Source organism: Flavobacterium rivuli WB 3.3-2 = DSM 21788, from assembly GCF_000378485.1.
Lineage (GTDB): Bacteria > Bacteroidota > Bacteroidia > Flavobacteriales > Flavobacteriaceae > Flavobacterium > Flavobacterium rivuli.
This window is the reverse complement of record NZ_KB899970.1, coordinates 115,343-346,028: the sequence shown is the minus strand read 5'-3', so window position 1 is coordinate 346,028 and position 230,686 is coordinate 115,343. Positions and strand designations below refer to the sequence as shown.

Genomic DNA, 230,686 nt, shown 5'->3' with positions numbered 1-230,686 from the left:
ATTCTGATGGTAAAAACGGATATCAACTTCGGTACGATACAGGTTCACCTTTATCTGCAATGCACTTTTATAATTACAATAGCGGTTACGGTTGGCAATTTTGTGATGATTAACCTCTGTGTTCCCTCGCTTCTTCAATCAAATCGCTAAGGTGAATGCGTAATGCTTTTACTGATATGCTTATTTCCCAAAACGACACGCCCAATGATGCCAACAGCAACAGCAGGCTAAGCCCAAACACATAAGCACCCCACGTTTGTTGCCCGGTAAATAGTAGTGCCATAGCAAATACTGAGAAGAACAGGCTTAGCACCCCATACATTTGCATGTGCCTAATAAGTGTGAGCCGCAGGTTAAGGTTCTTAATTTCGCCCAGTATGCTTTTGGTACGGTGTTGCTCGTAGCTTACTTTAAGCCCGCGCACTATACCGGCAATGGTTAAAAAACGGTTGGTATAGGCCAGTAAAATTAGCGATGTTGCCGAGAATAAAAGTGCAGGTGTTTCTATAGGGAGGTTCATCTGGTTAGTGGTTGACATTGTTGGTTTTGAGGAAACTAATGTACAATGTTTTTAATCATTTAGCAACATACAGGCTATAACCTATTGTTTTGTTAATTAGCATTTTACCAACAATTGTTCATTGCTGTTTGTGGTACTTTTAATGTAAACAAATAAACAGCAACATCATGGACTCGATAAACCAACAACAACCGGAAGACAATTTTAAAGACTTAGTGGGCCAGGAAGGCATCAACAAGATCAAGGAACTTGCAAAAGCGGCAGGCTCATGCTTCTTTTGTACTAAAATAGTTAGCGGAAAAGCATTTGATACCCGACCAATGTCGGCAGAGAAGATAGACGAAAGCGGAAACTTTTGGTTCCTGAGCGCAAATGACTCTCATAAAAACCAGGAATTGAGCGAAGACCCGGCAGCACAGTTGTTGTTTCAGGGTGGGTCGTACAGCGATTTTTTAAGCCTGTATGGTTACGCAACCATTAATACCGATAAGGCTAAGATTGACGAACTATGGGACCCGATGATGAAAACCTGGTTTACCGAAGGTAAAGACGACCCAAGGATTACCGTAATTAAGTTTACCCCTACCGAAGGTTATTATTGGGACACCAAGCACAACATGGCTGTTGGCCTTATAAAAAGAACTTATGGTGCTATTGTAGGCGAAACCTATGATGACTCTGTAGAGGGAACTATTGCCCCTTAGCCATACACACTTCAAACAATGGAGAGAGCCTGCTGAAAAGCGGGCTTTTTTTGTTTATCTACTTTATAACATAACCGATTGCGGAAGCATTTGTAAAAATGACAATGCCTGATTATAGTTTAAGTCATCATACTCTAACCCAAGTTTTCGGATGTTACTATAATAGGTTTGGTGTTGGTTGTAATAATATTTCTCCGACTGGATAAACCATGCTTTAGCACCAAGCTTTTGTGCAAGGAACCATTTTTCGAGCAACCTGCCCGTACGTCCGTTGCCATCTTCAAAAGGGTGGATCTTTACAAAAACCAAATGCAGCATTGATGCGTAGAACAATACCTCGTCAAATTCTAAATCTGAGTTTAGCAAAACTTCAATATCATCATTTAGTCTTTGCATTTCATAGGCAACTTTATCCGGAGTAGCAGCAACATATTCCATTTTGCCATCATCTGTAATAACAAACATGTTGCCTTTTCGTACTGTTCCCTGCTGCGATCTATGCAATATGTTCTTAGTTAATAAGGCATGTGCCCGCAATAGATTTTCAGGAGTCAGTACATGGGCTGCTGCAAACTCATAAGCACTGTATAAGTCATCTATCTTTTGGGTATAGTCAGGTTGATAGTGTACACCCAAACGTTTATGTTTTATAAACGAATCCAACTCTATATCCTCCCCTTCTATTTTAGATGAAAATACCGCAGAAACAGACATATAAAAACTGAAGTTCTCATTACTAATTTCGCTTTCCCGTAATTCTTCAAAATGTTGTTGTACAGTTGTGCTAAAGCTTTTTTTATAAGCTTCGAGGAGTGCAGTGGGGATTATTTTGAGGGCTTGGGTCATTATATCATCTGATAATCCAATTCTCAATTTGAATTCCTTCAATTCTTTCAAATTCAGAAATATTTTCTGTAACCATTATTAGATCTGATGAAACAGCAGTAGTGCCTATGAGTAAGTCAAAATCACTTATCATTTTACCTAATTTCCTTAATCGTGATTTTTCTTTTCCGTAAAGATAGATACAATCAATAATTGGGATAATCGCAATGTTAGTGGTAAACGATTCGATAAGCAGAAGATTTTTTTCAGGATTAGTGCTATGTTCAGCACCGTAAATTAATTCTGCAAGAGTAATTTCAGAAATAACACAGTTAAAAATTCCTATCTCAATAAACTTATTTTCTAAGTCAAATTTTCCTCTAAAAAAATGAACGCAAATATTCGTATCTAATAAATATTTCATTAGAATTTTTCGATATCACGATTGTTAACTCTGGAAGATTTTATATCGTTGATTATTTCATCTGAATCGCGGTTATCTTCCCACGCACCAAAAAGAGAGGATAGATTATTGCTGGGCGATATATTAGTCTCATTGATAGATTCGGTAAGACCAACAATAATTTTTTTCTTGGACTTAAGATCAATATTTTTAAAGAGATCTATGTATCTCTTTAAAGAAGAATTATTTAAGGTGATACTTGCCATAACGTCACTATTTAATTCAAAGATAGTGAATTTTGCATTAATCATTTATCTTAAAACTGAAACTCATAGCAAACAAAAAACCTGTAGCTTTCACTACAGGTCTATTACCTCACATCTGTTATCTAATGTCTATTTTATCAGCTCAAAGCTTCTTTTTACAAAAGCAGTAAGCTCTTCGCCTTTAAGCAGGTTTTGGCTTAGTTTAGCAAGGTCTAACGCTTGTTTAACCAATGCTTCCTGGTGCGTTTTATCTTCAGTGTTCAATATGCTTGTAGCAAGTTCGCTGTTAGTGTTAACCACAAGGTTATACATATCAGGGAAATTGCCCATACCAAACATACCGCCACCGCCGCTGGCACTCATTTCTTTCATACGGCGCATAAACTCCGGCTGGGTAATAATGAATGGTGCTGCATTGCTATCTAAAGCCTCCAGCTGAACGCTGTAGTTTTGCTTAGGTACAATTTCTTCAAGAGCCGTTTTTAGCTTTTCTTTTTCGTCTTCGCTAAGTTTAGAAATCTGCAACTCATCTTTATTGATAAGTTTCTCTACATGGTCGCCATCTACACGTACAAACGTTACGTTCTCGTTATCCGCTTCAAGCTTCTGGATAAGGTGCGACACAATAGGAGAATCTAACAACAACACCTGATAGCCTTTTTCCTGTGCAGATACTATATAGCTGTGCTGCGCGTCTTTGTTAGACGCATAAAGCACTACAAGTTTGCCGTCTTTATCGGTTTGTGTGTCTTTCAGGTTTTCTTTAAGCTCTTCAAGCGTGTAGAATTTACCATCTACCGTAGGATACAATACAAAGCTGCCTGCCTTTTCGTAGAATTTAGGTTCGCTAAGCATACCGTACTCTAATACGATCTTGATGTCGTTCCATTTTTGCTCAAAGTCCTCACGGTTCTCGTTAAATAACGATTTAAGCTTATCGGCTACTTTACGGGTAATGTAGTTCGATATTTTTTTAACGGCACCATCGGCCTGAAGGTACGAACGCGATACGTTAAGCGGAATGTCCGGGCTGTCAATCACACCACGAAGCATGGTAAGGAATTCCGGAACAATGCCCTCTACGTTATCGGTAACAAAAACCTGGTTTTGGTACAGTTGTATTTTATCTTTCTGAACCTGAAGGTCGGCAGAAAGTTTAGGGAAATATAAAATACCTGTTAAGTTAAACGGGTAATCTACATTAAGGTGTATGTTGAATAACGGGTCTTCAAACTGTGTAGGGTACAACTCGTGGTAAAACGTTTTGTAATCTTCATCGGTAAGGTCGGCCGGTTGTTTTGTCCATGCCGGGTTAGGGTTGTTTATAAAGGTATCAACCTCTACTTCTTCGGGCTGGTAATCTACCGGTGCATCCGGTGGTACAGGCAGGTTTTCTTTATGGGTACCAAATTTAATAGGCACCGGCATAAACTTGTTGTATTTTTTAAGAAGCTCACGAATTTTAGAATCTTCTAAAAAGTCGAGAGAATCTTCTGCAATGTGCAGTACTATCTCAGTACCACGGGTTGTTTTATCGCTTGGTTCCAGCGTAAATTCCGGGCTGCCATCACATATCCAGTGTACAGCAGGCTCATCTTTATACGACTTGGTAATTATCTCTACTTTTTCTGCCACCATGAAGGCCGAATAGAAACCAAGGCCAAAGTGGCCAATGATACCTGAATCTTTGGCAGATTCTTTATATTTTTCAAGGAATTCTTCAGCTCCGGAGAATGCTACCTGATTAATGTATTTTTCTACCTCTTCGCCGGTCATACCAAGACCCTGGTCTGTAATATAGATTTTCTTAGCCTCTTTATCTACCTTAACCTCTATTATAGGGTTGCCATACTCTACAGCAGTCTCGCCTATGTTTGTAAGGTGTTTAAGTTTAAGAGTGGCATCGGTGGCGTTACTCACAAGTTCACGTAAAAATATCTCGTGGTCGCTGTATAAAAATTTCTTGATTAGGGGAAATATGTTTTCTACCGAAACATTAATTTTTCCTGTTGCCATAGTATAAGGTTTTTTGTTCGTTGTTTTAGTGTTGTCAAATTAAGTACCAAAAATGCATTGGTGACAAATTGGCATTTTAGCATCATTACCCCGTAATCGATAAGTTGAAGTGTTAAAGGAAGATAATTTTAAGAAAACATTAATCGGGTAAAAATAAAAAAAATAATCTTCGGCTTTTACTTTAAAATCAAACATCAGGCTCTCATAGCCTTACATTTATCAGTGCATTTATTACACTATTTCCTGTTAAAAAAATAGCACAGCTATTGTAAAGTAGGCATTAAAACCTGTAACTTTATACCAATAAACAAGTAAGATAACCTAAACGTATTACAAATTATGAAAAAGTTTTTAGCACTATGCATGATGGTGGCATTGTTTGCCTCGTGCGGGTCGTTAGACCAGAAATCGCAGACTGGAATTAAAGGTAACTGGACAATATCTAACGTGTCGTACCCGGGTTCTGATTATATTAAAGTAACTTCTTTTGATGTTGCCGACTCTAAATGCTTTGTAGGCAGCTCGTGGAATTTTATATCTAACAATAATAAAGGTACCATGAACCTTACCTCATCTGGTGCAGGATGCCCGTCTTTTACCAGCCCTATTGTATGGACGGTTACTAAAGCAGGCACTTTTAACCTTAAAATTACCGAAGGCCAAAAAGCAAAACGTGTAACCGAAGGTTATATACTTACTATAAGGAACCAGACAGAAAACTCTTTTGACCTTGTAGATAATATAAGCGTGGGCGGTAAAAATGTAGAGGTTGTATACAGCTTCTCTAAAGTTTAAATTCAATAAACACAAATTATAATAAGCATGAAAACAACAAAAATTTATATCCTGGCGCTTGCCTTTATTGCAAGTATGGGCATAACCTCTTGCGAGTCTGTTAAAAACACCAACAATACACAAAGAGGTGTAGGTATAGGTGCTGCCGGTGGCGCTGTTATAGGCGGTATTTTAGGCAACAACATAGGTAAAGGCGGTAACACGGCACTGGGCGCAATTATAGGCGGTGTTGTAGGTGGTACAGCCGGTGGCCTTATAGGAAACAGGATGGACAAACAGGCCCAGAAAATAGATGAGGCGCTTCCGGGAGCTGAAGTTGAAAGGGTGGGCGAAGGTATTAAAATTACACTGGGTGAAAACTCTGTAAATTTCGACCTTAATAAAGCTACGTTAACATCTACAGCTAAGGCTAACCTTGATAAACTGGTTCCGGTATTTAACGAATACCCCGATACCAACATACAGATTTTTGGTTACACTGACAGTAGTGGTAGCGATGAGTACAACCTTAACCTTTCTAACCAGAGGGCTGCTGCCGTAAAAAGCTACTTAGGCGGTAAAGGCATTAAAAGTGCAAGGATAGAAGCTAAAGGTATGGGCGAAGCCGACCCGATTGCTGACAATACTACTAAAGATGGTATGGCAAAAAACAGGCGTGTAGAGTTTGCTATTACTGCAAACGAAAAAATGGTACAGGACGCCCAAAAAGAGGCTAAACAATAATATAGTTATTCAGCTATGTGCGTAGAGGCTGCCAATTGGCAGCCTTTTTTGTTCTATTACTGATAGGACAAGAATTTTAAGTATTCATTTCCTGATAATTTGTGAAATTCGTGTCTGGCTCTACTCTTAAACTTTAAATTTGTTAACTTTGAGATAAACACTACTCTTATGACCTTACCCTGGCACTTGTACATAATGGCAGCCATTTATATTTTGGCGGGGTTAAACCACTTTAGGGTGCCCAGATTATACCAGCGCATGATTCCTCCCGCCCTGCCATCGCCTAAAGCGCTGAACTTTATTAGCGGCATTGCCGAATTTTTATTAGGCGTCGCGCTGTGTATTCCGGCAGTATCGTCATGGGCAGCGTGGGGTATTATTGCATTACTTATAGCCGTGTTTCCTGCTAATATTTATATGTACATAAATGAGCGCGTTGGCCTTGGAGTTCCTAAATGGATATTGCTACTGCGCCTGCCGCTACAATTGGCATTAATAGCCTGGGCATATTTGTATACTTAAATGGTAGATTATTCGTAAACCGCAACATGTATATTTGACTCTTACTTTAAAAACTTTAAGTTAAAACACGACTTAATTAAATTATTTCAAAGATTTTGCAACAAGAATACTAAATTATGGTTATGCAGGCAACCTCTTTTTATCAAATTGTGAAAAAATACTATACCCACTCATCTTATTAGATTTTTTAGTAATATTGATAAAACGAATTTCTTAAACATTTAACCTATTTACCTGATTTAATTTTTTCACGTGATGAAAAAGAGTAGCCGTGCCGAACTGGACAGGGAAGCGTTAGACAAGATTGTTGCGCTGGCCCAGGAAGAGAAAAAACCTTTTGATGAGATTAAAACCCAATATGGATTGTCTGAAAAGGAAGTGACAGATATTATGAAGAAGAAGCTATCGCACGATAACTTTGAACTTTGGAAGAAAAAGACGGCAGCCAAAAAACCAAAGCCAAAACCGCTTAATAGTTTTGAGGATGATGGGCTGGATTCTAAGTATTACATCAGAAACAAGTTTTAAAACTGTAAAGCAAACACATATAACAAAAAAGCATAACCCGCGGGTCATGCTTTTTTTCGTTTTATAAGGCTTATAAGTATGTTTACAGGAAAAAGAAATTGTACAATTACAACAGTGAGAAAAATACCCATCAGTATTTTATAATAAAGCTGGTAATTATCCAATACTACATAAAGCGGCTCTTCACTTTTATATTCAATGTACATATTAAGCAGCAAATATGCCGGTAACCCCAAAACAGTAATTACCGTATGCACTTTAGTTAGTTTTTTATTTAGCAGGATATTTTGCTTATAAAAAAACCAATAGCAAACCCCTAACATAAAATAGATAAAAGCAAGGAATAGCGAAAAATGAAAAGTTGCCATTACCAGATAGATATCTTTAACATTAATATCTACAGTACTGTTTGTTGATATTAATTGCAGCAGGCCTCCCACTGTAAGTATGAGCAATGCCGTTATCCAGAAATACATGTGTGCTTTGTGTTTCATAACAACAATTATTAATGGATGTATATCTTAAATTACTGCGCCGGAGCTGCTTCAAGCTTTTTACGTTCTGCAATAACATCTGTAAGCATTTTACCATAGCGTGATTTTGCCACTTTAGGGGTCATGCTTTTATTAATGGTATCAAGATATTTTAAATTGATATCCTGCGCAATTTCAGATATTGCTACATACGGCCCAACTTCATGATCGGCGTGGTTAAGCGCAAAGTTTGCGGTGTGCAGGTAGCGGCGTTTTTTTAACTGGTCTGCTTTTAAGGCAATGCTATCCTGCCTTGCCACGTTTTTACCCGCCTCATAGCTTAGCTTAGTAAGGTCGAGGTTATCGTTAACAAACTTATTTTTTACTGCTTTAAACTCTTCATACAGCTTTTGGTTTTCAGACCCTGTAATTTTTGCTTTGCCAAAAAATTCGTCTTTTGTGGTTTCTATTTTTATATTGCCGGGTTCGGCAAAAAACGGTAAATCGTTATCTACAGATGCTGTTTTAACCCTGTCAATTACCAAATACAACATCTCCGGCGAATCGATTTTTAAGTGGCTTTCAAAATGAGAATCACCATCTATAACAATGGTATCTATGTTTACAAGTGCTGTATCATTATACTTTTTTATAAAAAGCTGCCCTTTTTTAAAGCCTTTAATGTTTCCTGTAATGTGCACATTAGCATCGCCGTGGTCTTCTTTTTTACAGGCAACAATAACCAACAATGCCGCAAGGGCAAGAAATGTATTTTTCATGAAATGTATATGCGTTAAAATCTCCGCAAAGTAATAAAAAATATGTATTCATCAATCGTGTGCGTAAGCAAATAAACAAGCCATTATTTACAGGTATTTTAGTCAATAATATTACAAACAATATCTGTTCAGGATAAAAAGTTTTCACAAAATAAGCATTTGCTTTACATATAATATAAGAAAGCTTTAATATTTTATTTGGAATCTTCCTTTTTGAGGTTTGTAACTTTGGGTAAAACGACTAACTATGAAAACAATTTACTCTAAGATAATTGATAATGTAAAAAAAGAGATAGCAAATGCCGATGACGCCCAGCTAAAATCTGACCTTTACAAGGAAGAACTTCAGGAAGATTATAACATACAGCCGCCGGAACTGCAAAAAGACTTACTGTCGGTAGAAATTAAATCTAAAACCCTGACCGACAATAACGCCCCCGAAGGTTTTGATTACCATGAGGGTGATGTTGTAAACTATGCCTATTATAGTATTCCCATAAAAGGCGACCACAACCTCCTGAAACAAAAAATTGAAAGCCTGCTAAAAGCAAGTAACAAATTCGCAATAGTAAAAGGATTTCTTTTTATTGAGGAATATTACTTTGAAAAGATAGAAAACAATGATGCTGCCATTGCCTCTGTAAAAGCCGCTATGCTAAAAGATGTAGCCTTTATAGAGCAATATATACAGGAGGTAAATACTGAGATAGAAACTTTTAAAATAACATTACAAAACGAAATTAATACAGAAATTGCCATTGAATTAGACAAGCGCAGGATAAAACAGGAAACAATAAATAAGCTTAATCCTTTTTAATTACAAAAAAAGTGAGCATCCGGCCCACTTTTTTTTGTACAACTATTAAAAATCAATTGATTATTAGCTTCTTAATGGTTTTAACATTATCGCTGTTTATTATCTCCGTGAGATAAGTACCCGTTGCTAAGGCAGAGGTATCTATAGTAACGCTTTGGGCATTTGCATTTACTCTAAAGATAGTTTTACCGGCAAGGTCATATATATTTACCGATGTAATAACACTACCACCTGCTGTCATGTTAAAACTGTTTTTAGTAGGATTAGGATAAAGTACAATATTGCTTAACGTATTATGGCCTATACTTGCCACATCGCAATTAAGTGCGTTAGGCCCTGTAGTGCCGGCTGGGGTAAACATAAGCGTAGCTGGTTGATTGCTTGGGTTTGTAACCATTACAATGTAGTGTGTACCTGCAACAGCATTAGGCATTGTAAATACCTCTGTGAGGCTTTCAGAGTTACTGCAACCCACTTGCGTATTAGGATTAAGATTTTCATGCCCGCAAGCCTCCGCATTTTCAAATGGTCCCCATGCAATAAAATTTACATCAAGAGATTCGCCGCTATTATGAGTCTGATTTATTGTTACACTAACAGTGCCGCTCTCGCCTATGGGTAAAGAGAACCAGCTGGGATTAGGAGTTGTATCTAGGCATCCATAAGAAAGAGCCGATTCTTCGCTGGCAGCAGGCACATTTACAGAATTCACATATGGGAATTCAAGCCCATTGCATAGCGAGTGAGGAGTTTCGCATGTTAATCCGTCGTTTTGCGCGTAAACAAATTGCCCGGCAAAAGTCAGGGCTAATAGTAGTATTCTTTTCATAAGTGTTGGTTTGGTAATTAAACATTTAAACCATTCATTACCCTACCCTGCTGCTGCACTTTTAAACAGTTATGCCGATAAAGCAAAAACCCCTGCCGGATTATCCGACAGGGGTTTGGATTATGATTATTAATCATTATTCTATTAGCAATTTCTGAACGGTTTTAGCTCCTGCATTATTTACTACTTCTACAAAATAGGTTCCCGATGCAAATGCAGCACTGTCTATGGTAAGGCTTGCTGCATTAGCTTTAGTTGTGTAAATAGTTTTACCTGTAAGGTCATATATTTTTACCGCAGCAATAGTATCGCTATTAGCTGATGCCGTAATATTAACAAGGTTTTTAGCAGGGTTAGGGTACAGTACAAAACTATTAGCCACAACCGGTTTAACTGCCAATGCCCTTTCTACAAATTCAGACTCGAATGTGTTTGTTACAATTGCAGGGTTAAAGTCAAAATAAATATCGGCAGAGTTTGGTATGATATCGCCTACTTCATAACCCGGTAAAGGTTTTACCCTAAAGTAAATATAACCGTGGCTTGCAGGCTCGTTATCCTGAGATGCCGGCAGGTAAATATTATTAAACGTCCAGGTAAGGTGATTGTTTTGCCTGTCCATAGTAAAGTCATGGCTTGAACGTATAACCTGTACCGTACTATAGTCAAACTGTGTACCCAGTAGATCTTCTATCCTTGCATTACGCGCATGGTATGTACCCGTATTCTGGAAACGTACCGTGTAATATAAATAATCAGCATCATCAAAAGTATTTATCTCAATTTCCCTGCCTCTTGATTCTGTAATATCATTAGGGTCATAAGAACCCACAACTTCGCGAACAGAGGTAGAGGTGTTATCTTCCGGTTCCACATCGTCTTCTAATGGAGTAACGGTTACCGTTGCAGTAACTAAATCTCCCAGTGCTACATCCGGCAATAACGGCACCTGTACACTTACATATAGTACAGCCGTTTCAAAAGGCTGCAGGTTAGTAAAAGTATATTCAAAACCTGTAGCTGTAGGGGTTACAATAATCGGAACACCTCCAAGATAAACTTCTAAAATCTCAAAACCAGGTTCAATTGTAAAGCTTACTGTGCCTGTAGGCAGTACTCCCACCCCGGAGTTTGTATAAGTAATGGAGTAATCATAACTAAACCCTGGTATCGGCGGGCCTAAAGCGATGATACTTGTATTTAAATCATGGTAATCTCCTGTTGATACCACAGGGAAATTATAAGTAACTATATTGTTAGCCTCTTCTACCGCCAAATTAGTATACGATGGTGTTGTAACCGTATAATAAGCCGCAAATTGTGGAGATACCTCATAACTTACATCATACACATTAGTCAGGTTTTGGTCATAAATAGTAAAATCACCGCTAAACGCTGTTACATTATGGACATTGCCATCTGCATTTGCTTCATAAATAAAATTACCATAAGGAAAACTTATCTCGCCTGTATCCTGGGTGCCATTTGCATTAGCATCTAAAAAGGCGTTAAGATTAATACCGGAGCAATTTAATACGCCCTGCGGGCCCACATTAGTACCACCTGTATTCTCTATAGTTATAGTACCGGGCTGGTTACTAAAATTAGTTATCAGGATCATGTAATAGTCACCTTCTGTAGCTCCTACTATAGTAAAAGTTTCTATAGGGGCAGTAGAATAGCTGCATCCAACCTGCGTTTCAGGCTTAAGGTTTTCTGGGCCACATACACCGTCAAGGCTGTTAAACGGACCCCAGCATATAAAATCTACATCAATATAGGCTCCAGTATCGCTTATTTGAGTCATTGTAAAAGTTAAATCTCCGCTTTGGCTGATTGGCAGGTAAAACCATGCGGGATTTGGCGTGGTAGCAAGGCAACCAAATGAGGCTACCGATGTAGAATCGGCACTTACAGCATTTATGGTGTTTTGAAATGGCTCACCAAGGGCACCGCAAAGTGAATAGGCTGATTCGCAGGTGGCTGCTGTGTTTTGGGCATAAAGGCAATTGCCTAACGCAAAAAATGTTAAGAGTAGTAATTTTTTCATAGTAAAGATTGGTTTCCACCAAATTACAAAAAAACTTAACACGCTCACTATCTTACAATTAAAATATTTAACAATTTCTTATTAATCAAAAAATCCCCGGCAAATCGTATTTGCCGGAGATTATTCTTAATAATATGCCAATAAAATGGTTATTTATTAACCTTTAAGCCATGCTTCCCTAAGCTTAGCTTTAGAAGCCTCGGTAGCATGATAGCCTTCTACCTCATCTACAGGCAGTTTCACTTTTCCTTTCACAACACTTTCCTTACCATCATGTTTAATTTTTACACTTATAGCCTCGCCATCTTTCCACGTTGTGCTTGCCGTGATCATATCATAAATATTATCAAGGTTATAAGCCGTATCGTTAATAGCAAGTATAACATCGCCTTTTGCTATACCAAGTGTTTTAAAAAATTCATTAGGCTCTATATCCGGCCTTAAAAATATTTCTTTACCCTGATTAACCGTAATATAAGGTTCTGTTTCTCCTTTTATAAACGGGTTGCCCGGTTTTTTTATCATGGTTTTTGTAACACCCATTTTAGCAAAATAGGTATCATAAGGTATTGGCGTAGGGCCTGCAACGTATGTTTTTAAGAATTCGCCAACGGCAGGATATGTTAGTGATGTTATTTTAGCAAACAAATCTTCGTCGTTAAACGGTTTGTTATTACCATACTCTTTGCTTAATGCCTGCATAAGGCTAAGTATACCTCTTTGCCCATTGCTGCTTTCGCGCATTTGTATATCTATACACATTGCAATAAGCGCACCTTTTTGATACACATTTACATAAGCAGCCTTGTATGGTTCTTCTAATACATTTTTACTCATTTTAGTAAACGGCATAGTATCATCAAACCTTTTTGCACCGGCAATTTTCTCGGCAATACGGGTAAAGAAAGCATCTTCATCTATAAGCCCCTGGTTAACCTGAAAAAGGTTAGCAAAATATTCGGTTACACCTTCGTACATCCAAAGGTGCTCGCTCATTTTAGGATTGTTATAATCAAAGAACTGTATTTCTTTAGAGTGTATGCTAAGTGGCGTTACAATGTGAAAGAACTCGTGAGAAACTACATCTTTTAATGTTTCTTCAAGCTGCTCTATAGGCATTTGTTCCGGCAGTACCACCGTGGTAGATGTAGGATGTTCTAACGCGCCAAAGCCCGTTGCATCATCTTTACCTCCTGTAGAAAGGTAAATTTGAACCGCATATTTTTTTGTGCTGTTTATAGGCCCAAGGAATTTTTTCTGAGCCCTCATCATTTTCTCCATTGCCGGAGTAATTTCTTTGGCCGATACTTTACCGGTAGGCGAATACACGCTTATAAGTATCTCCATACCATCTACAGTAAATGTAGTATAATCCGGCTTAGAGTACATTATTGGGTGCTCTACAAGGGCTGGATAGCGTGGCTCTGTAAACACATCCACATCTGTAGCTGCATTGGTGTCTACCATAGATGTAGCGCCCCAAAGCGTAGCAGGGTGTGTAATGGTAACTTCATAAGGCACCTCTGTCCTGTCTTTAAAATAGCCAACAAAGCCATGTGTGTTAAGCACAAAGTTTTGGTTTGCCAAAATATTTGTACCCGATGGCGAGAAAATAGGATCTTCTTTTTCCGACTCGTTATCGTAGCTGTCGTTAACAAGGTAAGTTACTTTAGCCAGTTTTTTCGCTCCGGTAATATTCCATGAATTTTCATCGCCTTTAGTAACAGTAAGCTCTTTGCCATTCTTATCAAATGCCTTAAAAGCTTCTATAAAAGTGCCGTAATTATCTACGCTGTAGGTTCCCGGTACGGTTTTAGGAATGTAATATGTAGTAACATCTGTGGTAAAAGGCTGCGGAATAACCGTTACCAGTACTTTGTCATCTTTAACATCTTTAAGGTCTATACTTACCTTAACGTCTTTGCTTTTCTGGGCATGGGCTACAGTGCCCATGGCTAACGCTAAAGCCAGCGTACAGATTATTCTTTTCATAAATTAGGTTTCTTGTTACATGTAAGTCGAAATGCCCTTCGATTTGTTACACCCTAAAGATAAAAAAATATCGGTACAGCAGCTTAAACGTAAATATTACCCCTTTTTATTTCTGGGTACAAATACAATATTGGGATTGACAGACTGCAAATGACCTATAAAACCCGCTTTGTCTTTTGGAGAAATTATAACTGTGCCGTTATTATAATATACCTGAAGCCTGTCTAAAGAGGCTGCCGGAGAGCTAATGGGATTATATGTTTCCACAACTTTGCTAATAGTTGTAATGCTTACTTTTTTATTAACGATAAACCCACTTTGCACGCGCAACATAATACCGTCTATTGTATAGCGTGTTGTAGCTATAAGGTGCACTACAAAAATGGTAACAATTATTAATACGGGCAAACCTGCATAGTCTTGTTTTGCAATTGCAGCATAAAAGCCCGGCACCGTTGCCGTTATTAAAATAACCATAAGCCACACTCCTATTTTAGACGGGTATACTTTTTTCATAATCCATAATTTAGTTCGAAGCCTTTTTAACCCTCATAAACAATAGCAGGGTTTATACTTTTTAAATGATTTATAAAAGCGTCTTTATCTTTTGGTGAAATAACCACGCTGTCGTAGCCATTAAAAAATAGCTCAATACGATCTGTAGATGATGCCGGAGCGGTAATGAGGCTGTTTGTTTTTACAATTTTCCGGAATGCTTTTATACTAAAAATTTTGTTGTAAAAAGGCCCCGATTTTATAGTTAGATTTTCTCCTTCCACAATATAACGGGTTGTAAAAAGCGTATATGCCACAAGAACAAAAACAGGGGTTATAATTAGTATTGCCGGCCAGGAATCATCAAAAAGCATAAGGAGCGAGCAGGCAGTGTATACTACTGCAAGCACACTAACCATGCCCACCCCTATTTTAGATTTGTAAACCATGCATACTATTTTACCTGTTTAAGTATCCATCCTGATATTTCGGCCAATGCAGCAGGGGCAAAAGTTTCTTCGATATCGCCATAGTCAGACGGCAACCCTGTGGCGCTCGTTTGGAACAGGTGGTTTAAGCCCGGGAATGATTTTATGGTTACTTTTTTATTCCCGCCTTTATCAGCTGCACGCTTTATGGCATCAAGATTAGCTTTATAAGGCACCTGCAAATCGTTCTCGCCATTAATGGCCAGTATAGGGCATTTTAGTTTTTCTATGGCAGGCGCAGGGTTATACCTTAAAAAGTAAGTAAACCATGGCGATGTAAGGTCATCTACCTGTGCGGTAATAAGCTCGTTTACCTGTGCTGCCGGAATACCTTTAGAAATAAACAACGGCCTTAGCTGCTCATTAAATACTGCGGTTACTTTTACTTTCATGGCAGCCTGGTCTTTTTCTGTTTTAATAACGCTATAGGCATTTTTAAGAATAACGCTCATTTTGTTAAGTTCTTCCTCTTGCATGCCACCAGCTTTATTTATAAGGAAATTTTGGAGTACCATAAGCTCATCTCCCGGTATACCTGTACCCGCTATAAGTACTACAAAGGCAACATTAGGGTTATTACCCGCAACTATTGGGGCAATAACACCACCCTCGCTATGCCCGGCAAGCCCTATCTTTTTTTTATTTATTTCTTTACGGGTAAGCAGGTAGTTAAACGCAGCCTCGGCATCTGTTGCAAAATCAGCCGCGGTAGCACCTTCAAATTCCCCGCCGGATGCTGCTGTGCCCCTGTCGTCATATCTTAATACCGCAATACCATTACGCGTAAGATAGTCTGACAGCACAAGGAACGGCTTGTGCCCTAAAAGTTCCTCGTCACGATTTTGTGGGCCACTACCGGTTATTAAGATTACAGCAGGATAGTTAGCACCTTCTTTTTTAGGCAATGTAAGTGTACCCGCAAAAGTAATTCCTGCTTTTTCATTTTTAAATGTTACAGCTTCCTCATAGTACGGGTAGGGCTTAACAGGCTCCTGTGGCCGTACCAGTGCTGCTACTTTAACCTCTTTACGGCCAAGTGTTAGTGCCATAGGATAGTTGTTTTGCGTAAAAGTCCCTACAAACTCACCGTTTAAAAGTTCTCCCTTATAATCAATATTTCCGGCAGGTATGGCAAACGTAAGCGTATTGCTCATAAAATCTATAGTTGTAACCGGTATGTCTTTCGCACTCTGGTCAGGGCTATCCATAGTTGCCGCATAGCCGGTAGCCGGTTTTGTAATGTTAATATCTATGCGCAGCTTGCCGCCCGGAAAAGTGAGCAGGCCATGCCATGCTCCGGTAATATCCTGCGCTGTAAGCACCGTACTAAAAAGAAGGACAAGTAAGAGGAATGATTTTTTCATGATGATATATTAGTAGTTAATAGAATACACAATAATCTCGGCAACTATGCCGGCAAAAAAGATACTTACGCCAAATGCTATTTTATGTGTGGTAGATTTTAAGTTGGTAGCGGTTTTAAAGCCGTTATATAGCAAGGCGACAATCCATACTAAAAAACATATAGCGAACAAGCTAAAGAACAGCAGGCCGGCATATTCTACAGGCGAAAAATTTGTAGCTACAGTATTGGCAGAAGCCGCTCCCTTATCCATAGTATTAATAAGGCCGTTTACATTACCCAGGGTAAGCAAATACATAGGGCTGCGCCCTATAAGTACGGTATTTAAAATATCTATAAGCCTTGTTTTTTTATTAATGACGAGTCCTAATACATAGAATACTATGAACAGGGAAAAAGTAGCTATGCCACTATCTATAAACGACTGGGCTATGGTTACGTTTATTCCTGCACCTATATGCAGTACACCGTCTACACGACATTTAAGCAGGTAGCTTAACAGGCTGCCGCCAACGGTTAACGCAACGCCCAGTATAAAAAGCTGGATTTCGGTAAATTTTTCAAAAGGGTTAATAATAATTTTCTTCATGAGGTAAGGTTGGTTTATTCTTGTGGCATAATGGTTTTTAGTTTGGCTATAAGGTCGTCCAGGCGGTTGCGCACCGTGGGGTAGCTTATACCCAACCGCGAAGCCATCTCTTTAAGGCTGCCGCTGGTTAAAAAAAACTGCAGTATAAAGGCCTGGTCATCTTCGGGCAGGCGCACTAATCCTGGTAGTGAGAACATCCCTGACACCTGTGTACTGCACGATGGGCACGTAAGCTGCGATACATTAAGGCCGCTGCTGCAACTGGGACATGTAACAGGAAGTTTAGATAATTGCATAACACTTAAATTATATAACAACAAATATAAATAAAATTAATATAAAACTAAACAAAGTTAAAATTAATTTTAACTTTAAACTATTATTAATAATTAAAACTGCACCAAAAAGCTTTATATTTGAATTTACTCCACAATTCATGAAAATACTTAATCTATTTCAGCTCTTTTTATTTGCGTCAATGTGTAATGCACAGGATACTCTTATTTATTCCCAAAAAGATGCATCTATGTTTAGCAACTATTACTATCTGTATCCAAAAACAAAAACATTTGAACATAAATTTAGTACAGACGACATGCAAATCTGGTACGGATATGGTACGTTTACAATAAAAGGTAATAAAATAGCATTCGTATTTGGAGAATCTTATGACAGGCATACACAAAAAAGGATAAACCAAATTTATGATACTGCTAAAACAAGTGATACATTACAAATAACATTTAAAGACAGTGCAAGTTCACCTGCCTTTGCAACTCTACGATACAAGGACACATTTTATTACAGCGATATTGAATCAGGCAACATTACAATTCCTAAAAAAATATTTGAAGAAGATCCGAATCCATCAATAGCAATTTACGGATTTAATAAATTAGAGCTTAATAATTTGGCTCATTTAAAAGAAGTAGAAATTACAATGCACGACTTTTTTATAAGATACCATTATGAATCCAACTTTACAAGGGAATTAATTTACAAGGGGAACAAATTAAAATCAAAAGATTTTTATAGCACGTCCCGAAAAAGACGAGTTCAATTTTTGTTAGAAAAGAAATAAAACTACAAAACCGCTTCAGTTTCCTGAAACGGTTTTTTTATTGAGCCGATAGAGGGACTCGAACCCACGACCTGCTGATTACAAATCAGCTGCTCTAGCCAACTGAGCTACACCGGCGTTCTCAATACGGGTGCAAATATAACAAGGTTTTTTAATATTCAAAGCATTATTATGTATTGTGGTGTTATTTTTTTAGCACAAACATTACAAAATCATTGACTGCAATACGCAAATAGCTTTTAATGTGTAAATTGGCATAAAATGTTAACTGCAATAAACCATCATTTTTTTTTAATTTTTCATGAAACAGTTTTTATTACCCATAAGCTTATGCTTACTGCTTGCATCATGTGCTAAAGAACAAAAAGAAACCACTATAAAGAAAGTTAGCGATACAATTGTTGTTACCAAAGCAGCTCCTGAAACAATAAAGGAAACCGTTTTACAGAATACTGTCATTAATCCTAAATACAACCCGGAAAGCCTGTACGGTATCTGGACTTTAGACAATAATGGACCGCATGCTGATTTTGAATTAACAAAAAAATCGTTTTATGTGGTGGATCATGATGGCGATGGCAATATGCCTTATACTCTTAAACATGACACACTTACCGTTATGTATGCCGATTATAAAAGTACAGGCGTAATTAAAAAAGTAGTCAAAGATACTATGGTAATTAATTGGGACAATACCAGCGATGTAGTTTATATTACCTGGAAAGGGTAATCAATATATTTAAGCAGCCAAATATCCTAAAATTATTTTGTCACGCAAAGGCTCAGAGTCGCAAGCTAAAAAGCACCGTGCTGTGCTAAAAGCGACTGGTAAGTAACAAAGCTTTGCGACTTAACAGTCGATGAGACACACCAGCTTATACATTCCCGCTTTGCGCCTCTGCGCCTTTGCGTGACATTTTTATAAATTGAACCATAATAATTAACACATCATTCCCTCCTAAACGACAAAACCGCCTCAGTTTCCTGAAGCGGTTTTTTATTGAGCCGATAGAGGGACTCGAACCCACGACCTGCTGATTACAAATCAGCTGCTCTAGCCAACTGAGCTACACCGGCATTCTCAATACGGGTGCAAATATAATAGTAGATTTTAAATTTCCAAAATGATATTTGCACTTTTTATTGATATTTTTCGCTTAAAGTGTCTGTAGCTTTCCAATAAGTTGGTTAGCAGACTCTTCCAGCTTTTTACTTATTTGCTTAAAGTGTGCTTTTTTATTTTCAACATTTTTAGCGTTAACCTCTTTGATAAGGCTGTCAAAAGTTGTAATAGCCTCGTCTATAAGCGCTTCTGATTTATCAGTAGCCTCACCACCAGCAGATAATTCAGTAATATATACTGCTTCGATGATATCGCCTAATACAAAATTGATATCTTTCTTTAAATTTTTAACACTTGCCATTTCTTAATGATTTTAATTTCAGCCGCAAAACTACGATTTATCCTTCACTAATTTGTTAAGAAATATATATTTCTAACAATGTTGCCCTGCCGTTAAGCGTAAAAGCCTTTAAAGCCGCAGGAATTAGCACTGTATCACCTTTCTTAAAACTATAGGTTTCGCCCTCTGCATCAATGCTATATTCACCTTCTGTGCATATATACACATTAAAACTCTTGCCGTCTTTAGTAATATCTGCACTTCCCTCAAGCGGAAAATAGTTTGTGGTAAAGTATGGGCAATCAACCGTTACGTTACTTTCGTTAATATTTTTTGTGTACTCTTTTTTAGTATCGGTGGGGTTGTAGTTCATGGCTTCAAGCGCCTCTTCAACATGCAGCTGGCGGCCGTTACCGTTAGCATCTACCCTGTCCCAGTCATAAATACGATACGTAATATCGCTCGTTTGCTGAATTTCGGCAATAACGATACCTGCACCAATAGCATGTATAGTTCCGGTTTCTAAAAAGTAAACATCACCTTTTTTTACCGGCTGCTCATTAAGGATGTCTATCAGGTTTTTATTTTTAAGCTTATCCAGGTATTCTTCCGGGCTCGATTTTTCTTTAAAGCCCACAATAATGCGCGAACCCTCATCGGCCTGCATTACATACCACATTTCGGTCTTGCCAAAAGAGTTGTGGCGTTTTTTAGCCAGCTCATCGTTAGGGTGTACCTGAATGGAAAGATCTTCTTTAGCATCTAAAAACTTAAACAGTAACGGGAATTGCGTGCCAAACTGTTCGTGCACTTTAGTACCCAGCACCTCAGCAGGAAATTGCTCTAACAAATCGGTTAATGGTTTACCCGCATACTCGCCCTGTTTTACAACACTAACGTTATCCTGCACGGTAGACAGTTCCCAGCTCTCGCCGGTAGTTTGCGTAGGGATGTTTTTGCCAAGGTCGGTTTTAAGTTTAGTGCCTCCCCAAATCCTGTCCTGCAGTATGGGTTCAAATACCAGTGGGTACAATTTTATGCTCATAGTAAGTTTTTTGGTTTAGTTTCCTTTATAGGTTACAAAATTTCTTGGTGTTTCATACAGGGTTACCTCAATATCGTGTGCAGGGTTTATGCGGCTGCGCATCCTGTTCCATATTACTACCACAATATTCTCGGCAGTAGGGTTAAGGTCGGCAAACTCCGGCACATCAAGATTAAGGTTTTTATGGTCAAAAGGAGTTTCTACCTCATCGGCAATAATATCCTTTAATATTTTAATATCAATAACATAGCCTGTTTCCGGGTCTACCTCTCCGGTTATACCCACAATCAGTTCATAATTATGCCCATGATAGTTAGGGTTATTGCATTTACCGAAAACAGCATTGTTTTGCTCCTCTGTCCAGTCCTTTCGGTACAGGCGGTGGGCAGCGTTAAAGTGGGCGCTTCTGCTTACGGTTACTTTCATATTTTCTTAGACACGAATTTCACTAATTATTTCTATATGCTTATTTTACCACATAGAGACATCGTTTTATATTGATTAAAAAGGTTTTATCAGGACACAGAGCCAGGCTTAGCCTGTTGTCTTTATTCTCCCTTTGGGGGTTAGGGGGCCTGCTCTAAAAAATGGTAAAACTCATCAAATATGATCCTGAACCAAACGGTATAACTATCGGGGTTGGCCTGCATATCGTCTTTTACATCCTCAATAGCCATCCATTTCCAGCTTTCGGCTTCCTCGGGGTTTATCTGCGGTGCATCATTATAGTAGCCTATCATAACATGGTCAAACTCATGCTCTGTAAGGCCATTATCAAACGGGGCTTTGTATATAAAAGAGAACAGCTCTTTAAGCTCTGTGGTAAAACCCATTTCTTCCTGTAACCTGCGGGTGCCTGCGGCAATGTTGCTTTCGCCGTCGCGCTGGTGGCTGCAGGTAGTATTGGTCCATAACAGGGGCGAATGGTATTTTTCGGCAGCACGCTGTTGCAACATGATCTCGTTATTTTTGTTAAGCACAAAAACTGAGAATGCACGGTGCAGCAATGCTTTTTCATGAGCTTCCATTTTTGGCATCAGCCCTATGGCTTCATCCCTGTCATTTACCAGTATTACTTGTTCTTCTTCCATAATTGCAAATAGCTTTCAAAAATAAGAAAAACTTTGCGAAAATGAAGTGGTTTAACTTTTTGTTGTCGGCAATTTCACAGAGATAAACATGAGATTGATAGTTAGACACTAATTTCACAAATCATCACTGATATAATACCGATAAATTTTGGAGTTACATAAAAGACACAAAGATTAAAAAGAAAAACCACAAATTTCACAATTCAAAATTCGTGAAATTTGTGGTTAAAATTATTTAGATTTCCTGCAACCATCGCTGCAGTATTTTACCTCATCCCAGTTTTTCTCCCACTTTTTGCGCCAGGTAAATTCCCGGCCGCATGTAGCGCAGGGCTTAGACGGCAGATAGCTCTTGTTGCCCTTGTAAGTGGTACTTTTCATAATCATTTATTTTTATGATAGAACCCAGGTCGGCAAGGAGGCTGTATAATCCAAAGAACATGCGGTTTACATATATAAAATGTTTAGAACCGCGGTTACCGTTCATTTTGCGAAGGGTTTTATCGTTGGCAAACTTTTCGCTCAAGGCAGCAATAGCATCGGTAAAGCTTTTATCAGAGAAATCGAATGTTTCACTTTGGTAAGGCCTTGTAAAAACTGTAAGCAGGTCTTTAAACAACGCTGCAAAAAAGTCGGCATCGGCAGGAGAATCATTTGCTTTAAGCACTTCGAGCTCGGTCAGTTTTTCCCTGAATAGTGCTTCATTCTCTAACGTGCCTTTCTCTATCAGTTCGAAATACGGAATGTAAAACGAATCGGGTATTTTTTTCATACACCCAAAGTCTATTGCAATAAGTTGTCCCTTATTATCTACAAGGAAATTACCGGGATGCGGATCGGCATGAAAAAATTTCAACTTATGTATCTGGAACATATAAAAATTAAACAAAGCCTGCCCTATTGTATCACGTTCTTCCTGGCTGTGGTTTTCTTTACAATATTCAGATAGGTGAATGCCCTCCATCCAGTCCATTGTAATTATCTTTTCGCACGAAAGCTTAGGGTAATATTTAGGGAACCTTATGTTTTCTATCTGTTCGCAGGCTTCACGCACAAACTCACTTTGCTGTAACTCTAAAGTATAATCGGTTTCTTCGGTTAACTTATCTTCAATCTCCTGAAAATACTCATCAGATGTTCCCTGAAGATTAAACATGCGTATGGCAATAGGTTTTACAATGGCAATATCTGTACTAATGCTGTCGCGCACTCCGGGATACTGAATTTTTACCGCCAGCTCCTTACCGTCTTTTTTAGCTTTGTGCACCTGCCCTATGCTTGCTGCATTTATAGAGTCGGCACTAAATTCGTCGAACAATACATGCGGGTCTGTACCAAAATATTTCCTGAAGGTTTTTATAACCAGCGGTGCCGATAAAGGCGGTACAGAAAACTGGCTCAGCGAGAACTTTTCTACATAGCTTTGCGGCAGCAGGTTTTTTTCCATACTAAGCATTTGGGCTACTTTAAGTGCACTGCCTTTAAGCTCTTTAAGGCCGTCATAAATATCGGCGGCATTGTTTTGGTGCAGGGTGTCTTTGGTTAGCTCCGGGTTAACCATTTTGTTCCCGTAATATTTAAGGTAATTCCCCCCTACCTTCACACCTGTGGTAACCAGTTTGGCCACCCTGTCAATCTTATTTGTGGGGATAGAATCTAATCTTTTCATATAGGGTTATGCCGTAAATTTTTCTTTATAAATAAATTTCCCAAGGTCGAACAGGCTTTTAAGCGGTGAATTGTACACCAGATCTGCCGATGCCTTAACCGATTTTTCGATAAAAATATCGGTCTTTTCAAAACCTGGCGATGTGTCTTTTATCCAAAATTTAAAGATGGATAAATACTGAAGCCATGCTGCCTCGCGCAATGCATCGCCCTGAAATTTATCGGCACGCTGGTTAGGTATATCAAATGGCTTATCTAAAATTGCCTGTGCATATACGGTAAACTCTTTGCGAAGCTCTTTAAGCTTAAGCAGGTTTTTACCCGGCGACCCGCCTTCTTCCAGGCTGTACAGCACATAACTCCTGTTTGCCGTAGCGATCTCGAAGAAGGTAAAGTAAAATGCCGATAATTTGTCTACTCCTGTAAAGTCATTGTAAGTGGGCGACTGTTCAAGTGTTTCAAGGGCATGGTTAAACATTTCTACAAAAAAGAAACGTTCCAGCGAATCGAAAGACGCAAAGTATTTATAAAAATCGGCTTCTTCAAAACCATTCTCTTTTGCAAACTTATAAACCGTGGCAGGCTTATGCCCGTGCATAAGGCAATAGTCTGTGTATCTTTCTATAATGTCAGCTTTATTAAACTGTAGGGGTTCTGTAGTTATTATTTTTTTTGTAGCCATAATTAATTTCAGATTTATGTTTTTAGATTCAGATTAACCCTGACGCTAAAACAATTAAGTGTATAACAAATTTAATATCTAAATAAACACAACATGCTTGTTATCATGTTAATAATCGTTCAAAAAAAATGAAAGTTTACTTAGGTATACCATTGTGCTTCAACATACTAAAAATACCTATTATTAGGTATTGCCAAAACCTCCATAATTAAATACATTTACCTATTAACCAGTAAATTACACCACAATGAAAAAACAATCTTTGCTTTTTGCCTTTACTCTATGCTCCCTTATGGCCGTATCGTGTAAAAAAAATGTTTCGGTAGATGTTTCGACTGACGGTACCACTGCTGACAGTAGTACTACCGCAGATAAAAATATAGCCACTGTTAAAAAAATGAATAAAGCGTATGTTAAAAATGACATACCAAATATTTTTAAAAATCATGCCGAAAGCTTTACCGAATATGGTGACGGCTCTTTTGAACCTGAAGAATTTAAAGGCACCGACTCTCTTATAGTGTATCAAAAAGAATGGGCTACTGCTTTTCCTGATTTTAAAATTGAGAACGATAAATACTATAGTGATGGAAATGATGTTGTTGTAGTATCTGACTGGAGCGGCACCTGGAAAGGCGATTTTAAAGGGCAGAAACCTACGGGCAAATCGTTTAAATTTAAAGATGCCGAAATTTACACGCTTAAAGATGGCAAAATAACCAGCCACCGCAGCATTATGCCTATTAAGCCTATAGCCGAAAGTACCGGTTTTGTATGGCCCACAGAAAAGAAAAAATAGTTTAGTTTTATTATTTTAGCCTCCGCAAAAGCGGAGGTTTTTTTATCAGTTTATAACAAGATCGGTAGTAGTAAAATGTTAGAAGTGCTATTTTACCTTACATTGTCAGGGAATGTTTATATTAGCTTTTTCATACCCTAAGCATTTACCATGACCGGCAAAAAAAAATATATGACAAGTTTAATACTGCTGTTGCTAACCGGCACGGTTGAGTTTTTTGTCTGGTTTATGATTGACGGCCCCGGTCAGGGAATGTTATTTTTGTTAACAATGTTAGCCTTCAACATAATAATTGCAAGTGTGCTTAACCTTATATATTTTTGGCAGTCAAAACAAAAATTTGTTACTTTCTTATTGCCTGGAGTACTGCAAATTATTGCAATATTTTTTTATTCAGAAAACCACCTCGTATTTTATCTAAACATTGTAATACCACTGGTTAACCTTACAATCGGCTTATACTATTTTTCCCATTCACGTAAAGCAATTTCTCCCATTGACCCCACTCTTTAAAATATATCGCCTTACCCCCGAAGAAGCCCTACGCATAGAAACGCAGCCTAATAAGCCGCATAATCATGATTTTGAGGAACTGATTATTGGGATAGAGGGTGTGCTGGAACATTTTATAGATTTTAAGACCGAGACTTACACTGCACCATTTGTAAGTTTTATTACTAAAGGCAAAATACATCGCGTGAGGCCAGGGTTAAATAATGACCGTTGCGACATGTGGGTAATACGCTTTGCGAGCGAGTTTATACCTGACACTACTTTTAGGCTCTACAGTTTTTACCATGACTATGCCACCATAAGTACACAAAAGGGTAACTGTTTTAACCGTATGGCAGCACTGTGCGATATGATGCATAATGAAATGCTGGCTCACGTGCCTGACTATCCTGTTATACAACATTTACTATCTGCCCTGTTTGCCATGGTAGAATCTGAACGGAAAAAGATAGATGGTGAGAACAGCAACGACACATTAAAAACCAACAATATTACCTTTAAAAACTTTTTAGCCTTGCTGGAAGAAAACTTTCGAAGGGCTAAAGGTGTCGAATTTTACGCATCAAAACTATTTATGACGGCGCGTAGCCTCAACCTAATTTGCCAGAATATTTTACAAAAAAGCGTATCGGAAATTATTGAGACCCGCAAACTTATTGAAGCTAAAAACCTGTTGATACATACTGACAAACCAATATCTGAAATTGGTTACGAACTGGGTTATAACGAAAAAGCTTACTTTACAAGCGTTTTTAAAAAACGGTCCGGCCAGACGCCAAGCCAGTTTAGGGAAGAGATGCAGAAAATTATATAGGCAATAGGCAATAGGCAATAGGCAATAGGCAAAATTATAAAACACGCAATTGATAATACTTTAGTTTTTAAATTTTAAATTATTAAATACTTTTTTGGTCATTGCAAATTGCCCATTGCCTATAGTTAGCTTTCTTCCAAAATCTACTACTCTTTTACCAAAAAGTAATACCACACTGCCCTGTTTAATAGCGACCTTTGTATTGTAAATAAAAGGAGACCGATTATTATGGACCGTAAGCAATTTTTACAAACTCTTAGCGCACTGCCTCTTGCCGGTGCAGCAGTACAGTTAGCTGATTTAGGTAAGCTAACCGGCAGCTTAGCCGCTACACAAATTATGCCTGCCCTGTTTTTAGGCCATGGCAGCCCTATGAATGCTATTGAAGAAAATGAATTTGTAGCTAATTTTAGAAAAATAGCTAAAGAAATACCTAAACCTGTTGCCATACTATGTGTATCTGCGCACTGGGAAACGCGTGGCACCTTTGTAACAGCCATGAAAAACCCGCCTACCATTCACGATTTTGGCGGATTTCCAAAGGCACTGTTCGACGTGCAGTACAATGCACCCGGAAGCCCGGCGCTGGCACAGCAAACTAAAGAACTTATTACCTCTATAAGTATTGGGCTGGATGACAAGTGGGGACTTGATCATGGCGCATGGTCGGTCATTAAACACCTGTACCCTAATGCCGATGTGCCTATTATACAATTCAGTATTGATTATACCAAGCCGCCGCAATACCATTATGACCTTGGCAAACAACTGGCTGCACTCCGTAAAAAAGGCATCCTTATTATAGGCAGTGGCAACATTGTGCATAATCTGGGGCTTATGGACTGGAAGAACATCCATACCGATAATTTTGGGTTTGACTGGGCTGTAGAGGCTAACGAGAAAATGAAAGGCTTTATAAAAAGTGGCGACCACAAGCAGCTCATCAACTTTAAGAGCCAGGGTAAAGCGTTTGAAAAGGCTATCCCGTCGCCGGAACATTACCTGCCGCTGCTGTATACCCTTGCTCTTAAAGGTGAGAACGAGAACGTGAGCATCTTTAACGATAAGGCCGTGGCGGGATCACTCACCATGACTTCGGTTAAAATAGGATAAGCCATGAAATTACTTATAACTTTATTATTTGCCCTAACTATGCAGGCACAAACCACTACAGAAGCTTTGCACTACCTTGTGCGCCAACCCAAAATAAAAGCGGCACACCCACCCGTACTATTTTTACTGCATGGCGTGGGCAGCAACGAGAAAGACCTTTTTAGCTTTGCCCAAAACCTGCCCGATAAATACCTTGTCATTTCGGCAAGGGGGCCTTTAACGCTGGGAGCAAACCGTTATGGCTGGTTTCACGTAGATTTTAAAGACGGCAAGCCCAACATGAATTTTGAAGAACAGGAAGCAAGCCGCAAGCTGTTGATTACCTTATAGGCCAAATGCAGCAAAAGTTTAGCTTTGATGCCAACCAGGTTTACCTGTGCGGTTTTAGCCAGGGCGGCATTGTGAGCTACAGCATTGCCCTTACCCACCCCGAACTTGTAAAGGGCATTGCCGTAATGAGTGGGAGGTTGCTGCCCGAAATTAAACCGTTTGCAGCCCCGGATGCCAAACTTAAAAAATTGGATATATTTATATCTCACGGCACTGCAGATAATGTGCTTACCATAGACTGGGCACACGCTGCCAGAGCTTATTTAAAAGAGCACGGCCTTACACCAGATTATCATGAATATGCCGGTGCCGGCCACGAAATAAATAAGGCCATGTTTGCCGATTTACTGGCATGGCTTAGCAAATAACTAACCCAAAGTTGTTTTGTGAGAATCCCTTTTGGACGAAAGTGTAAAGGGGATTTTTTGTTCTAAGTCCATATGATTTATATAAAAAAATCACATCATAACCTAAAGACTGTATGTAATATATACTTTCTAAAAAATTATATTCTTACAATTAAATGGTTAAATTAGCTGATAAACTAATAATAATCATGGGACTAAGTTCAAATTCAATCATACACTTTACAAAAAATTTTTCTTCACTGAAAGGTATCTTGGAGGGTAATTTCAAAATAAAATATTGCCGTGAGACAATACATTCAACACTAAAGAGCATTGATGTATTGATTCCAATGGTTTCATTTTGTGATATACCATTTTCACAAATATTAAACCATATTGACAGTTATGGTTCATATGGATTAGGTTTAAAAAAAACGTGGGCTGAAAAAAATGGGCTTAATCCCGTATTATATTTAGATAAAAGCTCTAGCCTCTCTAATAATATTTCGGTACATCTAATATCAAGGCTAATCGATGGAAAAAACAAAATAACTGACTTAGATGAAAATGAAAAAAGGACCTTAGATATTGTTAGATATATTAAGAATTACCAAGGTAATTTAGTTAGATTTAGAAAAAAAATAATTTTAAACTACAGATTTTCAGACGAAAGAGAATGGAGATACGTTTTAGACACAAGTCATGAATCCTTAATTTTCGGAAACATAATCAATTTTGATAATAATGAAAATAGAATTAAAAGTGCGAAAGCAAAAAATAATACAAAAATTGAAAATGAAAGATTAGCGTTTACTCCAGAAGATATCAGCTACATTATTGTAAAAGCGGAATCAGAAAGAGATGTTCTAATTAGATCATTAGAGCGAATTAAAGGAAAATATCCTCATGATGAAGTAAAAAGGTTAACTAGTAGAATTTTGTCAGTAGAACAACTTAAAACGGATTTTTAATTATTTCCTAACTAATAAATTAATGAATACTAATACTATAATTACATTACTATCTATATTTTTGCCTCTTATTGGAGCCGCAATCGGTTACCTTTTTAAATACAGCATTGAGAAGAAAAAAGAAATAACAAATGAGATAACGAAAGAGAGAAGAATACTTTATCAGCAATATGTCAATTTAGTTATAGATATATTTGCTGATTCAAAAATAGGCAAGGCTAAAACAACGGCTAACTTGATGAAAGAACTTTACGATTTTTATAAAAAATATGTCCTATATGCTTCTCCAAGCGTAATTAAAGCATTTTCTAACTATTTCCAACATATATATAAGCCTAACGAAAATGCCGATACTAAAAAGACGTTAGAATTTATGACCAAAATAATGGTAGAAATGAGAAAAGACCTTGGTCTGAAAAATGATGGTTTGGGCGGTAATGGAGAGATGTTAATGAGAGCTCTAATTACAGATTATGACACGATATGGAAATAGACTTGATTATTTTAAATCAAATCCGCACACTTCAGCGCACACTTCTCGCCATCAATGGCAGCCGAGATAATTCCGCCTGCATAACCGGCTCCTTCGCCACAAGGGTAAAGGCCTTTAATTTGTACATGCTCTAAAGTTTCAGGGTCGCGGGGAATACGTACCGGCGATGAGGTACGCGATTCGGGCGCATGTAGTATAGCCTCATTAGTAAGGTAACCACGCATAGATTTACCAAATTCGGTAAATCCTTCACGTAATATCTGCGTAAGGAAACCGGGGAAAACCCTGCCCAGTTCGGCGGGAGTGGTTCCGGGAACGTAAGACGTTTTAGGGATGTCTGCTGATACTTTGCTTTGGGTAAAATCTACCATGCGCTGTGCGGGTACCCGCTGGGTTTCGCCCCCTACATGCCATGCCTGCTGCTCGATGCTTTTCTGGAATTCCATTCCGGCCAAGGCACCAAATTTGGCAAACGGTTTAAAATCTTCCAGCTTAAGCTCTACCACAATACCGGAGTTTGCCGTTTCCTGGTCGCGTTTACTGGGGCTCCACCCATTAGTAACCACCTCACCGGGGCTGGTGGCACAGGGAGCAATTACACCGCCGGGACACATACAAAACGAATACATACCACGGCCGCCTACCTGCTTAACAATTGCATAAGGCGCGGGAGGTAAAAATTCGCCACGGCCGGTATTAAAATCGCAGCTGTACTGTATGCTGTCTATAAGGCTTTGCGGATGCTCTGCCCTAACGCCAAGCGCAAAAGGTTTTGCCTCTATAAATATCTTCTTGCGATCTAATAACTCAAAAATATCGCGTGCACTGTGGCCGGTTGCCAGTATTACTTTTTTTGCATTTATAGTATCGCTTTTTTGGGTTACCACGCCCTGCACTTCGCTATTTTTAACCAAAATATCTGTTACACGGGTATTGAACAATACCTGCCCGCCAAATTCGATTATCTTTTCGCGCATGGATGCAATGATCTTTGGCAATTTATTGGTACCAATATGCGGATGCGCTTCAACAAGAATATCATCGGCAGCGCCAAAAGCTACAAATAACTGAAGTATACGGTCTACATCGCCACGCTTTTTAGAGCGTGTATATAACTTACCGTCGCTGTAGGTTCCTGCCCCACCCTCGCCATAGCAGTAATTAGAATCTTCGTCTACAATATGGTCGCGGTTAATGGCCTTAAGGTCACGGCGGCGTTCCTGCACATCTTTGCCACGCTCTAAAACTATAGGTTTTATACCCAGCTCTATAAGTTGCAAAGCGGCAAACAATCCTGCCGGGCCTGCGCCAATAATTATTACCTCGGGCGCATTGGTTACATCCTTATAATCAGGTAGCGGCGTTGCTTTTTCTACATATTGTTCTTTATAATACACCCCAAGTTTAAGATTAACCTTAACCGATTTCTGGCGGGCATCTATAGAGCGTTTTATAATTGTAATATGGTTTATGTCTGCGGGTTTAACCTGCATAAGCTGGGCAACGTGCGCCGTTAGCAGTTCCTGCTGTGCGGCTATTTCGGGGGCTACCTGTATCTGGAGTTCTCTTAGCATGGCGCAAAAATAGTGATTATTTTTTTTGTTGCGATAGATCAATTTAACCACTAAGTGCACAAAGTGTTTTCACAAGGAACACCAGGATGGACGCTTTGCTTTTAAGGACACAAGTCTTAATGATTAATCCTCTCCCCAACCCCTCTCCGAAGGAAAGGGAAGCCGCTACACTCTTGCCGATTGCAAAATTATGAATTCATAGTATATGTTAAATACTAAGTCTAAATGAAGCTACTGCAAACTGAGACTGAACACTAAACACTTACTACTTTTCCTCAAATGCATGTAATGCAAAACTTGCCAGCCAGTGCTCGCCTTCGTAGTTACCATCTACAATAGCAGGCAACGAAAAGTTAAGGTGCGCATCGGCAAGGGTTCTAAGATGGCCTAATTGTTTAGGGTATTGTTTGGCAAGATGGTACAGGTTCCAGGCGCGGCTAAAGTTAAGCCCGTCAAGGTGCACGAGGTGTCCGTCGCTACGATCGGATACTTTGCCGGGTTCCCATTTATAGTTTTTACTAAATAGTGCCGGAGCAAAATCTTTAAGCCATTTCAGGAAATCTTTGTCGGGCATAACGCGTTGCATAATAGCGATCTCTTCAAGGCATGGCGACAGAAAGTCGGTACCGCTGGGTTCCCAGGCAAAAGGGCAGTCGGCATCATTTTTAAAAAGGCGCAGGGCATTATCGCGCAGGCTGTTTTGCAGGGCAACGTTGTTTGCATGCAGGGCATAATCCCATGCCAGGGCCATTCCAAAGGCAGTATTAGGGTGCGTACCCACACGCAACGGGTAGTTAAGCTTTGGCAAAAACTCTATGTAGCGCTGAATTACCAAAGCAGTAAGCGGTTGTAAATTAGCGGCCAGCTCTTTCGCAAACGGTTCTTTAGAAACTTCAAGTTCCAACTGAAGTTTAAGCACCCACGCCCAACCGTAAGTACGCTCAAAAGATTTTTCGTGGGCCTTAGTCATGTAAGCCACTTCCTGCTGTATGTTTTGCTTAGAAAGGTTAACTTTTAGCTTGTTGATTATTTCCTGCCTGTTATTTAAATCAGGAAAATGGTTTAGCAGATATACTAAACTCCAGTGCCCGTGTACGGACGAATGCCAGTCGAAACAGCCATAAAAAGCAGGGTGCAGTACTTTAGGCGCGGCAATCTCGGTAGAGTCTATAAGCATTTGCCCTAACTTGTTAGGATATTCCTGTTGCAGGCATTTAAGCGGAAGTTTGGCAAGGCCATTGGCACGGTCTAATGTTAGCTGTTGCGCAAAAGATATTGAGGTTGCGAACAGTGCTATCGCGATGAGGTTTTTCATTATGATGGGTTGTTGTTTTTCAAAAATAGAATATCTTTTTCTTTTATAGCAACAAAATTTACATTCTGCCCTACTTAGTCATAAAATGAAAAATCTTAAAAACCCAACCACTTGATTTTCGTACTTTTGCAATATGGCAGATTTTATAAATTTAAATAGTCTATATAAACAGTTACTGGGCGAATCTCCTTCAGAAAACAACGTGGGCATGGGGCATTTCAACATCATTAAAGTTGAAGACCTTGTAACCGAAGGCAAACCAAAGCATACCAGTTACAGCCGCCGCAGTTTTTTTAAAGTGAGCCTTGTAAATGGTGACTGCATTGTGCATTATGCCGACAGGAGTATTGTTGTAAATGGTTATGCCCTTGTATTTACTAATCCTGTTGTGCCTTATAAATGGGAAGTAATAAGCAAAAAACAACTGGGTTATGTATGTGTTTTTACCGAAGCATTATTTAACAGATATGCAGCTATTAAAGACTTCCCTGTTTTTAGCAGCCCGGATAAGGCTGTTGTATTACTCAACGCGGCACAGTATAAAAATTTCGAAAGCTTATTTATTAAAATGGAAAATGAGTTGCAAAGTGACTACACCTATAAGTATGATTTTTTACGGAATTTGCTAATGGAGGTTATTCACGAAGCACAAAAACTACAACCTGAAACAGGCATTGCAGTAAGTGCTTCTAACGCTTCTGAGCGTATAGCAACATTATTTACCGATCTTTTAGAGCGTCAGTTTACCATTGAAAGTATTGAAGATGTGGTACTGCTAAAATCACCATCCGATTTTGCAGGAAAACTAAACATGCACGTAAACCATTTAAATAAAGCGCTGAAACAGGCTACCGGACAAACCACATCGCAGCTTATAAGAGACCGCATAGTTCATGAAGCTAAGGTTTTACTTAAAACCACTAACTGGGCCATTGCAGAAATAGCCCGATGCCTGGGTTTTGAAGAGCCTAACCATTTCTCCATATTTTTTAAGGAGCATACTTTGCTTACCCCGGGAGCTTTCAGGAAAGAGAATTGATTGTATTGTATAGTTTTTGGTTTCGCACCCGTACCTCGTAACCAGTGTTCCCGTTTTAACTTTGTACCCTATAAATTTTATATTATGTGGACAAAAGAGAATATACCAGACCAATCAGGAAAAACAGTTATAGTTACAGGAGCCAATGCCGGTATAGGTTATGAAACAGCTTTGGCACTTTACGAAAAAGGAGCCAACGTGATTTTAGCCTGCCGTGATTTACAAAAAGCCAATGTAGCGGCAGAAGCTATACAAAAGATTGCGTCAAACGGAACGGTAGAAGTTTTACACCTTGACCTTTCCGATTTAAACTCAGTAAAAGAGGCCGCCGACACTTTTAAAAGTAACCATACACAACTTGATTTACTTATTGATAATGCAGGCGTTATGGTGCCACCGGCATCTAAAACGGCACAGGGCTTCGAACTTCAGTTTGGCACTAATGTATTAGGGCATTACGCATTTACAGGGCATTTATACCCGTTGCTAAAGGCCACGCCGCAATCGCGTATTGTTACCGTTAGCAGCCTTGTATACCGTTTGGGCAGCATAGATTACAGTAATCTTAAACTGGAAAAAGACTATGACCCCAACCGCGAATATGCGCAAAGTAAATTAGCCAACCTGTTTTTTACCAACGAACTACAACGCCGCATAGATAATGCAGGCGACAGCATACTTTCGGTTGCCTCGCACCCCGGTGTTACGCAGACTGATCTTGCCCGTAATATTAGTGGAGAAGAATTTGACAGTATTGTAGAAATATATGGCCCACTAATGCCGGCATGGCAGGGTGCCTTACCATCGCTTTTTGCAGCAATTAGTACCGATATAAATGGTAATGATTTTATAGGCCCCGACCAGGATGGCGGACTCCGTGGCTATCCTGCAAAAGCTGAATTATTACCTATAGCCCTTGATGAGGCTGAAGCCAAAAAATTATGGAATTTTGCAGAAGAAGCTACAGGCGTGGTGTATCCTTAAACCTATAAAACATGCTACTCTTTGAACCCATTTTGAGTGCCAATTTTATTCGCTATAGACATGATGCTTCTTCGAAGCTCAGTTATGTATGGAATTTAGGACATTAAACTTTGCCGCTTTGCGACTGTATTACTTTGCAACTCAAACTTTGTACCTTTGCAGCTTTGTAACTACAAAATTATGTCAAGAAAAATAAAATTGATCTGGGATTTCCGCGGACCGGCAGCAGCTAAAACAGCTGAGCACCATGAAATTCATTTAAAGGAATTTATTGTGATGGAAAAACTTCCGCTTAATATTACAGGGTTTACCATCCTTAACGATATGCATGCCATTGCTTATATGGTTGTAACTGATGAAAACATGATAGCCGTAAGGGATGCCTTGAAACCGCACAGGGGGGAGTTGTTTGAATAGTTTTCAGTCGCAGTCACAGTTTTCACCGCCCGTGAATAATTAAAAAAATCACGGTAACAATTATTAAACTGTTACCGCGATTTTTATTTTACTGTAAACTGAGAGTGAAACTGTAAAACTGCTAATTAGCTACTTCGCTAATAAACTTTATACGCATCAACCTTAGTTCTTCGGTATCATAGTCGCCATCAAATTCTTTAAGGGCGTCTTTAATACTATCAGACTCTGACCCCATGTAGAAATCATGTATCTCTTCCTGCTGGTCTTCGTCAAGTATATCGTCTATCCAATATTTAATGTTAAGCTTTGTACCGGAATAGACAATCTGTTCCATTTCCTTCATCAAGGCATCCATATCAAGGCCTTTAGCTTTTGCAATATCATTTAGCGAAAGCTTCCTGTCTATATTCTGGATGATGTATAATTTTAAGGCCGAGTTAGCTCCGGTAGTTTTAACCACAAGATCGTCAGGGCGCATAATATCGTTATCCTCTACATAACGCGCTATCAACTCTACAAACTCTTTACCATATTTTTTAGCTTTACCTTCGCCTACGCCATGTACACCGCTTAACTCCTCTATAGATACAGGATATTTAAGTGCCATATCATCAAGCGACGGATCCTGAAATACCACAAATGGTGGTACACCCAGCTTTTTAGCCACTTTTTTACGCAGGTCTTTAAGCATTGCATTAAGCGCTTCATCTGCCACTCCAGCCGATTTTGCTGCTGTAATAGTTGCCTCCTCGTCAGTTTCATTAAAGTCGTGGTCTTCGGTCATCATGAACGACTTAGGGTTGGCAATAAAAGCTTCGCCCGCAGGTGTAAGCTTTATAACCCCATACGTTTCTATATCTTTAGAGAGGTAACCTGCTACAAGCACCTGGCGCAAAAGAGCCATCCAGTGCTTTTCTTCAAACTCCTTACCTATTCCAAAAAATGTTTGTGCATCGGTACGGTGGGCTTTAATTACAGCGTTTACCTTACCGGTAAGTGTAAATAAAATCTCTTTGCTTTTATAGAGCATTTTGGTATCCCTAACCACTTTAAGCAGGGTAACCACATCGTCTTTTGCTTCTTTTTTCTTTTTAGGGTTACGGGTGTTATCGTCCATTTCATGGCCATCCCCGGTTTCCGCATCAAATTCCTCACCAAAATAGTGTAACAAAAACTTACGGCGGCTCATAGATGTTTCGGCGTATGCCACAACTTCCTGCAATAGTGCAAAACCTATCTCCTGTTCGGCTACAGGCTTGCCACTCATAAATTTCTCCAGCTTTTCTATGTCCTTATAAGCATAGTAGGCAAGACAGTGTCCTTCGCCACCATCGCGTCCAGCCCTACCTGTTTCCTGATAATAACTTTCGAGCGATTTAGGAATGTCATGGTGAATTACAAAACGAACATCGGGTTTATCTATACCCATACCAAAGGCAATGGTAGCAACCACCACATCTACATCTTCCATAAGGAACATGTCCTGGTGGCGTGCGCGGGTTTTAGCGTCGAGCCCTGCATGGTAAGGCACAGCACTAATGCCGTTTACCTGTAATACCTGTGCAATTTCCTCTACCTTTTTACGGCTTAGACAGTAAATAACGCCCGATTTACCTTTATGCTGGCGGATAAAACGTATAATATCCGACTCGACAGTTTTTGCCTTAGGGCGTATTTCGTAATACAGGTTGGGCCTGTTAAACGATGCCTTAAAGGTATTGGCATCGCTCATGTCGAGGTTTTTAAGTATATCTTCCTGTACCTTGGGTGTTGCCGTGGCGGTAAGGCCTATAATAGGTACATCGCCAAGATTACGGATTATGGTTCGCAGGTTACGGTACTCCGGACGGAAATCATGTCCCCACTCCGATATACAGTGTGCCTCGTCTATAGCCACAAAAGATACAGGCACCGTTTTTAAAAACGCGGTATACTCTTCTTTAGTAAGCGACTCGGGGGCAACGTAAAGCAGTTTGGTAAGTCCGGACGTAATGTCCTTTTTAACCTGGTTAATTTCTGTTTTGGTAAGCGATGAGTTTAGTACATGGGCTATTCCCGCTTCAGATGACAGGCTGCGTATAGCATCTACCTGGTTTTTCATGAGCGCGATTAGCGGGGAAACCACTATGGCTGTCCCTTCCAGCACTAAGGCAGGCAGCTGGTAACAAAGAGATTTACCGCCACCCGTAGGCATTATTACAAATGTGTTGTTGCCAGAGATGATGCTTTGAACCACACCTTCCTGAAGGCCCTTGAATTTGTTAAAACCAAAATATTTTTTTAACTCTTTATGTAAGTCAATTTCGGTCGATTTCATTATATCTTTATAGTAATTTACATAAATTTGCAGAACATAAAGATACAAAAATCTTTTACACCCGCAACTTTTTAAACAATTCGTAAGCTTGATCAATAACGAAGCAATACTGGCATCTGCCAAAAAAACCATACTTTCTGAAAGTGAGAGCATTGCTGCCCTCGTGCAGTACCTTGACGACGATTTTGCCAAAGCCGCACAAATTATTTATGAAAGCACCGGCCGCCTGATAATTACAGGCATAGGCAAAAGCGCACTTATTGCTGCAAAAATTGTAGCCACCCTAAATTCTACCGGAACCCCTGCCCTGTTTTTACATGCCGCCGAAGCCATTCATGGTGATCTGGGTATGGTGCAGCCCGGCGATGTGGTTATATGCATCTCTAAAAGCGGCAACAGCCCCGAGATTAAAGTACTGGCTCCGCTATTAAAACGCGACGGCAACATACTTATTGGCATTACAGCAAATAAAAGTTCCTTTTTAGGCAAGCAATCTAATTATGTACTTAATGCGTATGTAGACAGGGAAGCCGACCCGGATAACCTTGCCCCTACTAACAGCACTACGGCACAGCTGGTACTGGGCGATGCCCTTGCCGTTTGCCTAATGGAGATGCGCGGCTTTACAAGTAATGATTTTGCTAAATACCACCCCGGTGGCGCATTAGGAAAAAGATTACTTTTACGCGTAGGCGATATGCTCGATGGTACACATAAACCTGTGGTAGGGCCGTATAGCAGCGTTAAGCAGGCTATCATGGAAATATCTGAAAAAAGGCTTGGTGTTACCGCAGTGGTAGAGAATAATAAGGTTATAGGCATAATTACCGATGGCGATATAAGGCGCATGCTTAACGACCGCGACAACATAGCCGGTGTTACCGCTGCCGATGTAATGACTAAAAACCCAAAAACAATAACCAGTAAAGACATGGTAACCCATGCCTTTAACACAATGGAAAACTACGCTATAACGCAACTTGTAGTGGTAGACGACGGAGAATATAAGGGCGTATTGCACCTGCACGACATACTTAAAGAAGGGATACTGTAACATGGCAAAAAACAAAAAGGACGGCAGCGAAATGTCGTTTATGGATCATCTTGAAGAACTGCGCTGGCTGCTTGTACGCAGTACCATTGCCATATTAATAGGCGGATGTGTAGCTTTTACTTTTAGCAAATTTATATTTGAAGAAATAATATTTGCACCACAAAAATCAAGTTTTCTTACCTACCGCATTTTTTGCGAACTGGCTAATAAGTATGACCTCGATAAAAGTTTTTGTATTACAGAGATACCTTTTAAAATACAATCCCGTACTATGGACGGGCAGTTCTCTACAGATATATGGACATCTATAACAGCAGGCCTTATCCTTGCATTTCCTTTTATTTTATGGGAGTTCTGGAAGTTTATACGCCCGGCACTTTACGACAACGAGAAGAAAAATGCGATTGCTTTTATACTATCTACATCGCTTCTTTTCTTTTTGGGGGTGCTTTTTGGGTATTACCTTATTATGCCGCTGTCCATTAACTTTTTGGCAAACTACCAGATTAGTGAAGTGGTAGAGAACAATATTGACCTTGACTCCTACCTTAGCCTTGTAAAAACTACGGTAATATCATGCGGGCTGGTATTTGAAATGCCCATTATTATATTCTTCCTTGCCAAGCTGGGAATAGTATCGGCATCATTTTTGAGAACATACAGGCGTTATGCTTATGTAATTATACTAATTGTAGCCGCTGTTGTTACCCCACCCGATGTTGTGAGCCAGATGACAGTTACCATACCACTTATTATATTATTTGAGGCAAGTATACTTATTGCTGCCCGTATGAATAAGACACCTAAAATAGATGAAACCAATGGCTGATAATATAGTACAGGAATTTAACGACTACCGCCAGAAAATGAACGACAAGTTACTGGCAGACAACAACAAAGTTATTAAGCGTATTTTTAACCTGGACACCAATGCCTATATGGAGGGTGCGCTTGATGTTAAAACAAAAGAACTGCTTGGCCTTGTGGCATCGGCAGTATTGCGCTGCGACGACTGTGTAAAATACCATCTTGAAACCAGCCACAAAGAAGGCCTTACCAAAGCCGAGGTTATGGAGGCGCTGGGCATTGCAACCCTTGTGGGCGGCACCATAGTAATACCTCACCTGCGCCGTGCTTACGAATTTTGGGAAGCACTCGAAGAGCAGGCAGGCGAAACAACAATATAACAGAGTATTATGAAATTAAGGGCAGATAACCTTATCAAGACATATAAAGGCCGTAGCGTTGTAAAAGGCATATCGGTAGAGGTTAACCAGGGCGAAATTGTAGGTTTGCTGGGCCCTAACGGTGCCGGTAAAACCACATCGTTCTACATGATTGTAGGACTCGTTAAACCTAACAGCGGCAAGATATACCTTGACAATATGGAAATTACAGATTTCCCTATGTACAAGCGTGCCCAGAACGGTATTGGTTACCTTGCCCAGGAAGCATCGGTTTTCAGGAAACTGAGTATTGAAGATAATATACTTAGCGTACTACAACTTACTACCTTGTCTAAAAAAGAGCAGGAAGCTAAGATGGAAGCCCTTATAGACGAGTTTTCTTTGCAGCACATACGCACCAACCGCGGCGATTTATTATCGGGTGGTGAGCGTCGCCGTACAGAGATTGCCCGCGCCCTTGCTACAGATCCTAAGTTTATTCTTCTTGATGAACCATTTGCAGGGGTAGACCCTGTGGCTGTAGAGGATATTCAGCGTATTGTAGCACAACTTAAAGACAAAAACATAGGCATCCTTATTACCGACCATAACGTACAGGAAACCCTTGCCATTACAGACAAAACTTACCTGATGTTTGAAGGTGGAATCCTTAAGGCCGGTGTTCCGGAAGAATTGGTTCAGGACGAAATGGTGCGTAAAGTATACCTTGGCCAAAATTTTGAGCTCCGTAAAAAGAAAATCGATTTTCACTTACCTAAAGGCGCTTCGGCACAAGTACCGGAACAGGAAGAATTGTAAATTGACATTCATTATTATACAAAAAAGACAGGCAATCGCCTGTCTTTTTGTATAATAGTAAATAAACGGTTTATTTATTCACCTTATTTACAAAGTTTCTCCAAATCGGTTCTTTTATTATTCTTTCTATTAGGAGGTCGGCACCGTATTTGGTAACATGATCTCTATCATGCATGTACGTTTCATTTTTTGCAGACAACGGAGGAACACTATCGTTCCTAAGCACGTTAATGTATATATCTTTGAGATTAGACTTTAGGTAACTATTAAGTTGTAATCCATAATCAATTAAGTAAAATTTGACATCCACACCGTATTGGTTGTTTCTGGCTGCAATAGTAGGATAAGAAACGCTATAGCTTTCAGTCTGACCTATTACTACAGCTGGTATATTGTAATGTTTAAGATATGCAATAGATTCTTTTATACCGTAAAGAATACTATCCTGCTGAACCTCTTTTTGCCGTGTCCAATTTGCAGTTATAATAACACCATCTATCTTGCTTGCATTTTTTGGAATGAAATCTTTGTAAATATAATCCATCAATTCCCTTAAATTATTTTTTTTATCATAATAATTTTTTACCGTAGGCAAAGTACCGGGAGCGGTGGCCTGTAAGAAATTAATGTTATCGCGAGCAAAATTTTCACGTAAGGACTGCGATAATTGTGCTAAATGGCTATCGCCAATAAGTAAGATGTTTTTTTTTCCATTGGCAAAACACATACATTCTTTTTCGTCAAGAGACTTATAGGACGACACAAAACAAGTGCTTCCATATTGAATATAAAAAGGAGTCTGCTTAGTTTGTGCATTTTCTGCAATTACTATTGTTTTATCATCATAAAGCAGTCTATTTACATTAAAATGCGCCAAAGAAACCACCCCTACACATAATATTACTATACTGGCAAATATTGTTCTTTTACGTTCAAACTGTATAGACTCTATATATTTATAAGATAAATATCCTCCAATTAGAGAAAGCACGCAATACACAGCAGATGCTATTATTCCTGTTCCAAAACCATAATATTGCGCAATTGCATATATCGGCCAATGCCATAAGTATAATGAATACGAAATTTTACCAACAAACTGAAAACTTTTAAGCTTTACAATAATAAAGTCATTATAATTAGCTATGATAACAAAAAAAGTACCTATTACAGGAACTAATGTAAAATAACCTGGCCAAACAAATAACTCCGTAAAAGTAAAGAAGCCTACAAAAATAAGAAAGTAGCCAACAAGCGCTATGATTTTGCGCCACTTTATGTTTCTTACATTGCTTTCTAAAAAAAACGCGATACCACCAAAAAGCATTTCCCATGAACGGGTAGGCAACATATAGAAAGAAAAGTTACTTTTATATATAGACGCTACAATAGAAACTGCAAATAAAATCACAGTAAGTGCTATAAACATAGTCTTGAATATCAATTTCTTTTTAAATACTCTGTTTAAAAAAAGCAGGATAAAAGGATAAATTAAATAAAATTGCCATTCAACAGAAAGTGACCATGTATGTAAAAATAAATTTTCTTCAACACTTGGATTGAAATAAGAAGCAGGATTACGCCAATAATAAATGTTTGACAGAAACAAAATACTGGAAGCCGCATTTTTAAGATTTATTACAAAATCGTCCGGGAGATAAATGAAAAAGCAAATCGTTACAACTATAGCAATAAGAGTAAGCAAAGCAGGAACAATTCTAAAAAGCCGCTTTTCAAAATAATTAACAAATGAAAAACTACCTTTATCAATCTGATTGATTACAACACGACTCATTAAATAGCCAGAGATGACAAAAAAAACATCTACCCCGGAAAAGCCTCCCGTAAAAAATTTAAATTTAAAATGATAAAATACAACTCCAATTATTGCAATTGCCCTGAGTGCATTAATATCATACCTAAAAGAAGTTTTAGAATTACTTTGTAACATAGTGTTTATTATGAATTATATTAATTTCAAGGCTTAAAATTTACTATGGAATTAAAAAAAGAATTAAATAATATATGTCTGAATATAATTACACTATAATTTAAAGCATAAAGCCAAACTGGTTAACAAATTTATCTTTATATAATTCTCCTCATTAATGCCTATCAAATAATGATAAATTAATCGATTTATTGCGAGCCAAATATACAAAAGCTAGAGATTTTTCTTAACATATTATCAAAATTATTGCTACTATTTTCAATCAACACATTTAACATTATAAAAACACACATTTAATGATAATTTATTCTTTAAACCGTTAATTTATAGGATTTATCAACTAAATAAAACGTAATTTATCATCCTTTTATTCGTTTTATATTTTACACCAATTACATGTATTAGTGTTTTCTTTAAACATATAGCCGCCAGACAATTTATGACACATTTTAAAATTTTTACTTACAATAAACTTCTAAAAAACATTTTATATTTCGCTATAGGCTATTGCTTTATAATAGCTAATACTGCATTTGCTCAGGCGGAAAAAGATAAGGTAAGGGATAAATCGCAGATAGCAATACCCTTTACTTTAAAACGGGGCGGTTACGTAACTTTTGTTATAGACAACAAGGACGGCGAGCGGGTGCGCAACCTTATATCAGAAGTGTGGTTTGAATCCGGCGAAAATAAGGTGTACTGGGACGGGCTTGATGATCTTGGCAGAGATATAGATGCTGCAGCCCACGGTTTATATACCATACCCGGCAAATTTGTACAACCGGGAAATTATATTATGCGGGGTATAGTTCACTCTAAGATAACCCCTACTTATGAGTTTTCTTTATACAATGCTGGTACACCTGCATGGCATACTCCTACCGGTACGGGCGGATGGATGGCAAACCATTCTCCACCCCAGGCAGCATTATTTGTACCAGCAAACCAGTCTCCCACAGGAGAACCCGCAGTTTATCTTGGATCTTATGTAACCGAAGGTCCGGATGCCCTTATCTGGACAAACCTTGACGGGAAAAAACTGGGAGGCAAAAAATGGCTTGGGGGTATATGGACCGGTGCTCCTTATTTAGCAAGAGACACAGGCGATAAAGCAGATAAAAATATGTTTGCCTACGCCGCCTCTGTATGGTACCAGGATAAAGAGAGAAAAACATCTGAATTACGTATAACTGGTATTAATACAAAGAAGGATAAAGAAATATTAAAATATACATTAGGCAACAGAGATGTAAATTTAAACATAGAAAGTGAAATAAACGGGCTGGCAGTTTACAATAATAAAGGTGTTGTAAGTTTACAAAACCAACTAATAGTAATTGATCTTGAAAACGGCACTGTAATAAAAAAAATAAATATTGATTCGCCCAAAGGGCTTACATTTAACTCTAAAGGTCAATTGTTTGTAATCAGTGCTAAAAAGCTTTTACGCTACGACGATATTAACGCACCTGTTATAAAAGCTCCAAAAGCAATTATTACTAAAAATTTAGAGACACCTACAGGCATAGCTTTAGATACTAAAGAACATATTTATATAAGCGACGGCGGTAACAGCAATCAGGTGAAAATATTTAATGAAACCGGAACATTTATTCGCGCCATTGGGAAAGCAGGTAAGTCTATAGCAGGAAAATATGACCCATTACACATGAATAATCCTGCCGGAATAACCATAGACTCGAAGCAGCAGCTTTGGGTAGCAGAAAATGACTATCTACCAAAAAGGGTAAGTGTATGGTCTTTAAATGGCGATTTGATAACCGCTTTTTATGGGCCATCTAAATACGGCGGCGGTGGAACCGTAGATTATAAGGATAAAAATAAATTTTATTATGCCAATCGGGAAAAAGGAACAATGGAATTTAAAATTGACTGGAAGACTGGCGAAAATATAATTACCAATATATTATACAGGAACACTGATATATTTAAATTACCAAAGAGGATAGCCTCTCCTGAAACGGCGATTTACCATAACGAAAAAAGATTTTTCACAAATTGCTATAATTCTGAGCCTACTGCCGGTACTAACATTGCCTTTTTATTTACAGAAAGAAATGGTCAACTTTATCCTTATGTAGCTATGGGGGACGCCCTTTTTTGGGATGTTTTATTACAGGACAATTTCCTGCCGGCTTGGCCTGAAAGTTCACTAAATAAAAAAACTAAAAAACCGGATAAAATTGACAGCTTTTTTATGTGGATCGACCTTAATGCCGATGCACAGGTGCAGCCTGATGAAGTAACGATAACAACAGGTAAAGCTACAGGAGTAACCGTACAAAACGATCTTTCTTTTTGTTTATCTCTCAATAAGCAGGCTGTACAGTTTAAGCCTACCGAATATACCAAAGAAAACAACCCCATATATAAAATTGACACGTTTACAGTTCTTGTTAAAGATGTATCGGGTAAAGCATCATCCGGCGGTGACCAGATACTTACTGCCAAAGACGGATGGATGATAACTACACAAGGAATTGGCAACTACAGCAAATATTCCATATCAGGAGCTAAGGATGGCAAACCTTTATGGAGCTACCCTAATATGTGGCCGGGCCTGCATGCATCTCATTATGCACCCCTACCCGATTTTTCGGGAGAGCTTATAGGCACTACCCGTTTGCTGGGTGGCCTTTTTAATACTAATCAAAAAGATGGCAGGGATGCATTATGGGCTGTTAACAGCAATCATGGTATGGTTTATATATTTACTGCCGACGGACTTTTTGTTACCACATTGTTTAAACCCATGCGGGCAGGTATGAAATGGAACATTGAAAAACCTGTACGTGGTATGGATCTTGACAGCCTCACATTATCTGAAGAGAACTTTTGGCCTACAATTGTACAGACCAATGATGGCAATGTATATCTACAGGACGGAGCCCGCAGTAGCTTAGTTCAAATAAATGGTTTACAAACTATTGAGAGACTACAATCTATACCAATTACAATTAGCCAAAAAGACATTAACAAGAGTAACGACTACCTTAATAATGCTAAAACCTTAAGCTCTACAACAAGCAGCACTATACTTAAGATTGCTACTAACAAAGAAATTAAAGTAGACGGAAATCCAGAGGAATGGGGAACTGCGAGCTGGGCAGACATTGATAAAAGAGGCGTAAAAGCAAATTTTAATTCCAGCAATAAACCTTATAACATAACAGCAGCGGTAGCTGTAAATTCCGGAAAAATGTATTTTGCATTTCGTACCGGCGATAGTAAATTACTTAAAAACACAGGCGAGTTTGACTACGCACCTTTTAAAACCGGCGGAGCACTGGATATTATGATAGGTACTAACCCTAATGCCAATGCTAAAAGAACGCAGGCAACCGAAGGCGATATACGATTTTTAGTTACTATTATAAATAACAAACCTTATGCCCTGTTATATAAGCAGGTAGTTGCCGGAACAAAACAGGCAGACAGAGTACCATTTTCTTCTCCGCAGCGCACCATAACGTTTGATAAAGTAGAAAACGTTAGTTCGCAAATACAATTCGCGGCCTCTAAAGATGGCGATTATGAAATTTCTATACCGCTGTCTGTTTTAAAATTAAGCCCAAAAGCAGGTATGACCATAAAAGGTGACTTGGGCATATTGAGGGGAGATGGCGAACAAACAATAGCACGGACATACTGGAGCAATAAAGCTACAAGCATAATATCTGACATACCCTCTGAAGCAGAGCTTACCCCCGCGGCCTGGGGTATATGGAAATTTGAGTAATAATCGTTCTATTGTAAGTCAGTAATAAATCTTTTCCAGGCCGCATCTTTCTTAATTTTTGCCACAATTAAGTCGGCACCATATTTAGTAACATGATCTTTATCGCGCATATAGGTCACATTTTTATGAGATAATGGTGGTACAGAATGTTCATTGAGAACATTAACATAAACACCTTTTAAATTATCCTTTAAAAAACTATTTATCTTTAATGTATAGCCATCTAAATAAAACTGATGGTTATTGGAACCATACTTATAGCTACGGGCAGCTACCGTGGGGTATGGCACAGAGTAACGCTCTGTCTGGCCAATTATTACCACGGGTATATTGTACCGCTTTATATAAACTACGGCTTCTTTAATACCATATAAAATGCTGTCCCGGTCCACTACCCGCTGGCCGGCCCAGTTTGCGCTAATTATAACTCCATCTATCCTGCCTGCATTTTTTGGTATAAAATCGTGATAGGTAAAATCCATCAGTTCGCGAAGATTATTTTTTTTATTGTAATAGCTTTTTATAGTGGGCAGTGTAGCCGGAGCCGTTGCCTGTAAAAAATGCAAATTGTCTTTAGCTAAACCTTCCCGCAACGATTGCGAAAGTTGCGCTAAATGGCTATCACCAATAAGCAGTATGTTTTTCTTACCGGCTTCAAAACACAGGCAGGGTTTATTTTTATAAATACGCATAGACTCTGCAAAGCAGGTGTCTTTACGGTACTGATTATAAAAGTGCTTTTGCTTTATCCCGATATTATTAGCAATTAAAAGTGTTTTATTACTATAAAGTAATCTATTTGCATTAAAATAATCTGCTGCAAAAACACCTGTAAACAATACAGCTACACCCAGCACTACTACCCTTTTACGGTTAAACTGTACAGATTCTACATATTTGTAAGACACATACGCTAAACCACCCGAGAGGATGCTATATACCACAACCGCCACCACTCCGGTACCTAACCCGTAGTATTGAGATATAACATAAACCGGCCAGTGCCACAGGTACAGCGAGTAGGATATTTTGCCAATAAACTGAAGGCTGCTTTGCCTGACAAGCATAAAATTACTGTAGTTAGCTATAATAACAAAAAAAGCCCCCGTTACTGGTATTAGCGTATAAAATCCCGGCCAAAGCAAGGATTCGTTCAGTATAAAAAAGCCGGATAAAATAAGCAAGTATCCTGTAATGGCTAAAGTTTTTTGCCCTGTACTATTTTTAATTTTACCCTCGGCAAAAAACGCAACCCCACCCAAGAGCATTTCCCAGGCACGGGTAGGCAGCATGTAAAAGGAAAAACTACTGTTGTAAAAGTTAGATGTAGCTACAGAGCCGGCAAAAAATATAATTGTGAAGATTATAAATGCAGTACTAAATGTGCTCCTGTTTTTAAACAGTTTATCAAACAGTAACAAAATAAAGGGGTACACAAGATAAAATTGCCATTCCACCGATAGCGACCATGTATGTAAAAACAAATTAGTATCTGCCGAAGCATCAAAATAAGAGGGAGAATTGTGCCAATAAAAAATATTCGAAAGGAAAAGAATGCTGGATTCGGCATTTTGCAGGTTTGCTTTATAATCATAAGGCAGGTAGGTAAAAAAACAAATTACAGCAACTGTTGCAACCATAAAAAGCAAGGCAGGCACAATCCTGTACAACCGTTTTTCGAAGTAGTTACCAAAAGAAAATGTTCCTTTATTAATCTGGCCAAGAATAACGCGGCTCATTAAATATCCAGATATTACAAAAAACACATCTACCCCGGCAAACCCGCCTTCAAAAAAATTCACTTTAAAGTGGTATAGCACTACCCCAATTATTGCTATTGCCCTGAGTACAATTATATCGTACCTGAAAGATGATTTAAAGGCATTTTGCAGCATGATATTTATTTAATCAGTAGTTCGTTTAGCTCCGGTAATGTTCCGTTATAAATATTAACATCTACATTGCCATCTATACCTTTAACAGCACCTTTATCTGTAAATTGCCAAAAAAGCCATTCGTCCCGAATTTTATCTTCAAAAAAACTGTAGTTAGCTATCCATAGGTTATAGCCTTCAAATTCTTCTTTCAGAAAGTCAGTATAAAAACTTTCGCCGCTATAAATAATAGGTTTAACCCCGTAATGATTTTCAACAACCGTAAGCCAGCGCTTAAGTCCGCTCTTTAGGCTGTCCAGGCTTTGCCTGCCCGATATCCTTTCTATATCCAGAACGGGCGGAAGGTCGCCTTTACTAAGCTTAACCATATTAATAAAGTTTTCTGCCTGTTTTACAGAGTTTTCATCAGGCCGGTAGTAATGGTAGGCACCACGTAAAAAACCACTTTGTTTAGCCTTTATCCAGTTATCTTTAAAGCGGGTATCATCATCTACCCCCGTAGTAGAGCGAATAAACATAAAATCGAGTGGAAATTCTCCCTTAATGCGTTCTATACTATCCCATTTCACGTAGCCCTGATAGTGAGATATATCTAACCCAAAAATTTTATCCTTATGGCGGCTTATGATTTCGTAGTTACGAACATCGGCAATTTTGCGCTCTTCCTTAGTAAGGTTCTCAATATGCTTATTGGTTTTAAAACCCAAATAGTATAAAAAACCATGGCGGTACTGGTAACCGGCTGCAAGAATAAATGCCGATAGCAGCAACAGGAAAGAATACTTAAGTATTTTGCCGGGGGTAATTTTAGACGGTGCCTTTTTTTTCACACTTTTGCGAACCCCTTTTCTATGAACGGTGGCAGCAGCATGAATGGGAGACGGCTTTTTTTTAGGTGGCGGCGTGCGCTTCATATTTATGCCTTAGCCCAAAATTTATTATTTACAGCAGATAGCGCTACATAAAACAATATAATAACCGGTATGGCAAGGTATTGCAATACGAACAATAATAAGATAGAAATAATAAGGAACACAAACTGCAGCTTATTGGTTTCCCAGTTAAAGTATTTTATTTTAAGTGAGAACAAAGGTATCTCTGCATTTAGCATAAAAGCGCTAAGCAGGCTTATGCCTATAAGTACGTAAGGATTACTCAAAAAACTAAATACAAAACTGTCGCCATCGCTGTGTGCTAATATAACCGGCAGGCTCATTATAAATAGAGCATTAGCCGGTGTAGGCAGGCCAATGAACGAATCTGTCTGGCGGGTATCTATATTAAATTTAGCCAGCCTGTAGCAGGATGCAAGTGTTATTATAAAACCAAAATAAGGCAGTATGCCTAAGTAAAAATTATCTGCCGAAAGATTTGCTTCCTCCTGGTTATCTGCAATGCCCACCAACATCTGGAACATTACCATGCCCGGTACAACGCCACTGGTAACCATATCTGCAAGCGAGTCTAACTGTAACCCTAATGCACTTGGCACTTTTAGTATGCGTGCAAAAAAACCATCCCAAAAATCGAAAAATATACCAAGGCAAACCCATAAAAAAGCCATAGGCCAATATGTATTAAATGCATACACAAGGGCAACAAGGCCACATGAAAGGTTAAGCAGGGTTATAATGTTAGGCACATGTTTTTTAAAGGACATAGCAGTTATTTATTTTTACTACAAAGTTAATACAATAAGTTAATAGAATTGGAGTTTAGTAATTGAGAATTTTATATCATATTTGCACAAAATAGCCGCATTGAAAAAGTTACTTTTAACACTCTTACTTACAACACCTATTCTTGCTTATAGCCAGGCCGTTAGAAAATACTCTAATGAGTTTATGAGTATAGGTGTAGATGCAGCAGCACTGGGTATGAGCAATGCTGTTACCGCAGGAACCGGCGATGTAAACAGTGGCTACTGGAACCCCGCAGGCCTTATGCAGGTAAAAACCAAGCAAATGGCTTTAATGCACGCCAGCTATTTTGCAAATATTGCCCAGTACGACTATGCCGCTTTTGCTATGCCTATAGACGACCGAAGTGCACTTGGTATTTCTGTTATTCGTTTTGGGGTAGATGACATTCTTAACACCACCCAACTTATAGACGACCAGGGAAATATAGACTATAATCGGATAAGCCTTTTTTCGGCTGCAGATTATGGCGTTACACTATCTTACGCACGCAGCCTGCCGTTAGACGGTTTTACTTATGGCATTAATGCTAAGGTTATCCGTCGTATAATAGGCAAATTTGCAAACTCATACGGCTTTGGATTCGATGTTGGCTTTCAGTACCAAACACAAAACGAATGGAAGTGGGGGCTTATGCTTCGCGATATTACCACTACTTATAATGTTTGGAATATTGATGAAGAAGAATTTGCAACCGTAAGCGGTGCTGTTGCCGGTCAAAACCAGGAACTGCCCGAAACTACAGAAATAACATTACCTAAAGCACAACTTGGGGTTTCTAAAAAATTTGTTTTTCATAACGAAATGAGCCTTAAAGCTGCAGCTAACCTAAACATGCAGTTTGCTAAAACAAATGATATTGTAAACCTTGATTTTGTAAGCATAGACCCTGCTGTAGGTTTTGAGGCCGGATATCTTGATATTGTTTTTTTAAGGGCCGGTGTAGGTAATTTTCAGAACGAGACACAACTGGACAATACCCAAAACCTTACTTTTCAGCCTAACATAGGCCTTGGCTTTAGCTACAGGGGTATACAGGTAGATTATGCCCTTACAGATATAGGCAACCAAAGCGTAGCGCTTTACTCAAATATATTTTCTCTTAAAGTAGATTTAAGTATCTTTAGCAGATAATAATCTGTATCCCCAATGCGCAGCACAACTGTTTTACTGGCTTCATTTTTTATAATTCTATTTTCTTCCTTTAAATCTTTTGCACAGGTACCATTATCCGAAAGTGCAACTATTAGCCTTCTTACCTGTGGGCCCGGTGAAGAACTTTATTCTGTTTTTGGGCATACGGCCCTGCGTGTTCACGACCCTTTACATGGCGTAGATGTAGTATATAACTATGGTACTTTTGATTTCGACACGCCAAACTTTTACCTGAGGTTTATAAAAGGAGATTTGCAATACTTTGTTTCAACAAGCTCTTATCAGGATTTTGTTTATACCTACCAGTACTACAACCGGGATCTTTATGAGCAGCAACTTAACTTATCTGCTGAGCAAAAACAGGCAATCGCAACCGATTTAAGCACGACCTTACTATCTGACAAACGTTTTTATACCTACAAATATTTTGAGCGTAATTGCACCACAATGGTAGCCGATGTACTCAATGCACAGGTACCAGGCAAAATATCTATGAAAAATAAAGACGAGGGTAAAACGTATCGAAAAATTGTTATCGAGTACCTGCACAATAGTTTCTATGAAAACCTTGGTATAAGCCTTATTTTTGGATACCGAACTGACAGGCCAATGGAAAGGCTCTTTCTGCCGCAGCAATTATTAGAAGGTGTTAACAATACAAAAATTAATTCACAGCCTTTATCTCAGCCAACTGTAACGGTTATTAAAAGTACAGCGCAGGAGCAAACTTCTTTATGGAACAATTACTATACCTATGCAGCAGTATGCCTTTTATTAATGATAGCTTCGCGCAATAAAGTTATACAGAGGTCGCTCCTGGCTATTTTCGGACTTTTTGGAGTATTCTTTACGTTTGTAGGCTTATATTCTTACCATACAGAAATTTCTCACAACTACAATGTATTGCTTATTAACCCATTATTTTTAATTCTTTTGTACTTTATATTTACGAACAATATAAAAGCAAAAAAGGTAGTGGTATATCTATGTTTTTTATGTTTGGCAGTATATATTGTATTTATGCTTAACAAACCACATCTAATAATAGTACTGCCTCTTATAGCACTAATAACGATATTATTACTAAGAACAATAATGTCACGATTTAATATTTTGCCTGTGCAATTAATTAAAAAATAAAACCGGGCACTTTATAAAAATCGGTATTTTTACCAGCAACCATAAATATATTTTACTTTGTTTATTTTCAGCAAGCCAAAGAAACGCCTCGTCGATCTTATACCAGATGATTATGTAGATATTCACTCTCATTTGCTACCGGGTATAGATGATGGCTCTAAAGATGACGATAATACTATAGGCCTTGTTACAAGCCTGAAAAACTATGGTTTTTCGCAGTTTATAACCACTCCGCATGTACTTACCGGAGTTTGGAATAATACGCACAATGGTATTACTGCAAAAGAAGCCACAACAAAAAAATTATTAGACGATAATAATATAGACAACCCCTTTAAGGCTGCTGCAGAATATTTAATGGACGACGTTTTTTTAAAACTTATTAAAAACGAGCCTTTACTCACGATAAAAGACAATTATGTTTTAGTAGAGATGTCTTACTTAAATGCTCCTATACAGCTATATGACATACTTTACGAACTGCAACTGGCAGGCTATAAACCTATACTTGCGCACCCTGAGCGGTATTTATTTTACCATTTTAAATTTGAAGAATATGAAAAACTTAAAAGAGTAGGCTGCCTTTTCCAGATAAACCTTCTATCAGTAACCGGCTATTATGGAAAACCTGTATTAGAAATTTGCAAAAAGTTACTCGACAACAACATGATAGATTTTACAGGATCTGACGTGCACCACGAGCGACACATAGAAGCTTTTAAAAATCCGGTATTGTTTAAAAACACAGAACCTTTAGTAAAAGCATTAAATAAAAATTCCCTCTTTAGTTTATAAAGAGGGAATTTTTTTGTTGTTAAAGCAATTACTTTTTGTTAAAAAGTTTTTCTTTCCATGTTTTTGGTTTTTTTATGTCAGGTCCATAGCCATAGCCATATCCGTAACCATAGCCATATCCGTAACCATAACCTTTATCAGTACCGGTATCGTTTAACAAAATTGCCATGTTAGGTAATTTGCCTTCTCTGTAAAGTGTTTCAGGTATTGATAACATTTTCTTTTCTAAATGATTATCACGCGTTACATATACAAAGCAATCAGCGTTCTTAGCTATTATAATTGTATCGGTAACTAAACTAACAGGAGCAGTATCTACAACAATATAATCATACTCCTTTTTTAATTTAGTAAATAAATCGTCAACTTTCTTGTTCATCAATAGCTCGGCAGGATTTGGCGGTATTAATCCCGGAGGCAAAATATAAAAGTTTTCAAATCCTTCATGCTTAATTATGTAATCTTCAATACTTGCATTTGGAGAAGACAAATAATTAGTAAGCCCTTTAGATGGAATATTAATATATTCGTCTAATTTAGGATTTCTAATATCCATAGCCATAAGTAGTACTCTTTTACCCCCCAGAGCAACCGTTGCAGCTAAGTTTGCAGATATAAATGTCTTACCTTCTTTAGGCACTGTAGAGGTAACAAAAATAGTTTTCGCAATACCTTCCGGCACACCCGAAAGCATAAATTCTAAATTAGTCCTTATTATCCTTAAAGCCTCAGCAGTTGCAGATCGGCTATGAGTATTTACTAATTCACTATTAGTTTCAGAACGGGGAACATCCCCCAAATAAGGCAATGATAAATCAGCCAGATCATCAGCACCATGTATTTTACTATCCAGCAAGTTTATAGTATATATTACGCCAAAGGGCAATAACAAACCAAAGATAAATGCCCCTAAATAAATAACATTTTTCTTAGGCGATATCGGTCCCGGGTTAGCATAAGCCTCATCTATAATTTTAGAATTTGGCGCCGTAACAGCTAAATTGATAGAGTTTTCTTCCTTTTTCTGTAACAGATAAAGATAGAGCGCCTCTTTAATGTTCTGCTGTCTGTTAATTCCCCTAACATCCCGTTCCTGCTTAGGAACCATACCTATCTTACCTTGAAATATATTTTCCTGGCGCTGTATGTCTTTTTGAGAAAGCTCGAGAGATCTCTTCATATTATTAAGACTTGCAATAATACTTTGTCGCATACCCTCTATCTGCTGATCGAGACTGATCCTTATCGGATGTATCGCTGTACCATCTTCCTTATATTTAGATTTTGTGAAAATTAATTTATTATATTCCTCAACAAGAGATGTTGCATCTCCTTCAGGTACAATATTAACAGGAATGACATCATCTGAAGATGCAGTTTTAAGATAATTCAGCATCAAGTTAACAACGCCTATTTTTGTTTGGTTATCAGCAGCATTACCGGCATAAGTATTGGAAATACCAACATAGGCTTCAGAATTTATTGCTAAATCTGTAATTTTATTAGTTCTCTTAAACTTCTCTAAATCGTACTCTACACCATTCAAATCTTTTTTGATTGAATCTAACCTTTCCGATATGAATTTTTCAGTTTTATTACCTAACTCATTTTTATCATCAATAGCATCCTGATTATAATTTTTGATAACCGCAGTAATATAATCTACCCCCCTTTGTTTAATAGGGTCTATAACAGATACAGTAAGTATACTCGTTTCTTCACCTACGGGTGCAATTAGTAATTTACCTTTGTAGGCCGAAGCGACACTTTCAATATCCCTTAGATTAACTATATATATGTTCTTTTTAAAGTTGTTGTTACCAAAAAAATTATTGGTTATAACCATTGTACCTTTACTAACCTTTACCGGCTGTCCAAATTTATATACCCCAAGAAGCTTTTCATTCATATCTGAAAGCTCAAATTGGTTAGGAGACAGCAAGCTAATAACAAACGACATCGACTGGTTGTAAAAACCCTCTTCAGTATTATAGAAACTGGCCCTGATAGGCACATCATTATAAATCTCGACAGGATTTACCCTACCTTCCTGAAAATAACTAATATTTAATTTTAACTGTTCAACTGTTTTTTTTGCTAAAGAACGAGTGCGGAGTAGCTGCATTTCATTATTAATGTTGCTCTTTGCTCCCTTTACAATTCCCAGTTCTCCAAAGGCAGTAAGCTCTGAAGCAATTCCACCCTTTTTATCATCTTTGATTAATATTGTTGCCGATATGTTGTACATTGGAGACACATATCTTAAATAAACAAATGCAATTAATAAAAAAAATGAACCGCTTACCAAAAACCATTTCCAATAATATAAGTATTGCCCAATAATAGCCTTATAATTAACTTTTTTAGGTTCAGCAAATTCAGGTTCTGTATTTTTTAAATTCATGTTTTATCTTGTTATAATGGAAATTATGGCAATTATTACTGATAGTGACGAAATAGCTATTGTAAGGTCACGGCCTGTTGCAGAAGAATTTACGGCTGTTTTGTTAGGTTCTATATAAATTAAATCATTTTGAGATAAATAATAGAACTCAGACTGCATAAAGTCTACTTTAGTTAAATCTATATAATTATATGTTTTTTTACCTGACAAATCCCTTATTACCAAAACATTGTTTCTCTTTCCGTAAACAGTGAGATCTCCAGCCAGGCCCAGTGCTTCAGGAAGCGTTAGCCTCTCACCCGGATAGGTATAGGTACCCGGCAATTTTACTTCGCCTAAAACTGTAAATTTAAAATTCGTAACCCTTAATGTAATAATAGGATTAGAAATGTACTTTTTAACTTCTTTATTTAATTCTTCTAAAGCCTGTTGTCTTGATAGCCCGCCTAACTTTATAGACCCAACAAGTGGAAGCTGTATAAAACCATCTTTATCAACACGATATGTCCTTCCTTCACCTGATTGTCCCGCACCTGCTCCTGGAGTTAAGTTCACTACTGAAGATTGATTAAAAGGAGCTGCAAGAGCCTCATTTGGAGAAGTTACGTTTACTATTATTAGCACCTCGTCATCCGGCTGCACTTTTGGTTCGTAGTTATTATCAGATAATGAAGAAACATTTTGAAAATAAACTATTTTTTTTCTGGAAACACAAGAGGTAAGCGCTATTGCAATTAAAAACAATACGGTAATTTTTTTAATCATAGTAATATGTGATCATTAATATTAAAACTTTTTCCTATTTGAAATTAATTTGCACTAAATATGCGCAAATATAATTTTTTAAATTTAATAAATATTATAAAATATAATTATTGTAAACCCTAAAAACCTTATAATTCTAACCCTTTAAACTCAGAATTAAGGCTTATAAATTCCGGAACAATTTTCTTCATTTCGGCCACAGCTTCAAAAACATTAAATTGTTGCGCAAGGGTTATCATTTTATTAATACTAACATTAATAACATCATAATCTTGCGGTTCTTCTCTGCTAATCATTATATTATCGTTGTGCGTAGGCAACATCTTAGATGTATCTGTAACCAGCTCTTCATACAACTTCTCTCCGGGACGTAATCCTACATATTTAATTTTAATATCCTTATCAGGCTCAAGACCCGCCATACGAATCATCTTTAAGGCTAAATCTATAATTTTTACCTGCTTACCCATATCAAAAATGTAAATTTCGCCACCTTTGCCCATTGCACCTGCTTCAAGCACTAACTGGCATGCCTCTTTAATAGTCATAAAAAAGCGTGTAATATCAGGATGTGTAACTGTAACAGGGCCTCCGTCCTGTATTTGTTTTGCAAAAACAGGCACAACAGATCCGTTAGAACCTAAAACATTACCAAAACGCGTAATAAGATACTTTGTTGCACTCTCTTTTTCCTGGTGTACAAGTTTTTCATGTAGTGCCTGTACATATTTTTCGGCGACAAGCTTGCTGGCTCCCATAATACTTCCCGGGTTAACAGCCTTATCTGTAGATATCAGCACAAAAGTATCTACATTATAAAGATTAGCACAATCGGCTACATTTTTTGTACCTAATACATTAACCATAATTGCCTGAGACGGATTTTTTTCCATCATTTGCACATGCTTGTAAGCCGCCGCATGGTACACAACATTAGGCCTGTACTTTTTAAAAACCTCATTTACAGCATTTTTATCTTTTACATCTGCAATTTCAGAATAAAACCTCGCATTAGGCATCATTACACCTACCTCTAATTCAAGCAGATATAATGGTGTTTCTGCCTGATCGAGCATTATAACACATTTAGGAGAAAAATCAATTACCTGTCTTACTATTTCGCTGCCAATAGACCCTGCAGCCCCTGTAATAAGAACTACTTTATCTTTTAACTGCGCTGATATAGATTGACTATCAAGCAATATTGGTTTCCTGTCTAATAAGTCTTCTAATTGATAATTAACCTGCTTCATCTTTTTATTAAATTTAACTGCTCTAAAAAACCAAATAATACTGCAGCTAAAGCACTTTTTTTACCAATTGCAAAATTTTGTCAAATTGCTCTTCGATGGTAAGGTCAGAATTGTCAATCTCTATTGCATCATCTGCCTTTCTTAAGGGAGAGTCTTCCCTGTGTGTATCTATATCATCACGCTCTTCGATATTTTTAAGCACCTCGTTATATGTTACATCATGTCCCTGCGCAAGCAGTTCGTCATAGCGGCGTTGCGCCCTAACATTAGCACCAGATGTCATGAAAAGTTTAAGCTCTGCATCAGGAAATACAACCGTGCCTATGTCCCGGCCATCCATAACAACCCCCTTATCTTTACCCATAAAACGCTGTTGTTCTACAAGTTTTAGCCTCACGTCATGAATAGTGGCTATTTTACTTACAAGATTAGAAATTTCCATTGTTCGTATGTGTCCTTCAACATTAACCCCATTTAAATAAACTTCGCTATGAGCAAGGTTCGTATTAAAAAAGAACTTAAGGGTAACATTAGGCAAATTCGCTATGAGTGCATGTTCATTTACATGCCCTTTTGTAACAAAGCCATTTTGTAATGCATACAATGTTACCGCACGATACATTGCACCGGTATCTACATAAATGTAGTTAAGTTTTTTTGCAAGTTGCTTAGCTAGCGTACTTTTACCTGTCGACGAAAAACCGTCTATCGCGATGGTTATCTTTTTATCCAAATCTTTTAATATTGTAACAGTAATAATTTAAGCATGACTATAAGCATCAAAGGTAAAATTAAAAATCGTGAATTATCCGCAAAATTATAATTTACATATTCAAAAAAAGTAAATATCAATATAACGAAACATTACTTTGTTTCTTTTTTACAATACAAATCTGTTATAATATTAATTTAACATTTAAAGATTTTTTCTCAACAGCGTATATATTATAATTTTGATATCAAACCAAAATGTACGTTCTGCCATATACTGCATATTGATTTTTACCTTATCCGGAAACAGCACATCATCATTATATTTATCCGGGTTTGGCTGCAGGAGTAATAATTGCTCTTCGTTCCAGTATTTTATGTTTGCCGGCCCGGTAAGCCCCGGTTTCAGGTTAAGCAATTGCCGCTCCTCTCCCGTTAATTTATCATAATATCCCGGTATATCCGGCCTGGGGCCCACAAAGCTCATATCGCCTTTCAAAATATTATATAGCTGTGGAAGTTCGTCTACCTTATATTTTCTTAAAAACCGCCCTAAGGCAGATATTTTACTTTTCCCTTCGGTGTCGCGCGTCATGGTTTTTAATTTATAAATTTTAAACAGCTTACCATATTGCCCTACACGCATTTGAATAAACATTCCGTTTTGGGCTGTATCTATGCTTGCCCATATATAGAACAAGGCTATTACCCACCCAAATAGTAACATGGAAAACAACGATACCACTATATCAAACAATCTTTTTGCCATGTGGCTTAATTATCAAAAATTTCAAAGTTGGTAGCATAATAATATCCGCCGGTAAGTATTAATTCCAAGGTATTAGGCAACATTTGTTTACGAATACTTGCAAGCCCCTCCCAAATAATTATTTTTTTTGCTTTATCTACAACATAAGCCCCAGGATACGGCTTAGTAGTAGCCCGCACTAACCTGTCTGCTTGATATACATCCATATCTAATGTTATCTCGCCATCTTTAGGAGTACGGCCTTCCCAATAGGTAGCCAAGCTTTCATCCTGAACAATACCTTTTGCGTTACCTGACTTTAAATCAAAATAAAGCTTACTTATTAATTCTTTATGGGCATCATTTACTTTTTCATACAAAACGGTAGCCGTTTCTGTAGCAGATAAAGGTATTTCCTGCTGTGCAAGTATTAAACCTGTATCAACATTTTCATCAAGCTTAAAAAAAGTAACCCCGGTTTTATCAAGCCCCTTAATAATAGCCCACGGAATGGCAGCCCTTCCCCTGCCTTGCGGCAACAGCGTAGGATGCGCCCCTATAGCTCCATATTTTGGTGCATTTATAACCTCTAAAGATGCTATTTGCGACCAACCTATTATAAAAAGCCAATCTATAGCATACTCTTTTATTGCCTGTACAGCAGCAACATCGTTAATATGATTAACCTTAATTACAGGAATACTGTGCAACTCTGCAAAATCGTCTACATATATGCGCCCTGATTTATTTTTAGCTTTCTCGTCGTGCAGGGTAATTATAAGCTTAAGGGTACCATTAACCGCATATAGCTCTTCCATACAGCTTAAGCCTATCTGAACACAGGTTACAAATGCAAAATTCATTACTTTAATATTTGAAATGCTGCCTGAAATGCTTCGGCATATAACAATCCTGACTGCCCACCCCTAAGAGCTGCAAGCCCCTGTAAAACCTGAACCGACCTGGGGTGCGGATATTCTCTCATTACACCCTTGTAAGCAGATAGTGCCTTTATTTTTTTTGCAACACCTGCCTCGCCCACTTCTATAAAAGTATTTGGCTGAAAAGGGGCATTATTAGACGGAAAAGCCCAATCTGTAGAAGAAGGTATCTCCATAAAATACAATCCCTGTAATGGTTTTATATTTGATTGACGCTGAAAAAGCCTTGCCGCCGCCTGGCATGCCCTTGATGTATGCAGGTGATCATCATTAAGGTCTGACGGGTGATGCGTAAAAATATAGTCAGGCTGTACCTGTTTAATTACCGCCTCTATAAACTGTACCAACTCTATATGAGGTATTGTATTAAATTTTATGTTAGGAAAACTACCCAATACCGGTGGCTGTGCCCCTACTATTTGTTGTGCCGTACAGGTATTTTCATACAGCACTTTATCTTCCGGCCTGTGTAATCTTGCTTCTGCATTGCCGGATAGTATACAATTATAAACAGTATGCCCTTGCTGAGACAACGTAAAAGCACTGGCTCCAAAACCTAAAATCTCATCATCTGGATGTGCCGTTACCGTTAAGTATGTTTTTTTTACCATTGTATATACCCGTAAAATGCTGTTATGTGATGAAAGTAAGCAATTATTTTATAGCTAAAAAGAGGTTTTCCTTAAACGGTATTTTTCCACGCTGTAAAGGCATGGGTAATTCTCTGCTTCTCCTCATCTGTAAGGTTAGATCCGGATGGCATACAAAGGCCGGTATTAAAAACATCCTCTGCGCAATTGTCGCCATAATAATCGCAACTTTCAAAAACCGGCTGTAAATGCAGGGGCTTCCATACAGGGCGCGTTTCTATATTCATATTAGCCAAAAATAACCTTAAAGCCTCGCTGGTTTTATTGCTGTCATTCATTGTTAAAGTGGTAAGCCAATAATTACTGTAAAAATCAGTATCAGGTTCTGTTAGTAGCTTAATATAACGCTCACCACTAAACAGTTCACTATAAAAAATATGGTTGTTTCGCCTTAAGTTAATATAATCCTGCAAAACCTCTATTTGCCCGCGGCCTATACCCGCATTTATATTGCTTATGCGATAGTTGTAACCCACCTGCGAATGTTGGTAATGTGGTGCCGGGTCTTTTGCCTGCGATGCTAAAAATATGGCCCGCTCTTTAACCTTGGGGTCTTTGCTTACCAATCCTCCGCCCGAAGCTGTGGTTATAATCTTATTGCCGTTAAAAGACAATATTGAAATATCTCCCAGTGTACCACATTTAATGCCTTTATAGGTACTACCCAAAGCTTCGGCACTATCTTCTATTACCGGAAGACCGTATATTTTTGCAATTGTATTTATCTCGTCTGCCTTATAAGGCATACCATAAAGGTGCACTGCAATTATAGCTTTTGGTTTTTTACCCTTCGCTATCCTGTCTTTTATTGCCGCCTCAAGAGCATCGGGGCACATGTTCCAGGTTTGTGGTTCGCTGCCTACAAATACCGGTTTTGCTCCAAGATATAGTATGGGGTTTGCAGATGCGGCAAATGTTAGCGACTGGCATATAACTTCATCGCCATTAGTTACACCTAAAAGTATAAGCGCCATGTGTATTGCCGAAGTGCCCGAATTGAAAGCTGCTACATAAACACCCTGGCCAAGATAATTTTCAAGGTCATTTTCAAAACCATTTATGTTTTCTCCAAAAGCGAATAAACGCCTTAAATTAAAAGCTTCATCGATATATTTTTGCTCATTACCACTTGGGTGTGGTGACGAAAGCCATATCATTGGGTTTTCCATAACAGCTAATTTAGCAAAAAATGCAGTGAATCCAGGCAATGACTATATTAATAAGCCTTGTCCTCGCCCTTAAATATATTCCACACTGTTAAGTATACAATTTTTATATCAAGGAAAAAACTCCAGTTTTCAAGATACCATATATCATAAGTTACACGGTTTTTAATATCAAACTCATTTTCAATTTCGCCCCTGTAACCATTTACCTGAGCCCAACCCGTAATACCCGGCTTAATAAGCTGCCTTACAAGGTAATTGTTTATAATTTCCTGATATTGTTCATTTTGTATACTCATGTGTGGCCTTGGCCCAACTATAGACATATCGCCTTTAAGCACATTCCAAAACTGAGGAAACTCATCAAGGCTTGTCTTTCTTAATACACGCCCTATAGGTGTAACACGGGAGTCGCCCTTAGATGCCGCCTGCTTATCTGAAACGGCATTTACATACATACTCCTAAACTTATAACACCAAAATTCTTTACGGTCCCTGCCAAGCCTTTTTTGTTTAAACAGCACCGGCCCTTTAGAATTCATTTTGATAAGAACCGCTATTAAAGGATATAGCCATGAGCATATACACACTAATACTAAGGCGCTAAAAACGATATCAAATGTTCGCTTTGTAAATTTATTATGGGTTTCTTCAAGAGGTTCTTTGCGTAATGAAACTGTAGGTATATTACCAAATTGCTTAAACTCATAACGGTTGTAAAACTGAAAGTGGAAATCAGGAATTATCCTTACCCTTACACCTGCTTTATCTACAACATATGTTATTTCTTCAATCTCGCCAATGGTTATACCCGGAGTTGCCACGATAACCTCATTTATGGGCCGGGTCTTTAAAAATGGACCTAAATCATTTATTTTGCCAAGGTATGGCCCTATAACTGCATCTTTCTCTTCATCATCAAAATACCCAATAACATCGTAGCCAAGGTGTGGATTATTAGTTATAAGCTCATGAAACTGATTAGCCGTATTACCGTGCCCTAATATAATTACATGCCTTAGGTTGTAACCCTGCCTTCGCAAAAAAAGAACCAACCTGTGTATAATATATTTCTCTGTACCAAAACATACTATAAGTGCACCAGAGTATATAAATACAAAGTTTGTAGGCAAAAAATGCTGCGAAAAGAATGAAAATACCACAATAGCAAGAGCAAGTATAACAATGCTCTTTACTGTTTTATATATTTCCAGCGAAAATCCCGGTCTTATTCTGTGCTCGTTATATAATTTATTAGAGGTACCACTAAAGAACCAAACCAGCAACAATATAAATAACAGGAAAAATTTTGACCTGAAATGATCAGCAAAAGTTGTAGGCTGTACACAATATACACATACAATAAAAGTGAGTGCTACAACAGATAAATCTGCTATTAGCCTGACTAAAGAAATTTTATTAAGGTATTGTTGCATTTTATAATAATAACAAAAAAATGATAAATATAATTCAGTCAATCTTTGCAAGGAGAATCCTTACTTATTTATTCGTTATTTTTAGATATTAGCAATGCATGTATTGTTGTTGCATAAATAAATCATTTACAATAATGATGTAAAGGTCATCAATTAAATTTAAACTACCCCTACTTTTAATTTATTTTTTTTAACATTTGTCATGATTAAAACATCACTATTTATTAATATCCACTAATTGTTGCTCAAAATCGCGAAGTATATTTTCTTTGCTTAAATAAGCCTCTGCATACTTTCTTGCATTTAATTTGTAAGTGCTTATATCGTTGTTTATTGCATATTCTATACCGTTGCACAATGCCTCTGTAGACTCCGGCTCTATAATCAGCCCCATATTGTATTGATTAACTACCGTATACAAAGATGTACCAGGCTCTGCAGTTACAATAGCAAACCCTCCCGCGGCAAGTATACCTGTTAGTTTACTTGGCATAACAAGATCTGCCGCTGATTTTTTTTGCAGCACTAAATGCACATCGGCGGTAGCAAGCAATGCCGAAAGCTTATTGTAAGGCTGCAATGGAAAGAACATTACCTGGGTAAGCCCGGCATCTTTTGCAGACTGCTCCAATTTCTCTTTACCTCCGCCAGATCCTACTATTAAAAAGTAAACATCGCTACGGTCTTTGTATTTTAATGCTACATCTATAATAACTTCAAGACCTTGTTTTTCCCCAAGGTTACCAGAATACAAAATAACCTTGTCACTGTCTTTTAAGCCAAATTGCTGGCGTAACGATTGTTCTTTAGGCAACGGCATAATATTGTTTTCGTCTACCCAGTTAGGGAACAATATCTGCTGATTTGTATTGACACCCTTACCGCTTATTTTAAGCTGCATGCCTAAACTTATGGTAGAAACCTTTTTACTTTTTTTAAGTATAAAACGTTCTATAGAAAACATGAGGTTAAGGAATGTTTTATTTTTTATCATACCCAGTTCTTTAGCAGCATCTACCTGCAAATCCTGAACGTGGGTTATCATAGGTACACCTTTTAACTTAGAGTATAGCAAAGGCAATATCCCTAAGTGAAATGGCGGTGCAGCGCAAAACACTACATCGAACTTTTTTGTAAACAAAAGTTTAAACCATACCGGTACAATACCTAAAACAAATGAGAATTCGTGAATTATCCTTTTTGCAGAGGTAACATTTTTAGGCACATACAAAGGTATCCTGTGCACGGTGGCCCCATCTATATCTTCTGTAATCCAGTATTTGCCCTTGTATTTTTCATGTACCTCCCACTCCGGGTAATATGGCACTGCCGTTACTACATGTACGTTATGTCCCTGTTGTGCAAACCAGCTACCCATCTCACCGGTATATTTACCTATACCTGTTAACTCCGGGCTATAGTTTATACCAAATATTAAAATCCTCATTTATCTTAATTTCTTTTATGCATCCTGTAAAACAAAAAAGCTCCAAAAAGTCCGCCTGCAATATTCAAAATTATATCATCAATATCAAAAGTACCTATATGCAACCAGTATTGCAGGTTCTCTATAGTAAGCGCTAAAAAAACAATTAAAACAACCATTGTAGGTTGTTTAATTTTACCAAAAAAAACACAGTAAGACCAGGCAAAAGGCATAAGTAAAAAAAAATTTCCAATCGTTTCTTTGATTACAAACAACTTTGCATTGGTTTGAAGCGTAAAGAAATTACTAAAGTAAATCCATTTATTCGAGAAAGGAATTAAATTTATGTTATGCTCATCAAATATCCCGGTGTAACGATTTGCCGACATCATAGTTAAATAAAGAACTGCAAACACATACATTAATGCTATTGTTTTTGCAACTCCCTTACCAATGCTGCGTCTCATTGTTTCTAATTAAATGGATTTTCTTTTATATATTTTTCCCATTTCCAGGCAGAGCTCATCATTTCCTCTATTCCAAGTCCTGCTGTCCATTTAAGTTCTTTAGATGATTTTGTTACATCGCCCCAAACTTTTTCTACATCGCCAGATCTTCTTGGGCCAACACTATAATTAAGCTTCTCTCCGGTACTTTTCTCAAAAGCATCTATCACTTCTAATACAGATGTACCTTTACCAGTACCTAAATTAAATACTTCATAGTTGCTTTTACCTTCATTACCCTGCAACCTGTTTAAGGCAGAAACATGGGCTTTTGCCAAATCTACAACGTGTATATAATCTCTTAGGGCGCTTCCGTCCGGCGTGTTATAATCGTTTCCGTGTACAACAATGGGACCGCGCTTACCAATGGCAGACTGGGTTATAAACGGCACAAGGCAATTTGGCACCCCGATAGGCAGTTCGCCTATAAGGCCAGATTCATGCGCTCCAACAGGATTAAAATAACGTAATGATATTACTTTTAAATCAGGGGTTACAGCACAGGTATCTGTCAATATCTCTTCTGCAATTTGTTTTGTATTACCATAAGGCGACTCTGCCTTTTGCACAGGGGCATCTTCTGTAACGGGTAAAACCTCAGGCTGACCGTATACAGTACAAGAAGATGAAAACACAAAATTTATCTTACCATCTATATTCTCAATTAAATTAATTAACGAATAAAGATTGTTTTTGTAATATTTCATAGGCTCCCTTACAGACTCTCCTACTGCTTTATACGCAGCAAAGTGAATAATACCAGTAATGTCTTTATGAGCATCCATATACTCTTTTACCTTTGCTTCATCACAAAGATCCAGTTCTTCACATTCAGGCCTTTTACCTGTAATAGTTTCTATCTGGTTTAAAACACCGGGATCTGAATTAGAAAAATTATCTACAATAAGCACCTCAAATCCGGCATTATACAATTCTACCACTGTATGAGAACCTATATATCCGGTTCCTCCTGTTACAAGTATTTTACTCATAATAACAATTATTCTTTTATTTTTAAATTTGCTGCAAAAACTTGTAATTAAGCTTCTTTTAGTAAAGCATCGAAGTATTCTATAGTTTTTGTAAGGCCTTCTCTTAACTGTACCTTAGGTTCCCAGTCAAGTTCTTTTTTAGCAAGAGAAATATCCGGCTGCCTTTGCTTAGGATCGTCTTGTGGCAACGGCATAAAAGTTAACTTAGACGACGAGTTTGTAAGCTCTATAACATTTTGAGCCAACTCAAGCATTGTAAATTCATAAGGGTTACCTATGTTTACAGGACCTGTAAATCCTTTAGGAGTAGCCATAAGCCTTACAAAGCCTTCAACTAAATCATCTACATACTGAAATGACCTTGTTTGCTGCCCATCTCCAAAAATAGTAATATCTTCACCCTTAAGTGCCTGAACAATAAAGTTAGACACCACGCGGCCATCTTCAGGATTCATATTAGGGCCATAAGTATTAAATATCCTTACTATCTTAACATCTACATCGTTTTGATTGTGGTAATCCATAAACAATGTTTCGGCAGCGCGTTTACCCTCATCATAGCACGAACGTATACCTATAGGGTTTACATTACCCCAATATGATTCTCTTTGCGGATGTTCTGCCGGATCTCCGTAAACTTCGCTGGTACTTGCCTGAAAAACTTTTGCATTAACCCTTTTTGCAAGGCCAAGCATATTTATAGCCCCCATTACAGATGTTTTCATCGTTTTTATAGGGTTGTACTGATAATGCACAGGGCTTGCAGGGCAGGCAAGATTATAAATTTCATCCACTTCAATAAAAAAGGGTTCTGTTACATCATGCCTTATCATTTCAAAATAAGGGTTGTCTAATAAATGAACAATGTTCTTTTTAGACCCTGTAAAGTAATTATCAAGAGAAATTACCTCATTACCTTCATTTAAAAGTCGTGTGCATAAATGCGAGCCAATAAAACCGGCCCCTCCTGTAACAAGTATTCTTTTTTTCATATAGATATATTTACTTTATTGCTGTTAGTTTATTTAAATTTTTTTACGCTTTAACTCGCGGATTTTAATTTGTATCAAAAATTCATAATACGCCATATTTGCGCTTATTATAAACCCGGGAGTTCCTTCAAGAAACCCAAGCTTAATAAAATAGGCGTATGTAAACCTTAACAAAGGCCACCCAGGCGTTTTTGTTAACCATGACTTAAGCGCCGGATTGCGGACACTGGTATTACTCGAAAATATATTTTTAAAAGGTGGGGCATCATTAAACCTCGCTACTGCTTCATCCGACGAATATTTATTATGCCTTGCTATCCATTGTGTCCATCCTTTAGAAAAGCTATAATGCAGGTAGGGCTCTTTTATGTACTCCAGTACGCCATCTATTTCACCCTCTTTTTGTCCATGCCCAAAATCGGTAAAACGCGCACGCCCTTTTCTAAGCATTCTAAACTGCCATTTAGGAAAGCTATCCGATCGCTTTAACCAGGTATCTTCAAGCATCATTTTCCAGCAGCAGTAAAAACCGGCAACCTCCTGTGGTGCGGTTTCTATAGCTTTACTTATGGCTGCCACAAACGGAGGAGTTGCTACTTCATCTGCATCAAGAAAAAGAATCCAGTCGTATTTTGCATCAATATTATCTAAAGCAAAATTACGCTGATCTCCAAAACTTTTAAAAGCATTGTAACTTATCTTTGCGTTATATTTTGCTGCAATATCAAGCGTTGTATCTTCACTGCCGGAATCTAAAATATGAATATCATCTGTCCAATGCAGCGCATCAAGACACATAGGCAAATCCTGCTCTTCATTTTTAGTTAAAATAATTACCGAGATCATAATTTTATATACTGTTATATAAAGTTGGTTTTTAAAACTTTACCTGAGCGTTATTATCTAAATAGTGCTGCGTTACTTACCAGGTGCTTTTCATTAAACATAGAGCAAAGAATTACACTGTTAGGAAAATCGGCATTTAAAGTTGTTAGTTTTTCTGCAGGTGTAAGCATGTTAGTACCTCCATTATTGATAGGAGAGAAAAATATATTAGGTTGCTCACCTCTATCATTAACCGTATCTTTATAAGTAAGCAATCCCGGCGAATTATTAAACTGAAGTAAATCAAACCTATTAATATAAGTATCATGAAGGTGTTGCTGATTCTGCATAAATGCCAGCCCGAAAGCCCTTATTTTTCCTTCCTTTTTTAACAAATGTGCTGCTTCAAACAATTCATCAGGATTCTTTATACTCTGGTAAGGTTCATGTACAAAAAAATAATCAAGGTAGTCTGTACCCAGTGCAGAAAGGCTTTCTTCAAGGCTTTTACGCATTTCGGCTGCGTTAATATCTATTCTGTAGTGAAACCTGTCTGCAATGGCAGGATTTTTATCATCCGCAGGCTTTGTATTTATCTCCTCAGGCTTAACCTCAACTGCAGACTGCTTTTTTTTGCTTAATGCATAGCGTATTAAAGGTTTTACAGGACTAAGTAATTTTGCCTTAAAATTTGCTTTAATACCAAATTTACTTGCTATAATAACCTCATCCCTTTTCCCTTTTAGCGCTTTGCCTACAAATTTTTCTGCCTCGCCATATCCGTAAGAACGGGCAATATCAAAATGGTTTATGCCATTATCTAAAGCGCAGGATAATGCCCTGCCTGCTTTTGCACCACCTACTGACCCTAATATGGGTGCACAGCCAAAGCCCAACACAGAAGACTCAATACCTTTAACCAGTTCTACTTTTTTCATTTTAATTTTGTGTTAAATGATGTGCAAGCCTTGTTGCAAACGCCCCAAGAAAAAATGTAGGGTTTGCCTGCCCTGATGTTGGGAAAACAGAACTGCTGCATACATATACATTTTTAGTCCCAAACAACTTTAAATCCCTGTTTACAACACCCTCATGCTCATTATTTGCAATTCTTGTTGTACCAGACTGATGAATACCATCACGCGACATTTTTTTAATTTCGCTGTAAAGTTCTTTTTCAGGAAACCAAAACTCTAACCTGCCGGCACCCGTTGCCTGCAACGACCTGTCTAATTCTTTGTGCAAAGCTATAACAGAATTGATATCATCATCTGTTAAAGAATAATCAATTATTAGCTTTTCACCATCAGGAGAAAGTGTCATTGTGTTTTTATCAAAAGGTACCTGTTCAGAATGAAAATGCAATGCATACTTATTTTGTGGACTGTATAAAAACACCCCCGGTAATTTTCGCTTTAAAAGGTAACGTTTATAAAATATAGAAACGGGCTTGATTATAGAAAACGGCAGGTCTTTAATAATATTAAAAACATGGCTCCCTATACCTTCTACCTTACCTTTTGTAATAGAATCTGCAATAGCAGGCGGCGCAAGTTTTTTACCTATAATAGGTGTAATCATGGCCATATACATAAAGGACATAGCACCACTTTTATGTTTGGGGTTATGATAAAGCGGGTTATCTAACCAAATGGCTGTATTAAGAAGGTTATTTTTCACTAAAAAATCAGTGGTAAACTGAAACCTCCTTCTTAAATAAACACCGTCTTTATCTCTAAGAAAGCCGTAATCTGTTTTTTTTGGGTCGCCATTAAATACTACCGATGCTATTTTGCCACTTAAATGTCCCTGATAGTATTTTCCAAGGGCATCAGGAACGTTATCAAGAAGTCTGAAAAGGTTTTTGTTTCTAAGCAATATACGTGTACTTTCCTGGGTACCTGCCGAAATAACAAATTTTTCTGCCTGTATGGTTTTTACATTACCATTCCAGTCACGGATTTGTAAAGCCTGCACATTGCCTTCATCGTCTGGATCTGTAAACGTTTTTGCCTCAAAACCCTCTAAAAGGGTTACATTTGGTAATGCGTTTATTTCATCTATATATCTTGCCCCAAACCTTGTTGGCATACTCCACCTTTCAATTACCTTGTCTGTAACAGTATTTTCTTTAAAACCTTCGGCTACATGAGTATCTTTAAACTCATCAATATCATTCAGGTTAAATTTAGCATCGCCACACTCAAAATAAGCTGCTGTTTTTTCTAAATATACTTTAACCTCATTAAAAAGGTTTACATCCCATGTACATCCATTTTTTACAACTGGCCTGTCTATAAAATCTACTTCATCATACATTACACACCTTCCACCCCATGTAAGTCCGGTACCACCAAACCCTTTATTTGTACATTCATAAGGCGGGTGATGGTTAGCTGTATTAGTTATCTCTATAGAGTCGTCAAGTATGTTCTTTACGGTATCTTTTTTTCCAAACTCCACTAAAAGTATGCTTTTAGCAGGATTAAGCTTAGCATATTCAAGAGCAGTAATAATACCAGCCGGGCCGGTACCTATAACACAGAGGTTAAAAACTTTATCTTCCATAAAATCTAATTACTGTCTTTTAAAAAATTTATTCTTTCCCTTATTTTTTTTGAAGGGTTTCCTGCATAAACTCCCCACTCATCTAAATCTTTTGATGTTATAGCCGCTGCCGCAAGCACACTCCCTGTATTACAGGTTACGCCGGGCAGTACAATGGCCTTTGCACATATCCAGGCATACGGTTTTATAACTATTGGTTTCATAATATAATTAAAATCAATACTGTTATAATTGTGAGTTGCGCCACAAATATAAGCATCCTGAGATAATATAGAATGATGACCTAAGTATACACCTCCGGGGTTATAAACCTCTACACCCGGCCCTATAGTAGCAACTTCTTCGGTTTCAAGCAGCCATGGAGCCCATATAGTACAACTTGGGTATATAAAATTACTTTTACCTATTTTTGCCCCAAACATCCTTAGCACAAAAACTCTCCATTTATGCAGCGGCGCCGGGGTATACCTGCATAAAACCGCCCAGGTAATTTGCCATATTAAACGCTTAACCTTATCTTTTGTAGAAAAAACGGGCTTTACATAAGCATCTGGATTATTTATATCGTGACCAAACATACTATTTTTTTGTAATGAAAATTATTATTTAATCCGGTTTAGCAATTGTACCGCTGCCTTTTCGCTGGAAAATTTTGTTTCGTAAATCTTTTGGGCATTAAGCCCCATTTCTATTTTTTGCTCGTTGCTCATATTTAGCCATTGTTTAAGCATTTTATTAGCACCCTGCTGTGTGTCATCTTCCACTATGCCACCATTGCCTTCTTTAATTTCCCGCCATATATTTACCTGGTTGCTAATAATAACAGCCTTGGCACAAGCCATAGCCTCTACTACAGCAATGCCAAAATTTTCCTGGTGGCTTGGCAAAATAAATGCTTCGCTGCCATAAAATGCACCCCATTTAGCATTACCGGTTAGCATTCCTGCAAATATAATAGTATTGCCCTGCGCAAGCTCTGCCATTTCTTTTCCATAAGGAGTATCAAGACCGGGCCCGGCTATAACCAGTGTGGGCAACTTGTTGTCTTTATTTAGGGCTATATAAGCATTAATTAAAATATCTACACCTTTTTTATCGTGTATACGGCTTAAAAACAAAATATATGAACCGGATAATTGCGGGCAAGCCGCCTTAAATGCATCATCCATTGCAGTAGTATATGCAGGTGGAGCCTGTATGCCATATCCCACATTAAGCTCTTTTTTAGGCCTGTATGGGCTAAATGTTTGCCTTGCCAGCAGTAATTCTTCCTGGCAAGTAAACAAAACACCATCGGCATTGTTGATTACCTTCGATTCTATAAATTTCCAGTACAGGACATTTCTAAGAGCCTTTAATTTTCTGCCCGGTGCTTTTTGAAAATAGGGATCGAGCATACCATGCGGCATAACATATACTTTGGGCAGGCGTATATTTTTTCCGGAAAGCGCTTTCATAGCCTTATTTACAGCATAGCCATGGTAAAGCCATAAACCATGTATTATAGCGGCATCATAATGCGGCAAATTTTCTAAAAGCCATGGTATCAATTCCGGCTGGTGCAGCCACGGGCCTTTAGGCTGGCCTATTGCGTGTATTTTAAAAGAATCGTGCTTAAGAAAATCAGCACCGGGATCATCAAAACTCACAACTTCGTTAGTAACCCCCAGTTTTTGCAAAGCAGGGATGCTGTTGCGTATACCTTGGCATGGACCACCGCCTTCAGGATTCATTGACGTTATTATTCGAAGAATTTTCAAGTTATCTTGTATTACCGGTTAGTATTATTTACAGCACTATTGTTAATTAACAAAACCTGTTGGCCTGCTAAAATATTTAGCCTCCTTAGATATATCTGTTAAAGGTTTTGCCGGGTTACCGCCATACAGTTTCCATTCGTCTGTATACGACTTGTTCAGTAATGATTTAGCCCCTAAAACAGAGTATCCCGGCAAATTTGTACCGCCCAAAATTACCACATTTGTTCCTACAAAACAATAATCGCCTATGGTAATAGGCTTACTATCCTGCCGGTTGTCATAAACGTTTATAGAGTGTGTAATAAATTGCGACTGATATCCTGCAATAGTTACATATTTGCCTATCGTGATTGGGCTTGTGCAGTCTAAATGATGATTTTTTGTTATTGAACTTTGTTCTCCTATATATAAAAGTGACTGCCTATCCGGTTGATGTGCAAAATGCTTAGAGGCAGTACCCGTAGCAAAACCGGTTATCCAGTTACTACGGCCTATAGATGCTTTTTCGTTTAAAACTATTTCGTCAAGGTGCAAGGCTACATTAAAATGCCCGATGCGGCTACCCGCAGCCATAGTAAGTTTTTTAGGATATATCCACGACAGCCCTATTGTTGCTGTAGGATGTACATTATACCCATAAAAAAGCTTAAGCAGCCTCCTTTTTAAAAACATAGGGCTAATACAAATAAATAACTGTATTATTTTACGCATAAATTATTATTTTAAAAATATCAAATCAAGATACTTTTTATTCATTAAATCTGTATTAAAGCGTTTTGCATTTTCTATCCCGTTTTGCAAAAGCTCTTGTGTTAACTCTTTTTTAGAAACAGCTAATAAAGCTTCAGCATAAGCATTTGGATTATATGGATCTACATACAAAGCTCCATTACCACCTACCTCCGGCATTGGTTCAAGACTACTTGCTATAACGGGCGTACCACATGCCTGAGCCTCGATTACCGGCCACCCAAATCCTTCTGAAAAAGAAGGAAAAACAAAAGCCTGAGCCCCGTTAATAAGTGCTTCGAGATATAAATGTGGCGGCTTTTTTATTTCTACAATTCTATCTTTTAAACCTAACTCTAAGGCATGCTGCTGTAAATCAGCATTCATGGGCTGCCCTGTAAAGCATATAAGTCCATTCCATTTCTCGCCAAGCGATGCTACCATGTTCAGCAGCATTTTTCGGTTTTTACGCTGCAGGTTACTCCCTACATGAATTATATACGGATTATTTATTAAACTTTCCTGTCCGTTATTTTTCAGTATACTCTGCCACTCACTACTTTCCAGCTTTTTAAAACCTGCATTAAAACCATTATGAACAACTGTCCATCCTGGTTTTGATACTCCTTTATTAAGTGCTATTAGCTGATTAAGTGTAAATTGAGATACTGCTACTATTTTATCTGCACTAAGCAAATTTTTTAATATCCATTTTTGTAATATTACACCTGTAGACGATGCAGGGCAATAAGCATCTTTAAAGCCAAGTGCCCCCCTTATAGCAAGAACGTCATGACAGGTAATGCTTGTACGCCTTTTAGGAAGATGTGGTATATAGGCAGCGTTAGAATGGTCGCAAATATGGTACATCACATTTTTACTGCTACTCCTTTTTAATCTGAGCAATATTGAAAACAGCAACCATTTATCCAGATATCCAAGCCATTTACCAAAACCAGATAAAGTAGATTTTGATAGCTTACCAAAAAAAACTGTTGGATACCAAATATCAACAGGTATATTTTCTTTTTCAAAACCAGATTTAAGCATTTGCGTAAAACGTTCCATGCTTTCCTGCCCGTCTGGCTTGTAGTTACCTATTAATACTATTTTTTTTGTGTTTTGCATGCAATTAATATTTTAAAGGCGGTTACTTTATATTGGCTCGTACTCCGCCAGAGGTAATGTTATGATATGTATAGTAATTAAGAATTTATGTAATGAAAGTAAATGTTTTCATTTTTTAGTCAACGATGCAGTTATAAGACCTGCAATTAATATACTAAATCCTAATGCGGTAGGTTGTGCCCATTGACCTTGAACTATTAAAAGTATACCATTACTTAACAGCATCCAGGGCAATATATTTTTGTGATTTATAGATTTCCAACCTTTTATAACTAAGTTTGCTGTTATAGAAATGCGTATCAATATTATTATCATTCCCATAAAAAATCCCATTTCGCCAATTAATCTTCCCCACTCTCCTTCAGATATCAAAAATCCGGTTCTGCCCAATATCTTTGCTCCTGCGTTTGTGCCTAAGCCAATTCCCATACCTATAAAAGAGGAATTTTCATCCATAACAGCACCATATAATCCACCTAAAAAACGGTCAATCAATACTCCTTCTAATCCTCCTTCGGCATCATTAGCAACTGTAAAGCGATTTTCAAAAGCAGCTGTAGCTGTTTGAAAAAAGGAAAACATACTGAGCACAAAAAAGAATACAACAGCACCTATTACACCTGTAATCAGATTTTTAATAAGCTTGGTATTTTTACCCGAAACTATTAACATGAATATTAAGGACAAAACAACTCCAAAAAGAACAGACCTGCTTATACTTAAGGGTATCGCTGCTAAAAGAGCTATTGTAGAAGCTATCAACAGTTTCTTTGATACTTTAGAGTTTTCTTCCACCCAAAAATAACAGATATATGCTGCCGCAATACCATAGAAAAGTGACAGGCCGTTTGTAAATGAAAACACACCGGGTACCCTGTAGAAATCTAATGCACCAGAGAAGCCACTACCAGCCTCGTCTCCGCCTATGCCGCGATTTACCCATGCACTTTGAGGGCTATAAAACTGGACAGCCACCAGCACTGTCATGAATATGTTAATTTTAAGCAGAGCATTTCCTACGTTAACAACATCATCCCTACTAAAAAATTTGCCTATTATAAATATTAACGGAAAGTGTAAAAGTGTAATGCGCATTCCATACAAAGCAACATAAATACTGCCATGCCCAAACATTAACGCTGTAGTAAAACCCAGCAGGGTTATGCTCCAAATAACCATTGTATAAAAATTAGGTTTCCATAACGCGGTTTGAAAAGCTTTAACAATAATAAACAACGCAACAGGGTCACGTACAATAAGCAATGGGCCGGACAAGCCCGGTAAGATCCATTTTCTAAGAGCCCCTTCAAATATTAGTAATAAAAAATATGCCCATATAGCTTTTTTTATTAATGCTATATCTTTTATTAATTTAATCTTACTACTATTTGCCAAAGATCTCTTATGCGTTATTGTATGTTTATTTGCACTAATCAACTTTTAACGATTAAAATTGTTATTAAGAACGGCGTGAACACCCTGAGCTAACTCTAAACCATAATTATCCCATGATCTTAAAGAAGCGGTATTTGTAGCCTCTACACCGCATTTTTTTAAAAGAGATCTATCACTTAAAATGTTTTCTAAACACTCTATTAGCGAATTTGTAGATCCTGCATTAATAATCCACCCATTCTCTGAGTGTGTTATAATATCCGGCCCCACAGTCCTATCTGTTGTTATAACAGGCAATCCCTGAGACATTGCTTCTGTGATAACTAAACCAAACCCTTCAAAAAGAGACGGAAACACAAAAACATCCTGAGTTTGCATCAGTGCCAAAATTTCGTTGTGGGGAAGGCTTGGTATATAATTACATTTTGCAAGTTCTGCCTCCAGGGCACTGCAATCTGTTACAGCTCTTCTGCCCACTACTGTAAGCTCTATATTTTTAACCCCAAAATGGTTAACGGCCTCAAACAAATTTGCAATGCCTTTTCGTTGGGATAACCCCCCCACAAACAAAACTTTTAAAGGTTTGTTTGTATCATTATATGTTTTAATCTTATAAACGGGTGGAAAACCATAAGGTATTACCGAAATTTTGGGCAATACGCCAGGATAATCTAACAATGTTTTAGCCGTGAACGAACTTGCAACAAAAATATGCTTAGCATGAAATATTTCGTCGTCCTTACGCTGCAATTTCTCTTGGGAATCTTTAAACCCCAACATAGTTGATGCCCATTCCGGACGTGTTTCTACCTCTGATTGCATAAGACGCCTCGCTGCACGCCAATATCCGATTGGCAAATCATATAAAGCGGGGATACCTATAGATCCAGCCATTTTAAAGGTTTCTAACGCAGCATCTTCATAGGCATAAACAGCATTTGCCCCTATTTTATTTTTTAACAGCATTTTTGCCGTAAAATTATCTACATCATGAGAAACTTTATCAATGCTAAAAACTCCTGCTTCATGTTTAGTAAGGCTTTTAAAACCTGCCTTTAACGATAATAATCTTCCTACTTCTTTTACAGGACTAACATGTGTAATAGAACTTAGAGCCGCATCAAACTTTCTTTTTTTAATTTCTTTAAGTGGCTTTAAATTGCTTAAAGAATCTAAAAGTGTATCAGGAAAGCAGGCAATGGAGGTATTAAATGCAGCAAGCTGCCCTGTATCATTAAATCCTTTCAATGCAGCCCTAACATTTTGATTACCTAATGGGTGAGAAAGTATTATTTTGTCATTATGATCCATCTTAAATTACTTTTTTTAATACTTCGAAATATTTTTCTGCTACAAATTCGGGTATATGGTTTTTAAGGTGGCTTTGAAAATTTAACCTAAGTTGCTTTTCAAGGTCGGGATTTGATAATAATTCTTTTGTTTTATTAAACAATGACTCATCGCTATTCCTTTCAAATACAACTCCGGCATTTCCAACAGCATCCGGTAAACCACCACCATCAGAAACAATAGGGAGGCATCCGCAGGCAATACCTTCTAAAGCTATGTTACCAAAAGGCTCTCTCCATCGTGATGGAGCTAACATGTATTTATGATTATTAAGGCAATCTACTAATTCTTTACCTTTAAGCATACCGGCAAAGGTAACATAATTATTCAGGTTATAGTTATTAACAGCATTTTGAAGGTTTTCTATCTCCGGCCCATCACCTATAATCGTTAACGTAAATTTACGTTTGTTAATGCTATCGTCAGTATTAAGTTTATGCAAAAGATTTATTGCCATATCAGCACCTTTATCAGAGACTAACCTGCCTAAGAAAGCAAAGTCTTTACTGCTGTCTGTTTTGTAGTCAACAAATAAATCATCCCTGTAAGGATTTCCGATAACTATCGATTTATCAAAACTCTTTTCTTTAATTGCATTACTCACTGCAATAACAGCACTGGCTTTTTTTACCCATAAAAGTTTTAATTTATCTGGTAATGTCATATTGCCATCCATGCGGCTAATCCATGTATTTATAGCTATAACAATAGGTTTATTAAAAAATAAATTAAACCATGATAAAGTTAAAGATGGGTTATTTTCAAAAATAACATCTGCCCACAGATATTGTTTGATAAGAGCTGTCCTGCCAGGATTTCGTATTATTTTATAATTAAATATTCTTTTGTCATCATCTTTAATAGAAGATGTTGTTACCATATGAACCTCTGCCCCAAATCTGGAAAAATAATCTGCTAAAATCTCTGAGTTAACTTCTATACCCCCTATTTCAGGATAGAATCTGTATGATAAAAAAAGAATTTTCATTATATATTAAAAATTAAATTTTTGTAAAACAATCAATTCCCACACTACCATTTAATTATCCGGGAAAAACCTTACTTACTCTACCATTATGAATCGAAAATCATTTTGAAGAGGCGTGTATAAATATAATATTAGCACATGGCTAATTATAAATTTACATAAATGCCTGAAATACCAAAAATGTTACAGCAGGATAACTTACTTATTATATCTTAATAAATCATTAATAAATTTTTGGGCAATCACAGGAATGTCGATAACGGTATGTGCACAAAAGGCATTTTTCTTTGCCTCCTCTATATTTTCTATTTGTGGTTTTACAACAACGCTACTGATTAATTTTTCATCAAAAAAGCCTATACCCTCATCTTGATAACCGTCTTTTATAAATGGTGCCGCAACGGGAACGCCATGGTTAAGAAATGCTGCTACACTTCCACTTTTCCCTAACAAGTGCCCTGGCACAGGCGTAATACCTAAATTACAGTTTAACAACTCTGCAGATACACCTTTAACATCTAAAAAACCTGTGTGCCTTATAGTACAATTTATATCTTTAACATTAGTAATCTGGTCTATAAATATCTTTGCCCTGTTACTATTTCCCCCAATAATTCTAATATTTAATTTTAAATTGCTTTTATTGCAAGTTAACGAGAGTTCTTTTAAAAATTCAATAATTTCCTCACGATATGTTACCTGGCTAAAAAAGCCAACATTAAAAAAACCATCTTCATTCGCAACAGATACATCTATAACCGGAATATTAGATAAAACAGGTAGTGGCATAGCTTTTACACCTAACTCCTGCAATCTGTGTGCATAAACCGGTACATGTGTATGCGATATTTTTGGCTTTAATATTTTGTGCATAAGGCCAATAATTTTTCTCTGTAGAAAAGCCAACAGAAGGCCTTTATTATTTTTGTCCTCAACCCAAAGTTCATGATGCATTATATGAACCTTATAGCCTTTAAACACGGGTTTTAGTAAATAGGGAAGATTAAAAGGCAAACCCTTGTTATTATAAGCATAAGGCACAAACTGGAGGCTAAACCAGTCAGGATTAAATTCTGCTACAATTTCTTTAATTTTTAATACTCTGCTTTTCCAGGGGGTAGAAGATGATAACCTGTAAAACATTGTGTTTTTATTATCCTCGCTTTCATCATTAGTAATGCGCCTGTCATTAATAGCAATAATTTTGGCTATATGACCCTGCTTAACGAGTTCTGCCGCTAATAACATAGTATAATCTCCCACACCATCCTGGCCAGGCTGTAATGAACCACAAAGGAAAATTATTTTCATATTACTTTCTATCTCCTATTTTTTTGGCAGGTATACCTCCCCAAATTTCATTTGCCGGTACATTTTTATTTAATACTGCTCCTGCAGCTATTATGGCTCCATCAAAAATTGTAACACCCTTTAAAACAACAACATTTGCACCAATCCATACGTTATTGCCTATTACAATTTCTTTTTCGGGAGACTTTTGTATCCTAATTAATTCAGTTAGCGATGTGCCATGGTTATGATCTACAAATTTAGACCCTGATGCTATCAAACAGTCATCGCCTATAGTAATCTTTTTAGTAATATTGAATTCGCAACCAAACCCCACAAATACATTGTTACCAATAATTATAGATGGACCCTCTTTCCAAATACCATCGTAATGAAAATAAATGTCATGTTCCAGCCTGCAATCATCACCTAGAGAAACCTGATGTGGCCATGTTATAGAGCACTTCGGCACATACGTTTTTTTACCTATTTGCATACCCTGAAATTTTAAAAAAAAATTTCGTTGATATTTTACCACCTTGTTAAAATAGCGATAACGAAATACGAATGCACCCTTTTGTATTATTTTATTCATGTTATAATTCTATACACATCTATATGTACACGATACAAAACCGCTATATATTATTTTTTTATATGCTCTGTCTTTAAATATAATAACAAATTTATAAACGCGCTTCGATAATTGTTTTATATTCTTCAGAGACCTTTTTTGCTATATCATTCCAATTATATTTTTTAGATATAATCTTGGATTCATTTGATAACAGTGCTAATTTTTTCTTGTCCTTAAACAAATCAACCACTTTTTTTGCAAGGCTATGCTTATTACCAATAGGCACTAATAATTCAGGAATTGCATAATCTGATGGCCCCGAAACAGCATAAGAAACTACAGGTAATCCTGCAGCCATCATTTCTAAAGCTCCAAAACCAAAACTCTCAAAATATGAAGGAAATATACCAATATGACAGCCCGACAAATATTTAGGGAGTTCTAAAGGCTCAAATCTGGGATATACCGAAATATCATTCCAGTATTTTTTTGGTAAAAAGCGTAAAACATCTTCTACGGTAGAGAACAACCCTTTCGTACCTAATAATACAAATTTTGCTTTAGGGAACTCTTTTTTAATATAATCTATGATAAACTTAAAGTCCATAGCTCCTTTCCTGAAGTCGAACGTACCTATAAAAGCTATTGTCAAATCGTCGCCCCGATTATCGAAAGTTACTTCATCAAACAATTTATAACGTTCGTCAGATATTCCGTTAGGTACAATTAATATTTTATTTTTACTATATCCTTTAGTTACAAGAAGCTCTTTGTCACGTACACTCTGAACCTGAATAACATCAGCATTCCTTAACGAAACCTCTCCATATTCGTTAGATATTCGTTGTTCTTTAGACACCGCATTAAGATCTAACGAAATTAATTTTTTAAGAAAATGCTTTATTAAAGTTTTTGAATCGTATTTGATCTTTATAGTTTCGTAATTATAATGTAGTAATGCAGGACGGGCAATAAATAATGTTTTTTTTGAAAACAAACTCCTGTCATAAGGTAAAGTGTCATATTCATATAAGACAACGTCATAAAAATCAGCCTTTTTTACAAGATAATCTTTAAGCGATTCCCGGTAAGCTCTAATATCGTAATTATTCGCAGCCAATCCTATTTCAACTCTTCCCATCAAATGGGTTTCCCATCCGTAATTCTTTAGCGATTCCGCTAATTCAATACGATTCTTAACAGCACCTAACTTAAGTGAAATTATTCCTGGTGTAAATAATCCTATTTTCATGTTACATTTACTTTTAAACTTCTAAATCCATGGATGGAATTAGCAACAATTAGCAGCACACCTATTGATGATGTTAGTGTAGACATACACAACACCCCTTTTATCGAAGTAATATCAAATAAGACCAAGCCCAGAATTAGCGTAAAAACATCTAATGGAATTGATAGATAAGTATTAAATTTCATCCATCCTTTAGAATAATTTAATCCTTGTAATAAACCTGTTAGTACACCTACTAAACCTGAAACGAAGACAAGAAACAATTCTGTATTATACCCCCTGTAACCTTGCCCTAATATAGACAGTAAAAAATCATCCAGTAAATATGCCAACAATAAAGTAAATAGGGCAAAAACTATAAACCCTATAAGTGCTATAAAATAAAACTTAATTAATTTATCTTTATTTTGCTGTCTTGCAAATGCAGGTATTACTATGCTTACAATTAAAGATGATACAATTGTAAATACCATACTATACCTGGTAATTGCTCCTAAGCTTGCTAAATTTTCGCCACTACCATAAACACCAATTAAAAAAATCGATATCTGCCCCTTAAAAGTGTAAAACATGGCATTATGCCAGTTTAATTTCATATATTCAATTAATGTGGCCTTATATTCCTCACTAACACTTACATCACGAACATCTGTAAAATCTTCACTTCTTTTGTTTATATATATATTTGCAACCCATGCAGCTATAATAGATGCTCCCAATACCACTTTTATATCAAAATACTTTCGTAGAAAAGTAATACAACCTACAATTAATATTAGCCTTATTACCTGAGCAATAAACTCAGTAATTTGCACCGCACCAATTCTCTTCTTTAAAAGTAGAATAATGCGCGTGAAACTCTTTTGAACATCAGGAAAAACAGCGAACGAGATTGCTATGAGATAAAAAAAAGATTCAAAAAAGGGCACACCCTGCTTGTAAAAAATAAAATATCCATAACAATTAGTAAAGACTAAAGCGATAAAAAACACTTTTGTACGGATATCACGTGCTGTTTTGACCAGACGTGATAATGCAGCATTGTCTGACCACACAGTACCAGCAATTTTTTGAAATCCGATTGTGATACCTGACGAAGATAAAACGTTCATCATTCCTTGTATAGACATCAATACAGTAAATATACTGTAGTCAGGTTTGGACAAATTTCTAACAACTAAAAAGCTTATTGCAAAACCTATTACCTGAGATGAAACCTGTCCTAATAAAACCTGACTTATTTGCTTACCTGCATCAAGGCCTTTTTTAAAACTGTAATTTTTGTTTGGCAGGAAATTAAATAAATATCTCAACTTTAGTAACAGTTTAAAATTTACAGATAAAAATATTAGATACTTTCTAAATCATTAGTTTTCTCTTAAATTCTATTATCTTTTTTAAATATGGCAACATCGCTTGCAACCATCTCTTTGCATAGCGCTGCAAGGTCATATTTAGGCTCCCAGCCCAGTTGAGTTTTTGATTTTGTAGGGTCGCCTATAAGCAGGTCAACTTCTGTAGGACGGTAATAAGCAGGATCAACTTTAACTATAGTTTTCCCTAACAGCCCTTCATGTACTGCCAGGCCTGTTGCCGCAGTAAACACTTGTTCGTTAATACTATCTACAATACCTACTTCATTTTCGGCTTCGCCCTCAAAACGTAATGTTAAGCCTACCTCTGCAAAAGACATTCTAACAAAATCGCGAATATATGTAGTAACACCTGTTGCAATTACATAATCTTCAGCTACATCCTGCTGTAAAATTCGCCACATAGCTTCTACATAATCTTTTGCATGACCCCAGTCGCGCTGAGAATCTAAATTGCCCAGGTAAAGGCAATCCTGTTTACCAAGTGCAATAGCTGCGGTAGCCATTGTAATTTTTCTTGTTACAAAAGTTTCACCCCTTCTTGGAGATTCATGGTTAAATAAAATACCGTTGCAGGCATACATATCATACGCTTCACGGTAATTTTTGGTAATCCAGAAACCGTATATTTTTGCCACACCATAAGGAGAGCGCGGGTAAAACGGAGAGTTTTCATCATAAAAACCTTTTTCGTTTTTATTCTCTGCCAATCCACCGTATAATTCCGACGTAGATGCCTGGTAAATCCTGGTTTTCTTTTCAAGACCCAGTATCCTTACAGCTTCAAGCACTCTCAAAGTACCTATACCATCTACATTAGCAACATATTCCGGAGAATCAAAAGACACTTTTACATGAGACATTGCACCCAGATTATAAATTTCATCTGGTTGAACTTCCTGGATAATTCGTATAAGATTTGTAGAATCTGTTAAATCACCATAGTGTAATTTAAAGTTTACATGGCGCTCGTGCTGGTCTATGTATAAGTGGTCTATGCGTTGAGTATTAAAAGAAGAAGACCTCCTTTTAATACCGTGTACCGTATAACCCTTTTCTAATAGCAACTCAGCCAGATACGACCCATCTTGTCCTGTTACCCCCGTAATTAAAGCTGTTTTCATGTATTAAAGTTATTCAGTTAAAATTATTTTTTTTACATTATCTATATTCTCAAGAAACCACTGGTATGTTTTCTTAACACCTTCTTCAAGCTCTACCTGATGTTTCCAGCCAAGGTCGTGCATTTTAGAAACGTCCATTAACTTACGTGGCGTACCATCGGGCTTTGTGCTATCCCAAATAATTTCGCCTGTGTGACCTACTATTTTAGCAATAGTTTCGGCAAGGTCTTTAATAGTAAGGTCATGGCCTGTACCCACATTGTACAAATAATCCGGAAGTTTGTTCTCTACCGCAAAAGTTACCGCGTTAGCCATATCATCTACAAATAAAAACTCCCTCATTGGCGTGCCACTACCCCAAAGAGTTACGGGCGCCTGGTTATTTTCTTTGGCCTCATGAAACTTCCTTATCATAGCCGGCAATACATGCGAGCTGTTAAGGTCAAAATTATCATGTGTGCCATAAAGATTTGTAGGCATAAGGCTTACATAGTCTTTATCAAACTGTTTTCTTATAGCCTGACAAGCTTTAACACCTGTTATTTTTGCAATTGCATACCACTCGTTTGTAGGCTCAAGGGTATCTGTAAGCAGGTAATCTTCTTTTAACGGCTGTGGCGCTAACTTTGGATAAATACATGAGCTGCCTAAAAAGATAAACTTTTCTACACCTGTTTGCAAAGCAGCATCGATAAGATTATTCTGGATTAACAAATTTTCCATTAAAAACTGGTACGGAAAATTATTATTTGCAAGTATACCGCCCACTTTTGCAGCTGCATCTATAATTACATCGGGTTTTTCTTTAGCCATAAAATCTCTTACAGCCTGTTGTTCCCTTAAATCAAGATCTTTACTGGACGAGCCAATTAAATTTTCATACCCTTTAGCAGTAAGGGACCTCCAGATAGCGCTACCCACCATTCCTTTATGTCCTGCAATATAAATTTTAAGATCTTTGTTCATGTATATAATTGTATTTTATATCATTTGAAACGGCGTAAAATCCTTTAAAGACGCGCCTTTTTGATTCATCGCAAATATAGTCAAATTTCCGCAATGAGCAACTGTTGCAATTATTATGTTAAAATTAATTCACATAACATTATGATAACCTTAATACTACTAAATATATAACGATTTCGAACGCATATTTTAAAATATCAGCAATAAAACAGTTCTAATAACAACGCATTTTTATATGTGGTTTTTATATAATAGTTAAGTTACTATTAATCTAAAAAGCAATATATTACTTGTTCCTCTTCTGCCTTAGAAAATATAATATAGTATAACATAACAATGCCAGTGGCAAAGTTGTTATTACCTGAACAAGCCTTAAATTACTAAAGTTAAAACTAAAAATTACAAGCACATAACCATATAGCAATACAGGGTTATATATTTCATTTTTAAGGAGGCTGTAAAAGAATGAAAAACAAAGTCCTTGTAAAAAAAATGCAATTATAATTCCTGGCATTAAAAAATTTGCATACCCAAAACCAAAATTTTCTATAGGCCATGAACCAGCAGATAATTCTCCTCTTGGTGTAGATGGCCTGTAATCCTTTTGATGTTTTACAATATTCCAAAAGTAAGCACCTTCGTCTATCGGTGGTACTCCGGATTTATCTCCTTTAGTTAAAAAAACTTTTGCCGGATCTGTAATGCCGCTAAGGTGCCATGCATTTTCTTCATTAAAATAATTAGCGGCAAATACATCAATATATGTATACGATACATTGTATATTAGCTTGTAAATATTAAAGTAATGGTCTGCATTCTCTGTATGCAGTTTAGAAAATTCTTCTTTTTTGCGAACTACCGGAATGACGAGTATATATACTGATAACAGTATTGCCATAAACCCTATTAATGGCCTGTTTAGAGTTGAAAAAGAAATTTTTTTTATGGTATAATGGTATGATACTACTACCATTATGAGCAGCAATAAAGTATTTTTACGCGCTCCAAAACTCGAAAAGATAAAACATACAGTTACAAGGGCTGCAACAAATATAATCTTATCCCATTTTTTATTCTCAAGTTTTATACAAAGCATAAAAAGCAGTATTGCTATAAAAAAAAAGTTTAAAAGCTGTAAAATGTATTGCCCGCTTTGCATTTGTATCCTGTTATCTAAATTAGTGAGCAGGTAATACAAACCACCTATGCGATAAATAAAAACTGAATATGCCCCAAGGCCAGTTGCAAAAAATAATATGGCAATAAGCTTAAGTGTTTTATAGTTATATACCGTGGTGTCTTCTACCCATCCCGGCTTTATTTTTTTCCATCTATTATACACATAGATACCTAATAGTAACGAAAAAAAAGCCACCGTTTGTACTTTTGTATATTGCAAAAAAGCATCATTTAAAGTTACCTTGCACACTGTTAGAATGGGCGTTTTAAAACGCTGTGGAGTAAAACATATAAGTAATATAAATGGTAAATTTAGCAATGCATATTTAATAGATATAAATTTTACAGGCGAAAGTAAGTCGCTGTCTTTCGATATTTTAAAGGCTAAGAAATACAGTGCTGTAAACCACAAAAAACAAAATATAACCATTTTTTTACCTATTAAATATTTTACCCCTTAAAGGCCATAAAATATACAATAGTACAAAACTATTACAAATTAAAAACAATAAATAGTTTAAAGAAAAAGTATACACTAAAAGTGTTAGCGATAGTAATACTACAGGAAGCAAATTAGTTAAAAATACAGTTACGGCATGCCTGCTCTTAAAAATAGCTATAATAATTATTAATGCGTAAGCAAGGGCAATAACTTCGCCTAACAGCAAAGCAATACCCATACCCCCAACGTTATTATAATAGCCAAAAACCAAAATACTTAATATGGTGGCACTAACCTTAACCACGTTAGTAACAAGCATTTGTTTAGACAGGTTTGTTTTTTTAAAAAACTCAATAAATATCATACTGTAATTTTGGTATGCTATAGCCATAAATAAATAGCATATCAGGTTTAAATTAAAGTCTATCTTATTGCTTGTCCATTTTGTATAAATATCTAAAAAAAAAGGCATTCCGGCGGTAACGCATAATAGCAGCATCGCATTACTAAACCGCCAAAAAACGGTCATTTTATCTAAAATGTAGTTTTCATTTTTTAGGGTAAATTCTTTTTGAATAGAGGGTAGTATAGGTGTTACCAAAACATTTGACACTCTGTAAAAAGCGTTAGACATTTTTCTGTTAGTATCAAACTGTGGCAATGCAGATGTCGCAAAGGCCCGTACAATTACCAAATTAAGCCCCACCTCATAAATTTTCTCTACAATAAAACTAAATGTAAGCGTAGCCGACTGTCGTATAACTAAAAGGGAATCCCTGAAGTTTACTCCTTTTAAAAACGGAATTGCAAAGGGTACATTTTTTTTTACGTAATAATATATGTAGCCCGAAAAAAGAATAGAAAAAAAAAATAAAGCTAATGAGGTGTAAAATATACTTTTGGTAAAATATATTGCCGCTACAATAACTAAAAAATCAAGTGTCTCGCCTATAACCTGGTACTTAATAGAAACCTGTATTTTACCTATTGGCTCAAAAAGCCTTAGCAAATAAAGTGATATATATTGTAAGATAACCCTCGAAAAAACCAGTAAAACAAAACTATACTGTGCATGTATGCTTGTAATATATGTAATATCGAAGTTTGAAAAAAATGATAGCACAGGCGGATAGGCAATAACGATACTTAAAAGTATCTGGGCCAACATAAACAATATATTAGCGCCCTGCCCGGATAGCAGCTCCTTACTTATATCCTGTTTAATATGGTAGTTAAGATTTACCAGATTAGACGTATAATGCAGCTGCCCTAAATTTATGGCGCGTATCATTAAAACAATGGCCGATAGCACCAGCCAAAAAGCATAATCATGCTTTCCTACGGTAGCTATAAAAACAGAAACTATTACTATTTGCCTTATAAAACTTATAGCTATTGAATAGCTTCCCCATTTTACTGAGTTAAAATACCCGGGTTCAAGTTTAAAAAGGCTCAACAATTACTGATTTATTAATTTGCACAAAAATTACAATTAATATTACAAAGAACAGCATCCTTACGTAAAAATAAGAAAATGATGTAATATAATAAGCCTGCCAAAAAAGTGTATAATTTACAATTTACCTTAAAGCTAAAGCTGTAAACTGCAACACCCTTTGGGGCAGGCTTGTTATTAAATATTATAATAAGTGCGGTTTATTTTTCTCAAGGTGATTGTATACGTTTTTCACTTCCTGAGAGTGCTCTTTGTGCAATATAAGGTTAGCTGTATCTGTATATACAAATATGGTATTTTCTAACCCAAGGAAAGCCGTATAATTATCGTTACCTATTACCATGTTGCCAGAATCATCTACACTATGGCCTTTAAGTTTTAGATAATCATAAACCGAATCGAAAGATCCAAGATCTGACCAGCTAAAAATAGCAGGTACCACTTTAATTTTTTTGCTTCGCTCCATTACTGCATAGTCAATACTTATAGACGGTATATCCATAGATAAAGCCTCGTCAAGCCTGCCATCCTGTGCGGCATTCCAGGCAATTAATGATTTTTCATAAACCTCCGGCTGGTACGCTTTTAATTCTTCCAGCAAAACGCTTGCCTTAAAGCAAAACATACCACTGTTCCATAAAAAGTTACCTCTGTCTATAAAATCCTGAGCTGTTACAAGGTTAGGCTTTTCGCGAAAAGATACTACCTCATCTCCTTTGTGCTCTATATACCCATACCCGGTTTCAGGCTTTGTAGGGTGCACGCCAAAGGTTACTATAAAACCTTGTCTTGCTTTCTCAACAGCATCGCTTATTGCCTGGGCATAAGTACTTTCGCCATCAATAACGTGATCTGAAGGTGTAATGATAAGAATATCATCCGGCTCTGATGCAAATGCAGCAAATGCTATTGCAGCAGCAGTATTTCTTGGCACTGCCTCTACGATATCTAAATACTGAACGCCTGAATTTTCAAGTATGCTCCTGCTAAGGTGGCAATTATCCCTGCTGCCCACCACAATAAGTTTTTCTGCAACAGCACTGTTACGATCGGCAGTCATTTCAAAAAGTGATTTACCCTCAAAAAGCGGAAGGTATTGTTTAGGCTGGCTTTTTCTTGACAGAGGCCATAAACGGCTCCCAACGCCTCCTGTAAGGATAACATGTGTAATTTTACTCATTCTTATCAGATTTAGTAAGTTGTTCTAACAAATTTCTTTATATTCTTCTTGTACTTTATATTTTAATTTTGCGCTATTTAGTCTCTATAAGAGATAATAACTTAGCGCCGTAACCACTTTTTAGCAGCGGCTGGCAAAGCGCCCTAAACTGGGTTTCGTTTATATATCCCATTTCAAAAGCAACACCTTCTATAGCGCCTATTTTAAGGCCCTGGCGTTCTTCTATAACTTCTACAAACTGGGCTGCCTGCATAAGCGACTGAAAAGTACCGGTATCCAGCCAGGCTGTGCCCCTGTCTAAAATACTAACTTTAAGCCTGCCTCTTTCAAGATAGGTTTTGTTAATATCTGTAATTTCAAGTTCACCCCTGTGGCTTGGTTTAATATCTTTAGCAATAGCCACCACCTCGTTATCATAAAAATAAATACCGGGAACGGCATAGCTCGATTTTGGTTTTTCGGGCTTTTCTTCTATAGATACTGCGTTGCCATCCTTATCAAAATCAACAACACCATATCGCTCCGGGTCATGCACGTGATATGCATATATTACCCCGCCATCGGGATTGCTGTTGCTTTGTAATAATTTTGCAAGGCCACTGCCGTAAAAAATATTATCGCCCAGTATAAGGGCCACTTTATCGTTGCCAATAAACGGTGCACCTATAATAAAAGCTTCGGCAAGCCCGTTAGGGTGTTCCTGCACGGCATACTCAAACCTGCAGCCATATTTTACACCATCGCCAAGCAGGTCTTTAAACAACGGCAGGTCTTTAGGGGTAGAAATAATTAATATTTCCCTTATGCCCGCCATCATTAAGGTAGACAAAGGATAATATATCATAGGCTTATCATAGATAGGCATTAGCTGTTTACTTACAGATAGTGTAAGTGGGTGTAGCCTTGTGCCAGAGCCTCCGGCTAATATTATTCCTTTCATTAACCTTTACTTATTTGCTTTGCTTATCAGTATACTGCATTTCGTAATATCTTGTATAATCGCCGGATGTAACATTTTTAAGCCAGTCTTCATTTTGCAAAAACCAGTCTACCGTTATATCCAGTCCCTGCTCAAAAGTTACAGAGGGTTCCCACCCCAGTTCATTTTTAATTTTTGATGCATCTATGGCATATCTTAAATCATGTCCGGGCCTGTCAGTCACATATGTTATCAGTTTCTCGCTGCTGCCACTTTCCCTGTTTAGCTTTTTGTCCATAATACTGCACAACAGCTTTACAAGGTCTATATTTTGCCACTCATTAAAACCGCCAATATTGTATGTTTCAAAATCTTTACCTTTATGAAAAGCAATATCTATAGCTACAGCGTGGTCTTTTACAAAAAGCCAGTCGCGGGTATATTTACCGTTACCATATACAGGCAGCGATTTATTTTCTATAATATTGTTTATAAAAAGCGGAATTAATTTTTCCGGAAAATGATTGGGACCATAATTGTTAGAACAGTTTGTAATAACATAAGGCAGCCCATACGTTTCTCCATAAGCACGCACAAAATGATCTGACGATGCCTTAGATGCCGAGTAGGGAGAATTAGGTGCATAAGGGGTAGTTTCTGTAAACAAACCTTCGGCACCTAACGTTCCATAAACCTCATCGGTACTTATATGATAAAACCTTTTGCCTTCCCAGTTGCCCGCCCATAAGCTTTTAAAAGCATTAAGCAGGTTCATGGTACCTATAACATTTGTAGTTACAAAAGCAAGCGGGTTTGTAATAGAGCGGTCTACATGCGACTCTGCCGCAAGGTGTATAACCCCATCAAAACGATATTCAGAAAAAAGCCCATCCACCAGTGCCTTATCTGTAATATCGCCTTTTAAAAAAGTGTAATTAGTACTATCCTGTATATCTTTTATATTTTCAAGATTACCGGCATAAGTTAAGGCGTCCAGATTATAAATTTCATAATCAGGATATTGGGTTACAAACCGCCTCACAACATGAGAACCTATAAACCCGGCACCGCCGGTAATAAGTATTTTTTTCATCTTAATAAATTACCACTTCAGTATAAACACCTTACAATTAATTATTTTCCTATTACATGGAAAACAAAACCTATATCTGTAAGTTTTTTACCATCTAATATAGCCCTGCCGTCAAACACAAAAGCAGGTTTTTTCATATTGTCATAAATACGTTGCCAGTCATATTCTTTAAACTCATCCCACTCTGTAAGTACAGCAATAGCATGAGCATCTTTACAAGCCTCATAAGGATCCTGAAAAGCTGTAGCTAATTTTGCATTCTCTTCTTTAGTCCTTGTGTCTAAATAATTAAGGTCGGCTTGTATTTTATCTTCCTCAACTTTAGGGTCAAATACTGCTATGTTAGCCTGCTCGTACAATAGCTCATCTGCCACCTGTATAGCTGCAGACTCTCTTGTATCGTTAGTGTCTTTTTTAAACGCCCAACCTAAGAAAGCGATTTTTTTACCGGAAACTGTATTATACAATGTTTTAACGATCTTAGCTGCAAAACGTACTTTTTGGTGATCGTTCATAATAACAACCTGTTCCCAATAATCTGCCACTTCGTTAAGCCCATAAGACTTAGCAATGTAAACAAGGTTAAGGATATCCTTTTGGAAACATGAACCACCAAAACCTACAGATGCTTTAAGGAATTTAGGGCCTATACGGCTATCCATACCTATGGCACGTGCCACCTCATTAACATCGGCGCCTGTTTTCTCGCAAAGTTCAGACATTGCATTGATAGACGAAACCCTTTGTGCAAGGAATGCATTTGCAGTAAGCTTAGAAAGCTCAGATGACCATACGTTTGTAGTAAGTATGCGCTCTCTTGGTATCCACTCTGCATATACATCGGCAAGTGCTTTAATAGCAGCCTGTCCTTCTTCGTCGGTATCACCACCTATAAGTACCCTGTCAGGGCTAAGAAGATCTTCTACCGCTGTACCTTCTGCAAGGAATTCAGGGTTAGAAAGTATCTGGAATTTAACACCGTTACCTGTGTTATCAAGAATACTCCTTACAGCCTCTGCAGTACGTACAGGAAGTGTAGATTTTTCAACTACAATTTTATCATTTTTAGAAACTGCAGCGATTTGCCTTGCACAAAGCTCTATATATTTAAGGTCGGCTGCTTTACCTTTACCTAAACCGTAAGTTTTTGTTGGTGTATTTACAGATATAAATATCATCTGGGCCTCATCTATAGCTTTTTCTACCTCTGTAGTAAAGAAAAGGTTGCGCCCCCTTGCCTGAGAAACAATTTCTGCAAGGCCCGGCTCATAAACCGGAAGGTTGTCTAAATTTTCATCATTCCATGCCGCTATACGAGCAACATTTAAATCAACAATGGTCACTTTTATGTGTGGACACTTTGCAGCAATTACTGCCATCGTGGGGCCTCCCACATATCCTGCACCTATACAACAGATATTCGTAATTTTATTTCCCATGTTATTATTGGTTGATATATAAAAAAATTTAATAAAATTTTATGATGTGCAAAAATACATTTTTTTTCCAAAAAATAATCAATAAACACAGCAGCGTTACAGAATAATTTTCATGTTTTTAACATTATAACGTTATAATTCATGCTGTTTTTATAACTGCGCGTGTGCTTTTTTCCCTAAGACGCCCTTAACATCGTAAATAACACTATCCGGCTTTTGCAATAATGACAAATCCATATCTAAAAATGCAGCATGGGCTACGCCCAGAACAATAGCGTCATAAGTTTCTTTCGGCAGCTTATCCGTTGTTTCGAGGCCATACTCATGCTTTACTTCAGCAGGATTAGCCCACGGGTCGTATACCGTTACAGCAATGCCATAATCATTTAGTGCCTTTATGACGTCTACAATTTTTGTGTTACGCACATCGGTACAGTTCTCCTTAAATGTAACCCCTAACATAAGCAGTTTAGCGCCATTTACAATTACACATCTCTTTATCATGAGCTTAACCACCTGAGACGCAACATAGTCGCCCATGCTGTCGTTAAGCCTCCTGCCGGCAAGGATAATCTCTGGATGATAGCCTGCCTCCTGCGCTTTTTGTGCCAGGTAATATGGGTCTACCCCTATGCAGTGGCCACCCACAAGCCCCGGTTTAAACGGAAGAAAATTCCATTTTGTACCTGCAGCTTCTAAAACCGCCTGTGTATCTATATCTAAAAGGTTAAATATTTTTGAAAGCTCATTTACAAAAGCAATATTAATATCGCGTTGCGAATTTTCTATAACCTTTGCCGCTTCGGCCACTTTAATAGACGGCGCCTTATGGGTACCGGCTGTAATAACCGATTTATAAAGGTCGTCTACCATTGTAGCTGCCTCCGGTGTAGAGCCTGCCGTTACTTTAACTATTTTCTCTACTGTATGCTCTTTATCTCCGGGGTTTATCCTCTCTGGAGAATAGCCTGCAAAAAAATCGACGTTAAAAGTTAGTCCGCTTACTTTTTCCAATACCGGCACACATTCATCTTCGGTAACACCGGGATAAACGGTAGATTCGTATATAACAATATCGCCTTTTTTAAGTACCTTACCTACTACTTCGCTTGCGCGGTACAGTGCTTTAAGGTTAGGCCTGTTATTTTTATCTACAGGTGTGGGTACGGTAACTATATAATAATTACAATCGGCAAGTTCATCAGGATTATCGGTGCAAAGCAATCCGTTATCGGTAGTGTTGTAATTTGCCAGTGCCTGCTTTAAAACATCGCTTTCTATCTCCCGGGTTACGTCTTCTCCCTGGTTAAGCTCGGCAATGCGGCCTTCCTTAATATCAAAACCTATCGTTGGATATTTTTTAGACATTAATACCGCCAGCGGCAAACCTACATAACCTAAACCTATAATTGCTATTTTCATTCTTTAATTAGTATGTAGAGGGTGTGGTTTTTAAATTATCCCAATACCATCCTGTTGCCTCTTTGAGGCCCTGCTCCATAGAAAATTGCGGAGCATAGCCCAGCAACTGTTTTGCTTTGTTTACACTTGCTAAAGAGTGTGGTATATCTCCTTTGCGGTTAGGCCCATGTGTTATTGCAATATTTGCAATAGCAGGGTCGTAAGCAGAAAGGTATTTTTTAAGATAACCTAAAAGATCATTAAGGGTAGTACGATCACCATAAGCGGTATTGTACACCGTGTTAACAGCCTCCGGATTATTTGTAAATAGTGCAAGCTCGTTCATGTGCACTACATTATCTATATACGTAAAATCGCGCGAAAAATTGCCATCGCCGTTTACAAGCGGGCTTTCATGATTTATAAGCTGCGATACAAATTTAGGTATCACGGCAGCATAAGCCCCGTTAGGGTCCTGCCTGCGCCCAAAAACATTAAAGTAGCGTAACCCTATAGTTTCTATACCGTATGTTTTACTAAAAATTTCGGCATACAGCTCGTTTACATATTTTGTAATGGCGTATGGCGATAGTGGCTTGCCTATTTTGTCTTCTACCTTTGGCAGTGCTTCGCTGTCTCCGTAAGTAGATGAACTCGCGGCATACACAAACCTTCTAACCCCGGCATCGCGGCTTGCAACAAGCATGTTTAAAAACCCACTTACATTAACATCGTTAGTTGTAACAGGGTCTGTAAGTGATCGCGGTACAGATCCTAATGCTGCCTCATGCAAAACATAATGAGCGCCTGTAACTGCCTTTTGGCAATCGGCTATATTGCGAATATCCCCTTCTATAAATGTAAAAAGAGGATTTTGCAAGTGGTGCTCTATATTTTTTTTATGCCCGGTAGCAAGGTTATCAAGGCACACAACGCTGTAACCTTTATCTATAAAATTATCGCAAAGGGCTGAGCCTATAAATCCTGCGCCGCCGGTTATGAGAATTTTGATAGAAGAGTTAGCCTGCATTAAAATTGTGGTTGATTGCTAAATAGTAGTTTGTACGAATTGGTGACAAATATAGTCACTATTTAACAAACTACTATTTTACCAATATGTTATATTATTCGTAAAATATTAAATTCTTACAGGCTTCTGATAGAATTTTCAAATGGCACCCTGTGAATGATGCTCCTGCCCAGAGTTACCTCGTCGGCAAATTCCAGTTCGTCGCCCACAGCAATACCTCTGGCAATAGCCGATGTTATAATGTTATAATCTTTTATTTGCCTGTATATGTAAAAATTAGTAGTATCACCCTCCATTGTAGAGCTTAACGCGAAAATAAGTTCTTTAACGCCACCTGCCTTTACTTTATCTATAAGGGTAACAATATTAAGCTGGCTTGGGCCTACACCATCTATGGGCGATATTTTACCACCAAGCACATGGTAAATACCCTTAAAAAGGCTCGTGTTTTCTATTGCCATTACATCGCGTATATCTTCTACCACGCATATTACTGTCCTGTCTCGGCTTGTATTGGCACAAATAAGGCACACATCAGTATCGCTTATATTATGGCAGCTGTTGCAAAACCGTATATCTTCACGCATTTTTTGCAGCGATTCTGTTAAGAGGCGTGTATGTTCTTCGGGTTGCTTAAGCAAATGCAGCGCTAACCGCAGTGCCGTGCGCTTGCCTATTCCCGGCAGTTGCGATATTTCGGCTACCGCTTTTTCCAGTAGTTTAGAAGACATTTCCATAGTATGGCAAAGGTACAAAAACTGTGTGTTAATTTACTGATGCCGTTACCGCACTAAACACTAATTTATGAAATTAAAATTCGTTTAATTTGTGTAATTCATGGCTTATAGTAGCTTTGTACAACAAACCTTTATTATGACTTCTACCACTATACTTGCTATAATAATAATTTACTTTGGCATACTTATAATCATATCGCGTGTTGTGAGCAAAAAAGACAGCAGCAACGATACGTTTTTTAAGGCCAATAAAAATTCTAAATGGTACCTTGTTGCCTTCGGGATGATAGGCACAGCCTTATCTGGCGTTACTTTTATCTCAGTTCCCGGCGAAGTGGGCGCACCCAGCGGTGAGCAGTTTAAATATTTTCAGTTCATCTTAGGAAATGCGTTAGGCTTTATAATTATTGCCAAAGTATTACTACCCCTGTATTATCGGCTTAACCTTACCTCCATTTACGGATATATTGAAGGCAGGCTGGGATACTACAGCTACAAAACATCGGCAGGGATATTTTTAATAAGCCGTACCATTGGGTCGGCTTTCAGGCTATACCTTGTGGTAATTGTATTGCAGCGTTATGTATTTGATGATTTTGGTGTACCGTTTTGGGCAACCGTATTAATTTCATTATTGCTCATATTTGCGTACACGTATAAGGGCGGACTTAAAACCATCATTATAACCGATACTTTGCAGACAGTGTTCCTGGTATCATCAGTATTTTTCACCATTTACTTTATTTGTGACAGCCTTGATTTAAACCTGCCCCAGGCTTTTGAAACTGTAAAGAACAGTAACTATTCTAAAATATTTTTCTTTGAAGACTTTATATCCAGCAAGTTCCATTTTGTAAAACAAATACTGGGTGGTATGTTTGTAACCATTGCTATGGTAGGGCTGGACCAGGACCTTATGCAAAAAAACCTGAGCTGCAAGAACATTGGCGAAGCACAAAAAAACATGTTTACCTTTACAGGCATATTTGTAATTATCAACCTGTTCTTTTTGGGTGTAGGAGCCTTGCTTTACATCTATGCCAATAAAAACGGCATTGCTGTACCTACCGAAATGGGCAAGCCGCGCACCGATTTACTCTTCCCCGAAATTGCCTTTAACTACCTTACCATAGTGCCGGCAGTAATATTCCTTTTAGGCTTAACCGCCGCCACCTTTGCCACTACCGATTCTGCCCTTACAGCACTTACTACCTCATTTTGCGTAGACTTTTTAGGCATGGATAAAGCCGAAAATCTTGCCAACAAAAACAATGTAAAGAACAGGCATTTGGTACACGTTGCTTTTTCGCTATTAATGTTTGTGGTAATAATTATATTTAATTCACTTAACGATAAATCGGTAGTAAGCATGATCTTCAGGATAGCATCATATACGTATGGCCCACTATTAGGGCTGTATTCGTTTGGTCTATTCATGAAAAAACTTGCCGTAAAAGACAAGCTTGTTCCTTTTATATGCGTACTCTCTCCTGCCCTTACTTATTTTATAGCTACTTACTCTAAAGAATGGTTGAGCGGATATGTTTTTGATAACGAGCTTATAATTGTAAACGGGTTAATTACCTTTCTGTTAGTACTTACCATAAGTAAAAAGCAACAGCTTACATCTATTACTCGTTCAGAGTAATTTTTTATGTAATGTAATTTTTACCACAAAGTGCAAAGGGTTATCACTAAGTGCACAAAGCGAATATTTGAATTTTATACAAAGATACCAATCCTTAACAGGATTGAAGGACACAACGCTTAGTGCACACCGTAGCTTGGAACAAGCCTAAAATTCTATAAAGCCTTGTGATCTTCGTGATAACCTTTTGCACTTTGTGGTAAATTTCAAAATCATATTAAAAGTTGTAGGCTAAATGATATTAATACTGATTTATCGAGAGCATAACCAGTGTACAGCCCACTTCTATATCAATATTATTATCTTTTAAAAGCTTATAAAGATCAGGGTTCTCTGTACCGGGATTAAATATTACGCGTTCGGGTTTTAGCCCTACAATGTAGTCGTAATACTGCTTTTGGTTCATTGGGTTAAGGTATAGTGTAACGGTATCTACATCATCAAACGGCACCTGCCCTTTTTCTATTTTAATACCGTCAAGATTATCTTCTTTCTTTCCGAGCGCCACAACGGGGTGACCAAAGCGTTGCAACATTTTTACAGCTTTGTATGAATAACGGCCGGGCTCTGTAGAAGCACCCATAACCAGTGTTTTTTTAGTTTTCATAGTTTTTTAGTTTACATAAATATACCAAAACCGTACCCATATACCAACATTTTAGGCTAACAATAACACACTAAGGCGTGTATTTATAGTCGGCCGGTAAAAGGTCGCCGGCCTTAAGTTCGCCCATGTGGCCTGCAAACATAAGTTCATCTATAGGAAAAAAAAGTCCGTTTTGGTCAATATAAAAATGGCCATTGTTCATAGTAATGCCTGATTGTTCTTTTTTATTATATAAAATCGCAAAACGCACATCGCTGTTTTTTCCTTTAGCCTGTTCCCCTTTTTTCTTAAGCACATTAACACTATATTTTTCCCTTTCTGCCCTTGCTTTTTTCACACTGTTTGGTAAATCAACAAGTGTTACTTTTTTAAAATTAAGGCTATCGGTAATTTCAAAATATTTATCAGGATTATCCCGCCAGCTATCTACATACAAATCAAACTTTTGCTCTTGCCAGTCATTAGCCGCAACGGTTTTCATGAAATGCACCGCCGACCCAAGGTAAGCCTCTTTACGTTTTTTATCGGCACTGCCTTTTTTAGATGTATCTGTAAAAAAGGTTGTTCCTTCAAAATAACTGCGGTTTAAATAAAGATTGTCCAGGCTTGTGGTATTATACCCAACCGAAAATCCCTTAAGGTCGAAATTTACGGTATACTCCAGCCTTTTATTTGTAATGCGCAGTGGCTTATAAGCCCTTGCATTTAGTGTATTAGTAGCAGTATCATAATAAAGGTTTATATCGTCTTCATTCTCAATTTTACAGGATGAACCTGCTTTAGACTTTCCTAAAAACTGCTCCCTGAAAACCCGCAGCATCTGCTTGCGCGAAAAAGGACCTCCCTTGGTAATAACCACTTCCTGCAAAGAAATAGCATCTGTGCGCAGTAATACTTTAAATGGCTTGTCGTATTTGTAAGGGTCGTCTATACGCAGGCTTTCAAAACCTATAAAACTTATTACCAGTGCCGCATTATATTTTTGTGCTGTTGCTATTTTAAAAAATCCGTCTGCATTTGTGCTGGCCGATAGTGTTGTACCATCGAGATATACAAACGCACCTTCAAGCGGCTTGTTCTCCTCTTCATCATACACATAACCCGATATGGTTTGTGCAGAAATGCAGCAAAAATTAAATATAAAGGCTATTAACAGTAGTGCTCTCATTAAAAGGTAATTTTTAATAAAGATACTTATTTTATTATATTCTATTAACCGCTGTACAAATCGCGTTTACCTATAATTATAATTTGAGGCTGAAAGAAATTTTACATTTGGGCATAACCTGTTAATTATGATCCATCAAACGCCGGCCAAAATATACAAAGCGCACCAACGCGGCCTTACCGAAAGCAACCGGCAACGCTTGTATGCCACTTTTAATTTTGATAACTATCAGGATAAATCCCGTTTGCCTTTTGGCAGTTTAACAGTTTTAAATGAAGAAACGCTTGCACCAAACCACTCTATTGCAAGACAACCAGAAACAAATATAGTTTCATTACTAATACCCTTAACCGGTGCTCTAAAATATAGCCATTCGGCAGAAGATGACCATACAATAGTACCCGGCGAAATAGCTGTACTTCCTTTTAACAAAACTATGATAACGCTAACCAACCCGTATGAAGATGTCCTTATAAATTACCTGTATATAACTTTCTCAGGAAACGGGCAGGCAAATGAATCAGAAATAGCAACGGTTAATTTTGAAGAACGCAACACTCTTCATCAATTTATAAGTCAGCACAACATTAACGGCTACATGGCAATTTTTGATGGTCGCAGGGAAACTATTTACAAACTCAAAGATCCTGCAAACGGACTTTTCCTGTTCGTAATAAATGGCGCTTTTGAAGTGCAGGGAAGGCTGCTTGAAGAACGCGATGGCCTTGCACTCTGGAACACCAGCGAAGCCGACATGGAGGCACTATCTGAAAATGCTATAATTCTTGTATTTGAAGTACCGCTTATAGGCTTCACCTCATAAAAATCCGGGTTTGCCTCTATTTACTAATATCCTTTAAACACACACGTTACACCTATATAAACAAAAACGAAACTATGGAAAGAAAAGATTTTTTTAAGACACTGGGCCTCGCCGGCCTGGCCTTAGCCGGACTTAAATTTCTTGATGCCTGCAATACTGATGATGGCACTACTGCAACTGCAACACAGGGGACCGGTGCTACAGGAGCCTGTGTTGTTGCTCCCTCCGAAACCGAAGGGCCTTTTCCTACCCACACACCATCATCGCTGGTTACTACAGATATTACCAGCGACCGTACCGGGATACCTTTAGCAATTACAATTGCGGTTAAAAACACTAATGATAGTTGTAATGCCCTGGCAAATACTATTGTAGATATATGGCATTGTGATAAAGACGGCAATTATTCTGAATATGGCGGTGGCGGTATGCAGAGCACTAATTACACTAATGTGCATTTTTTGCGAGGCAGGCAAACCACGAATACCAATGGCGAGGTAAATTTTACATCTATCTTTCCCGGATGGTACAATGGCAGGGCAACCCACATACATGTACACATTTATAATAGAACAGGCACCTCACTGCTCATTACCCAGATAGCATTTCCCGAAGGCAGCAACAGTGCAGTAGTGCAGGTTAATGCCTCATCTGCTAACGGCTACACAAAGGGTATGAGCGGCTATACTTATAATGCATCCGACAATGTATTTTCTGACGATGATGCAGGTGCAGAAGTTGGTACGGTAACGGGCACCATAGCCAATGGCTTTACATTACAGCACACCATAAACGCTTCGGCATAAAAAAAACAGCTCAGGCTGCTTTTTTTATTTATGGGTAACGGTTTCTAAACTAATGCCTAAAGCAAGTACATTAGGGAGGTAGCTGTGCTGCGAATACAAGTTTTTAATAGTAAAAACATACTTGCCTTTTTTAAGGGGCATTATCTCTTTTACAACCGTTGTAAGGTCGCATACATCGCCCACACAATCAGAATATTCTTTACCGGATGCATCTTTAAGCCGGAGCATAACTGCAATATTTTCTTTCTCTCCTAAGGGGCCTTCAATTGTTACTTCAAGCGGTACCTTGTCATACTGCGGGTCATCTACATGCGAGAACAGAATGGCAACATCTGCATCCATATCTTCCTTAACGTCAAACTCAAAACTCTTTACATCTTTTTGCTCCCAGCGGTTACCGGGAAAATCCTCGATAGTCTTAGACAAAGTAAATTTACTGCACGAGGCAAAAGCAAAGAGCAATATAAGAGCGATAATTTTTTTCATACACAGTATTATAATCTGGTTTACGCAATATATATTATTACCATAGCATACAATTAACAAATTTAGTCAAAAAAATATCGTCTATCGGACAAAAGCTACCATTCACCGTCATAAAGTTGCTATTTACCTCAAAAGATAACGTTGCTTCAAAATGAAGTATTATATTTGTATAAGCTAAAATAGCTAAGAGCCTTAACAGCACCTTTTAAAAAGTAATGTGAGGAAATTCAAAATTGTGTTTTATTGTTGGTTATTTGTATATTTGAAAAGAGGGAGTGGTGTCCCTCTTTTCGCTTTTTATAACTTTCGTAAAATTAATCTCGAGCTCCTTTTTTAATTCAGATTGATATTACCCCTCATTAGTTATATAACTGAACTCCATTTACCCTAAAAAAGTTATATTTGTTATATAAACCACCCAGCAAATGGAATTATTCTTACTTATTTTCGGAGCCTTGTTTTCAGTTATCAACCCGCTTGGAGCCATTCCTATATTTGTGGGGCTTACCCAGGACGACAGCGACAGGGAACGCCAGCGCATATCCTTCTGGACCGCAATTAATGTATTTTTAATCCTGCTTATTTCTTTTTTTATAGGTCAGTATGTGTTGGCTTTTTTTGGCATAAGCATAGATGCATTGCGCATAGCGGGTGGATTTATCATTGTAAACTCGGGGTTTTCACTGCTTAACCGCAAGTTTATAAAAAGCCGCGGCGTGCACAAGGATGTAGAAAACGATGCCCAGAAACGTAACGATATTGCCCTTACCCCACTTGCCATACCCATGCTTGCCGGCCCGGGTTCTATATCACTCCTTATAGCCATGTACCAGGACTACCCACTTATAGAGCAAAAAGTTATTGCATGCCTTGCCATAGGTGCAGTTTCGCTGGTAATATTTTTAATAATGCGCAGCGCCCCTTACCTTGCCCGTATTTTAGGAGCATCGGGTATTGTAGCCATATCGCGTATAATTGGTTTTATAATAATTGCCATAGGTGTACAATACATTAGTAGTTCTATTGTAAATATTGTAGAGGCAATAGATTTTACAAAGTAATACCAAATGAAAATATATTATAGTTCAAATATTGTTTCACGCAAAGTCGCGAAGCCACAAAGCTTTGCGACTTAACAGTCCCTTTTTCCACAGAAAATATTCCGTTTTCAACTTTGCGGCTTCGCGACTTTGCGTGACATTTAATCCCCATTGAACAATAATACACATGCAAATGGTATAAACCTCATCACCTTTATAAAACAAAAATGCCCCGGTCAAACCGAGGCATTTTTTGTTTTGTATGCTAACTTGTTTACTCCGCAAAACCTACAGCAACCGTATTGTTAGTTTGTGTGTCTACTAATATAAACGAACCATTAAGACGATTGTTTTTAAACGAATCTAAAAATACCGGTGCAGCCGTTTTAAGCTGAACCTTTGCAATATCGTTAAGTTTAAGCATTGAGGCTTCGTGTATGGCTTCGGGATTTTCGGGTGGAATAACCGCATCTATAGACTGTAGCTTACATACTGCTGTACGCGTACCTGCCTGTAGTAAATATTTACCCGATGGTGTTGCCTGCTTTTCGTCCATCCATACAACAGTAGCCTTAATATCTTTAGATAAAAGTGCCTCGTTAATATGCTTAATGAGCATCATGCCACGGCTGGTATCGATATCATTTTTAAGGCGAATCTGTATCGACTCCCCTGCCTGCGCAGATGCCGGGGTATCTGTAAATTTACGTATCTCGATAACCTCGCTGCTAAGCCCTGATGGTAATACCGTAATAGTATCGCCCACATTTACTTGTCCGCTTATAATCCTGCCGGCATACGATCGGTAATCTGTAAATTCTTTATTTTGCACGTGAAGTACCTGCTGTACATCAAACCTAAAATCATCGGTATCGGCAACATGAGGTTTGATTGTGTGCAATATCCCCGATAGTGTATCGCCGGTATACCATGGTGTATTGTTAGACTGCGTAACTACATTATCGCCTTTAAGCGAACTTATGGGCAACACGTAGATATCAGGCTTATGGGTAAACTGCGCCGTCATTTTATTAATTTCGGTCGCTATATTTAAAAACACATCTTCGCTAAAATCTACAAGATCCATTTTATTAATACAGAAAACAACCGTATTTAACCGTAGCAGGCTGCTTATAAAATAGTGCCTGTGTGTTTGCTCCAGCAACCCCTTACGGGCATCGATAAGTATTATGGAAACTTCGCTGTTAGACGCTCCTGTAACCATATTGCGGGTATACTCAACGTGGCCTGGACTATCGGCGATTATAAATTTCCTGTCAGCTGTAGAAAAGTAAATGTGGGCAACATCAATAGTTATCCCCTGCTCCCTTTCGGCAATAAGCCCATCAGTAATTACAGAAAAGTCAAGGTCTTCAAGGCCTTTCTCTTTTGTTTTGCGTGCTATAAGTTCTTCCTGCTCTATGGTAAGTGCGTGGCTGTCGTTTAAAAAACGGCCTATAAGTGTACTCTTACCATCATCTACACTACCTGCAGTATTTATTCTTAGTAAATCCATAATTTAAAAGTACCCTCCTTTTTTACGTTGTTCCAATGCAGCTTCACTTCGTTTATCATCTATGCGAGCGCCCCTTTCAGACGATTTGGAGGATTTATTTTCATACATAATATCTTCAATAGCCGATGCCTCCGATACAAATGCGGCAGTACAGGTCATATCGCCCACGGTACGAAAACGCACTATAGTCTCAACGATCTCATCAGTATCTACTATGTTCAAATATTCCGACCATGCCAAAAACGCACCATCTCTTTTTACAAGCTTACGATTGTGCGCAAAGTAAATAGTTGGCAGGCCTATGCCTTCCTGATTAATATACGTCCATACATCTTCCTCTGTCCAGTTACTTATAGGGAAAGCCCTTACGTTCTCGCCAAAGTGTATTTTACCATTAAAGATATTAAACAATTCCGGCCTTTGCTTCTTGGCATCCCATTGCCCAAAATCGTCACGAACGGAGAAGATGCGCTCCTTTGCCCTCGATTTTTCTTCGTCACGGCGGGCGCCTCCCATGCAGGCATCAAACCCAAACTCCTCTATGGCATCCAGCAATGTTACGGTTTGCAAAGCGTTGCGGCTGGCATGCTTGCCGGTTTCTTCCTGAACTTTTTTCTGGTCGATGCTGTCCTGTACATAGCGCACTATAAGCTCTACACCCAGCTCTGCAACCAACTGATCACGAAACTCAATAGTTTCAGGAAAGTTATGCCCTGTATCTATATGCAGGAAAGGGAAGGGTATCTTTGCCGGATAGAACGCTTTTTGAGCTAACCGTGCCATGGTTATCGAATCTTTACCACCAGAGAACAACAGCACCGGTTTCTGGAACTGTGCCGCTACCTCCCTGATGATGTATATGCTCTCATCTTCGAGGGTTTGCAGGTGCGATGGTATATTTATATGTTGTGCCATATTAATAATTTTTATCTGTGTGTATATGCAGGCCGCACTCTTTTTTTCCGTCTTCCCACCACCAGCGTCCTGCCCTGAATGGTTCGCCCTCAAGCAATGCGCGGGTGCATGGTGCACAGCCTATGCTCAGGTAGCCTTTTTTGTAAAGACTGTTAAGCGGTATGTTATAAGTATTTATCAACGCTTCTACTTCTGTTAAAGTATAATGCAGCAGTGGGTTAAATTTCACCAGTTGGTTTGCCTCATCCCATTCTAAAAACTCAAGGCTTTCGCGATTGTCAGACTGTTCTGCCCGCAGGCCGGTTATCCATAGCTCTGCACCTTTAATGGCTTTTTGCAGCGGAACTACTTTACGTATACGGCAACACTCTTTCCTACTATCTACACTGTTGTAAAACCCGTTTATGCCATCGCTTTTTACATAGTTGTTTACATCTTCCGGTTCCGGAAAATACGTTTCTATGTTAAGCTTGGGATATTTGTTTTGCGTGCGCTGAAAAACCTCATACGTTTCGGTAAACTGCCTGCCGGTGTCGAGAGTGAATGTCGAAATAAATTCTGAATAAGGCGCTATAAAGTGGGTAAGCACCTGATCTTCTATACCAAAAGAGGTAGAGAACACTTTTTTACCTTCAAAATTTTTCAGGACATACGGAATAGCGTCTGCCAATGGCATGCCCTTTATTTCGTTATTAAGGTACTGTAATTTCTCCTTCATCATCTTCTATAAAGCGTAAACGGTAATAAGTCACAAATATAACTATTACTCTATAGAAGTTGTAGGGTTATGTTGGGTTTTTTATAAAAATACTTTCAACTAATGGAAAATTGATTCGCCATCTAAAACTAAATTCTCAATGACGTAAGCTTCCTTTGATGCCGAATCGAATAAATAATACTCAGGTCCAATTCCCGAGGAACTAAAAGCTTTAGGCATTAAAACTAAAGTATTTATATTGTTTTCAAAAAAGTAATTTAAGATTAATTTTTCTGCTTCAAATTCCATTGTATCGTTATCTACATTAAAAGCTTTGGAATCGTTAACAGTATTAGAAATACATAAACATTTTTTTGATTTTCGATCATAAATTAAACATTGGAAATGATTTGTCGACGATGGTAAATGATTAACCCACGAAAATATATATATAAAATCATCACTTATATCATTACCCAATTTATTAAATATTTTTTTTGAGGGATTGAAATTTTTGTGAGTTACAATAATATTATTGTTTTCGCTTTTGTTATTATAATCCGTTTTAATGGTTTCTATACATTGATAATTTTTGTTACTACAACCCGTTAAAAATGAAATAAAAAATAGTATGATAATTAACGATTTCTTCATATTATTATTTTTTCGTTCTATATTGTGGTAAACAACTCGCCTATGGATTTGATTAATTATGTGCAGTGCAGTCCTTCGCACCCTATAATTACCAATCATAAGATTAAAAGGCTAAGGTAAATTTATTACCCAACCGTCAAATCATACAGCGTTTTTTGCTGAAGCAGGCTAAGGGTATTATCGCGTACGGTAATTAGAAAATGGTTTAGGGAACAAGCCTCCTCATGCGGACAGTCGTCGCATTTTTCGTAAAAGTTATGGCTAGCACACGGCAACATGGCAATAGGCCCATCGAGCACCCGGATAAGCGTTGCTGCTGTAACCGTTTTTGGGTCTTTAAGCAGGTAGTAGCCTCCACCCTTTCCTTTTTTAGAACCAAGAATACCAAACTTTTTAAGGTCGAGCAAAATGGCCTCAAGGAATTTTTTGGGAATTTGTTCTTTTTCCGAAATATCAGATATAAGCACAGGCACCGCCGGGTCCTGGCGTGCAATGTAAATAAGTGCTTTAAGTCCGTACTTGGTTTTTTTAGAGAGCATATTATTTTTTTGGTGAAAATATTTCGGCCATCATGCAACGTGCGCTTCCGCCGCCACAAGCTTCAATAGTATCAAGGTTTGCCGTTAATATTTCGGCATGTTTTTCAATTTTTGTAACCTGGTCTTTGGTCAGCACCTCGCGGGCAGCATTACTCATAACAAGGTAGCTTTTATCAGCTCCCTGTACCTGCAGCATATTGCCTGCAAAATGGTTTAGCTGCGCTTCTGTTAACAACACAATTTCCTTGCCATCTTTTCGCAGATTATCAAGTACCATTTTGCGTTCTTTTTTGTCGTCTATACAGTCGGCACAAATCACGGCAAAGGTAGTGCCCACACACATCATTACATTAGTATGGTAAATTTGTTTGCGCTCGCCATCAACCGTCTGGAATGCTTCAAATATCACCGGGGTATATTCAAAATCTTCGCAAAACTCAATCATCAGCTCCTCATCTGCACGCGGAGAGAGGGCACAGTATGCTTTACGGTTTTCCCTGTCAAGCACCAAGCTGCCGGTACCTTCAAGAAAAATACCATCCTCTTCTGCCGATGTGTAATCCATAATTTCGTTTATGGCAAAACCTTCGTCTTCCACAAGGTCTATTAATTCTTCCCTGCGTTCTGCACGGCGGTTCTCGGCAAACATAGGGTACAATACTACATCGCCATTTTCATGAAACGATATCCAGTTGTTCGGAAAAACCGAATCAGGGGTATCAGGGCTAACAGTATCATCTACCACAATAACTTTTACACCCACAGCACGAAGCTTTTCTACAAAGGCATCAAACTCTGCCTGTGCTTTGGCATTAACCGTTGCAGGCAGCAAGCTGTCTATTACTTTTTGGTAATAATTATTTACGGCCGTTTGCTCGTTCATACGAAAAGCCACCGGGCGTATCATTAATATAGTATCTGTAATCTGTGTCATTTTCAAAAAAAATAAATTTAATCCCTTTGCAAAGGTAAGGTAGAACATCTTAGTAAACCTTCCTGTTTAGAAATTTCGGCGTACGGTACTTCTTCTACCGTAAAGCCATTATCAAGCAGCCATTGTTTTAACCGTACAAAGCCTTTTTCTATAACTACCACATCAGTATCTATCGAAAAAAAGTTAGACGTCATATTATACATTTCCTCCCTGTCTATATGAAAAAGGTTTTCCATACCAAATAAGTTTACAAGGTACATATAATCTGCCTCTTCACGAAATCCGCTTTTATAAATAACGCCTTTATTTTTACCTACCGGCTGAAAGCAGCAATCAAGGTGTAGCGCATTATCACGGGCTTCTATTTTAGACTTTACAAGGTCAAACTCTTTAACTATTTTATCAGGAAACAAGGCTTTAATAAAGTTAACACCGTGCATGTTTGTGCGTGCCGTTATGTAATCTTTATAGTCACTGCCTTTATAGGTCCCTATAAAAATATGGGTATCCCATAGTATAACATCGCCACCTTCTATATGTACCTCAACCGGTGGGGTAAGTACTCTGGCGGGGTTTATTTGGTCTATAATATATTGTATAGCTTCCTGCTCACGTTCCCTGTCGGGTAAAATATTGGCCTTTATAAAAGTATCGCCTATTACAAAGCCTATATCGCGGGAAAATATCTGGTTATAATTTTCAATTAGCTGTGGTCTGTGTACAGTAACACCATATCTTTGAAACACCACTTTAAGCGCAGCTATCTCTTCAAGCATATCTTTTTCAAGCGGATACGTTCCCGACAGGATATGCTCCAGCGATTTAGGATCGTAAGCTTCATGTATAGATGGCGTAGGGCCGTTGCTTTCGGCAGTACCCAGTATAACCGACCGAAGTCTTGATGTCTCGTTATTTACGTTTATTGGCAACATGGCTTATATTTTGCACAAATATAAAAAAAGAAGCCTAATTACATCGTTTTGTTTATCAAATAGCTAAAAAGCGTTACAAATAAAACACATAAGCATTATAAAACAAAAAGCTCCGCACGGTGCGGAGCTCTTATTATATAACTTATTCTGCTTTAAACAAAATTATCTTGCATCCTGAGGCACAAATTCCCTTAATGGGTGGCCTGTGTAAATTTGACGCGGACGCCCTATTGGCTCTTTATTAACGCGCATTTCTTTCCACTGGGCAATCCAGCCCGGCAGTCGGCCTATTGCAAACAATACTGTAAACATCTCGGTAGGTATACCAAGCGCCCTGTAGATGATTCCTGAATAGAAATCTACATTAGGGTACAGGTTACGTGATTTAAAGTACTCGTCTTCAAGAGCTGCCTCTTCAAGTTTTTTAGCAATTAAAAGGATTGGATCATCAACACCTAAAGCTTCTAACACATCATCGGCTGCCTTTTTAATGATCTTGGCACGAGGGTCGAAGTTTTTGTAAACCCTGTGACCAAAGCCCATAAGACGGAACGGGTCGTTCTTATCTTTAGCTTTAGCAAGATACTTATCGGCATCGCCACCGTTAGCCTGTATTTCTTCAAGCATTTCCAGCACTGCCTGGTTAGCACCGCCATGAAGCGGGCCCCATAGTGCCGATACACCTGCAGATATAGAAGCAAACAGGCCTGCGTGAGATGAACCTACTATCCTTACTGTAGATGTAGAACAGTTTTGTTCATGGTCTGCATGCAGGATAAATAATTTATCAAGAGCGTTAACAATAGTTTCATTTTTTTCATAAGGGCCTGTAGGAAGCTCAAACATAAGCCTCATAAAGTTCTCTACATAACCTTTAGTATTATCATAATAGTTAAGCGGGTAACCCATATTCTTCCTGAATGTCCAGGTTGCAATAACAAGGAATTTACCCATAGTTTTACAAACTGCATCATAAAGCTCTGCTTCTACGGCAACATTAACCGGCTGTGGATTAAATGCTGTAAGGGCACTCGTTAATGAAGCAAGAATACCCATTGGGTGGGCATTTTTAGGAAAACCATCAATGATGTTTTTCATCTCCTCGTTAACAAGGGTATATTTCCTTATATCAGTTTCAAATTTAGTAATTTGTTCTTTTGTTGGCAATTCGCCAAAAATAAGAAGGTAAGATACCTCAAGAAAGTTGGATTGAGAAGCAAGCTGCTCTATTGAGTAACCGCGGTAGCGCAGTATTCCCTCTTCGCCATCAAGAAACGTTATTTCGCTCTTGCATGCACCAGAGTTTTTAAAGCCGGGATCTAAGGTAACAGCTCCCGTTTCGCTGCGTAGTTTATCAATATCAATGGCAACTTCATTCTCAGTACCCACTATAATTGGGAACTCGTATTTTTTGCCATCAATTTCTAATATTGCAATATTTGACATGATGTTGTATAACTTTTTTTTGGTTTGAAAATATTATTCAAGCGAATTTACTAAATTACAATGTATCTGTAAAGAAAAATACGCATTATAATCGCTAAATAAATATACATAATATAAAAAGCCAATACTTGCGGCATTGGCTTTTAGAAAGATTTACATTTTAAGAAATGTAAGAATATCACGTCAAAGTTTTAACTCTTTTTACTACTCTTTACTTTTTTCACAGCAGTACTGTCTTTAGTAATTTTAGTCTTAGGGCTAACTTTTACATGATCGGCCGTTACGCCATCCTCGGGTGCAACTGCATCTTTACTAAGCGGCTCGGCAGTATTTACCTGCACCGCAGGCTGTACACCTTCGGCTTCTTTTTTACTTTTTTCTTTAACCTGAGTGGTTACCGGCTCTTTTTTAGGTGTTGTAGTGGGCTGCGTTTGTGCCTGTGCCATACCAAATACCAATATAGCTCCAAGCGTTAAAAATACTTTTTTCATAATTTATAATTTAGATGGTTACTTTATACGTTTTACTGTCGCCATTAATACTGCCAATGGTTTCCCGCTCGCGTGCAGATGCAGCATGTGATGTTGCTGTCCTGCCGTCTTCCTTCATGCTCGACTCCATTTGTTTCTCTGCCATACCCGCAGTAGTACTGTCCGGCATTAGTGCGCCCATAGCATTCTGCAATTTATTCATGAACCCGGGCTCTGCTTTTGCATCGCCATTCATTAATGCTTTATAGCCAGCTCCGGCAACCTCTGCAGGGTCATATAGCGGAGTTTCTTTATAAGTTACTGTATTTTCTGCCTTAGCCTTATGAAACCAGTCGGTATCTGTAGCATTAGGGAGCAATGCCGTAACGGTAACATCAGTTTCTTCCAACTCATTAACAAGCGCCTCAGAGAATGACAATACAAATGCCTTACTTGCAGCATATACAGCTGCATAAGGAGCAGGTGTTTTAGCAAATGACGATGCCAGTTGCAGTATCCTGCCGCTGTTGCGCGATACCATTTCTTTCAAAAAATATTTGGTAAGGCTTATAAGTGCCACAATATTTAATTGTACAATATCTATATCCCTGTCCAGTTCGGTCCTAAAGAACCTTCCCCACTCGCCCTGCCCGGCATTATTAACCAGGTAGTCAATTTCCACACCTGTTTCTTTAACTCTGTCATAAACTTCTTTTGCAGCGTTAGGTTCAAAAAGGTCGGCGGCAATAGTATGAACCTGTATACTGTTAATCAGCCTGAGCTCATCTGCCGTCTGGTTTAAATTTTCTTGATTACGTGCCACGAGCACAAGGTTAATACCGTCTTTGGCAAAGAGCCTGGCCAGTTCATATCCTATACCACTTGTTGCTCCTGTTACTAATGCAAATTTTTGAGAATTGTCCATAATAGTGTTTTTTAGTTTGTTTAATTGTTTGTTTTTAAGCAGTTACAAGTTACCATGTATTGCAGGGCAGGGCTGTTAACCGCAAGTTAATCAAGCGTTAATTTGCAACAGCCTTATTTTGTAGGTGCTTAACTTTATAGTATGTATAATTTACAGGCATGAAAAAGTATCTTAATAAAGAAGGGCATTCTGGTGTTACAGGATATGAGGTGGGTACCGCAGGCATAAGCGTAGAGTTTAACCATGATGCCGTATACCTGTATACTTATAAGAGTGCCGGTAAAAAAGTGGTAGAAAGGATGAAAGAGCTCGCCGAAGCCGGGCGCGGATTAAGCACATATATTAGCCAGACCGTAAGAGAAAACTTTGAAAAGAAAGTGCGGTAATTACCACCGCGCTACATTGTACAATCTTTAAGTGTAATTGTATAATGTTCTTGCAGAGGCAATCACGAAATTTGATAAACACCAAAAATCAAAATTGCCATGAAAAATTTAAATACTATAATGCGCTCCGTTTTATTAGCTTCGGTTTTGATGGGAGGCCTTAACCTCTTCTCATCATGCGACGGATGCAGCCGCAGCAGCGGAACAAACAATGAGGGGACTGAAACAGGAAACAGTACTAACGGCGATACAAGAGGTACAGAAAAATCGGGCGAAAACGAAGATTCCGGAAGTACTGAAGGAACCAACAGCGGCTCCGGTACATCAAGCGACAGATAAGCTGAATTTACTACTGACTGATGAATTCAAAATATGTTTAACCTTAAATGTAGATGATTATGCCAGTTGAAGAGATTATGATATGCAGTAAGCATATTGCAGATAAAAATTTGAAAATAGCATTCGCAGAAAGCGCATCGGCAGGATGGATGGCATCTGAATTTGCACTGACGCCATACTCAGGAGATATTCTTTTAGGAGGCATTGTTTGTTATGATGCCTGCACCAAAGAAGAACTGTTTGAAGTCCCAAAAAAAGTTATTGATAAATACACACCCGAATCTGCCGAGGTAACAAGGCTGCTTGCCGAAAAACTCGACAAGTTTTTTAAATGTGATATTGCTGTAGCAGTTACAGGCCTTACTACTCCGGGAGGCAGCGAAACACCCGATAAACCTGTAGGCACCATGTTTATACACATACTGCTGCCCGCAGGTAAATACTGTGCGCATCGCGAGGTTTTTGAAGGCACCCAGAAAGAGATCATTGGTCAGGCTATACAGCGCACAGGGCAATTACTTACAGAGCTGGTAGAAAATTATGAAGTGCCTCAAATGGCAGAATTAAAAAAACTATGAAACCTATTTATAAAATAATTGCTGCTTCTGTAATTGGCACAAGCTTTATGACGCTGTACAGCTATCACAGATCGAGAAAAGAAAACCAGCAATACCGCGAACCTGTATTATTAAATAAACTTATAAACCGTAGTGAAATACTACCTGTAAAAGTGGGCGACAACCACCCCGCCGGATGGATAGGCCATTATGCCGTGGGAATGCTGTTTGTAGTTACATATTATGCTTTATGGAAAAAAGTATTACATTCTCCGGGTCCTGTAAGAACGCTAACCGTGGGTACACTAAGCGGCGTTATTGCTATAGGTGCATGGAAAACAATGTTTGCCGCAAATGACAACCCTCCTGAAAATGACCGGCAAGGGTACTACAGGCAGCTTTTTGTAGCGCATTTAATCTTTTCACTATTTGCACTTGCAGCCTACAAGACATCAGAAAAAGCGACACAATAAACCGTTATTATTCACTTAACAGTTTAAACCCTTAGCTATTAATCGAATTTCTTATTTTAAATATATTCAATTTAACCTTAAACCAAATGCTTAGTATTGCAGAGATTTCTATTCGTCTGGCACTTGCGGCAGCTTTTGGCGCTGCAATAGGGCTTGAACGCGAACGTAAAGACTGGACTGCAGGTTTGCGTACCCACATGATGGTATGCATGGGATCCTCGCTTATTATGATGGTATCATCTTTTGGGTTTCAGGATATCATAAATCACCCACATGTATCACTCGACCCTTCGCGTGTTGCAGCGCAGGTAGTAAGCGGTATAGGCTTTATAGGCGCCGGCACTATTATGTTTTTAAAACCATCAACAGTCCTGGGACTAACTACTGCTTCTGGTTTGTGGACAGTTGCCGCTATTGGCCTTGCAACAGGTGGCGGTATGTATTATGCCGCAAGCATTGCCACTGTGTTTGCTCTTTTCATACTTTGGGCATTACAGCCGTTACAAAAAAGGGTATCACGTAAATACCAGCAACGTTTCCTTACAATTACTATTGCTGCAGATACTAACCCCTCTGTTATAATTAATACGCTTACCGAAAATAAAAATGCCGAATATTACAATTTTACCGTAAGCCGTAACCGAAAAGAAACAGTAATTGAACTAAAGCTCGACAGCCAGGCAAACCAACAGCTTATGCAAATTGTAGAAGGCCTTAATACTGACCCCAACGTTAAAAAAATATCATGGACGCATTAGTATCCCTGCAATTAAAATTTAACTAAAAATACCTACTAATGGGTATTTTTTGGTGCTGTATAAAAGTTCATCTTTGCTGCATCGCTAAACAGATATGCCCTGTAAAACCTATAAGTTTATAAAATGCAACAGGTTAATACATTATAATAAGCATCCTGATTCATTTAGCTAAAGACATGCCCCCTATTAATACCTTTTTTTATATTGAAAAACCCCAAAGTTAACAGCTTTGGGGTTTTTCCTTTTTATGACTTATAATCCTATAATAATCCTGCTCGTTTAAGCAAAGCTTCCGGCTTGGGCTCCTGCCCTCGGAAACGTTTGTATAGCAACATAGGATGTTCTGTACCACCTTTAGACAGTACATTTTCTTTAAACTTGGTGGCCGTTTCCCTGTCAAATATTCCTTTTTCCTGAAAATACTCAAAAGCATCTGCATCCAGCACCTCAGCCCACTTATAACTGTAATAGCCAGACGCATAACCTCCCTGAAATATATGGGAGAAAGCTGTGCTCATAGCATTCCCGGCTACGTCAGGATATAATTGTGTAGCGGCAAACTGTGCTGTTTCAAAAGCTTTAAGATCGGTAATGCCACTTGGGTCTTCGCTATGCCAGCCCATATCGAGCAGTCCAAAACTTAGCTGGCGCATTGTTGCAATACCCTCCTGAAAACTTGCACTCTCTTTTATTTTGTTAATGTATTCAATAGGGATGACTTCGCCTGTTTGATAATGATGAGCAAACAATGCCAGTGCTTCCGGCTCGTAGCACCAGTTTTCCATAACCTGGCTTGGCAACTCTACAAAATCCCAATATACACTGGTACCGCTTAGGCTTGGGTAAATAGTATCTGCCAGCATGCCGTGCAGCGCATGCCCAAACTCGTGGAACAAGGTTGTAACCTCATTAAACGTAAGTAACGATGGCTTTGTCTCTGTAGGTTTTGTAAAGTTGCATACAATAGACACATGTGGCCTTTCGTTAATGGCATCTTTTACATACTGCGATTTGTACGATGTCATCCAGGCACCATTGCGCTTGCCTTTGCGCGGGAAAAAGTCGGCATAGAAAATAGCAACAAGGTTGCCGTCCTCACCAGTTACTTCATACGTGGTAACATCTTTATGGTATTTATCTATATCCTGAACTTCTTTAAACTTTAGCCCGTATAATTTACCGGCTATTACAAAGGCACCGTTAAGTACATTTTCAAGCTTAAAGTAAGGCTTTAATTTTTCATCGTCCAGGTTAAATAATTTCTGTTTTAATTTTTCCGAATAGTACGCACCATCCCATTTTTCCAGTTGCTCTATACCGTCAACCTCTTTTGCAAAAGCAGTCAGTTCGGCAAACTCTCTTTCGGCAGCAGGCTTGGCTTTCGCCAAAAGATCCTTAAGGAACGTTTTTACTTTTACAGGGCTTTCGGCCATGCGCTCTTCCAATACAAAATCAGCGTGAGATGCATACCCTAACAGGTTAGCGCGTTCATGGCGCAGCTTAACTATTTGCAGCACGATCTCGCGATTATCATACTCATTGCCCCGAAACGCACGCGCTCCAAAGGCTATTGCTATTTCTTTACGAAGCTCGCGGTTATCAGCATAGGTTACAAACGGAATATAACTGGGATGATCGAGCGTGAATATCCATCCTTCTTTACCGGCATCTTTAGCCAGTTCGCGGGCAGCTTCAATAGTTCCTTCAGGTAAGCCTGAAAGGTCTTTTTCGTCAGTAATATGCAGTTGGTACGCATTAGTTTCCGCCAATACATTCTCGCCAAATTCCAGGCTTAACTTAGATAACTCCTTATCAACTTCACGAAGCCTCGCCTTTTTCTCTTCGGGCAGGTTAGCACCATTGCGGCTAAAGCTTTTGTACTGTTTATCTAAAAGGGTTGTTTGCTCGGGCGTAAGGTTAAGATTAGCCTTATTGTTATAAACTGCTTTTACCCTTTCGAATAACGCCTTATTAAGGCGGATATCGTTACCGAATTCTGACAGTAAGGGAGAAACCTCAACGGCTATCTTTTGAATTTCATCATTGGTTTCAGCCGAATGCAGGTTAAAGAAAATACCCGATGCCCTTTCTAAAACATCGCCGCTGTAAGACATTGCCACAGTTGTATTTTCGAATGTTGGCTCATCGGGATTATTTACAATAATATCTATTTCTTTACGGGCTATTTCTATCCCCTCTTTAAGGGCCGGTAAAAAATCTTCAGTTTTTATGCCACTAAATGGCGCGGTATCGTGTTTTGTAGTAAACTTTTGTGTGAGTAGGTTCATAGTATTTCATTAAAAAGGCGATATAAAATCGCCACTTTTGTTTGTATTAATTAGATATATGCTAATACTTATTCTTTCCATTTCCTTTAAACTCTTCCCAGGACATTGACTCCCCTCTGTCTAATTGTTCAATCCCTAATTGAATTTCGAGTTTTCGTTCTTCCGTAAATGCATCATAGAAATTAGCATATCGATCTTTTGTCCATTTCATTACCATTTCATGCGGAATGGTTTCACCTCTTTCAACCTGATCAAGGGCTAAATCAATTGCTTTCTTTTGTTCGTCAAAAAGATGTTCCTCATGCAAATCCATAACTGCTTTTTTATCAAAGTTACTAAATTTTACAATCCCTTAATTCTTAAATTTCTTTAAGGTGTCTGCAGGAAAAACTATAGTATCGCGGGAAATATGTATTTTTTGATTTCTCCCTTCTTTGCCGGTGCTTCTTAAAGCATCTACATTAATTTTACTTTCTGTATTAGGAACATACGCTCTCGCCGATGGCTCCATAGCATCCAAGCTCGTGCCTGTTAAAGGCACATCATTAAACTTGCTTTCGGCAACCGGTTTGTCGGTCACTGCTTTTTTAGAACTTTCGCAGCCTATTATGACTATTGCAAATAGAACACACATAAATACTGCTTTCATAAAAGTTTAATTTAAGTTCATGTTTATTATTTCAGGCTTTCGCTTGCTTTGTTAACCGCTTCCTTAAGCCTCTGCTTATAAGCTATAATTTTTGCCTGAACCAGCTTATCATGGCTGCCCAGTATTTGCGCAGCAAGTATACCTGCATTTTTAGACCCGTTAAGTGCTACTGTTGCAACAGGCACACCACCCGGCATTTGCAGTATAGACAGCACGCTGTCCCACCCGTCTATAGAGTTGCTTGATTTTACAGGCACTCCTATAACCGGCAGCGGACTCATACTTGCTACCATACCCGGTAAGTGGGCTGCACCACCTGCACCTGCTATTATAACACTGATTCCCCTCATGTGGGCACCAGTGCTAAATTCGAATAGCTTCTCCGGTGTGCGGTGCGCCGATACGATATCCACCTCGGTTTCTATTCCAAACTCTTTTAATATATCTATGGCATCCTGCATTACCGGCATATCGCTAATGCTGCCCATTATTACTGCTACTTTCATATTTTAGTTGTTGGTTTTTAGGTAAGTCTCGTACATTTTCATCACTTGGTGCAGTTAAAATCTATAATATCCTGAGATTCCCTTTCGTCGGAATGACAGAACCGTGAAAACTGCGACCGATACTGGACACTATTTACTGAATACTAATTACCCTAATACTGTTCTTAACGTCTTCGGCTATTTTACGTGCAATGTTTATATCTTCGTTCACAATAGTAACGTGCCCCATTTTACGGAAAGGCCTGGTTTGTTTTTTACCATATATATGTGGTGTAACACCATCCTGGCCTAATATTTTCTCTATATTTTCATAAACTACATTGCCGCTATAGCCTTCGGCACCTACAAGGTTTACCATAATTCCGGCTGCTTTGCTATCGGTATTACCAAGCGGCAAATTTAATATGGCACGCAAATGCTGCTCAAACTGCGAGGTATAGCTGGCCTCTATAGAGTAATGCCCGCTGTTATGCGGCCTTGGGGCAACTTCGTTTATTAATATATCATCATCTTCGGTCTGGAACATCTCTACCGCAAGCAGGCCTACATGGTTAAAATGTTCTGACACTTTTAGTGCTAAGGCTCGCGCTTTTTCGGCAACGGCATCATCTATACGTGCCGGGCAAATTACATATTCCACCTGATTGGCCTCCGGGTGAAATTCCATTTCTACAACCGGGTAAGTCTTAATTTCTCCACTCGGGCTGCGTGCCACAATAACGGCAAGTTCGTTTTTAAACGGCACCATAAGCTCTGCAATACACTGCACATCGGGCAGGCCAATAAAACTTTCGGCATTGCGAATAACCTTTACACCATTACCATCGTAGCCAAACTGGGTGCTTTTCCACACAAACGGCATATCAATTTCTTCAGTTTCTACGGCGAGCTTAAGGTCGGTTAACGACTCAAAACGTTTGTAGGGCGCAGTAGGAATATCTTTATCCGTATAAAAATCTTTTTGTATGCCTTTGTTCTGAATTTGTTTCAGCGTTTTAGGCGACGGGTATACTTTTACACCCTCTGCTTCCAGTTTCTCTAAAGCTTCAACATTTACATGCTCAATTTCAAAGGTAAGGACATCTACCTGTTTTCCAAACTGGTACACAGTATCAAAATCGTTAAGGTCGCCCAGAAAAAATTTGTTGCTGCCTATTTTACAGGGAGCATCATCGCTGGGATCCAGCACATAAGTTTGTATATCAAATTTGCGGGTTTCTGTAAGGAGCATCTTACCAAGCTGGCCTCCGCCCAAAATTCCTAACTTAAAATCAGAAGAAAAATAATTCATTTCAGCAGTGTTGTTTGTAATGCCAAAGATACTCATTGCGCCTTTATTACGCAATTGCAGTTTACCCTTTACAAGGAAAAGTAATTGTACTATTTTTCACATAATTTTAGCATTTAAAAGCCTGACTATTGTGAATATATATTCGTATTTTAGAGGTTCCTTTAAAATGCCTACTAACTAAAATTAAACTGAATGAGATTATCTGTAGAAAGAAAGCCCGTAAAAGTACTGCCTGATACAAGGCGTGTAATAGCACGTTATTTTTTTAATGGCGAAGAGCGTGCTGTAGAGCTTTTAAAAAAAATACTGGCACTGGACAAAGAAGAAACCTTTGGGCTTATATCTCCGCTGCTGCAGGACTTCTCTAAAAGACACCGTAATATAACGCGCAAGTTGCTTAAAAACGCCGAGCGTGTAAAAAAATATGTAGCTATTGCCGGTTATGAATATGAAAAACTGGACGAATATGCCAAACTACTTATAGGATCATACTTTACACACGAGTACTCTATAGAGTCGGCAGCATTTTTTAACCCGTCTGTAGTGCCGGATCCGGACCAGACTAACCTGGAAGAAGGTCAGCTTCGAGTTATCATTAGCTTTAGGGCTGTGGGCGAAGGGCACGTTTCATCTGTTGTGTTTCGCCGTGCCATGATAGACCGCAATAACGATATTACCGTAATACCGGCAGGTAATTATATAGATGAAGCCGAAAAAGTGCATAATGTAATGTACCAAAAAAGGTTGTTCCTTAAAAAAGCGCAGGATGCCGATATTAACGAAGAGTTTTTAAATAAGGTAATACATGAGCTTGAAGACCGCTTTAATTATGAGCAGCTTAAGGCTATTGTAATTGAGGCCAAGGGAGCGACAGATGATGTTAAAATCTTAAAACAGTATAACCTTATACTGGCCTTGTCTGACAGTTACAGGCGTATAAGCTTTAGTAAGGATACCGATATTAGCGACAGGGTTATTTTTCCGCTATCTGATTTTGAGAGCAAAGGTATTGAGGATGCCCGTTTTGTACAGTTTACAGATGAAACCGGAAAAACGGTTTACTATGCTACCTACACCGCTTATGATGGCGTACACATTATGCCGAAATTGCTTAAAACAACCGATTTTTACGACTTTAAAACCAGCCCGTTAAACGGTTCCGGTGCTAAGAATAAAAACCTGGCACTATTTCCACGAAAAATTAACGGCAAGTATGCCATGCTGTCGCGTATTGATGGTTGGAACAACTACCTTATGTACAGCGACAATATTAATGAATGGGATAACCCTGTAAAAATTCAGGAGCCGCTGTACCCGTGGGAGTTTGTACAGATAGGTAACTGTGGTTCGCCATTAGAGACAGAATATGGCTGGCTGGTTATTACCCACTCTGTAGGTTCTATGCGTAAGTATAGCATTGGGGCATCGCTGCTGGATATAGATGACCCGTCTAAAGAAATTGGCAGGCTTAAAGACCCGCTTATCATGCCAAACCCTGATGAGCGCGAAGGCTATGTACCTAATGTAGTTTACTCGTGTGGCTCTATAATACATAACGGCGAACTGATATTGCCTTACGGATTATCAGATCACAGCTCTGGCTTTGCCACTGTAAACCTGCAAACATTGCTGGACAGGTTAAGAAATGGAGGATAGTCTTTTTTAGATTTTTGGATTATTAGACTATTAGATATAAAGAACCCCGGAGTGAAAGCTTCGGGGTTTTGCCGTTTCTATTTGGCGATAATATCCAAAAATATTAATCTATTAAATCTTCTGTATATTGAGAAAATTGTAATTCATTATCCTCATTAGTAACAGACTCCAACATTTTAAAATCTTTAATACTTTCAACCATTTGTGAGCTATATCTTGCAGTAAAAGGCTTCATTTCTTTTGTAAACCATGGAAAAGGTGATTGAATTTTGGACAATCCTACTAACGGAATAATTCCATCTTCGGAAATAAACTTATAGCCGCTGGATTTTTGGAAGGATATTTTTAAACCCAAAGAAGCCTGAGACAAATCTATTACAGGAACTTCTGCACTAGCTTCTAATGAGATCGCAAAATCTGAAGAAGTTGATATTAAAATTAGTGCTCGTTTGGTATTAACACGATCTGTAACAACAACAAACTCTTTTTTCCAGATATGTTTAGACTTTCGATGAATCTCAAGAAGTCTTTTTCCCAGTTCATATTTATTCTCAATAATTTCATATACGCATTCTGCAGCATTAAAAAACACCGAACCTTCTTTAGAAAAGTTTACATCTATTGATGCATTACCTTTAACGCCTTCAACAGTACCAGCTACCTGAGGTTTAATATTAAATGTTACTCCTCTTTCTGAAATAAAAGTTTTCTCATCCTTAGTTTCATCAGTTCGGTATTTAATTTCAAAATCCTTTAAATCTTCTAACTCTGAAATATTACCCAACTGGGTAAAAATATTACCGTTCATTATTCCGAAATCTCCCAGTTTCACAGGAAATCCTGGCTCCCAAACCCCATAAAGAATTTTTTGATTTTTTTTTACCGAGTCGGCATAAACTTTAGCAATCGAATTTGACATAGTTTGTTTGTTATTTAAATTATTAATATTGTAACTACTGCGATATAAGATATTTACATTCACAAATCTCAGGATTTATTTAGTAAGAAAAAATACCTATAAATAGGTATTTTTTCACTGAATATCAACGACTTAAACTTAATATTAAAATAACTTTCATTTATTTTTGAAACTTCAATAATATGTTTTACATTTGAACTATGGAATTTAAAGAAGCAAAAAATAAGTTTGTACAAACATGGGGAGCCTTAGGTTCGCAATGGGGCATAAACAAAACTATGGCCCAGATACATGCTTTGCTTATGGTGGCTGCAGAGCCGCTTTCTATGGAAGATATAATGGAGGAACTGCAAATATCGCGCGGCAATGCCAGTATGAACCTTCGTGCCCTTATGGATTGGGGAATTATCTATAAGGAATATAAACCGGGCGAGCGCCGTGAGTTTTTTACATCTGAGAAAGACCTTGACGAACTAGCTGTAAAAATTGCGCAGGAACGCAGCAAGCGCGAAATTAAACCTGCACTTAAAGTTCTTAAAGAAGTATCGTCTTCGGTTAAGGGGGAAACATCGGCAGAGGCGAAACATTTTACCGACCAGACCACCAAGCTTTATGACTTTGTACTAAAAGCAGATAATATGCTCGAAAAATCTATTGAGTTTAAAGACAACTGGCTGGGAAGGCTGGTTATGAAAATAATGAAATAGTGATATGTTTAAAATCCTAAATTATCTAAATTATTTATTTGTAGCCTTTCCACTGGTAATACTTATTGCTGAATTTCAAGATAAAGATGTTTACTCATCAGTCGCTATCGCTATATTGTGCACGGTTATATTGCAGCTTTTTATTGGGATTGTATGGTTTGTAAGCCAACCGCGAAATAAAAGCTTGGTAAACTACTTTGCATTTATAGTATTATTAGCTATGGTAGCTGCAATGCGATTTAGGTTGTCTATAATTTTAGTACCAATAATAGCAATCTATTTTTCTTACATATTATATATAAAAGCAAATGAAATAAAACAGCCATGAAAATTAGAAGCATCATAAATTATATAACGCTCGCGGTAGCTTTTTTATTGATGGCGGCTGGGTTTAGAGATGATAATTTTTTTATGGCGGCAATGCTTTCAGCTTTTATAACAGGCATCATACAAGTATTCCTTGCATTATCCATGCTCGAAAAAAGAAATAGTAACTTATTAAATGTTTATTTTCTCATTACTGTCCTGTACTTTATTTTATTGACAATATTTGGTAAGCAATTTTTCACTTTTATTGTACCACCTGCATTGGTCATCTTACTAACGTATATTATCTATATCGAGCGTAAAAAAGAAAAATTAATTAATCCAAACTAAATATCAAATCCTGTAAAAGTGCAAAATCATATTCAAATGTTTCATTTTTTTCTGAAAGTTTAAAAAAAATAATCATGAAAACACTTCACTTTATAAATATAGTTGCAACATACATTACGATTGGTTTATACCTGTTTATTTATCTCGGTATGATGGCGCAGGTAGTTTTAGGGCCATTGCAACTGTTGCTTGCTATAATCATATCGCTGAGATATTATAAAATACTTGACCAGCATAACCAAATATTAATAATGTATTACTGGTTCTTAGTGGTAATTTCACTTAGTATTGCGGCAATAACCTGGTTTGGTTACCCAAATAGCATTACTGCTATAATTTGGGTGATTGTTGTACCAATGCTTGTTGCCTGTTATTTTTTATATGTAACCAAAAGCCTGAACAGATATATAAATAGTGTTCATGAAATAGCCGAAAAAGAGTAAAGCATTTGCCATGAAAAGCATTAACTACCTCAACTATTTTTTAACCGGTATACCTGCCCTGCTTATAATAACAGGTTATCTAACGGATTCTGACTTATGGATGGCGGGCGGGCTGTTCTCTATCCTTACAGGAATATTCCATATAGTAGTTGGAGTAAGCCTTTGCATTGAGACCAATTGTAAACCATTGTATCTTTTTTACGTATTGGGGGTAATCGCGTTTTTCAACTTATGGTCAGTTACAGATTGGGAAACAGTTATGCTCATACCACCTGTTCTTGCACTGTATATTTCACTACTTATATATTTCAAAGCCAAAACAAAAAAATATGAAACTTCTCCACAAGATAAATAAGATATCGTTAATCACTACACTGATATTATATGGTGCAGTAGTTACAATATATCTTGCTATGATGGCGCAAATAGCATTAGGCTTCATACAGATAATGCTTGCAATAGCTGTTACAAGAATATACTACGGCGAATTGCCCAACAGGCTTAGAAATTTATTACATATCTATTGGATTTCAGCCATTACAAATGGAGTTACCATTGGGTGGTTAACAAACACAGACCATTATGTATTTAGTAATGCGATAACTGTGGCAGCATATTTTATAGCACCTATCTGCATTGCAGCCTATTTTGTATATGTAACTTATAAAATTAAAAAACACCTAAATAAACAGTCATGAAAACCCTCACCAATCAAACACTTTTATATGATGATGCCTGCCCACTATGCAGCGTGTATACAAGCGGATTTATAAAAACCGGAATGCTGGATGCCGGTGGACGCAAGCCCTATGCACAACTTACTGACGACGAAATAATTTATGTAGATGTGCAACGTGCAGCTAACGAAATTGCACTTATAGACAGGCAGAATAAGACTGTACTTTATGGCATAGACAGCCTGTTGAAAGTTATAGGCAATTCATTCCCGTTTGTGGCAAGGGTTGGCAATTTTAAACCTATATACTATTTACTTGCAAAACTATATTCTTTTATATCTTACAACCGTAAAGTAATAATTCCCAACAAAAAGAGTGATGCTGCATTACATTGCATGCCCGATTTTAAATATAGCTATCGCATAGCATATATTGTTTTTGCTACACTGTTTATAGCCATTATATTATTTAACTATTCAATATTGATCGGGACACTGCCCCATGGAAATTTTGGAAGGGAGCTGGCATTAGCCACCGGGCAGATTATTTTTCAGGGTTTATTACTTTTAAATAGAGATAAACAAACTGCCCTTAACTATTTCGGCAACCTTATAACTGTATCGCTTGTGGGGTCTTTGTTACTTTTACCCATGCTGCTAATGTCTCATTTTTTTGAGATTCATCAATTACTCATACTTGGGTGGTTTGGTTTAACGGCCGCTATAATGTTTGCAGAGCATTACAGACGAATCATACTTTTAAGTCTGCCACATTACTTATGTTACACCTGGGTGGCCTATCGCGTTATAGCCCTTGCCTTAATTTTGAACTTATAATATAAATTAATCATGAAAAAATTAATAATAGCTGCCGGCACAGGCTTTTTAGGTAGCGTGCTTATAGACCATTTTAAAGACACAGCTCAGGAAATTGTTGTGCTTACCCGTGGCAAAGCAGCAGTAAAAGATAATGTACGCTATATAAACTGGGATGCAAAAACCATGAAAGGCTGGGAACGCGAACTGGAGGGTGCCAGTGTACTAATAAACCTGGCAGGAAAATCGGTAGATTGCAGGTATACCGAAACCAATAAGAACGAAATTATGGCAAGCCGTGTAGATAGCACCGTAATATTAGGGAAAGCCATACAGCAATGCAGCAATCCGCCCGCACATTGGCTTAACTCCAGCACTGCAACAATTTACAGGCATTCCACAGATAAACAGATGGACGAGGCAACGGGAGAAATTGGCCATGATTTTTCTATGAATGTAGCAAAAATGTGGGAACGCGTTTTCTTTGAGGCAGATACCCCAAGCACTAAGAAAACAGCCTTGAGAACTTCTATAGTTTTGGGTAAAAAAGGTGGTGCGTTCGTTCCGCTTAAAAGGCTGGCACAACTTGGTTTTGGTGGCAGGCAGGGCAGCGGCAACCAGTTTGTGAGTTGGATACACGAAAAAGATTTTGCCCGTGCGTTAGAATTTATCATCAATGCCAGAATGGAAGGTGCCGTTAATGTCGTGTCTCCTGCCCCTATTCGCAATGCACAATTTATGTCTACACTGCGTACTGCCGTTAAAATGCCAATTGGTATACCTATACCTGAAGCATTATTAAAAATTGGCGCAAAGATTATTGGTACAGAAACCGAGTTGGTACTTAAAAGCAGAAATGTAATTCCGGCACAGTTAATTCAAAGTGGTTTTGTTTTCGAGCATGGCAATTTGGCAACCGCGCTTACAAGCCTATAAGGAACTTGCCAGCATTACTATTCCCAGCCAGAAAATGGGGATGCTCTCTACCCAAAAAAGCGTGTAATATTTCGATCGTTGCGGGGTTGCATAAAGGGTAAAAAGAGCTGTGGTAATTACCATAACAAAATTACCTGCCATTTGTTTATAATCTATGTGAATGCGCAAAAACTCAAGAAAGAAAAAGACCGCTATAAAAAACAGATTCAGCAGTTTGGTGCGGTGTACGCCTATTTGTTGTGGTATGGTTTTTAAGTGTGGGTCATCTTCCTTGAGGTCTATTATCTCGAATATTAATATTAAAACAATGACAAGCATAAAGCGCTGCGAAAACTTTAAATAAACATCGCTGGTTATGGCTTCATGCACCTCTGTAAGAGGCATTACGAGTGTAATACCTGCCCAGCACAAGGCTACAATATATATTTTTATGCCGCTCCAGTTGCGCAGGTTACGCGTGTTAGGAAAAAAAGGAACAGTATACAGGGCCGTGAGTGCAAAGAAAACAACTGCGGTAATTTGCGTAGCCCGTTCCAATAAGAAAAAGCTCACTCCGGCAGCGGCCAAAGCAATAGTGCTGAGAAAGACAATAAACTTAACCCGCTTTCCTGCCGACTTTTTTACACGGAAAAGTCCGTCATACTTCATAAAGTTGTAGCTAAACATAGTGCCGCAAAAACCAAATACAGCCATAACCGGGTTAAAGGGTAACTTAAAGACATGATTGGTCATGAGTATAAGGGCTAATACCGATATACCCACATGCATACTGCCAAAAATGTAAACCTGAAACAACCATTTTATAGCTTTCATACTACAAAAATAATCAATATCACATCCGATATTGATTTCGAATGAAAAATTCACAAAATCTGGTTTCGTGTTGCATTTTAATTTGAATATAAATCACTAATTTTGTGCCTTTAAAAAACAACAGCACAACACACACATGAGAACAGATGCTTTCGCTTTAAGGCACATTGGCCCGAGGGAAAATGACCTTCAACATATGTTTAAAACTATCGGCGTAGAATCAATAGAACAATTGGTTTACGAAACACTACCCGATGACATTCGTATTAAAGCCCCATTGCAACTGGAGCCTGCCCTTACGGAATATGAATATTTTAACCATATTTCGCAATTAGGCAACAAGAACAAAATATTCAGGTCATACATAGGTTTGGGTTACCATCCTGCCATTGTACCTGCACCTATACAGCGTAACATTTTCGAAAACCCGGGATGGTACACTGCTTACACGCCTTACCAGGCAGAGATAGCACAAGGCCGTCTTGAAGCGTTGCTTAATTACCAGACTACAGTTATAGAGCTTACCGGTATGGAAATCGCTAATGCATCGTTATTAGACGAAGGTACATCTGCCGCCGAGGCTATGGCACTTTTGTTTGATGTGCGTACCCGCGACCAAAAGAAAAACCACGTATATAAATTCTTCGTTTCAGAGGAGATTTTACCACAAACATTATCAGTACTTCAAACCCGTTCAGAACCTATCGGCGTTCAGCTTGTAGTGGGCAACCACGAAGAGTTTGATTTTTCAGATGATTTCTTCGGAGCCATCCTTCAGTACCCGGGCAAATTTGGCCAGGTATATGACTATGCTTCATTCATAAAAAAAGCGAAAGCTAAAGATATTAAAGTAGCCGTTGCTGCCGATATTTTAAGCCTTGTAAAACTAACGCCTCCCGGAGAGCTTGGGGCCGATGTTGTGGTAGGTACTACCCAGCGTTTTGGTATCCCAATGGGTTACGGCGGCCCTCACGCAGCCTTCTTTGCTACTAAAGAGGAATACAAACGCTCTATGCCGGGCAGGATTATTGGCGTTACTATAGACGTTAACGGCAACCGTGCACTACGTATGGCTTTACAAACCCGTGAGCAGCACATTAAGCGAGAAAAAGCAACATCTAACATTTGTACGGCGCAGGTACTTCTTGCTGTTATGGCAGGTATGTATGCTGTATACCACGGCCCTAAAGGCTTACAATATATTGCCGATAAAGTTCATGCTTCTGCTGTAACAACTGCCGATGCTTTAAACAAACTTGGCGTGTACCAGACTAACACAGCATTCTTTGACACTATTTTAGTAAAAGCAGATGCTGCTAAAGTTAAGGCTGCTGCCGAAACTAAAGAAATAAACTTCTATTATGTTGATGCCGATACGATCTCTATTTCGTTTAACGAAACAACATCGCTAAAAGACATTAACGATATTATTGCTGTATTTGCAGAAGCTACCGGCAAAACTGCAGAGGCAGTCACAGCCCTTACAGAGAATGTTGCCCTTGCCGATGGTAATGTAAGAACATCAGATTTCCTTAAGCATGATGTCTTTAATAAATACCACAGCGAAACGGCTTTAATGCGCTACATAAAAAAACTGGAGCGTTTAGACCTTGCACTTAACCACAGTATGATATCTCTGGGATCTTGTACCATGAAGCTTAATGCAGCATCTGAAATGTTGCCACTTAGCTTACCTAACTGGAACAGCATTCACCCATTTGCCCCTTTAGAGCAGGCAGAAGGCTACCAGATCATGCTTAAAAAACTGGAAGAGCAGCTTAACGTTATTACCGGCTTTGCAGGTACTACACTACAGCCTAACAGTGGTGCACAAGGTGAGTATGCCGGCCTTATGGTTATTCGCGCTTACCAGAAATCTATAGGTCAGGAACACAGGAATATTGCACTTATCCCTGCTTCGGCTCACGGAACCAACCCTGCCACAGCCCACATGGCCGGTATGGAAGTTGTGGTTACCAAAACATCTGAGAACGGAAATATAGACGTAGAAGACCTAAGGGCTAAAGCTATACTGCACAAAGACAACCTTGCCTGCCTTATGGTAACTTACCCTTCTACACACGGTGTTTACGAAGCTTCTATTATAGAAGTTATAAACATTATCCATGAAAATGGCGGCCAGGTATATATGGATGGTGCCAACATGAATGCACAGGTAGGCTTAACAAACCCCGGCACTATTGGTGCTGATGTTTGCCACCTTAACCTGCACAAAACCTTTGCTATACCTCACGGTGGCGGTGGCCCGGGTGTAGGCCCTATATGTGTGGCGAAACACCTTGTACCATTTTTACCTACAAACCCCGTAATTGCTACAGGCGGCGAGAGTGCTATTACTGCAATCTCTGCTGCTCCATGGGGATCTGCGCTTGTGTGCCTTATCTCTTACGGTTACATAACAATGCTTGGCGAAGAAGGTTTAAAAAGTTCTACAGAGCACGCTATCCTTAATGCTAACTACATTAAAGAAAGGCTTGCCGGCCACTTTGATACGCTTTACACAGGCGAAATGGGCCGTGCAGCACACGAAATGATCTTGGAATGCCGACCATTTAAAGCAAATGGTGTAGAGGTTACAGATATTGCTAAACGTTTAATGGATTATGGTTTCCACGCGCCTACGGTATCTTTCCCGGTTGCAGGAACATTAATGATAGAGCCTACTGAAAGTGAAAACCTTGAGGAGCTTGACCGTTTTTGCGATGCCATGATCGCTATCCGTAAAGAAATAGACGAGGTAAATGCAGAAGATAAAAACAACGTGCTTAAAAATGCACCGCATACACTGGCAATGATCACTACAGACAACTGGGTATTGCCTTACACAAGGGAGAAAGCGGCATTCCCGCTGGAGTACCTTCATGAAAATAAATTCTGGCCTGGAGTGCGCAGGGTTGATGACGCTTACGGCGACCGAAACCTGATTTGCTCGTGTGCGCCTATCGAGGCTTACATGGAAAATTAAAGACCCGTAACTAAGATTTTAAGCCACGAATTGCACGAATTTTCACTAATTTAATCTTGTGAAAACATCGTGTAATTCGTGGCTTTAATTTTTAGCTTGATCTTTTATTTGTAACTTTGATAAAATCTTTCTACTATGGAAACTACTTTTCATTTTTCCTCAGCTGATGAAATCTCTGCCGATTTCATTGATACGCTTAAAGCAGCATTCAAGAAAAAACCAATCTCCATAACTGTGGAAGAGGATTTCTATATCCCTGCATGGCAAAAAGAAGAGACACTTAAAAGAAAAGAGCATATAAAAAATCATCCTGAATCGCTAATTGATTTTGACATTATGATGTCAGAACTGGAACAGGAATTTGGAGATGAAAAATAAAAAATATGTGGCTGATACCGTAAAATCAGATTTACGGGAGGCTGCAGAATGGTACAATAATGCTAAGAAAGGCTTAGGCCTTATTTTTCTGCGGGATATAAATGTAAACATTACATATATTACCGAAAATCCACTCGTCTACAGTATTCGCTATTCTAATATAAGAGTTGCATTTAGCAACAAATTTCCATATGGAATTCATTACGAATTTATATTACAAGAAAATCAGGTAAACATAATCGCTGTCTATCATACTTCCAGAAGTCCTAAACTCTGATTAAAATTTCATGAAATCTGATTAGATAAATTAAAACTTACAATGAAAGACATAGAAAACAGGCAGGACCTTGAAATACTGCTTAAAGCTTTTTACGATAAGTTACTGCAAGACCCGGCCATAAATTATATGTTTACAGATGTTGCCCAAATTAACCTTGCTGAGCACATGCCACATATTGTAGATTTTTGGGAGCAAAGCGTTTTTTACACCGGAGGCTATCGCAAAAACGTTATGCAAATTCACCTTGACCTAAACCATAAGGAAAAGCTTACGGATACGCATTTTGAAACCTGGCTTAACCACTTTAATAGTGTTACCGATTTGTTGTTTACAGGACCTAATTGTGAAAAAGCTAAAACGAGGGCACAATCTATTGCTACAGTTATGAAAATAAAGATTTACGGTGCGTAAAATGTGATATTTTTACTATAAGTTTGCCAAACCTTATTTAACTATAATTTATATGCAAGCATACTAATTTTTGCATTGCTATAACATTTTTTATAAGTAAATTAGCTTGTTAAACCAACAGTTTTAAAAATGAACATAAAGATAACCGGTTCGGGCAGTTACATCCCAAATCGTATTGTTACTAACAAAGATTTTGAATCACATCAGTTTCTTGATGAAGCAGGTAATGCACTGGCTTACTCTAATGAAGTTGTTGCCGAAAAATTCAGGCAGATAACCGGAATTGACGAACGTCGCTATGTGGAGGATAATCTGTTGACATCTGACATTGCTTTTTTTGCTGCTGAACGTGCTATAGAAGATGCCGGGATAGATCCTGAAACTCTTGATTACATTATTTTTGCACACAACTTTGGTAACGTTAAACCGGATGCTATACAGGCAGATATGGTACCAAGCCTTGCTGCACGCGTTAAGCACAGCCTAAGGATAAAAAACCCATCGTGCGTGGCATACGACATCCTTTTTGGATGCCCGGGCTGGGTAGAAGGTGTTATTCAGGCACAGGCTTATATTAAATCGGGCATGGCAAAACGCTGCCTTGTTATAGGTGCCGAAACGTTGTCGCGCGTGGTAGACCACCACGACAGGGACAGTATGATATACAGCGATGGCGCAGGCGCCAGTGTTATAGAAGGCACCCCTGATGGCGACCGTGGTGTACTTGCACATGTAACAGCATCATACACGTATGATGAGGCTAACTTTTTATATTTTGGCGGCTCTTACAATAAAGAGCACGACCAAAATATACGTTACATAAAAATGTATGGCCGTAAAATATATGAATTTGCCCTTAACCATGTACCACAGGCAATGAAAGAATGCCTGGAAAAAAGTGGTGTGGCTATAGGCGACCTTAAAAAGATATTAATTCACCAGGCTAACGAAAAGATGGACGAAGCCATTGTGCACCGTTTTTATAAACTGCATGGCATCCCTATGCCGGAGCGCGTTATGCCTATGAGCATCCATAAACTGGGTAATAGCAGTGTGGCGACTATACCTACTCTATATGACCTGATGCTTAAGGGCCAGTTGCCCGACCAGGAACTTAACAAAGGCGATGTGGTACTATTTGCATCTGTAGGTGCCGGTATGAACATCAATGCTATTGTATATAAGATATAATTTGCCTTAAGGCAACTAACAAAAAACTCCGTTGGAAATAATTTCAACGGAGTTTTTTGTTATACGGCAGGTATCAAATTATTTTACTTTCCCGACATATAACCTAAGGCTTTATCTGCCCATATATTTACCTGGTACACTAAGCGTAATTTGTATATTGCTATACAATTTATGATTAACGATAATCCGGTTTTGTAAACAAGGTTAATTAGGTGTGACTCCGTATCCGGTAAAAAATAAACTACCAAGCCTGAAATTAAAAAAACCAGCCCCATTTTGGCAAAGCTTTTATCAAAAGGCAACAGCCTGAATTTCTTGTATATGAACAGCAGCTTAGATATATTAAACAACGTCATGGCTATGAACGAAGCGTATGCTACCCCTACTATACCGTAGCCGGCGTTAATAAACCAAATATTCAGGCTCACGTTAAGCACTATTAGTATAAGCACGGCTATAAGATTGAATCGAAAATATTTGCTGTATGTAATAATCTCGCCATTAAAGCCTGTTGCCATATTAATAAGTACGCTAAACCCGAGTATCTCTATAATCGGGATAGTATCTTTAAGCTTGTTATAATCAGGCATTAAATGGAAGAGGTCTTCGACGCCTAAAAAAATACAACTGTATAGGATTGCGCCGATAAAAAATAATAGGCGGGCAATTTCTTTATACTTTATTTCTAAATCCTTAAAATTGCCGTTCCTTAAATGATTGCTTATTACAGGCGAGTACAACGCAAACATACCTACCGCGGGTATTTGTAATGTACTGGCTAAGATAGCTCCAATACCAAAAACTCCATTGGCACTTAACGATATCATGTTCGGGATGATAATATTATCAATCCTAAAAGCAAGCACCGACCCTAAACTGCCTGCAAGCGAATACATACTATATCGAAAATATTCTTTACGGGAAATTTCGCCAAAAAGTGTTTTAAAGCGGTAATTAAATCCGGGCTTATAATGAGAGAACAGGTAAAAAGTGGTAAGCAATAGTATAAGCAGGTAACCTGCGAGCATAACCCATAGTGCCGAATTTCTGTCGGCAATATTGTATATGACCAATAGAAATGCAACAGGCAGGGCTATTTTAGGTAAGATCTTTTCGAACAGCGTAGGCACGGCGATTTTTTGTAAGTCTTGTAATTGCTTTTTAAAGACTTCTACAAAGGCAAGTGATACAGCAATGGGATAAGCATAATACAAATACTGATTGTATTCATCTCCCGCAAAATTTATATAGATGCCCAACCCAGCCAGTACTATCAGGCTTACTACGCCTACAGAAACAAGGCTATAATTAAAAAGCTGCTTTTGCATGCGTTCATTTAGAGCCGGGTAAAACTTTATAAGCGACTGGCTTGCGCCAAAAACCATTATGGGGTATAGCAATCCCGATATACCGTCTATATAACGCGCTATTCCCTGAAACTCTAAATCTTTAGGATAAATAAGCAGTGAAGATACGATACCTATGGCGGTACCCATGTAATTAAAAATGGCAAACCATACCACCTGTTTCATTGGGGCAACTTTTTGTTTTTCCATTACAGGGATTTTTTTCGGGCAGCAATAATCTGTCCAATATTAAAAAGTTGTCTTACATAATATCCGCATAGTTTTATGAGTAAGCTAAAAGCTTTGCCTAACCCATAAAATTTACTGAAATATTTAGGCAATCCCAGTACTTCTTTCAGCCCTGATACATACGCCTTAAATAAACCATGGTTAGGATTTAAAAGTGATGCCAATATTTTAAATTTCGACTGGGTAATATCCTTATTAAAATTGCGGGTGATAACACGGTCGTGTACAATTTTGGCATCCGCATCAATGCCAATTAAGAATTTATGGTAGCTTACCCGGTCACAATAATTTCGGTCTTCACCATAATGCCCAAAAAACGGTTCGAAAAAACCAACCATCTCTACACAATTGCGGCTTAACATCCATGCAGCGGCATTTACAAAGGGGGCTACAGCAGTAGATTTATCTAAGTCCTTAGTTTTTCGGCTATAATATGTAGCAAAACTTTGATCAAGGTCGTTTACATCAGCCGAATAATGCAATGGGCTTAAAAGGCCAAGATCGGGATATTTTTGCATTTTGCTTACAAGGCTGCTAATTGTATTCTCAAAAACCCATGCATCCTGGTTTAGCAAAAACAAGTAATCGGCTCCAAGGTCTAAAGCACGTTGCATCCCAATGTTATTGGCTTTACCAAAACCCAAATTAGTTTCCGATTTAATAATGTCCAGCTCAGGATACCTGTTAAGAAGTTCGAGCGTGTTATCGGTACTTTTATTATCTACGACAATAATTCGTACCGGATAGGCAGAATCGAGCAGCGATGGTATATTTTTGTCTATCCAGCGGGCACCGTTATAGGTAACAATTATAACAAAAATTTTCTTATCCAAGTTTTCGCTTTTCCGTTAGCGCAAAAATAAAGATATTTGCATTCTGTTCTACACAAAAAATGAAATACTACACTATAATACCTGCGCACAACGAAGAAGCCTTTATGGGCATAACGCTACAGTCGCTTGCCGCACAAACCGTATTGCCTACAAAAGCGGTAATTGTAAACGACAATAGTACCGATGGTACCGCGGCCATAGTACAACAATATATGGAGCGTTACCCCTGGATAAGCCTTATAAACAAACAGTCGGACGCGGTACACATGCCCGGCAGCAAGGTAATACAGGCTTTTAATGCAGGTTATGAAACCGTTGATGAAGACTATGATATTATAGTGAAACTTGATGCCGACCTGATACTTCCTCTCAATTATTTTGAAACTGTACTTAACACTTTTAAAGCCGATGACAAAGTGGGAATGGCAGGCGGATTTGCCTACATAGAAAAAGACGGCAACTGGGTAATTGAAAGCCTTACCGATAAAGACCATATTCGGGGGGCATTTAAGGCATACCGCAAGGCCTGTTTTTTACAAATAGATAAACTGCGACCGCAAATGGGATGGGACACGGTAGATGAGTTATTGTGCAAATTTTACGGATGGAAAGTTGTTACTATAGAGAACCTGGTTGTAAAACACCTTAAACCTACCGGGGCAAATTATAATCAAGCTGCCAGATACAAGCAGGGGGAGGCTTTTTATACGCTTGGTTACGGGCTTCTTATTACAACCATTGCAGGTGCCAAGCTTGCCATGCGCAAAAAGAAACCGTTGCTTTTTATAGATTACATAAAAGGATTCTTACAGGCAAAGAGCAGCGGCAGGCCATTATTAGTAACTAATGAGCAGGCAAAATTTATACGCAGTTACCGCTGGAAAAAGATGAAAGAGAAACTGTTTTAGTACGATAAGTATTAAAAAACTATTAAGTAATAACAATAACCGGATACAAATAGGTACATTAGCCAATATTTTCCTTTGATAAATGATTAAAATATTAGACCAGATAGGGCGCTACTTTCTTATGCTTAAGGAAGTTTTTAACAAACCCACAAAATGGGTGGTTATGAGGCCGTTGATATTTAAAGAAGTAGACGACCTTATTATAGGCTCTATGGCAATTGTAGCCTTCATCTCTTTCTTTATAGGTGGGGTTGTGGCCATACAAACCGCCCTTAACCTTACTAACCCGCTTATCCCTAAATCGCTTATTGCATTTGCCACAAGGCAATCTGTAATACTGGAGTTCTCCCCTACCTTTATTTCTATAATTATGGCAGGGCGTGCAGGGTCTTACATTACATCGAGTATAGGCACCATGCGTGTTACAGAACAAATTGATGCGCTTGAGGTTATGGGAGTTAACTCGCTTAACTACCTGGTATTCCCTAAAATTATAGCACTTATCCTATACCCGTTTGTTATTGCAATATCTATATGTTTAGGTATTATGGGCGGATGGCTTGCAGCAGTTTATGGAGGTTTTGTGGGCAGCGACGAATTTATAAGGGGTATACAGACCGATTTTCATCCCTTCCACATATTATACGCCTTTATTAAAACATTTATTTTTGGGTTTGTGCTTGCAACTATTCCCTCTTTTCATGGTTTTTACATGAAAGGTGGCGCACTCGAAGTTGGTAAGGCAAGTACAACATCGTTTGTATGGACCTGCGTGGTAATCATACTGATAGATTATCTTTTAACCCAGTTACTATTAAGCTAATGATAGAAGTAAAAGACATAGAAAAATCATTTGGCGACTCTAAAGTGCTTAAAGGTATTTCAACCACTTTCGAGTCGGGTAAAACGAACCTTATAATTGGCCGAAGCGGATCTGGTAAAACTGTGATGCTAAAAACACTGTTGGGCATTCATACGCCCGATGCGGGCACCATTTCTTTTGACGGAAGGATATACTCAGATCTTGATAAAGACGAAAAGAGGGCCTTAAGAACCGAAATAGGCATGGTTTTCCAGGGCAGCGCATTGTTCGACTCTATGACCGTAGAACAAAATGTGGCTTTCCCATTGCGAATGTTTACTAACAAGCGCAGTAAGGAGATTATGGACAGGGTCAACGAAACGTTGGACAGGGTAAATCTTAAAGATGCAAACAAAAAATTCCCAAACGAAATATCGGGTGGTATGCAAAAAAGGGTAGCTATTGCAAGGGCCATTGTAAATAACCCAAAATACCTTTTTTGCGATGAGCCTAACTCCGGCCTTGACCCCGAAACCAGTATCGTTATAGATAAACTGGTACAGGAAATTACTAAAGAATATAATATTACAACGGTAATTAATACCCACGATATGAACTCTGTTTTACAGATAGGCGAAAAGATCGTTTTCCTTAAAAACGGGCTTAAAGAGTGGGAAGGTAATAACGAGGAGATTCTGGAAACAAGGAACAAATCAATAGTTGAATTTGTTTATTCGTCAGATTTATTTAAAAAAGTACGGGAAGCACTCCTTGCCGATGAGCAGGAGCATCACGCTCATGATAATGATAAAAAAGCTTAGGTAGTCCCTAAGCTTTTTTTGTGTTAATAAAACCACCGCAATTAGAAACACTTAGTTTATAGTATTAGCAAACGCCTTAAGAAGCTGCGTGAGCGATTGCAGCGGCATCCCCCGCAGCGATAGCGAAGGGATATAGTGAAAAGCGCGACGGCGCGAAATGCAATGAAACAGGCAAACCCGATAATACACAAGTGTTCATAAATAAAGGTATCTATTATAAACAAAAATGGTTCAGTGTTATACTGAACCATTTTTGTTTATAGCGCCCTGTAACTTTCATAGTAACGCTATAGGTATAAAAAAAAGAAGCTTAGGTTTCCCTAAGCTTCTTAAAGTATTAATTAGAATTCCTTTGGATATAAACCCATCCGGTAACCTGCTTGTCTGCCATTTTAGCAACATAGAAGTAAGTACCTGTAGGAAGATCACCTTTATCTGATTGACCGTACCACTCTTTAGTGTAGTTGTTTTTCTCGTACACCTGTAGTCCGTAACGGTTAAATATCTGTAGGTTTTGTACACCAAGGTTTGTTAAGTCAAAGAAGTCATTTTTACCATCAACTTCTTCCGGAGATATACCCCTTGGTATCATACAGCTTGTACTTGTTACATCAATAGTTTGTGTTTTAAAACAACCATCCGCATTTGTAACAGTTACAGAGTAAATACCTATTGCTTTAGCTGTTAAATCAATAGTAGGGTTATTACCCGCTGTTTCTGATATACCAGGACCACTCCAAACTATAGACTGTGTAGTTCCTATATCTGCAATATTAGTAATGCTCATAATAAAATGCTCATTAACGCAGTCTCCTTCAAGAACGATACTAAACGGATCTGGATCTGCCGTAACCGTAATTGTATGCGAAGTAGGACATCCGCCATTTGCATTTGTTACAGTTACAATATAATCACCTAATGCATCTACCCTTGCAGTTGGAGCATTAGATACCGAAGCTCCGTTAAGAGTCCATTGGTAAGATATTGCAGCATCTGTTAAAGCAAAGTTAGTAGGCACTACAGAAAGCGTTGTAAACTGTGTAGGGCATATTACTGTATTACCTGCAAGGCTAAACTGTGGTAAAGGTGTTACCACTACATTTACCGGAGCAGAATCTGCAGTACAACCGTTAACAGATATTGTAAGAACATAATCTCCGGCAGCAGCAAGTGTTGCAGGGATATTAGGGTTTTGTGCTGTAGAAACTACAGAACCACCTTTAGTCCATGAATATGTTGCGCCAGCTACCGCAGGAGTATTAAGCTGTATAGAACCATTTTCACATACTACGGCAGCAGCTACAGTAGCTACAGGAGCATTAGGTATAGCATTTAGAACAAAAGTTATTACAGCAACATCTGTAGTACCACAAGCAGTTACACTATAAGTAAAGTCATAAGTGCCTATTAAACCTGCGGTATCAAATGTACTGTTAACAACATCAAATGAACCTGCAGGAGGTGTATTTGTAGCTGCAAGAGCCCAAGTACCACCGGCATCAAACGGAGCAACTAAATAATCGGCAAGATCAAGTACAGTACCTGCAACATCGTTACAAATAGGTGTAGTATTAGGATCACCTGCATTAGGAGCAGCAGTTACGGTAACATTTATAGTAGTAGGAGCAGAATCACAAACTCCATTGCTTACTACAACAGTGTAGTCTCCTGAATTAGCGATTACAGCATTATTTATTTCAGCCGTCGCACCAGTAAAAGTATAACCGTTAGGACCAGTCCATGAATAAACTAAACCTGGCGTTGTGGTTGTACTTGTTGCAACAAGTCGAATATTAGAACCTTCACACTGTACAGCAACTGGATCTATCGTAGCGGCAGCAGGGCTTTCTATAAGTCTTACCCTTAATAAAGCTACATCTGTGTTACCACAAGTATTGCTGCTTGTATAGTTAAAATCAAAAGTACCGCCTGTAGTAATTGTGCTGATGTCAAAAACAGAACCTGTTAATGTACCACCAGTACCAGATACTAAGGTATAAGTACCACCAGCATCAAACGGAGCTACTAAATAAGTAGCAAGGTCTACAGTAGCTACACTACCTGTACATATAGCAGGCATAGTAATATTATCTGCACCTGCACTTGGCAATGCATTTGGCGCAACTACATATTGTATTGTCTGGTTAAGACAAGATTGTGCATTTGTAGGGTTTGCAACACGCACCGCATACGTTCCTGCATCTGTAGCAGAATCGAAAGCAGGCAGCGTAAGCGTACCGTTATTACTTAATATTACTGTAGGTGCAGCAACATTATACCACTCGTAAGTAAGGAAGTTAAATTCAGGTAAAGAAAGTACTACATCCTGACCATCACAAGTTCCTGTACGCGCCACTACTAAAGGTGGGGCGTCCTGAATTTGTGCTACCTGGTTTACTGTATTACAACGGTCGGTAACTGTAAAGGTATATGGTGTATTAGGTAAAAGTCCTGAGAATACATTAGATACCTGCGGTGTACCGCCATCTACACTGTACCTTACATAAGAAGGATCGCCTGATGTTAGAGCGTTTACTATAACTTCCCCGCTATTTTCTGAACAAGGGAACGAGAAAACACCCGTAATTTCCGGTGGAATACCCGACCTGAATGTAGCAAGTTCTGTTAAACAACGTGCACCTGTATTAAGGCCGTTAGCATATATAGAATATACCTCTATTACCCTAAACTCGCCTGTACCGCTACTTGCTGTAACTCCCGGTGTATAAACACCATTACTTAAAGTAGGGCCAGTTAACCTTACAGAGTTAGCCGCTGTAGGAGTTGCACCCGGCGTATATACAACATTAGTTACAGGATGAACCCAGTTGTTACCATCTTTTTTCTGTAGCCAGTAACCAGCAGCAAGGTTATTATTGCCCTGCACATCTACAGTAACCTGGAAGGTAACACAGTTAACATCTACAGTGGCAGTCCTTACCGTATTATGGTAACCTGTAACATTCATAACATAAGGCGATGGGCCACATGCATCTATAACATTAAATTCATATTCTCCTTCAGGAAGAGAGTTCATGTAGAACATACCATCCGCAGCAACGTTTACAGAAACGTCTACCGGCCTTGCGCCCGGGTTTGCAGCTTCCCATGCAGCAGGGCCACGTTGAATTGTAACGCCTACTATAGAACCACCTGCCGGTGGTGGCGGAACAGCGTGGATCCAGATAGAACCAACACCTTCTTCGCAACCTGCCCTTGATGTATAATCGATTACAAGTGGGTTATTTCCCCTTGTAAATGTAACCGGCACTAACAGTATGCCGTCTTCCGGACATTCGCTTTCTGCAGCAATCCAATAAGTACCTAAATCAGGAAGTGGCCCATAGCTAAATTCTGACGGCTGCAACGGGTTAATACCCGAATCTAAATTTGTTGGCCCTGTATATCCCGGAGGAAAAGGAGCAACTATGTTAACGTGTAAAAAGTCAGTTTGTGTTTTAGTAAACGCACCACTTATAACACCTTCGGTTTCACCACAAGGTATGGTACCGTTAAGAATTAACTCCTGGTCAGGTTTCTGAACAATAATTGCAGGAAATACAACAGTCCTGCCACAGTTACTTACCGTAGCGCCATAAGTCCCGTCTGGAACGTGATTATTATATGTTGCTGCAGGGCCCGCAAAATTGGGGTGCTCTAAAGGATCGTTATGATCTGCTGGGTTAAAAGTAGATGCCGTAGGTGGCGTAAAGGTTACCACAAATGGTGGCGCCCAGTTTTTAGCGGTAAATATTATAGACTCATCACAATGCCCATAGTTAACTTCCCATGTAACTTCAAAACATTCGTTTAAAACATTTATAGGGCTATTAAATACATTACCACACGCATCTCTAAGGCTCATAGTATATGTATACTGTTCGCACGGATAAAACAATATTGGCTCAGATCGGAAAGACTGGTTGTTACTACCGGTTTCTATATGTTGTACTACCGGTGCCTGAACCACTCCCTGTGGGCTTGTAACTGTATACGTTATATCTACAGGGTAAAAAATATTCTGTTGCCCTACAGTAGATATCCTGTGCTGAGGGGCAATATGGTTACAATCTACAAGGCTCCAGTCTTCGCCAAGCACCAATGGTGCCTGTACCGGCCATGTAACGGCATCCAACAATACGTTTGTAGTTTCCTGTATAATATTCACGGAAACTGTTCCAGTATCTCCACATGCATCTGTCATAACTGCAGTATAATCACCAACGGCTAAATTTTCGAACACACCCGGAGCAGGAGCATTTACAGTGGCGATAGGCGCTCCGGACGGAGTGTTACCTGCATAAAGGTCGTACCTTACCGGTACCCCCCTATCTACATTAATAGTTACTTTACCATCTGTTCCGCAACGTGTACCCTGTATTACCGGAGTATATGCTGCACCTAAGGTGGTAGTACTTATAACTACCGTTCGCGGGGCAGATGTAGTTGTAACACCACCTATAACCTGTGTTGCTACTACAGTATAAGTACCTGCAGCAAGATTGCGCAACTGGTACGGCGGTGTAGACGTAGAAGTTTGTGTTACCGTTCCCACCTGTGGTGCGCTTGTATTTGCCCCACCATATATAGTGTAGGTAATAGTAGCAGCAGGATCGTTGCCTGTAACACTAAATGTTAGCAACCCCTGGCCAGCACAGGCTGCATCGGTGGGTGCGACCGAGAGGTTTAACTGAGCCATTGCGCTTAGCGAAAATACTAAGAACATCAGGATCGTGAGTAATGATTTGGTTTGTAAAGTTTGTTTCATAATAGCTAATTTCCAATAAATATAACAGGTTTAGAGTTACGACATTCAAATTGTCTTAAATTTAACATAATAGGTAAGGCGATACTTACCCTGCCGTTTTGTTAAAATATTATCTTTTTTTTAATGTTCCATATACATTTGTTCTTAAATTTATGAAGGCAGCAGCTCTACCTCGGCATTTGGGTTAAACAAATAAATTTTTCCGGTACTTATTTCCCGGCATTCAAAACGCTTAATTCGCTGTGCGCCTTTTTTAAAAACCTTTCCGTTATGAATGCGGAAAACTGCACCATAGGGAACTTCAAATATATAATTCTTATCCGATTTTTCATCAAATTCCTTTAAAGCCAGCGATAAAGAAGCATCTGTATCACTGCTTGCTTTAGGGTTCCTAAAATGCCTTGCCAGCAAAGGCAACAGGTGGTTAGGAAAAACATCCGGCCGTATCATGGGCACCATGAGCTTTTGAAACGTAATTTTCCACTCATCGCCATGCGGCTTAATATTCCGGCCATATTTTTCAAAGGCCGCAAGATGAGCAATCTCATGTACCAGTGTTATTAAAAAACGGTACTTATTAAGGCTTGCATTTACCGTAATGCGATGGTAACCCGATGCATCTTTATGGTAATCGCCATGCCTTGTAACCCGCTCGTTCACAATTTTAAGGTGAACACCATATATTTTTATCAGTTCAAACAACGGCTCTACGGCATGTTCCGGTATATAGCGCGCTAATACATCTTTCACTCCTGCAAAAATTTAAGGCGTGGTAGACGATACCTGCACTACCCTGCCGTTAAAATATGTATTGCCTGTAAGGGCAAAATTATAAATATAGTCAGCCATTTGCTTTGCCGATAACGGTGCTTCATAACCCGGAAAAGCCTCCTGCAACATCTCTGTGTTAACAGCGCCCAGTGCAAGAACGTTAAATGCTATCCCTCTCTCTTTATACTCTTCGGCCAAAAGCTCAGAAAGCGTTATTACCGCCCCCTTACTGCTGCTGTATGCAGCAAGGCCGCTAAACTTCATGGTACCCTGCACGCCACCCATACTACTTATGGTAACTACATGGCTGCCTTTATTCATGAATGGCAAAACAACCCTGTTAAGCGCAGCTACACCAAAAACATTAACCTTATATATATACTCAAACTCATCTGCAGTAATTTCTTCAAATGGTTTAAGCAGCAAGGCTCCGGCATTATGTATAACAATATCTACATGCTGCCATGTACTATCAATAAAATCTTTAACCTTATCTGTTACCGTAACATCTGCGAGATCAAGACCAAGGCACACAATATTTTGGTTTTCTATAAACTCTTTCGGTATCTTTCTTGATATAGCCAGTACATTATGGCCCGCATTTGCAAAAAGCAGCGCAAGCTCGTACCCTATACCCCTGCTGGTACCGGTAATTATTACATTCTTCATTTACTTTTCATTACAATATCACCAGCCTTTGCATTAACCATTTTATCGGTTACGGGTATCATTTCCTGTATAAAGGCCGTCATGTGCTTAATATCCATACCTTCAAACTCATCTTTAACCTGATGGTAGTAAGCAAAATTTTCAAAATCAAAGGTGCAAATGGTTTGAGATGGTTTTTGAAACTCGTTATAAAACGAAAAATTATCAGACCTCCTGAAAAGCTGATATTTCATTTCTACATCAAGGTAGCCTACCAGTTTTTTTCCGGCATACTCATTAATCTTTTCGCCCATAGTACTTGCACCATAACCGGTTAAGTAAGCAAGTATATCCCTTTTCATGGCAACGCCCACCATCTCAAAATTAAGCATGGCATATAAATTGAAATTTTGTTTCTTAAGTTTGGCAGCAAGGCTTTGCGAACCTAAAAGCCCGGCTTCTTCTGCCGAAAAAAAGCAGAACAAAATACTGCGTTTATTTTTTTTTGTTTTACCAAAGTAATTAACTAATTCAGCAACTGTAGTAACACCCGATGCATCATCGTTAGCACCGTTATAAATACTATCATTAGTTGTTGGATTTTTTTCGATGCCAATATGATCGTAATGAGCACCAAAAACTACAAATTCGTTTTTAAGTTTAGGATCTGTACCCTCAAGATAGCCTACTACATTATAAGTAGTTTTATCATAATTGGTAAGTGTATCTTTATAAGAGGTAAAATAAGGCTTAACACCATTCTTTACAAAAACATCCTCAAGATATTGCGCAGCGGTTTCAAGCCCCTTGCTCCCGGCAAGACGACCCTGTAAAGCATCCGACGATAAAAATTTTAACGTTGCCGCAACTGATTTCTCTTCTACCTTATAAGTAGTAGCCGTAACTTTTTTTTGGGCATTGCCACTAAGGCATCCTAAAATAAGTAACAGAAAAAGAGTTTGGTTCATAAAGTTTTGTGTTTCCTTTCGCTAAAATAAGAAAAAAACAACACACAACATTATTAATAATTACTTTGCAGTAATTTAACGTATCGCTTTTATGTTATTTAACAACTATAGTCCTAAAAGTTAAATTAACACGAGGACTGTTTACACCCTTTACAGGCGGCAGCCTGTGCAGCCAGTTTGTTTGGGTTTCATCTTTCATTATCAGCAAACTACCGTGATTTAAAATTACCGAAACCACTTCTTTTGTCTGCTTATTTTTAAATGCAAACCTGCGTTCTGCACCAAAACTTACTGATGCTATAGCACCATTTTTTTTTAAATCTTTTTCTGCATCACTATGCCACGCCATGCCTTCGCTGCCGTCATGATATAAATTTAACAAACACGAGTTAAACGTTTCTCCCGATTGTTGTTCAATAATAGTTTTTAATTTCAATAACTCATCTGTCCACAGCAATGCCTGTTTGGTAGTATTACTGTATGTGTATTCAAAAGGCCGTTCGCCATACCAGGCCACTTTGCGTTTTGTAATTATGTGCTTGCCAAAAATTATAGCCTCATCATTTTTCCATTCTATAGTGCTTAGCAATACTTTTAAATAGTGATTGGCCTCTGCCAAAGTCATAACCGTGCCATAATAATTTACAGTACCCCCATAAGGCAGTAGATTATTTTCCTGCGGAATATTGCTGCTAAAAAGATCTAACATTTATTATAATTTTCTTTTAACCTGCCTAAAGGTAAGATTTATTCTGGGCAATATATCCTTAGCTGTTTTAGGAATATGGTGCTCCCAATGCGTTTGTGTGGTGCCTGCCATAAGCAAAAGCGTGCCATGCGTAAGCGGAATTTCAACCGTTGGCACATCTTTTCTCGTTTTATGCCGAAGCCTGAAGGGCCGCGTTTCGCCGAAGCTTACCGATGCAATAATCTGGTCAGGACCAAAATTCTCTGTGCGGTCGCTATGCCAGCCTACACCATCTTTACCATTGCGGTACAAATTAAGAAGTACACCGTTGAAACGTAGCCTTGTTTCTATCTCAACTTTTGATTTAATAGCCAAAAGATCGGGCGTCCATTCCTGACCATCCTGCTTAGCGCCGGGATTGGCCTTGTCTTCATACCACGATACCATTCGCGGAATAACGTGTGTCTTGTCATATACGGTCAAATCTGCTTCATTCCATTTTGTTTGATGCAGCAGGATATCGTAATAATAATCAGATTCTTCTTTAGTAAAAAATCCTTCATAAAGAATGAGGTCGGTATCCGGCAGGTCGAATATCTTTTTATTCGGAAGGCCGCTGGTAAATAAGTCGGTATCATTAAACAGGTTCATTCTATCCCTTTCATTAGTGATTAAGATTCAACAAAAACTGTTCCGCATTACAAGACTATTTTATCATTAGTTAAAAAACACAGTCCGTATCCTTAATAGTGGCAGGGCTTAGTCCAAAAACAAAATACCCGTCCTGATTTTACTCAGGACGGGTATTTTTATAAATTGTTAACCGTGTGGCTTATGCCAGCATAGTAACCGGGTTTTCTATAAACTGTTTAAGCGTTTGCAGGAACTGTGCCCCTGTAGCGCCATCTATAGTACGGTGATCGCAGGTAAGTGTTACTTTCATAACGTTGCCTACAACTATCTGTCCGTTCTTAACAACCGGCTGCTGAACTATAGCCCCTACTGAAAGGATAGCCGAGTTAGGCTGGTTGATGATCGATGTAAACTCGCTGATACCAAACATACCAAGGTTAGAAACAGTAAATGTACTACCTTCCATTTCGGCCGGAGACAGTTTTTTGTTTTTAGCTTTACCGGCAAGGTCACGTACAGATGCACCTATTTGAGTAAGGCTCATGTTATCGGTAAATTTAAGTACCGGTACAAGAAGGCCATCCTCTACAGCTACAGCTACACCTATACTTATGTGTTTGTTGTAAATAGTAACATCTTCTTTCCACTGGGTATTAACCTGTGGGTGTTTGCGAAGAGCCATAGCACATGCTTTAACCACCATGTCGTTAAAAGATACCTTAGTATCCGGCACAGCATTAATTACATTGCGGCTTGCAATAGCGCTATCCATATCAAGCTCTATAGTAAGGCTGTATTCCGGAGCGGTAAATTTAGACTCCGCAAGGCGGCGTGCAATAACTTTACGCATCTGGTTGTTTTTAACTTCTTCTGTAGCAACCTCTCCAGACGGAACGTATGCAGGTTTTGCAGCAGCAGCTTCTTTAGCAGGGGCAGCAGCGGCCGGAGCCTGTTGTGCCGGTGCAGCAGCAGCCGGTTTAAACTCTTCGATATCTTTTTTAACAATACGGCCATTTTCGCCCGTACCTTTTACTTGGGTAAGGTTAACACCTTTATCCTGGGCTATTTTACGTGCAAGCGGAGAAACGAATACCCTTCCACCATCGGTGGCAGGAGCAGCCTCTTCAGCTTTAGTCGCTTCTTTAGTTTCTTCTTTTTTATCTTCTGCCGGTTTATCAGCAGCAGGCTTATCTTCGCTTTTGCTTTCGGTAGCAGGGGCAGCACCACCTTTACCGGTAGTTGCGTCAATACCAGATACATCTGTTCCAGCAGGGCCTATAATAGCAAGCAGGCTGTCTACAGGAGCAGTTTCACCTTCTTTAACACCAATAGCTAAAAGCGTACCTGCGTTAAATGATTCAAACTCCATAGTAGCTTTATCTGTTTCAATCTCGGCAAGAATATCACCTTCTTTAACAGTATCGCCCACTTTTTTAAGCCATGTTGCTACAGTACCATCGGTCATGGTATCGCTTAGGCGTGGCATGGTTACAACCACAACACCCTCCGGCAATTTAGATGAAGCAGCTTTTTTATCTTCCGTTTTTTCTTCAGCAGGTTTAGCTTCTGTTTTTTCTTCCTTAGCGTCAGGTTTACTTTCAGCTTTAGGTTCTTCTTTTGGAGCTTCCTCTGTTTTTGCACCGGCACCACCTTCAAGAAGCGACTTATAATCTTCGCCTTCTTTACCAATGATCGCTAAAACCGAATCAACCGGGGCAGTATCGCCCTCGTTAATCCCTATATATAATAAAGTTCCGGCATCAAATGCCTCAAACTCCATAGTAGCTTTATCTGTTTCTATTTCAGCAAGGATATCTCCTTCTTTAATAACATCGCCCACTTTTTTAAGCCACGTAGCCACAGTACCCTCGGTCATGGTATCGCTAAGGCGCGGCATGGTAATAATTTTTGCCATGGTGTATATTATAATTTATGTGGTAAAAATGGATAATTTTCCTGATCGTAAACAACGTCATACATAACGCTAAGATCCGGGTATGGAGACTCTTCAGCAAATTGCTCACACTCAGCAACAAGGTCTTTAACCCTGCCGTCTATAGCTTCAATCTCTTCGTCTGTTGCATATTTGTTATCTTTAATAACTTCAAGAACCTGAAGGATTGGGTCAATTTTACGGTATTCTTCCACCTCGTCTTTAGTACGGTAATGTTGGGCATCACTCATAGAGTGGCCACGGTAACGGTACGTTTTCATTTCAAGGAAAGTTGGCCCGTCGCCCCTGCGTGCTCTTTCTATAGCCTCGTTCATGGCTTCGGCAACTTTAACCGGGTTCATTCCGTCTACAGGGCCACATGGCATTTCATACCCTAAGCCCAGTTTCCATATATCGGTATGGTTAGCAGTACGCTCTACAGATGTACCCATTGCATAACCATTGTTCTCTACAATAAACACTACAGGAAGTTTCCATAGCATAGCCATGTTAAATGCTTCATGAAGCGATCCCTGGCGTGCAGCACCATCACCAAAATAGGTAAGGGTTACTCCACCTGTTTCAAAATATTTATCGGCAAATGCAAGTCCGGCACCAAGTGGAATTTGCCCACCCACGATACCGTGGCCACCATAAAAACCTTTTTCTTTAGAGAAGATATGCATAGAACCACCAAGACCTTTAGAAGTACCGGTAGCCTTACCAAGAAGCTCTGCCATAACACGGCGGGGATCTACACCCATACCTATAGGCTGCGGGTGGTTACGGTATGCAGTAATCATTTTATCTTTAGACAGGTCCATAGCGTGTAATGCTCCGGCAAGCACTGCCTCCTGACCATTATATAAGTGTAGGAAACCCCTAACTTTTTGCTGAATGTACAAAGCCGCCAGTTTGTCTTCAAACTTTCTCCAAAACGACATATCTTCATACCACTTCAGGTATACTTCTTTTGTTATTTCTTTCATTGCTTACTATAATGTTGCTCTTGATATTTAAAAATTGTAAAAGAGATACGCAAAAAGTTTGCTCACACTAATTTGCGAAATGCAAAAATACTATTTCCCTTTAATAACTAAAAAATTTAGGGCAAGTATTTTCATTTTTTTAAAATTACGAAATGGTTATAAAAAAGCAAAGAGGCCATAATAGCCTCTTTACTGTGGTTTTATTATAAATCTTTACCTCCAAAAACCATTGGCAGTAAATTTTTTAATGATTCTGAACGGTAAACTTCTCCTGTTTCTCCCATAAACCAAATCTCGATGGGAATATCCTGTTTAAGCTCATACTCTGCAATAGACTGCCTGCAGGCACCACAGGGTGGTATAGGCGCATTTACCTCTCTTTGCGAAGATGCCGCCGTGATAGCCATCCTGATAATTTGAGCATCAGGATATATTGCACCTGCATGAAATATAGCTACCCTCTCTGCACAAAGGCCGGATGGGTACGCCGCATTTTCCTGGTTAGAGCCTAATGCCACTTCGCCGTTGCTAAGCAGTATTGCCGCACCAACGTGAAATTTAGAGTAAGGCGCATACGCATTTTTACGCACAGCAACTGCCTGCTCCATTAAACCCTTTACATCTGCCGGCAAATCTGCCACGGATGGATAAACAGTAAAAGTAGAAGTTATCGTGATGTTTTCCATCTACTAATATTCGTCGTATTCGTCTCCGAAGTTAAAGGTAAGTGAAAAACGCAATGTGTTTTCTAACGGGTTCCTTACTTTAGAAGCGGAGAATAAGTAAGACACATCTACATTTATTACCGAATATTTAAAACCGGCACCCATTGAGAAGAATTTACGTGCACCTTTTAACTGGTTCTCGTTAAAATAACCTAAACGGAAAGCAAAAGCTTTATTATAGGTATATTCTGCACCAAGAGAGTAAGTAACCTCCTGAAGCTCTTCTTTTAAACCTCCCGGAGCATCGCCAAACGATTTAAAAATACCCGATACCCAGTTAATATCATTATATTTTTGCCTGTTCTCTGCATTTGCAGTAGTGGCCAGCATTTGTTCTGCACTGCTTATCTCGCCATCGCCATCAGCATCTACTGCCTGTACAACAGCAAAAGGTGTTGGCACTAAAAGTTTAGAAACCTCTACGTTTACACCAATGGTGTTATACTCGTCAAAAATAAAATCGAAACCACCACCAAGCCTCATATTAGACGGCAGAAAGTTAGAACTCAGATTTGGATCATCATCATAACTGATTTTCGGACCCAGGTTCTGGAAATTGAAACCAGCCCTCCAACGACCATCAAAATCATCATAAGCCACTTCTTCACTCTGGTAAAAACCGGATATATCAAAAGCATACGATATTGCAGCATTAGCATCGGCACTACTACCGGCAACTGCCTCGGCAATTTTTAAGTTAGAGCTGATAAAGCGCCCTGCAACCGACATAGAGAAACGGTCATCAAGCTTTAGTGAGTATGAAAGGTCTACCGCAAGCTCATTAGGGCTTCTTGTAATTACCTGCTCATCTAAATCTCCTGTTTGCCTTAGCTCTACATCGCCAAGGCTAAAGTAACGAAGGCTACCACCAAAGGCACTCCTCTCGTTTATTTTATTAAAATAAGTTACCTGGCCAAGCGAAATATCATTCGCAATACTGGTTAAATAAGGCGTATAACTTGCCGAAAGGCCCTGCTCACGAAGTGAAAAGGCGTATTTTGCAGGATTCCATTGCTGCGAAAAAACGTCGGCTGAAGTAGCCACACCCTGGTCTGCCATACCACCTGCCCTTGCATCGGCTGCAATAAGCAAAAACGGTACACCTGTGGTAATTACACGGTTTTCATTCTGGGCTTTTGCCGCCTGAATTCCTAAAACACACAGGCCAAATAAAAGTATTTTCTTCATTATCTATCGTAATTTTAAGGGACACAAATATACTGTTTTTTACAGCAAAACAAGTTTTTCGTACTTTTCTGCTTTTTTATTACTGGTAACAGACCTTACGGTAAGCTTATAGATATAGACACCCTTACCTATTTTGTCGCCAAAATCGTCGCGCCCATCCCACTTTAACTCACGGCTTAAAAAGCCATCTGTAGTTACCGTCTGGTTAATTGTCTTCACAATTTTACCGGTAACCGTAAACACCTGCACCTGCACATCGAGCGGCTCAAAAGGCCTGTTATGGCTAAACCAAAACTCGGTGTAACTTACAAACGGGTTAGGGTAATTAAGCACCTTCTCCAGCGTAAGCTCATCATCTCCTGCTACCACAAACTGAATCTCGGCAGTAACAAGGTTATTGTAAACATCCCACGCCCTGAAAGTTAACGTATGCAAACCTTTAGAAAGATTGGCAAACGGAAAACGTACCGTACCGTGGCTGTAATCATTAACATCACTTTCGTAATAATCGTTCATAAGGAACTGGTTGGTATCGTCGCCATCCAGTATTCCCATAATATCGTGCCCTATACCGCTGGCAGTATTAATACCATTAGCATCTTCCAGGTAAGCGAGCAATATAGGGCTCGCATTTGTTATACCGCCACTTATAAAAGTTTCTGTATTCATATACAGTTTTACGGTGGGTGCCAGGTTATCTTCGGCAGCACTTGTATTTACGCCACCTATTTTTATAACGCTGTTATAGCCAATATGGTCTTCGAGGGCATTATTTTTTTTAGAATAAAAGCTTACACGCCCCTCTGCAACCGGAATCCTGATATCTCTTGGCACTACAAAACTAAACTCAAACCTGCCGTTAGTTACCGATGCATTACCCCTGAAAATGGTTTCGCCAAGGGTATTAAAACGCCTTATAATAGGTATTAATGGGCTTCGAGGATTGCTAGGGTCCGAAAGCTCAGTCATATTATCATTATTAAGAGTTGCACGTGCAATATCTTTATCAAAAACCGTAACCTCAAGTTCGCCATTAAAATTAGTAAGCATGGTACCATTAGCATCGGTTACATTACCACCCAGCTTTACGCGGCCCAATGCCTGCAACACATCTGTAGATTGCGCTATGGGCACATCATTGATAGTAGTCAGCACAATATTAGGTTTAGGGATAGCCATTTTAAGTGCCGGGTCACCTATAAAACATATCATGCGCACCGTTGGGTTCATTGTATTTTTAGTTAACCGCATAGCCTCTGCCATAGTAGGATATTCCGGCAAACCGTAAGCATACAGCCTTTCTGTAATACGGGGGTTAAATACATTAGCATCACTAATAAAAAGTGCCCTTGTTGTTGTTATCATGGCAATACCACCTCCGGCAGGATTCCAGTAAATGTGCTCGCCGGCAGTTTCTACAAACGGATTATCAAATTTTGTAAGCTCGCACGTTGCTGTAATAAACAAAGGGTATTTATACCGGTTAGTAAGGTTTTGAGCATCGCTGGTTTTAAATAATTGTTCGCTTGCAAGACCGCTTTCGCCACCATGCCCTAAATAAATCACGGCAAGGGCACCGTAGTTAATAGACCTTATTAACTGCTCTGTAGCTTCAGGATATCGCTGCCCCCCCGCAGATGATTGCTGCACATAAGCATCTTCATAAATTTTCCTGACATTTACATAAGGCCTCGCACTTTTAAGGTTGTTTACAACCTGCTCCATGTTGTTTACAAAACCTGTAGAGCCGGCACCATCAAGGTCATCTACCGTAGCTATATATTCACACCGCCACCTTCCATACGCCTCAGTGCTTTCATACTCTAAAACCTTGTTAACCATCTGGTCTGCCTGTACCCTGTTATTTACAAGCATGCGCCCCGTAGCAACATCTACTCTTTCGGCTACAATTACATTGCCATCGCCACTTAACAGTAACTGGCCTTCATTGGGATCCATAAGTCCGAAAAAATCGTCGGTTACAAATGTATTTACAACACTATAATTATTATCGCTTGCACTATGGGCAAAACCATGAAACGTAGGCACAATATTAGAATTATTGCGAATGCGGTTTTTATAATCAAAAGATGCATCGCCAAAAAGGTTAACATACTTTACCTTCTTTGAATCGTCTGACGCATTATTATATACGTACTTAATAAAATTACGGATTGCCGCTATATCCTGCTTGCCCGACGAGAACTCCTGGTAAATATTCTCGAGGTTTACAACCTTAACATTAAGCCCCGATGTTGTGCGGTGGTGGTTTGCAAGTATTTCGGCAGATGCATTAAGGCTTGCAGGCGTAACAATTATATAATCTATATCCTGAAACTGCCCGGTACTGTTCCTAAATATTGTGCCCTTAAGATTTTGATTGGCCATACGGGTATTAGACTCCTTAAGCGGAGCATAATAATCTGAAGACACTACACTTATATACTGCCTTACTTCGCCCTGAGATGCCTTAAAAGAAAATTGCGCACCGGCTGTATTTGTAATTTTGGCAGCATTATAAATGTCTGTAATATCCCAAACCTCTTCTATACCCGCAGCATTGGTAAAATTATACTGTATAGTACCTATGTTATTTGCTGCAGTATTGTAACGAAACCTGAATTGCCTGCCATTACCATCTAAATTTCGTTTAGCCTGTATTATAACATAATCCAGCCATGCATTTGCAGATGGTACCCCGGCATTGTTGTAGGTAAGTTTTACAGTAATTTTTCCGTTAGCTGGCGCGGATATCGTGCCACTTTTTATATCCTCTGTTGCCGAAACATTATCAGGCAGCGACCTAAAATTCAGAGTGCTTACAGGTGCATCATTTGCTGTAACCACCATAGATGATGCCGAAACAGAGCTTGCCGCAGCACCTACCGTTACAGTAACAGGTTCATTAGCAATATCAGGAACATCAAATTCAAATTTTTGTTCGCTGTCTACATTAAAAGCTTCGCCATGCCATTTACGCCCCAGCCTTGCAATGTTAATAAGATCCTGCTCATGGTACTGGTATTCATCAAAAACAGATGTTTGCGTAACAGCATTACCGGAAGGCTGTGCCATTTCCTGAATTCTCTTACCGTTAGTACCTTTACTGGTAACATAATAATAGGACCTGTCGGCAAAAAGGTTATTATTTGTATCACTATCTGTATTCCAGTTATCTACGCCTTCAGCATAAAACAGTATGTAATCGCCACTATCAAACCTGCCGTCCTCTTCGCCCAAAAATTTTATGGCATTTTCGGCAAGGTCATCGGGATAATATGTAGCATTAAGCAAAGGCGCCATACGCCCGCCATTGCCATATATTTTTATAGTACGCGGGTCGGCATTAACATCTACCCCTATTTGCTGTAAAAAAGATTTCGATAATTTGTATATACCCGATTTTTCAACATAAAATCGCGACCACTCTCCCGTGGCGAGAACTGAGCTTGTTATAGCCGTTACTGCGGCGGTAGATCTTGAAGCTGAACCACCAAGGGCATAACTATAACTAAATGATTTTACCCTTTTAAAACCAGACCCTTCTTTAACAATAGGAGAAAGCTTTAAGCCGGCATACCACTGGTCGCGGCCCTGAGAAGCCTCTAACACTGCATTTATGGATGCCGGTATATTACTAATGGTAAGCCCCCCAAGTTGCGACTGGGTAATACCCTCGTAAACAACATTTGTAACGCGTAGTGAAGCCGGATTTACTATCCCGGGGGTCTCAAAAGTATAATAAAAAGAGAGCTGCTTTGCCACCGGGTCAAAGTTCATATATTCATTCTCGAACTGAGGCAGGGATATAGGCTTATCAACAATATGTAAAGGCACATTGTCTACCCAGTTTAATACTATTTGCCCGCCCTGCTGACCGTATGAAAGCAAAGAAAATAGCAATACAAATAAAAGTAACCTGTTTTTCATTGATAAGACAACGCTAATAGCGGTAATATTATTACTGCGAAAAAAAATATTTTTTAAATCTGAATGCAATATTACTTCAAAATGGGCGTTCTTAAAAGGTAGATTTAACATAAATTTATAAATTTACTAAAAATATTAAATTAGTGTTGCGGTTTAATGGTTAATTATTATATTGCGGCTCGAAAATTATTTACCTACAGAAAGATGAAAGTTAACAAAATCACGGCTTTAAGGATGTTGCTCGCACTGGCGGTAACAGTGGGTTTTACCAGCTGCAGCAAAAAAGGCTCCGGCTCGGGGAATACCTCATCAGCTACGGGATGGAAAATCAATGACAAGAAAGGTGGTTTCCAGCACAACTCTAAGTACAAGCAGCAAGATGCTGCTCCAGGACTTGTTGCAGTAGAGGGTGGTACATTTACCATGGGTAGGGTTCAGGATGATGTAATGCACGATTGGAACAATACTCCAACGCAGCAGCACGTACAATCTTTCTACATGGATGAAACAGAGGTTACAAATGTTATGTACCTTGAGTATCTTGACTGGTTAAAAAGGGTTTTCCCTCCAACCGAAGAGAATTATAAAAATATTTATGTTGGGGCATTGCCCGATACACTGGTTTGGAGAAGCGCTTTGGGCTACAACGAAACCATGACAAATAACTACCTTAGGCACCCGGCTTATGCTGAGTATCCTGTTGTAGGTGTTAGCTGGATACAGGCAACTGAATTTAGCAAATGGAGAACTGACCGTGTTAATGAAGGTGTTCTTGAAAAAGAAGGTTACCTTAAAAAAGACGCTAAGTTAACCGATGTTACTGCAGAAAGCACTTTTAGTACTGAGGCTTACCTTGAAAGCCCAACAAAAAGCTTTGGCGGTAACGAAGAAATTGTATATAAAGGTGCACGTAATAAACTTGCGGGTAAAGAAGATGCTAAAAACGTTTATGCACAAAGAACATCTGGTTTAATATTACCGGAATACAGGCTTCCTACAGAGGCTGAATGGGAATATGCAGCCGTTGCACTTGTAGGTAACCGCGAGTACAACTTATACAGGGGTAATAAAAAATATCCTTGGAAAGGTATGTATACCCGTAACGGTAACAGGACCACTAAAGGTGACCAGCTTGCCAACTTTAAACAAGGTAAAGGTGACTACGGTGGAATTGCCGGATGGAGCGATGATAACGCAGATATTACTAACAAAGTTAAATCATACCCGCCAAATGATTTTGGTTTATATGATATGGCTGGTAACGTAGCAGAATGGGTTGCAGACGTTTACCGTCCTATAGTTGATGATGAAGGAAACGACTTTAACTACTACAGGGGTAACGTTTATATGAAAGACAGTATAGGCGATGACGGAAGAGCTGCTCTTGTTACTGCTGAGTCTATACAATATGACACTCTTGATAACAAAAGAATACAGTACAGAAGTTTACCGGGACAAATTGCCCGTGTAAAAATTACTGAGGAAGACACTTACCTGAGACAGAACTACACACGTGGCGATAACAGGAACTTTAGGGATGGTGACCAGCAATCTGTACGCAAGTATGGTGACGTAGGATCTGAAGAAGATGTGGATGAAACAAAAAACACTTCTAAGATGTACAACTCCCCTAAAAATAAAGTTGCTATAGATTCTGCCACAGGAAAACTAATAGGCCAGGAAGATAAAACTAAAAGGACTACACTTATTAATGATAACGTAAGGGTGTTTAAAGGTGGTTCTTGGAGAGACAGAGCTTACTGGTTAGATCCTGCACAAAGAAGGTATTATCCTCAGGATATGGCTACAGACTATATTGGTTTTAGATGTGCAATGTCTAAAGTTGGCCCTAAATCTAATAAAAAGACGGCAAGAAACTAATTTTTGCTAAAATATAAATTAAAATAAAAGCCCTATCTTAGGGCTTTTATTTGTTATATACACTAATGGAAATATCTCAGTTATACCAATATTTTACAAGCTGCTCTGCCCTGTCTACAGATACCCGCAAAATCATGCCAAACTCTATATTTTTTGCGTTAAAAGGCGATAATTTTGATGCTAATACATTTGCCTCCGAAGCACTAAATATGGGTGCGCGCTACGTTGTAATAGATAACCCTGCTTATAAAACAGGCGACAGGATGTTACTCGTAGAAAACACCCTCGAAGCTTTGCAACAGTTAGCACAGCACCACCGCAGGCAGTTAGGCCTGCCGGTAATAGCACTTACGGGTAGTAATGGCAAGACCACGACCAAAGAACTTGTTAACGCTGTATTATCTAAAAAATACAGTACAAAAGCTACAGTAGGTAACCTAAACAATCATATTGGTGTACCGCTAACATTGCTTTCTTTTACTACAGAGACGGAGATAGGTATTGTAGAAATGGGAGCCAATCACCAGAAAGAAATAGAAATGCTGTGTGAGCTTGCCGAGCCTAATTTTGGTTATATCACAAATTTTGGCAAAGCCCACCTTGAAGGTTTTGGTGGATATGACGGGGTAATAAAAGGTAAAAGCGAGCTGTATACGTATTTAGAAACACATACTAAAACCGCCTTTGTAAATCTTGACGACGAAATTCAGGATAAGAAAACCGAAGCATTATCACGTTTTACTTTTGCCACAAATAGCTATGATGGTAATGTACGCATAGACGATGTAGATGCTAACCCTATGGTGCGGTTAATTTATAACGACCTGCATATACAATCACATCTTATAGGTATTTACAATGCTTCTAATATTAGCGCGGCAATTGCAATTGGCAATTATTTTAAAGTTGCCGATAGCGAAATTAAAGCTGCTATAGAAAACTACATACCTACTAACAATCGCTCACAGCTAACCGAAAAGAATGGAAACAAGATAATACTCGACGCTTACAATGCTAATCCAAGCAGTATGATGGCAGCCCTAACTAACTTTGTACAGCTTGACGAGGAGCCTAAAATTGCAATACTTGGAGACATGTTTGAATTAGGCACCGAAAGTCTTGCAGAACACAAAAAACTGGTGCAATATCTTGCCGGGGAAGAAGGTGTAAAGGTAATTTTTGTTGGCAATGATTTTTATGCCAATAAAATTAAAAATAGCCACCTCCATTTTTTTAAAACTTACGAAGACCTTAAAAATAATGCGTCGGTGCTGCAAACCGATAAAAAAGCATTGATATTAATAAAAGGATCACGGGGCATGGCGTTAGAGAGAGTACTTGATATTATTTGATTTAAGAATGCCCTGTAATAAAAATCATTAAAGATTATACGCTAAACTAAATTAGAATAATGTATTTTGATGACAAGGTTTATACAGCTTCCCTTTCGAAAGCTAAAAAATGGGTTACTATATTTTTATCGTTGCTAATAGGGATAATTTTAACCTCACAAACATATTCATCTCCATTTTTACGGTAATTAATAATTGTGCAGGCAATAGGTTTAAGGTGCTGCAAATGTTCCCTAATATTTTTACGAACCTCCGGCAGTGTTTTGTTACCCTGAAGAAAATCAGGTTTCCTGCCCACGGCATGCTCTGCAGAGTACCCGGTCATAGCGGCAAACCCCTGGTTAACCCAATAAATTTCCTGTTTAATATCTGTAATTATAATAGCCTCATACCGAGAAGGCATAATTGAATTGAGATCGAGTTTCCATTTAAATTTTTTAGAAAAAAGATTAAGCTGCTGCCTGTCGTTCTCCTGAGTTGTTACCGGATTATTTTTTTGTAGAAAATTAGCCGAGATATCCCAACTCGTAACAGGAAAAACCCGTTTCGATTTTATTTTCTGTGCTATCTTACTGTACTCCGCATCGCTTAGCGACGAAAGGTAAATATCAAGGCACATCATGCTGTTAATATCTTTATTATCATCACCCATGGCATTCAATATAATTATCAGCGAAAGTATATAATATTTTTCCGAGAGACTCAATCTTTAACACAAGTGTGATAATTATTATGATGTGTTCAATAATAAAAAACAACAAACTTATAAACCTCAAGCAAATAAAAACCAAATAGTTACACTCCATCAATACCTACAAGGGTAAAGAAAAAAGTTGTTTCTTTACCTTCTGTACTTTCAACCCAAATTTTTCCGCCATAAAAGTTAACAATTTTTTTTACGATAGACAGCCCAATGCCTGATGACTGGTCTTTACTGTCAAGCTTTGTAAACACGTTAAAAATCTTATCAAAATATGCTGCAGGTATGCCACGGCCATTATCTTTAACGTAAAATTCTACTTCATTTTCTCTTGCAGTATAGCCTATTTCTATAAGGCCAATCTCCTTGTCATTATACTTGATAGAATTTTCTATAAGATTTTGAAACAATTGCCTGAACCTGAAAAAATTGCCATACATGGCAGGCAACTCATTATTAATCTTAACTTTTATAGACTCCGGCATATCTATAGTCCTCAAAATTTCGTCTACCATGTCATTAAAGTCAACCAGCCTGTTTTCAGACTCCAGCCTGTCTATAGACGAGTAATCAAGGATGCCTTTAATAAGCAAATCCATTTTTTCGACATTAAATAATATGAGGTTTAAAGACTTTGAGCTTTCTTCATCAAGCTTATCCTTATTATCTTCTATAATCCAGTTTATAAGTGCGTTAATGCTTCTTAAAGGCGATTTTAAATCGTGAGAAACCACATGGGCATACTCATTAAGCTCCTGGTTTTGCACTTCGAGGCTTTTAAGCAAATCTTCACGCTGCGCATTTATCCTTATTATTTCTTCCGACTGTTGCCTTATATGTTCTATAGCATTAAATTCTGCAAGTTCATCAGGGTTATTATTAAGGTTCATCGAGGCTAATATAAACTCAAGGTTTTTATTAATTTCCTTTAGGCTTTTTGCCTCCTCCCTTAATTTATGGTTAGCTTCATACAACTCATCCGAGCTTAACTTAATAGCTCTTTGCAGCATGGCAATATGATCATCATACGTGGTATACGATTCGCTAACAGCCGTAAGAAATTGCTCCACCGCGGGCAATTGCTCACCGGTAAGATGTTTTTTTATCTGTCTTCTTAATAACGAATTCATTTATTCGCTTATTAATGTTAATGTCATAGTCTGATTATGTAGTTCGCTTGAACGTGTATCATGAAAAGGTGCAATCTCGCCATAAGAATAAAACCCGCTTATAGCAGTATCTTCGCCTATTACTTCGCGCACCAGCTCTATCTCCTCCTCCACACGCTGGTTCATTACCACTTTACGGCCTATACAGCTAATAACAAGTGCCAGTTGAGGCTTTGTAACACGATCCTGCATAGCGAGCGTAGAGGCGGTAAATGCCCCTTGCGAGATACGGTCGGGTGATATCATTATCAATTGTACCTGCGAGTCCTGTGGCACTTCATCTGCAAATATCATAGCTTTGTTCTCCATATCTGTAGCTACAACAGCCCTTACAACCGCATGCGTTTTACCGGGTGCTATAACATTAAGCGGATACAATAAAGCAGACCTTGCAAAATCTCCGGCTTTATCCCCCAGGTATTTTTTATACAACTCTAAAGATGACTGACCGTCTATTTCATACAAAGTACTCCCCTCAGATTTTGTAATTATCCTCTCTGGCCCAAAGGCAAGCCAACCGCCATAACTGGCAAAAGTAATTTCGAGCGATTCGCCATAAAAACCTATAAGCACAATTTCTCCTTCTTTAGGATCTTCTTTATAAGATGTTAGTGTTTTTTCGTACCTTAAATCATCACCGCTTAAACCTCCGGTTATAGCAACATTTTCGTCAAGGATACTTTCTAAACCTTTAATAAGCGATGTACCACTTACAAAACTCCCTTCAGACAGTACAAATAAATGCTTTAAACCTTCGGCAGGCATTTGCGCAGCTAATGCCGCACCAAGCTCGCGGGTATTTTTATTATGGTTAAATATATTATCTGCCTTAACTACAAACGTGCTTTTTTCAAATTCTATGGCGATTACCGTAACCGTGTTCTCTAAAACCTCTACATTAAATATTTCGCCGGCCGTTGAGGCATAAACAATATGTTCGTATGCAAATTCATGCCTTACACTATTTAATATACTTACATCTTCCAGCATGAGACGATTAGCAAAAACCAATACAAGCGGATTTGTAAGCAGTGTTTTTTCTGCCAGATAGTGCCAATCTGAGTTTTTCTTTTTATAAGCTTGTACAACCTTCATATTACAATAAATTACAAATTAAAGCCTAAAACATATACACCTATTTTAAGGACAAAAAAAGAGCCTAACATTAATTATAAAAGGCATAATTAGTAATTAAATATAAAACTGCCTATACTAAGGGGTAAGTATACACCAAATCAAACATACAAAATTGATTTTTGCAAATACATTAAATTAGATAACATTTACCTTGCTATAGACGAATAACCGTTTACTGTAGTCGAATGGAAAATACAATTTAAACTTACCCAAAAAGAGTAATTATGATATAAATATCAACAAGAAAAAACCATATTTAAAGATTAACTATATAGCGTAAAAAGAAAAAAACCACCCTTAAAAAAGGATGGTTTTAATAATTTGCGTTCTATATTATTAGTAACGTCCGCCACGGTTGTAGTCTCCACCACCGCCGCTTCCGCCACGATTGTATCCACCACGATCACCGCCACCTGGACGACTGTCTCTGTTAAAGCCACCGCCTGGACGACTGTTGCCACCACCACCAAAACTTTTTCTGTCGCCACCTGGACGCGGTTCTGATTTGTTAACTACAATAGCCCTGCCTTGTACAGTTGCACCATTAAGCTCATCAATAGCTTTTTGGCCTTCTTCTTCGTCTGGCATCTCTACAAAACCAAAACCTTTACTTCTGCCAGTAATTTTATCTGTAATGATCTTTACAGAATCAACTGGTCCATAAGCCTCAAAAGACTCTCTTAAATCTGCCTCGCTCAAAGAGAACGGTAAGCTTCCAACGAAAATATTCATAAAAAATAATTAATTATTTGTTCCTATAGGTGTTTGTGCTCTTACAAATGTAATCTTATTTACTTAGAAAACACCATTTTATTTTAATTTAATAAAATTTTAATATTAAGCATTAATGTTTATAAAAAACCCCAAACCTTAGTTTGGGGCTTAACTTTATTGTCCTGTTGCAGCGACCAGCGGTACTTTATAAAATACGCCGTCGGCAAAATAAACTATTACACCTTCGTCATTAACCGCATTAAAGCGAAAACTGCCCGAAATATAACCCTGGGCAATGTTGGTTTCCCTTACATCGTCGCTAATTACTATCTGTCCCCTGCCATTTTCTAAGATTGTAGAAAACGTGTCTCCCACACCGCTCTCTGCAGCAATAGAGTAAGAAGCCTGGCTTGGGTAAAGCACACCACTATCATTTTTACCAAATGGGTAAGTACCCGGATCTATAGCGGATGCTTTTAAAACCACTGTTTCAAATCCTGTTGTTGCCGTGATGACAAGCGACCCGTCTCCTGCAATTGTTGCGGTAAAGGCATCAGCTCTCCATAACGCATTATCTTTAAGACCCTGCACAGCGGGAGTATTAAATTTTATATCTTCTTCACACGAGGTAAAAGCAGCCATCAACACTAAAAGCGATAAAATTTTTTTCATTATTATATTGTTAGAAGGGGTAACTCAAATTTTACAACGACAAAAATAGTTTTTTATGGAATATATCCTAATCAAAAAGAGAGAAATCATAATAAAAATTAAAAATTTAAATTGGGCAGTTCAGGAAAAATCATAAATTTAGCGTTTTAAGTTATTAGTACAGGAAACTTTTATATATTTGCACGCTTAAATAATCAGGGGTCGGGAACCCCACAATAATCTAAAAGATGCCTGTAAAAATCAGATTACAAAGACACGGTAAAAAAGGAAAACCATTTTACTGGGTAGTAGCAGCGGATTCACGCTCTAAAAGGGATGGTAAATTTCTTGAAAAAATAGGAACTTACAACCCAAACACTAACCCTGCAACAATTGATTTAGATCTTGACAGCGCTGTTCAATGGCTGCACAATGGTGCACAACCTACAGATACTGCAAGAGCTATCCTATCTTACAAAGGTGCACTACTTAAACACCACCTTGATGGCGGTGTGCGTAAAGGTGCTCTTACACAAGAACAGGCAGATGCTAAACTAACTACATGGTTAGAAGAAAAAACCGGTAAAGTAGATGCTAAGAAAGGTAACCTTTCTGACGCTAAAGCTGATGCAAGGGCTAAAGCTCTTGAAGCTGAGAAAAAAGTAAACGACGACCGTATTGCTGCTGCAAAACAAGCTGAGGCTGACCTTGCTGCTGCAAATGCTCCTGCCGCTGAAGAGGCTACAGAAGAAACGGCTGACGAAAACACAGAAGAAACTCAGGCATAATTTTAAAGGCAGCATCATGCGTAAAGAAGATTGTTTCTATTTAGGCAAGATAGCCAAAAAATTTAGCTACAAGGGCGAAGTACTGGCATGGCTGGATACGGACGAACCTGAGTTGTATGAAAACCTGGAATCGGTGTTTGTTGAAATACACAAACACCTGGTTCCATTTTTTATTCAGAGCAGTTCCCTGCACAAAAATGAATTCTTAAGGGTACGTTTTGAAGATATTGATAGCGAAGATGCCGCCGATGGCATTATGGGCTGCGATATTTACTTGCCTCTTACCCAATTACCAATACTGGAAGGCGATAAATTTTACTTTCATGAAGTTGTGGGTTTTATTGCCGAAGATGTTCGCCTGGGCGAAATAGGTACTATAGTTAACATAAACGACACCTCATCTCAGCCCCTTTTTGAAATTAAAAAAGGCGAAATAGAGATACTTATCCCTATGATAGACCATTTTATTGTTAAGGTAGACCGCGACAATAAAAAAATAATACTTGATACGCCCGACGGGCTTATAGACCTTTACTTAAACGCATAGTTTTTTTGTTTCAGGTTATATAAAAGTTCATGTTTTAATAGAGCATCTAATCATTTATTATCCTATCTATATTTGTAATCATCTTTAGTGATCATAATTATTACCCATAAATTTGGGTTTTCAATCTGAAATCTGAAATGTAAATTCCGAAATTAACATGTTCTCCTTTAAGCAATTCAATATTCAGCAGGATAAAACCGCAATGAAAGTAGGCACCGATGGTGTATTGCTGGGAGCATGGACACCGCTGGACAATAACCCCTACTCTATTCTTGATATTGGTGCAGGCACAGGCTTAATAGCATTAATGCTTGCACAGCGCAGCAATGCCGAACAAATTGATGCCTTGGAAATTGATGATGATGCGTATGAGCAGGCCGTAGATAACTTTGAAAATTCGCCGTGGGGAGACAGACTGTTTTGCTACCATGCCGGACTCGACGAATTTATGGAGGAACCCGAAGATGAATATGACCTTATTATAAGCAACCCCCCTTTTTATACCGAAGACTACACCAGTGGCAATGAGCAGCGTGATACTGCGCGGTTTGCTGCATCACTTCCGTTTGAAGACCTTGCCGAAGCTGCGGGACTTTTATTATCTGAAAAAGGTGTATTTGCCATTATATTGCCTTACAAAGAAGAGACGAGTTTTATTGCCTTAATGAAAGACGAAGGATTGCTACCCTTTAAAATTACCCGTGTAAAAGGCACACCAACATCGGATATTAAGCGCAGCCTTATGGCTTTTAGTTATACCGAAAGCGATATTGAAATTAACGAACTGGTTATAGAAACCACACGCCACGAATATACTACCGAATATGTAGCTCTTACTAAGGATTTTTACTTAAAGATGTGAGTTTACCTGTAAACTTTAAGGCCAAAAGACGGTACGCGCAAAGCTTCTACAGGAGGCTTTGAGTTACCATTTTCTTTATAATCTCTTATAATACGCTCGTTTTGATTAATCCAGCCGGTGCTTATAAAGAATTCAGGCTGATGGAAATATATAGGTTCGGCACTCTGAAAATCTTCATAGGTAATGTAAGCGTCTTTAGCTTCTATAATTTTCCCATTACCGTCGCAGGCACCAAGGCCTTCTATAGATACAAATATCCCTGTTTCAGGAAATTCAATTGTATATTCCGTCAGATCAAGTTCCGTTAACCCTTTCGTGTCTTTTTCCACAAAGCCTATAATATTTGCCGGCGTAACCTCTTCCCCCGGATAGCTTTTGCCTGTAGCACGTTTATAAAAATGCAGTCGGTAGGCAAAACGGTTTTTAGCTTTTACTATTTTAAACAGGAAAGACTTTATATAACCGGCATTACCTGTAGTATTAGGAATGAAAACTGCATCCTTAAATTCGGCCGCAATACCACTAAAATCATTCTTTTTCCTATCTATATACCCTACCGTTACCACATTTGTGCGCCCTGTTATTACCACTTCATCAAGCTGAAAGGCAACAGGCTGCAGTAATACCTCAGCTCCAACAGCGGCTTTATCTAAAGCAACAGCGGTAAAGCCAATGCAGGAAACCTCGAGCACGTCGTAGTTTTTAATACTGATTTTAACGCTGCCGTCCTGATTGCAATAATCACGGGATACAGGCTCCTGATTAAGCCTTGCCAAAACCGTTGCAAATGGCACGGGCTCTTTAGTAACAGCATTTAAAATAACAATGGATTGTGCTTTAATCGCAAAGCAAAACAGCACTAATAGTATGGTGTAAAATAGTTTCATAAGAGTAAACAATAAGATAGCCAATATTAATCAAAAAGTTAGCTTGTAGCTAAACTGTCGCTAATAATTCAATTTTTATTAAAAAATGCAACAAACAATTATTGAATTGTTAGAATTCTGTTTACATTTGTTTTAGTCAAAAACATAAACAAATGAGACCCGATCTATTCCAGGCCCCTGATTACTATAACCTTGATGAGTTATTAACCGATGAGCACAAAATGGTGCGCGACGCTGCCCGCGAGTGGGTAAAGCGAGAGGTTTCGCCCATTATAGAAGATTATGCCCAAAAGGCAGAATTCCCAAAACAGATCATTAAAGGCCTTGCCGATATAGGTGCTTTTGGCCCTTATATACCCGAAGAGTATGGCGGCGCAGGCCTCGACCAGATTTCTTATGGCCTTATAATGCAGGAAATAGAACGTGGCGACAGCGGCGTGAGGAGTACAGCATCGGTACAATCATCGTTAGTTATGTACCCTATATGGAAGTACGGTACTGAAGAGCAAAGGGTTAAGTATTTACCTAAACTTGCATCGGGCGAATTCATGGGCTGTTTTGGCCTTACTGAGCCTGACCACGGATCGAATCCGGGTGGCATGATAACAAATTTTAAAGATAAAGGCGACCACTACCTGCTTAACGGTGCAAAAATGTGGATAAGTAACGCCCCTTTTGCAGATATTGCTGTAGTATGGGCTAAAGATGAAGCCGGCAGGATTCATGGCCTTATTGTAGAGCGCGGCATGGAAGGCTTTACTACTCCTGAAACTCACAATAAATGGTCGCTTAGGGCTTCGGCTACCGGCGAATTGATATTCGATAATGTTAAAGTGCCTAAAGAAAACCTTTTACCTAACAAGTCAGGGCTTGGCGCACCGCTTGGCTGTTTAGATTCTGCACGTTACGGTATTGCATGGGGTGCCATAGGTGCCGCTATGGATTGCTATGACACAGCCCTGCGTTACAGCCAGGAACGCATACAGTTTGATAAACCAATTGGTGCCACACAGCTACAGCAAAAAAAGTTAGCCGAAATGATTACCGAAATCACTAAAGCACAGCTCCTTACATGGAGGCTGGGTGTTTTACGTAACGAAGGTAAAGCTACAACAGCACAGATATCTATGGCAAAACGCAATAACGTAGACATGGCACTTACCATAGCACGAGATGCACGCCAGATGCTGGGCGGTATGGGCATAACCGGAGAATATTCTATTATGCGCCACATGATGAACCTGGAAAGCGTAGTTACTTATGAGGGTACACATGATATTCACCTGCTTATTACAGGCATGGATGTTACCGGGTTTGCGGCTTTTAAATAAATGATCGTCAAATAAAAGACATATTGAAAATTCATTAAAGTGCCGCATCGTTATTTGCGGCACTTTTTATTAATGCAACCATTAACCATAATTAACTTATCAACAAAAACCTTTGCGTAATGGCATGCGTATATAATGTTGTAAATGGCATTCAATATTACATGACCTTTACCGTTTAAAATTTACAAATGCCCAATAAACAGGCATTATTATTGTATTGATAAAAACAATGGCAATACTATACATTGCGCTAAAGCTTTTTTAATTTTGTAAAAAATACTGTTATGGACACAGCTACAATAAACAGTGTCATCCGTCCTCAAAGGGAGATACTGTTACAACACCCACTTTATGAGAGGGTAAAAACAATTGATGATTTAAGGCATTTTTTACAGGGCCATGTATATGCCGTGTGGGATTTTATGTCGCTTCTTAAAGCACTACAGTCAAAACTAACCTGTACCCAGGTGCCGTGGCTTCCCGTAGGCAATCCGGAAATACGTTATCTTATAAATGAAATTGTACTTGCCGAAGAAACAGATATTAATATAGATGGTAAAAGGCAAAGCCACTACGAAATGTATATTGATGCCATGAAAGCCATAGGTGCCGATGTTACTGAGGTTAGTGATTTTTTAGCAGATGTGATTAGCACGCAAAACATTTTTGTATCTATTAAGCAAAGTGCGCTGCACAGTGGTATTAAGGCATTCCTTGATTTTACTTTCAGGGTTATTGAGGAAGGCAAGCCACACGAAATTGCCGCTGCATTTACCTTTGGGCGTGAAGACCTTATACCTGCTATGTTTACCGAGATATTGCGTAACTTTGAAACTAACTTTCCTGAAGTTGACCTAAGTAACCTTATTTACTATTTTGAAAGGCATATAGAGCTTGATGCCGATGAGCACGGACCTATGGCTATGCAAATGGTTGTAGAATTGTGCGGCAATGATGACCAAAAATGGAGAGAAGTTGAAGAAGTTTCCCGCACTGCTCTCGAAAAAAGGATAGGCCTCTGGGATGCCATCGAAGAGAAAATGCTCCACGAAGATTTAGCGTCTATATAAAAATTAAACAAATTACCGCGAATACTGTAAAGCCCAGACACAAGTTTGGGCTTTTTCATTTTTTTTTCACTTTTTGTGTTACAAATTTTCTTTTTTGCGTCCTATACCTGATATTTGCCTTAACACAATTTTAACCAATGAAAAAAACTACCATTAAAGCCTGTATGCTTATTGCCGCAGGTTTGCTTACCCTTGGCATGAATGCCCAAAACAAAACAAAAACTGCTACCATTAAAAAGCCGGGAGAGCCTAAAGAGTTTGTAAAATGTGCTACTGTAGAGTATGAGGCGCTTTTACACAAAAACAACTCAAACCGTGCAACAACTGACAGGTTTGAAAACTGGATCGCTTCAAAAATTGAAGCACGCAGAACACAGCGTACTGCACAAAATGTAAATGATGTAGTTACTATACCTGTAGTTGTACATGTTATACATAATGGCGACGCTATAGGCGTTAACGAAAATATATCTGAAGGGCAAATCCAGTCGCAAATCACGGTTTTAAACCAGGATTACAGCCGAGAAGCAGGCACCCGTGGTTTTAACGACAACCCTGTAGGTGCAAGTATGGATATTGCTTTCTGTATGGCGCAAAGAGACCCATACGGATTAGCATCTAACGGCATTGTACGCCATAACATTGGATCTGATAGACCGTGGGATATGGAAGAACTGGAACTTGTTAAAGCACAAACACAATGGGATCCTGAAAAATATCTTAACATTTGGGTAGTTAACCAAATTGTAATATCGGGTATTTATGAACTTGCCGGCTATGCACAATTCCCTACAGACTCCAGCCTTGATGGCCTTGATGAGGGTACCGGAACTGCTGCCGAAACCGATGGTGTTGCCTTAGGCTATCTTTACTTTGGTTCGGAAGAGATTTACCCTGCCGGATCTTATAGTGAAAACAGGAATTTAGGGCGCGCTGCCAGCCACGAAATAGGCCACTTTTTTGGACTTAGGCATATATGGGGCGATGAAGATAACTGTACTGCCGACGATTATTGCGCAGATACGCCTATTGCGCGCACTGCTAACAGTGGATGTCCTGATGCAGGGTTTGACTCTTGTACCGCAAGGCCGGGTACCGATATGTTTCAAAACTATATGGACTATACTGATGATGCCTGCCAGAACATTTTTACTGCAAACCAAAAAGAGCGTATGCAGGCAGTACTGGCAAATTCGCCAAGAAGGCTTTCGCTAATAACATCTAATGGTTGTGTACCGGGAGAAACATTTGATAATGATGGTTCATTAAACCTGCAGGGTTTAACCAGTACGTGCAGCAATACTATTTCGCCAGCGATTGAATTAACCAATACCGGAAACAACACACTTACATCGGCTATTATTGATTACGCCGCAGATAACGATGCCATAGCAACTTACAACTGGACCGGAAGCCTTGCAAGCGGGGAAACAACTTCTATAGCTGTACCGCAATTAACCTTTACTCCCGGAACGCATACTTTTACAGCCTCTATAACATCTGTAAATGGAACGGATGACCAGGCACCATCTAACAATACTAAAACACAAAACTTTACCATTTTACCAAGTTTCAACACTTCTGAAATTGTGTTTACAATTCGCACAGATGAATATGCGGAAGAGACAATTTGGTATATAACAAATAGCGCAGGCGATTTTGTGGCCAGCAACATTAATTTTGAGGATCCGCAAAATAGCGAGCCTTATGAAAATGAGACCACCTATACACAAAGCATTGATGTTGAAAACAATGAGTGCTATACCTTTACAATATTAGACCTTGAAGCCGACGGAATTTGCTGCGAATATGGTAACGGCTACTACAACATAAAAACAGCCGATGATGTATTAATTACAAGTGGCGGTGCTTATGCAGACCAGGAATCGTTTACCTTTAGTGTTAACACAATACTGGGGACAGGTAATAAAAATGCAGTAAAAAGTGGTATAAAATTATACCCTAACCCATCGCACAATGTTATAAATATCGCAGTACCTCAGGCAACTACCCTGCCGGATGCTTATACGGTTTACAATAACCTTGGCCAGATAGTTAGTACCGGTAAGGTAAACAGTAATAACCAGGAGCTTAATATATCGGGTTATGCTAATGGTGTTTACTTTATAAAACTAAGCGGTAGTGGCACTACACAAACGTTACAGTTTATTAAATACTAAGTATAAAACTTTTTTTAAATAACGAACCCCCGGCAGTGCCGGGGGTTTTGTGTTTACAGCAAAAGCTGTATCTATATGTTCTTGCCTACAACTTTGGGCAATACGGTTTGTTTAAGCCCTTCCATTACAAACTTCCATAAAAAATTAAATACTGATTTGTCTTTACTGCGTTCTACCGCTACATTAACTTTTTTAAGGTCGCCATCGGTATCGTTTTTAACTAACAGGTTACCTACAGCACTAATCAGCTTATTCTTCTTCTTGCCGTCTTTTTTATAGATATCCACCTTAAGGTCTTCATACTTTATGGCAAATGTGCCCGTGGCTCGCTCGCGGTTACCGTTTAAAACAAACTGAACATCTTTCAGGTTTCCGGTTGTTTCGGCATTCATAAGTGGTTTAGAAACAGGATTTGCATCTTCGCTTTTTAAATTCTGCAAATGCCCGGCAATGGTAAATGCATCGCTTACGTCGGGTGTATTAAAACTCCATTTTACGCTTAATGGCGCTTTTTTCATAAAGAGGCATTGCACATCTATAGTAGTGGCAGGCAGTTTATCTTTTTTATTTACAGGGCTGTATACATTAGCAATTGTGGCATAAAATTTAGAAAACACAACCTTAGCAGCGGGTCTACTAAAGGTTAGCTGCTCTTCATATTCTATCAGGCTGTTTTTGAGTAATAACTTCTCTACTTTCAGGTCAAATTTTATAGACCTCAGCAATTCACTGTACAGTTTTTTACGTGTAGGGTCGTCTGCCGGTTCTTTGCTGCGATAAATATTAGCAAATACCTTTTCTAACGTTACTTCGGGTGCATGCACATAAAGCACATTATTTACAAAACCCCAGTCGGCTTTAGGTACAGTAATTTTATTAACCTGAAGGTTAAACTGGTCGAGTTCTTTAGATATAGCCTTAACAAACTGAGGACGCGTTTGCTTGGGTATCATACTGAAGTTATGTATAGCAAGCGTACTATCTGTAGATGTTATTTTATTGAGGGTAATATTGTAAAAGGGCCCGGCATTATAAAACAGGCTGTCGCAGGCAAAACTGTAATCGCGGTAGCGTACCGGCACATTTTCTTTTACAGTAGCACTGTCTACAGTTATTTTATTCAGTTCGAAAGTAATATTAGATGCCTTAAGCATGGGATTCTTTTTTGCATCTACCATTTTAAAATTACCATGACGCACCTCAAGGCTTCCTGTTTCTATTACGTTTTTAAAAGGCTTTTCTATGTCATCTTCAACATTATATTTCTTCTCGCGGTGGTACATAATAATTTCGGGCGTATCTATAACCACGCGGCTTACCTTAATGCGATTATTTTTGTACAGCTGCCATAAGCTTAAGCCGTTAACGCTAATTGATTTTATCTGTCCAAAAATACCGTTTTTAACAGCTTCCTGCATGGTATCTTTAGGTGCCAGGTAGGCATCATGCATTACAAAACTGCCAGTAAGGATATTTATATCAAGCTTTTTATAATTAAGGTTATAAGGAAAACCCTTTTGCTCTTTTATAATGGTGGGAAGTTTAGCCGATACGTAACGGCTTACGCCAAAGTTAAGCAGCACGAGTAGTATAACAAACCCCAAAATACCTATGGCGATTTTTTTAAATAGTTTCATGAAAATAGATTATGAATGAAATTTACTACCAAAAAATTGCACCTCCATACTATTTGTGTTTTTATTAATATTTATCTTAAAGCGTTAAATAAAAGTAGGCTAAATAGTTACATTAGTATGCTTGCATATTAAATTCGCAACATAAGTTTATTTTGTATTAAAAATTCCTATCCTTACAGCTTAAAATATGCAAAATAAATTATTATGAATGCATAATAAATTACTGTATTTTATTGCGTAATCGATAATTTATTATAAATTTGATATGAAGATTATCAATTTGACAACTAACCTGAATTTTACTATGAGAAAATTATTATCCTTAACCATGATGGCTTTTGCGGCTACAACTGCCTTTGCAGGCGGCTATCGCGTAAGCCTGCAGGGGCAAAAACAACTTGCCATGGGCCATACCGGCGTAGGTGTGGTGCAAAGTGCAGAGGTTTTGTTTTTTAACCCGGCGGGGGCAGCATTCTTAAAAGACCGTTTTAACTTCTCTGTTGGTGGTAATGGCCTTTTTGCCAAAACAAGATTTCAAAATGAGGCCAACAACTGGAAGGCATCTACAGAAAATTTTGGTAACCCTTTTGAAATATATGCATCGTATCGTGCTACCGACTGGTTAACCGTAGGCCTTGCAGTATACACCCCTTACGGAAGTGCTGTAGAATGGGACAAAAACTGGGTAGGTGCTAACCTTGTAAATAATATCGATCTGGAAGCAGTATATATCCAGCCTACAATATCTATAAAAATTAACGACCAATTAAGTATTGGCGGTGGGCCAATATATGTTACCGGCGGTGTAGAGCTTAACCGTAACCTTAGCAGGAGCCTTAGCGAAAATGAAGTGCCCCTTGGCGAAAATGGTAATCCTGCAGAAGTTACCATCAGGGCTAAAAACGTGACTGCCTGGGGATGGACGGCAAGTATGATGCTTAACCCTACAGAAAACATAAGGGTGGGTGTAAACTACCGATCTGAAATTACTATGGAAGCGCGTAATGGCAGTGCACAATTTAACCACGTGCCTGCATTTGCCCAGGGTACTTTTAGCAACACTACCTTTAATGCCGATTTACCTTTACCGGCAGAACTTACAGCAGGTTTCTCTGTGCAGCTTACAGATAAATGGCTTGTAGCGTTAGATTATAATGTGGCTTTTTGGAATGTGTACAAAAACCTTACAGTAGATTTTGCAAACAACATACCCACATCTGTTAACCCGCGTAACTATAAAGATGCAAGCACATACCGCATAGGTGCGCAGTATAAACCTAACCAAAAGTTTGCTTTCCGTGCCGGTTATTACTTTGACGAAAGCCCTGTGCAGGATGGCTACTTTGCTCCTGAAACACCAAGGAATGACTCTATGGGCTTTACCGGTGGTTTAACCTACCAGATAACACCTAAGCTGGGTATAGATGCCTCGTTCCTTTACCTTCACTTTAAAGAAACTACCAACTCTTACAACTATACTGCCGAAGACGGTACGCCATATTCTTTTGGCGGAACTTACAAAAATGTGGTATTCTCTCCGGGTGTTGGTTTAACTTATAGCTTTTAATAAAAATTTGCCATGAAAAAAAATACACTTCTATATTTAGCTATACTGGCAGCAGCCGGATTTACAGCCTGCGAGCCGGAGTTTGAACACAACCTTACAGACGCTGACTACAGCGCCGGCGAGGCAGATTTTACAAGGTATGTGGCCGTGGGTAACTCACTAACATCGGGTTACATGGATGGCACCGTGTCTCGCATTGGCCAAACGTACTCGTTTCCTAACCAACTGGCACAGCAGTTTAAAATTGTGGGTGGCGGCGAGTTTACACAGCCAAGCTATGCCGATGATGTAAACAACTTGGGAGGTATTGCTGGCCTGCCCGGTTTTAATACCCGGTTGATTATTGATGCGGGTGCGGGTGGCCCAGAGCCTATTGCAGGCACAAGTACCGTTACGCTTACAGCTCAGCAAAAAGCTTACAACAATATGGGAGTTCCGGGAGCTAAGTCTTTCCACTTGCTGGCCGCGGGTTATGGTAACCCTGCAGGGCTTGCACTTGGGCTTGCCAACCCCTACTTTGTGCGCCACGCAACATCACCTACCACTACAGTACTTGCAGATGCTTTGTCTTTAAACCCAACATTTTTTACTAACTGGATAGGTGCTAACGATGTGTTGTCGTACGCTACATCCGGAGGGATTGGTATAGACCAGACGGGTAATACTAATCCTGCTACTTACGGCGGCAACGATATTACAGACCCTACTGTATTTGCAGGTACCTATACCGAAATTATAAGGCAATTAACGCTTAATGGTGCTAAAGGCGTTGTTGCTACTGTGCCAAACATTACATCAATTCCGTTCTTTACAACAGTACCTTACAACCCACTTACTGCTTCGGCAATTGGCGACGGAGATACTACTGTTGGCCTTGCCAGCATTCGTAGGGCAAATGCGCAATTATACGGCCCGCTTAACCAGATACTAACTGCTTTTGGACAACCGGACAGAATTCACCTTCTCTCTGAAACCGATCCTAACCCACTTTTAATAATAGACGAGTCGCTTGTTAATTTAGGCCCTCAAATTACAGCAGCCGCAGCAGGAAACCCTGCAACGGCACCATTTGCCACTGTGTTAGGTCAAATTTACGGGCAGGCAAGACAGGCAACCGCACAGGATCTTATACTACTTACAACACGATCTGTAATTGGTGAGCCGCCACCGGGCGTTCCGGCACCGTTCGACACTTTTGGGGTGGCCTATCCTTTACAGGATCAGCATGTATTAACCGCTGCCGAAGTAACACTTGTAAACAACGCAACTACAAACTTTAATAATGCCATTCGTGCTATTGCAGCAACAAAAAACCTTGCTGTGGCAGATATGAATGCCATACTTAATCAGCTTGTATCCGGTCTTAGAACTTCAGACGGGCAGATATATACTGCTGATTACTTTAGCACCGCAAAGGTAAACACAGTATTATTTTCTCTTGATGGTGTTCACCCTAATGCAAGAGGTTACGCACTTGTAGCAAACGAGGTAATTAAAGTTATTAATGAACACTATAAAGCAAAACTACCCATGATAACCGCTGGTTACTATCCGGGAGCAACTATTTTGCCTTCAAACTAATTCTTAATATAATTTATTAAAGCACCGGTACATGCCGGTGCTTTTTTTATTTTTACATAAAATTACCTCACTCATGAAAACAATTGTAAAACTCCTCTTTACCACTTTTTTTGTACTAATGCTTGCGCATTTTATGCCCGGTGTACATGTAGATAGTTTTTACACTGCCCTTATCGTGGCAGTTGTGTTGGCGCTGCTAAATATTTTTATAAAACCCATCCTTGTATTATTTACATTACCGGTTACCATTTTTACACTGGGGCTTTTCCTACTCGTTATTAATGCTATTATTGTCATGCTGTGCGACCATCTTATAGATGGCTTTACAATAATAGATTTTGTGCATGCCCTGATATTTAGCCTTGTGCTATCTATTTGCCAGAGTATTGTATCCGCGTTTTACAGCGATAAATAAATTATGTTGTAAGTTACACCGCCTTTTTTAAGGCCATTGAAATACAATATTTTAAAAAGTTGTATGAGTTGTAAAAAAGGTTTAATTTTGCATTCCGAATTTTATATAAGAAAACAATCTAAATAATGAATATTACAAGAGAAAATGTAGATGCATTGAACGCTATTGTAAAAGTATCTATTACAAAGGATGATTACAAAGCTAATGTAGATAAAGCATTATACAACTATAGAAAAACCACATCACTTCCGGGCTTTAGGAAAGGTGTTGTACCTGTAAGCCTTATCCAGAAACAATATGGCAAAACTGTATTGCTTGAAGAGGTTAACAAATTACTACAGTCTTCGTTAAACAACTACATGTCACGCGAGAAACTAAACATTCTTGGTAACCCGCTGCCTAAAGTTACAGAAGACTTTAACTGGGATGCCGAAGATTTTACTTTTGAATTTGAACTTGGCCTTGCTCCTGAATTTACTGTAGACCTTACTGCTGCAAACAGCATTGTAAAATATACCATTACTGCAGATGAAGCTATGCTTGATGAGCAGGTAGCACGCATACAAAAACAGTATGGCAAACTTATACCTAAAGAAACTGCCGAAGCTGGTGATGATATTGCCGGTACTTTTAAAAACGAAGAAAAAGGTATTGACAGCCCTGCAACAATATCTGCAGAGATATTTGCTGATGCTGCTACCTTTGATAAATTTATTGGTAAAAAAGTGGGCGATGTAGTTACACTTGCTACTAAGGGTTTATTTGATGACGACCACAAACTTATGGATTACCTTAAAGTAGGCCATGATGATGTGCACGGACTTGATATTGAAGTAGAATTTGTTATCGAAGAAGTAAACACTACTGAGCCTGCAGAACTTAACCAGGAGCTTTTTGACAAGCTTTTTGGCGAAGGCAATGTAACTTCTGTTGAAGGTGTAAAAGCTAAAATCAAGGAAGATGCCGAGCAGCAGTTTATACAGCAGGCAGACCAGAAATTCCTTAACGATGCTACAGAGGCATTAATAAGCAATACTAAATTTGACCTTCCTGACACGTTCCTTATCAAGTGGTTACAAACAGCAGGTGAAAAACCTTTAACTGCTGAAGAGGCAGAGGCTGAATACAAAAGATCTGAAAACGGGCTTCGTTACCAGCTTATAGAAGGTAAAGTTATGGCAGACAACAATCTGCAAATAACTTTTGAAGACCTAAAATCATATACTAAAGAGGTAATTAAAAAGCAAATGGCACAATTTGGCCAGCTTAACCCTACCGACGAAGATGTAGATGGTATCGTTGCACGTGTACTTGGTAACCAGGAAGAGGTTAAAAGGCTTTCTGACCAGGTTATGAGCGAAAAGATGGTAAACCTTTATAAAGAAAAAGTACCTTTTACAACTAAAGAGGTTACTTATCAGGAGTTTATCAAAGAAATGTACGGAGAATAAATCTCACGAAAAATGATTATCTTTGAACGTCAGTCCGCCGGGACTGACGTTTTTTCGTTTCTTTTAAACAATTAAAAATTTTAAAAAGACTATGGACTACGGTAAAGAATTTAAAAAATATGCCACTAAACACCACGGTGTAAATAATTTATATTACGATAAGCTTGTAAACCGCGTAACGCCTACAGGCCTTACACCTTACATTATGGAGGAGCGCCAGATGAACGTTGCCCAGATAGACGTGTTTTCGCGCCTTATGATGGACAGGATCATTTTTCTTGGTACGGGTATAGACGACCAGGTTGCAAACATTGTGCAGGCACAGTTATTGTTCCTGGAAAGTGCAGATGCTAACAAGGACATCCAGATATACATTAACTCTCCGGGCGGCAGCGTTTATGCAGGCCTTGGCATGTATGACACCATGCAGTACATTAAGCCCGATGTAGCTACTATCTGTACAGGTATGGCAGCATCTATGGGTGCAGTGCTTTTATGCGCCGGTGCGGCAGGAAAACGTTCGGCACTTCCACACAGCAGGGTAATGATTCACCAGCCATCGGGCGGTGCACAGGGCGTTGCTACAGATATGGAGATAAACCTTCGCGAAATGCTTAAGCTTAAAGAAGAGCTTTACGAGATTATCTCTAAGCATTCCGGACAGGATTATGAGAAAGTACACAAAGACAGCGAGCGCGATTACTGGATGAAAGCTCCTGAAGCTAAAGAGTACGGAATGATAGATGAGGTATTAACAAGAGAATAAAAAAGTCACAGTCGCAGTTTACAGTTGTGCGGGCTTACTGCGACTGAAAACTGCGACTGAAAACTAAAGAAATGGCTAAAGAAGTATTAGAGTGTTCTTTTTGCGGCAGGAAAAAGCCGGAAACTAATTTATTAATTGCAGGCATCAACGCGCATATATGCGACCGTTGTATAGAGCAGGCCCATGGCATTGTACTGGAAGAGCTTAAACAAAGCGGATCTGCATCTATTGCCGGCGAGCTCGACCTGAAAAAGCCTAAAGAAATAAGGGCGTTCCTGGACCAGTATGTTATTGGGCAGGACCAGACCAAGAAAGTGCTTTCGGTTGCGGTATATAACCACTACAAAAGGTTAATGCAGCAAAAAAGCGACGATGATGTAGAGATTGAGAAAAGTAACATCCTTATGGCGGGGCAAACCGGTACCGGTAAAACCCTTGTTGCAAAAACCATTGCGCGCATGCTTAATGTGCCGCTGGCTATTGTAGATGCTACTGTTCTTACCGAAGCAGGCTATGTGGGCGAAGATGTAGAAAGCATCCTTACCCGCCTGTTGCAGGTTGCCGATTATGATGTTGCTAAAGCAGAGCGCGGTATTGTGTTTATTGATGAGATAGACAAGATTGCCCGCAAGAGCGACAACCCGTCTATTACCCGTGATGTATCGGGCGAAGGAGTTCAGCAGGCTTTACTAAAATTGCTTGAAGGTACTATTGTAAACGTTCCGCCTAAGGGTGGCCGTAAGCACCCTGACCAGAAATTTATTGAGGTAAACACCCAGAACATACTGTTTATAGCAGGTGGTGCTTTTGACGGTATAGAGCGCATCATATCTAAAAGGCTTAACCGCCAGGCTGTAGGTTACAGTACATCGCGTAACGTAGACAACATTGATAAAGATAATTTACTGCAATACATTATCCCTAAAGACATTAAGGATTTCGGGCTGATACCGGAGATCATCGGGCGTATGCCGGTGCTTACGCACATGGATCCGTTAGACAGGGAAACGCTTCGCGCCATCCTTACCGAGCCAAAAAATGCCCTGGTTAAACAGTACAAAAAACTGTTTGCTATGGATGATGTAGACCTTTCTATATCTGACGATGCACTGGATTATATTGTAGATAAGGCTTTAGAATACAAGCTTGGTGCCCGTGGCCTTCGTTCTTTATGCGAGGCCATCCTTACCGAAGCAATGTATGAATTGCCGGGAAGCGATGAGCGTACCCTAAGCATTGATAAAGAGTATGTAGACCACCACCTTAACAGGACATTGCTTAAAAGACTTAAAACAGCTTCGTAGCTTCGAGTGGTTAGTATTCAATAGCAGTTTTCAACATGGGTGGTCATTGCGAGGAACGAAGCAATCTTTTGCTTTTAATCTTTGTAACGCAGCGATGACGGACCAAAAAATGGAATAACAAATAAATAGTAAAAGCAGGATAAGTAATTGTCCTGCTTTTTTGCTTTGTTATGTTGCAATTAAAGACATACATTATCAGTTGATTATTTTATAACCCGCTATAGTCTGACAATTAGATAAGATATTTCAATTAGAAAATTGAATATGAATAATATATTAAATACCATTTATCTTTTATATTCTTGAATTCATAATTAATATCATATCCAGAATCTTCCTTATATCTTCTATAAGTTACTACTGAGTCTGATTTAATAATATCTTCTTTTATTATATCTGTGGTCGTTTGATTTTTAAAGTCCTCAACCGAGTAAAAAATAAAATTTTCCTTATCCCATAAATATATTGATTGCTCAGAGCCTGTTCCCATTTCATCAGAATTAAATCCTTTCAAAGGGAATTTTATTCGGGTAAATTTAAATATAGAATCAGAGCGAAATTTTGTGAAAAATTCGTCAAAATCCTCCTTTGGAACTTTTATAGTCAAAGATTTTTCGATTGATTTATTCTCAATTCGTTCTTTTTTTTCTACATTATTACAACCTATAATTATTTTAAAAAATAGTAGCAACAGAAAAAATTTATAATTCATGGTTTAATGTTATTAATTACCAAATGGTCTTTGTACTGGTAAACATATTTATATATATCATTGGGCGATGCCCCCTTACGGATGGAGTATAGTCCACCTAACCTCGCTTAGTGAAAAACTGTAGTACTGCATTCTTGTAATAGTAACCATCAATACAATCTATGGTTACTATCTTCGTCACATCGGTAACAACTTTCTCTATCTTAACCTGCCGCAATGTCAAGATAATTTATTTTTCGTGTTGTAAAATAGCTATCTAAGTGCCACAAGACTGTAGAAGAGTTTAACGGCTCCTATAATTATATCTTAGAATCGTTTAGCAAGGTTTAACTATTAACAATGATCTCCCCGGTTCGGGGAGATCATTGTTAATATAACACATTACCTTCTTGAATATTCGATTTCCTGTGTAACTAACAAATAATAATTTACATCATTTTTACTTATCCTTAAAGTATCATTATTTACCTTTTTCGATAACACATAAGGAGGTTTAATATCTTGCAATTCTATTAAACCATTTTTAAAATGAACTCTTGAATAGCTACTTATTCCACCCGCATTATATAATACTTTATTTAAATATAAACCATTTCTTTCAAAAGATATACTCGCGACATATAAATCAATAAGCTTTGTTTCAAATCTTATTTTTGGAGCAATTTCACGTTCATTCAAATCTCCTTTATTCATTATATAAAGAAATAGCATTCCCAGTAAAAAAAGTGGAATGTAAGTTAGTAGAATTAATTTCTTGTTTTTCACTATTTCTTAATTATTGTGATTCTGCTATATCGAATACTTTTGCTCCCAAATATTTCGCCAATGTTTTAGTATTATCACCTTTCTCTGCAATCAGATTTCCATTCACATCAGGCTTCCATATAGCACTCATGCCGTCAGGGTCAATAAACCTAATTGGATTATCATAAGCGTAGATATAGGGCGACCATCGTCTGTATTGCTCTGCTTTCGGGTCAATATTCATCCATCTTCCTGAATTCCTTGCTCATAGTCGTAAACCCCAAGCTCCAGCTTATCTTGCAGCTCTGCACTAGTGCGGTATGTTCGTATAAGCTTTATCAAAGCTCTAACTCCATAATCATTGTGCTTATACTTATTGCTATTACAAATATACAAACCTGCTAAAATAAAAAAGCCCCGCAATGCGGAGCTTCTTATGCTTTTACGTAAACGTATTAATTACTGAGCTGGAGTAGTTTCAGTAGTTGTAGTTTTAGTAGAATCAACTGTAGTAGTAGTTGTAGCAGCAGAATCTGTAGTTGGAGCTGCAACTTCTGGAGTTTCAGTAACTGTAGAATCTACTGTAGTTTCTGTAGTAGTTTCTTCTTTAGCAGTTTCTTTACAAGAAACAAAAGAAACACTCATCATAGCTACAAGGGCAAGGGTTAAAACAACTTTTTTCATCTTACTTAATTATAAAGGTTAATTATTAATTCGCAGCAAAGATATAAATTTTTTAATATCGCAAAATATTTATTAATAAAAAATACTTTAAATCTTTTCAACCTGAAAGTCAGATTATTACCTGTTTAAATTCACTTTTAACCTTATCATTTAACATCCTGCAATATAGCATAATCTGCAAATAATAGTTTTAAGGTAAAATGTAATCATATAAGTTTACAACTACCTTATTTTACCACCTTCATTTCGTTTACTAAATGCGTGGCACCGGCAAACTTGTCTATAATAAATAACACATAGCGCATATCTACCATTATGTTGCGGCAAATAGACGGATCGTAATATACATCGCTCATGGTACCTTCCCACACACGGTCAAAATTAAGCCCTATAAGATTACCCTTAGCATCTATTGCCGGGCTGCCGGAGTTGCCTCCTGTAGTATGGTTAGTACCTATAAAGCAAACAGGCATTTTACCCTTTTCGCCATACTGGCCAAAGTCTTTTTTGTTGTACAGGTCTATCAGTTTTTGTGGCACGTCATACTCATAATCGCCGGGAATGTATTTTTCCAAAACACCGCCAAGGTAAGTAACCGGCTCATAGTAAGTAGCGTCTTTAGGTTCGTAGCCTTTTACTTTACCGTAAGTAACACGCAGGGTACTGTTAGCATCGGGAAAAATGCGCGCCTCTTTAGGGCTAAGTTCCAGTATGACTTTCATGTAAGTGCGCTGCAAGGCAGCTATTTGCAGGTTAAGCTCGTCATACTTAGGCATCACTTTTTCTGTTTGCGTCTCGGCCATAGCTTTAAGCAGCTGGTAGCCTTTATCGGCATTAAGGCGGGCAATGGCAGCAGCAGGATCTCCGGCAAGGAGTTCCTTAACGCCGTCAAGGCTTGTAAGTTTCGACTGGCCATACACCTCAGCAGTAAGCTTTTTATAATCGGCACCGGCAATAGCTGCAGGCACAAACTGCTTAGGCATTTTAGTGCCGTATAACTCTATGAGTTGCTCAAACACCTTTTCGTCTACATTCTTATTAAAGTCTTTGTATATCTCTGTAAGGGTAGCAATCATGTTTTCCCTACGGTCTGTAAACGCCTGTGCACCTTTATTTTTAAATACCAATTCTAATTGGTACAGCCTGTAAGCGGTGGTAAGCAGCTCTGTATTTCTTAAAGCTACTTCGGTAAAATAATCACGCGCAAGCGAGTACTGTTCTATGGCCTTATAATTCTTTTCGAAGTCAGCCAGTAAATTACCATATTCAGCTTGTTTGCCGGCCTTTTGCACACGGGCCATAAATTCTTTTTCCTGTGCTTTTTTAATGGCAACGGCGTTGGTCTTTTTTAGGCCGGTAGTCTCCCCTATCCATTTTTTCCAGTAGTTGGCAATACTTGCATACTTGGCAGCATACTGTATTTTTATGGCTTTGTCTTTTCGCATAAAACCGTCGGCTACTTTTAGGGCGGCCTCTCTTATTTCTATCTTGGCAGGGTTAAGCACCGTAACCAATTGGTCTATGGCTACAGATGGCAAATACTCTGTAGTACGGCCGGGATAGCCAAATACAAGTGTAAAATCGTTTTCTTTAACTCCTTTTACAGATACCGGAAAAAAGTACTTAGGCTTGTACGGTACATTGTCTTTACTGTAAGCCGCGGGGCGGTTGCTTTTATCGGCATAAATACGGAACAACGAGAAGTCCCCGGTATGCCTTGGCCACACCCAATTATCTGTATCATTACCAAATTTACCAATAGATGATGGTGGTGCGCCCACAAGCCTTACATCTTTAAAAGACTCTGTTACGAACAGCATGTACTGGTTACCCTCATAAAAGGTGCGTATACTATTTTCCTGCCACGCTTCTTTAGGTAATGTCTTGGTAAGGCTGGCAATATTCTGCTGAATTTTTTGCACCCTCGCTTTTTCATCAATTGCCTGTGTACCTTCGAGCACCTTTGTAGTAACATCTTCTATACGTACAATAAAGGTTACCTCTAAGTCCGGGTTAGGCAACTCTTCGGCCTGGCTCATAGCCCAGAAACCGTTAGTAAGGTAATCATGCTCTACCGTACTATGGCTTTGTATTTCGCCAAAACCGCAGTGGTGGTTTGTAAGCAGCAACCCCTGAGACGATATTACCTCACTGGTACAGCCACCGTTAAACTGGGGTACGGCATCTTTAAGGCTGGAATGGTTAACATCATAAATATCCTGTACCGACATTTTCATGCCCAGGCTTTTCATTTCTTTTTCGTTCATACCCTGCAGCAGTGAGGGTATCCACATACCGCCTTGCTGTGCCAGTGCAGGAAAGGCAACAAAGAGGATGAGTAAGCGTACTAATTTCATATCAAAGTTTTGTTTGTACGCGCAAGATAGGGATTTTTAAAAACATGAATGGAAAGTTAGAAAACAGAATCGGCAGCATTAAGCTGCTTTCTTAAACCGGTTTAAGTTTTTTGTGACTGGCATTTTAGAAATTTGTATCAACAATTAAATACAATAACATTATGAAAACAAGGATTTTAATACACGAAACAGAACCGGAAGGATTTAAAGTAATGCTGGGCTTTGAAAAATATTTAGCTACTACAGATATTAAACCTTTGCATAAAGAACTTATTAAACTCAGGGCTTCTCAAATAAATGGTTGTGCCTATTGTTTAGACAAACACTCTAAAGATGCCCGCAAACTTGGCGAGACAGAACAGCGCCTTTATACACTCAGTACCTGGAGGGAAACCCCGTTTTTTAGCGAAGAAGAAAAAGCCATATTAGCCTTAACCGAAGAAGTGACACTTATTACAGGCCACGTATCTGACAAAACTTATAACGATGCAATAACCATTTTAGGCGATAAATATACTGCTCAGGTTATCATGCTTATAATAGCTATTAACGCCTGGAACCGCATAGGAATTACTACAGCAATGATGCCCGAGTAATATAAATAAAGCAATAAATGTTTAGGAGGCTTACCTTATACACTGCCCCTTTATTTTGCATTAAATGTAATTTTCACATTTAAAAACTAAACATTTTAATATATTTGGGTTATACAAACCATATTATTTTAAAATGAATTATCGCCTTACCTTAAAAACTGTAGCTCTGCTTAGCATCCTGGCTGTTGGCTGCAAACAAAAACAAGCAGAAACCACCCCGACCCCTACTCAGGCTGTTATAACGAATCCAATTATAGATGGTTATTATGCCGACCCAACTATAGTTAAGCACAATGGCGATTATTATATATATGCTACTATAGACCCGTGGGGTGCCGATGAGCTTGCCGTACTGGTTACTAAAGATTTTAAGACTTTTAAAAAAGAAAAACTAAACTGGCCTACTAAAGCACAATGTACCAGCCCAACATCGGGCGATGCAAAGGTATGGGCTCCCGGAGTTGTTAAGGGTACCGATGGAAAGTTTTATATGTACGTATCTGTAGGCAGCGAAGTTTGGGGCGGCGTAGCCGATAACCCGCTTGGCCCATGGAAAAACATGAAGGCAGATAACACACCGTTGGTCTCTAAAAATGATTTCCCTGTTGTGCACAACATAGACGCCGACTGTTTTATTGATACCGATGGGCAGGCATACCTGTACTGGGGATCGGGTTATAACTGGGTTAATGGCAAGTGTATGGCGGTAAAGCTTAAAAAAGACATGCATACATTTGATGGTACTCCGCAAGACGTTACCCCACCCGATTACTTTGAAGGCCCGCACATGATAAAGCGTAACAACAAATATTACCTGATGTTCTCGCAGGGTAAAGCTATAGATGCTACCTATAAAGTAGGCTATGCAACGGGCAACAGTCCGCTTGGGCCATTTACAAAAGGCGTTAACAGCCCTATACTGCAAACCACTAAAGACAGTGTTACCTACGGACCCGGCCACCACACTGTATTTACCGAGAAAGGTCAGGATTACATTTTATACCACCGCATTAAACCGCAAAAGCAGGATTATGTTTTACGACAGCTATGTATAGACAGCCTGAAGTTTGACAATGCAGGAAACATTTTGCCTGTAGTGCCAAAAGGGATTGGAGAGTTGTAGAATATTGTTTTATAAAAGTGCATTAGTCCCTGATGTATGACATATTTACAGGAAAAACAAAACAACATCAATTGAGCTTTGGAGAAGCGGTATATTATTTATATGCTCTTCTCCAAAGCTCAAGGTCGTTTCGGTGGGATTGGATACAAACATGCCGCCCTCCTGAAGCTTAGAATTAGAGATTCTTCGACTACGTTGCACTTCGCTCAGAATGACAAATCACCGAAACATATCAGACGGAGGCTGTCATTGCGAGGCACGAGGCAATCTAAATTTATATGCGCATTAGTTCTATTTTTCTGAGATTCTTCGACTACGTTATACCCGCCTACCGGCAGGCAGGCTTCGCTCAAAGTGACACCGGCCAGTCATTCCTGTACACAAAAGCAATCGTATAATTATTAATTTTAGATTTCTCCTTCGTCGAAATGGAATAGCGATGTGTGATTATGAATGAAGCGCAGCGGAATTGAGGAATCTCTACTTTAGATTATCATATAAAAGATTGACTCGCCACGCTGGCGCGAGCCTCAGGCTCGTGCACAATATTTAAATAGTTGCCGGCACGAGCCTGAGGCTCGCGCTAGCAAAGGGCCAGTCATTCCTGGACACAAAAGCAATTTATAGTTATTCATTTGAGATTCTCCTTCGTCGAAATGGAATAGCGAGTATCATTCCGAATGAAGCGCAGCGGAATTGAGGAATCTCTACTTTAGATTATCATATAAAAGATTGACTCCCCACGCTGGCGCGAGCCTCAGGCTCGTGCACAATATTTAAATAGTTGCCGGCACGAGCCTGAGGCTCGCGCTAGCAAAGGGCCAGTCATTCCTGGACACAAAAGCAATTTATAGTTATTCATTTAAGATTTCTCCTTCGTCGAAATGGAATAGCGATGTGTCATTCCGAATGAAGCGCAGCGGAATTGAGGAATCTCTACTTTAGATCATCATATAAAAGATTGACTCGCCACGCTAGCGCGAGCCTGAGGCTCGCGCTAGCAAAGGAATTGCTTATTGTCAATTGCAAATCCCTATTGCTTATTAACCCCTTTCAATTGATCCAAAATCCACAAATAATCTTCCTGATTGTTGACAAAATCTTTATCGGTAACATCTATAACCAATACATTTAGCCCGGTAGCCGATTTAATAAAGTCGAGGTAACCGCGGTTAATGTTATCAAGGTATTCAACCGTAATATCCTGCTCGTAGTCGCGCCCCCGTTTTTTAATTTGCTGCAACAGCCTTTCGGTGCTTTGGTACAGGTAAATGTACAGGCCGGGTTTCGGCAGCTCTTTATACATAATATCAAACAGGCGGTGGTAGAGGCGGTACTCGTCTTCGCTAAGGGTAATTTTAGAAAAAATGAGTGACTTTACAATATAGTAATCGGCTACCACAAAATCGCTGAACAGGTTTAGTTGCGAGAGGTCATCGGTAAGCTGCTGGTACCGGTCGGCCAGGAAGGACATTTCTAAAGAAAAGGCATACCGCGCCTGGTCGGCATAAAATTTAGGCAGGAACGGGTTATCAGCAAAACGTTCGGGCACGAGCTGTGCATTAAAATCTTCCGATATCTTTAAGGCAAGCGATGTTTTCCCTGCGCCAATATTCCCTTCTATAGCAATGTAATTAAACCGCTCCGGGCTGTAGGCATCGGCAGGCGATGTAAGTTGGGTTACCAGTTCGCAGTCAGACGTATCTTCAGTTTCTGCTATAAGCTGGTTAATATCCATGTTCAGTATTGGGTGCACCCATTGCGGCGAAATATCACGTAAAGGGTACAGCACAAAATTGCGCCCTGCCATCCGCGGATGCGGCACCTGCAAATGCGGCTTGTTAATCACTTCATCATTAAAGGCAATAATATCTATATCTATAGTGCGCGAAATGTACTCGCCCGTAGCACTGCGCACCCTTCCACACTGTGCTTCGGCAGCAAGCAGGCCTTGTAAAAGTTCTATTGCCGATTTACTGGTATGCACTAATAGAGCACAGTTGTAAAAGGCATCACCCTCAAAGCCCCATGCAGGAGTTTCATAAACGCCGGATGTTTTTATAACCGTGGCTATATGGCTGTGTATATAATCAATACCCTGCTGCAGGCTCTCTAAACGATTGCCCAGGTTACTTCCTAACGATAAAATAGCACTGTTCTGAAATTTCATAGGCTGCAAAGTAAGCAAACATTTTGGTGCCGTTTAAGCCCTTAATGAAATTATTGGCATAGTGTTAATAAATTTAAAGCAGCGCATCTGTAACATATCATGTATTTTTGCTACCTATTATGAGAAATCAAATTTTAGTACCATGAATTTTTTTAAAAGCGTGCTGGCAACAGTGGTAGGGTTATTCCTCTTTGGGTTTTTATCTTTTATATTAATAATTGTTATAGGGGTTGCCGCGGCAGCTGCCGGTAGTGGCGGTGGTGGCAATAAAAACATAGTCGAGGTTAAAGACAACTCGGTAATAGAGCTCGACCTTACTAAGGTAACTAACGACTATGCCGGTAATTTTACCTATACAGATTTTGCAATGCTAAACTCTGAGCCTAAAGAAGGCCTTACAGATGTGCTTAACGCCATAGACGCAGCAAAAAAAGACGACAGGATAAAAGGAATTACCATTACCAATGGTACAACCGGCCTGGGCATGGCACAAAGCAAAGCCCTTAGAGATAAGCTGGACGATTTTAAAACATCGAAAAAGTTTATTGTAGCTTATTCTGACACCTACACCCAGGGTACTTACTACCTAAACTCTGTAGCCGATACACTGTACCTTAACCCGGTAGGTGATTTTGAGTTTAAAGGCCTGTCGAGCGAAGTAATGTTCTACAAGGACCTTCAGGAAAAAACGGGTATTACCATGGAAGTTATACGCCACGGTAAATACAAAAGCGCTGTAGAGCCTTTTCTTGCGAATGAAATGAGCCCTGCAAACAGGGAGCAAATCACACAATTGCTTACATCGGTATGGGGGTCTGTAGTTACAGACATTTCTAAAAGCCGTAACATACCGGTAGACAGCCTTAACAGCATTGCTGAGAACCTTAGTGCGCGCACTCCTGAAATGGCTAAAGCCAAAAAACTTATTGATAAAGTAGGTTATGAAGATGAGTACGTTGCCGGTATAAAAAAAGCACTTAAAGTAGGTAAAGACGAAGAATACAATACTGTTGACATTCTTGATTATGTGAGCGCTGCAGAGATGGACAGTAAAGCCAGTGATGCTAAAGACAGGATTGCCGTTATATACGCACAGGGCGAAATTGCCGGTGGCGAAGGCGATGTAAACATTATAGGCGAAGGTGCTTTGCGCACAGCGTTGCAGGCAGCTGTTGAAGATGAAGATGTAAAATCTATAGTATTGCGTGTAGACTCTCCGGGGGGCAGCGCACTAACATCTGATATTATATGGAGGGATATAGAGCTTGCCAAAAAGAAAAAGCCAATTGTAGTTTCTATGGGTAATTACGCAGCATCTGGCGGGTACTATATTTCGTGTAATGCAAACAGGATCTTTGCAGAGCCTACCACCATTACAGGTTCTATAGGTGTGTTTGGTGTACTGCCTAACCTTACTAAACTGTCTAACAACCTTGGTATTCACACAGAAGAGGTTAGTACACATGGCAATGCATCGGGTTACAGCATGTTTACTCCCCTTAAAGACAATACCCGCGAAATAATACAACAGGGTGTAGAGCATATTTACACCACTTTTGTAAGCCGTGTGGCTAAAGGCCGTAACATGACTCCAGAAGCGGTAGATGCTATTGCCCAGGGGCGTGTATGGACGGGTAACGACGCTCTTAAAAACGGGCTTGTAGACGAAATAGGCGGACTGGATGATGCCATAAAATATGCTGCAAAACTGGGCAAGACCACAGATTACAGCACAAAAAACTATCCTGAATATGAAAGGACTTTTGATAAGTTTTTAAGCAGCCTTACAGGTTTGCCTTTTGCACAGTCAAGAGAGTCTTTTATTAAGGAAGAAGTGGGCGCAGAAAACTACCAGATGATAGAGCGCATAAGGCGTGTTACCAAACTTAAAGGTACACAGGCCATGATGCCTTTTGAAATAAATATTAGATAAATACCTTTTGTACAGGGCGGCTAAAAGTAGTACCTTAGTCGTAAATTAAGAATACTATGGTTAAAAAGATCCTGAAGTGGACAGGTATTGTTTTGCTTGTCATCATCATTGCACTGGCCGCCGCGCCGTTCCTGTTTAAAGACAAAATAAAAAGCATGGTAGTTAAGGCTATCAATAACCAGGTAGATGCTACCGTAGCGTTTGAAGATGTTAGCCTTAGCCTGTTTAAAAGTTTCCCTAAAGCAAGTGTAACCATAGATAAGTTAAGCGTTATTAACAAAGCGCCTTTTGCCGGAGATACGCTGGTATACATGGGCGAGCTAAACCTTAATATGTCGGTTAAAGAACTCTTTAAAAAAGAGGGCGAAACCATGAACCTTGAGTCTATAAGCACTAAAAACGGGCTTGTAAACATCCTGTTTAATAAAGATGGCGTGGGTAATTTTGATATTGCCCTTAAAGGCGACCCTAACCAGCCTGCTACCACAGAGCCGAGCAAGCCGTTTGCATTAAGCATTCAGAATTATGACGTGCAAAACCTGCGATTTAAATATTATGATGAGCGTTCTAAAATAAAAGTGGTTATAGACAGCCTGAACCATACCGGTAAAGGAAATTTTGCCGCTAATAAACTGGATCTTGATACCCATACCACAGCTACCCTTACTATGGATATGGACAAGACCAACTACATGCGTGCCGTGAAACTTAAGCTTGATGCTGTTTTAGGCATGGACCTGGACAAAAGTATTTACACCTTTAAAGAGAACAAGGCTTTTATAAACCAGTTACCTTTAGAGTTTGATGGCAGCGTGGCCATTCAGGAAGCAGGCCAGCAAATAGACCTTACCTTCTTTACCCCTACATCATCGTTTAAAAATTTTTTAGGGTTAATACCGGAAGCCTATTCAGGCAGTATTGCCAATGTAAAGACCGAAGGCGATTTTACCATAAAAGGCAAGGTAAACGGGCTTAACGGCGATAACAGCGTACCAAAATTCAACATTGCATTTGCATCAAACAATGCCTCATTTAAATATCCCGACCTGCCAAAATCGGTTGAGAAGATCGTTATTGACACTAAGATCATCAATGAAACCGGTGTGCTTAATGATACCTATGTAAATATTGATAAACTGTCGTTTAAAATAGACCAGGATGTTTTTGATGCCAGCGCAAACATTCGTAATATCATCGAAAATCCGTTGGTAGATGCCAGGCTAAAAGGTATTATTAACCTTGCAAATGTATCTAAGGCGTATCCTGTGAAAATGGATATTCCGCTTACAGGTATATTAAGGGCAGATGTAGAAACTAAATTTGACATGGCTGCCGTAGATGCAAAAGCTTACGAGAAAATACAGAATAAGGGTAACATTAGCCTTAGCGGATTTAATTATAAGGTAGACGGTTTTGCCCATCCTTTTGTTATCAGCCAGGCCGATGTACAGTTTAACCCAAACCGTGTAAACCTGAGCCGTTTTGATGCTAAAACAGGAGGATCGGATATTGCTATTACCGGTACTCTTGATAATTTTTATGGTTTTATTTTTAAAGACCAAACGTTGCAGGGTAACTTTAACATGAACTCTAACAAGCTTATTGTTGCTGATTTTATGGCTCCGGCGCCTGTTAAGACTACTACGACCGAAACAACAAGCGAGTCTAAAGAAGCAACCACCAAAACAGAAACAAAGAAAACAACAACCTCTAACGCCGTTAAAATTCCTGCGTTTTTAGATTGTACCATCACTGCAAAAGCTAACAGTGTGGTATATGACAACCTTAACCTTACCGATGTTTCGGGCAAGATGATCATTAAAGATGAGGCTGTGGCATTGCAAAATGTAAAGACTTCAATATTTGGTGGTAACATTGGTTTTAATGGTAATGTATCTACAAAAAGTGCTACGCCTAAATTCAACATGGGGCTTAACCTTAACAGCCTTGATATAACGCAGTCATTCACGCAGCTTGAAATGCTTAAGTCTATCGCACCAATTGCCGATGTTATAACAGGTAAATTTAGCAGCACTATTAATGTAGCAGGTAACCTTGACGCTAAAGAAATGACCCCCGATATGAAATCGCTTACGGGCGACCTTGCAGGTTCATTAGCCAATACGGTTATCAATACTGCAAAATCTAAGGTACTTACAGCGTTGACTACCAACGTTAAATTCCTTGACCCTTCTAAAATAAACCTGAACCAAAAGATAAATCTTACGTTTAACGATGGTAAGGTTAACATTCAGCCTTTCAACATTAAATACCAGGATATAGATGTAAAGATACAGGGAACGCATGGCTTTGACCAGGTTATGAACTACAATGTAGGCTTTGATGTTCCTGCTAAGTATCTGGGCAGCGATGTAACTAAACTGCTTGCCACATTAAAAACGGATGGCAGTAAAATAAGTATCCCGGTTAATGCGGTTATTACGGGTACTTTCCAGAACCCTAAAGTAAGCACCGACCTTTCTAAGTCGGTTACCAGCCTTACCACACAACTTGTACAGCAACAAAAAGACAAGTATGTAAACCAGGCTACAGATAAAGGCAAAGAACTTTTAGGCAACCTGATTAAAGGGGCCACAAAAAATAATGGAGCCACTACCGATACTACAAAAACTACCACCCCTAAAACCAATGCCGAAGTAAAACAGCAGGCAGAGGAAGCAGCTAAAACTACCGTTAAAAACGCCGTTAATAACCTGTTTAAAAAGAAGGATAAGAAAGAGTAGTATTCAGTTATCAGCCGCAGAAAGCGGACTTACTCAATATAAAACACCCATCAGATTCAGTATCTGGTGGGTGTTTTGTTTTGTAGATTATTTTAAAAGATGCACAAAGATTTTAAGATCCGTAATTCGGCAGAAATGCAGCTGCCACTCTCTTGATAACAATTGTCTGAATCCAACTTTTAAATTAATCTGTGTTTTTGCCATAAAGTGAGCAACTGTGAGTGAAGCTAAGGCCTAAAACTTTGTTGCGTTAAGCAAATTATAAGTTGAGGCGTTAAGAATCACTTGCTGTTTGAGCGCAGCGAGTTCAAATGATTTAGCCAAAGCTTATAATTTGTAGCATAAGAAGTTAGAGCCTTGTCCCGATAGCTATCGGGATTGCTTCTTTTGTTTCAAGACAAAAGAAGAATAAAATAATTAAAGATAGCATAATCTACTGGCAGTAAACCACTTTAAACACAACACACCCCTAACCCCTCTCAAGAGGGGAAAAGCTTCACTCAACCTTAATAAACACAGTTGCATTATAAATCATCACACATTAATCTGCACTACAAAACCTTCATAAGAGCGCACATTAAACACGGTGCCATCTTCAAAAATAAGGTATTGCCCTTTTATACCTGTAAGTACACCGCTATAAGTAGGTGTAGTGCTTAGGTTAAGGCTGCTTATTTTTTTAGGATATTCCAGGACCGGATATTCTAATGTATATAATTTCTCGGGAGTAGTTTCAAAATATTCCTGCACTTCATCGGGCAACAGGTAACTGGCCTCATTACGGCGCGCAATAAGGTCTGTTGGCGCAACATCGTTAAGGAGCATCTTCTTCCAGTTAATCTTGTCAGAGAAGTGGTTTTTAAGGGCAACCTCTGTAATACCGGCAAGGTAACGGTTGGGCACTTCTACAAGCGGTGTGGCGTAGCTTGCCCCCTGGTCTATCCATCGGGTAGGTACCTGCGTTTTTCGGGTTACCCCTACTTTTAGGTCGCTGCTCGATGCCAGGTAAACCACATGGGGTTGCAATTGCACACGCTCCTCATAAGCAAGGTCACGGTCGGCAACACCCAAATGGGCTGTACTAAGCTCCGGGCGCATGATCCAGTCCCCTGCCGATGGGATACTGTAAAAGCAATCGTAGCAAAAACCCATACGGTAAATCTTTTTCTTCTTATTGCAGTTGGTACAACTGTAGCCCATAAAATTAATTTCGAAAGGTTTGCCCAGGAGTTGGTTAACGTGCAGGAAACTGTTCTCGAAAACAAGATAATATTGTATGGGGCTGCCCGCCTCTGTTTGCATTTTTGTGAGTACGCCTTCGTATTGCATGAAAAAATTCAGTATTTTTATGGCATAAAGATAGTAAAATATGGGTTTGCCTATAATCAATTCGATAGCATCGTGGATACTTAAAAAGCGTATCCACCAGATAGAATTGTTCATGAAATACCCTAACGAGGTACAGGAAGAGCTGTTGCACAACCTGTTGCAAATAGCAGAGAATACAACCATTGGTAAAAAATATGGTTTTGAGTCGATAAAAAGTTACACTACATTTTCGCAAAGGGTTCCGGTTTCTACTTACGAAGACCTGGAGCCGCTTATAGAACAGACACGCACCGGCGAACAAAACGTTTTTTGGCCCACAAGTATAAAATGGTTTGCAAAAAGCAGCGGTACTACTAATGCTAAAAGCAAGTTTATACCCGTAAGCCCCGAAGCGCTGGAAGATTGCCATTATGCCGGCAGTAAAGACCTGCTGTGCCTGTACCTTAACAATAACGAAGACTCGCAATTGTTTACCGGAAAAAGTTTAAGGCTGGGCGGCAGCAAGCAACTGTATGAAGATAACAACACCTTTTTTGGCGACCTCTCTGCCATACTTATAGACAATATGCCGTTTTGGGCAGAGCTAAGCAGTACCCCAAGCAACCGTGTATCGCTTATGGGAGAGTGGGAAAGCAAACTGGCCGCTATAGTACAGGAAACGGTAAACGAAAATGTAACCAGTTTTGCAGGTGTACCCTCATGGATGATGGTGCTGCTTAACCGCATACTCGAAGAGACAGGCAAAAGTAACCTGCTCGAAATATGGCCCAACCTGGAAGTGTATTTTCATGGCGGCGTGAGCTTTGACCCCTACCGCGAGCAGTACAAAAAAATACTGCCTAAAAAAGATTTTAAATTTTACGAAATATATAATGCCTCCGAAGGCTTTTTTGCCATACAGGACAGCAACGACAGCAACGAGCTATTGCTTATGCTGGATTATGGCATTTTTTACGAGTTTATCCCTATGGATACTTTTGGCACGCTAAACCAAAGGGTTATTCCGCTTGCTGAGGTGGTTAAAGATAAAAACTATGCAGTGGTAATTACTACCAATGCCGGCCTGTGGCGGTACCTTATAGGCGATACCGTGAGGTTTACATCCATCAATCCGTACCGTATAAAAGTTACCGGCAGGACTAAACACCATATTAATGTTTTTGGCGAAGAGCTTATAGTAGAAAATACCGATAAGGCCATTGCCCGTGCCTGCGAGCTTACCCATACCGAAGTGATAGATTATACCGTTGCCCCTATTTTTATGGAGGGCAAACAAAAAGGCGCACACGAGTGGATCGTTGAGTTTAAATGCATCCCGCAGGATGTAGAGAAATTCAGGCAAATACTGGACGAAACGCTGCAAACGGTAAATTCTGACTATGAGGCCAAGCGTTACAACAACATGACGCTAAACCCGCTTGTGCTTAACGTAGCAAGGCCTCGGTTGTTTTATGACTGGCTTAAAGAACAGGATAAACTGGGCGGGCAGCACAAAATTCCGAGGTTGAGCAACGAGCGCCATTATTTGGAACAGCTTAAGGCAATGCAAAATGAAGGCAGCTTTACAGAAGGGGTTTAAAGACATTAACACATACGTTTACAGTTAGTTGAAAAACTTTGGCATTAAGTTTGTATAATAATATGCAAATACAAAATGAAAAGATATTTATGAAAAAGAAGTATTTATTAGGTTTGGGCGCGGCCCTTGTATTATTAGCATCATGCAGCCCTGCACACCATTATGGCTGCCGTGGCAAAAGATGCGGAATAAGCGTAAATGCCCCGGTTAAAACGCTCGAAAACAAAAAACAAAACGCGTAACCGGTTAAAAAACTTAAACAAAGCAGCTTAGAAATTTCTTAGCTGCTTTTTTATTTTAAGCACTTACAATCTTAAAATTTTATTTAAAAAATAATTAAAATCTAAATTTTAGCAAAAAGTTAATGTTATTTTTTATTATGTTTGATGAATGAAAGCGATGCATTATGGGCAGGACCCACAGGAAGAAGAAAAACGCCTTAAAGAATTAAGGAGCTATGATATTCTTGACTCGCTTACAGAAAAGGATTATGAGGATATAACCACTCTTGCATCTGTTATTTGCGATGTGCCCATTGCACTTATAAGCCTTGTAGATAAAGACCGCCAGTGGTTTAAATCGCACCACGGGCTGGATGCAGAGGAAACCCACAGGCAGCATTCGTTTTGTTCGCATGCTATTACTAATCCTGACGAGGCATTTATAATACCCGATTCCCGGCTCGACGACCGCTTTAAAAACAACCCCCTCGTAATCGGAAACCCTAATGTTATATTTTACGCCGGCATACCCCTGGTATCTAACAGCGGTTATGGCCTCGGCACATTCTGCATTATAGACAACAAGCCACGCGAACTTACAGAAGCACAGTTAAATGCGCTGAATATACTTGCCGGACAGGTCATGAACCTGCTCGAACTGCGCAAAACAAACAACAAGCTTAACCTGCAAAGGGAATTGCTGGAGCAGCGCACAAAAAACCTTGACAACATAGTTGCCGAAAGGGTGGCCGAAGTTGAAGGCCAGAAGATACAGCTCGAAAAGGCAAATAAAGAACTTCAGGCATTTAATTACATATCCAGCCACGACCTGCAGGAACCATTGCGCAAAATACAAACATTTGCCTCGCTCATTAACGACAGGGAATATAACAACCTTAGCGAAACCGGGAGAGAGTATTTTATGAAAATAGGTAAGGCATCATCAAGAATGAGCCACCTTATAAAAGACCTTCTTGCTTATTCGCGTACTACCGAAAATAAACAGTATGACACGATTTCTTTAAAAGCCGTGGTAAAAGATGTTATAGAAGACCTGGAGGAAGAAACAGGAAAGCTAAACGCAAACATAACCGTAACCACCAATGCTTATTTTAATGCTATAGCATTTCAATTCAGGCAGGTTATTTGCAATTTACTTTCAAACTCGCTTAAGTTTTCGCGTCCCGATATTATGCCGGAAATAACAATTGATTACGAACTTACTAAACGTGTTGAATACCAAACAAATATTGCAGAAGAAAAGGAGTACCACTTAATAACATTTAGAGACAACGGCATTGGCTTTGACAGTAGGTATAAAGATAAGATATTCCAGCTTTTTCAGCGGCTCGAAACAAGGGATCTGCAGCCAGGCACGGGCATTGGCCTTGCCATTGTAATGAAGATCATAGAAAATCATAAGGGCTACATTACTGCAGAAAGCAAACCTAACGAAGGCACCATGTTTAAAATTTATATTCCGGTTTAAAAAAACTTATATATTTTAAAGAAAGCAGTTGAGAATAAATTTCTTAGCTGCTTTTTTTTTGGAGAAATTTTATATTTTAACATCTTATAACAATTACCTCTCAATGAAGAATTTTTTATTACTCCTTATCTCAATAATTACCATATTATTATCATCATGCGATAAAAAGAAAGATGTAAAACCGGAAACAAAAGTGTCCGACTCAGTTATTTCTTATAATTTATACGATTATGAAAACGCACTTAAACATGCCAAAGCCAGTAAAAAAAGGTTAATAGTTGTTGACACAGCATGTATAAACGCAAAGAAACGTGCTGTTAAAGACATCAAAAACGGGAAGCTTATTTATTATTTTTACCACGGAAACATGAATACAATGTGTGAAGTTGAAAAAGTAAAAGAATTGTTTCTAAAAAAAGGAATACAGGTTGATTATGCATATGGCTCATCCACATGCATACCGCTAATTGGTGGCGAAAAATTTAATGATTTATGCTATGAGGAAACAATGAATGCTGAATTCGAAAAGCGCCATAATAAAATATTTATTGACTCTATGCAAAGTATAAGAAGTCAACAAAAAACGGATTGCAGCAAAAAGTATTAGAACAATAATTATTATAAATGTTAGATCTTCTTTGTAAACCAAAAAAACCATCCCTCGCAGGATGGTTTTCCATTAAAGTACAGTCACTAAATTATATTTTAAAGGTAACCACCGGCCTTACCGCATGGTTAACAAGGTCTTCGCTAATACTGCCGTTAAAAAAGTGGGCAATACCCTGGCGACCATGCGTACACATACCTATCAGGTCGGCATTTACGCTGTTGGCAAAATGCAGTATGCCTTTTTCTACATTCACATCGCTGTATATATGGGTACTAAAACCATTAACAATACTAAAGCCCGATGTAAAATCATGAATTAGTTTTTCGGCTTCGTGAGTAGATTTAAATTCGTTTGGCGTGTTTATGTACACAAGGTGCAGTTTCGCCTTAAAGCTGTTGGCAAAATTTACTACCCTGGCAAATGGCTTTTTAATCTCGTTGCTAAAGTTAGAGGCAAACACAAATTTTTCAGGGTTAAAGTCGGCTCCTTCCTTCTTAATAACAAGAACGGGAACTTCAGACACCCTTACCACCTTCTCTGTATTAGAACCTATAAACATTTCGTGGAAACCACTGGCACCGTGCGACCCCATAACAATAAGGTCTATATCGTGCTCCTTGCTTATTTTAAGTATACCATCAAAAGCTTTATCAAACTTTACATTTTCTGTAACCGTAAGCCCTTCAAGATATTCTGCCGACCGAACCTCGTCAAAACGTTCATGGGCTTTTTTCAGGAAAAATATAATTTCGGGGGCTTCAGCGCCAGATGTTACAGCATCACTTTCTTCACCGGGAAGCTCTAAAAGGTGCAGCAAATAAATTTCGCCATCATTTTCGCGGGCAATTTGTGCAGCCACTTTAAGGGCATATTCGGCATGGTCAGAAAAGTCTGTTGGGACTAATATTTTTTTCATAGGTGTAAATAATTAACAATAATTGGCTGGATTTTAACAAACATAAAGTTAAGAATAAATTTTACATTACCCAATGATTTTCAAGATATAAAAATTATTTGTATATTTGCGCAGTTATTTAATAAATGCTGAATAATGAGGGGACAAAAGTCCCCTCTTTTTATACAAATATGACATTTAAGGAAAAAGTTATGGGTCTGCTTAATGCCGGCCTGGAAGAGCACCCCAGCCTGTTTTTAATAGACCTTACAATAGGCGGCGGCAATAAAATTAATGTTACCCTTGATGGTGATAATGGTGTTACCCTGCAGGACTGCATAAACATAAGCCGTGCCATAGAGCACAACCTGGACAGGGAAGAAGAAGATTTTTCGCTGGAGGTAGCATCGGCCGGGGCAACCAGCCCGATGACCAACCCAAGGCAGTTTAAAAAAAATATAGGAAGAATAGTGCTTGTTAAAACTAATGAGCAGGAAATAGAGGCAGACCTTACCGATGCTAATGAGAACGGGATAGTACTTGAATGGACTGCCCGCGAACCTAAACAAATAGGCAAAGGAAAAGAAACCGTAGAGAAAAAGGCAGAAATAGCCTATGCGGATATTAAGGAAGCTGTTGTTGTAATAAAATTTTAAAAAAATAAAGTAGTTGGCATGGAAAATCTCGCATTAATCGATTCGTTTTCAGAGTTTAAAGATGATAAGCTTATAGATCGCGTTACGCTAATGGCGATACTGGAAGATGTATTCAGGAATGCATTGAAGAAGAAATATGGATCGGACGATAATTTTGATATCATTATAAACCCTGACAAAGGGGATATGGAAATATGGAGAAACCGTGTGGTTGTTGCCGATGGCGAAGTGGAAGACCCTAACCAGGAAATTTCATTAACAGAGGCACGCAGGATAGAGAAGGATTTTGAGGTGGGCGAAGACGTATCTGAAGAGGTAAAACTTATCCAGCTGGGCCGCAGGGCCATCCTTGCTTTACGCCAAAATCTTATATCTAAAATACACGAACACGATAACACCAACCTTTACAAGCAATTTAAAGACATTATTGGTGATATTTATACTGCCGAAGTGCACCACGTAAGGCCAAAAGCTGTAATTTTGGTGGATGATGAAGGTAATGAGATCGTGTTGCCTAAAGAAAAACAAATACCAAGTGACTTTTTTAGGAAAGGTGACAATGTGCGTGGCATTATTGAGAATGTGGAGCTTAAGGGCAACAAACCTCAAATTATTATGTCGCGTACCTCTGAACTTTTCCTTGAGAAACTGTTTGAACAGGAAATTCCTGAAGTTGCAGACGGACTGATCACGGTTAAAAAAGTAGTAAGGATACCGGGCGAAAAAGCCAAAGTAGCGGTAGACTCTTATGATGACAGGATAGACCCTGTAGGTGCTTGTGTGGGTATGAAAGGTTCCAGGATTCACGGTATTGTACGTGAGCTGGGCAACGAAAATATAGACGTTATTAATTACACGACAAATACGCAGCTTTACATTTCGAGAGCTTTAAGCCCTGCCAAAGTGTCTTCTATTAAGCTTAATGAAGAAACCCACAGGGCAGATGTTTTCCTTAAGCTGGAAGAAGTATCTAAAGCAATAGGCCGCGGCGGGCATAACATTAAACTGGCAGGATTATTGACAGGTTATGAGCTCGACGTAATTCGCGAAGGCACACCTGCTGAAGATGAAGATGTTGAATTAACAGAGTTCTCTGACGAGATTGATGAATGGATCATTGCAGAATTTGCAAAAATAGGCCTGGATACGGCAAGGAGCGTACTAAACCAGGATGTAAACGATCTTGTAAGGAGAACTGATCTTGAAGAAGAAACTATCCTTGAAGTAATGAGGATACTTAAAGATGAGTTTGAGGATTCATAACGTGTAATCACATTCCGCACAACACAACGATTGAAGATAATAGTAATAAAAATTTATGTCTGAAGAAAGAGCAATAAGAATAAACAAAGTTTTAAGGGAATTAAATATTTCTCTGGACAGGGCTGTGGAGTTCCTTAAAGATAAGGGCCACATAATTGAGGCGAGTCCCAATGCCAAGATATCCGGACAGGAATATAATGCCCTTTTTAACCAATTTTCTGCCGACAAGGGTAACAAAGCCGCATCCCTTGAAGTAAGCGAAGAAAAGAGGAAAGAAAAAGAGGCACTGCGTATAGAAAGAGAGAAAGAGCTGGAAGAAAAAAGAAAGCAGGATGAGGATAAACAAAGGCAGGAAGTTATAAGGGCGAGAGCTACACTATCCGGGCCGGTTTCTGTGGGCAAAATAGACCTTAACCCTAAAAAAGCTGAGCCTGCTTCAGACAAAGCTCCTGCAAAACAACAAGAAAACCCTGTTACACAGGAACCTCAGGCAGAAAAACCGCAGCCCGCAGCAGCACCTAAACCCGCTGAAGCAGCACCGGTAGCGCAAAAGCAACCTGAGCAGCCTAAAATACAGGCACAACCACAGGCTAAGGAAGAAAAACCTGCACAGCCTGTACAACAGGAACAAAAACCGGCCGAAACTCCGGCTCCGGCTGCACCAGTTGCTACGGTAATACCGGCAGCAGAAACTGCTCCGGCAGCACCGCAGGCTACAGCCCCGGCTGATGCACCCGCTACACCGGCAACAGATGCTGCAGGCGCACCAGAGGAAGAAAAAATAACTACCCAGTACCAAAAACTTTCGGGTACTACCTTTACAGGCCAAACGATAGATTTATCGCAGTTTAACAAGCCTAAAAAGAAAAAAGAGGAGCCTAAAAAAGATCCTGCAATACGCCCTAATACAAATAATCAGAGCGCTGCAGACAAGAATAAGAGAAAAAGAATTACCCCTAACCCTAACGGCCCTAACAAGCCGCCACAAGGACAACAGGGTGCTGCCGTACACATACGTACACCAGGTGGTGCAGGCTTAATAAGGCCTAACACAGGCGGGCAGGCTACTACCGGTGGTGGTAAATTTGGCCCTAACAAGCGTCCTGCTATTGTAAGCAAAGTAGAGCCTACAGACGAAGAGGTTAAAAACCAGATTCGTGAAACGCTTGAAAAACTTCAGGGTAAAGGTGGTAAATCTAAAGCTGCTAAATACAGAAGGGATAAACGTGACTCTCACCGCCAGAGAACGGATGATGAGCAACGTGCCCTTGACGAAGGAAGCAAAACTATTGAGGTTACAGAGTTTGTAACCGTAGGTGAAGTTGCTACCATGATGGATGTGCCTATTACTAAAGTAATATCTGTATGTATGTCTCTTGGTATCATGGTTACCATGAACCAAAGGCTGGATGCCGAAACACTTACCATTGTAGCAGATGAATTTGGTTATGAAATTAAATTTATAACCACTGATATTGAAGAAGCTAAAGAAGTAGTTGCAGACAGAGAAGAAGACCTTGTATTCCGCGCACCTATCGTTACCGTAATGGGCCACGTAGACCACGGTAAAACATCGCTTCTGGATTATATCCGTAAAGAAAATGTAATTGCCGGCGAGAGTGGTGGTATAACACAGCACATTGGTGCTTATGGTGTAACACTTGATAATGGCCAAAAAATTGCATTCCTTGATACACCGGGCCACGAGGCGTTTACCGCAATGCGTGCACGTGGTGCCCAGGTTACAGATATTGCCATTATTGTAATTGCTGCAGATGATGATATAATGCCGCAAACTAAAGAGGCTATTAACCACGCACAAGCTGCAGGTGTACCTATTATATTTGCTATAAACAAAGTGGATAAGCCAAATGCTAATCCTGAAAAAATTAAAGAACGCCTTGCCGGTATGAACCTCCTTGTTGAAGACTGGGGTGGTAAAATACAATCGCACGACATATCTGCTAAAAAAGGTACAGGCGTAAAAGAACTTCTTGAAAAAGTGTTGCTTGAAGCCGAGTTGTTAGACCTTAAGGCTAACCCGGAAAAAGCTGCCGTAGGTACCGTTGTTGAGGCGTTTCTTGATAAAGGCCGCGGTTATATATCTACAGTGCTTGTACAGGGCGGTACACTTCGCCTTGGCGATTATGTTCTTGCCGGTAAACACCACGGTAAAATTAAGGCCATGCACGATGAGCGCGGGCACAACATTAAAGAGGCAGGGCCAAGTACACCTATATCTATATTAGGTTTAGATGGCGCACCTACTGCCGGTGATAAATTTAGCGTATATGCAGACGAAAAAGAGGCTAAACAAATTGCTGCTAAACGTACACAACTTATGCGTGAGCAAAGTGTACGTACACAAAGGCATATTACCCTTGCCGAGATAGGCAGGAGGATTGCTCTTGGGCAGTTTAAAGAACTTAACATTATCCTTAAAGGTGACGTGGATGGTTCTGTTGAAGCACTTTCTGACTCGTTCTCTAAACTATCTACAGAAGAGATACAAATAAACATTATACACAAGGGTGTAGGTGCTATTACAGAGAGTGATGTATTGCTTGCTTCGGCATCAGATGCGATCATTATAGGCTTTAACGTACGTCCTTCGGCGAGTGCAAGACAACTTGCAGATAAAGAAGAAATAGATATCCGTAACTACTCTATCATCTATGATGCTATAGACGACCTTAAGGATGCAATGGAAGGTATGCTTTCTCCGGAAATGAAGGAAGAGATTACCGGTACTGCCGAGATTCGTGAGGTATTTAAAATCTCTAAAGTGGGCTCTATTGCAGGATGTATGGTTACAGATGGTAAAATATTCCGTAACTCAAGAATAAGGCTTATACGTGAAGGCGTAGTTATCTTTACCGGAGAACTAAGCACTCTTAAACGCTTTAAAGATGATGTTAAGGAAGTATCTAAAGGGTATGACTGTGGTATGCAAATTAAAAACTACAATGACATACAAGAGTATGACACTATAGAAGCTTACCAGGAAGTAGAAGTTAAGAAAAAGCTTAAATAAGCAGTTGCAAATTATAAACAAAAAATCCCGGAATGTTCCGGGATTTTTTTATGTTTACACATTATGTTAATTTAATGCTGATGCTAAGAAAATTATTATTTCTTCTTATTGTATTGTTTTCTTGTTTAGACTGTTATAGCCAGGAAAACAAACAGGCATATCAAAAAATTTTCGATTCTATATCGGGTGCGCTTCCTGCGGTAAAAATAGATTCTGTAAAAGTTGATGCCTATATCAAACTGGCACGCTTAAGCCGCTTTTTAGCTAAGGATGATGATGCAAAACGCTATGCCGAAGATGCGCTTGCCATCTCAAATCAAATTAATCTTTACACAGGTAAAATGAGCAGCTATCTTGTACTTGCTGAAATAGTAAGGTTTAAAGATGAGCAAAAAGAGCGCCACTACCTGTTATTAGCACTACAGGAGGCCAAACAGGCTAACCGGTGGAAAGGCGTTGCATTTATAAGCCGCTTTATAGGTATAAATTATCAAACAACCGATTTTAAAACTGCCGAGAGTTATTTTCTGCAATCGGCCGATGCATACTTAAAACATAAAAAATATAACGAATATTGTGAAGTAGGCCTTGAGTTGGCGTATATGTACCAGCAAAGAAATGACTTAATTAAAGCTGTAGATTTATGTAATAAAGTAATCAGTGTTGCAGATAAAAATAAACTTGTAGCACATTCTGGACGGGCTAATGCCTTTTTATTACAGATATTTAGTACTTTAGGCAGTACTGATAAAGTAGTAGCCCAATGCCTTACCCTGCTTAAAAAAGCTGAGGAAAATAATGCTCCCGGCATTGATAAATGCATTTTATATGCTTACTTGGCAAATGTCTATAAAGACAAAAAAAACCTGAAAAAGGCTAATGAATTTGCCTCTAAGCACAAAAATTGTAAAGATGCAACCTCAAGCAAAGAAAATATCTATTTAAATAATGCAACTAATTACCTAAATGAAGGAAATAATAAGGGTGCGGTGGCAGAATATGATAAAATTGCACAAAAAGCACTTAAAGAAAAAAATAATAGTATACTTACAAATATTGCACAGCGATGTTTTGTTTTACAAGATTATACCAGGGCACTTAAATATCATAGACAGGCCTTAAGCATAGCACAAGAGCGTAAAGTAGCACAGCCTTTGGCAGAATCTGAAGCTAATGTAGGCGCAACCTGCATAACTATAGCTAAAAGCAGTAAAGATAAAAACCTTCTTAGGGAAGGTATTGCCTTACTGGAAAAATCGGTAAAATTTTATAAAACCTCCCTTGACTATGATATGCTTGCCATGGTGTCTGACTATTTACATCAGGGGTATGAATCTGCAGGAAACGACAAGCGGGCCCTAAGCCATTATAAGGCTTACATTAATTATAAAGACAGTGTATACAACAGGGCAAACAGGGAAAAGCTTATTGCCAGACAGGCTGATTTTGCATATAATGAAAAAGAAATCCTTTTAAAAGCTAATCAAAAAGCAGCCCTTGATAAAGAACAAACAAACCGCAATTATGCTTATGCCGGTATTGGCATTTTTGTACTCATTAGTATTGGTGCCGGTGTGGCCTATACGCGCAAGAGGAAAGATAACCGTATTATTGCCCATGAAAAGAAACGCAGCGACGACCTGCTGCTAAACATACTTCCGGCAGAAGTGGCCGAAGAGCTTAAAATTAATGGCGAGGCACATGCCCAGCAACACGGAGAGGTATCTATATTATTTACAGATTTTGTGGGATTTACCAAACTATCTGAAAATTTATCTCCTACAGAAATAATAGCCGAACTTAATTATTGTTTCAAAGCTTTTGACCAGATTACAACTAAGTATAACATCGAAAAAATCAAGACTATAGGCGATTCCTACATGGCTGTAAGCGGTTTGCCCACTGCATCCCCAAACCATGCTGTTAACGCTGTAAAAGCGGCTTTAGAGATAAGGGATTTTATCATCGATTACAAAAAACAACGTGAGCTGCAGGGAAAAGTATTTTTTGAAATGCGCATAGGCATTAACTCCGGTGAGGTGGTTGCCGGTATTGTGGGCATTAAAAAGTTTGCTTACGACATTTGGGGTGATGCTGTAAATATTGCCTCGCGTATGGAAACTAACGGCCAACCCGGTAAGGTAAACATAAGTGAGAGCACTTATAACTTAGTTAGAGACCACTACGATACAGAGTATCGTGGTGAATTAGATGCTAAAGGGAAAGGTCTTATAAAGATGTATTTCGCAGAACCTAAATCTTAGCACACCATTATTTATAGAATACTACAGTACAATGTGCTTAAAAATGTCACGCAAAGGCGCTAAGATACAGAGGCGCGAATGGATATACTTGAGTACCACAGCGACTGTAGCATAATTTGCAAAACCACTAATTAATAGACACAAAAAATCCCGCAGTGCGGGATTTTTTGTTATTCGGGGGCAAGCTCTAAAGCAAGCCCTTCAAGTTCGGGTGTAATGGGTATCTGGCATCCCAAGCGGCTATTAGGCTTCACGTTAAAAGCTTCACTCAGCATAGCATCTTCATCGGGGCCCATTTCGGGTATCTCTACATCGTTAAGTATATAGCACTGGCAGGAGGCGCACATGGCCATGCCGCCACACACACCTATAGTACCATCTGGTGCAAGCTCGTAAGCACGGCACAGCTCCATAATGTTCATGGCCATATCTGTTGGTGCCTGCACTTCGTGTACTACTCCTTCCCTATCGGTAATTGTTATTGTTACGTCGCTCATAAACTTTGTTTAACATTTAAAGTTTCAGGTTTAAAGTTACCCACTCAATCCTAAACGAACTGTCAGGAAACTTTATGCATTAAACTCTAAACAAATTAATCTATTGCTTTTACAACCTGTTTTTCAGCTTCCTTACGGGTACCATCAAAACCATCTACTCCACTCACGGTAGTATATTTAAGCACGTATTTCTTTCCCGGGTTAAGTTTGTTAAACACACTCTGGCACATTAACGTAGCCTCATGGAAACCACAAAGTATCAGCTTTAGCTTACCCGGATAAGTATTAATATCGCCTATGGCATAAATACCTTCTATATTAGTCTGGTAATCTAAGGCGTTGTTAACTTTAATGGCATTCTTTTCTATTTCAAGTCCCCAGTGGGCAATAGCGCCAAGCTTAGGTGTAAGTCCAAAAAGCGGAATAAAATAATCGGTTTTAATGGTGCTGTGTGCACCATCAATTTCTATATCCAGTTCTTCCACGTGCTCATCGCCACGAATGCCCGTAACTTCGGCAGGTGTAACAAGGCGAATTTTACCCTGTTTTTTAAGTTCCTGTACTTTCTCAACCGAATCTAACGCGCCACGAAACTCGTTCCTGCGGTGTACTAAAGTTACTTCAGATGCTACATCGGCAAGGAAAACACTCCAGTCAAGTGCAGAGTCGCCACCACCGGCAATAACAATTTTTTTATCACGAAAAAGTTCAGGGTCTTTTACAAAGTACTCCACACCTTTATCTTCATAAAATTCTATGCTTTCTATAATAGGTTTTCGGGGCTCGAAACTACCTAAACCACCGGCAATAGCCACGGCTTTGGCATGGTGTTCTGTACCTTTATTTGTAGTAACTATAAAAGTACCGTCTTCCAGTTTTTTTATAGTCTCGGCTTTTTCATTAAGTGTAAAACCAGGCTGAAACTGTTTTATCTGTTCCATCAGGTTATGCACTAAATCTCCCGCCAACACAGACGGGTACCCCGGAATATCAAAAATAGGTTTCTTAGGATAAAGTTCAGACAGCTGCCCCCCTATTTGCGGAAGCGCGTCTATAATGTGGCATTTAAGTTTTAGCAGTCCTGCTTCAAATACGGCAAAAAGCCCTGTAGGGCCTGCGCCTATTATAAGTATATCTGTTGTGATCATGGTTATATATGGTAAAAGCAATTTCAGGACAAAGATGCCTAAAATTGCTTTTAAAAATTATGATAAATATCAGTTTACCTGATGTATTTTATTGGGGCAAATTAGGCAATGTTTACCACTGTTTCTATTTGTGGTGCATACTTTTTAATAGTAGTCTCTACACCTGCCTTAAGCGTCATCTGGTTTACGCTGCAGCCCACGCATGCACCTTCCAGGCGCACACGCACATGCCTGTCATCTTCAATATCAATAAGCGAAATATTACCTCCGTCAGATTCTAAGAAAGGGCGAATTTCTTCAAGGGCTCTTTCAACACTGCTTCTAATCTCTTCTGTTGTCATTTTATTTCTTTTTTACAGCCGAACATCCGGCCATCGTAGTTATTTTAATCGCCTCTGATGGCGGAAGGTTATCATTCCTGTTTACCGTTTCCTGAACCACGTTACGGGCAAGCTCTTCAAAAATGGCTTCAAGCGGTGTTGCGGTTTGCAGGGCGGCAGGGCGGCCATAATCGCCGGCCTCGCGTATGCTTTGTACTATTGGCACTTCGCCAAGGAAAGGAACATCAAGGTCTTCGGCAAGGTTTTTTGCACCTTCTTTACCAAAGATATAGTATTTATTTTCAGGAAGTTCTTCCGGAGTAAAATAGGCCATGTTTTCTATAATACCAAGTACAGGTACATTAATACTGTCCTGACGGAACATTGCCACGCCTTTTTTAGCATCGGCAAGGGCAACAGCCTGCGGTGTACTTACAATAACCGCACCGGTAATAGGCAATGCCTGCATTATAGACAGGTGAATATCTCCTGTTCCCGGCGGTAGGTCAAGCAGCATAAAGTCAAGCTCGCCCCAGTCTGCATCAAATATCATTTGATTAAGGGCTTTACCTGCCATAGGGCCACGCCATATAACGGCCTGCTCCGGGCTGGTAAAAAAGCCTATAGAAAGTATCTCTACACCATAGCTGGTAATAGGCTTCATTTTAGATTTGCCGTCTACCATTATAGATATTGGCTTTTCCCTTTCTACATCAAACATTATAGGCATCGATGGCCCGTAAATATCGGCATCAAGAACGCCTACTTTAAAGCCCATTTTTGCCAGGGTAACAGCCAGGTTTGCCGTAACGGTACTTTTACCTACCCCACCTTTACCGGATGATACTGCAATTATGTTGCTAATGCCCGGTATAGACTTACCTTTAATTTCGGGTTTTTCCGGAGCTTCAACCTTAACGTTTACTTTTATCTTAGCGTCAGGATGTACTTTTTCCTGTATGGTTTTAATTATATCTGCCTCTGCGCGCTTGCGAATGTGCATGGCAGGGGTTTGCATTACAAGTTCTACCACAACCTCGTCGCCAAAAGTAAGCACGTTGCGTATAGCGCCACTCTCTACCATATTTTGCCCTTCTCCGGCAAGTGTAATGGTTTCAAGGGCAGTAAGTATTTCTTTTCTATCTAATTTCATTGTATATAACTTTCAATAACAGCCTATTATTTAGACTCGTTCAAAGTACAAAGATAGTATGAAAAGTTTATTTAGAGAAAGTTTTACCGGTTTTATACAAAGCAAAGGAATTATAAAATTACACACTGAAGTGTAGTGATTTTACAATTATGGGATGAAATTAAGTATTTTAAAATTCCAACTCCTTTGCCGGATCCCAAAAATATTTAGCAAAATCTACTATTTTGTAATCTTCCACCTCTATACCTTCACTTTCTAAAAGCTGCTGCATAAGGTTGGTACCCTCAAAATGATGCTTGCCGCTTAATAAACCTACTCTGTTTACCACACGATGTGCTGCTATATCATCATGGTTATGGGCAGCATTCATAGCCCATCCTACCATGCGGGCAGATCGTTTTGCCCCAAGAAAGGCGGCAATAGCCCCGTAAGATGTTACCCTGCCGTAAGGTATCTGCTTTACAACTGCATATACTTTCTCAAAAAAGTTAGAATTATCTGCCGCCATAATTTAAAGCGTTAGTAATGGTTTTTCCATATTTTTAGCAATGTAACTATTGCTACAATTCCCGTTATAGAACCTATTAAGTAATTTACATTGCGCATAAAAAATTCTGTTTTATGCTGAAACTTCTTAAAGAAGGCAATATACAGGTAGAACACTAAAAACGCACCACCCATTGCCCCGGTTACAAAAAAGCATATATAAAAGTTTGTAAAGAAAAATATTTTTACAGCCGAAAGCGATATGCTTAAAAATACATAAAAAGGTATAGGAAAAAAGTTAAGCGCAGATAATGCCATTCCTAAAAAAAAGTTACCTGTTTTGCTCCTTACTTTTACAACAGCATCGGCAGCTTTGGGCTTTTTCTTTTTAGCTATAAGTAAAAAGTATATGGTTAGTACAAAAAAGATGAGCACCCCAATTTCTTCCAGCGTATCTACAATATCCGGGCGCCTGTTAATAAGCTTAGCAAAAGTTACCGCAATGTACGATTGTAATAAAACTACTATAGCCGCGCCAACTGCAAAAATAAGCGCATTACGCCTGCCTTCAAGCAGGCTTATTTTTGCAGCCGTCATGTTTAATAACCCCGGAAGTAATGTTGTAGAAAATGCTACACCAAAGCCCACCAGTAAAGGGAGGATTACTTCCATATTATTTTATTTTAAACTTAATATATGTAATAGGCTTGTCTTTTTCTAAATACTGTGCCTCGTAAAATGTTTGTATAGCAGTAACAATCTCCGGCGCACCGGCATTATGGTATACATTATGGTTAGCATACAATACCTCGTGGCCGGCACCATGCAACAATCCAAGGGTGTAACCGTGCATAAACTCGCTATCAGTTTTAAGGTTTACCACACCATCTGCCTTTAGTATTTTTTTATAACGCTCTAAAAACTCAGCATTGGTAAGCCTGTGTTTGGTACGCTTGTATTTTATTTGCGGGTCCGGGAAGGTTATCCATATTTCAGACACTTCTCCATCGGCAAAAAAGTTTTCTATAAGTTCTATCTGCGTGCGCAAAAAAGCCACGTTATGCAGGCCATCCTCTACAGCAGTTTTTGCACCACGCCAAAAACGGGCACCTTTTATATCTATACCTATAAAATTAGCATCGGGGTAGCGCTCTGCCAGCCCTACCGAATATTCTCCTTTACCACAACCCAGCTCCAGTATAATAGGATTATCATTTTTAAAAAAATCACTATTCCATTTGCCCTTCAGGTTAAATGTACCTGCAACGGCTTCCTCGCGCGTAGGCTGTAAAACGTTGCCAAAAGTTTCGTTTTCCCTAAAGCGCCTTAATTTATTTTTACTTCCCACTCTTTAATTTAAATTTTTGGTAAAATTAACGAAATATATGGCAATCAAAATAATTTTAGATTGCAGTTATTAAATACTTATTAAAAACATAACAACCGGTGTACTTAAAAAAGAAAATTCTTGTTGCCCCACTCAATTGGGGGTTGGGCCATGCTACCCGTTGTATACCCATAATAGAGGCTTTAGAAAATCACGGCTACGAACCGGTAATTGCATCAAACGGTGCCGCCCTGGAATTGCTAAAGAAAGAATTCCCTTTACTTACAGCACTTGAGCTGCCCGAATACCATATTGAATACGCCAAGAACGGTGCATTTTTTAAACTAAAAATGCTGTTGCAAATGCCACGCATGTTTATGACGGTACACCGCGAAAATAAAACAGTGTGTGGATTTGTTAAAGAATACGGGTTATCCGGAATAATTTCTGATAATCGTTTAGGAGCCTTTTGTAAATCGGTACCGTCAGTATTCATTACACATCAACTTAACTTACTTACCGGTAACACTACCCGCTTAACATCTAAGATACATTCGTTTTTTGTAAAAAGGTATCTTGAATGCTGGGTACCCGATGTTGCAGGCAACAGAAACCTATCTGGCAAACTGGGCCATACCGAAGATGAAATATTAAACCTAAAATACATAGGCCCTGTAAGCCGCCTGCATAAAAGAGCTACAGAAAAAAAATATAATCTGATGGTTTTACTATCGGGCCCGGAGCAACACCGGGCATTACTGGAAGAAAAGCTTAGAAAGGAGCTTATTAATTATACCGGAAAAGTAATTTTTATTCGCGGCTTTGTAGAGCAGGTAGAAAAAGTTACGCAGGCAGATAATATTACTTATTATAACTTTATGAATACTGCCGACTTAGAGCAGGCATTTAACGAAAGTGAAATGGTACTGTGCCGTCCCGGATATACTAATGTTATGGACCTTGCCAAGCTGGGTAAAAAAGCTTTTTTTATACCCACACCTGAAGATGCAGAACAAATATATCTTGCCAAAAAATTAAAACGCTGCAACATGGCCCCTTTTGCCACACAAAAAGCTTTTAAAATTAGCGATCTTGCTAAAACCGACATGTATAAGGGGTTAAAAAATATAGAGTGTACTATAAAATGGAAAGACTTATTTAGTCTTTTCGAGGGTAAATGAAAACTCAGAACCCTTACCATGCTCACTTTCTACATACAGTTTTTCATCGTGGCCTTCTATAATATGCTTAACAATGGCAAGGCCAAGGCCGGAGCCACCTTCGGCACGTGCACCACTCCTGTCTACACGGTAAAAGCGTTCAAATAAACGGGGTATATGCCTGCGCTCTATGCCCTCGCCATTATCTTTTACACGTACTATAATTTTATTATTTACAAGATCTTCTATGCCCACCTCTGTAGTACCGTCATCACTGCCGTATTTTATAGAGTTTACCACAAGGTTTGTTATTACCTGTTGTATCTTATCCCTGTCGGCATATACCGTAATGGGCTTAATATACTTTTGGTCGAACATAAGCATGATACTTTTTTTATCGGCTTTCATTTCTAAAAGGTCGAAAACACTTTGTACAACGTCTACAATATTAAATTCTGAATATGATAAATTAAGGTCGCCCACCTCCATTTTGGTAATCATATCCAGGTCCTGCACTATATAAATAAGGCGTTCTACACCTTTTTCTGCACGTTGCAGGTATTTTTTGCGTAGAGTTTTATCGTTCATCGCACCATCAAGCAGCGTTAATATATATCCCTGAACGGTAAACAATGGTGTTTTAAGTTCGTGCGATACATTCCCGACAAATTCCCGACGATACTCCTCCTCTATTTTAAGGGTTTCTATTTCCCGTTTTTTATCGCGTGCATATTTTTCCAGCTCGCGGGTAAGCGTAGCCATATCTGTAGTGATAGATTTATTGCGAAACGTACTGGACTCAAGGAGCGAAATATCGTCGTATATTTTTTTTACCCTGCGGTAAATAAAATGCTCTACGCGGTATTGCAGTACAAAAAACGAAAAGAAAAAAAGCGAAATAGTGAGCAGCAGTATAAACTGCCAGTTTATTTCATAAAAAAATTGCATTAAACCCGCTACCAGTGCGGCAGCGAATAATGCAATATAACTTGCCGATTTTAAGGCAAAGCGGTATGATTTTTTAAATTTTATGGTCACAAAATTTCGAGCTTGTAGCCCACTCCTTTTATTGTTTTAAAAATGTCGTCTCCTATTTTTTCGCGAAGCTTGCGTATGTGTACATCTATAGTACGGCCACCCACAACAACTTCGTTACCCCATACTTTATCAAGTATCTCTTCTCTTTTAAACACTTTACCGGGCTTAGATGCCAGCAGGTAAAATAGTTCAAACTCTTTGCGCGGCAGTACAATTTCGCGGTCTTCCATTACAATTTTGTACTCTTCGCGATTTATTTCAATATTGCCAACCCTTAACACATCGGCTTTACTATCATCTTCTTTAAGCCTGCGCAATAATGCTTTTACTTTGCTTACCAGTAATTTTGGCTTAATAGGCTTAGCAATATAATCATCTGCCCCGGCATCAAAACCTGCCACCTGGCTGTAATCTTCGCTTCTTGCGGTTAAAAAGGTAATAATCACATTACTCAATTCTGGTACCTTCCTTATATTTTCTACAGCTTCCATGCCATCCATTTCGGGCATCATTACATCTATAATAATAAGGTGAGGAATTTCTTTTTTAGCCTTAGCAACAGCTTCTCTACCATTAACTGCCGTAATAACCTGGTAACCCTCCTGCGTAAGATTATATCCTACAATTTCCAGGATATCCTGCTCATCATCAACAAGTAAAATCTTGATGTCTTTTTTTTTCATATTGACACTCTGTGTATGTTTTGTGGCGGTAAAGGTAAAGATAATACAAAACCATGAAACGTGTTAACTATTATTTAATGTGTTAACAATTTAGTAATAAATGCCAAATCTAAACCTAACCATTATGTAACATTAGAATCAAAGTGCGGCATTTACTTTGCAGCAAAATTATAACACACGAAATGAAACTTAAATTTTTATTAATCGCATTCTTTACAATGGCCATGAGCTTTGCGCAAAGTAATGGTACCCTTACAGGAACTATTACCGACAAAGACATGAACAATGAACCATTACCTTTTGCAAGTGTATCGGTAAAAGGTTCAAGCATTTCTACTAACACTGATGAGAGCGGAAAATACACCCTGAGTGTACCGGCAGGAACTCACACCATTGTTTTTGGATTTTTAGGATACCAGACTGTAGAAGTATCAGTTACAATAGTAGCAGGCGAAACACAAACGTCAGACCAAATTTTAACATCGACCAGTGTACAGATGGAAGATGTTGTTATTGAGACAGTAAGAACAAGAAATACAGAAAGCGCCCTTGTACTGGAAATGAGGGAAGCTAAACAAATTACAAGTGGTATATCTGCCGAACAAATGGCAAAATCTACCGATAATAACGCTGCCGAAGCAGTACAGCGTGTTCCGGGTGTAACTATTGTAGATGGTAAATTTGTAATGATAAGGGGTCTTAGTGAGCGTTATAACAATGTATTACTAAATAACTCTATTGCACCAAGTACAGAAATTGATAAAAGAACTTTTGCTTTTGACCTTGTTTCTACAAGCTCGCTGGATAAAATGGTAATTTATAAAACAGGATCGGCAGATAAACCAGGCGATTTTGCAGGGGGTATAATTGCTATAACAACTGCCGAAAACACATCTGAGTTTACAAGGGTAAATGTAGGTGCAGGTTACAGGACAGGAACAACTTTTGATGATTACCTGCAAAGTGAAGGCTCTAACACAGACTTTTTAGGGTTTGATAAATCTTACAGGCCGTTACCAAACGGTTTTGGATCTAACGCAACAACAAGAATAGTATCTGACGCCCAGGCTCATGAACTGCCTAACAACTTTAACCCAACAAAAAGGACTGCCTTTTTAGACAGCAGGTTAGGCTTTAGCCTTGGCCGTAAAATAAATTTAGGTGGAACAAACAATAGCTTATTTACTATAAACTCATTGTCATATTCTAACACATACCAAGATTACAACAGGCAATTTACACGTTACTCTACCCTAAACCCGGGAGAAACTGTTGCTCCTAAATGGTTTGACTATCAGGATAAAACTTACCAAAACGAAATTAATACTACTTTATTCTCTAACTGGATATTGCGTTTAGGAGATAATACAAAAATTAAGTTTAAAAACCTTTTTAACCAAAAAGGCAGAAACGAAACTACTGTAAGGGATGGTAACAACTTTCTTGACAGGGGTAACGACATCCTTAAAAACTATTACCTGCTATACCAAAGCAGCACCCTGTACACAGGCCAGCTGGAAGGCGAACATAAATTAAATTCTAACAACACTTTAGACTGGGTTGTGGGCTACAATGACCTTACAGATAATGTACCAGACTTTAGAAGGTTCAGGACTTACAAGCAAACAACAGATGTTAACAGCCCGTATATTATGATAGACCCGCCTGCATCTAACCCATTTGATACAGGAAGATACTATGGCCAGTTAAACGAATACTCTATTAACAATGGTGCAAACTTTACCCATACTATTAAAAGAGTAAAAGGCGATGAAGAGCTAAGCGATATTATACTAAAAGCAGGTTACTATGCCAGCTATAGAAAAAGAGATTTTGCTGCGCAATATTACACTTACATCATTCCGGGATATGTTCCTTTTGACAGGGCTGAGCAATTAAGAAGGCTTCCTTTAACAGAAGTATTTAACAGCACTAATGTTAATAACCAGGACGGTTGGTCTTTAAGAGAGGGTACAAACCCTACAGATTCTTACAAAGCAGACAACACGTATCTTGCCGGTTATGTACAGGGACAATTTTCTGTAAACCGTTTTGATATTACAACAGGGGTACGTTTAGAGCAAAACAACCAGACACTGGATTCTCAAACTTATGCAGGCCCGGTTAATGTAAATAATAACGTTACATCTGTATTGCCATCGCTAAACGTAGGATACAGCGTAAACGAAAACTCTTTGGTACGTTTTGCTTATAGCAGGACGGTAAACAGGCCGGAATTTAGGGAACTTGCCCCATTCCTTTTCTATGATTATGTAAACGAAGCTAACCTTGTAGGTAATCCGGACCTTAAAACAGCAAAGATTGATAACATAGACCTTAAATATGAGTTTTACCCAAGCAAGAGCGAAACCGTAAGTATTGGTGCTTTTTACAAAAGATTTACAGACCCTATAGAGTTAACTACACAAATTGCAGGTAACCCACAGTTTGTATTTAACAACGCAAAATCTGCAAACAACTATGGTGTAGAGCTTGAAGCTAAAAAATCATTCAAGGGCTGGACAAACAGTACTATCATAGACCGCATGTCGGTAAACCTAAATGCATCATACATAATATCCGAAGTAGATCTTGGTGCAGCAGCAGTTGCACAGGTTCAAAAAAGGGCACTACAAGGACAGTCTCCTTATATTGTAAATGTTGCACTGGGTTATAAAGATGAAAAAGATTTTTCTGTAAACCTTATCTATAACAGGTTTGGCGACAGGATATTCTCTGCCGGAGACGTAAACTTCCCGTCAATTTATGAATTGTCCCGTAACAACCTGGATATGACCATTGCTAAAAAGGTAAACAATACCACATTTAAACTTGGCATTCAAAACCTGTTAAACGACAAGTACCGTTTTTATGAAGATTCTAACAGGGACGAAAAAATAAACACAAGCAAAGATAATGCAACATCTGTGCTTAAAAGAGGAACATTATTTAACCTGAATATTGCTTACAACTTTTAATTAATAAATAACACAATAATTAATTTTACAACTATGAAAAAAAGTTTTTTTTATCTTGCCGGCGTTGTTATGTCTATGCTTGCAGTAACATCATGTAGTGATGATGACAGCACTACAACTACTCCACCTGTTGCAGGAAGTGACCTTGTTGAACTAAGCGGAAACCTTGATACTCAAACATTAACTAAAGACAAAAAATACCTTATTAAAGGTCAGGTTTTTGTAAACGAAGGTAAAACTCTTACTGTACAACCAGGTACTGTAGTTTATGGAGACAAAGCTACTAAAGGTACGCTTATTATTGGTTTAGGTGGTAAAATCATGGCTGAAGGTACAGCTACAGAGCCAATTGTATTTACTTCAGCTCTTGAAGAAGGTACAAGAGACCGTGGAGACTGGGGTGGTATAGTACTTTTAGGTAAAGCTAAAGTAAACCAGGCAAGCCCTGCTATAGAAGGTATTACACCTGCTGTAGTTTACGGTGGTACAAATGATGCAGATAACTCTGGTATATTAAAATATGTAAGGGTAGAATTTGCAGGTATTGAATTAACTCCAAACAACGAAACTAACTCTATCACTTTAGGTGGTGTAGGTTCTGGTACTGTTGTAGAGTACTGCCAGACATCTTTTGGTGGTGATGACGGTTTTGAGTGGTTTGGTGGTGCTGTAAACGGCAAACACCTTATCGTATTTGCAACTTGGGATGATGCTTTTGATATCGACTTTGGTTTCTCTGGAAAATTACAGTATGCTCTTGACGTTCGTTACCCAAGTTATGCTGACCAGTCTGGTTCAAACTCTATCGAGGCTGATAACGGACCTAACGATAACGCTACAGATTTCCTTACAACTGCGGTAATATCTAACTTAACATCTGTAGGCCCACGTGCTGTAAGTACTCAAAGTGTTAATGCTAACTTCCAGCACTCTATGGACCTAAGAAGAAGAGTTGCCCTTAACGTAGCAAACTCTGTATTTGTAGGTTACCCAAGAGGTATCAGGTTCAACCAACAAACTGTATTTGACAACTACAATGCAGGTACTGGTATCCTTAAAAACAACGTTCTTGTTGCAGATCTTTTAACTTATGCTGTAGGTACAGGTATGACTGCCGATGCTGCTGCTGTAAAAGCACTATGGGAAAATGCTGCAAACGGTAATACAACTATTACAACTACAGATTTCCCTGCTATATACTCAGGTTTAGGCTTAAACACAAACATCTTCTTTGGTAGCAACACAAGAACTGCATATACTGCTAACCCTACATTTGCTGTAACATCTGGTACTTTAGCTACTGGTGCTTCTTTTACAGATGCTAAATTAGCAGGCTTAGAGAATGTAACTTACAAAGGTGCTTTTGGAGCTACAGACTGGACAGACGGTTGGGCTGAATTTAACCCTATCGCTAAAGTTTACTAAATAAAATAATTTTTATACATTTGAAGAGCTTAGTCATAACGACTAAGCTCTTTTTATAATTCTAAAGACTACCTCATGAAATATTTTTCATTTCTTTTTCTTATCCTTGCGCTATACTCATGTAAAAAAGAGATCCTTGTTACTGAGCCATCGGCACATATAACAAAAACCGAGCAGGAAAGCTTTAAATATTCTGTAATTCGCTATGTAGATGATTTAGCCTATAAAGCAACCGAGGCAACAAAGTTTGATACTATATACAACAAAGAGTATACTGCAAGGGCACAAAAAGCCGACCTTTTACATTATTATAAAGATAAAGATGGCACCGTTTATTTTGCAATTGCAAAAATTGCCCCAAGCCTTAAACTCAAAAAAGTTGCCACTATAGGAAAACTAAAATATGGTGCAGATGGCAAAATAGCAGAATATGAAGAGGCAATAAGAACCTGGAAAATGGAAGAGCCCGAGTTAAGGAAAAAAACAGCGATGCTTTTTGAAAAATATGTGCATGGCGATGACGTTTCTCCTTACTACACGGCAAACGCTAAAGGAGAATTTTATATAGAATTTCCTGATGCTAATACTTATTATGATAAAACAGCCCGCAGTTGGGCTGTAAAAAAATAATAAAGCAAATATATGCTTTGCTAAAACTGCCACAATAACATGTGGCAGTTTTTTTTATGCTAAAGCGCCTGTAAAACACAGTAAATTAAGCAGTATATTATTTAAAAAATAATTGTTTAACTACGTTTTAACTGACTGAAACACAGCAAAAATAAAAATGTTAAATAAAATGTATAGTTCACATTTTATTTGGTATGGTTATTGAAAATATTTTATACATTTACAACGTCAATCATTATCAATGAAGAAAAACTACTTTTATATCACTTTACTGCTATTCTTTTTGTTTTCCCTTGGGGCTGTTGCCCAGGAAAGCAAACAGGTTTCTGCTGCCGGAAAAGAAACTATAGAAGGGCTTAACATTTACCCAAACCCGGTAAGTGGCGACAGGATATATGTAACATCTAAAACGGCCCAGAGCAAAGATGTTATAATATATGATGTGCTTGGCAAAAAAATAATGCAGGCAACCATAACGGGTAAAGAGCTTAACATAGGCAACCTTACCCCCGGCGTTTATATTATAAAAGTTAAGGAGGGCGACGCTACTGCCACCCGAAAACTAATAGTTAAATAAAACTGTAAGTTAAAACTGTTATAAAACCCCTTGAATTAACCTTAATTTCACATTATAACACTTTTGTACTTGTATAATGTTATTATCTTTGCCCTACAGAATAAATTTATAGAAAAAAATTAAACACATGAAAAAACTTTACACTTTATCATTAAGCCTATTATTTGGTGCAGCTGCATTTGCACAGGATTTCACTGCAACTTATGATTTCGCAGGAGTAACTCAAACTTCTGGTACAACGGACCCTACCGCCGTACCAACTGCTACAGGAGTTACTTTTGGATCATTCAATGTTGTTAACCCGAATTTATTACCTACCGTTACTGGATCATCAGGACCTGGTCGTTTTTCATTCCCTAACCAACCACTTGGAGCTACAACTGCAGTTGATGATTATTCAGCTTTAACTGGCACTATAAATACAGGTGTTTACTATCAGGTAATAATCACACCAACTGCTGGTGCACCTTTAAATTTAACTCAACTTACATTTAGAGGACAAAGATCTGGTACTGGTGTAAGAACTTATGTTGTAAGATCAAGTGTAGATAATTTCGCTACAAATCTTCCTGTTTCAATTGACACTAATGCTAACGTAAGTGTTCAAGCAGGTAATGTGTTTTTCTGGACATTAGATGCATTTACACAAGGTGTAAATGGTCATACTGTAAACTTAAGTAACCACACTGGACTTACAACTCCGGTAACTTTCAGATTTTATGGTTATAATGCAGAAGGTGATGGCGGTAACTTTAGTATAGATGATGTTGTATTCACAGGTACTTCAGGTGTTGCTGGCGTTAAACAAAGCGAAATCGCTGGTTTAAAAGTATACCCTAACCCACTTACAGGTAACATCCTTAATGTAACATCAAGCAGCAACGCTGTAAAAACAGTAGCTGTATTTGATGTATTAGGCAAACAGGTTATAAACACTACAACTGCTAACGGCGAAGTAAATGCTTCTGCTCTTAACGCTGGTGTTTACATCGTAAAAATTACTGAAGCCGGTAAAACTGCAACTAAAAAACTTGTTGTAAGATAATTTACCCCTACATAAATTTATAAGGAGCCCCGCTAAACAGCGGGGCTTTTTTTTTCACAATAATTAAACTGCACGTTACATTATAATAATGTAAAATGTTAAATACATGTAAAATTTTTCCTAATTTTAAATACAACATAAAACCACCTTTTATTATGAAAACACGTTTATTATTTACAAGCATACTAATTGCCACGGGATTATTTACAGTTACTGCGCAAACCAATTCTGCAACAACCACAATAACCAGCAGGGGTCTTGAAGCAGGAACTTTAGGAACCGGGAATGCTTTTTTTGGGTATCAGGCAGGGAAAGTAAATACTGCAACTGGATTAGATAATACTTTTATTGGACATCAAAGTGGTCTAAATAACACTACAGGAGATAACAATGTTTTTTGTGGGAACAGTTCAGGCAGTTTTAATACAACGGGAAGGTTTAATACCTTTCTTGGACAGGGAGCAGGGGGCCAAAATACAATAGGAGCTGCAAATATTGCAATAGGCAATTATGCTGGAAATACAAATATTACTGGGAGTGGGAATATTTTTATTGGTAATGGCAGTGGCTGTGAAGATGTAGGAAATAATGTATCTGGAAGTATATTTATAGGTACATTAGCTGGATTCGCACAATGCACAAGCAATACATTAGTAATAGATCAAGGTGAAACTTACACCCCACTAATCTGGGGCGACTTTGCCAATGACCTTCTAAAATTTAATGGCAAAGTGGGTATAGGTTTGGGCACTGCGGCTTTCCCTACAACGGGTGGAGGGATAAACGTGGCTGCTTATAAGCTTGTGGTTAATGGCGGCATACTGGCTAAAGAGGTACGTGTGGCTACAACATGGGCTGATTATGTTTTTGAAGATACTTATAAACTTAAACCACTTGCAGAGGTAGAATGTTTTATACAAGAGAACGGGCATTTACCTAATGTACCTTCGGCCAAACAGGTTGAAGAAGATGGTATAGAAATGGGCAACATGGCAAAGATACAGCAGGAAAAAATAGAAGAGCTTACCCTGTATGCCATAGCACAACAAAAACAAATAGACCAACAGGCAAAAGAATTACAAGAATTAAAAGCACTTGTACTTAAAATGGCAGACAACAAATAATATACGTTTAATTAAAATATAATAATTATGAAAAACGTGTATTTATACTTAACGTTGTTTATGCTCATGGGCCTAAAAAGCTTTGGGCAGGCCGATGTGATTATCTGGATAGATAATAGTCAGTCTATTACTGATGCCGAATTTGTAAACATGAAAAGTTCTATAGAAAACATCATTATTAATGTTTTAGAGTGCAACGAAAACAGGGTTGCAGTTGTACATTACGGCGGCACCTATATTGGCGGCTTTAATCCAAAAATATACATAGAGTCAGATTTTACCAATAATGTAACTATTGCCAACTCATTTATTAGACGATCAGTTGGAACGTCAGATTATGCTCATGAAGCATTAGGATTAATTGGTAAGGCACTTGATAATATTTTAGATGCTAACATAATTAGTACTCAAAAAACGCTTAATCGCTCTGCATCAAACAATCTTGTAATATATATGTTTACAGATGCGTTTAGGGCATCTAGCCTCGCAGCCAGCTACCTTGTTAACCGTACTTCTAACCAGTTAAACACAAACGCTGCATTTACAAATTATACTGCATTTAAAAATAACAGACATGCAAAATTTGTAGTTACCCATATACCTCCTACTGAAGCATATAATGAATCATTAAATGCTTCGGCGGCAATATCCAGCTTTGGCGGTACATACACAGGTACCGTAGAATCATATCCTGCAGACCCTGATGGTCCGGGTGTATCGGGAAGGTATTTAATGGTTACAGACGATTTTAATTTAAGCATTGACGAAATAGATTCTATTACAGGATTTATATGCACCATATCAGACGGATGCCCTCCATACCTTACCTTGGTTTCACCTACCAACAATGTAACTTCGGGCATTGATAACAGACAAATAAAATACGATATAATGGCATCAAACACCATAAGCACATCTGCGGAAGCTAATTATTTAGCAGGTAATTCGGTATATTTAGGCTCTGATTTTTATACTGCAAATAACAGTTTATTTTTAGCAAAAATAAATGATTGCGAAACAGGAAATGCCAGCACATCGCGAAAAGCAGCACCTGAAAATAGCATCGAAGAAGTATTGGAAAACAAATCATTGTCTGTTCATCCAAATCCTGCATCAGGCAATGTTACAATTTCATCATCTAAAAATATAACCAATGTAACAATAACCTCTTTTGATGGTAAAACCATGTACAGCCAAAAGCTTCAGGACGACGTAACCACACATAGCATTACAATTACTGATTTTAAGCAAGGAATATATATAGTTAATATCACTATAGGAACCGGCGAAACTTTAACCGAAAGACTTATCGTTAAATAAACATTTATTATCATTTCATGAGCATCCCCTACTACAAACAGGGGATGCTTTTTATTTGTACTTTTGCTAAAACTTTTTGCTTTGCTTACCACTACCGATATTTTTACCATTGCCTCTAAAAAAGAGTTCGAAAAAACTACGCTTAAAGTGTTTCGTCATCAGTATGATAACAATAAGGTATATCGCGATTTTTGCAGTTTTTTAAACAAGGATAAAAACAATGTAAAATTAGTAAGGGACATTCCTTTCCTGCCCATACAGTTTTTTAAATCGCACGATGTTGTAAGCACCGCAGATCCTGTTAAAGTAACCTTTACCAGCAGCGGCACAACCGGAATGGTTACCAGCAGGCACTTAGTAACTGATACTGATTATTACGAGCAGAGTTTTCGGCTGGCATTTTCGCAGTTTTATGGCAACATAGAAGACTATGCCGTTCTTGCCCTCCTGCCCTCATACCTGCAGCGCGAAGGGTCGTCGCTCATATACATGGTGGAAGACCTTATACAAGGCTCTAATAACCCTGACAGCGGCTTTTACCTGCACAACTACGACGAACTTATAGCCAAACTTACCCAACTGGATAACGCCGGACAGAACGTATTGTTAATAGGCGTTACGTATGCCCTGCTCGACCTTATAGAAAAGCAAAACTTTAACCTTAAGAATACCATAATCATGGAAACAGGCGGTATGAAGGGCCGCCGCCGCGAAATGATTCGGGAGGAATTGCACGAAGTGCTTTGCAACGGTTTTGGCGTAAGCAAAATACATTCGGAATACGGAATGACGGAATTGCTCTCGCAGGCCTACTCTCTTCGTGATGGTATTTTTGAATGCCCACCATGGATGGATATCCTAATCCGCGATACCGAAGATGCCTTAACATATATAGACTACGGCAAAACCGGCGGTATAAATGTTATAGACCTTGCCAACATTAATTCCTGCTCTTTTATAGCCACACAGGACCTTGGCAAAAAATACCCTAACCAGTCTTTTGAAGTCCTGGGCCGTTTTGATAACAGCGATATAAGGGGCTGCAACCTAATGGTATTTTAAACTGGATATTAGATTGTCATGCAAAAATAAAAAAGGAGCCCTAAAGCTCCTTTCATTATTTAACCGTTAATACAAACGATTTATTTTTGCCAAACTGTACCAGTATGTATTTGCCTAAAACCAGATCTTTATCAGATAGTTTATAGTCAATAGTAATTTTTTCTTTGTTTACGGCAACGGCATTAGCCACTATACCTTTTCGTGCTTCTCCTCTCGATGGGAATATCTTTGTAACATCAGCCAGCAATTCCACAATATCAATATCGCCGTTTAATTGTTCATGAGTTATTTCAGCATGAAAAAATTCACCAAAAATATCTGTAAAAAAGTCTTCGCTTACTGCATTTAACTGCTCGTAGTTGTATTTAGAAAACACAAAATCAGACCTGCGTATTGCTTCTTCAAGCAATTCAGCACCATGTACAAATGTTGTAACTTCTTCGGCAAGCTTTTTTTGCAACTGCCTTAAATGTGGCGCTTCTTTGTGTGCTTCTATCAAAGTATTTATTTCTTCTTCCGGAAGAAAGGTAAATATCTTAATATACTTTTCGGCATCGGCATCGCTGGTTTTTACCCAAAACTGGTAAAACTTGTAAGGCGATGTTTTATCGGCGGTAAGCCATACATTACCACCTTCGGATTTCCCAAATTTAGAACCGTCTGCCTTAGTAATAAGCGGGCAGGTCATGGCATACGCCTTTGCACCCTCGCCATTCATACGGCGCACAAGCTCTGTACCCGTAGTAATGTTGCCCCACTGGTCGCTGCCGCCAAGCTGCAATAAACAGTTGTACTCTTTATGCAAATGGTAAAAATCGTAACCCTGAATTAACTGGTAGGTAAACTCTGTAAACGACATGCCCGATCCTGCTTCGCCCGTAAGGCGTTTTTTAACAGAGTCCTTCGCCATCATATAGTTCACGGTAATACGCTTGCCCACATCGCGCACAAACCCTATGAACGAAAATTCTTTCATCCAGTCGTAGTTGTTTACAAGTATGGGAGCATTGGCATCGGCCGAATTAAAATCGAGAAAACGCGAAAGCAGGGTTTTAATACCGTTTACGTTTTTGTTTAGTGTAGCTTCATCCAGCAGGTTGCGCTCATCGCTTTTGCCCGATGGGTCGCCTATCATGCCGGTTGCACCACCCACAAGGGCAATAGGCCTGTGGCCATAGTTGTGCAGGTGTTTTAATATTATAATGGGCACCAGGCTGCCTATGTGCAGAGAGTCAGACGTTGGGTCGAAACCTATATAGGCTGTTGTCATTTCCTTAAGCAGTTGTTCCTCGGTTCCCGGCATAATGTCGTGCACCATGCCACGCCATTGCAATTCGGCTACAAAATTTTTCATGTTCTATTTTTAATACGGTTGCAAAAATACAAAGTGAAAACATAAAGCAATTATACATCTGTAAATATTTGCAATAAAGTTTCCCTATGGGTAAACATTATATTCTTTTGATGCCTAAATTTGTTTCTATGATATTAATTACCGGCGGAACAGGATTAGTAGGCGCACATTTATTGCTTAAGCTTTTAGAAGCCGGCGAAAATATCCGTGCCCTATACCGCAATGCAGATACCCTTACCAAAACAAAGAATCTTTTTACCCATTACGGCAAAGAACCTCTTTTTGACACCATACAATGGGTGCAGGGCGATATTCTCGATATCCCTTCGCTCGAAGCTGCTTTTGCAGGTATTACGCATGTATACCATTGTGCTGCTTTTATAACCTTTAACCCTAAGGAAGAAGAACAGCTGCGCAAAGTAAACATAGAGGGCACGGCAAATATGGTAAACTGCGCACTGGCTTTTGGCGTACATAAGTTTTGCCATGTAAGCTCTATTGCGGCACTTGGAGATACTACTCAGGATGGCGGCACTATTAGCGAAGAAACCGAATGGAACCCCGAAAAAAGCCATAACGACTATGCCATTAGTAAGTATGGCGCAGAGATGGAAGTGTGGCGTGCCTGGCAGGAGGGCCTTAATGTGGTGGTGGTAAACCCCGGAGTTATTTTTGGCTACGGCTACTGGCACCAGGGCAGCGGCGCTATACTAAGCACGGTAAATAAGGGGCAATATTTTTATACATTGGGCAAATGCGGTTTTATAGCTGTAGAAGATGTGGTTAATTGCATGGTTTTATTAATGCAAAGCGATATTACCGGCGAACGCTATACTTTAATTGCCGAAAACCTTACCTATAAAGAAATGCTGGATGATGTTGCTGCAGGCCTCAAAAAAGCTAAACCGTCTATACACGCTACACGTTTACTAACTTCTATAGGGTGGCGGGTAGACTGGCTGGTAAGTAAACTATCAGGCAGGAAACGCTTACTAACCCGCAGCATGGCACAATCCAGCCATGCGACTGATGTATATGATATCAGTAAAATACAGGAAGCATTAGGCTATAATTTTACCCCGTTAAAACCTTACATTAAAGATTTGTGCGAAAGGTTTACAGCCTCGAAGCATAAGTAATTATAGTTAATTACTTAATTCGAGTTGCATGATCATATGGTTTTTCAGGTTAAGCAGCCATGTTTTTCCATCAAATGTCCAGGTATCAGGAGCACCTGATAAATCAGTTACTTTAATACGTGGTTCGTATATTATGATTTCTTTAATCTCATCAGCTTTAGTTTTATAATATAACGGATACTTGTTTTGGTCAAGGAGTAAATTTTCTACTGCCACAAATATTCCGTTCTCAGGAAACTCTATAAAATACTTTAATACATCAATCTTACTGGCCTTGTTATCTCCTGAGGATACCGAAAAAATAATGTTCTGATTAAAAATGCGGTCTTTTGGCTCGCCATTTTCATTAAGGCTGTAAAATTGTAAATTCAGCACGCCATTATCTATTTCAGCAAAAGTTTTAACAGATACTGATTTAATAAATTTTGTATTTGCATATTCTTTTTTATACATAAAGCTCCTTCCTATCATCCTCATTTCATAGGGAGGTGTAACACAAACCTCGCGTCCGGAGTTTTTAAGCTTCCCTAACTTTACGCTTTTTTTATTTTGGGCATAAATATCAATATTATTAAGCTTGTAAATTTCGGGATTTAAAAAAACCGTGTCTTTAAGCTCGGCTGCGTTAAGCACTTTATCTTTATACCCCACAGAACTAAACCTAACAATTGTATTACTGGCAGTATCCGGCAGGCTAAAAGCTCCCTGCTCATTTGCTGTAGTACCTAATTGCGAATCTATCCATATATTTACATAGGGCACTGGCTTTTTAGTATCACTGCTGCAAATAACTTTGTTTTGACTAAAAGACACATTATAAAATAAACAGAAACACGCCAGAAACAATATTTTTGCCATACCGTAAGTAATTATTTAATGCTGTCTTTTTTAGATTTCTTTGTGGCAGTTATATCTTTTTTAGGTGTTAGCTCATCCCTTTTTTGCTGTATGCGGTTAGACACCTCTTTTTCTATCTTTTCATAGTCTTCGATATCCGAAGCATAATAAGCATGGTTTTGCGCAAAAGTAAGGCTGTCAATTTTATATTTTTTATAAATATAAGTATGGGCATTTACATTGTTAGTATCTAACACAGCAGGCTGAAACGATTTTATAGATTGCAGCAAAGCAATATCATATAACACGTTTACCAATTCATCTTTAGCTAAAAGATGTTCGGGCTTTGGTGCCGTGTGGCTATCGCAGGATAATGCTAAAACACATAAAAGTATAAGCAGCAGTTTTTTCATGTTACCAGGTTATTTTATACAAATCTATAAAACTATTTTACCAACTGCACTATCAAGGTATTATTTGGCATAAAAAAAGCCGGGCAACGCCCGGCTTGTAGTATCATATAATTACTCCCTGTTAAACAAAAGGCGTTCGCCAGATCGTATATCTTTTACTTTAAAGTTATTGTAAACCAGTTGCCCGTTTACAAACGTATGGCTTATCCTCGATTTAAAGTTAACCCCTTCAAACGGAGACCAGCCGCATTTATATAAAATATTTTCTTTCTTAACATTCCACGGCAGTCCCGGGTTAACAATAACAAGGTCGGCATAATACCCTTCGCGTATAAAGCCACGCTTTTCTATTTTAAAGATCTTAGCCGGGTTATGGGCCATTTTCTCCACAATCTTCTCTACAGATATTTTCTTTTGATGATACGCCTCAAACATGGCCACCACAGCATGCTGTACTAACGGACCTCCGGATGGAGATGATGTGTAAGGGTTTTTCTTTTCTTCCAGTGTATGGGGTGCATGGTCGGTCGCAATAACATCAATCCTGTCATCAAGCAGTGCTTTCCATAGCGCGTCTTTATCGGCAGCCGATTTTACAGCCGGGTTCCATTTAATAAGAGCGCCTTTAGTAGCATAATCGGCATCGGTAAACCACAGGTGGTGCACACACACTTCTGCCGTTATCATTTTATCCTCAAGCGGAATTTTATTGGTAAACAAATCAGTCTCGATACCCGTAGAAACATGGAAAACGTGAAGCCTTGCCCCCGTTTTCTTAGCAAGTTCTACCGCACGCGATGATGATATGTAACAAGCCTCTGCACTACGAATTTCGGGATGGAATTTCACAGGGATGTCATCGCCATATTCTTCTTTAAACCTGGCAAGGTTAGCCTGTATGGTAGCCTCGTCTTCGCAGTGAACAGCAATAAGCATTTTTGTACTGCTGAATATTTTTTCTAACACCTCGGTATTATCTACCAGCATATTACCTGTAGATGAACCCAGGAATAATTTTATACCGGCTACATTTTTAGGGTTGGTTTTAAGCACCTCTTCTAAGTTATCATTTGTACCGCCCATCATAAATGAGTAGTTAGCAAACGATACTCCTGCAGCCCTGTTGTATTTATCTTCCAGCAGCTCCTGCGTTACCGCATTAGGTACCGTATTAGGCTGTTCTATGTAAGATGTTATACCTCCTGCCACGGCAGCGCGGCTTTCGGTTTCAATGGTGCCCTTATGGGTAAGGCCCGGTTCGCGAAAATGTACCTGGTCATCTATGGCACCCGGAATTAAAAAGCTTCCTTCGGCATCAATTATTACACAATCTCCGGTTTTAGGACTTATTTTTTCGCCTATTTCCTTTATAAATTTATCCTCTATAAAAAGATCGCCTTCAAAAATTGTACCCTCATTTACAATTTTGGCATTCTTTATTAGTATCCTGTTCATTATATTGTTATAGTCGGTTTAGCATTCTTTTTATTCTTAGCCTTATAACGCCAAAAATGGCTTCTTTAAATATGGCTGAACTCATTTTAGATACCCCTTTGGTACGATCGGTAAATATAATGGGCACTTCTTCAATTATAAAAGCGTTAACGTAAGCCCTGTATTTCATTTCTATCTGAAAAGCATAGCCTACAAATTTTATCCTGTCGAGGTTTATACTCTCCAGCACTTTACGCTTGTAGCATATAAAACCTGCAGTGGCATCTTTAATTTCCATACCGGTAATAATATTTACATATACCGATGCAAAATAAGAAAGCAATACCCTGCTTAGCGGCCAGTTTACCACATTAACGCCATTACTGTAACGGGACCCAATGGCAACATCGGCACCTTTTTTACAGGCGGCCTGCAGTTTTTCGAGATCGTTAGGATTATGAGACATATCGGCATCCATCTCAAATATATACTCGTATTTACGGCTTATGGCCCAGTGAAAACCGTGTACATAAGCAGTACCAAGGCCGGCCTTGCCTGCCCTAACCTCGAGGTTAAGCTTACCTGGATATTCTGCCTGTAACTCCCGCACTTTTTGAGCGGTACCATCAGGCGAGTTATCGTCTACAATTAGTACGTCAAAAGGTGTTTCGAGTAAAAAAACAGCCTTAATGACCGTCTCTATATTTTCAATCTCGTTGTATGTAGGGATTATTACAATTCCTTCACTCATGGGACAGGGCGAATTTTGGTGCAAAAGTAGTGTATTTCTTAACGCACAAAACATAATTAAATTATAATTGATTACTGCATCCTGAAAAAACACTAATTTTGCAGTATGCAATATCTGGTATTACAAGAACGTATTATTGGCGCAAAAGATTGGGCAACCCTTCTCTTTGTGTTTTGCTTTGCTGTGGTTGCCGTAAACAAATCGGTTTTTGAGGCTCGTTTTGCCGAATTTATTAAACTTGGCTTTAGCGACAAGTACACCAAAATATATAAAGACACATCTAACCTTTTAAGCTGGTTTACCATTTCGTTCTTTTTTGTGCAGGTAATTTCTTACTCATTCCTGCTGCAATTTGTATTAAGCTATTTTAACCTGGTAAAATCCGGCGGCATATCGTTTATACAGCTTTTTACAGTGGTCGCATTTTTTATTCTTGCAAAATTTTTAATAGAAAAAATTATAGCAACCGCCTTTAGTATAGAAGAATTTAGCGAGCAGTTTAACCTGCATAAAGTAAATTACAGGGCATACATAGGCCTGCTGCTTTTGCCTATAAATGTTATCTTATTTTATAACATTGCCCCTACCCGCATTTTATTATACTTAATTTTAGCCATAATTATAGCCGCAACCGTTATTTCATACCTCGTTTCGCTGAGAATTTATCAAAAGTTGATACTGGCGAAATTGTTTTATTTTATTTTGTATCTTTGCGCACTTGAAATAGCACCCTATTATTTCATGTATTATTGGTTTACGAACAGTTAGTTAAACAACAGTTACAATATGAAAGTGAAAACAATTTTGGTTTCGCAGCCGGAGCCTAAAGTAGAAAATTCACCATACTTCGAAATTCAGCATAAGCTAAAAGTAAAAGTAGATTTTAGGCCATTTATCCATGTAGAGGGTGTAAGCGCTAAGGATGTAAGGGCACAAAAAGTAGATTTAAATAACTACACAGCCATTATTCTTACCAGCAAGAACTCTATTGACCATTTTTTTCGCGTAGCCGAAGAAATGCGTTACAAGGTGCCTGAAACATTAAAGTATTTTTGCCAGAGCGAGGCTATTGCCTTTTACCTGCAAAAATATGTGGTGTACCGCAAAAGGAAAATTTATGTAGGCCAGAAAGATTTTGTGGATTTATCTCCCCTTATAAAAAAATATAAAGACGAGAAATTTTTGCTACCGTCATCTGAGCAATTAAATGAGGATATTCCACAGGTACTTAACAGCCTGAAAGTAGACTGGACACCCGGTACATTTTACCGTACCGTAATGAGCGACCTTACCGATCTTAAGGATGTTTACTACGATATTCTTGCCTTTTTTAGCCCTACAGGTATAAAATCGTTATTTAAAAACTTTCCTGATTTTAAACAAAACGAAACCCGTATTGCTGTTTTTGGTAATACAACGCAAAAAGAAGCCCTGGAGCACGGCCTGCGTGTAGATATTATGGCACCCGCACCCGGCACCCCGAGTATGACTATGGCATTAGAAAAATATATAACCGAAGCTAATAAGGGAAAATAATACTTTACTTTTTACAGATATATAAAAGCTGCTCCCACACGGGAGTGGCTTTATTTGTTTAAAAACACGTAACGCTATATTAGTAAGGCAGGTTTATTATACTTCAAGCCACACTCGCCTCACTCTCAAAGCAAGCCATTTCATTACAAAATCCCGCAGTTTTACAACATATTTTATAGCCGGAATATTACTGTTGTTTTATAAATTTTACTTTCGCGCCAAAATCATATTACGCCCAAAAATATTTTGAGGGCTTTATAAACGACCTAATTATTTATGCGAAAAAAAATTACTAAAACAGCTCTTGCGGCTGCACTTTTATTTTCTATATCATGTTGGTCGCAGGAAGCTGCCACTACAAACAACACAGACAAAAAAACCATAAAAAATGTAGAGGCAGGTTTTGATGGTATGCTGGCTGTATCTTACGGCACAAAAGCATTTGGCATAAACGTGGGTGGCCCAAGCCTTAAATATAAATTTACGAAGAATTTTAAAGTAGGTGTTGGGGCATTCCCTTCATTACTAATAATGGATAGAAAAGCACAGCCAAGGCTGGCCGTATCGCCTATTGTAGAATATAGAAACTGGATGCTGATAACACCTTATTACGGCTATAACTCTAAGGACAGAATGATATGGACATTCGGTTTGGGCTATAAATTTATATAGAAACTAAATGCAAAAAAACTCATTTACTGTTTTTTGCAAGTATCGCAACTGCTGTGAAAGCAATCAATACACTAAACGGATATATTAAAATATATGAGGTGTCATTTTTGAAAACCGACAGGTACAACGAATCTTTTGTTATGAACCATCCAATGATTTCTGGCAGGATAAATAATAAAATACTAACCACAACATTACTACTAATTTTAAAGATAAACCTTAACAGTAAAGCGGTTAGACATGATAAACCAAATATAACCATGCTTCCATAAAAATTATAAGCAAATATTTCCCAATCGGCTATGTTTGTCAAAATTAAAAAATAAGCCCCGACAAATAGCAACAGAAATATCTCAGCTAAAAGATATGTAGTTATGATTACATTAGATGTAGTGTTTATTTTCATTGGCAACAATTGTATAAAAAATAGCTGCCCGTCCCCGGGCAGCCTTTCCAAAAACATCTATTCTAAAATTCACAATTATGCCAACGGACCGCCGGCAATAATTTCTTCATTTGAGAACGACTCAAATTTAGCAAAATTTTTCCTGAATTCTCCGGCTAATTCTTTTGCTTTTTTATCATACGCTTTTTTACTTTCCCAGGTATCTCTTGGGTTCAGTACCTCATCGGGCACATTAGGACAGCTTTGCGGTACTGCAAGTCCAAAGAACTCATCTTTAATATAATCCACATCTACCAGCTGCCCGCTAAGAGCAGCAGTTATCATAGCACGGGTGTATTTTAATTTCATTCGCTCGCCGGTGCCATAACCGCCACCGGTCCAACCTGTATTAATAAGCCATACATTAACGCCTGTTTCTTCCATTTTGCTAATAAGCATCTCTGCATACTTAGCGGGATGCAATGGCATGAACGGAGCGCCAAAACAGGCTGAGAAGTTAGGCTGAGGCTCTTTAACGCCCACCTCTGTACCGGCAACTTTAGCTGTATAGCCAGATATAAAGTAGTACGCCGCCTGCCCGGCAGTTAATTTAGAGATAGGAGGCAGTATACCAAAAGAATCGGCACTTAAAAAGAAAATATTTTTGGGGTTATACCCTATAGAGCCCGGCTGTATATTTTGAATAAAATCTAACGGATAGCTTACACGCGTATTCGGCGTTATAGAAACATCGGTATAATCTACCTCATAGCCACCATATTTAAAGGTTACATTTTCCAGCAATGCCCCTTTTTTAATGGCACGGTAAATATCCGGTTCATGCTCATCGGTAAGGTTTATAACCTTGGCATAACAGCCGCCTTCAAAATTAAATACAGTATTTTCATGCGTCCAGCCATGCTCGTCGTCACCTATAAGCTTACGTGCAGGGTCTGCAGAAAGTGTAGTTTTACCGGTACCCGAAAGTCCGAAAAATATAGCAGTGTCGCCGTCTTCGCCAACATTTGCACTACAGTGCATAGGCAATGTATTATTGTAAACAGGCATAAGGAAATTA

At 38.8% G+C, this 230,686-nt stretch carries 222 protein-coding genes and 2 tRNA genes (2 of these 224 cut by a window edge); 92 read left to right on the top strand and 132 right to left on the bottom strand.

Translation table 11 applies throughout. The features are described from left to right. On the top strand, positions 1-113 hold the end of the coding sequence (locus F565_RS0112640; RefSeq protein ID WP_020213605.1) for a hypothetical protein. Its footprint begins 394 nt before the window's first position; the window shows 113 of its 507 coding nt (coding positions 395-507); its start codon lies beyond the left edge, outside the window; the stop codon is at positions 111-113. Here the strand turns inward: F565_RS0112640 and F565_RS0112635 are convergent. Further along, positions 110-538, bottom strand: coding sequence for a DUF2721 domain-containing protein (locus tag F565_RS0112635; protein WP_020213604.1), 429 nt, complete (start codon positions 536-538; stop codon positions 110-112). The two genes, F565_RS0112640 and F565_RS0112635, sit on opposite strands and share 4 nt — an antisense overlap. A 149-nt stretch (positions 539-687) precedes the next feature. Here F565_RS0112635 and F565_RS0112630 point away from each other — a divergent pair, with 149 nt between their 5' ends. After that, complete coding sequence (locus F565_RS0112630; RefSeq protein ID WP_020213603.1) at positions 688-1,224, top strand: pyridoxamine 5'-phosphate oxidase family protein; 537 nt, start codon at positions 688-690, stop codon at positions 1,222-1,224. A gap of 63 nt (positions 1,225-1,287) precedes the next feature. Here the strand turns inward: F565_RS0112630 and F565_RS0112625 are convergent, their stop codons facing one another. The 4 genes from F565_RS0112625 to htpG all read right to left on the bottom strand — a co-directional run bounded on the left by F565_RS0112625 (position 1,288) and on the right by htpG (position 4,734). After that, positions 1,288-2,070: a Fic family protein gene (locus F565_RS0112625; protein WP_020213602.1), complete on the bottom strand. Its 783-nt coding sequence runs from the start codon at positions 2,068-2,070 to the stop codon at positions 1,288-1,290. 4 nt (positions 2,071-2,074) lie between these two features. Then, on the bottom strand, positions 2,075-2,473 hold the full coding sequence (locus tag F565_RS0112620; RefSeq protein ID WP_020213601.1) for a PIN domain-containing protein: 399 nt from the start codon (positions 2,471-2,473) through the stop codon (positions 2,075-2,077). Continuing rightward, positions 2,473-2,718 (bottom strand): hypothetical protein, encoded by a 246-nt coding sequence (locus tag F565_RS0112615; RefSeq protein ID WP_026300038.1) that lies wholly within the window; start codon positions 2,716-2,718, stop codon positions 2,473-2,475. The genes F565_RS0112620 and F565_RS0112615 overlap by 1 nt, the downstream gene beginning before the upstream one ends. Positions 2,719-2,847: 129 nt before the next feature. Next, a complete protein-coding gene (htpG, locus tag F565_RS0112610) occupies positions 2,848-4,734 on the bottom strand; it encodes a molecular chaperone HtpG (RefSeq protein ID WP_020213599.1) in 1,887 nt (628 codons plus the stop codon). A 339-nt stretch (positions 4,735-5,073) separates the two neighbouring features. Between htpG and F565_RS0112605 the strand changes: the two genes are divergently transcribed. The 4 genes from F565_RS0112605 (at position 5,074) to F565_RS0112590 (ending at position 7,302) form a co-directional block, all read left to right on the top strand. Beyond that, on the top strand, positions 5,074-5,529 hold the full coding sequence (locus tag F565_RS0112605) for a lipocalin family protein (protein ID WP_026300037.1): 456 nt from the start codon (positions 5,074-5,076) through the stop codon (positions 5,527-5,529). A 27-nt stretch (positions 5,530-5,556) separates the two neighbouring features. Continuing rightward, entirely contained in the window at positions 5,557-6,252 is a 696-nt protein-coding gene (locus F565_RS0112600; protein WP_020213597.1) for a YiaD family glycine zipper/OmpA-like lipoprotein, read from the top strand. 168 nt (positions 6,253-6,420) lie between these two features. After that, the gene (locus tag F565_RS0112595) at positions 6,421-6,774 is read left to right on the top strand and encodes a DoxX family protein (protein ID WP_020213596.1); all 354 of its coding nucleotides are present in this window, start codon (positions 6,421-6,423) and stop codon (positions 6,772-6,774) included. 255 nt (positions 6,775-7,029) lie between these two features. Beyond that, positions 7,030-7,302 (top strand): DUF2805 domain-containing protein, encoded by a 273-nt coding sequence (locus tag F565_RS0112590; RefSeq protein ID WP_020213595.1) that lies wholly within the window; start codon positions 7,030-7,032, stop codon positions 7,300-7,302. Between the two features lie 44 nt (positions 7,303-7,346). On the opposite strand, the gene F565_RS0112585 is transcribed toward F565_RS0112590, so the two are convergent. Together F565_RS0112585 and F565_RS0112580 are read right to left on the bottom strand one after the other, a co-directional pair. Further along, positions 7,347-7,796, bottom strand: coding sequence for a cbb3-type cytochrome c oxidase subunit I (locus F565_RS0112585; RefSeq protein WP_020213594.1), 450 nt, complete (start codon positions 7,794-7,796; stop codon positions 7,347-7,349). 32 nt (positions 7,797-7,828) lie between these two features. Next, positions 7,829-8,554, bottom strand: coding sequence for a DUF4369 domain-containing protein (locus F565_RS0112580; RefSeq protein ID WP_020213593.1), 726 nt, complete (start codon positions 8,552-8,554; stop codon positions 7,829-7,831). A 247-nt stretch (positions 8,555-8,801) separates the two neighbouring features. Between F565_RS0112580 and F565_RS0112575 the strand changes: the two genes are divergently transcribed. Then, entirely contained in the window at positions 8,802-9,371 is a 570-nt protein-coding gene (locus F565_RS0112575) for a hypothetical protein (RefSeq protein ID WP_020213592.1), read from the top strand. Positions 9,372-9,423: 52 nt separating this feature from the next. Here the strand turns inward: F565_RS0112575 and F565_RS0112570 are convergent, their stop codons facing one another. From F565_RS0112570 to F565_RS0112530, 8 genes are all read right to left on the bottom strand, one after another. Beyond that, the gene (locus F565_RS0112570; RefSeq protein ID WP_020213591.1) at positions 9,424-10,200 is read right to left on the bottom strand and encodes a T9SS type A sorting domain-containing protein; all 777 of its coding nucleotides are present in this window, start codon (positions 10,198-10,200) and stop codon (positions 9,424-9,426) included. Between the two features lie 136 nt (positions 10,201-10,336). Then, entirely contained in the window at positions 10,337-12,250 is a 1,914-nt protein-coding gene (locus F565_RS0112560; RefSeq protein ID WP_020213589.1) for a T9SS type A sorting domain-containing protein, read from the bottom strand. A gap of 156 nt (positions 12,251-12,406) precedes the next feature. After that, positions 12,407-14,242, bottom strand: a complete 1,836-nt coding sequence (locus F565_RS0112555; protein ID WP_026300036.1) for a M61 family metallopeptidase — start codon at positions 14,240-14,242, stop codon at positions 12,407-12,409. Positions 14,243-14,338: 96 nt separating this feature from the next. Further along, positions 14,339-14,758 (bottom strand): PH domain-containing protein, encoded by a 420-nt coding sequence (locus F565_RS21600; RefSeq protein WP_020213587.1) that lies wholly within the window; start codon positions 14,756-14,758, stop codon positions 14,339-14,341. Between the two features lie 26 nt (positions 14,759-14,784). Further along, on the bottom strand, positions 14,785-15,186 hold the full coding sequence (locus F565_RS21595) for a PH domain-containing protein (RefSeq protein ID WP_051087090.1): 402 nt from the start codon (positions 15,184-15,186) through the stop codon (positions 14,785-14,787). Between the two features lie 5 nt (positions 15,187-15,191). Then, positions 15,192-16,589 carry an alpha/beta hydrolase family protein gene (locus F565_RS0112540; RefSeq protein WP_020213585.1) on the bottom strand — a complete coding sequence of 466 codons (1,398 nt, stop codon included), beginning with the start codon at positions 16,587-16,589 and terminating at the stop codon, positions 15,192-15,194. Between the two features lie 9 nt (positions 16,590-16,598). Continuing rightward, a complete protein-coding gene (locus F565_RS22410; RefSeq protein ID WP_020213584.1) occupies positions 16,599-17,177 on the bottom strand; it encodes a hypothetical protein in 579 nt (192 codons plus the stop codon). A 14-nt stretch (positions 17,178-17,191) separates the two neighbouring features. Further along, a complete protein-coding gene (locus F565_RS0112530) occupies positions 17,192-17,473 on the bottom strand; it encodes a DUF2089 family protein (protein ID WP_020213583.1) in 282 nt (93 codons plus the stop codon). A gap of 140 nt (positions 17,474-17,613) precedes the next feature. Between F565_RS0112530 and F565_RS0112525 the strand changes: the two genes are divergently transcribed. Continuing rightward, entirely contained in the window at positions 17,614-18,258 is a 645-nt protein-coding gene (locus tag F565_RS0112525) for a hypothetical protein (RefSeq protein WP_154652601.1), read from the top strand. Positions 18,259-18,301: 43 nt separating this feature from the next. On the opposite strand, the gene F565_RS0112520 is transcribed toward F565_RS0112525, so the two are convergent. Beyond that, positions 18,302-18,375: transfer RNA gene (locus F565_RS0112520), tRNA-Thr, on the bottom strand. Positions 18,376-18,559: 184 nt separating this feature from the next. On the opposite strand from F565_RS0112520, the gene F565_RS0112515 reads away from it, so the two are divergent. Then, positions 18,560-18,988 (top strand): hypothetical protein, encoded by a 429-nt coding sequence (locus tag F565_RS0112515; RefSeq protein WP_020213581.1) that lies wholly within the window; start codon positions 18,560-18,562, stop codon positions 18,986-18,988. Positions 18,989-19,261: 273 nt separating this feature from the next. Here the strand turns inward: F565_RS0112515 and F565_RS0112510 are convergent. The 8 genes from F565_RS0112510 to F565_RS0112480 all read right to left on the bottom strand — a co-directional run bounded on the left by F565_RS0112510 (position 19,262) and on the right by F565_RS0112480 (position 24,147). After that, positions 19,262-19,335: transfer RNA gene (locus F565_RS0112510), tRNA-Thr, on the bottom strand. Between the two features lie 80 nt (positions 19,336-19,415). Then, complete coding sequence (locus F565_RS0112505) at positions 19,416-19,682, bottom strand: hypothetical protein (RefSeq protein WP_020213580.1); 267 nt, start codon at positions 19,680-19,682, stop codon at positions 19,416-19,418. A 55-nt stretch (positions 19,683-19,737) separates the two neighbouring features. Continuing rightward, on the bottom strand, positions 19,738-20,706 hold the full coding sequence (locus tag F565_RS0112500; protein WP_020213579.1) for a type I phosphomannose isomerase catalytic subunit: 969 nt from the start codon (positions 20,704-20,706) through the stop codon (positions 19,738-19,740). A 15-nt stretch (positions 20,707-20,721) separates the two neighbouring features. Continuing rightward, positions 20,722-21,132, bottom strand: coding sequence for a 6-pyruvoyl trahydropterin synthase family protein (locus F565_RS0112495; RefSeq protein ID WP_020213578.1), 411 nt, complete (start codon positions 21,130-21,132; stop codon positions 20,722-20,724). Between the two features lie 140 nt (positions 21,133-21,272). Then, positions 21,273-21,797: an isopentenyl-diphosphate Delta-isomerase gene (idi, locus tag F565_RS0112490; protein ID WP_020213577.1), complete on the bottom strand. Its 525-nt coding sequence runs from the start codon at positions 21,795-21,797 to the stop codon at positions 21,273-21,275. Between the two features lie 231 nt (positions 21,798-22,028). Then, positions 22,029-22,178: a DUF2256 domain-containing protein gene (locus F565_RS22685; protein ID WP_081621338.1), complete on the bottom strand. Its 150-nt coding sequence runs from the start codon at positions 22,176-22,178 to the stop codon at positions 22,029-22,031. Further along, positions 22,132-23,466, bottom strand: coding sequence for an ABC1 kinase family protein (locus tag F565_RS0112485; protein ID WP_020213576.1), 1,335 nt, complete (start codon positions 23,464-23,466; stop codon positions 22,132-22,134). Before F565_RS0112485 ends, F565_RS22685 begins: the two co-directional genes overlap by 47 nt. A 6-nt stretch (positions 23,467-23,472) precedes the next feature. Further along, positions 23,473-24,147 (bottom strand): TetR/AcrR family transcriptional regulator, encoded by a 675-nt coding sequence (locus F565_RS0112480; protein ID WP_020213575.1) that lies wholly within the window; start codon positions 24,145-24,147, stop codon positions 23,473-23,475. 247 nt (positions 24,148-24,394) lie between these two features. Here F565_RS0112480 and F565_RS22405 point away from each other — a divergent pair, with 247 nt between their 5' ends. From F565_RS22405 to F565_RS0112440, 8 genes are all read left to right on the top strand, one after another. After that, on the top strand, positions 24,395-24,946 hold the full coding sequence (locus F565_RS22405; RefSeq protein WP_052110522.1) for an ester cyclase: 552 nt from the start codon (positions 24,395-24,397) through the stop codon (positions 24,944-24,946). A 150-nt stretch (positions 24,947-25,096) separates the two neighbouring features. Continuing rightward, complete coding sequence (locus F565_RS0112470; RefSeq protein WP_020213573.1) at positions 25,097-25,459, top strand: hypothetical protein; 363 nt, start codon at positions 25,097-25,099, stop codon at positions 25,457-25,459. Next, positions 25,443-26,273, top strand: a complete 831-nt coding sequence (locus F565_RS0112465) for a helix-turn-helix domain-containing protein (RefSeq protein WP_020213572.1) — start codon at positions 25,443-25,445, stop codon at positions 26,271-26,273. Before F565_RS0112470 ends, F565_RS0112465 begins: the two co-directional genes overlap by 17 nt. A gap of 228 nt (positions 26,274-26,501) precedes the next feature. Further along, positions 26,502-27,386 carry a 4,5-DOPA-extradiol-dioxygenase gene (ygiD, locus tag F565_RS0112455; RefSeq protein WP_020213570.1) on the top strand — a complete coding sequence of 295 codons (885 nt, stop codon included), beginning with the start codon at positions 26,502-26,504 and terminating at the stop codon, positions 27,384-27,386. Positions 27,387-27,389: 3 nt separating this feature from the next. Continuing rightward, a complete protein-coding gene (locus tag F565_RS23100) occupies positions 27,390-27,716 on the top strand; it encodes an alpha/beta hydrolase (RefSeq protein ID WP_197062231.1) in 327 nt (108 codons plus the stop codon). A 5-nt stretch (positions 27,717-27,721) separates the two neighbouring features. Further along, positions 27,722-28,084: an alpha/beta hydrolase gene (locus F565_RS23095; RefSeq protein WP_020213568.1), complete on the top strand. Its 363-nt coding sequence runs from the start codon at positions 27,722-27,724 to the stop codon at positions 28,082-28,084. A 188-nt stretch (positions 28,085-28,272) separates the two neighbouring features. Then, positions 28,273-29,034, top strand: coding sequence for an abortive infection system antitoxin AbiGi family protein (locus F565_RS0112445; protein WP_169336025.1), 762 nt, complete (start codon positions 28,273-28,275; stop codon positions 29,032-29,034). 22 nt (positions 29,035-29,056) lie between these two features. Further along, positions 29,057-29,527 carry a hypothetical protein gene (locus F565_RS0112440; RefSeq protein WP_020213566.1) on the top strand — a complete coding sequence of 157 codons (471 nt, stop codon included), beginning with the start codon at positions 29,057-29,059 and terminating at the stop codon, positions 29,525-29,527. Positions 29,528-29,538: 11 nt separating this feature from the next. Here F565_RS0112440 and F565_RS0112435 read toward each other — a convergent pair whose 3' ends face one another. Together F565_RS0112435 and F565_RS0112430 are read right to left on the bottom strand one after the other, a co-directional pair. Further along, positions 29,539-31,101: an NAD(P)/FAD-dependent oxidoreductase gene (locus tag F565_RS0112435; RefSeq protein ID WP_020213565.1), complete on the bottom strand. Its 1,563-nt coding sequence runs from the start codon at positions 31,099-31,101 to the stop codon at positions 29,539-29,541. A gap of 265 nt (positions 31,102-31,366) precedes the next feature. Then, on the bottom strand, positions 31,367-32,416 hold the full coding sequence (locus F565_RS0112430; RefSeq protein ID WP_020213564.1) for a DUF2891 domain-containing protein: 1,050 nt from the start codon (positions 32,414-32,416) through the stop codon (positions 31,367-31,369). A gap of 133 nt (positions 32,417-32,549) precedes the next feature. Here F565_RS0112430 and F565_RS0112425 point away from each other — a divergent pair, with 133 nt between their 5' ends. The 3 genes from F565_RS0112425 to F565_RS0112415 all read left to right on the top strand — a co-directional run bounded on the left by F565_RS0112425 (position 32,550) and on the right by F565_RS0112415 (position 34,856). Then, a complete protein-coding gene (locus F565_RS0112425) occupies positions 32,550-33,455 on the top strand; it encodes a helix-turn-helix domain-containing protein (RefSeq protein WP_020213563.1) in 906 nt (301 codons plus the stop codon). 84 nt (positions 33,456-33,539) lie between these two features. Continuing rightward, positions 33,540-34,439 (top strand): oxidoreductase, encoded by a 900-nt coding sequence (locus tag F565_RS0112420; protein WP_020213562.1) that lies wholly within the window; start codon positions 33,540-33,542, stop codon positions 34,437-34,439. 180 nt (positions 34,440-34,619) lie between these two features. Beyond that, positions 34,620-34,856 carry a hypothetical protein gene (locus F565_RS0112415; protein ID WP_020213561.1) on the top strand — a complete coding sequence of 79 codons (237 nt, stop codon included), beginning with the start codon at positions 34,620-34,622 and terminating at the stop codon, positions 34,854-34,856. A 121-nt stretch (positions 34,857-34,977) separates the two neighbouring features. Here the strand turns inward: F565_RS0112415 and recQ are convergent, their stop codons facing one another. Further along, positions 34,978-37,173, bottom strand: a complete 2,196-nt coding sequence (gene recQ, locus F565_RS0112410; RefSeq protein ID WP_020213560.1) for a DNA helicase RecQ — start codon at positions 37,171-37,173, stop codon at positions 34,978-34,980. Between the two features lie 88 nt (positions 37,174-37,261). On the opposite strand from recQ, the gene F565_RS0112405 reads away from it, so the two are divergent. From F565_RS0112405 to lptB, 4 genes are read left to right on the top strand one after another with little or no spacing between them, the layout of a single operon-like run. Next, positions 37,262-38,227, top strand: coding sequence for a KpsF/GutQ family sugar-phosphate isomerase (locus F565_RS0112405; protein WP_020213559.1), 966 nt, complete (start codon positions 37,262-37,264; stop codon positions 38,225-38,227). 1 nt (position 38,228) lies between these two features. Beyond that, entirely contained in the window at positions 38,229-39,056 is an 828-nt protein-coding gene (tatC, locus tag F565_RS0112400) for a twin-arginine translocase subunit TatC (protein WP_020213558.1), read from the top strand. Then, complete coding sequence (locus F565_RS0112395; RefSeq protein ID WP_020213557.1) at positions 39,040-39,414, top strand: carboxymuconolactone decarboxylase family protein; 375 nt, start codon at positions 39,040-39,042, stop codon at positions 39,412-39,414. Before tatC ends, F565_RS0112395 begins: the two co-directional genes overlap by 17 nt. Before the next feature lie 9 nt (positions 39,415-39,423). Next, positions 39,424-40,212: an LPS export ABC transporter ATP-binding protein gene (lptB, locus tag F565_RS0112390; RefSeq protein ID WP_020213556.1), complete on the top strand. Its 789-nt coding sequence runs from the start codon at positions 39,424-39,426 to the stop codon at positions 40,210-40,212. 70 nt (positions 40,213-40,282) lie between these two features. Here lptB and F565_RS22400 read toward each other — a convergent pair whose 3' ends face one another. Next, a complete protein-coding gene (locus tag F565_RS22400) occupies positions 40,283-42,163 on the bottom strand; it encodes an acyltransferase family protein (RefSeq protein ID WP_020213555.1) in 1,881 nt (626 codons plus the stop codon). Positions 42,164-42,602: 439 nt separating this feature from the next. On the opposite strand from F565_RS22400, the gene F565_RS21570 reads away from it, so the two are divergent. Next, entirely contained in the window at positions 42,603-45,923 is a 3,321-nt protein-coding gene (locus tag F565_RS21570; RefSeq protein WP_020213554.1) for an NHL repeat-containing protein, read from the top strand. 8 nt (positions 45,924-45,931) lie between these two features. On the opposite strand, the gene F565_RS22395 is transcribed toward F565_RS21570, so the two are convergent. The 3 genes from F565_RS22395 to F565_RS0112365 are packed head-to-tail and all read right to left on the bottom strand — an operon-like array spanning position 45,932 to position 49,478. Next, positions 45,932-47,818 (bottom strand): acyltransferase family protein, encoded by a 1,887-nt coding sequence (locus F565_RS22395; protein ID WP_020213553.1) that lies wholly within the window; start codon positions 47,816-47,818, stop codon positions 45,932-45,934. Positions 47,819-47,823: 5 nt separating this feature from the next. Beyond that, complete coding sequence (locus tag F565_RS0112370) at positions 47,824-48,732, bottom strand: glycoside hydrolase family 25 protein (RefSeq protein ID WP_020213552.1); 909 nt, start codon at positions 48,730-48,732, stop codon at positions 47,824-47,826. Positions 48,733-48,734: 2 nt separating this feature from the next. Beyond that, positions 48,735-49,478, bottom strand: a complete 744-nt coding sequence (locus F565_RS0112365; protein ID WP_020213551.1) for a CDP-alcohol phosphatidyltransferase family protein — start codon at positions 49,476-49,478, stop codon at positions 48,735-48,737. 100 nt (positions 49,479-49,578) lie between these two features. On the opposite strand from F565_RS0112365, the gene F565_RS0112360 reads away from it, so the two are divergent. Genes F565_RS0112360 through F565_RS0112350 form a run of 3 tightly spaced genes read left to right on the top strand, consistent with a single transcriptional unit; the run spans position 49,579 to position 52,608 of the window. After that, positions 49,579-50,652, top strand: a complete 1,074-nt coding sequence (locus F565_RS0112360) for a putative type IX sorting system protein PorV2 (protein WP_020213550.1) — start codon at positions 49,579-49,581, stop codon at positions 50,650-50,652. A 15-nt stretch (positions 50,653-50,667) separates the two neighbouring features. Beyond that, positions 50,668-51,813 (top strand): Lnb N-terminal periplasmic domain-containing protein, encoded by a 1,146-nt coding sequence (locus F565_RS0112355; protein ID WP_020213549.1) that lies wholly within the window; start codon positions 50,668-50,670, stop codon positions 51,811-51,813. A gap of 57 nt (positions 51,814-51,870) precedes the next feature. Continuing rightward, complete coding sequence (locus tag F565_RS0112350) at positions 51,871-52,608, top strand: tyrosine-protein phosphatase (protein WP_035642153.1); 738 nt, start codon at positions 51,871-51,873, stop codon at positions 52,606-52,608. 28 nt (positions 52,609-52,636) lie between these two features. Here the strand turns inward: F565_RS0112350 and F565_RS0112345 are convergent, their stop codons facing one another. The 38 genes from F565_RS0112345 to recR all read right to left on the bottom strand — a co-directional run bounded on the left by F565_RS0112345 (position 52,637) and on the right by recR (position 94,799). Further along, positions 52,637-55,012 (bottom strand): GumC family protein, encoded by a 2,376-nt coding sequence (locus F565_RS0112345; protein ID WP_020213546.1) that lies wholly within the window; start codon positions 55,010-55,012, stop codon positions 52,637-52,639. 3 nt (positions 55,013-55,015) lie between these two features. After that, positions 55,016-55,777 carry a polysaccharide biosynthesis/export family protein gene (locus F565_RS0112340; protein ID WP_020213545.1) on the bottom strand — a complete coding sequence of 254 codons (762 nt, stop codon included), beginning with the start codon at positions 55,775-55,777 and terminating at the stop codon, positions 55,016-55,018. Between the two features lie 128 nt (positions 55,778-55,905). Then, positions 55,906-57,030 carry a UDP-N-acetylglucosamine 4,6-dehydratase family protein gene (locus F565_RS0112335; RefSeq protein WP_020213544.1) on the bottom strand — a complete coding sequence of 375 codons (1,125 nt, stop codon included), beginning with the start codon at positions 57,028-57,030 and terminating at the stop codon, positions 55,906-55,908. A gap of 46 nt (positions 57,031-57,076) precedes the next feature. Continuing rightward, positions 57,077-57,763, bottom strand: a complete 687-nt coding sequence (gene cmk, locus F565_RS0112330; RefSeq protein ID WP_020213543.1) for a (d)CMP kinase — start codon at positions 57,761-57,763, stop codon at positions 57,077-57,079. Positions 57,764-57,946: 183 nt separating this feature from the next. Continuing rightward, complete coding sequence (locus F565_RS0112325; protein WP_020213542.1) at positions 57,947-58,510, bottom strand: sugar transferase; 564 nt, start codon at positions 58,508-58,510, stop codon at positions 57,947-57,949. 5 nt (positions 58,511-58,515) lie between these two features. Beyond that, entirely contained in the window at positions 58,516-59,352 is an 837-nt protein-coding gene (locus tag F565_RS0112320) for a formyltransferase family protein (protein ID WP_020213541.1), read from the bottom strand. After that, positions 59,352-60,041, bottom strand: coding sequence for a PIG-L deacetylase family protein (locus tag F565_RS0112315; RefSeq protein ID WP_020213540.1), 690 nt, complete (start codon positions 60,039-60,041; stop codon positions 59,352-59,354). The genes F565_RS0112320 and F565_RS0112315 overlap by 1 nt, the downstream gene beginning before the upstream one ends. A 71-nt stretch (positions 60,042-60,112) precedes the next feature. Beyond that, positions 60,113-61,249 carry a DegT/DnrJ/EryC1/StrS family aminotransferase gene (locus F565_RS21560; protein WP_020213539.1) on the bottom strand — a complete coding sequence of 379 codons (1,137 nt, stop codon included), beginning with the start codon at positions 61,247-61,249 and terminating at the stop codon, positions 60,113-60,115. 47 nt (positions 61,250-61,296) lie between these two features. After that, positions 61,297-62,682: an undecaprenyl-phosphate glucose phosphotransferase gene (locus F565_RS0112305; RefSeq protein ID WP_020213538.1), complete on the bottom strand. Its 1,386-nt coding sequence runs from the start codon at positions 62,680-62,682 to the stop codon at positions 61,297-61,299. Between the two features lie 217 nt (positions 62,683-62,899). Next, positions 62,900-64,129 carry a WcaI family glycosyltransferase gene (locus tag F565_RS0112300; protein WP_020213537.1) on the bottom strand — a complete coding sequence of 410 codons (1,230 nt, stop codon included), beginning with the start codon at positions 64,127-64,129 and terminating at the stop codon, positions 62,900-62,902. Between the two features lie 5 nt (positions 64,130-64,134). Then, on the bottom strand, positions 64,135-64,575 hold the full coding sequence (locus F565_RS0112295) for a VanZ family protein (RefSeq protein ID WP_026300030.1): 441 nt from the start codon (positions 64,573-64,575) through the stop codon (positions 64,135-64,137). Between the two features lie 5 nt (positions 64,576-64,580). Continuing rightward, complete coding sequence (gene galE, locus F565_RS0112290) at positions 64,581-65,606, bottom strand: UDP-glucose 4-epimerase GalE (protein WP_020213535.1); 1,026 nt, start codon at positions 65,604-65,606, stop codon at positions 64,581-64,583. Between the two features lie 47 nt (positions 65,607-65,653). Then, complete coding sequence (locus tag F565_RS0112285; protein WP_020213534.1) at positions 65,654-66,598, bottom strand: UDP-glucuronic acid decarboxylase family protein; 945 nt, start codon at positions 66,596-66,598, stop codon at positions 65,654-65,656. A gap of 33 nt (positions 66,599-66,631) precedes the next feature. Beyond that, positions 66,632-67,444, bottom strand: a complete 813-nt coding sequence (locus F565_RS0112280; protein ID WP_020213533.1) for a glycosyltransferase family 2 protein — start codon at positions 67,442-67,444, stop codon at positions 66,632-66,634. A 53-nt stretch (positions 67,445-67,497) separates the two neighbouring features. Beyond that, positions 67,498-68,361, bottom strand: coding sequence for an aldo/keto reductase (locus F565_RS0112275; RefSeq protein WP_020213532.1), 864 nt, complete (start codon positions 68,359-68,361; stop codon positions 67,498-67,500). Between the two features lies 1 nt (position 68,362). Beyond that, positions 68,363-69,991, bottom strand: a complete 1,629-nt coding sequence (locus F565_RS0112270; protein ID WP_020213531.1) for a GMC family oxidoreductase — start codon at positions 69,989-69,991, stop codon at positions 68,363-68,365. A 5-nt stretch (positions 69,992-69,996) separates the two neighbouring features. After that, positions 69,997-70,569 (bottom strand): LbetaH domain-containing protein, encoded by a 573-nt coding sequence (locus F565_RS0112265; RefSeq protein WP_020213530.1) that lies wholly within the window; start codon positions 70,567-70,569, stop codon positions 69,997-69,999. A 24-nt stretch (positions 70,570-70,593) separates the two neighbouring features. Continuing rightward, a complete protein-coding gene (locus F565_RS0112260; protein ID WP_020213529.1) occupies positions 70,594-71,724 on the bottom strand; it encodes a glycosyltransferase in 1,131 nt (376 codons plus the stop codon). 69 nt (positions 71,725-71,793) lie between these two features. Next, on the bottom strand, positions 71,794-72,462 hold the full coding sequence (locus F565_RS0112255) for an acyltransferase (protein WP_020213528.1): 669 nt from the start codon (positions 72,460-72,462) through the stop codon (positions 71,794-71,796). 6 nt (positions 72,463-72,468) lie between these two features. Further along, positions 72,469-73,608 carry a glycosyltransferase family 4 protein gene (locus F565_RS0112250; protein WP_020213527.1) on the bottom strand — a complete coding sequence of 380 codons (1,140 nt, stop codon included), beginning with the start codon at positions 73,606-73,608 and terminating at the stop codon, positions 72,469-72,471. A 108-nt stretch (positions 73,609-73,716) separates the two neighbouring features. Next, the gene (locus tag F565_RS0112245; RefSeq protein ID WP_020213526.1) at positions 73,717-75,003 is read right to left on the bottom strand and encodes a hypothetical protein; all 1,287 of its coding nucleotides are present in this window, start codon (positions 75,001-75,003) and stop codon (positions 73,717-73,719) included. A 45-nt stretch (positions 75,004-75,048) separates the two neighbouring features. Next, entirely contained in the window at positions 75,049-76,314 is a 1,266-nt protein-coding gene (locus F565_RS0112240) for a glycosyltransferase family 4 protein (protein WP_020213525.1), read from the bottom strand. 1 nt (position 76,315) lies between these two features. Beyond that, the gene (locus tag F565_RS0112235) at positions 76,316-77,341 is read right to left on the bottom strand and encodes a glycosyltransferase family 4 protein (protein ID WP_020213524.1); all 1,026 of its coding nucleotides are present in this window, start codon (positions 77,339-77,341) and stop codon (positions 76,316-76,318) included. A 198-nt stretch (positions 77,342-77,539) separates the two neighbouring features. Next, positions 77,540-78,484: a hypothetical protein gene (locus F565_RS0112230; RefSeq protein ID WP_154652600.1), complete on the bottom strand. Its 945-nt coding sequence runs from the start codon at positions 78,482-78,484 to the stop codon at positions 77,540-77,542. A gap of 169 nt (positions 78,485-78,653) precedes the next feature. Then, positions 78,654-79,127 carry an acyltransferase gene (locus tag F565_RS0112225; protein WP_197062230.1) on the bottom strand — a complete coding sequence of 158 codons (474 nt, stop codon included), beginning with the start codon at positions 79,125-79,127 and terminating at the stop codon, positions 78,654-78,656. Positions 79,128-79,317: 190 nt separating this feature from the next. Next, the gene (locus F565_RS0112220) at positions 79,318-80,460 is read right to left on the bottom strand and encodes a glycosyltransferase family 4 protein (protein WP_020213521.1); all 1,143 of its coding nucleotides are present in this window, start codon (positions 80,458-80,460) and stop codon (positions 79,318-79,320) included. After that, positions 80,457-81,773, bottom strand: coding sequence for a lipopolysaccharide biosynthesis protein (locus F565_RS0112215; RefSeq protein WP_020213520.1), 1,317 nt, complete (start codon positions 81,771-81,773; stop codon positions 80,457-80,459). The genes F565_RS0112220 and F565_RS0112215 overlap by 4 nt, the downstream gene beginning before the upstream one ends. Before the next feature lie 65 nt (positions 81,774-81,838). Further along, positions 81,839-82,957 carry a GDP-mannose 4,6-dehydratase gene (gmd, locus tag F565_RS0112210; protein WP_020213519.1) on the bottom strand — a complete coding sequence of 373 codons (1,119 nt, stop codon included), beginning with the start codon at positions 82,955-82,957 and terminating at the stop codon, positions 81,839-81,841. A 9-nt stretch (positions 82,958-82,966) separates the two neighbouring features. Continuing rightward, entirely contained in the window at positions 82,967-83,923 is a 957-nt protein-coding gene (locus F565_RS0112205; RefSeq protein ID WP_020213518.1) for a GDP-L-fucose synthase family protein, read from the bottom strand. Positions 83,924-84,209: 286 nt separating this feature from the next. Beyond that, positions 84,210-85,532 carry a hypothetical protein gene (locus tag F565_RS0112200; protein ID WP_169336024.1) on the bottom strand — a complete coding sequence of 441 codons (1,323 nt, stop codon included), beginning with the start codon at positions 85,530-85,532 and terminating at the stop codon, positions 84,210-84,212. A gap of 4 nt (positions 85,533-85,536) precedes the next feature. Beyond that, complete coding sequence (locus F565_RS0112190) at positions 85,537-87,000, bottom strand: hypothetical protein (protein ID WP_020213515.1); 1,464 nt, start codon at positions 86,998-87,000, stop codon at positions 85,537-85,539. A 184-nt stretch (positions 87,001-87,184) separates the two neighbouring features. After that, complete coding sequence (locus F565_RS0112185) at positions 87,185-88,180, bottom strand: mannose-1-phosphate guanylyltransferase (RefSeq protein ID WP_020213514.1); 996 nt, start codon at positions 88,178-88,180, stop codon at positions 87,185-87,187. 73 nt (positions 88,181-88,253) lie between these two features. Next, positions 88,254-89,120 carry a glucose-1-phosphate thymidylyltransferase RfbA gene (gene rfbA / locus F565_RS0112180; RefSeq protein ID WP_026300028.1) on the bottom strand — a complete coding sequence of 289 codons (867 nt, stop codon included), beginning with the start codon at positions 89,118-89,120 and terminating at the stop codon, positions 88,254-88,256. A gap of 10 nt (positions 89,121-89,130) precedes the next feature. Continuing rightward, on the bottom strand, positions 89,131-90,192 hold the full coding sequence (gene rfbB, locus F565_RS0112175; RefSeq protein WP_020213512.1) for a dTDP-glucose 4,6-dehydratase: 1,062 nt from the start codon (positions 90,190-90,192) through the stop codon (positions 89,131-89,133). Positions 90,193-90,233: 41 nt separating this feature from the next. After that, a complete protein-coding gene (locus F565_RS0112170) occupies positions 90,234-91,631 on the bottom strand; it encodes a UDP-glucose 6-dehydrogenase (protein ID WP_020213511.1) in 1,398 nt (465 codons plus the stop codon). A 150-nt stretch (positions 91,632-91,781) separates the two neighbouring features. Then, positions 91,782-93,053, bottom strand: coding sequence for a nucleotide sugar dehydrogenase (locus F565_RS0112165; RefSeq protein ID WP_020213510.1), 1,272 nt, complete (start codon positions 93,051-93,053; stop codon positions 91,782-91,784). Positions 93,054-93,060: 7 nt separating this feature from the next. Continuing rightward, positions 93,061-94,062 (bottom strand): SDR family oxidoreductase, encoded by a 1,002-nt coding sequence (locus F565_RS0112160; protein ID WP_020213509.1) that lies wholly within the window; start codon positions 94,060-94,062, stop codon positions 93,061-93,063. A 116-nt stretch (positions 94,063-94,178) separates the two neighbouring features. Then, complete coding sequence (gene recR, locus F565_RS0112155; RefSeq protein WP_020213508.1) at positions 94,179-94,799, bottom strand: recombination mediator RecR; 621 nt, start codon at positions 94,797-94,799, stop codon at positions 94,179-94,181. Positions 94,800-94,935: 136 nt separating this feature from the next. On the opposite strand from recR, the gene F565_RS0112150 reads away from it, so the two are divergent. After that, positions 94,936-96,447, top strand: coding sequence for a sodium:solute symporter (locus F565_RS0112150; RefSeq protein ID WP_020213507.1), 1,512 nt, complete (start codon positions 94,936-94,938; stop codon positions 96,445-96,447). Positions 96,448-96,688: 241 nt separating this feature from the next. Here F565_RS0112150 and F565_RS0112145 read toward each other — a convergent pair whose 3' ends face one another. Both F565_RS0112145 and F565_RS0112140 read right to left on the bottom strand, forming a co-directional pair. Beyond that, entirely contained in the window at positions 96,689-97,054 is a 366-nt protein-coding gene (locus F565_RS0112145) for a CoA-binding protein (protein ID WP_020213506.1), read from the bottom strand. Between the two features lie 70 nt (positions 97,055-97,124). Next, complete coding sequence (locus tag F565_RS0112140) at positions 97,125-98,222, bottom strand: carboxypeptidase-like regulatory domain-containing protein (protein WP_020213505.1); 1,098 nt, start codon at positions 98,220-98,222, stop codon at positions 97,125-97,127. 127 nt (positions 98,223-98,349) lie between these two features. Between F565_RS0112140 and F565_RS0112135 the strand changes: the two genes are divergently transcribed. Then, complete coding sequence (locus tag F565_RS0112135) at positions 98,350-99,045, top strand: pirin family protein (protein WP_020213504.1); 696 nt, start codon at positions 98,350-98,352, stop codon at positions 99,043-99,045. Between the two features lie 74 nt (positions 99,046-99,119). Further along, positions 99,120-99,851 carry a dioxygenase family protein gene (locus F565_RS0112130; protein ID WP_020213503.1) on the top strand — a complete coding sequence of 244 codons (732 nt, stop codon included), beginning with the start codon at positions 99,120-99,122 and terminating at the stop codon, positions 99,849-99,851. A 24-nt stretch (positions 99,852-99,875) separates the two neighbouring features. On the opposite strand, the gene F565_RS0112125 is transcribed toward F565_RS0112130, so the two are convergent. After that, the gene (locus tag F565_RS0112125) at positions 99,876-100,337 is read right to left on the bottom strand and encodes a gliding motility lipoprotein GldH family protein (RefSeq protein WP_020213502.1); all 462 of its coding nucleotides are present in this window, start codon (positions 100,335-100,337) and stop codon (positions 99,876-99,878) included. 425 nt (positions 100,338-100,762) lie between these two features. On the opposite strand from F565_RS0112125, the gene F565_RS0112120 reads away from it, so the two are divergent. Beyond that, the gene (locus tag F565_RS0112120) at positions 100,763-101,398 is read left to right on the top strand and encodes a MarC family protein (RefSeq protein WP_020213501.1); all 636 of its coding nucleotides are present in this window, start codon (positions 100,763-100,765) and stop codon (positions 101,396-101,398) included. 253 nt (positions 101,399-101,651) lie between these two features. Here F565_RS0112120 and F565_RS0112110 read toward each other — a convergent pair whose 3' ends face one another. The 10 genes from F565_RS0112110 to F565_RS21555 form a co-directional block, all read right to left on the bottom strand. Beyond that, the gene (locus F565_RS0112110) at positions 101,652-102,893 is read right to left on the bottom strand and encodes a sulfate adenylyltransferase subunit 1 (RefSeq protein WP_020213499.1); all 1,242 of its coding nucleotides are present in this window, start codon (positions 102,891-102,893) and stop codon (positions 101,652-101,654) included. 3 nt (positions 102,894-102,896) lie between these two features. After that, positions 102,897-103,808: a sulfate adenylyltransferase subunit CysD gene (gene cysD / locus F565_RS0112105; protein ID WP_020213498.1), complete on the bottom strand. Its 912-nt coding sequence runs from the start codon at positions 103,806-103,808 to the stop codon at positions 102,897-102,899. Between the two features lies 1 nt (position 103,809). Further along, positions 103,810-104,526, bottom strand: a complete 717-nt coding sequence (locus F565_RS0112100) for a phosphoadenylyl-sulfate reductase (protein WP_020213497.1) — start codon at positions 104,524-104,526, stop codon at positions 103,810-103,812. A 99-nt stretch (positions 104,527-104,625) separates the two neighbouring features. Next, positions 104,626-105,159, bottom strand: coding sequence for a hypothetical protein (locus tag F565_RS0112095; protein ID WP_154652598.1), 534 nt, complete (start codon positions 105,157-105,159; stop codon positions 104,626-104,628). 125 nt (positions 105,160-105,284) lie between these two features. Continuing rightward, positions 105,285-105,698 carry an RrF2 family transcriptional regulator gene (locus F565_RS0112090; RefSeq protein ID WP_020213495.1) on the bottom strand — a complete coding sequence of 138 codons (414 nt, stop codon included), beginning with the start codon at positions 105,696-105,698 and terminating at the stop codon, positions 105,285-105,287. A 1-nt stretch (position 105,699) separates the two neighbouring features. After that, positions 105,700-106,632 carry a citrulline utilization hydrolase CtlX gene (ctlX, locus tag F565_RS0112085; protein WP_026300025.1) on the bottom strand — a complete coding sequence of 311 codons (933 nt, stop codon included), beginning with the start codon at positions 106,630-106,632 and terminating at the stop codon, positions 105,700-105,702. Between the two features lie 17 nt (positions 106,633-106,649). Then, positions 106,650-107,564, bottom strand: a complete 915-nt coding sequence (locus F565_RS0112080; protein WP_020213493.1) for a dimethylarginine dimethylaminohydrolase family protein — start codon at positions 107,562-107,564, stop codon at positions 106,650-106,652. Between the two features lie 162 nt (positions 107,565-107,726). Beyond that, complete coding sequence (locus tag F565_RS0112075; RefSeq protein ID WP_020213492.1) at positions 107,727-109,010, bottom strand: citrate synthase; 1,284 nt, start codon at positions 109,008-109,010, stop codon at positions 107,727-107,729. A 191-nt stretch (positions 109,011-109,201) separates the two neighbouring features. Continuing rightward, positions 109,202-109,501, bottom strand: a complete 300-nt coding sequence (locus F565_RS0112070; protein ID WP_020213491.1) for a hypothetical protein — start codon at positions 109,499-109,501, stop codon at positions 109,202-109,204. A gap of 10 nt (positions 109,502-109,511) precedes the next feature. Then, entirely contained in the window at positions 109,512-110,405 is an 894-nt protein-coding gene (locus F565_RS21555; RefSeq protein WP_020213490.1) for an SDR family NAD(P)-dependent oxidoreductase, read from the bottom strand. Positions 110,406-110,563: 158 nt separating this feature from the next. Here F565_RS21555 and F565_RS0112060 point away from each other — a divergent pair, with 158 nt between their 5' ends. The 5 genes from F565_RS0112060 to F565_RS0112040 all read left to right on the top strand — a co-directional run bounded on the left by F565_RS0112060 (position 110,564) and on the right by F565_RS0112040 (position 112,918). Next, on the top strand, positions 110,564-110,791 hold the full coding sequence (locus F565_RS0112060) for a hypothetical protein (RefSeq protein WP_020213489.1): 228 nt from the start codon (positions 110,564-110,566) through the stop codon (positions 110,789-110,791). A 99-nt stretch (positions 110,792-110,890) separates the two neighbouring features. After that, positions 110,891-111,130, top strand: a complete 240-nt coding sequence (locus F565_RS0112055; RefSeq protein ID WP_020213488.1) for a hypothetical protein — start codon at positions 110,891-110,893, stop codon at positions 111,128-111,130. A 53-nt stretch (positions 111,131-111,183) separates the two neighbouring features. Next, positions 111,184-111,708, top strand: coding sequence for a CinA family protein (locus tag F565_RS0112050; protein ID WP_020213487.1), 525 nt, complete (start codon positions 111,184-111,186; stop codon positions 111,706-111,708). Continuing rightward, positions 111,705-112,160: a hypothetical protein gene (locus tag F565_RS0112045; protein WP_020213486.1), complete on the top strand. Its 456-nt coding sequence runs from the start codon at positions 111,705-111,707 to the stop codon at positions 112,158-112,160. The genes F565_RS0112050 and F565_RS0112045 overlap by 4 nt, the downstream gene beginning before the upstream one ends. An 86-nt stretch (positions 112,161-112,246) precedes the next feature. Next, a complete protein-coding gene (locus F565_RS0112040; RefSeq protein WP_020213485.1) occupies positions 112,247-112,918 on the top strand; it encodes an MgtC/SapB family protein in 672 nt (223 codons plus the stop codon). A 260-nt stretch (positions 112,919-113,178) separates the two neighbouring features. Here the strand turns inward: F565_RS0112040 and F565_RS0112035 are convergent, their stop codons facing one another. The 5 genes from F565_RS0112035 to F565_RS0112015 form a co-directional block, all read right to left on the bottom strand. Next, the gene (locus F565_RS0112035; RefSeq protein ID WP_020213484.1) at positions 113,179-115,206 is read right to left on the bottom strand and encodes a M3 family metallopeptidase; all 2,028 of its coding nucleotides are present in this window, start codon (positions 115,204-115,206) and stop codon (positions 113,179-113,181) included. Between the two features lie 61 nt (positions 115,207-115,267). After that, positions 115,268-115,519 (bottom strand): hypothetical protein, encoded by a 252-nt coding sequence (locus tag F565_RS0112030; RefSeq protein ID WP_020213483.1) that lies wholly within the window; start codon positions 115,517-115,519, stop codon positions 115,268-115,270. A 39-nt stretch (positions 115,520-115,558) separates the two neighbouring features. After that, positions 115,559-115,855, bottom strand: a complete 297-nt coding sequence (locus tag F565_RS0112025) for a hypothetical protein (RefSeq protein ID WP_154652597.1) — start codon at positions 115,853-115,855, stop codon at positions 115,559-115,561. A gap of 26 nt (positions 115,856-115,881) precedes the next feature. Beyond that, positions 115,882-116,361, bottom strand: a complete 480-nt coding sequence (gene purE / locus F565_RS0112020; protein WP_020213481.1) for a 5-(carboxyamino)imidazole ribonucleotide mutase — start codon at positions 116,359-116,361, stop codon at positions 115,882-115,884. Positions 116,362-116,494: 133 nt separating this feature from the next. Then, positions 116,495-117,652, bottom strand: coding sequence for a 5-(carboxyamino)imidazole ribonucleotide synthase (locus F565_RS0112015; protein WP_026300024.1), 1,158 nt, complete (start codon positions 117,650-117,652; stop codon positions 116,495-116,497). A gap of 192 nt (positions 117,653-117,844) precedes the next feature. On the opposite strand from F565_RS0112015, the gene F565_RS0112010 reads away from it, so the two are divergent. Further along, a complete protein-coding gene (locus F565_RS0112010; RefSeq protein WP_020213479.1) occupies positions 117,845-119,308 on the top strand; it encodes a glycoside hydrolase family 130 protein in 1,464 nt (487 codons plus the stop codon). 103 nt (positions 119,309-119,411) lie between these two features. On the opposite strand, the gene F565_RS0112005 is transcribed toward F565_RS0112010, so the two are convergent. Further along, positions 119,412-120,227 (bottom strand): hypothetical protein, encoded by an 816-nt coding sequence (locus F565_RS0112005; protein WP_020213478.1) that lies wholly within the window; start codon positions 120,225-120,227, stop codon positions 119,412-119,414. Between the two features lie 200 nt (positions 120,228-120,427). On the opposite strand from F565_RS0112005, the gene F565_RS0112000 reads away from it, so the two are divergent. The 7 genes from F565_RS0112000 (at position 120,428) to F565_RS0111960 (ending at position 124,462) form a co-directional block, all read left to right on the top strand. Next, the gene (locus tag F565_RS0112000) at positions 120,428-120,934 is read left to right on the top strand and encodes a GbsR/MarR family transcriptional regulator (RefSeq protein WP_020213477.1); all 507 of its coding nucleotides are present in this window, start codon (positions 120,428-120,430) and stop codon (positions 120,932-120,934) included. Between the two features lie 324 nt (positions 120,935-121,258). Then, complete coding sequence (locus F565_RS0111990; RefSeq protein ID WP_020213475.1) at positions 121,259-121,591, top strand: hypothetical protein; 333 nt, start codon at positions 121,259-121,261, stop codon at positions 121,589-121,591. Positions 121,592-121,665: 74 nt separating this feature from the next. After that, positions 121,666-122,034, top strand: a complete 369-nt coding sequence (locus F565_RS0111980) for a hypothetical protein (protein WP_020213473.1) — start codon at positions 121,666-121,668, stop codon at positions 122,032-122,034. A gap of 10 nt (positions 122,035-122,044) precedes the next feature. Next, complete coding sequence (locus F565_RS0111975) at positions 122,045-122,389, top strand: hypothetical protein (RefSeq protein ID WP_020213472.1); 345 nt, start codon at positions 122,045-122,047, stop codon at positions 122,387-122,389. Continuing rightward, a complete protein-coding gene (locus F565_RS21550) occupies positions 122,364-122,732 on the top strand; it encodes a hypothetical protein (RefSeq protein ID WP_020213471.1) in 369 nt (122 codons plus the stop codon). The genes F565_RS0111975 and F565_RS21550 overlap by 26 nt, the downstream gene beginning before the upstream one ends. Next, positions 122,729-123,547 (top strand): thiol-disulfide oxidoreductase DCC family protein, encoded by an 819-nt coding sequence (locus tag F565_RS0111965; RefSeq protein WP_020213470.1) that lies wholly within the window; start codon positions 122,729-122,731, stop codon positions 123,545-123,547. The genes F565_RS21550 and F565_RS0111965 overlap by 4 nt, the downstream gene beginning before the upstream one ends. Before the next feature lie 12 nt (positions 123,548-123,559). Then, complete coding sequence (locus F565_RS0111960; protein ID WP_020213469.1) at positions 123,560-124,462, top strand: TIGR01777 family oxidoreductase; 903 nt, start codon at positions 123,560-123,562, stop codon at positions 124,460-124,462. Here F565_RS0111960 and F565_RS0111955 read toward each other — a convergent pair. After that, positions 124,457-125,275 carry a UbiA prenyltransferase family protein gene (locus F565_RS0111955; protein WP_020213468.1) on the bottom strand — a complete coding sequence of 273 codons (819 nt, stop codon included), beginning with the start codon at positions 125,273-125,275 and terminating at the stop codon, positions 124,457-124,459. The genes F565_RS0111960 and F565_RS0111955 overlap by 6 nt on opposite strands. Before the next feature lie 136 nt (positions 125,276-125,411). Here F565_RS0111955 and gcvP point away from each other — a divergent pair, with 136 nt between their 5' ends. The 5 genes from gcvP (at position 125,412) to F565_RS0111930 (ending at position 130,521) form a co-directional block, all read left to right on the top strand. Beyond that, the gene (gcvP, locus tag F565_RS0111950) at positions 125,412-128,261 is read left to right on the top strand and encodes an aminomethyl-transferring glycine dehydrogenase (protein ID WP_020213467.1); all 2,850 of its coding nucleotides are present in this window, start codon (positions 125,412-125,414) and stop codon (positions 128,259-128,261) included. Between the two features lie 135 nt (positions 128,262-128,396). After that, a complete protein-coding gene (locus tag F565_RS0111945; protein WP_020213466.1) occupies positions 128,397-128,639 on the top strand; it encodes an addiction module protein in 243 nt (80 codons plus the stop codon). Then, a complete protein-coding gene (locus tag F565_RS23410) occupies positions 128,629-128,916 on the top strand; it encodes a type II toxin-antitoxin system RelE/ParE family toxin (RefSeq protein ID WP_020213465.1) in 288 nt (95 codons plus the stop codon). The genes F565_RS0111945 and F565_RS23410 overlap by 11 nt, the downstream gene beginning before the upstream one ends. 42 nt (positions 128,917-128,958) lie before the next feature. Beyond that, on the top strand, positions 128,959-129,330 hold the full coding sequence (locus F565_RS0111935; protein WP_020213464.1) for a group III truncated hemoglobin: 372 nt from the start codon (positions 128,959-128,961) through the stop codon (positions 129,328-129,330). Between the two features lie 129 nt (positions 129,331-129,459). Beyond that, positions 129,460-130,521: a 3-oxoacyl-ACP synthase III family protein gene (locus F565_RS0111930; protein WP_020213463.1), complete on the top strand. Its 1,062-nt coding sequence runs from the start codon at positions 129,460-129,462 to the stop codon at positions 130,519-130,521. A gap of 83 nt (positions 130,522-130,604) precedes the next feature. Here the strand turns inward: F565_RS0111930 and F565_RS0111925 are convergent, their stop codons facing one another. Continuing rightward, positions 130,605-132,077: a lipopolysaccharide biosynthesis protein gene (locus F565_RS0111925; protein WP_020213462.1), complete on the bottom strand. Its 1,473-nt coding sequence runs from the start codon at positions 132,075-132,077 to the stop codon at positions 130,605-130,607. Next, entirely contained in the window at positions 132,077-132,949 is an 873-nt protein-coding gene (locus F565_RS0111920; RefSeq protein WP_020213461.1) for a glycosyltransferase family 2 protein, read from the bottom strand. Before F565_RS0111920 ends, F565_RS0111925 begins: the two co-directional genes overlap by 1 nt. A 59-nt stretch (positions 132,950-133,008) precedes the next feature. On the opposite strand from F565_RS0111920, the gene F565_RS0111915 reads away from it, so the two are divergent. The 3 genes from F565_RS0111915 to F565_RS0111905 all read left to right on the top strand — a co-directional run bounded on the left by F565_RS0111915 (position 133,009) and on the right by F565_RS0111905 (position 135,480). Further along, on the top strand, positions 133,009-133,857 hold the full coding sequence (locus F565_RS0111915; RefSeq protein ID WP_020213460.1) for a glycosyltransferase family 2 protein: 849 nt from the start codon (positions 133,009-133,011) through the stop codon (positions 133,855-133,857). Between the two features lie 82 nt (positions 133,858-133,939). Continuing rightward, positions 133,940-134,680, top strand: a complete 741-nt coding sequence (locus F565_RS0111910; protein ID WP_020213459.1) for an MlaE family ABC transporter permease — start codon at positions 133,940-133,942, stop codon at positions 134,678-134,680. Then, positions 134,680-135,480, top strand: a complete 801-nt coding sequence (locus F565_RS0111905) for an ABC transporter ATP-binding protein (RefSeq protein WP_020213458.1) — start codon at positions 134,680-134,682, stop codon at positions 135,478-135,480. Before F565_RS0111910 ends, F565_RS0111905 begins: the two co-directional genes overlap by 1 nt. Positions 135,481-135,817: 337 nt before the next feature. Here F565_RS0111905 and F565_RS0111900 read toward each other — a convergent pair whose 3' ends face one another. From F565_RS0111900 to porU, 11 genes are all read right to left on the bottom strand, one after another. Continuing rightward, positions 135,818-140,248, bottom strand: coding sequence for a T9SS type B sorting domain-containing protein (locus F565_RS0111900; protein WP_081621337.1), 4,431 nt, complete (start codon positions 140,246-140,248; stop codon positions 135,818-135,820). 150 nt (positions 140,249-140,398) lie between these two features. Continuing rightward, positions 140,399-140,998, bottom strand: coding sequence for a SprT-like domain-containing protein (locus tag F565_RS0111895; protein WP_020213456.1), 600 nt, complete (start codon positions 140,996-140,998; stop codon positions 140,399-140,401). Between the two features lie 12 nt (positions 140,999-141,010). After that, a complete protein-coding gene (locus F565_RS0111890) occupies positions 141,011-141,688 on the bottom strand; it encodes an SDR family NAD(P)-dependent oxidoreductase (protein WP_020213455.1) in 678 nt (225 codons plus the stop codon). After that, positions 141,685-142,635, bottom strand: a complete 951-nt coding sequence (locus tag F565_RS0111885; protein WP_020213454.1) for a M28 family peptidase — start codon at positions 142,633-142,635, stop codon at positions 141,685-141,687. The genes F565_RS0111890 and F565_RS0111885 overlap by 4 nt, the downstream gene beginning before the upstream one ends. Before the next feature lie 94 nt (positions 142,636-142,729). Further along, positions 142,730-143,344 (bottom strand): alpha-ketoglutarate-dependent dioxygenase AlkB family protein, encoded by a 615-nt coding sequence (locus F565_RS0111880; protein WP_020213453.1) that lies wholly within the window; start codon positions 143,342-143,344, stop codon positions 142,730-142,732. 3 nt (positions 143,345-143,347) lie between these two features. After that, on the bottom strand, positions 143,348-143,974 hold the full coding sequence (locus tag F565_RS0111875; protein ID WP_020213452.1) for an alpha-ketoglutarate-dependent dioxygenase AlkB family protein: 627 nt from the start codon (positions 143,972-143,974) through the stop codon (positions 143,348-143,350). A gap of 181 nt (positions 143,975-144,155) precedes the next feature. Continuing rightward, complete coding sequence (locus F565_RS0111870) at positions 144,156-145,871, bottom strand: pyruvate dehydrogenase complex dihydrolipoamide acetyltransferase (RefSeq protein WP_020213451.1); 1,716 nt, start codon at positions 145,869-145,871, stop codon at positions 144,156-144,158. Between the two features lie 8 nt (positions 145,872-145,879). Next, on the bottom strand, positions 145,880-146,878 hold the full coding sequence (gene pdhA, locus F565_RS0111865) for a pyruvate dehydrogenase (acetyl-transferring) E1 component subunit alpha (protein ID WP_020213450.1): 999 nt from the start codon (positions 146,876-146,878) through the stop codon (positions 145,880-145,882). 203 nt (positions 146,879-147,081) lie between these two features. Further along, positions 147,082-147,564, bottom strand: coding sequence for a cytidine deaminase (gene cdd, locus F565_RS0111860; protein ID WP_020213449.1), 483 nt, complete (start codon positions 147,562-147,564; stop codon positions 147,082-147,084). A gap of 3 nt (positions 147,565-147,567) precedes the next feature. After that, a complete protein-coding gene (porV, locus tag F565_RS0111855) occupies positions 147,568-148,791 on the bottom strand; it encodes a type IX secretion system outer membrane channel protein PorV (RefSeq protein WP_020213448.1) in 1,224 nt (407 codons plus the stop codon). Between the two features lie 39 nt (positions 148,792-148,830). After that, positions 148,831-152,721: a type IX secretion system sortase PorU gene (gene porU, locus F565_RS0111850; RefSeq protein ID WP_020213447.1), complete on the bottom strand. Its 3,891-nt coding sequence runs from the start codon at positions 152,719-152,721 to the stop codon at positions 148,831-148,833. 204 nt (positions 152,722-152,925) lie between these two features. Between porU and gldJ the strand changes: the two genes are divergently transcribed. Both gldJ and F565_RS0111840 read left to right on the top strand, forming a co-directional pair. Next, on the top strand, positions 152,926-154,602 hold the full coding sequence (gene gldJ / locus F565_RS0111845; RefSeq protein WP_020213446.1) for a gliding motility lipoprotein GldJ: 1,677 nt from the start codon (positions 152,926-152,928) through the stop codon (positions 154,600-154,602). A 65-nt stretch (positions 154,603-154,667) separates the two neighbouring features. Then, the gene (locus F565_RS0111840) at positions 154,668-155,954 is read left to right on the top strand and encodes a UDP-N-acetylmuramoyl-tripeptide--D-alanyl-D-alanine ligase (protein WP_020213445.1); all 1,287 of its coding nucleotides are present in this window, start codon (positions 154,668-154,670) and stop codon (positions 155,952-155,954) included. A 79-nt stretch (positions 155,955-156,033) separates the two neighbouring features. Here F565_RS0111840 and F565_RS0111835 read toward each other — a convergent pair whose 3' ends face one another. The 5 genes from F565_RS0111835 to F565_RS0111810 form a co-directional block, all read right to left on the bottom strand. Beyond that, complete coding sequence (locus F565_RS0111835) at positions 156,034-156,606, bottom strand: PAS domain-containing protein (protein ID WP_020213444.1); 573 nt, start codon at positions 156,604-156,606, stop codon at positions 156,034-156,036. Positions 156,607-156,749: 143 nt separating this feature from the next. Further along, a complete protein-coding gene (locus tag F565_RS0111830) occupies positions 156,750-157,784 on the bottom strand; it encodes an ATP-binding protein (RefSeq protein WP_020213443.1) in 1,035 nt (344 codons plus the stop codon). After that, positions 157,785-158,918, bottom strand: a complete 1,134-nt coding sequence (locus F565_RS0111825) for an FIST signal transduction protein (RefSeq protein ID WP_020213442.1) — start codon at positions 158,916-158,918, stop codon at positions 157,785-157,787. A 378-nt stretch (positions 158,919-159,296) separates the two neighbouring features. Continuing rightward, a complete protein-coding gene (locus F565_RS0111815) occupies positions 159,297-159,692 on the bottom strand; it encodes an RNA recognition motif domain-containing protein (RefSeq protein ID WP_026300022.1) in 396 nt (131 codons plus the stop codon). 156 nt (positions 159,693-159,848) lie between these two features. After that, the gene (locus F565_RS0111810; RefSeq protein WP_020213439.1) at positions 159,849-160,346 is read right to left on the bottom strand and encodes a DUF6252 domain-containing protein; all 498 of its coding nucleotides are present in this window, start codon (positions 160,344-160,346) and stop codon (positions 159,849-159,851) included. A gap of 227 nt (positions 160,347-160,573) precedes the next feature. On the opposite strand from F565_RS0111810, the gene F565_RS0111800 reads away from it, so the two are divergent. The 3 genes from F565_RS0111800 to F565_RS0111790 all read left to right on the top strand — a co-directional run bounded on the left by F565_RS0111800 (position 160,574) and on the right by F565_RS0111790 (position 162,522). Then, entirely contained in the window at positions 160,574-161,113 is a 540-nt protein-coding gene (locus tag F565_RS0111800; protein ID WP_020213438.1) for a 30S ribosomal protein S16, read from the top strand. A gap of 16 nt (positions 161,114-161,129) precedes the next feature. Beyond that, positions 161,130-161,660 (top strand): ribosome maturation factor RimM, encoded by a 531-nt coding sequence (gene rimM / locus F565_RS0111795; RefSeq protein WP_020213437.1) that lies wholly within the window; start codon positions 161,130-161,132, stop codon positions 161,658-161,660. A gap of 157 nt (positions 161,661-161,817) precedes the next feature. Next, complete coding sequence (locus tag F565_RS0111790) at positions 161,818-162,522, top strand: tRNA1(Val) (adenine(37)-N6)-methyltransferase (RefSeq protein WP_020213436.1); 705 nt, start codon at positions 161,818-161,820, stop codon at positions 162,520-162,522. Positions 162,523-162,524: 2 nt separating this feature from the next. Here the strand turns inward: F565_RS0111790 and F565_RS0111785 are convergent, their stop codons facing one another. Beyond that, positions 162,525-163,409 carry a hypothetical protein gene (locus F565_RS0111785; protein ID WP_020213435.1) on the bottom strand — a complete coding sequence of 295 codons (885 nt, stop codon included), beginning with the start codon at positions 163,407-163,409 and terminating at the stop codon, positions 162,525-162,527. Positions 163,410-163,561: 152 nt separating this feature from the next. Here F565_RS0111785 and F565_RS0111780 point away from each other — a divergent pair, with 152 nt between their 5' ends. The 3 genes from F565_RS0111780 (at position 163,562) to F565_RS22390 (ending at position 167,990) form a co-directional block, all read left to right on the top strand. Continuing rightward, on the top strand, positions 163,562-164,740 hold the full coding sequence (locus F565_RS0111780) for an acyl-CoA dehydrogenase family protein (protein ID WP_020213434.1): 1,179 nt from the start codon (positions 163,562-163,564) through the stop codon (positions 164,738-164,740). A 284-nt stretch (positions 164,741-165,024) separates the two neighbouring features. Continuing rightward, positions 165,025-165,810 (top strand): DUF3050 domain-containing protein, encoded by a 786-nt coding sequence (locus F565_RS0111775; RefSeq protein WP_020213433.1) that lies wholly within the window; start codon positions 165,025-165,027, stop codon positions 165,808-165,810. A gap of 137 nt (positions 165,811-165,947) precedes the next feature. Further along, complete coding sequence (locus F565_RS22390; protein WP_020213432.1) at positions 165,948-167,990, top strand: M43 family zinc metalloprotease; 2,043 nt, start codon at positions 165,948-165,950, stop codon at positions 167,988-167,990. A gap of 71 nt (positions 167,991-168,061) precedes the next feature. On the opposite strand, the gene F565_RS0111765 is transcribed toward F565_RS22390, so the two are convergent. Beyond that, a complete protein-coding gene (locus F565_RS0111765; protein ID WP_020213431.1) occupies positions 168,062-169,627 on the bottom strand; it encodes an AsmA family protein in 1,566 nt (521 codons plus the stop codon). 304 nt (positions 169,628-169,931) lie between these two features. On the opposite strand from F565_RS0111765, the gene F565_RS0111760 reads away from it, so the two are divergent. From F565_RS0111760 to clpX, 6 genes are all read left to right on the top strand, one after another. Beyond that, positions 169,932-171,194: an OmpP1/FadL family transporter gene (locus tag F565_RS0111760; protein WP_026300021.1), complete on the top strand. Its 1,263-nt coding sequence runs from the start codon at positions 169,932-169,934 to the stop codon at positions 171,192-171,194. 12 nt (positions 171,195-171,206) lie between these two features. Continuing rightward, positions 171,207-172,775: an SGNH/GDSL hydrolase family protein gene (locus F565_RS0111755; protein WP_020213429.1), complete on the top strand. Its 1,569-nt coding sequence runs from the start codon at positions 171,207-171,209 to the stop codon at positions 172,773-172,775. Between the two features lie 73 nt (positions 172,776-172,848). Further along, positions 172,849-173,190 (top strand): phage holin family protein, encoded by a 342-nt coding sequence (locus F565_RS0111750; protein WP_020213428.1) that lies wholly within the window; start codon positions 172,849-172,851, stop codon positions 173,188-173,190. A gap of 125 nt (positions 173,191-173,315) precedes the next feature. Further along, on the top strand, positions 173,316-174,641 hold the full coding sequence (gene tig / locus F565_RS0111745; protein ID WP_020213427.1) for a trigger factor: 1,326 nt from the start codon (positions 173,316-173,318) through the stop codon (positions 174,639-174,641). Between the two features lie 91 nt (positions 174,642-174,732). Further along, a complete protein-coding gene (gene clpP / locus F565_RS0111740) occupies positions 174,733-175,407 on the top strand; it encodes an ATP-dependent Clp endopeptidase proteolytic subunit ClpP (protein ID WP_020213426.1) in 675 nt (224 codons plus the stop codon). Between the two features lie 71 nt (positions 175,408-175,478). Continuing rightward, complete coding sequence (gene clpX / locus F565_RS0111735) at positions 175,479-176,711, top strand: ATP-dependent Clp protease ATP-binding subunit ClpX (RefSeq protein WP_020213425.1); 1,233 nt, start codon at positions 175,479-175,481, stop codon at positions 176,709-176,711. Positions 176,712-176,961: 250 nt separating this feature from the next. Here the strand turns inward: clpX and F565_RS0111730 are convergent, their stop codons facing one another. From F565_RS0111730 to F565_RS0111705, 5 genes are all read right to left on the bottom strand, one after another. Further along, positions 176,962-177,423: a hypothetical protein gene (locus tag F565_RS0111730; RefSeq protein ID WP_020213424.1), complete on the bottom strand. Its 462-nt coding sequence runs from the start codon at positions 177,421-177,423 to the stop codon at positions 176,962-176,964. Between the two features lie 381 nt (positions 177,424-177,804). Next, positions 177,805-178,116: a hypothetical protein gene (locus F565_RS0111725; RefSeq protein WP_020213423.1), complete on the bottom strand. Its 312-nt coding sequence runs from the start codon at positions 178,114-178,116 to the stop codon at positions 177,805-177,807. Between the two features lie 82 nt (positions 178,117-178,198). Beyond that, on the bottom strand, positions 178,199-178,411 hold the full coding sequence (locus F565_RS0111720; RefSeq protein ID WP_020213422.1) for a hypothetical protein: 213 nt from the start codon (positions 178,409-178,411) through the stop codon (positions 178,199-178,201). Positions 178,412-178,626: 215 nt separating this feature from the next. Continuing rightward, positions 178,627-178,851: a hypothetical protein gene (locus F565_RS0111710; RefSeq protein WP_020213420.1), complete on the bottom strand. Its 225-nt coding sequence runs from the start codon at positions 178,849-178,851 to the stop codon at positions 178,627-178,629. 227 nt (positions 178,852-179,078) lie between these two features. Beyond that, entirely contained in the window at positions 179,079-181,208 is a 2,130-nt protein-coding gene (locus F565_RS0111705) for a S46 family peptidase (protein WP_020213419.1), read from the bottom strand. Between the two features lie 161 nt (positions 181,209-181,369). Here F565_RS0111705 and F565_RS0111700 point away from each other — a divergent pair, with 161 nt between their 5' ends. Both F565_RS0111700 and F565_RS0111695 read left to right on the top strand, forming a co-directional pair. Further along, positions 181,370-181,804, top strand: a complete 435-nt coding sequence (locus F565_RS0111700; RefSeq protein ID WP_020213418.1) for a carboxymuconolactone decarboxylase family protein — start codon at positions 181,370-181,372, stop codon at positions 181,802-181,804. Between the two features lie 133 nt (positions 181,805-181,937). Further along, positions 181,938-182,927, top strand: coding sequence for a family 43 glycosylhydrolase (locus F565_RS0111695; protein WP_020213417.1), 990 nt, complete (start codon positions 181,938-181,940; stop codon positions 182,925-182,927). 1,033 nt (positions 182,928-183,960) lie between these two features. Here the strand turns inward: F565_RS0111695 and folK are convergent. Beyond that, positions 183,961-185,097, bottom strand: a complete 1,137-nt coding sequence (gene folK / locus F565_RS0111690) for a 2-amino-4-hydroxy-6-hydroxymethyldihydropteridine diphosphokinase (protein WP_020213416.1) — start codon at positions 185,095-185,097, stop codon at positions 183,961-183,963. A 142-nt stretch (positions 185,098-185,239) separates the two neighbouring features. Between folK and sppA the strand changes: the two genes are divergently transcribed. Then, positions 185,240-187,030 carry a signal peptide peptidase SppA gene (sppA, locus tag F565_RS0111685; RefSeq protein WP_020213415.1) on the top strand — a complete coding sequence of 597 codons (1,791 nt, stop codon included), beginning with the start codon at positions 185,240-185,242 and terminating at the stop codon, positions 187,028-187,030. A 56-nt stretch (positions 187,031-187,086) separates the two neighbouring features. Beyond that, positions 187,087-189,774 carry an AsmA-like C-terminal region-containing protein gene (locus F565_RS0111680; protein ID WP_020213414.1) on the top strand — a complete coding sequence of 896 codons (2,688 nt, stop codon included), beginning with the start codon at positions 187,087-187,089 and terminating at the stop codon, positions 189,772-189,774. 534 nt (positions 189,775-190,308) lie between these two features. On the opposite strand, the gene F565_RS0111675 is transcribed toward F565_RS0111680, so the two are convergent. Next, a complete protein-coding gene (locus tag F565_RS0111675; protein ID WP_026300020.1) occupies positions 190,309-191,103 on the bottom strand; it encodes a DUF2797 domain-containing protein in 795 nt (264 codons plus the stop codon). A gap of 40 nt (positions 191,104-191,143) precedes the next feature. On the opposite strand from F565_RS0111675, the gene F565_RS0111670 reads away from it, so the two are divergent. The 4 genes from F565_RS0111670 (at position 191,144) to F565_RS0111655 (ending at position 194,999) form a co-directional block, all read left to right on the top strand. Next, a complete protein-coding gene (locus tag F565_RS0111670) occupies positions 191,144-192,682 on the top strand; it encodes a GH3 auxin-responsive promoter family protein (protein ID WP_026300019.1) in 1,539 nt (512 codons plus the stop codon). An 89-nt stretch (positions 192,683-192,771) separates the two neighbouring features. Then, positions 192,772-192,924 (top strand): hypothetical protein, encoded by a 153-nt coding sequence (locus tag F565_RS0111665; protein WP_154652596.1) that lies wholly within the window; start codon positions 192,772-192,774, stop codon positions 192,922-192,924. A gap of 148 nt (positions 192,925-193,072) precedes the next feature. Next, positions 193,073-194,392 (top strand): GAF domain-containing sensor histidine kinase, encoded by a 1,320-nt coding sequence (locus F565_RS0111660; RefSeq protein WP_026300018.1) that lies wholly within the window; start codon positions 193,073-193,075, stop codon positions 194,390-194,392. 103 nt (positions 194,393-194,495) lie between these two features. Continuing rightward, positions 194,496-194,999, top strand: a complete 504-nt coding sequence (locus F565_RS0111655) for a hypothetical protein (protein WP_020213409.1) — start codon at positions 194,496-194,498, stop codon at positions 194,997-194,999. A gap of 91 nt (positions 195,000-195,090) precedes the next feature. Here F565_RS0111655 and F565_RS0111650 read toward each other — a convergent pair whose 3' ends face one another. Beyond that, positions 195,091-195,918 (bottom strand): universal stress protein, encoded by an 828-nt coding sequence (locus F565_RS0111650; RefSeq protein WP_020213408.1) that lies wholly within the window; start codon positions 195,916-195,918, stop codon positions 195,091-195,093. Positions 195,919-196,088: 170 nt separating this feature from the next. Here F565_RS0111650 and rimP point away from each other — a divergent pair, with 170 nt between their 5' ends. The 4 genes from rimP to F565_RS22385 all read left to right on the top strand — a co-directional run bounded on the left by rimP (position 196,089) and on the right by F565_RS22385 (position 203,114). Then, the gene (gene rimP, locus F565_RS0111645) at positions 196,089-196,553 is read left to right on the top strand and encodes a ribosome assembly cofactor RimP (RefSeq protein WP_026300017.1); all 465 of its coding nucleotides are present in this window, start codon (positions 196,089-196,091) and stop codon (positions 196,551-196,553) included. An 18-nt stretch (positions 196,554-196,571) separates the two neighbouring features. Further along, positions 196,572-197,816, top strand: coding sequence for a transcription termination factor NusA (gene nusA / locus F565_RS0111640; protein WP_020213406.1), 1,245 nt, complete (start codon positions 196,572-196,574; stop codon positions 197,814-197,816). A gap of 55 nt (positions 197,817-197,871) precedes the next feature. Then, a complete protein-coding gene (gene infB / locus F565_RS0111635; protein ID WP_020213405.1) occupies positions 197,872-200,850 on the top strand; it encodes a translation initiation factor IF-2 in 2,979 nt (992 codons plus the stop codon). 80 nt (positions 200,851-200,930) lie between these two features. Further along, complete coding sequence (locus tag F565_RS22385; protein ID WP_169336023.1) at positions 200,931-203,114, top strand: adenylate/guanylate cyclase domain-containing protein; 2,184 nt, start codon at positions 200,931-200,933, stop codon at positions 203,112-203,114. 170 nt (positions 203,115-203,284) lie between these two features. On the opposite strand, the gene F565_RS0111625 is transcribed toward F565_RS22385, so the two are convergent. The 7 genes from F565_RS0111625 to trmB all read right to left on the bottom strand — a co-directional run bounded on the left by F565_RS0111625 (position 203,285) and on the right by trmB (position 208,066). After that, positions 203,285-203,611 carry a 2Fe-2S iron-sulfur cluster-binding family protein gene (locus F565_RS0111625; RefSeq protein WP_020213403.1) on the bottom strand — a complete coding sequence of 109 codons (327 nt, stop codon included), beginning with the start codon at positions 203,609-203,611 and terminating at the stop codon, positions 203,285-203,287. Between the two features lie 95 nt (positions 203,612-203,706). Further along, a complete protein-coding gene (locus tag F565_RS0111620) occupies positions 203,707-204,759 on the bottom strand; it encodes an NAD(P)/FAD-dependent oxidoreductase (protein ID WP_020213402.1) in 1,053 nt (350 codons plus the stop codon). 101 nt (positions 204,760-204,860) lie between these two features. Continuing rightward, the gene (locus tag F565_RS0111610; RefSeq protein ID WP_020213401.1) at positions 204,861-205,100 is read right to left on the bottom strand and encodes a NifU family protein; all 240 of its coding nucleotides are present in this window, start codon (positions 205,098-205,100) and stop codon (positions 204,861-204,863) included. Position 205,101: 1 nt separating this feature from the next. Then, entirely contained in the window at positions 205,102-206,232 is a 1,131-nt protein-coding gene (locus tag F565_RS0111605; protein WP_020213400.1) for an Mrp/NBP35 family ATP-binding protein, read from the bottom strand. A 169-nt stretch (positions 206,233-206,401) separates the two neighbouring features. Further along, entirely contained in the window at positions 206,402-206,740 is a 339-nt protein-coding gene (locus F565_RS0111600; RefSeq protein WP_020213399.1) for an MGMT family protein, read from the bottom strand. An 11-nt stretch (positions 206,741-206,751) separates the two neighbouring features. Further along, complete coding sequence (locus tag F565_RS0111595) at positions 206,752-207,390, bottom strand: LysE family transporter (RefSeq protein ID WP_020213398.1); 639 nt, start codon at positions 207,388-207,390, stop codon at positions 206,752-206,754. A 1-nt stretch (position 207,391) separates the two neighbouring features. Beyond that, positions 207,392-208,066, bottom strand: coding sequence for a tRNA (guanosine(46)-N7)-methyltransferase TrmB (gene trmB, locus F565_RS0111590; protein WP_020213397.1), 675 nt, complete (start codon positions 208,064-208,066; stop codon positions 207,392-207,394). Between the two features lie 98 nt (positions 208,067-208,164). On the opposite strand from trmB, the gene F565_RS0111585 reads away from it, so the two are divergent. After that, the gene (locus tag F565_RS0111585; protein WP_020213396.1) at positions 208,165-209,226 is read left to right on the top strand and encodes a glycosyltransferase; all 1,062 of its coding nucleotides are present in this window, start codon (positions 208,165-208,167) and stop codon (positions 209,224-209,226) included. Here the strand turns inward: F565_RS0111585 and F565_RS0111580 are convergent. After that, positions 209,200-210,243, bottom strand: a complete 1,044-nt coding sequence (locus F565_RS0111580) for a sensor histidine kinase (protein WP_020213395.1) — start codon at positions 210,241-210,243, stop codon at positions 209,200-209,202. The genes F565_RS0111585 and F565_RS0111580 overlap by 27 nt on opposite strands. Next, positions 210,240-210,926: a response regulator transcription factor gene (locus F565_RS0111575; RefSeq protein ID WP_020213394.1), complete on the bottom strand. Its 687-nt coding sequence runs from the start codon at positions 210,924-210,926 to the stop codon at positions 210,240-210,242. Before F565_RS0111575 ends, F565_RS0111580 begins: the two co-directional genes overlap by 4 nt. A gap of 182 nt (positions 210,927-211,108) precedes the next feature. Between F565_RS0111575 and F565_RS0111570 the strand changes: the two genes are divergently transcribed. From F565_RS0111570 to F565_RS0111530, 8 genes are all read left to right on the top strand, one after another. After that, a complete protein-coding gene (locus tag F565_RS0111570) occupies positions 211,109-213,904 on the top strand; it encodes a TonB-dependent receptor (RefSeq protein WP_020213393.1) in 2,796 nt (931 codons plus the stop codon). A 33-nt stretch (positions 213,905-213,937) separates the two neighbouring features. Beyond that, the gene (locus F565_RS0111565) at positions 213,938-215,329 is read left to right on the top strand and encodes a hypothetical protein (protein WP_020213392.1); all 1,392 of its coding nucleotides are present in this window, start codon (positions 213,938-213,940) and stop codon (positions 215,327-215,329) included. A gap of 75 nt (positions 215,330-215,404) precedes the next feature. Then, positions 215,405-215,959, top strand: coding sequence for a hypothetical protein (locus F565_RS0111560; protein ID WP_020213391.1), 555 nt, complete (start codon positions 215,405-215,407; stop codon positions 215,957-215,959). Positions 215,960-216,200: 241 nt separating this feature from the next. Then, complete coding sequence (locus F565_RS0111555; protein WP_020213390.1) at positions 216,201-216,536, top strand: T9SS type A sorting domain-containing protein; 336 nt, start codon at positions 216,201-216,203, stop codon at positions 216,534-216,536. A 127-nt stretch (positions 216,537-216,663) separates the two neighbouring features. Beyond that, entirely contained in the window at positions 216,664-217,581 is a 918-nt protein-coding gene (locus F565_RS22380; protein WP_020213389.1) for a T9SS type A sorting domain-containing protein, read from the top strand. Positions 217,582-217,736: 155 nt separating this feature from the next. Continuing rightward, positions 217,737-218,705 carry a hypothetical protein gene (locus F565_RS0111540; RefSeq protein WP_020213387.1) on the top strand — a complete coding sequence of 323 codons (969 nt, stop codon included), beginning with the start codon at positions 217,737-217,739 and terminating at the stop codon, positions 218,703-218,705. Between the two features lie 27 nt (positions 218,706-218,732). Next, entirely contained in the window at positions 218,733-220,025 is a 1,293-nt protein-coding gene (locus F565_RS0111535) for a 3-coathanger stack domain-containing protein (RefSeq protein WP_081621336.1), read from the top strand. A gap of 81 nt (positions 220,026-220,106) precedes the next feature. Continuing rightward, entirely contained in the window at positions 220,107-221,087 is a 981-nt protein-coding gene (locus tag F565_RS0111530) for a LuxE/PaaK family acyltransferase (protein WP_026300015.1), read from the top strand. Between the two features lie 55 nt (positions 221,088-221,142). Here the strand turns inward: F565_RS0111530 and tyrS are convergent, their stop codons facing one another. Further along, a complete protein-coding gene (gene tyrS, locus F565_RS0111525) occupies positions 221,143-222,441 on the bottom strand; it encodes a tyrosine--tRNA ligase (RefSeq protein ID WP_020213384.1) in 1,299 nt (432 codons plus the stop codon). A 128-nt stretch (positions 222,442-222,569) separates the two neighbouring features. On the opposite strand from tyrS, the gene F565_RS0111520 reads away from it, so the two are divergent. Beyond that, positions 222,570-223,580 carry an NAD-dependent epimerase/dehydratase family protein gene (locus F565_RS0111520; protein ID WP_026300014.1) on the top strand — a complete coding sequence of 337 codons (1,011 nt, stop codon included), beginning with the start codon at positions 222,570-222,572 and terminating at the stop codon, positions 223,578-223,580. A 6-nt stretch (positions 223,581-223,586) separates the two neighbouring features. Here F565_RS0111520 and F565_RS0111515 read toward each other — a convergent pair whose 3' ends face one another. The 4 genes from F565_RS0111515 to F565_RS0111500 all read right to left on the bottom strand — a co-directional run bounded on the left by F565_RS0111515 (position 223,587) and on the right by F565_RS0111500 (position 227,015). Further along, positions 223,587-224,438, bottom strand: coding sequence for a carboxypeptidase-like regulatory domain-containing protein (locus tag F565_RS0111515; RefSeq protein WP_081621335.1), 852 nt, complete (start codon positions 224,436-224,438; stop codon positions 223,587-223,589). Between the two features lie 11 nt (positions 224,439-224,449). Next, on the bottom strand, positions 224,450-224,830 hold the full coding sequence (locus tag F565_RS0111510) for a DUF4296 domain-containing protein (protein ID WP_020213381.1): 381 nt from the start codon (positions 224,828-224,830) through the stop codon (positions 224,450-224,452). Between the two features lie 111 nt (positions 224,831-224,941). Beyond that, entirely contained in the window at positions 224,942-226,285 is a 1,344-nt protein-coding gene (locus F565_RS0111505; RefSeq protein ID WP_020213380.1) for a dihydroorotase, read from the bottom strand. A 7-nt stretch (positions 226,286-226,292) separates the two neighbouring features. Further along, entirely contained in the window at positions 226,293-227,015 is a 723-nt protein-coding gene (locus F565_RS0111500; RefSeq protein ID WP_020213379.1) for a polyprenol monophosphomannose synthase, read from the bottom strand. A gap of 105 nt (positions 227,016-227,120) precedes the next feature. On the opposite strand from F565_RS0111500, the gene F565_RS0111495 reads away from it, so the two are divergent. The 3 genes from F565_RS0111495 (at position 227,121) to F565_RS0111485 (ending at position 229,223) form a co-directional block, all read left to right on the top strand. Then, positions 227,121-227,783, top strand: coding sequence for a DUF4271 domain-containing protein (locus F565_RS0111495; RefSeq protein WP_020213378.1), 663 nt, complete (start codon positions 227,121-227,123; stop codon positions 227,781-227,783). Positions 227,784-227,801: 18 nt separating this feature from the next. Further along, positions 227,802-228,551 (top strand): uroporphyrinogen-III synthase, encoded by a 750-nt coding sequence (locus tag F565_RS0111490; RefSeq protein WP_020213377.1) that lies wholly within the window; start codon positions 227,802-227,804, stop codon positions 228,549-228,551. Positions 228,552-228,827: 276 nt separating this feature from the next. Beyond that, on the top strand, positions 228,828-229,223 hold the full coding sequence (locus F565_RS0111485; RefSeq protein ID WP_020213376.1) for a hypothetical protein: 396 nt from the start codon (positions 228,828-228,830) through the stop codon (positions 229,221-229,223). A gap of 481 nt (positions 229,224-229,704) precedes the next feature. On the opposite strand, the gene pckA is transcribed toward F565_RS0111485, so the two are convergent. Next, a protein-coding gene (gene pckA / locus F565_RS0111475; protein WP_020213374.1) for a phosphoenolpyruvate carboxykinase (ATP) crosses the window boundary here: on the bottom strand, positions 229,705-230,686 show its 3' portion. 620 nt of this gene lie beyond the right edge of the window; only the last 982 of its 1,602 coding nucleotides appear in the window; the start codon falls outside the window, past its right edge — the gene reads right to left on this strand; it ends in the stop codon at positions 229,705-229,707.

Bases quoted from the DNA above. Each gene is read 5' to 3' on its own strand.
- F565_RS0112635 (WP_020213604.1), bottom strand. From the start codon at position 538: ATGTCAACCACTAACCAGATGAACCTCCCTATAGAAACACCTGCACTT.
- F565_RS0112630 (WP_020213603.1), top strand. From the start codon at position 688: ATGGACTCGATAAACCAACAACAACCGGAAGACAATTTTAAAGACTTA.
- F565_RS0112625 (WP_020213602.1), bottom strand. From the start codon at position 2,070: ATGACCCAAGCCCTCAAAATAATCCCCACTGCACTCCTCGAAGCTTAT.
- F565_RS0112620 (WP_020213601.1), bottom strand. From the start codon at position 2,473: ATGAAATATTTATTAGATACGAATATTTGCGTTCATTTTTTTAGAGGA.
- F565_RS0112615 (WP_026300038.1), bottom strand. From the start codon at position 2,718: ATGGCAAGTATCACCTTAAATAATTCTTCTTTAAAGAGATACATAGAT.
- htpG (WP_020213599.1), bottom strand. From the start codon at position 4,734: ATGGCAACAGGAAAAATTAATGTTTCGGTAGAAAACATATTTCCCCTA.
- F565_RS0112605 (WP_026300037.1), top strand. From the start codon at position 5,074: ATGAAAAAGTTTTTAGCACTATGCATGATGGTGGCATTGTTTGCCTCG.
- F565_RS0112600 (WP_020213597.1), top strand. From the start codon at position 5,557: ATGAAAACAACAAAAATTTATATCCTGGCGCTTGCCTTTATTGCAAGT.
- F565_RS0112595 (WP_020213596.1), top strand. From the start codon at position 6,421: ATGACCTTACCCTGGCACTTGTACATAATGGCAGCCATTTATATTTTG.
- F565_RS0112590 (WP_020213595.1), top strand. From the start codon at position 7,030: ATGAAAAAGAGTAGCCGTGCCGAACTGGACAGGGAAGCGTTAGACAAG.
- F565_RS0112585 (WP_020213594.1), bottom strand. From the start codon at position 7,796: ATGAAACACAAAGCACACATGTATTTCTGGATAACGGCATTGCTCATA.
- F565_RS0112580 (WP_020213593.1), bottom strand. From the start codon at position 8,554: ATGAAAAATACATTTCTTGCCCTTGCGGCATTGTTGGTTATTGTTGCC.
- F565_RS0112575 (WP_020213592.1), top strand. From the start codon at position 8,802: ATGAAAACAATTTACTCTAAGATAATTGATAATGTAAAAAAAGAGATA.
- F565_RS0112570 (WP_020213591.1), bottom strand. From the start codon at position 10,200: ATGAAAAGAATACTACTATTAGCCCTGACTTTTGCCGGGCAATTTGTT.
- F565_RS0112560 (WP_020213589.1), bottom strand. From the start codon at position 12,250: ATGAAAAAATTACTACTCTTAACATTTTTTGCGTTAGGCAATTGCCTT.
- F565_RS0112555 (WP_026300036.1), bottom strand. From the start codon at position 14,242: ATGAAAAGAATAATCTGTACGCTGGCTTTAGCGTTAGCCATGGGCACT.
- F565_RS21600 (WP_020213587.1), bottom strand. From the start codon at position 14,758: ATGAAAAAAGTATACCCGTCTAAAATAGGAGTGTGGCTTATGGTTATT.
- F565_RS21595 (WP_051087090.1), bottom strand. From the start codon at position 15,186: ATGGTTTACAAATCTAAAATAGGGGTGGGCATGGTTAGTGTGCTTGCA.
- F565_RS0112540 (WP_020213585.1), bottom strand. From the start codon at position 16,589: ATGAAAAAATCATTCCTCTTACTTGTCCTTCTTTTTAGTACGGTGCTT.
- F565_RS22410 (WP_020213584.1), bottom strand. From the start codon at position 17,177: ATGAAGAAAATTATTATTAACCCTTTTGAAAAATTTACCGAAATCCAG.
- F565_RS0112530 (WP_020213583.1), bottom strand. From the start codon at position 17,473: ATGCAATTATCTAAACTTCCTGTTACATGTCCCAGTTGCAGCAGCGGC.
- F565_RS0112525 (WP_154652601.1), top strand. From the start codon at position 17,614: ATGAAAATACTTAATCTATTTCAGCTCTTTTTATTTGCGTCAATGTGT.
- F565_RS0112515 (WP_020213581.1), top strand. From the start codon at position 18,560: ATGAAACAGTTTTTATTACCCATAAGCTTATGCTTACTGCTTGCATCA.
- F565_RS0112505 (WP_020213580.1), bottom strand. From the start codon at position 19,682: ATGGCAAGTGTTAAAAATTTAAAGAAAGATATCAATTTTGTATTAGGC.
- F565_RS0112500 (WP_020213579.1), bottom strand. From the start codon at position 20,706: ATGAGCATAAAATTGTACCCACTGGTATTTGAACCCATACTGCAGGAC.
- F565_RS0112495 (WP_020213578.1), bottom strand. From the start codon at position 21,132: ATGAAAGTAACCGTAAGCAGAAGCGCCCACTTTAACGCTGCCCACCGC.
- idi (WP_020213577.1), bottom strand. From the start codon at position 21,797: ATGGAAGAAGAACAAGTAATACTGGTAAATGACAGGGATGAAGCCATA.
- F565_RS22685 (WP_081621338.1), bottom strand. From the start codon at position 22,178: ATGAAAAGTACCACTTACAAGGGCAACAAGAGCTATCTGCCGTCTAAG.
- F565_RS0112485 (WP_020213576.1), bottom strand. From the start codon at position 23,466: ATGAAAAGATTAGATTCTATCCCCACAAATAAGATTGACAGGGTGGCC.
- F565_RS0112480 (WP_020213575.1), bottom strand. From the start codon at position 24,147: ATGGCTACAAAAAAAATAATAACTACAGAACCCCTACAGTTTAATAAA.
- F565_RS22405 (WP_052110522.1), top strand. From the start codon at position 24,395: ATGAAAAAACAATCTTTGCTTTTTGCCTTTACTCTATGCTCCCTTATG.
- F565_RS0112470 (WP_020213573.1), top strand. From the start codon at position 25,097: ATGACCGGCAAAAAAAAATATATGACAAGTTTAATACTGCTGTTGCTA.
- ygiD (WP_020213570.1), top strand. From the start codon at position 26,502: ATGGACCGTAAGCAATTTTTACAAACTCTTAGCGCACTGCCTCTTGCC.
- F565_RS23100 (WP_197062231.1), top strand. From the start codon at position 27,390: ATGAAATTACTTATAACTTTATTATTTGCCCTAACTATGCAGGCACAA.
- F565_RS23095 (WP_020213568.1), top strand. From the start codon at position 27,722: ATGCAGCAAAAGTTTAGCTTTGATGCCAACCAGGTTTACCTGTGCGGT.
- F565_RS0112445 (WP_169336025.1), top strand. From the start codon at position 28,273: ATGGGACTAAGTTCAAATTCAATCATACACTTTACAAAAAATTTTTCT.
- F565_RS0112440 (WP_020213566.1), top strand. From the start codon at position 29,057: ATGAATACTAATACTATAATTACATTACTATCTATATTTTTGCCTCTT.
- F565_RS0112435 (WP_020213565.1), bottom strand. From the start codon at position 31,101: ATGCTAAGAGAACTCCAGATACAGGTAGCCCCCGAAATAGCCGCACAG.
- F565_RS0112430 (WP_020213564.1), bottom strand. From the start codon at position 32,416: ATGAAAAACCTCATCGCGATAGCACTGTTCGCAACCTCAATATCTTTT.
- F565_RS0112425 (WP_020213563.1), top strand. From the start codon at position 32,550: ATGGCAGATTTTATAAATTTAAATAGTCTATATAAACAGTTACTGGGC.
- F565_RS0112420 (WP_020213562.1), top strand. From the start codon at position 33,540: ATGTGGACAAAAGAGAATATACCAGACCAATCAGGAAAAACAGTTATA.
- F565_RS0112415 (WP_020213561.1), top strand. From the start codon at position 34,620: ATGTCAAGAAAAATAAAATTGATCTGGGATTTCCGCGGACCGGCAGCA.
- recQ (WP_020213560.1), bottom strand. From the start codon at position 37,173: ATGAAATCGACCGAAATTGACTTACATAAAGAGTTAAAAAAATATTTT.
- tatC (WP_020213558.1), top strand. From the start codon at position 38,229: ATGGCAAAAAACAAAAAGGACGGCAGCGAAATGTCGTTTATGGATCAT.
- F565_RS0112395 (WP_020213557.1), top strand. From the start codon at position 39,040: ATGAAACCAATGGCTGATAATATAGTACAGGAATTTAACGACTACCGC.
- lptB (WP_020213556.1), top strand. From the start codon at position 39,424: ATGAAATTAAGGGCAGATAACCTTATCAAGACATATAAAGGCCGTAGC.
- F565_RS22400 (WP_020213555.1), bottom strand. From the start codon at position 42,163: ATGTTACAAAGTAATTCTAAAACTTCTTTTAGGTATGATATTAATGCA.
- F565_RS21570 (WP_020213554.1), top strand. From the start codon at position 42,603: ATGACACATTTTAAAATTTTTACTTACAATAAACTTCTAAAAAACATT.
- F565_RS22395 (WP_020213553.1), bottom strand. From the start codon at position 47,818: ATGCTGCAAAATGCCTTTAAATCATCTTTCAGGTACGATATAATTGTA.
- F565_RS0112370 (WP_020213552.1), bottom strand. From the start codon at position 48,732: ATGAAGCGCACGCCGCCACCTAAAAAAAAGCCGTCTCCCATTCATGCT.
- F565_RS0112365 (WP_020213551.1), bottom strand. From the start codon at position 49,478: ATGTCCTTTAAAAAACATGTGCCTAACATTATAACCCTGCTTAACCTT.
- F565_RS0112355 (WP_020213549.1), top strand. From the start codon at position 50,668: ATGCGCAGCACAACTGTTTTACTGGCTTCATTTTTTATAATTCTATTT.
- F565_RS0112345 (WP_020213546.1), bottom strand. From the start codon at position 55,012: ATGAATTTAAAAAATACAGAACCTGAATTTGCTGAACCTAAAAAAGTT.
- F565_RS0112340 (WP_020213545.1), bottom strand. From the start codon at position 55,777: ATGATTAAAAAAATTACCGTATTGTTTTTAATTGCAATAGCGCTTACC.
- F565_RS0112335 (WP_020213544.1), bottom strand. From the start codon at position 57,030: ATGAAGCAGGTTAATTATCAATTAGAAGACTTATTAGACAGGAAACCA.
- F565_RS0112325 (WP_020213542.1), bottom strand. From the start codon at position 58,510: ATGGCAAAAAGATTGTTTGATATAGTGGTATCGTTGTTTTCCATGTTA.
- F565_RS0112320 (WP_020213541.1), bottom strand. From the start codon at position 59,352: ATGAATTTTGCATTTGTAACCTGTGTTCAGATAGGCTTAAGCTGTATG.
- F565_RS0112315 (WP_020213540.1), bottom strand. From the start codon at position 60,041: ATGGTAAAAAAAACATACTTAACGGTAACGGCACATCCAGATGATGAG.
- F565_RS21560 (WP_020213539.1), bottom strand. From the start codon at position 61,249: ATGGAAAACCCAATGATATGGCTTTCGTCACCACACCCAAGTGGTAAT.
- F565_RS0112305 (WP_020213538.1), bottom strand. From the start codon at position 62,682: ATGCAACAATACCTTAATAAAATTTCTTTAGTCAGGCTAATAGCAGAT.
- F565_RS0112300 (WP_020213537.1), bottom strand. From the start codon at position 64,129: ATGAGGATTTTAATATTTGGTATAAACTATAGCCCGGAGTTAACAGGT.
- F565_RS0112295 (WP_026300030.1), bottom strand. From the start codon at position 64,575: ATGAGACGCAGCATTGGTAAGGGAGTTGCAAAAACAATAGCATTAATG.
- galE (WP_020213535.1), bottom strand. From the start codon at position 65,606: ATGAGTAAAATACTTGTAACAGGAGGAACCGGATATATAGGTTCTCAT.
- F565_RS0112285 (WP_020213534.1), bottom strand. From the start codon at position 66,598: ATGAAAAAAAGAATACTTGTTACAGGAGGGGCCGGTTTTATTGGCTCG.
- F565_RS0112280 (WP_020213533.1), bottom strand. From the start codon at position 67,444: ATGATCTCGGTAATTATTTTAACTAAAAATGAAGAGCAGGATTTGCCT.
- F565_RS0112275 (WP_020213532.1), bottom strand. From the start codon at position 68,361: ATGAAAAAAGTAGAACTGGTTAAAGGTATTGAGTCTTCTGTGTTGGGC.
- F565_RS0112270 (WP_020213531.1), bottom strand. From the start codon at position 69,991: ATGGAAGATAAAGTTTTTAACCTCTGTGTTATAGGTACCGGCCCGGCT.
- F565_RS0112265 (WP_020213530.1), bottom strand. From the start codon at position 70,569: ATGTTTGGTCACGATATAAATAATCCAGATGCTTATGTAAAGCCCGTT.
- F565_RS0112260 (WP_020213529.1), bottom strand. From the start codon at position 71,724: ATGAATCCTGAAGGCGGTGGTCCATGCCAAGGTATACGCAACAGCATC.
- F565_RS0112255 (WP_020213528.1), bottom strand. From the start codon at position 72,462: ATGCGTAAAATAATACAGTTATTTATTTGTATTAGCCCTATGTTTTTA.
- F565_RS0112250 (WP_020213527.1), bottom strand. From the start codon at position 73,608: ATGCAAAACACAAAAAAAATAGTATTAATAGGTAACTACAAGCCAGAC.
- F565_RS0112240 (WP_020213525.1), bottom strand. From the start codon at position 76,314: ATGGATCATAATGACAAAATAATACTTTCTCACCCATTAGGTAATCAA.
- F565_RS0112235 (WP_020213524.1), bottom strand. From the start codon at position 77,341: ATGAAAATTCTTTTTTTATCATACAGATTCTATCCTGAAATAGGGGGT.
- F565_RS0112230 (WP_154652600.1), bottom strand. From the start codon at position 78,484: ATGTTTTACAGGTTATCATCTTCTACCCCCTGGAAAAGCAGAGTATTA.
- F565_RS0112225 (WP_197062230.1), bottom strand. From the start codon at position 79,127: ATGCAAATAGGTAAAAAAACGTATGTGCCGAAGTGCTCTATAACATGG.
- F565_RS0112220 (WP_020213521.1), bottom strand. From the start codon at position 80,460: ATGAAAATAGGATTATTTACACCAGGAATAATTTCACTTAAGTTAGGT.
- gmd (WP_020213519.1), bottom strand. From the start codon at position 82,957: ATGAAAACAGCTTTAATTACGGGGGTAACAGGACAAGATGGGTCGTAT.
- F565_RS0112205 (WP_020213518.1), bottom strand. From the start codon at position 83,923: ATGAACAAAGATCTTAAAATTTATATTGCAGGACATAAAGGAATGGTG.
- F565_RS0112200 (WP_169336024.1), bottom strand. From the start codon at position 85,532: ATGGTTATATTTTGTTTTTTGTGGTTTACAGCACTGTATTTCTTAGCC.
- F565_RS0112185 (WP_020213514.1), bottom strand. From the start codon at position 88,180: ATGAGTAAAATTACACATGTTATCCTTACAGGAGGCGTTGGGAGCCGT.
- rfbA (WP_026300028.1), bottom strand. From the start codon at position 89,120: ATGAAAGGAATAATATTAGCCGGAGGCTCTGGCACAAGGCTACACCCA.
- rfbB (WP_020213512.1), bottom strand. From the start codon at position 90,192: ATGAAAAAAATACTTATTACCGGCGGTGCCGGGTTTATAGGTTCTCAT.
- F565_RS0112170 (WP_020213511.1), bottom strand. From the start codon at position 91,631: ATGGGAAATAAAATTACGAATATCTGTTGTATAGGTGCAGGATATGTG.
- F565_RS0112165 (WP_020213510.1), bottom strand. From the start codon at position 93,053: ATGAAAATAGCAATTATAGGTTTAGGTTATGTAGGTTTGCCGCTGGCG.
- F565_RS0112160 (WP_020213509.1), bottom strand. From the start codon at position 94,062: ATGCAGGCTAACTCTTCTATCAAAATTCTCATAACCGGCGGCGCAGGA.
- recR (WP_020213508.1), bottom strand. From the start codon at position 94,799: ATGGAAATGTCTTCTAAACTACTGGAAAAAGCGGTAGCCGAAATATCG.
- F565_RS0112150 (WP_020213507.1), top strand. From the start codon at position 94,936: ATGACTTCTACCACTATACTTGCTATAATAATAATTTACTTTGGCATA.
- F565_RS0112145 (WP_020213506.1), bottom strand. From the start codon at position 97,054: ATGAAAACTAAAAAAACACTGGTTATGGGTGCTTCTACAGAGCCCGGC.
- F565_RS0112140 (WP_020213505.1), bottom strand. From the start codon at position 98,222: ATGAGAGCACTACTGTTAATAGCCTTTATATTTAATTTTTGCTGCATT.
- F565_RS0112135 (WP_020213504.1), top strand. From the start codon at position 98,350: ATGATCCATCAAACGCCGGCCAAAATATACAAAGCGCACCAACGCGGC.
- F565_RS0112130 (WP_020213503.1), top strand. From the start codon at position 99,120: ATGGAAAGAAAAGATTTTTTTAAGACACTGGGCCTCGCCGGCCTGGCC.
- F565_RS0112125 (WP_020213502.1), bottom strand. From the start codon at position 100,337: ATGAAAAAAATTATCGCTCTTATATTGCTCTTTGCTTTTGCCTCGTGC.
- F565_RS0112120 (WP_020213501.1), top strand. From the start codon at position 100,763: ATGGAATTATTCTTACTTATTTTCGGAGCCTTGTTTTCAGTTATCAAC.
- F565_RS0112110 (WP_020213499.1), bottom strand. From the start codon at position 102,893: ATGGATTTACTAAGAATAAATACTGCAGGTAGTGTAGATGATGGTAAG.
- cysD (WP_020213498.1), bottom strand. From the start codon at position 103,808: ATGGCACAACATATAAATATACCATCGCACCTGCAAACCCTCGAAGAT.
- F565_RS0112100 (WP_020213497.1), bottom strand. From the start codon at position 104,526: ATGAAGGAGAAATTACAGTACCTTAATAACGAAATAAAGGGCATGCCA.
- F565_RS0112095 (WP_154652598.1), bottom strand. From the start codon at position 105,159: ATGAAGAAATCGTTAATTATCATACTATTTTTTATTTCATTTTTAACG.
- F565_RS0112090 (WP_020213495.1), bottom strand. From the start codon at position 105,698: ATGCTCTCTAAAAAAACCAAGTACGGACTTAAAGCACTTATTTACATT.
- ctlX (WP_026300025.1), bottom strand. From the start codon at position 106,632: ATGACACAGATTACAGATACTATATTAATGATACGCCCGGTGGCTTTT.
- F565_RS0112080 (WP_020213493.1), bottom strand. From the start codon at position 107,564: ATGTTGCCAATAAACGTAAATAACGAGACATCAAGACTTCGGTCGGTT.
- F565_RS0112075 (WP_020213492.1), bottom strand. From the start codon at position 109,010: ATGTCAAATATTGCAATATTAGAAATTGATGGCAAAAAATACGAGTTC.
- F565_RS0112070 (WP_020213491.1), bottom strand. From the start codon at position 109,501: ATGAAAAAAGTATTTTTAACGCTTGGAGCTATATTGGTATTTGGTATG.
- F565_RS21555 (WP_020213490.1), bottom strand. From the start codon at position 110,405: ATGGACAATTCTCAAAAATTTGCATTAGTAACAGGAGCAACAAGTGGT.
- F565_RS0112060 (WP_020213489.1), top strand. From the start codon at position 110,564: ATGAAAAAGTATCTTAATAAAGAAGGGCATTCTGGTGTTACAGGATAT.
- F565_RS0112055 (WP_020213488.1), top strand. From the start codon at position 110,891: ATGAAAAATTTAAATACTATAATGCGCTCCGTTTTATTAGCTTCGGTT.
- F565_RS0112050 (WP_020213487.1), top strand. From the start codon at position 111,184: ATGATTATGCCAGTTGAAGAGATTATGATATGCAGTAAGCATATTGCA.
- F565_RS0112045 (WP_020213486.1), top strand. From the start codon at position 111,705: ATGAAACCTATTTATAAAATAATTGCTGCTTCTGTAATTGGCACAAGC.
- F565_RS0112040 (WP_020213485.1), top strand. From the start codon at position 112,247: ATGCTTAGTATTGCAGAGATTTCTATTCGTCTGGCACTTGCGGCAGCT.
- F565_RS0112035 (WP_020213484.1), bottom strand. From the start codon at position 115,206: ATGAACCTACTCACACAAAAGTTTACTACAAAACACGATACCGCGCCA.
- F565_RS0112030 (WP_020213483.1), bottom strand. From the start codon at position 115,519: ATGGATTTGCATGAGGAACATCTTTTTGACGAACAAAAGAAAGCAATT.
- F565_RS0112025 (WP_154652597.1), bottom strand. From the start codon at position 115,855: ATGAAAGCAGTATTTATGTGTGTTCTATTTGCAATAGTCATAATAGGC.
- purE (WP_020213481.1), bottom strand. From the start codon at position 116,361: ATGAAAGTAGCAGTAATAATGGGCAGCATTAGCGATATGCCGGTAATG.
- F565_RS0112015 (WP_026300024.1), bottom strand. From the start codon at position 117,652: ATGAATTATTTTTCTTCTGATTTTAAGTTAGGAATTTTGGGCGGAGGC.
- F565_RS0112010 (WP_020213479.1), top strand. From the start codon at position 117,845: ATGAGATTATCTGTAGAAAGAAAGCCCGTAAAAGTACTGCCTGATACA.
- F565_RS0112005 (WP_020213478.1), bottom strand. From the start codon at position 120,227: ATGTCAAATTCGATTGCTAAAGTTTATGCCGACTCGGTAAAAAAAAAT.
- F565_RS0112000 (WP_020213477.1), top strand. From the start codon at position 120,428: ATGGAATTTAAAGAAGCAAAAAATAAGTTTGTACAAACATGGGGAGCC.
- F565_RS0111990 (WP_020213475.1), top strand. From the start codon at position 121,259: ATGAAAATTAGAAGCATCATAAATTATATAACGCTCGCGGTAGCTTTT.
- F565_RS0111980 (WP_020213473.1), top strand. From the start codon at position 121,666: ATGAAAACACTTCACTTTATAAATATAGTTGCAACATACATTACGATT.
- F565_RS0111975 (WP_020213472.1), top strand. From the start codon at position 122,045: ATGAAAAGCATTAACTACCTCAACTATTTTTTAACCGGTATACCTGCC.
- F565_RS21550 (WP_020213471.1), top strand. From the start codon at position 122,364: ATGAAACTTCTCCACAAGATAAATAAGATATCGTTAATCACTACACTG.
- F565_RS0111965 (WP_020213470.1), top strand. From the start codon at position 122,729: ATGAAAACCCTCACCAATCAAACACTTTTATATGATGATGCCTGCCCA.
- F565_RS0111960 (WP_020213469.1), top strand. From the start codon at position 123,560: ATGAAAAAATTAATAATAGCTGCCGGCACAGGCTTTTTAGGTAGCGTG.
- F565_RS0111955 (WP_020213468.1), bottom strand. From the start codon at position 125,275: ATGAAAGCTATAAAATGGTTGTTTCAGGTTTACATTTTTGGCAGTATG.
- gcvP (WP_020213467.1), top strand. From the start codon at position 125,412: ATGAGAACAGATGCTTTCGCTTTAAGGCACATTGGCCCGAGGGAAAAT.
- F565_RS0111945 (WP_020213466.1), top strand. From the start codon at position 128,397: ATGGAAACTACTTTTCATTTTTCCTCAGCTGATGAAATCTCTGCCGAT.
- F565_RS23410 (WP_020213465.1), top strand. From the start codon at position 128,629: ATGAAAAATAAAAAATATGTGGCTGATACCGTAAAATCAGATTTACGG.
- F565_RS0111935 (WP_020213464.1), top strand. From the start codon at position 128,959: ATGAAAGACATAGAAAACAGGCAGGACCTTGAAATACTGCTTAAAGCT.
- F565_RS0111930 (WP_020213463.1), top strand. From the start codon at position 129,460: ATGAACATAAAGATAACCGGTTCGGGCAGTTACATCCCAAATCGTATT.
- F565_RS0111925 (WP_020213462.1), bottom strand. From the start codon at position 132,077: ATGGAAAAACAAAAAGTTGCCCCAATGAAACAGGTGGTATGGTTTGCC.
- F565_RS0111915 (WP_020213460.1), top strand. From the start codon at position 133,009: ATGAAATACTACACTATAATACCTGCGCACAACGAAGAAGCCTTTATG.
- F565_RS0111910 (WP_020213459.1), top strand. From the start codon at position 133,940: ATGATTAAAATATTAGACCAGATAGGGCGCTACTTTCTTATGCTTAAG.
- F565_RS0111905 (WP_020213458.1), top strand. From the start codon at position 134,680: ATGATAGAAGTAAAAGACATAGAAAAATCATTTGGCGACTCTAAAGTG.
- F565_RS0111900 (WP_081621337.1), bottom strand. From the start codon at position 140,248: ATGAAACAAACTTTACAAACCAAATCATTACTCACGATCCTGATGTTC.
- F565_RS0111890 (WP_020213455.1), bottom strand. From the start codon at position 141,688: ATGAAGAATGTAATAATTACCGGTACCAGCAGGGGTATAGGGTACGAG.
- F565_RS0111885 (WP_020213454.1), bottom strand. From the start codon at position 142,635: ATGAACCAAACTCTTTTTCTGTTACTTATTTTAGGATGCCTTAGTGGC.
- F565_RS0111880 (WP_020213453.1), bottom strand. From the start codon at position 143,344: ATGTTAGATCTTTTTAGCAGCAATATTCCGCAGGAAAATAATCTACTG.
- F565_RS0111875 (WP_020213452.1), bottom strand. From the start codon at position 143,974: ATGAACCTGTTTAATGATACCGACTTATTTACCAGCGGCCTTCCGAAT.
- F565_RS0111870 (WP_020213451.1), bottom strand. From the start codon at position 145,871: ATGGCAAAAATTATTACCATGCCGCGCCTTAGCGATACCATGACCGAG.
- pdhA (WP_020213450.1), bottom strand. From the start codon at position 146,878: ATGAAAGAAATAACAAAAGAAGTATACCTGAAGTGGTATGAAGATATG.
- cdd (WP_020213449.1), bottom strand. From the start codon at position 147,564: ATGGAAAACATCACGATAACTTCTACTTTTACTGTTTATCCATCCGTG.
- porV (WP_020213448.1), bottom strand. From the start codon at position 148,791: ATGAAGAAAATACTTTTATTTGGCCTGTGTGTTTTAGGAATTCAGGCG.
- porU (WP_020213447.1), bottom strand. From the start codon at position 152,721: ATGAAAAACAGGTTACTTTTATTTGTATTGCTATTTTCTTTGCTTTCA.
- gldJ (WP_020213446.1), top strand. From the start codon at position 152,926: ATGAAAGTTAACAAAATCACGGCTTTAAGGATGTTGCTCGCACTGGCG.
- F565_RS0111840 (WP_020213445.1), top strand. From the start codon at position 154,668: ATGGAAATATCTCAGTTATACCAATATTTTACAAGCTGCTCTGCCCTG.
- F565_RS0111835 (WP_020213444.1), bottom strand. From the start codon at position 156,606: ATGGGTGATGATAATAAAGATATTAACAGCATGATGTGCCTTGATATT.
- F565_RS0111830 (WP_020213443.1), bottom strand. From the start codon at position 157,784: ATGAATTCGTTATTAAGAAGACAGATAAAAAAACATCTTACCGGTGAG.
- F565_RS0111825 (WP_020213442.1), bottom strand. From the start codon at position 158,918: ATGAAGGTTGTACAAGCTTATAAAAAGAAAAACTCAGATTGGCACTAT.
- F565_RS0111815 (WP_026300022.1), bottom strand. From the start codon at position 159,692: ATGAATATTTTCGTTGGAAGCTTACCGTTCTCTTTGAGCGAGGCAGAT.
- F565_RS0111810 (WP_020213439.1), bottom strand. From the start codon at position 160,346: ATGAAAAAAATTTTATCGCTTTTAGTGTTGATGGCTGCTTTTACCTCG.
- F565_RS0111800 (WP_020213438.1), top strand. From the start codon at position 160,574: ATGCCTGTAAAAATCAGATTACAAAGACACGGTAAAAAAGGAAAACCA.
- rimM (WP_020213437.1), top strand. From the start codon at position 161,130: ATGCGTAAAGAAGATTGTTTCTATTTAGGCAAGATAGCCAAAAAATTT.
- F565_RS0111790 (WP_020213436.1), top strand. From the start codon at position 161,818: ATGTTCTCCTTTAAGCAATTCAATATTCAGCAGGATAAAACCGCAATG.
- F565_RS0111785 (WP_020213435.1), bottom strand. From the start codon at position 163,409: ATGAAACTATTTTACACCATACTATTAGTGCTGTTTTGCTTTGCGATT.
- F565_RS0111780 (WP_020213434.1), top strand. From the start codon at position 163,562: ATGAGACCCGATCTATTCCAGGCCCCTGATTACTATAACCTTGATGAG.
- F565_RS0111775 (WP_020213433.1), top strand. From the start codon at position 165,025: ATGGACACAGCTACAATAAACAGTGTCATCCGTCCTCAAAGGGAGATA.
- F565_RS22390 (WP_020213432.1), top strand. From the start codon at position 165,948: ATGAAAAAAACTACCATTAAAGCCTGTATGCTTATTGCCGCAGGTTTG.
- F565_RS0111765 (WP_020213431.1), bottom strand. From the start codon at position 169,627: ATGAAACTATTTAAAAAAATCGCCATAGGTATTTTGGGGTTTGTTATA.
- F565_RS0111760 (WP_026300021.1), top strand. From the start codon at position 169,932: ATGAGAAAATTATTATCCTTAACCATGATGGCTTTTGCGGCTACAACT.
- F565_RS0111755 (WP_020213429.1), top strand. From the start codon at position 171,207: ATGAAAAAAAATACACTTCTATATTTAGCTATACTGGCAGCAGCCGGA.
- F565_RS0111750 (WP_020213428.1), top strand. From the start codon at position 172,849: ATGAAAACAATTGTAAAACTCCTCTTTACCACTTTTTTTGTACTAATG.
- tig (WP_020213427.1), top strand. From the start codon at position 173,316: ATGAATATTACAAGAGAAAATGTAGATGCATTGAACGCTATTGTAAAA.
- clpP (WP_020213426.1), top strand. From the start codon at position 174,733: ATGGACTACGGTAAAGAATTTAAAAAATATGCCACTAAACACCACGGT.
- clpX (WP_020213425.1), top strand. From the start codon at position 175,479: ATGGCTAAAGAAGTATTAGAGTGTTCTTTTTGCGGCAGGAAAAAGCCG.
- F565_RS0111730 (WP_020213424.1), bottom strand. From the start codon at position 177,423: ATGAATTATAAATTTTTTCTGTTGCTACTATTTTTTAAAATAATTATA.
- F565_RS0111725 (WP_020213423.1), bottom strand. From the start codon at position 178,116: ATGAATAAAGGAGATTTGAATGAACGTGAAATTGCTCCAAAAATAAGA.
- F565_RS0111720 (WP_020213422.1), bottom strand. From the start codon at position 178,411: ATGAATATTGACCCGAAAGCAGAGCAATACAGACGATGGTCGCCCTAT.
- F565_RS0111710 (WP_020213420.1), bottom strand. From the start codon at position 178,851: ATGAAAAAAGTTGTTTTAACCCTTGCCCTTGTAGCTATGATGAGTGTT.
- F565_RS0111705 (WP_020213419.1), bottom strand. From the start codon at position 181,208: ATGAAATTAGTACGCTTACTCATCCTCTTTGTTGCCTTTCCTGCACTG.
- F565_RS0111700 (WP_020213418.1), top strand. From the start codon at position 181,370: ATGAAAACAAGGATTTTAATACACGAAACAGAACCGGAAGGATTTAAA.
- F565_RS0111695 (WP_020213417.1), top strand. From the start codon at position 181,938: ATGAATTATCGCCTTACCTTAAAAACTGTAGCTCTGCTTAGCATCCTG.
- folK (WP_020213416.1), bottom strand. From the start codon at position 185,097: ATGAAATTTCAGAACAGTGCTATTTTATCGTTAGGAAGTAACCTGGGC.
- sppA (WP_020213415.1), top strand. From the start codon at position 185,240: ATGAATTTTTTTAAAAGCGTGCTGGCAACAGTGGTAGGGTTATTCCTC.
- F565_RS0111680 (WP_020213414.1), top strand. From the start codon at position 187,087: ATGGTTAAAAAGATCCTGAAGTGGACAGGTATTGTTTTGCTTGTCATC.
- F565_RS0111675 (WP_026300020.1), bottom strand. From the start codon at position 191,103: ATGCAATACGAAGGCGTACTCACAAAAATGCAAACAGAGGCGGGCAGC.
- F565_RS0111670 (WP_026300019.1), top strand. From the start codon at position 191,144: ATGGGTTTGCCTATAATCAATTCGATAGCATCGTGGATACTTAAAAAG.
- F565_RS0111665 (WP_154652596.1), top strand. From the start codon at position 192,772: ATGAAAAAGAAGTATTTATTAGGTTTGGGCGCGGCCCTTGTATTATTA.
- F565_RS0111660 (WP_026300018.1), top strand. From the start codon at position 193,073: ATGAAAGCGATGCATTATGGGCAGGACCCACAGGAAGAAGAAAAACGC.
- F565_RS0111655 (WP_020213409.1), top strand. From the start codon at position 194,496: ATGAAGAATTTTTTATTACTCCTTATCTCAATAATTACCATATTATTA.
- F565_RS0111650 (WP_020213408.1), bottom strand. From the start codon at position 195,918: ATGAAAAAAATATTAGTCCCAACAGACTTTTCTGACCATGCCGAATAT.
- rimP (WP_026300017.1), top strand. From the start codon at position 196,089: ATGACATTTAAGGAAAAAGTTATGGGTCTGCTTAATGCCGGCCTGGAA.
- nusA (WP_020213406.1), top strand. From the start codon at position 196,572: ATGGAAAATCTCGCATTAATCGATTCGTTTTCAGAGTTTAAAGATGAT.
- infB (WP_020213405.1), top strand. From the start codon at position 197,872: ATGTCTGAAGAAAGAGCAATAAGAATAAACAAAGTTTTAAGGGAATTA.
- F565_RS22385 (WP_169336023.1), top strand. From the start codon at position 200,931: ATGCTAAGAAAATTATTATTTCTTCTTATTGTATTGTTTTCTTGTTTA.
- F565_RS0111625 (WP_020213403.1), bottom strand. From the start codon at position 203,611: ATGAGCGACGTAACAATAACAATTACCGATAGGGAAGGAGTAGTACAC.
- F565_RS0111620 (WP_020213402.1), bottom strand. From the start codon at position 204,759: ATGATCACAACAGATATACTTATAATAGGCGCAGGCCCTACAGGGCTT.
- F565_RS0111610 (WP_020213401.1), bottom strand. From the start codon at position 205,100: ATGACAACAGAAGAGATTAGAAGCAGTGTTGAAAGAGCCCTTGAAGAA.
- F565_RS0111605 (WP_020213400.1), bottom strand. From the start codon at position 206,232: ATGAAATTAGATAGAAAAGAAATACTTACTGCCCTTGAAACCATTACA.
- F565_RS0111600 (WP_020213399.1), bottom strand. From the start codon at position 206,740: ATGGCGGCAGATAATTCTAACTTTTTTGAGAAAGTATATGCAGTTGTA.
- F565_RS0111595 (WP_020213398.1), bottom strand. From the start codon at position 207,390: ATGGAAGTAATCCTCCCTTTACTGGTGGGCTTTGGTGTAGCATTTTCT.
- F565_RS0111575 (WP_020213394.1), bottom strand. From the start codon at position 210,926: ATGAAAAAAAAAGACATCAAGATTTTACTTGTTGATGATGAGCAGGAT.
- F565_RS0111570 (WP_020213393.1), top strand. From the start codon at position 211,109: ATGAAACTTAAATTTTTATTAATCGCATTCTTTACAATGGCCATGAGC.
- F565_RS0111565 (WP_020213392.1), top strand. From the start codon at position 213,938: ATGAAAAAAAGTTTTTTTTATCTTGCCGGCGTTGTTATGTCTATGCTT.
- F565_RS0111560 (WP_020213391.1), top strand. From the start codon at position 215,405: ATGAAATATTTTTCATTTCTTTTTCTTATCCTTGCGCTATACTCATGT.
- F565_RS0111555 (WP_020213390.1), top strand. From the start codon at position 216,201: ATGAAGAAAAACTACTTTTATATCACTTTACTGCTATTCTTTTTGTTT.
- F565_RS22380 (WP_020213389.1), top strand. From the start codon at position 216,664: ATGAAAAAACTTTACACTTTATCATTAAGCCTATTATTTGGTGCAGCT.
- F565_RS0111540 (WP_020213387.1), top strand. From the start codon at position 217,737: ATGAAAACACGTTTATTATTTACAAGCATACTAATTGCCACGGGATTA.
- F565_RS0111535 (WP_081621336.1), top strand. From the start codon at position 218,733: ATGAAAAACGTGTATTTATACTTAACGTTGTTTATGCTCATGGGCCTA.
- tyrS (WP_020213384.1), bottom strand. From the start codon at position 222,441: ATGAAAAATTTTGTAGCCGAATTGCAATGGCGTGGCATGGTGCACGAC.
- F565_RS0111520 (WP_026300014.1), top strand. From the start codon at position 222,570: ATGATATTAATTACCGGCGGAACAGGATTAGTAGGCGCACATTTATTG.
- F565_RS0111515 (WP_081621335.1), bottom strand. From the start codon at position 224,438: ATGGCAAAAATATTGTTTCTGGCGTGTTTCTGTTTATTTTATAATGTG.
- F565_RS0111510 (WP_020213381.1), bottom strand. From the start codon at position 224,830: ATGAAAAAACTGCTGCTTATACTTTTATGTGTTTTAGCATTATCCTGC.
- F565_RS0111505 (WP_020213380.1), bottom strand. From the start codon at position 226,285: ATGAACAGGATACTAATAAAGAATGCCAAAATTGTAAATGAGGGTACA.
- F565_RS0111500 (WP_020213379.1), bottom strand. From the start codon at position 227,015: ATGAGTGAAGGAATTGTAATAATCCCTACATACAACGAGATTGAAAAT.
- F565_RS0111495 (WP_020213378.1), top strand. From the start codon at position 227,121: ATGCAATATCTGGTATTACAAGAACGTATTATTGGCGCAAAAGATTGG.
- F565_RS0111490 (WP_020213377.1), top strand. From the start codon at position 227,802: ATGAAAGTGAAAACAATTTTGGTTTCGCAGCCGGAGCCTAAAGTAGAA.
- F565_RS0111485 (WP_020213376.1), top strand. From the start codon at position 228,828: ATGCGAAAAAAAATTACTAAAACAGCTCTTGCGGCTGCACTTTTATTT.